The organism is Prevotella sp. E13-17, from assembly GCF_022024035.1.
Taxonomy (GTDB): Bacteria; Bacteroidota; Bacteroidia; order Bacteroidales; family Bacteroidaceae; genus Prevotella.
Genome location: NZ_CP091787.1, coordinates 2,875,344 through 3,106,029 on the forward strand (window position 1 = coordinate 2,875,344; position 230,686 = coordinate 3,106,029).

The following is a 230,686-nucleotide window of genomic DNA, read 5'->3' on the forward strand; positions in this document are numbered from 1 at the left end:
AGCTATGACTCGAAGAAGAACGATGTGCAGGGCATCAGCGACCTGGCCTATCCTGCCGAGCAGATACCCGATGTGCTGACCACGGGTGGTGTGGCATTCACCATGGGCAGTCGCGCAGGTGGCGATAAGAATGCGGTGCGCTGCAACCAGCAGACCATCGACCTCACAACGGCTAAAGGGCGCAAGCTATACCTGCTCATGGCCTCAACCAACAAAAAAGGTACGATGGCCGAGATAAAGATTGACGGTCAAACCTACCACATCGAAGTGCCCTACTACGGTGGCGTGACAGGTCAGCTGGCTTCGCCCTACAATACCGGCACCCACTATCGCCAACAAGACGTAGCCCTCTGCACCACACACAGCCACAACATAAGCGGCAACAGCAACGAGGCCTATCGTTTCCTATACATCTACAAGTACGCACTGGCCCTGCCCGAACACGCCCAGACACTGCAGTTGCCCACCAACAACACCCTCTACTTGTTGGCTGCCACCACGTCGGACAACCCCAGCGACGACATCACACCGCTGACAGCACTCAACACCTATATTAATTATCAGGAGCTGGACTACCTGGAAGAAGGTCACTGTGGTCAACGTCTGGAGCCACAGACCATTGCAGCCAGTCAGCAAATCAACAACAACGAAGCAGGCAAGATGGCTGCCGACAACGACGAGATGACCAAATGGTGCGTCAGCGGCAACCAGAACCAAACGCCCTATCTGGAATATCGATTCAGTGAACCCATGCAAATCTGCCAATGGATGGTGCTGAATGCCGGCAACGAGGCTGGCGACTACATCACCAAGGCCTGCAAGTTGCAGCGCTACGAGGGCGGCAGATGGGTGGACGTGGATGTAGTGACGGCCAACCGCGAGAACAAGATAGTGCGCGGTGTGGCACCATTCACCACCAGTCGCGTGCGCCTGCAGATTACACAGGGCGAACAGCAGAACTTTACCACACGCATCAACGAGTTTGCTGTCTTTGGCACACCCGCAAGCACACTCAGCATAGAAGACTTAACAGTGGCGGACACCAACCACCGCCGCTCCCTATTGCTATATGGCAACACCCCCAACCCCTGCGCCGGCATGACACACATCCACTGTCAGGTGCCGCCAGGCGTTGACAAGCTGACGCTGCACCTGACCACCATAGACGGTAGGCAGGTCTGCCAACAAGACTACTGCGTCGGCCCCGGCGACCAACAGCTCACTTGGCGAGGCATGCTGCCAGAAGGCATCTATCTCTACTACCTGACCGCTCAAAGCAAGAGCGGAACATTACATACCAACGCAAAGCGACTTTTTGCTTCATATCATTAATTAATTATTAATCTTTTAAACTATGTGTAAATCATTACATGGACTAAAAAAAATCCTTTGGTTTAGCACTTGTCTTGCTGGCATCACTGGGAACCAGCGCACAGACCGAAATCAGCACCGCTGAAGGTCTGAAGGCAATGGCTAATGATTTAACGGGTGAATACGTGCTGACAAGCGACATCACCCTGAGTGAAGAATGGACGCCTATCGGCAATGCCCAAAATCCATTCTGCGGAACATTCAACGGACAGGGCCACACCATCAACGGTCTCCGTATCGGCGGCGGTGAGAACCTCGGTCTGTTCGGTTCGGCCAGCGGCGCCAGTATCGAGAATGTTCGACTGACCAACGCTGAAGTCGGAATCTACGGCAACGGCAAGGCCGTAGGTACCATTGTCGGCAACGCCAATGGCGTCACCATCAAGAACTGCTTCACCTCGGGTGTTGCCAATGGTCATGACCACGTAGGTGGTATCGCTGGTGACGTGCGCAACGGCTCAGAGATCATCAACTGTATGAGCACCATGGCCGTCTATAGCTCAGGCTATCAGGCTGGTGGTATTGCTGGCGACAACTTCGACGGTAGCTACACCAACAACCTGTTCCTGGGTCAGGTGTATGCCGGCAACAGCTGGAACGGCTGCGGTGGTATCGTTGGTCTGCAGGAAGGTCCTGGCAGCTGTACTATCAATGGCTGTGTGGCTGCCCCCGTTTCTCTGGGTGTGGCTGATGGTGTTGCCAACTATCACATACACGCCATCGTGGGTAACCCCGACCCAGACCCCAAGGCAGTGCTGAACAACTGCTTGGCTTTGGATCCCGTGCGCTACTACGTCGGCAGCATCCGCACTGGTGCAGACATCACCGGCGGCAAACTGGACACCATCGTGAAGAGCCAATTTAACGGTATTCCCAAGACCGAGGCTGAACTGAAGCAAAAAGCCACTTACACAGCCATTGGTTGGAACGAGCAAGCTTGGGATATGGCCGACGGCCGCTTCCCTGTACTGCAGGGTATGTCAGTGCCTTTCGATGGAGACTACGTGGTTCACAACAGCCTGCCTGAGTTCTTCAAGGGCACCTCTGTGGATCTGGCTCCCTTTTCTACCTTAGACCGTCAGGTGACCATCATCAGCAGCAACCCCAATGTGATTGCCGTTGATGGTACAAAGATAACCGCCGTTGCCATTGGTCAGGCCGTCGTTACCATCTCTACCGAAGGCGACGCCCTCATCAAAGGCTTCAGCAAGAGCATCGACATCACTGTCAACAGCATGGATACCGACATCAAGAATGCCGACGAGCTGCTGACCAAGCTGAAGCAGAACCCAAGTGGCGAGTTCGACATCGTAGCCGACATCGACCTGACCGGTGTTGAGTTCACCCCACTGCCCGAGTTCACCGGTAAGCTGCATGGCAACGGTCACGTGATTCGTGGCATGCGCTTCGACAATTCCGGTCAGGCCAACGTGGGTCTCTTCTCTACCACCCGCAGCGCCCTCATCGAAGACCTGGGCTTCGAGGATGCTTACTTGGTAGGCAATGAGAACGTAGGTGCCGTAGCCGGTCACGTCTATGGCGGTATCGTTCGTCGCATCTTCGTCATGAACTCATACATCGAGGGTCGCGACCACGTAGGTTCTTTCACCGGCGACATGAGCAACGACTTCGGTGCACTGAGCGAAATCTCTGACTGTATCTCTGATGCACAGGTAAAGACCCGTCAGTACCAGTCGGGCGGTATGGTTGGTGTGGCCAACGGTGGCGTACTGAAGAACTGTCTGTTCAGCGGTACTGCAGAAGACCTGCGCAACAACTCTTGCAACAATGGATTCATCTCTCTGATTGACTCTGACACCTATCCCACCACCATCACGAACTGCTTCTCTGGAGCTGCCCACATCAATGGTGGCGATCCCAACACCCCACGTATTGCACAGTCTAAGCGCGACAACACCGTGCTCTCTAACAACTACGTGATGGCTTCTACCGTTTGCAACGGTTCGTTCAGCACCGTTTCCGGCAGCGCAGACAACGAGCAGGGTGCAATGATCGACGACAACACCGCACGCACCAAGGCTTTCTATGCCAACACACTGGGTTGGGACTTCGAGAACACCTGGACCTTCCTGCCTAACGCCGAAGGAAAGATGTTCCCCGTACTGAAGATCATGAAGACTCCGCTGAAGACTCGCATCATCGACGACGAGTTCAACTCTGCACTGGTCTATGAGGCTGGTTCTGAGTTCAAGGATCTGACCAAGGTTCACGCCTCATGGGGTCAGGCTCTTGACATCAAAATCACTGAAGGTGAGAACCTGGTTGACGTGGTTGACGGCACCAAGCTCTACTGCTCTGACGAGGATGGCGTATTCCTCGGCATGGGTACACTGACCATCCAGGCCAACATGCCTAGCGACCTAGCCGAACTGTTCACCGTGGTTGGTGAGAACAGCTTCTCTATCCCCGTAACTGCCAACGATATTGTTACAGAGATCTCTACAGTAGAAGATCTGAAGAACATGAAGAAGATGCCTTCAGGCAAGTTCGTCCTGACTGCCGACATAGACATGAAGGACGTTGAGTTCGAGGGTCTCTTCAACGATGGCAATGCCTTCTCTGGTACCTTCGACGGACAGGGACACCGCATCAAGAACGCTACCGTAAACGTAGCCAGCGGCGACAACAAGGGTATCTTTGGCAACGTGAACGGTGGTATCATCAAGAACGTAGCCTTCGAGGACTTCCAGGTTATCTCGCCCAATAAGAGTGCCAACCGCATCGGCTTCATCGGTCGTGCCGAGAACTGTACCATCGAGAACGTAGCACTGACTGGTAAGGTTATGGGTAACGACCACGTTGCTCTGCTGGCCGGCGACGGTGTGAATGCTACCGTTGAGAACTGCTATGTATGGGGTGAGGTGACTGCTAACCAGCAGATTGGCGGTATCTTCGGATGTACACTTGACAAGGGTGCTACCATCCGCAACACATACTACAATGGTAAGATGGATGCCGTGTTCCGCGGTTGCGCCGGTGGTTTCATTGGTTTGGTCGATGTAGCCAACAGCGAAATCACCATCGAGGGTTGTGTATCTATCGGCGACATCTGGTCTTCTTCCAACAACTGGAGCCACGCTGGTTCGTTCATCGGAAAGAATGGTGCGGGCGACACGCCTAACGGTAAGATTACCTTCACCAACAACATTGCCAACCAGTATCAGGACCTCGTAGGTGTACCCGAGAATCCTTGGCCTTTCAGCAACGAGACTGCTGAAGGTGGATTCGTAGAATATCAGACCGACGTTCCCACACAGATGCTGGAGGAGCAGAGCACCTACACAAACATTGGATGGGACTTCGAGAACATCTGGACCTTCGACACCAACTCTGGTTACAAGTATCCTGTTCTGAAGAACATCGGCTACGTTCCTTTCACCCTGTCAGAGGAGAACAACAACCCCGACGGCATTGTTGAACTGAACGGACAGCAAACAACTGTTGCCAAGAAGCACATCTACGACCTGAACGGACGCCAGATGAAAGGCAACCTGAAGAAGGGTGTCTATGTTGTGAATGGCAACAAGGTAGTGATTAAATAATAATTTATACTTGAAAAACAGTAAGTAAATATGAGAATAACAGCAGATTGTATCAAAAAAACGCTGCTATCGTTCTTTGCCACAATGATGGTGACCTGCGCACTCGCAGGTCCCATCAAAGTGACGGGACGCGTACAAGACGTCAACGGCGAACCGCTCATTGGCGTCACCGTACAAGTGAAAGGCACATCAAATGGTGTAATGACCGACGTCAACGGCCAGTACACCATCAATTGTTCTGAGGGCGACATCATCACCACCTCTTACGTGGGCTATAAGGCTGAAGAGCGCAAGGCCAACAAGACCCTGATTGATATCATCCTTCACGAGCAAGTCAACGACATCGACGAGGTAACCGTAGTAGGTTACTCTACGCGTAAGAAGATCTCGGTGCTGGGTGCACAGACCACACTGAAGATGGATGATGTGAAGGCACCTGTTGCCAACATGACCTCTGTGCTGGCCGGTCGTGTGGCTGGTGTGGTATCGGTACAGCGTACCGGTGTGCCCGGACAAGACGACTCAGACATCTGGATTCGTGGTATCTCTACGTTGACCAACCGCAACGAGGGCCCTCTGGTGCTGGTGGACGGTATCGAGCGTAGCTGGAACAACCTGTCGCCCGAGGACATCGAGTCTATCACCGTGCTGAAGGACGCAGCCTCTACGGCCGTCTATGGTGTACGTGGTGGTAACGGTGTCATCATCATCACCACGAAGCCTGGTGAGGTGAGCAAGCCAAAGTTCTCTTTCGACGTGTTCCAGGGTATCACCTCGCTGACCAAGGTGCCCGACCTGGTCGATGGTATCGAATACATGCATGCCGTGAACGAGGCCTATCAGACCAGCCGTGGCTACGACTACTATGGTGCTAACCAGATTATCAACACAAAGATTGCCAACGGCATGCCTCTGACTGCCGATGAGCTGACCTACAAGCAGGGACTGATTGACGGCAATGGCGGCAAGCTGCCCGCTTCTATCAACAAGTACCTGTATCCTAATGTGGACTGGATGCGCGAGATGTATCACAAGTATGGATGGAACCGTCGTGCCAACGTCAACATCCGTGGTGGTGCGCCCAACGCCAGCTACTACATCTCTCTGTCGTACTATACCGAGAAGGGATTGACCAAAGACGATCCTTCACAAGATTTCAGCTCAGAGATTGACTATAATCGCTATAACTTCCTGACCAACGTCAACCTGAAGGCCACTAAGACCACCAATCTGGACGTGGGTGTCAGCGGATGGCTGGCCAGCGGCAACTATCCTCACGAGGAACTGAAAGACATCTTCAGCCGTGCCATGACCACCAACCCCGTCATTTTCCCCGTGCAGTATGCCGATGGTCGCAGCCCTGGCTCGTCACCCCACGACTACAGCCTGGACTCTCCTTGGGAGACACTGACGCGCCGTGGTTATCAGACGCAGCACCAAACACAGATCAACACCAACCTGAAGTTGACACAGGACTTGGGCTTCTTTGAATGGAGCAAGGGTCTGAGCGCTCGTGCATTGGTGGCTTTCGACTTCCGTGCCACTCAGGCATTGAAGTACAAGGTGCGCAACTCAAGTTGGAAACCCACAGGTCGCCAACAGGATGGTGTGTGGGTTGAAGACACCAACCTCTATCCTCAGCTTACCGACGAGAACGGCAACCTGCTGTGGGTGAAAGATGCCAACGGCAACGACACCTCCACGCCACTGCTGGACACTCGTCCAGAGATGCTGCTGCTCACCGAGCAGTATCGTGGCAACAACTCTATGAACGTGACTGCCGACAAGTGGGTTTATCGTACTTTCTACTTTGAAGGTGCCCTCGACTATCGTCGCACATTCAACCGCTACCACAACGTCACCGGACTGTTGCTGTTCAACATGCGCAGCTATCTGGATGCCAACAAAAACGAATTGTTGCAGACACTGCCCTACAAGCAGCAGAGCCTTTCTACACGCTTGACCTACGACTACGACAACCGTTACTTCGTAGAACTCAACGGTGGTTACACCGGTTCTGAGAACTTCAAGCCAGGCCATCGCTTCGGTTTCTTCCCTGCTGTGGCATTCGGTTGGGTACCCTCTAACGAGAAATGGTGGGATCCCATCTCTAAGTACATCTCGTTCTTCAAGATTCGTTATTCTAACGGTAAAGTAGGTAACTCTTCTACCGACGGCCGCTTCACCTACTTCACACAGATTGGTGACATGGGCGACGACGGTAAGTATAGCAGCTACTGGGGCAACGACGGACTGGGTTTCAAGCGCTACGGCTACACCCCACAGTGGTCTGTGGTTCACAAGCAGGACCTGGGTATCGAAATCAACTTCCTGGACAATGAGCTGACCTTCATCGTGGACCTCTTCAAGGAGAACCGTTCTAAGATCTTCGTATCGCGTGACAACGTGCCTCTCTCGGCCGGTTTCGCCACTGGAATATCTGCCAACGTGGGTAAGGTTGAGAACAAGGGTATGGAGGCTTCGTTCGAATACCACCATCAGTTTGGCAAGGACCTCTACATGTCATTGCGTGGCAACATGGCCATGAACGACGACAAGGTCATTGAGAATGCTCAGGCCGATCCCGCTCATCCTTGGCTGGACCGCCGCGGTCACAACGTGCTGGCTGAATGGGGCTACGTAGCCGAAGGTCTTTACACCAGCGACCAGCAGATCAAGGATCGCAACATCACCCAGTTTGGTGAGACCTATCCCGGCGAGCTGGTGGCTCCTGGCGACATCATGTATAAGGATATGAACGGCGACGGTCATATCGACGAGTACGACCAGGTATGCATCAGCCGTGGCGATGTGCCACGCATCTACTACGGTTTCGGTGGCGACCTGCGCTGGAAGAACGTTGGTCTTGGCATCCTGTTCCAAGGTGTAGCTGATGCCGATCGCATCCTGCGCGGCAACGGTATCCGTCCTTTCACCTCAACGTCTGGTGGTGGCACCCTCTATTCAAACATTGCCGACCGTTGGAGTGCAGACGATCCTGAGAACACCGATGTCTTCTATCCATTACTGGCATGGGGTGAGAATGACCCTCACAACATCAACAACTTCAAGACCAGCACCTGGTGGAAACGCGATTTCAGCTTCATGCGCTTGAAGCAGTTCACCATTTCATACTACTTCCCCAAGTCATGGACTCGCAACAGCTTCCTCAGTGGTGGTCGTTTCTACCTGATGGGCGAGAATGTTTTCACCTTCAGCAAGTTCAAGCTGTGGGATCCCGAGTTGAATACCGACAATGGTATCTCTTATCCCAACGTACGCACATTCTCTATTGGTGTCAACTTCAACCTCTAACAGTATAATATAGATAATCATGATTAATAAAACAAAGAAATATTGCTTTGGAGTCTTGCTGACCGCCATGACTGCGTTCACACTCAGCTCATGCGACGACTACTTCGACGACGTGCCCAACAACGCCACTTCGCTCGAGGATGTCTTCTCTAACCGTGGGCAGACTCTCAGTTGGTTGTCCAACGTTTATTCTTATATCCCCAACACCCTGCAGACCCGCTATCAGGGAGGTACCAGCAACGGTATGATGCTGCATGCCTCACTCTCGGGCTATCAGCCTTGGAGCGATGGTGGTAATGGTAAGCATCTGAACATCATCAACGGTACGCTGTCGCCTTCTACGGGTTGGGTTGCGGACATGTTCACCAACTATTATCGTGGCATTCAGTATGCCAACGTGTACTTGCAACACGTGGATGAGTGTGCCCCTATGAGCGACAGAGAAAAAGCTACCACCAAGGCTGAGTGCCGTGCGCTGAGAGCTTATTTCTACTTCTGTCTGATGAAGAACTTCGGTCCTGTGGCTATCATTGGCGACCGTGTGAACGGTGTAGAAGACGACCTGGGCAACATGATGGAAGAGCGTAGCACCGTGGACGAGTGCTTCGACTACATTCTCAGCGAGTTCGACGATGTGCTGAGCAGTGGCGACCTGCTGACCAAGTATGACGATGAGAACACCTTCATCCGCCAGTATGCCGGCAACTTCACCGAAGAGACCGTTCGCGGTATCCGTTCTGAGGTGCTGTTGTTCCGCGCCAGCTATCTGTTCAATGGCGATCCATTCTATGCCGACGTTACTAATCCCGACGGCAAGAAGCTGTTCCCCCAAGCTCGCGACAACCAGAAATGGATTGACGCCCGCGATGCTGCCAAGGAACTGATCGACGATGGCCAGTGGCGACTGGTGCTGCGCAACAGCAGTGGCGAGCTGGTCAACTCGGTTGATCAGTCATGTCCCTACAACTCTGTTCTCTATGCCTGCATCGGCAACAGCGACAACGAGGAGATGATTGTGGGCACCACCAAGAACTCTACCGACACCTATCCTATGGTGCCGCGCAACAATGGTGGTTCGCTGCCCGCTCCCTACGGAACTGTTGACGGCGGTGCAGGTGCTTACACCGTGCCCTTGGAGTTTGTGGACCTCTACTTCACCAACAAGGGCTTGCGCATCGAAGAAGACCCTGACTACTTCACCTATGATGAGTATGGCGACGAGACTCAATATACCAACGCACTGGTGAACCTGCGTAAGACCACCTACAACGACCCTTATTCCGGCTACAACTACTTCACCATGCAGAACGCACATCCTATCATGAAGCAGTTCTACGACCGTGAGGCTCGTTTCTATCTGGGCATCACCTTCCAGAATCGTCCTTGGAACATTGGCAATGGTAAGAACGCTCCCAGCGAGATGAACTACTCGGGCAACTCTGGTCCTAACTCTTCTGGTACGCACGACTACCCTGTCTTCGGCACCATCTGCCGCAAGAGCTGTCAGTATGCAAGTGCACTGGGTGGTTGGAACTACTGCGTTCTGCTGCGTCTGGGCGAGGTTTACCTGAACTATGCCGAGGCTTGTGCCGAGCTGGGCGACCTGGAGGAAGCCCTGACTGCCGTCAATGCCATCCGTGCACGTGCTGGTGTGGCAGAGTATAAGCTCAATGCCAGCGACAACAGCAAGGGGGCTCGCGGCGAAGACCGCATTGCCCTGCCAGCCTACGATCAGACTACAGTGCTGAAGGCCATCTATCGAGAGCGCCTCATCGAGATGGCTTTCGAGAACAAGTACTACTACGACGTTCGTCGTTGGGGTGTGGCCGAAGGTAAGTGGCGCACCAATGGCGAGGAACTCACCGACGGTTGGATCTACGCTCCCTACCACAAGGGTGGTGAAGGTGGCGACCTGTATGGCTACAACCTCTATGGCAGCAACACCGCCACCGACCTGAAGTTCTACAAGCGCGTAGTACAGCAGCACCGTATCTTTGCTAAGCGCATGTCGCTGCTGCCCATTCCTCAGGAGGAGCTGAACCGCAACCACCTCTGTGTGCAGAACAAGGGTTGGGAAAGCACGGTTGACGAGCAAAACAAGCAGTAAGCATCATTCACAATCCTAATAATAAGCGTGTGCCGCAAACTAATACGGCACACGCTTTTCTTTGTCCTGCGGAGAAAAGGAAGCCACGCTGTCTTTCTAAATAAAGTTAAATAAACTGGCGGTTTTCGTACAACAAGAAAACAATGTTTAACTTTGCAAAGCTAAATACATAAAGCTTGAACTAAATAGTAAGATGCGACGAAGGCTGTATGGTTTATTCCTATTGGCATGCGTCCTAAAGTCAGCTTGTGCCTATAATATCAAGCACATCCAAGGACTAACCAATAGTTTTGTATTGTCCGTAGAACAAAAGCCCTGTGGCGAGATGCTCTTTGGCACCCTCGACGGGCTCGATGGCTACGATGGTGTACGCGTGTGGAGTGCCGACACCCATGGAAAGAACAGCATCCGTGGACGCGTTGTCGAGAACGTGATGTGCGTCAACGGCAACCAGACATGGGTACTCACCAACTATGGTCTTAACGTATTTACACGATACAAGAAGGAATACAAGTTCTTCTCTCAGTTTGCCGGACTGAGAAAGATGAAGCGCAACCCAAGGGGCGACGGCTTCATTCTTGACAACGGACGCCTTTGCTACATGGGTCCCGACGGCAATTTCCGCTCTCTTTCCTTAGGACTTGGCGACAATGTGCCCTGGCCATGCGACTATGTGGTGACCGACCACCAGGTGCTGGTGTTCCAGAACAGCCGTATCATGACCTACGAGTTGCTGCGCCATGCCGACGGCACGTATCAGATAGGACGATACCACCAGCGGGCTGCAAACATCCGCATTGCCGTGGAAAGTCACGACAAGGAGTATATCATCGACGACCAGGGCATGCTGCTGACCTACTCCTACGCCACCCGACGCTTTCAGAAACTGTTCTCACTGAGTCACGAACTGGCCACGCGAGGCAGCATCAACGACATTGTGGAGTTCAACGGCGAACTGCTGATGGCCTTTGGCACGGGCGGCATGATCAGTGTTGTGTTGCCGAAAGGTCCTAACGACACACCGAAGATCACCGACCTGAACATCAACACAGGCGTGTTCTGCCTGACCAAAGACCGCTACAACGATATCGTCTGGATAGGCACCGATGGCGAAGGCGCCATGATGCTGAGCAATGAGGCCTACACCTACTGCACCTACACGGGCAAAAGCATCTTCACCAAGCAGCAACAGGCCATCCGCGCCCTGCTGCTCGATGCCGACAACACGCTGTGGGTTGGTTCTAAGGGCGATGGCCTACTCCGTGTTCCGCACTTCAGCACCGCCAACAGTCAGTCGCTGCCACAGGGCACCCACTTCAACGACGCTACACCGGGCTTGGAGAGTCGCAACATCTTCAGCATACTGGACAGCAAAGACGGACAGCACATCTGGATAGGTCACGACCGTGGCGTGAGTTGCTACGACAGAAAGAGCCAGCGTTTCATCAGAATGTCGCTGCCAGGCTATGCCGCCAACGTGATGGCCATGGCCGAGCGCGACGGTAGGCTATGGCTGGCAGCACTGGGCAACGGCATCGTGAGTGCACACATCGACGAGAAGAACAGACAACCGGAACTCAGCGATGTGAAGTCCTACCGTCTTGACGGCGGCAGCATGTCGTCCAACTACTTCTTCTGCATGGCCGAAGGGCCACAGGGCTATCTGCTTTTCGGCAATCGCGGAAAGGGACTCTACAAACTGAAGGGCGACATCTTGGAGCATGTGCCCTTCGGCGATACCGAGAAGACACCCAATATCAACGACGTCTTCGCTCTGAGAAACATTGCCAACAACCTATGGATAGGCACCAGTGCCGGCATCATCATCCTGGACCATAAAGGCACCGTCAAACATATAGACACCAGCCACGGTCTCCCCTCCAACACCATCCATGCCTTCACATTGAGCAGTCATGGCGAGGTGTGGGCCTCAACAAGTGCTGGTCTGGCTGCCCTTAGTCTGCAAGGCGACGTTATCAAGGTTGTTGACAGCAACACCATCCCAGGGTTCAAGGAATATTGCGACGGCGCAGCCTACCATGCAGGCAACACGTTGCTCTTCGGTTCTATCAATGGTCTTGCTGCCATCAGCTATGATGCCCATGCCACGCCCAGCGCCAACAAGTTGCAGATAGACTTCAACCGCCTGAGCATACAAGGCATCCAACAGGACATCGACGACTTTATGGATCCAGAAGCAGCGGTCAGCACCCTACGTCTGGACCATCAGCAGAACTTCTTCACCATTGGCGTAGCCACCTACGACTATCTGGGCGGTTCCATGCTAGACTACTATTACCGTCTGTCTGCCAGCGACGAGTGGACAGCCAACGGCCATAGCAACCAGTTTACCTTTAGCGATATGCAACCAGGCCACTACACGCTGTATGTGAAGACACGCAACATCAGCACCGGCAAGGAAAGTGGCGAAGCTCTGCTGCATATCATCATCACCCCACCCTGGTACCGCAGGTGGTGGGCCTATGCGTTCTACATGTGCTGCGCCGCCATCGTCGGTTGGCTGTTGCGCCGCTGGTGGCAACAGCAACAGCGCCACAAGCACGAGATGGAGGTGGCGCAACAACAGATGCAAATCGCCAGCGAACAGCAGTCATCGGCCAGCGGCAGCTTTTCCGATGCACTCATCGAAAAAGAGCAGCAAGACTTCCTCGAAGAGGTCACCGAGGCCGTCGATAAGCATATCGGCAACTCGCACCTGGATGCCGAGATGCTGGCCAACATCCTAAAGATTAGTCGTCGCAACCTCTACCGCAAGTTTGAGACAGCCCAGCTGCCACCCGTCAAGGAGTTCATCAAGGAGTATCGTGTCAAAACGGCGGCACGCTTGCTCGCCTCTACCCACATGACCATCTCTGAGGTGATGTATAAGACGGGCTACGACACGCAGTCAACCTTCTACAAGGAGTTCAGAAGGCACTTCAACCAAACGCCTAAGGCCTACCGAGAGCAACAGCAGAGCAAGAACAACACCTTATAATTATAAAAACGTGCCATTTGTGCCAAAAAAGGAGTATTTTGGCACAAATGGAAAGCCCGTTTTGAATTGTAATGAGTACCTTTGCACCGCTTTACCGTCACCCTGACAGCGACGGGAACGAGAATGATACAATATCATCAACTAAAAAAGTAATAATGACATGAAACGAAAACTATTAATGCTTGTTGCAAGTACCTGTATGGCATTTGCTGCACAGGCCAAAGGCAACTATGCCGACTATGTGAGTACGCTGGTGGGCACAGACTCGAACTTCGAGCTCTCTACCGGCAACACCTATCCAGCCACGGCCATGCCTTGGGGCATGAACTTCTGGACGCCACAGACAGGAAATATGGGCGACGGATGGGTGTACAGCTATAATGCCAATCGCATACGCGGCTTCAAACAGACCCATCAGCCCAGTCCATGGATGAACGACTACGGACAGTTTGCGCTGATGCCTACCACCGGCACACCCGTGTTTGCCGAGGGCGACCGCGCCAGCTTCTTCAACCATAAGGCAGAGACAGCCCTACCTTACTACTATCAGGTATATCTGGCCGACTATGACATCAACACAGAGCTGGTGCCAACAGAACGTGCTGCCATGTTTCGCTTCACATTCCCCGAAAACGAACAGTCGTGCGTGGTCATCGATGCGCTAGACCGTGGCTCGTCAGTGACCATCATCCCTGGTGAGCGTAAGATTGTGGGCTACTCGACCAAGAACAGCGGGGGCGTGCCAGGCAACTTCAAGAACTATTTCGTCATTGTCTTCGACAAGCCCTTTACCTATACCGCTGCCGTTCCTAATGGCGACATCCGCAAGGGCGAGCTGGAGGCCAGCGGCAACCATGCCGGTGCCATCATCGGCTTTGCCACGAAGAAAGGCGAGCAGGTGCACGCACGAGTAGCTTCATCGTTTATCAGCACCGAACAGGCCGAGCAGAACCTGAAAGAACTGGGCAAGCTGTCGTTCGACCAGCTGAAGCAGAAGGGACGCGAGCGCTGGAACGAGGTGCTGGGACGCATCGAGGTGGAATCGAACGATGTGAACGAGCTGCGCACATTCTACAGCTGTCTGTATCGCAGCACCCTATTCCCACGTATGTTCTACGAGAAGGATGCCAAGGGACAGATTGTGCACTATAGCCCGCACACCGGCGAAGTGCTGCCCGGCTACCTATTTACCGACACAGGCTTCTGGGACTCGTTCCGCGGACTGATGCCACTGGTCAACCTGGTCTATCCCGAGATGAGCGAACAGATGGAAGAGGGCTTTTACAATGCCTATAAGGAGAGTGGTTTCTATCCTGAGTGGGCCACACCCGGACACCGTGGCTGCATGGTGGGCAACAACTCTGCCTCGGTGGTGGCCGACGCCTTCGTGAAGGGCAACATCAAGAAGGATGCCCTCGAGATGTACAAGGGACTGCTGAAGGGTGCCAATGCCGTTCACCCCAAGGTATCATCGTCGGGCCGACTGGCTTTCAAGGAATACAACGAGCTGGGCTATGTGCCTTCTGACGTAGTGGGCCAGAGCGCCTCACGCACATTAGAGTATGCCTACGACGACTGGTGCATCTACCAGATGGGTAAGCGCCTGGGACGCCCTGCCAGCGAGACCGACATCTACAAGCAGCGCTGCCTGAACTACAAGAACATCTATCATCCCAAATACGGCATGATGAGCGGACGCGACTCGAAAGGAAACTTCCCCGACGACTTCAAGGCCGATGAATGGTGGGGCCCCTTCACCGAGGGTAACAGCTGGCACTGGACCTGGTGCGTGTTCCATGATATTCGAGGACTCATCTCGCTGATGGGTGGCAATCAGGCCTTCATCAACAAGCTGGATGCCGTGTTCACGACACCACCCACCTTTGGCGGTGCTGTCGATACACGTAAGCAACTGATACACGAGATGCGCGAGATGCAGGTGGTCAACATGGGACAGTATGCCCACGGCAACCAGCCTATACAGCACATGATCTACCTTTACAACTATGCCGGAGAGCCCTGGAAGACGCAGTACTGGGTACGCGAAGCTATGCGACGTCTCTACTTCGCTACGCCCGACGGCTATTGCGGCGATGAGGACAACGGACAGACTTCTGCCTGGTACATCATGTCGGCACTAGGTTTCTATTCTGTATGTCCTGCCACCGACCAGTACGTGCTGGGCGCTCCTCTCTTCAAGAAAGCCAAGGTGAACTTGGCCAACGGCAAGACCATTGACCTGTCGGCACCAGCCAACAGCGACGAGAACCGCTACGTGCAGTCGCTCACGGTGAATGGAAAGACGTACGACAAGAACTACTTCACCCATGAACAGTTGATGCGCGGTGTGAAGCTGAACTACCAGATGGGTAGCAAGCCAAACAAGCGTCGTGGCACGAAGCCATCGGCCTATCCCTATTCGTTTTCAGATAACAATGAGTAAGTCGTAAGCCCCACGGGGGCAACTGCTCAAAAACAAAGCCGGCCTGGACATGCATAACGTCCAGGCCGGCATTTTTCTTATACCAGGAGCCTACCCTATTCGAAATAAAGTGTAAACACAAACATGCTGCTACGGGCAGAGCCAACAGCATTGGTAAACACACGCTGGTTGACGTCGCGTAGCTCGCTGGCATGGCTACTGTCATAGGCATTGGTCAGTCCGTAGCAGAACTTCAGCTCGGGTATCAACTTGAAGAAAGGCAGGTACAAGTCGCAACCCATGCCGACCTCCAGCATCACGTCAAAGGGCTTCAGGTGACTATAGTCCTGATCCTTGCCCGAGAGGTTCAGCATGGGGCTGACGCCAGCCAGCATATAAGGGCGATAGTTGTTGAAGCGCTCTGCTGCAAACTTCACATCCACGGGCACCGACACATACGTGTTCTTCATGTCCTGCGTCGTCTCGCGTGGCGTTCCGTTCTCGCTCAGGTTGTCCATATCGCGAAACACCAGACGCTTCGACCCGAAATGCATTGATGGCGTGACGCGCAGCGAGAGGTACTGGTTGAGTCGGAGGTCGCCCACCACCCCCACGCTGAAGCCCGGATTCCACGTGTCGGCATCGCAATACACCGTGCGTTCCTGTTCGCCCACGTCGGGCAGTGCCACCAACTGCGGCCCCACGTTCTTCATCTTCACATCCTGCATGTTCATGCCAATGCTGATGCCAAAGTGCATGGGGCGCAAATCCACATAAGGTCGGTTCTGCACCTTGCGCTTCTGAGCGGCACCATCGGCCATGGCCACAGCCAGTATGACGAGTATCAACAGTAGTCGTTTCATTGTTTATTTATAACGCAGAAAGCCCTTTATTATTATATGGTAGGCGCTCAAATCACAATTTCGACACTGTATAAATTGATAAAAAAGATACCAAAAATTTGGTAGAGTCCGGAAAAACTTTGTATCTTTGCATCACAATAATTGAGTATTAACTAATCAAAAATTTAGAAAGATTATGGCATATGTAATTGGTGACGACTGTATCGCATGCGGTACATGTCAGGGTGAGTGCCCCGTAGAGGCAATCTCTGAGGGCGAGAAGTATTCAATCGATGCTGATGCTTGCACCGAGTGCGGTACTTGCGCTAGTGTTTGTCCTTCTGAGGCCATCCACCTGGGCTAATCAATTTAGCTTTTCATAAACCACTAATGGCGAGTCATCCCAATGGAGACTCGCCATTTCTTTTGTATCTTCTCTAAACAAAAAGTTTGAGCGTTGCGCGTATTAACTTTCGTTTCATAAAACAAGTCTGTTTGTGAAATCAGGTATGTTCGTTTGTTTGTATGTCTTTAAAAAGAGGTTATTATGTCTATTCATCGTCACTCCTTATTCTCTACAAACTGTCGGAAAGAGGTCTGTTGCCAAGGCGCAAACTCTTGAAGCACATTGTTCAGCTCATCCTTGTAACGAGCAGAGAGATCGCTTACTACCGTACGCCACTGTTCCGAAACGGGATCTTGCGCCATGGCACCAATAGAGATGCCTACCATCTTGCGGAGTTTTTCACGTACAGGAATACAACTCAAATGCTTGAAAGTATAAATGTATCTATCGGCATTGTCACGGAAGCCATTATTGCCATACTCATCTGATATCATCACGGCATAGAATTCACTCCAAGTCGATGGGAACCCTTCGAAGAATAGGTGTTGCATCTCACGCTGATGCATGTTCTTTAACACTAGGTTCCTGTATGCCACAGCCATAAGGAGCGTATCTGTAACAGCAGAAGGTTCTCTCTCTCCGAATTTGCGTAACGGCTTTTCCACCTCAGGGATATACATCTGAAGTATGGTTCCCTTATCACTATGAATGCGTGTTAAGACAATCCCTTTATCAGTCTTACAACTATCTTCCGTCATCCTACAAGGGACCACGAATTCGATTCCCGGAGTCTGCTTTGGTACACAATTCGTGATATAATAGCAAAGCGAATCTGTCATACAAACAAGCTCAACATCGAAGAACCCATATCCACGTCCATATATCTCTTTGATAAAGCGTTGCATTTTGTTGCCCACCACATTCTTTTGCCTAAACCTATTATCCTGCTGCATGAACTGCCAGAAACGAGCTCTTTGAAGCTCGGTCTTCTCATTCAACAATTGCGAAACCAGTCGTTTGTTGCGAGCCACCTTGGCTGTCACTATTTTCTGCCACATGTCCGAGGCCGGTGTGCTTTGTATCGGCATGCCAATGGTGATGCCAATGAGTTTACGATAGTACTCCTTGGCATCAATGTCCCTTAGATTGCTAAACGCATTGAGATACTTCTCAAAGTCGTGCGAGAAGTCCTGCTTGTAGATAGCCTTTATATCGTTTTTGAAGAAAGCTCCATTGAACGTGCGCTCAAAATCATACCATATTGAAGGAAACGCATCAAAAAAGGCCTGCTGGTACTGTTTGCCATGCTTTCTTATCAACTCTTTATAGGAGCAAGAAAAACGTAACGTATCGAATTTCTCACTATCATTTTTACTGAGGATTCGCTCGTTGTAATCGGCAACGTCTTCGCAATACAAGGAGATGCCATTGTCTGATACTGACATAATTCTAAAGTTAAAGGTCTTGGATGGCGTTGACTCATTCGATTTCACAACGACATACCTCCCTTTTTTGCTTTTCCCGACTAGGTCATCACGGAACTTACTGTGTGGTTCCATTGAAAGATAGTAAGCTTCTGCATCCACGCCTAAGCTCGACAATTTAGTACCCATATATATACTATCCTCCGTGAAAGCTACTTGATAGGAAATTCGTTTCCATGTCCATGTACTAGACTTCAAAAAGTCCATCGTCACCTCTTGAGCGTTGGTTACTAAAGAAAGCATCAGTGATAATAACAAAGTGCAATATATTCTTTTCATTGTATATTTTAAACTGACATACTTTGATATTAATAATCTTTATCGGGCAAGACATCATTTAGTTTATACATACTCATAGTCGGATCTATAGCTAGAGATAGAAACAGTTTCATGATCTCTGCATGCAACTCAAGTTCGGAGAGCGTTGTTCATGTTAGTTTTCGTTTCATAGTTACAAGATAATGAATTATTTAATTAATGTTTTTATAACGGATGGCTCTTGCAGAGGTCTGAAGAGCCATCCGTTTTCAATCTCGTGGTCACGCCATGTTCACCACTATATTTCTATTGAGTCAATGGTATCGACCATTAGAAGCTGCCATTTCAACGAATAGGGCAATCATCATAAGACATTCTTCCGAATATTATTTTAGCCCTTTGCATATACTCGTCCCAGTTATCTGCCACCTTCTTCAGAAGTTCCTTGCGCTCTTTCTCGTCATAGACAGCCTTTATCCACACATCAGTGATGGTACGCTTAGTGCCATCGGGGAAGACATGCGTGAACTCTGCAAGCAAGATACGACTATTCAGAAACTTATAGGTGAAATAAGCATCTGTCTCCCACTGCGGCCCTGCCTGGTGCAGCGTTATCTTTTCATGATAAGTGTTGTCGCTGGTAACCTCATAATTACCAAAAAGCCACGGATTGAAATCAAAATCCTCATAGTGATTGTAATCAGCGGGATTTAAGTAAAAGCCGAACAAACGTCCATCGGGCATAAACACCTTACCAGCCGAGCCAATCATTATAATGCCAGAGCCTCTGTATTCCACTTTCTGCCATACTCCGACCAAAGGATTGTTTTTGCCGGCAAAAGACACCATTGAACACAATGCCATAACGGCAAACGAAAAAAGAAACTTTTTCATAATTACAAATTGTTTTTAGTGATTATTGGTATATTGTTTTACACAGAATTCTTCGTCACTCCTTATTCACAATCTAAGGAGCTTGTCTTAGAGGTTGTTAGCTTTTGGCTCTCTATATTTAAACGAGATTGGGATTGTGTATTTTACATTGACAGGTTTGCCTTTATCAATTCCAGGTTTAAAATTTGGCATGTGCCTTATTGCAAACAATGCTGCATTGTCAAGACAAGGACAGACGCCCCGGAACACTTTCTCGTTACATATCTTGCCGTCTTTTCGGACTATGAAAGTCACTATAACACGACCAGACTGGTTGTTGGCTTTGGCAAAAGCCGGGAAATAAATACGCTTTGACATATAGTTGACCAGTTCCTGATTGCCTCCGGGAAATTCAGGAAGCTGCTCGGGAACAAGCACAACATTGTCTGCTGTCAAAGTCGTATCGATGCCATTATCCTCATCAATGTCGGTAACCATATATGACTTCTTCTTTTTCTTGACCCGATAACGAATATCATGCTGGCGCTCCCTTTCTGTGTTGAGGTCAGAAATAAAGTAAACAGAATACCAGTCTTTTCCTCGTGGGATAACCTTCAAAGTCGCCAAATCCGTCGGTGTGCGGTCATAGTTGTCATAGATAACAAAACAATGGCGTTCTTTATTCAACCTGTTTATTTTATCACAGCATGCTTCAGACATATACTGGTTCAAATCAACAGAATTCGACGTGAGAATGTCTGTATATACATTTTTCAAAAACGACACAGCTCCCTCATCATACTTCTGAGCATAACTGCCACACACAGCCATGCACAGCAAACAAATCAAAAACAGTTTCTTGTTCATCTATTTTTTATAGTTATAGGTTTATATGCTTTGAGTAATTTCTCGGTGCAAATATAGCAAAAAAGAGAATACGCAAGTCAAAAAATTAAAACGAATTTATAAGTCAAAATAAGTCAAAGATTCTTTTTGACCAATATTTTGCATTCTCGTACTCAATATTTTTGTTTTTCGTACCCATATCATTTTATTCGCTAATATGAATAAATTATTTTCATGGTCTGCTATTCATTTAATGATACGTAAAAGGTCCACCTGATTCCATCCGGGCAGCGTATATTTTCGCCAGTTCATCATTTTATAGTTAATGTCTTTCCTCCATTCTTCCTTGGGCATGTTGGCCTTCTTATAGGGGACTTCCAGCAGGAAAGCCCGAACACGGCTGTCCCTCGGCAGCAAATCTTCACGCACAAATTGCTCACCAGGGTGCAGAAAGTAGATGTCGCCAGGAAATAATGTATTATGACAGTCAAAGGAATGTAAGAGGCTGCCATCTTCCATTTCTACATATCTTATCTCTGGGTAACTGGCTGTAAACTGGAAGAAAATATAAGTCAGGCTGTCCGACATATTTCTAACGGTGACGTCTATATTGCCTGATGCCGGGTTATAGTCCGCATCGACTAGCAATTGAGCGCGGCTTTGCATCATGCCCAACGCTAATATGAAAAACAAGGTTATTTTTTTCATAGCCGCAACGATTAATCTTTGAGTATTTGATTATGTTCTATTACTCCTTATTCTCCACAAACTGTCGGAATGAGGTTTGTTGCCAAGGCTCGAATTCCCGAAGCACACTGTTCAGTTCCTCTTTGTAACGAGTAGAGAGATCGCTTACTACCGTACGCCACAGTTCAGAGGTGGGGTCTTGGGCAATGGCACCAATAGAAATGCTGACCATCTTCTTGAGAAGTTCATGTACAGGAATACAATTTAACTGCTCAAATGCAGAAATGTATTCATTAGCGTGCTGATGGAAGCCATTATTGCCTTTCTCGTTAGATATCATGGCAGCATAGAATTCACTCCATGTCGAAGGGAACCCTTCGAAGAACAAGTGTTGCATCTCCTGCTGGTCCATGTTCCGATCCAACAGGTTTCTGTATGCTACAGCCATGAGAAGCGTGTCTGTGACAAGTGAAGGCTCCCTCATGTGGAAAATGCGTATCGTATCTCTTGCTCCAGGTACAAACATTTGAAGCCTTGTTCCTTTACTGCTGCTAATGGGAGTTAACACAAGTCTCTCGTCATGACAGTCGCTGTTTTCTGTTATCTTATAAGGAGTAATCGTTTCGAATCTTGGAGTTTTGTAGGGTACGCATTTTGTAATGTAATAGCAGAGCGAGTCTGTGAGATAGAGGCGGTCTACATCGATTTCAGATATCGAGCGTCTCCATATCTCTTTAATATAACTTTGCTTTTTACGGACTACAACACCCTTTAGATATTTATTATCTTTCTTCACGAACTGCCAGAAACGAGCCTGTTGGAGTTCGCTCTTCTCTTTCAACAATTGCGAAACCAGTTCGTTGTTTTCGGAAATCTTGGTTGCTACTATTTCTTGCCACTTGTCCGATGCCGGTGTACTTTGTATCGGCATACCGATGGTGACGTCAATGAGTTTGCGATAGTACTCCTTGGTATCGACGTCCTTTAGATTGCTAAACGCATCAAGATATTTCTCAAAGTCGTGCGAGAAATCCTGTTTGTGGGTTGCTTCTATCTCGTATTTAAAGAAAGCACCATTGAACGTGCGTTCAAAGTCATACCATGTTGATGGAAACGCGTTAAAGTAAGCCTGTTGGTACTTTTTCCCACGCTTGTAGGTCTGCTCCTTATAGGAAGTGGAAAGTCGCAGCGTGTCGTATTTCTCATATCTTTCGAGAAACATAGCATCGCGTCCGTTCACGTATACCGGATCATACAAATTTAATCCTTTTTCTGAAGGAGATAATATCTCATAACTAAGTATGATGCCCCCATTAGATTTTACGATGATATATCTTCCTTTTTCATTTTTCCCAACTAGTTCATCACGAAATGTGCGCTGTGGTTCAGATGAAAGATAATAAGGTTTTGCAGTTGTATCGAAACACATCCATTTATAGCACATATATATGCTGTCATCCGTAAAGGCATATTGAAAGAGGAGACCATCATAGTTCCATGTACTGGATTTCAGAAAGTCCATCGTCACCTCTTGGGCATTAGTTACTGAAGAAATTATCAGTGCTAATAACAAAGTGCAATATATTCTTTTCATAATCATATATTTTAAAGATAGAAAATGCCTGTGACCTATCATCTGCCACCCTTAGGCTCCTCAACATAGAGATCTTCATTGAATGCCATCCTGGTGCGTCCCGGCAACCGCCAATCTTTAAATATGTCCTGTTGCGAGAACACATCAATAGAAGACCGTCTGTCCCTTGGGATGGCATACCGCGCAAAGTCCACATTCACCTGCACATGGAAGGATGTGGGCATCTTCTTTGGCAATACCAGCACACGGCTGACCGACATCCCCGGATGTAAGAACACCGAAGAACCCGAGAATAGGTCCTCGTGAAGATAGTATATTTGATGATTGTAATCAGTCTTCTCTATCGGCTTTACAGCTACAAACGTGCCAGGCTTTGCGCCCTCGCCATCCAAGAACTGAAACGACAGGCTATCAGATACATTCCGCAATGTGACAATAAGGGTTCCTGCGTCCTGGTCATAATTGGACGTTGCTAACAACTGTGCGGAACATGGGCACACATGGAGTGCCAACAGTCCCAATATGATATACGAATAAATTCTTTTCATGGTCTGCTATTCATTTAATGATACGTAAAAGGTTCACCTGGCTTTTTCTGGGTAGCGTGTATTTTCGCCAGTTCATCATTTTGTAGTCAACAGGCTTTCCCCATTCTTCTTTGGGCATGTTCGCCCTCCAGTAGCTAATTTCCAGCAGGAAAGCCCGAACAAAACTGGCAGTTAATACCGGATATCCAAGTTTCCATTGCTCGCCGGGGTGCAGGAAAAACAGATCGCCTGGTAATAAACTACACCTGCAAATCTCTGGATATAAGGTCTCGCCATTTTCCAGTTCTATATAGCTCATCTCTGCATCGGGGACGGGCATACGTTCACCACAGAAAATAAATGTCAGGCTGTCCGACATATTTCTAACGGTGACGTCTATATTGCCTGATGTCGTGTTATAATCCGCATCGGCTAGCAATTGGGCGCGGCCGTGCATTACGCCCAACGCTAATAGGAAAAACAAGAATAACTTCTTCATAATTTATACATTTTACTTGCTATACAGTAATGGCTTATTTACACACCATCAGCATGCAAACAGTTGTGGCTGTATGACTAAATACAGTCTGTCACTTCGAAACTAATAGACAGCTTCGAATGTCACTTGTGGGAAGTGCTTCTTGATAAGAGCTTTCTGCTTATCGGTCATTTTTCCATCGATAGTCAATCTGTCAATCTTCAATTTAAAGAACCAGTCTGGCAGCTTTACATCACCTTTGAAAGAAAGGCCTAATCTCTTAATGTGTTCCATGCGAGAAAGTATCTCGGGAACCTCATCAACAGTGAGATTAATAGCATATGCATCATCCTGCTCTCGTAGTTCTTTAATCTGATCCTCATCGCTAGGAGACTTGCGCACAAGCCAGCCAATTTTTGGTGTATAGGTATTGGTGAGCGTATCGACCTCGACACCAACGAATCCTGCCCATAATTCCATGGGAGTCTCACTCACTACAGAATTATTAAATCGATTAACAACTTGGTATTTGAAGCCCACGCTCACCTGTTCTGCAGGCATTCTTTCTCCATAATCAATCACATCGAGCGTCTTTCCGTTCTCATCGGGAAAGAATTTGAGTATCCAACCATCAAAATGTGTTGGTTCTCCAGGAATACAACCACCACCACTCTGTAGTTCTTTCAACCTATTCTTCTTCAGGATGTCCTGCCAAAAGCTCTGGTTAGGTCGGCCTTCCGCTGCACAAACGAACTCTGCGAGTATGGGCTCCAGACTCTTGGTCCAATCGCCAAGGCCGTACTTTTCTAATCTCTTGCTCTTTTCCATCACCTGACGCCAGTCATCGGGCGTTCCTTTCAGTGTGATTGTCGGAATGCCACAGCTCATGTAGATAATCAGATAATCGAAGTAAGACTTCACGCTCTCCATCAGTGTAATCTGCGAAGCCACCCGCTCTGCAGAACCTGTTGTTGAGAAGTCGGCCGTAATGGTCTTTGCAATGTCACCCTTGGTACATTGGTCAATCTGCGATGCAAAGTTATCTATAAGCCCTGGCCAGTCGGGATGGCCTGTGAGCAGGTCCTCAGAAGTTCTCACCACCAGCGTCACCTTTTTTTTATGATTAACCAGCTGATGGCGCAACTCCTCTGGATGAGCGTTCACATAGCGAGCGAAGCCTTGGCTGATGAGCAACCACATCATGTCGGGTGAAAGCGTCAGCGACTTGTGTTTAGCGTATGCATCAACAACACTACAATAGAAGGCATCCTCGAAAGCATTTCTCATGCATTGGGCATCAGCAAAGCTGGTGGCAATGATATGTCGGTCCTCTAGTTTTATATTTTTACTACCAAGCAAGAAGCTGGCAGACATTTCACCGGTATCATACGGATCACAATCCGGAATAGTCTCCAGATTCTCATCGACCACAAAAGTAATGCTACCCTTTGTTTGGGCTATTACCTTTTCATTATCTGCGCTCACTGTTAATGGCAATGCAAGCAACGATGCTAAAAGAAATTTTTTCATATTTATAGTCATTTAGTTTCATTATCTTATCGACCTACGATTACTTGTTTACTAGTGTCACTTAATTCCCTTCCTTTATTTTTTGCAAATCTACTCTGCAAACTATGATTCTTCCTTTTTCGCCCTGATAGCCCACCATGTACAGATAGCGTCCACGAAGAAGAATAGGATCATTAAAAAAACACATTTCTTTTCATTGTATATCCAATTAAAATGTTCAAAACAAGTATGTTTATAAAAATAAGTATGTTCGTTTGTTTGTATGTCTTTAAAAAGAAGTTATTATGTCTATTCTTCGTCACTCCTTATTCACAATCTAAGGAGCTTGTCTTAGAGGTTGTTAGCTTTTGGCTCTCTATTTTTAAAAGAGATGGGTATCGTATATTCCACATTCACGAGGCGCCCTCTATGCCTTCCCGGTTGCCACCTGGGCATGTGCTTAATAGCATACAAGACTGCATTGTCTAGACAGGGACTGACACTCCGAATCACTTTCGGATTGCATACCTTGCCATCTTTCCTGACAACCACAGTCACAACGACCCGCCCCGACAGCTTATGGGTTTGAGCATAAGTCGGGTAATACACATTCTCTATCAAGAATTTATCCATTTCCTCATCACCTCCAGGAAATAATGGAAAATGTTCGACAACACTCATAACATTATCTGCTATCAAAGTCGTATCGATGCCATTATCCTCATCAATGTCGGTAACCATATATGACGTCTTCTCTTTCTTGACCTGATAACGAATATCATGTTGACGTTCCCTTTCTGTGTTGAGGTCTGAAATAAAGTAAACAGAATACCAGTCATGTCCACGAGGGATAACCCTCAAAGTCGCCAAATCCGACGGTGTTCGGTCCCAATTGTCATAGATGACATAACAATGGCGTTCTTTGTTCAACCTATTTATTTTATCACAGCATGCTTCAGTCATATACTGGTTCAAATCAACAGAATTCGACGTGAGAATGTCTGTATATACATTTTTCAGGAACGCCACAGCTCCCTCATCAAACTTCTGAGCATAACTGCTACACACAACCATGCACAGCAAACAAATCAAAAACAGTTTCTTATTCATTTATTTTTTATAGTTATAGGTTTATATGCTTTGAGTAATTTCTCGGTGCAAATATAGCAAAAAAGAGAATACGCAAGTCAAAAAATTAAAACAAACTTATAAGTCAAAATAAGTCAAAGAACCTTTTTGACCAATATTTTGCATTCTCGTACTCAATATTTTTGTTTTTCGTACCCATATCATTTTATTCGCTAGGCACAACAATAGTAGCGCATTGATTCCGCAAAATAACTTCCCCCATGAAAAAACGAACATTTTCGAACATTTCCGAACACAGAAAACGAACAATTTTGAACATAAAAAAAACGAATATTCTGCAAAATCTTCGATGAAACCGACATTTTTTTAACCAAAACCGTGAAAACCCGCTTCTGTTGTTGATGGTCCTTCGGCCCATCGGTTTGTTGCTAATGCTTCATCGAAGCCAAGCAAGCTTGCCTTCGCCGCCGCATTACCCCCAAACCGCCTGTCGGCTGCAACAACAGAAGCGAAATACCATGAAAACCGCCTACGGCCTGGTAATTCTTTAGCATTGAAATCAACAGGAAAGGAATCCAATCAAGAATATCTCCCCTCCCTTCAAGGGGAGGGGCAGGGGTGGGGTCTGTATCTCCATTTGCAGTTAGAACAACACTGACCCCACCCCCGACCCCTCCCCTACATGGGAGGGGAGCGCCTACGGAGTCCTTGGATTTTCAACCGCATAGTACGAAAGATTCCTTTTGGGGTATGTTCTATAAATTACATATATCATCCGCTGAACTCCCCTACATGGGAGGGGAGTGGCTGCGCAAGGTTCAAGCTAAGGAAACAACCGCACAGGTTGAAAAATTTGACTTCCCATGTCGGCCGTCGAGCTAAACCTTTCCGACGTAGGCGGCCTCAATCGCGGAAGTTTTAGCCTGCTGCGCAGGGAAATTTTTCAAAATCTGATTCAAAATTAAACAGGATCTTTTATCCATTCGGCTTGTGTCAGACAAGAAAAAAAATAAAAATGAAAAATTTTGTTTTCAATTTTGAAGAATTTCCCGCCGTAGGCGGTTCCAACCAGTGAAAACTTTATTTTACCTACGGATTATACGGATTTTACAAATTTTTATTCCGTTAAAAACCCAATCTGTAAAATCCGTATAATCCGTAGGCCTTTAAAAACAAACAATTAACCGAATAATACTATGAAACTAGAAACAGGAATCCAATCGAGAATATCTCCCTCCCTTGGGAGGGCCGGGGTGGGGTTCGGTTTTCAGGACCGAAGGTCCGTGGTTTTTCCTTTGTGAGACAGAAGCCACGAAGGGGGCATGGTGTCTGTGGGAAGCCTGATGTGAACTTGTTCACAAGAAGGATTACCACTGGCAACATGAAAATCTCAACAGAGATTTCTGGCTCACAAAGGGGTCTTCTCGGTTTTGTTCAATAAACAGGGTCGTTTTAAAGTCTAAAAGCACGTATTCTAATGTCTTGAAGAGGCAGTTCTAAAGTCTAAGACCGCAACAATCACATTGGATCCAGGGGCTAGAATAACCACTTTTAGGGGCTGGATAGGCCACTTTCAGGGGGTAGGAATGGCGTGTCCAGCCCCTGGAAACGAGTCATCCAGGGGCTGGACAAAGAACAAAACAGCCCGTATTGCGTGACAAAAGCAGAACTATTGGCAATGAAAAGTGCCACCGTCAGCAAACAAAAGTGCCACTATTCGCGACGAATAGCAGCACTTTCGTAGATCTTCCTTCCCCTGCTTGCATCCCTGCCTACGGCAGTAAGCGACCAAAGGTCTGGCGGAGAGGGGCGTAGTGTGGTTTCACGTTACAGCTTCGTGATGATGCCGAGCTCGCTGGTCTTCAGGAATTCGATGATGTGGCGAATCTCGGCACTGTCGGGCACCTGTTGCTCAATCTGCAGGATGGCATCGAAGAGCGAGGTCTGACCGTGGAACACCAGACGATAGGCGTTGGCAATGTGCTTGAGCACCTTTTCATCGATGCCATAGGAACGACCCATGGTGAAGTTGACGCCACCATACTCAGAGCGCTTGGTGCAGATGATATAAGGAGGCACGTCCTTTGAGAAGGTGGTGCCAGCCTGAATCATGGCACCCTGCCCCACACGGGTCTTGGCATTCTCGATGACCGACGACGAGAAGATGACACCATCCTCGATGCAGCAGTCGCCGGCAATCTTGGTGCCATAGCCAAAGACGCAGCGGTTGCCCACCTTCGTGTCGTGAGAGATGTGAGCACCCTCCATCAACACGTTGTCGTTGCCCAGTCGGGTTTGTCCGCCCGTGTGAGTAGCACGGTTGATGACCACGTTCTCGCGAATGATGTTGTTGTCGCCGAGGATACACTCCGACTTCTCGCCACGGAAGTTGAAGTCCTGAGGCAACGCACCGATCACAGCACCCTGGTGCACCTTATTATTACGTCCCATGCGTGTGCCGCTGAGAATGCTGACAAAGGGGAAGATGATACAGTTATCACCTATCTCCACGTCGTCCTCGATATACACGAAGGGGAATATCTTACAGTTGTTGCCAATCTTTGCCTTGGGGCTAATCTCGGCTTTTGGGGAAATTTCACTTGCCATAATCTAAGCCCCCTAAGTTAGGGGGATGGGGGTCTGAACAAGCGTTTATCAGACCATTTTATTAGACTTTTTTATTAGGGGACCTGCGCCTGTTCAGACCCCCTACCCCCTAACTTAGGGGGTTAATGGCTTCCGCCTCCCAGCGCCTGATAGAGGTTGACCACAGCCTGCATCTTGTTGAAGTCGTTGGTGACCTTAGAGATGCGGGCGTTGAGCAGTCCACTCTGTGCCTGGATGACCTCCAGATAGCTGCTACCCTTAGAGGTGTAGAGCTGTCGGGTGTCTTCCACGTTCTGCTGGTAGAGCTTCACCTGCTTTTCGTCTATCTGGCTCAGCTCGTCGCAGGTGGCATAAGCCACCAAGGCATTGCTCACCTCATTACCAGCCTTGAGGATGGTGTTCTGGAAGGTGTTGAGCGCCTGCTCCTGCTGATACTTAGCCACCTTCAGCCCTGCCACGATCTGTCCGTGGGCGAAGATGGGCTGCGTCAGTGAGCCAACGGCAGAGAGGATCCACTTGCCGGGGTTGACGATGGCAGAGCCGAGCGAGTTGGTAAACATGGCATTGCCCGTGATGGTGATGTTGGGATAGAAGCGCGAGCGAGCCGTCTCGGTGTCGTAGAAGCACTGAGCCAGGTTCATCTCGGCAGCATGAACATCGGCGCGGTTGGAGAGCAGCTGGATGCCTACGCCCGTGGCAAACTCAGAAGGCAGCGACTGGTTGTAGAATGAGCCGCGAGGAATCTGATGCCCTGCCTCGTTGAGCAGCAGCGCCATAGAGTTCTCCATCTGTCGGATCTGCTGGCGCAGGGTGGCCTTTTGTGCCTGCACGCTGTAGTAGCTGGCCTCGGCACTCTGCACACTGGTAGAACGGGCACGACCCAGTTCCATCTGCAGTTTCATCATGTCCCAGGTCTCCTTGGTGAGCTGTTCCATGTCGGTGACGATGCGCATCTGCTCGTCGAGCATCATCAGCGTGTAGTAGAGGTTGGCCACACCACAGATAATATTGGTCTGTACCACCACCTGATAGTCTTTCGTGGCCAGCAGCTTCATCTGTGCCGAGCGCTTCTGCGAGAGCAGATTGCCGAAGAGGTCGAGGTTCCACGAAGCCGAGATGGGCAACTGGTAGGTCTTCGACACTGAGGCGCCATCCATCTGCACCTGACTGATGGTGCCCTGAGGGGCAATGGCCAGCGAGGGCAGGAAGGCCAGCTTAGACACGGTGAGGGCCGTCTCCATCATCTTCACGTTGAGGGCAGCATTGCGCAGGTCGGTATTGTTCTCGAGAGCAGTCTCGATGAGTCCTTGCAACTGGGGGTCGGTGAACACCTGACGCCAGGGCAGGTTGCCAAAGTTCTCGTCGCTGTTGACCACGAGGGTGTCGCCATCGCTCACCACGTCGCGCACCAGTCCGGCGGTGTTGACCGACTCGGGGCGCTCATATTTGTTGTAGAGACCACAGCTACTGAGCATCAGGCAGAACAGGAAGCCTACCCCAACCCCTCCGGAAGGGAAGGGCTTTATTATTCTCGTTAGAAAATTACTTTTCATCATAATCTTTTATCTTCTGGTTATTTGGTATCTGCCTCCCCTCCCCGATTGGGGAATGGAGGCAGGGGCTGCTATTTTTCAAGCGTATAATCAACAGGGCGCTTAGCATACTGCTGCAGCTCGGTGGCCACGTCGGGGTTCTCGTCATCGCCTTCGAACTTCATCGGACGGATCTTCTCCTGAAGCGACTGGAAGATGACAAACAACGTAGGCACGACAAAGAGCTGACAGAGCGTACCGATGAGCATACCGCCTACGGCTGCTGCACCCAGCGTCTGGTTGCCGTTTTTACCTACACCGCTGGCAAACATCAAAGGCAGCAGACCGATGATCATGGCCAGAGAGGTCATCAGGATAGGACGCAGACGGGCTGCAGAACCCAACACGGCCGACCAGGAGATGGCCATACCGGTGCTGCGACGCTCGAGGGCGAACTGCACAATCAGGATGGCGTTCTTGGCCAACAGACCAATCAGCATGATGAGCGAGATCTGCATGTAGATGTCGTTGGCATGGCCGAACAACATGGTGAACAGGAAGCAGCCTGCCAAACCGAACGGTACAGAGAGGATAACGGCCAGCGGCAGCAGGTAAGACTCGTACTGGGCTGAAAGAATCAGATAGATAAAGACGATACACAGCAGGAAGATGATGCCGGTGGTGTTTGAAGCCTTGGCCTCTTCACGCGTCAGGCCCTGATAGTCGTAGGTGTAACCTGTGGGCAACATCTGGGCAGCCACTTCCTGGGCGGCCTTGATGGCCTCACCGGTGGAATAGCCATCAGCCACGGTGGCAGTCACGTTGATAGACGTAAACAGGTTGAAGCGGTTGATGTTGGAAGGACCATAGACGCGCTCCAGCTGGCAGAACTCCTTGACGGGTGCCATGCCTGCATTGGTGCGCACATAGACGCTGTTGAGCGACTCGGGCGTCATGCGGGTCTCGGGCGAGCCCTGCACCATGACACGGTAGAGCTTACCATAGGCGTTGAAGTTGGAGGCGTAGAGTCCACCGTAGTAACCCTGCAACGTAGAGAGGACGGTGGCAGGCGAGATGCCGCTCTGCTTACACTTGGCCACATCTACATGCACCATGTACTGTGGATAGTTGGGGTTGTAAGAGGTCTGTGCCATCTGGAACTCAGGACGCTTGTTGAGCTCGGCCAGATAGTCTTTGACCACGCCAAAGAACTTGTCGAGCGAACCGCCCGTGCGGTCCTGCATGACGAGAGACACACCGCTGTTGGCCGAGAAGCCAGGAATCATAGGCGGTGCGAAAGCCAGAATCTGGGCATCCTTGATGTGGGCCGTCTTCAGATAGATCTGCGCCAGCACACCGTTAGACTCGTAGGGGTTGAGGAAGAAGCGATAGATGCCATCGCCCTGCCACAAGCCAGAGATCTTCCACCACAGTCCTTTCTGACGCTCGCTGAAGGGCTTCAGCTTCACGATGAAGGTGGCCTGGTCGGAACCGGAACCGGCAATGAAGTTGTAACCCTGAATCTGCTCACGGTTCTGAACAGCAGGATCGGCAGCCAGGATGCTGTCAACCTCGGCAATGACCTGCTGAGTGCGTGCCACGGAAGTGGCAGGAGGCATTGAGATGGTACAGAAGATGGTGCCGGTATCCTCGTCGGGCACCAGACCGGTCTTGCTGGTAACCAGCGAGACAACGAGCACGGCAATACCGATGACCACAGTCACCATAATGGCGATGGGACGGTGTACGAGCTTCTCGATGCGCGACTTATACTTGCCAAGAATGCCGTCGTAGGCGGTGTTGAAGGCCATGTGGAACTTGTCGATGCGCGACAGTTTCTTCTCGTGGCCGTCCTTGTCGTGCACCTTCAGGAAGATGGCACACAGGGCGGGCGACAGCGTCAGGGCGTTCAGCGCCGAGATGAAGATGCTGACTGCCATGGTCACACCGAACTCACGATAGAACGTACCGCTGGTGCCACCAATGAACGACACAGGGATGAACACGGCCGACATCACCAGCGTGATGGAGATAATGGCACCCGAGATTTCGTTCATGGCATCGATAGAGGCCGTCAGCGTTGACTTGTAGCCTTGGTCCAACTTGGCATGCACGGCTTCGACCACCACAATGGCATCATCGACCACGATGGCGATGGCCAACAGCAGGGCCGACAGCGTGAGCAGGTTGATGGAGAAGCCAAACAGCTCGAGGAAGAAGAACGTACCGACCAACGACACAGGCACGGCAATCAGAGGGATCAGCGTAGAACGCCAGTCCTGCAGGAAGACGTAGATGACGAAGAACACGAGCAGAAGGGTGAACACCAGCGTGAACACTACCTCCTCGATAGAAGCATAGAGGAACTCGGTGACGTCGTAGTTGATCTTATAGGTCATGCCTGGAGGGAATAGCTTGGCTTGCTCTTCCAGTTCTTTCTTCACGTTCTTGGCAATCTCGTTGGCGTTAGAACCAGCAATCTGCTGCACCATACCCAGCACCGAAGGCACGTTGTTGTTCTTCATGGCTACAGAATACTGCTGGCCACCCAGCTCGATCTTGGCCACGTCCTTCAACTTCAGCGTGGTGCCGTCGGCATTGCTCTGAATGATGATGTTGCCGAACTCCTCGGCAGTCTTGAAGCGACCGGTGTAGCGCATGGCATACTCGTAGGCCACGTCAGAGAGTTCGCCGAAGGTACCGGGAGCGGCCTCGATGTTCTGTTCGGCGAGCACACCGCTGATGTCGGAAGGCATCAGGTTGTACTGCTTCATCACGTCGGGCTTCAGCCAGATACGCATTGAGTAGGTCTTCAGACCGGGGCTCTGCACGTCGCCCACACCCTGAATACGCTTGATGGCAGGCACGATGTTGATATTACTGTAGTTGGTCAGGAACTCGTCGTCGTAGCGGCCGTCACTGGTCAGGGTGTACATGATCACCTGAGAGGTCTGGCGCTTCATGACGGTCACGCCGATACGTGTCACCTCGGCAGGCAGCAAGGCCTGTGCCTGCTGCACGCGGTTCTGCACGTTGACGGCACACATGTCGGCATTCATGCCCTGACGGAACAGCACACTGATCTGTGCCGAACCCGAAGAAGCGGTAGAAGAGATGTAGTCCATACCCTCTACACCGTTGATGCTCTCCTCCAGAGGTGTGATGACCGAGTTCTTGACGGTCTCGGCATCGGCACCAGGATAGCTGGTATATACCACCACGGTAGGTGGTGCAATATCGGGATACTGCTCAATAGGCAGCGAGGTCAATCCGATGACACCCAGCAGCACGATGAGGATAGAGATCACCGTAGATAGCACTGGGCGCTTGATAAAGTTTGTAAATGTCATTTCTTTAAAAATTTAAGAATTTAAGAATTGAAGAATTAAAGTTTTTCTCAGACTTCAACTTTTCAATTTTTCAATTTTTCAATTCTACTTATTTCTTCATGGCACCCACGATGTCGCCTGCGCTCATGGCCTTGGCCTGCTCCTGAATCTTCTCCTGATAGCGTTGTGGGGTGATGGGCACAATCTCCTGACCGTCGGTCAGCTTGGTGACGCCATTGGTGACATACTTGTCGCCAGGTTTGAGTCCGCTGGTCACAATATAGTTGTTGCCATCGTTCTGTGGGTTGACGGTGATCTCGGTATAGACCACCTTGTTGCTGTCGTTGAGCAGATAGACGAACTTCTTGTTCTGAACCTCGACAACCACCGACTGGGGGATGACAATGGCATCGTTGGCTGACTGAGGTAGCACGATGGTGCCAGAACCGCCGCTCTTCAACAGCTTGTCGGGGTTGGGGAACTGGGCCTTCAGCTGCACAGAGCCTGTGCTCTTATCGATGACACCACTGACGGTGGCCACCTTGCCGGGATAGCCGTACTCGGTGCCATCGGCCAGCAACAGCTTCACTGGGGGGAAGGCTTCGATGGCGCCATTGACACCGCCCTCAGCCTTTGAGAGCAACAGCAGGTCTTTCTCGGTAACTGAGAAATAGACGTCCATCTGACTGATGTCGGCAACGTGGGTCAGCACATTGGATGCGCTCACCAGGGCGCCCTTCTTGAAAGGCAGGGTGCCCACAACGCCCTTAACAGGGCTCTTCACGTAGCAATAGCTCAGTGCCTCTTTGGCGGAAGCCAGCGCTGCCTGAGCCTGAGCCAGCTGTGCCTGTGCGCTGACAAAGCTGTTCTCGGCGGTCTGCAGCTCGTAGTCGCCAATCACCTTGTTGGCATGAAGCTGCTTGGAGTTCTCGTATGTCAGTTTAGCAGTGTTGACACCGCTCTGGGCTGTGTTGACAGCTGCCTGAGCCTGGCGCACCTGTGCCTGGAAGGTCTCGTTGTCGATGACGAACAGCAACTGTCCGGCAGAAACGGTCTGACCTTCTTTCACGCAGATCTGCGTCAGGAAGCCTGAAGTCTTTGGTCTGATCTCTACATCCTGAATACCATTAATCGTAGCGGGATAGTTTGTCTGCAGGGCAGCCGACTGCGATGAAACGGTCTCCACAGGGAACTCATTATCGCCAAAAGTCGGACGGCCACCGCCTCCGCCACATGAAACCAACATGGCTGCAACAGCCGCAGCCAGCATCATTTTGTTCTTACTCATAATTATTCTTTAAGCTTAAATTGTTATATATCTTATTCTTTAATTAAGAAAACTCAACCACAGAGTCTTAGTTTTCAAAATGCAAAATTACAAAAAAAGACAAATATACAATAATTGCCGCTCACTTATTTAACATTTTATTAGTAAATTAGTTGTATATTAAACATAAAGAGACGTGCATTGATACAGACAGAATAACAGGGGGAAAGACAGAATAACTGATAATAAAGACAGAATAACAGACGGACATACTTTTAAAATAGCTATCGGGCTTTAGTTTGTCTTGCAAACGACTGAAAGAATAGAAAAAAAATAAGTTCTAATCAACCATGATTATAGAAAAAAAGACACCCCGCACACAAACAGTGCGGAGTGTCTTATGATGATCGCAAGAATCTATCAAAAAGGAAACTTGCAATATAAACTCATTGGATTAATAACCTTCGTTCTGAACCAGTCCAGGATAGAAGTCAATCTCACGCTGTGGGATAGGCAGAATGCTCTGGTTATCGTCGTAGCTGATAACATTGCTAACCTGGTTGGTGATGCTCTTCTTGTTACGCCAGTAAGCAAATGCAATCTGGTTCTCAGCAAAGAACTCCTTCTCGTACTCAGCAATAACGTCGTCGATAGTAACAGTTGCTACATCGGTGTAGCCAGTAACGCGGTTCTTCTCAATCTCATTGATGTAAGCAGCAGCCTTGCCACCATCGTTGTTGCCCTTCAGCTCAGCCTCAGCAGCGATGAGGTAAACCTCAGAAAGACGGATGATTTTGGGGTTGTTAACATAGAGACCGTCACGACCGGGATACTTAGCAGGGAAGAAATGAGTGCCTGCAACGCCCTGAACAGCCTGCTCCTTGATCATCTTAGAGCGAACGTCAGCGGGATTAGCCTTCAGGTAGGTCAGCACTTTACCATTGTCAGCCAAAGCTGCCTCAGGGTAACCTGCAGCGTCGCAGTAGTAACCCAGAGAGTTACGTTGAGCATTGTAGTTAGCAGTGACAAGCAGTTCAAAGATTGACTCTGAAGTACCTTCCTGCTCCCAAGCCTTTTCGTAGGTTGAAGGTGTGTAGAGCTCGTAACCACCATCAGCAATTACTTCCTTAGCATCATCCAAAGCTTTTTCATAGTTGCCAGCATAGAGGTTGGCACGTGCACGAAGAGCTAAAGCAGCATAGTAGTTGAAGTAGCCAGTCTCTTTCTTGTCGTCCTTAGTAGCCTCCAGCAGGGTCATAGCCTGTGTGAAGTCATCGATAATCTGCTTGTAGGTCTGTGCCAGTGTAGCACGGTCGCCCTTGAAGTCAGGACCAACTACGTGATCTGAAAGAACGATACCAGAGTTAGCTGCATTCACGTCGCTAACAGCTGTTGGGATGTGAGCGAACAGACGTGCCAAGTCGAAGTGGAGCAATGCACGCCATGCATAGAGCTGACCACGCAGGTTGTCAACAGTCTCGGTCTGCTCGAGTGCCTCAGACAACTCGAGTGCCTTGTTACAGTTGGCGATAGCACCATACATATCAGCATAAGCATACTCGGGCAGTTCATCGTACTTGGTCAAAGTGTAACGAGCAATAGCAGTGCTCTGACCGTAGTCATCGACATACTTAAACTCGTTGGTAGTGAGGTCGGCATAGAGTCCGAATTCAGAACCGTAGAGCATACGATCTTCAGACATCAGATAACCGATACCGTTGACAGCGTACTGCAAATCAGACTCTGTCGTGATAGCCACGCCTTCGCCAAGCGAAGTTGTTGGCTCTGAGTCGAGGCTGCAAGAAGTGAGACTCAGCCCTGCTGCCAGACCTAAAACTAAATATATCTTTTTCATATGTTATGATTCTATAATTGATGTATTGAATATTAGAAAGTCAGGTTCAGACCAAACAGGAACTGACGTGTAGGAGGTGTATCGGTCTGACGGTAGCCGTTTACATCAACGTCGGGATCTACATCCTTAGTTGCGCAGTAGATCATGAATGGGTTGGTGGTACGGAAGTACACACGCAGGTTGTTGATGTACTGCTTGAACAGAGGCACGTTGTAGCCCAGAGTGATATCACGTACGCGGATGTTGTCGGTAGAACGGATGGTACGTGAAGAGAACTTATCTGAACGATAGGGGTTGCCATAGATAGGTTTGGGGAATTCAACTACATCACCAGGCTGCTTCCAGTAGTTGCCAGCAACAGACTCGTGAACGTTGAATGAACCAACGCGTACACCGTCACTGAAGGTGAGGAAGTATCCGGGATAGTCGAACATGTCGGCACCGAACTGATAAGAAATCATGAACGACAGATCGAAGTCCTTGTAGCGGAAGGTGTTGGTCAGACCACCGAGTACATCGGGCACAGCCTTACCTACCTTACCCTTACCAGCCTTTGCGTAGGTGTTAGTTACGCCCTTTGAGTGATCAGAGGGATCAAGCCAGAACTCACCAAGACCTGTCTCGGGATCAACGCCCTTCCATTCGGGGAGGTAGAAGGTGTGCATAGACTCACCCTCGCGGAGCAGGTACATATTACCATCACCATACTGAACGTCCTCGCCGTCAGGCAACTCCTTCACCAAGATCTTCTGCCAGGTCAAGTTGAAGTCGGTGGTCCAGCTAAAGTCCTTAGTACGGATGTTTGAAGAAGAAACGGTGAATTCGAGACCGCTGTTCTCCAGCTTACCGATGTTGTTGATGTTAGAACCGAAACCTGTTACATAAGACACAGGAGTAGAGAAGATCAGATCGTCGGTCACTTTCTTATAGTATTCAAGAGTGAGTGATACACGGTTGTAGAGTGTCCAGTCGAAACCGATGTTGAAGTTCTTAGACTTCTCCCATGTCAGACTCTCGTTACCAGGAGTTGACCAGTAGTAAGCACCGTTTGCACCATAACCACCGCTGGTAGCATACTGAGGCATGTACTGATACATACCGGTGGGCAGATTACCATTGGTACCGTAAGAAGCACGCAGCTTCAAGTCAGAGAAGAGAGGATTGCCCTGCAAGAATGACTCCTGAGAGATACGCCATGCAGCAGATACTGACCAGAAGTTAGACCAGCGGTTGTCCTTAGCCAGACGAGAAGAACCGTCACGACGGAAGCTCAAGCCAGCATAGTACTTGTTGTCGTAGTTATAGTCGGCCTTACCGAGCCAAGAAGAAAGCATTGACTCGTAGATAGCGCTACCAGTCTGATAAGACTGACCGTTAGAAAGCTCTGGCAGTTTGTAAGTGCCATAACCCTTTGCAGATGCTGTCATATAAGGCATCTGGCGCTTCTCGTACTCGTAACCGCCCAGTGCGCTTACTGAGTGCTTGCCAAACTGATGGTTGTAACCCAGAGTGGTAGAAGAGGTCAGTGTCTTGCTGGTGAAGTCCCAACGCTGACCTAAGCCACCAAGTGACTCACCGTTAACGCTCAGAGGAGACCAGAACTCCTGCAGTTTGTTGTTAGTATAGTCATAACCGAAGATGGTACGAGCAACAAGGTCGTAAGGCAGCTTAACCTCTGCCTCGAGGTTGCTCATGCTACGCATCATGTTTGACTTCACGAACTCGGCATACTCGCCGCTCTCAACACCAAACATGTTGTTGGGGTTACCAACCTTACCGAAAGCTACATCATTATTATAAGAGCCATCAGCATTCTTGTTCACAGCTGTGGGGTCCAAAGAGTAGAGTACAGACCAAGGTGTGGTTGTACCAAAGCCCTGCTCCTGATCGCCCTGGTCACGAAGACCCTTGGTGTCAGAGAAAGAAATCATCTGCTTTACGCCAACCTTCAACCAATCGTTTACCTGGTGATCCAAGTTCAGACGGCCGCTATAACGCTGGAACTCTGTGCCCTTTACAACACCCTCAGAATCATTGTAGCCCAAACCTACATAGAACTTGGTCTTGTCGTTACCACCGTCGATAGAGAGCTGGTGGTCCTGAGTCAGAGCATTGTGGTAAACCTGGTCGTACCAGTCTGTGCTTGTTGTGCCATCATAGTCATGGAACCAGCCATTAGCTGTTTCAAGCTTACCTGCTTCAGCATAATCTCTTGTACCATAGTCTGCGAACAAATCGTCCTCAGTATAATACAGCTTAAAGAAGTTTGTCAAGGCGTCCGTATAGTACTCCTTCAGCTGAGCAGCGTTCATGGTGTTCATGGCGCTCTTCTTAGCAATCTGCTGAGTACCAATCTGCATATCGTAGTGTACGTTGGTCTTACCCTTAGCACCCTTCTTAGTGGTGATGATAACAACACCATTGGCAGCACGTGAACCATAGAGAGATGCTGCTGCAGCATCCTTCAGGATGGTCATGCTCTCGATATCGTTAGGGTTCAGAGTAGCAAGGATAGACTGTGACTTGATGCTTGATGACATGTAACCATCTGAGTTTGCCAATACGGGCACACCGTCGATAACATACAGAGGCTGTGTAGAACCGTTGATAGAACCGATACCACGAATCTGGATGTTCTGGTCAGCACCTGGGTCACCGATAGATGAACCAACACGTACACCAGCCACCTTACCTTCGAGAGATTTAACAAGCGAACCCTTCTGGGCTGACATGTCTTTCTCCTTCATGGCTGTAGCCGAACCAGTAAACGATGATTTCTTTGCTGTACCGTAAGCAACAACAATCACCTCATCAAGTGAGTTGTGGTCGCTGGTCAACAAAATGCGCATGTTTGCGCTTGCGGGCAATTCCAAAGTCTCCATACCGATGTAAGAAATACGAAGGGTTTTCTTACCTGCGGGGACATTCAGAGAGAACTGTCCTTCACTGTTAGTTACTGTACCTACATGAGTGCCAACAACTAAAACTGATGCGCCAATAATAGGCTCACCATCGTCCTTTGACATGACGGTACCATTGACTCTCGTCTGAGAGAACGCCCCACCTACTACGAGGAAAAGGGTCATCAGAAGCAATGCTAGTCTTTTGTTCATAAGACTCTTATTAAGTTAATATTAAATAATGTTTGTGTATAACCAATACCTAAGATTTCAATTTGTCACTACATTTACCTTCTTACTATCAAACCGACGTCAAATCGGTCTAGTTTGGTTTCGGGGTGCAAAATTAACAATAAAAACGGAATAATCAATAAAATTACAAAAAAAATTCATTTTTTAATTGCATTTTCTTAATATATATCCATTTTTTCTATTAAAAACAGACTTTTTATGCCAATAAATGATAAAATTATCAAATATAAAAATTATCTGTTTGCGAAAACAATGGGTAAGACAAAAGAAAATCAAAGTGACACATTGACACAAAACAACTGGGGAAAGCCTCACCCTGCCCCTCAGAAGGGAGGGGAGTAATTCTCAAAGAAAAGCTAATAACAAAGGGCTATGACAACAAAAGTGCCACTCTTCTTGCGGAAAAGTGGCACTTTTAGAATTAGAATATGACGCCCATATCAGGCGATTCCCATCTCGCGAGCTTTTTCTATGAGCAGCTGCATCAAAGGCTCGCGTTCGTTTTCAACCTTATTGTCTAGCACTGCGTCTTTCAGACATTGTTTCAACATGCCCACCTCGCGCGATGGAGAGAGATGGAAGAGCTCCATGATCTCGTTGCCGTCGATGACGGGCTGCAACAGGCGCTTATAGTCTTTCTCCTTGAGGTCGGCAAGCTTTTCGCGGACAATGCGGAAGTTCTCGAGAAACATCTTTTTCCGGACCTCGTTCTTCGACGTGATGTCGGCTTCGCAAAGTGTCATCAAGTCGTCGATATCGTCGCCAGCATCGTTGAGCAAGCGGCGAACAGCCGAATCGGTTACCTCGCTATCGGCGATAACCTGTGGGCGCATGTGCAAATCGACCAGCTTCTGGACGTATTTCATCTCAGCTCCCATGGGCAACTTCAGCCGACGGAACAGCTCTGCCACCATCTTGGCTCCCACATAGTTGTGGTTGTGGAACGTCCAGCCGATGGCAGGATCCCACCGCTTGGTCTTGGTCTTGCCAATATCATGGAGCAATGCTGCCCAACGCAAATAAAGAACACGGTTTTCACCCAGTCCATCGGTACGGGAAGCAGAAGCATTCGTCTGAGAGCATTCACTCCCCTCAACACCTACTCCATCCTGAGAGCGTTCACTCCCCTCCCTCACAGGGAGGGGTTGGGGGTGGGTCTCGTGGGTCGCTCTCACTACATTCTCAAGCACTTCGAGTGTGTGGTAGAAGTTGTTCTTATGAGCACGACCATTCTTCTGCTCTACAATATCGAGCGCCGCCACCTCGGGGAGGATGATGTTCAGCAGGCCACAGCGCTGCAAATCTACCAGGCCTCTGCTGGGATGAGGCGCCATCATGATTTTGTTCAGCTCCACCTCGATGCGCTCGCCACTGACAATCTTGATGCGATCGGCCATGCGCTGAAGGGCATCGAAGGTAGCGTCCTCTATCTGAAAGTTGAGCTGCGTGGCGAAACGGATGCATCGCATCATGCGGAGGGGATCGTCGCTAAACGTGATGTCGGGATCGAGCGGTGTGGCAATGATGCCGTCTTCTAAGTCTGCCAGACCATTAAAGGGATCGACAAGTTCGCCAAAACGGTTCTTGTTCAGACAGATAGCCATTGCATTAATGGTGAAATCGCGGCGGTTCTGATCGTCTTCCAACGTGCCGTCTTCGACAATCGGCTTGCGCGAGTCGTGACTGTAGCTCTCGCGACGGGCACCGACAAACTCCACTTCGGTATCATTGAACTTCACCTGAGCCGTACCGAAGTTTTTGAAAACAGACAGATGAGCTCTGCGGCCAAGCACCTTTTTCAGGGCCTTAGCCACCTCGATACCGCTGCCCACCACGACGACATCAATGTCGTTGCTGGGACGCTCGAGGAATATGTCACGGACATAGCCACCCACCACGTAGCACTCTACGTCCAGATGATCGGCCACATCGCTAATTTTGTGGAATATATCCTGGTCAAGGATCTTGGCCAGTTCTTCGTCAGAATACAACTTCATTTTTAAGTATATAACACTTTTGAGGGTGCAAAGTTACTAACTTTCAGACAAAAAAACAAGTTCTTTTTGGCATTTTGTTTTTTTTGATTAACTTTGTACCCAAATATGCAGTCCTCACTTTTTGAAGACTGCCACTAAATAATTGAAGTATGAAACAACAGCGATTATTCATTGCTACTATCGCTTTGGCACTGGTTGCCACCGCATGCAGCAACTCAAGGAGAAACGAGATTGAGCAGCGCCGTGCCGCACTGAAACACAAGCAGGACTCTACCCTACTCGCCTCACAGCAGGAACTGGCACACGTCGATTCTGCATTAGAAGCAGCAAAGGCAGAGTACGAACAGAAAAAAGCGACCGTAGAGGAGCATAAAAGCCAGCTGAAAGCTACGGCCGAGGAGCTGACCGAGCTGACATTGCTACGCATGAAGCGCGACTCGCTGCAGGTGCAATGGAACACGCTCGGGGCTAAAATCAAGTACATCAGAAAGAAACAAAATGATTAATATTTCATAATTCGAGGTTCATAATCCACATTAATTAATGTGTAATTCATATTTATTTAGTAACTTTGCACCCGAAATATGAACAAATTTGAAAAAACTAATGCACAGTTTGAGGCTGCAATAGCCGAATGTCGCGACATCTTTTCAAAGAAGCTGCACGACTACGGTGCATCGTGGCGCATCCTGCGCCCCTCATCGCTGACCGACCAGCTGTTTATCAAAGCAAAGCGTATCCGTTCGCTGGAGATCAAACAAGAGTCGCTGGTAGGTGAAGGCATACGTCCCGAGTTTATGGCCTTGATAAACTATGGCATCGTGGGACTGATTCAATTGGAAAAGGGCTTTGCCGACGGCGTTGACATGAACAACGACGAAGCCTTGGCACTCTATGATCGCTATGCCAAGGAAGCCCTGGAGCTGATGAAGCGCAAGAACCACGACTACGACGAGGCGTGGCGCGACATGCGCGTCAGCAGCTACACAGACCTCATCTTGACCAAGATTGAGCGCATTAAAGAAATAGAAGACTTAGGCGGAGCCACGCTGGTGAGCGAGGGCATTGATGCCAACTATATGGATATTATCAACTACGCGGTCTTCGGACTGATTAAGTTGGAGAAGTGAGAACGCTGATTGTAAACATAGCCCGCATGGTGCTGGCAGTGGTCTTCATCCTGTCTGGATTCGTCAAGGCCATCGACCCACTCGGCACGCAATACAAGATTCAGGACTACCTGACGGCGATGCATCTGGGCAACTGGCTGCCAGACGCTGCGACCTTGGGACTGTCGGTAATGCTGGGCGCCACGGAATTTTGCTTAGGCATCTTCCTGATGTTTGCCATCAGAAGAAAACTGTCTTCGCGCCTGTCGCTGGTCATCATGCTGGCAATGACGCCGCTGACACTATGGCTGGCCATCAGCAACCCCATAAGAGACTGCGGATGTTTTGGCGACGCCATCATTCTCACCAACTGGCAGACATTCTGGAAAAACGTGGTACTGCTGCTGGCTGCCATCATCGTAGCCCACAACCCCACAAGGATGTTTCGCTTTATCAGCGAGCCGAATCAATGGCTGGTCATCAACTACACGGTATTGTTCATATTGATAACCTCGACATGGTGTCTTTACGACAAACCGCTGTTTGACTTCCGTCCTTACCGCGTAGGAACCGACCTGAGGGAAGGCTGGCAACGCATGATGGAAGGTGAGGACTCGCCCTACGCCGACTTGTTTATAGAGCGCGACGGTGAAGACATCACAGAACAGGTGCTGAACGACAGCAGCTACACGATGTTGCTCATCTCGCCTCATCTGGAATTGGCCGACGACTCGCAACTTGATGTCATCAATGAGCTCTACGAGTACACCAAGGACAATGGCTATGCCTTCTACGGACTCACGGCAAGCGGTGAGAAGGCCGTGAACCAATGGCGCGACATGACAGGTGCCGAATACGCATTCTATCAGACCGACGACGTGTTGCTGAAGACGGTCATACGCAGTAACCCCGGACTGTTGCTGCTGCACGACGGCACCATCATACAGAAATGGAGCCACAACCGGCTACCAGAGCTTGACAGCAGCAAGCCTCTGCACGAACTGCCAGAGGGCACCATACAGGAAGACTCGGTGGCACACCGCATTGCCATGCTCATGTTGTGGTTCGTACTCCCGCTCACACTGCTTAGCCTAGCAGACCGCATGTGGATGTGGACCAAATGGATTAGAATGAAAACCAATCGTTTAACACCAACAATAAAAAAAGAAAAGAAAATGAGAAAGAAAATTGTAGCAGGTAACTGGAAGATGAACATGAATCTTCAGGATGGTATCGCTCTTGCAAAAGAGCTGAACGAGACACTGAAAGCAGAGAAGCCCAACTGCGGTGTAGTCATTTGCACCCCATTCATTCACTTGGCTTCTATCGCTCAGTTCCTCGATCAGTCTATCATCGGTCTGGGTGCAGAGAACTGCGCAGACAAGGAGAAGGGTGCTTTCACTGGTGAGGTTTCTGCCGAGATGGTAAAGAGCACTGGTGCTCAGTATGTCATCCTGGGCCACTCAGAGCGTCGTGAGTACTACAAGGAGACTCCCGAGATTCTGAAGGAGAAGGTGCTGCTGGCTCAGAAGAACGACCTGAAGGTTATCTTCTGCATCGGCGAGTCACTCGAAGAGCGCGAGGCTGGCAAGCAGAACGAGGTTGTTAAGGCCGAGCTCGAGGGCAGCGTGTTCAACCTCTCAGAGGAGGACTTCCGCAAGATCGTTATCGCCTACGAGCCAATCTGGGCTATCGGTACTGGCAAGACCGCTACCGCAGAGCAGGCTGAGGAGATTCACGCATATATCCGTTCAATCATCGCTGAGAAATATGGTCAGGCTGTTGCCGACGACACCACCATCCTCTATGGCGGTTCATGCAAGGCTTCAAACGCACCTGAGCTGTTCGCTAAGCCCGACATCGACGGTGGTTTGATTGGCGGTGCTTCTTTGAAGTGTGCAGACTTCAAGGGCATCATCGACGCCTTCAAATAAAGAAATGAAAGTATGATGAAGCTGTTCTTCACCATATTAACTCTGTGTGCCGGCATTGCTGTCAATGCCGACGCACAGACTTTCACCCAACGTGTTCAGCAGACCACGCCGGGAGGAGCTCGCGTTACCATTCACCAAGACAAACAGCTTGAAGACTTGGTGAACGGCACTCACACGTCTGCCAAAACAACAAAGACAACTTCGACCAAGCCTGCCACTAAGCCAGCCGCCAAACCGGCTGCCACAACAAAGACGGTAACGACCGCCACAAGGACGACAACTGCAAGCAACAACGCACATGCAGAAGTCGCCAACAGCGCAGCAAGCAACACAGTGGACACTGTGGCTGCACCGAAACATTATCATAAAGCCATTGGCTATCGTATTCAGGTATTTGCAGGAGGCAACACACGCAGTGACCGCCAGAAAGCAGAGAAAACAGGCAACGCGCTCAAACAGCTGTTCCCAGGCGAAGAAGTATATGTGCACTTCTATTCTCCCCGATGGATCTGCCGCATGGGTAACTATCGAAACTACGAAGACGCGAAAGCAAAAGTAGAAGAAGTACGCAAACTGGGCTATGAGTCTGCCACCATCGTGAAAGGCAAAATCAGCGTTGCAGAATAAACATGTCATCATGGAATCAGAAAAGAAAACAGAAGAACTTGCATCACACTATAAAAGTATCATAGAACTGCTGGGCGAGAACACAGAGCGCGAAGGGCTGCTGAAGACACCCACCCGCGTAGCCAAAGCCATGCAGGTGTTGACACGAGGCTATGAGATGGATGCCCATAAGGTGCTGACAGATGCTCTCTTCAAGGAGGACTACAGCCAGATGGTCATCGTTAAAGACATCGACTTCTTCTCACTCTGCGAGCATCACATGTTGCCCATGTACGGCAAGGTACACGTGGCATACATCCCCAACGGCTACATCACCGGCCTATCAAAGATTGCCCGCGTGGTAGATATCTACAGTCATAGACTCCAAGTACAAGAGCGCATGACGCTGCAAATCCGTAAATGTATAGAAGAGACGCTTCATCCTTTAGGTGTGATGGTTGTCGTAGAAGCTAAGCATATGTGCATGCAGATGCGAGGTGTAGAGAAGCAGAACTCGGTGACAACAACAAGTGAGTTCAGTGGAGCCTTCAAACAGGCAAAGACCCGTCAGGAGTTCATGAACCTGATTCATAACTCATAAGCACAGCAGACGACGCAACGTCATTGTGTCACGGCACAACAGTGTCAATCTTAAGTGAAATAAACTAATCATTAATAACGTATATGTATCAGTCAGGTGGCGGTTCTTTCCGCAAACGAGAATCACTTAGCTACGAGTTCACTCACAGTTGTATGGGGCGACTTGTCATCACAGGTGCCATCCTTGGTGTCTTGTCTATCATTCTGGCCATCTTCTGCCCATCAGAAGAGCGCATGCGCACTGTCATGGAAGACGATATCCGTCAGTGCATCAACGCTCATGACAGCATCAATGGCGACTGGATAGACAATGCGCTCAGCAACTTCAGCTATATGTTCACCACTGCCGACACCATCAGTGAGGTTGAGATGTACAAACTGTTCAAGAAGAACAACCGATTGGAATATCACGACCACACCATCTTTGCCACCATGAACCTATGCAACAACTTCCGTCCCGATGGCGTTCGCTGCGGCATAGGCATCCTCGGCATTGTCATTCCCACCATCAAATACAATGACTTTCTGCTCGTTGTAGGATCACTCCGAAAAGATTACAATCAACTCATCATAGAGAACAACCCTATCAACAATCAGGAAGAAGAAGAGGACGAGAGCGAGGTATTTGGAGAGAACCCTGACTTTGGAGGTGTCTTCGAATATCACGAGAACTAATGCTGTCTCAATGCGCGCATCGCATTGAGAACAGCCAGTACGGTCACACCCACATCAGCGAATACTGCCATCCACATGGTAGCAACGCCAAAGGTTGCTAACACAAGCACCATCGTCTTGACACCAATGGCAAAGAGCACGTTCTGACGGGCAATAGCTAAGGTTCTGCGAGCGATACGTATGGCCAACGCAATCTTTGAGGGTTGGTCGTCCATCAACACGACATCGGCAGCCTCGATGGCTGCATCGCTGCCAAGCCCTCCCATTGCAATACCAACATCGGCCCGTGCCAGCACGGGTGCATCATTGATACCATCGCCTACGAAAGCCAGTCGGCTGTCAGGTGACAAACTCTCTACTATATTCACTTTATCTTCAGGAAGAAGCTCAGCATGATATTCCGTCAGTCCGAGCTTATCCGCCACATCGGCTGCCACCTCTTTTCTATCTCCAGTGAGCATTACGAGCCGTTGGATGCCTAATTCCCGCAACTGACTGATCGCACTTGCGCTATCACTCTTCACCTGATCGTTAATCACGATATGACCAGCATATTGTCCATTGATAGCCACATGGATAATCGTACCTACATGATGACAATCGTGCCACTTTGCACCGACACTGTCCATCATCTTGGTATTTCCGACACAAACATCCATATCGCCAATCTTCGCTCTTACGCCATGCCCCGATATCTCCTGCACATCGCTGACGCTACAGCCATCTGTAGCCTCATCAGGGAAGGCGTCACGCAAGGCAGCACCAATCGGATGCGTTGAGAAGTGCTCCACATGAGCGGCAAGATGCAACAACTGATGCGCATCGTACTCTTCTGGATGAACAGCAGTCACAGCAAACTGTCCGTGGGTCAACGTGCCCGTTTTGTCGAAAACCACCGTATCCAGTTGTGACAACACGTCAATATAGTTAGCCCCCTTTATCAGGATACCCTTTCGTGATGCGCCACCAAGACCGCCAAAGAATGTCAGCGGTACGCTGATGACCAACGCACAAGGGCAAGAGACTACCAGGAACATCAAGGCACGATAGAACCAGGTAGCGAACGTTCCACCGCCCAACAACGGAGGCAGAACGGCAATGCCAACAGCCAAGAACACGACCACCGGCGTATAGATGCGGGCAAAACGGGTGATAAAGGTTTCACTCTTTGACTTACTCTCACTCGCATTCTCTACCAGATTGATGATCTTCGACACCGTGCTCTCACCAAAAGCCTTCGTGGTACGCACCCTGACAACACCTTGCAGGTTGATACATCCCGAGATGACCTCATCCTGTTCAGTAACATCACGAGGTACACTCTCTCCGGTCAGCGCCACGGTATTCAAGGCAGACGTGCCTTCAACAACAATACCATCCAATGGCACCTTCTCACCTGGGCGCACCAAGATGGTCTCACCTACGCCCACTTCTTCAGGTGCCACGTCAAGCACAGCACCCTCTCGCTCCACATGAGCCACATCAGGACGAATGTCCATCAAGTGTGAAATGCTCTCACGACTCTTTCCTTCTGCATAGCCCTCAAAAAGTTCACCAACCTGAAAGAACAGCATCACGAAGACGGCCTCTGGATATTCGCCAATACAAAGAGCGCCTATCGTGGCTATCGACATGAGGAAGTGTTCATTGAAAGCATCACCATGTGCCAGACCTTCCACCGCTTCTTTCAAGGTTCCGAACCCAACAAGCAAATATGGAACCAAATAGACCAACAACAACTGCCACCGCGGCCATGCTAAATATTGCTCCATCAAGAAGGCGCCTGCCAGCAGTACAGCCGTTACGACAATCAGTGTCAACTGACCTTTTAAACCGTGATGGTGCTCATGATGATGTTCATGACCTTCGTGATGATGCTCGTGATGATGCTCATGACCATCGTGAGCATGTTCGTGCGAGCAGCATGTGTACTCTTGATGATGATTGTGTGCCATTGTCCTTACCTTATTTATATAATATATGTTATCTTTCTGGTTGCAAAGGTAAGAACTTTCGTTTGCAACCAAGTTGCAAAAAAAATGGAACCCGCCAAACTGACGGGTTCCTATCTCTTAGTTAAAGAAGTATTTAAGTCCGATGCTGGCGTACCAACACTGTCCTACGTCGTAGCTCCACGTCCATGTCTCAGTCTTACCACTGATAACGGCTGGCGTCGAGAACAACGGATACCCTTCTGCGTCCTTGCCAGCATAGGTCAGGATGCGAGCATCATTGCCTATGGCCGGATTCAGATACTTAGCCACTCCCCACGTAGAATCGAAGAAGTTCAGCACGTTCTTCATATCAAAACTCAGCTGCAACTTATGTTTGGTATCCCTAACATTGAAGTTAAAGTCATGCTTATAGCTGAAGTCTATGCGATGTACCCATGGACAAGGGTCTCCATAAGTCCCAGCATATTCACCCTGATGCCTCTTTAGATAGTCATTGCTATGAACAAAGTCCATGAAGCGCTTCATATCATCTTCTGAGGTGAAGCGGAACTCTCCCTTGCCGACTCCCACCTGATCATCTCGTGGAATATAGACCAGATCATAGGAATACCCATCCTGATTCATGTCGTTAGTCAGCATATAAGACACATTATTCGTCATCGTATAGCCCGTAGAAGCATCTACACGCACACCGCCATGACTACCCTCATAGATAAAACTATAATGGTTGCCCGACTTATCATGCAGCGAAGCCGAAGCCACAAAACGATCAGGAATCACGAATAGCGAGTTGTGAAGTCCCACCTCGTTAGGTCCCTTATACGAAGGAATATTTGCAAACGTAGATGAAGGGTCATTGCCAGGCATGCCCGACACCTCCTTCTGTACCGTATGCGTATAGGCAGCCATCAGGTCTAACCATTTGAAAGGCTTGGCCGTCACGGTAACATTGCCCAGCCATCCATAGCCCTTACTCGTGTTAGACAGCACATAAGCGTTGGGCAATGCCTTCCCATTGGCATCCGTATATTTCACATTTACAAATTCAGGACGACAGTCTGCCCCTTTGAACAGAGGTTGCTCTTTAGAGCTATAGTAGCTCCAATCCTGAATATACACATCATTGATATTCTTGTTCACGACGCCCTCCAAGGTCACCGTCATGGGGAAAGCCACCGGCACCTGATAGTCAACAGCTAATGATGTCTTCCACACCTGCGGCAGTTTAAAGTCTCTGACCACCCCACTGATAGTAGAACCCGCCTGACCATCCTCTGGTGTGATATTAGCAGGACCGAGTCCGTTGGTCGTTACATAACGATACAAGTCCATGCGAGTCTTGATATCACCGGCAAAATGCTTTGCCATAGCCTCTTCACCGATGTTCAAGCCCTTGTTCAGTCCCGTCGTGTTCCAGATACCATTATACTGCAGCATGTTTGAGCTTGATGGCATATTCGTAAGGAACACTAAAGGCAGACGGCCCTGAAACAAGCCCGTACCTCCACGTACCTTCAGACTCTTGTCGCCAAACACATCCCAAACCACGCCCACACGTGGAGAGATGGTCAGATTGTTGTCAGGCCATTTTCCTGTGTCCAACGAGCGACCGTTATAGTCAATCGCAGCAATGGCATTGTTGGTCATGAGATCCTTGTTGTCGAAGATCAGTTCGTCAAGACGCAACCCATAGGTCAACTTCAAGTTAGAGCGAAGTTCCCATTCATCCTGCAGATAGAATCCCAGACGATGATTGCGCACTCTCACTGCCGGTTCCATCTCTCCGTTATAGCCATAGGTCAGTGCCACCACCTCTGGGGCTGCCCCCGTCAGGAAGTCGTCAATAGATCTATAGCGATAGTAACCCGTACCATTTCGCATGTAAATATTGTCGGCCATCTTGTATTCATAACTGATGCCCGCCATAATTTTGTGCCTTCCCAGATAGTAGGTTGCATCATCCTTGACGTTCCACACATCATTATGAATACCCGTTTTCCACGAGAACAGTTCATGTCCCAGCGAAATATAGTTGCCGCCGGCACCATCCAAGATATCAACAAACGGGAAATCAGAAGAGTCTGTTGCACGCACATCATCCTTCTTCGTATAGGTAGCCAAGAACTGGTTCGAGATATTATCTGTCAGCCTACTGTTCAAGTCAATGGAGAAAGAGTGCACCTTGTTCTTCATCTGATAGAGCGAGTTAGCATAAGCCATTGCATATTGCGACAAGCGTCCATACGACGAGCGCTTGGCACCATCCATCGAGTTCACGTTTGTTGACTTCCACACGCTGTTGTCAGTAAAGTTATAGCGCAGAGCCAGATGATGTTTATCTGTGATGTTCCAGTCTATTCGTGCCAGGAACTTATAGTTGTTATCGACTGCCGGATAGTTGGTCCACGAGCCAGTGCTGTATCCATACTTGTCTGCGACATACTGTGACACCCGTTCCAAGTCGCTCAATCTCACACGCGAGATATAGTTCGTGGGATCAGCGACGCCATCTTCCGACCCACGCCATCTGTTCACCACCGTAGGTGTCTTGGCCATTTCGCCATTGGCAAAGAAGAACAGTTTGTTCTTGATGATTGGTCCGCCCAGCGTGAATCCGTAAATCGTGTTCTGATCCTTCTCACGCGTACCGGCAATCTGTTCGCGGTTTACAGCATCCCCGTGCATATTTTCATTGCGATGATACACGTAAGCCGTCCCCCTTAGCGTGTTTGTACCCGACTTAGTAATGGCATTGACTCCGCCTCCGATAAAATCAGTCTGACGCACGTCATAGGGCGATATCAGTATCTGCATTTCCGCAATAGCGTCTATTGAGATAGGATTGCCACCACCTGGCAGGTCCATGTTTGTTCCGAAATCATTATTGAAGTTGGCACCATCGATGGTAAAGTTAGCCGTTCGTCCGTCACGACTTGCCAGAATCATGCCATTACCGCCGTAAGGTGACAGCCTGACGATATCCGTCAGCTGGCGGTTTGGGTTTGGCATGTTCTCTATCAGTCTTGCAGAAATGTTAGTCGATGGTCCCGTCTTCTGTGTCGTGAACTTCGATGTATTGCCGCTCACCACCACCTCATTCAGTTCGGTCGTGCTCTCAGCAAGCTTTGTGTCCAGCCTGGTCGTCTCACCGAGTTGCAATATAATGTCCTTTGTCACCGAGGGTTTGCATCCAATGTAGCTTACTGTCACCACATACGGGCCGCCGGGACGCATGCCTTGGATTGTAAACAGTCCATTGCTATTGGTGATAGCCGTGTAGCGCGTACCCGAAGGTTCATGCACGGCCTGCACCGTAGCGCCAATGACAGTCTCTGTGCTTCCCATATAGGTGACAGCACCTGCCAAAGAAGAATTTGTAATCTGCGCAACAGCTGCCATGGATATAGTGAGCAGAGTTGCAATCACCAATAATAATTTCTTATTCATGTTAGTAGAAAACCGTTCAACTAAAGTTCTTCGTCTTCCTCGTATTCAAAATCCTCCAAGTCTTCGACATCTTCTACATCCACGTATTCAATGTCTTCATCTTCGCCTTCATCGGCCAACTCCTGTGCAAACATCGACATATCTTTGTCGCGGTGCACCAGCGAATCCTCTGCCATGATGCCCTGGATCTTGTTGCTTTCAGCATTCAGTTCGCGCCAGAGCACATCCTTCAATTCATCGAGTCCAAATCCTGTCACGGCCGAGATGAACACCACTGGCAAATCCTGTGGCAACGTCTCGCGCAACATCTCTATCAGTTCCTCGTCGAGCAGGTCGCACTTTGTCACCGCCAGCACACGATGTTTGTCAAGCATCTCAGGATTGAACTGCTGCAACTCGTTGAGCAGAATCTCATACTCACGCTTGATGTCGTCGGTATCGCCAGGCACCATAAAGAGCAACAGCGAATTGCGCTCTATATGTCGCAGGAAGCGCAGTCCCAGTCCCTTACCCTCTGAGGCACCTTCAATAATACCGGGAATGTCGGCCATCACAAACGACTTACCATCGCGATAGCCCACGATGCCCAACGAAGGTTCCATCGTCGTGAACGGATAGTTAGCTATCTTCGGCTTCGCATTCGACAAAGCCGACACCAATGTCGATTTACCCGCATTGGGGAATCCCACCAATCCCACATCAGCCAGCAGCTTCAGTTCCAGGATGATGGTCATCTCCTGCATGGGCTCACCAGGCTGCGCATAGCGCGGTGCCTGGTTAGTCGCCGTGCGGAACTGGAAATTGCCCAGTCCGCCGCGACCACCTTTCAGCAACATCACCTCCTGTCCGTCGTAGGTCACGTCGCAAATATATTTTCCCGTTTCGGCATTATACACCACCGTACCGCAAGGCACATCGATATAGATGTCCTTACCATCGGTGCCATGACACTTGTCACGCCCGCCATTGCCGCCATGTTCTGCGAAGATATGTCTTTCGTACTTCAGGTGCAACAGCGTCCAGTAGTTATGATTACCGCGCAGGATAATGCTACCGCCTTTGCCCCCGTCGCCACCGTCAGGTCCCCCGTTAGGGTTATACTTCACGTGGCGCAGGTGCATCGACCCTTTGCCGCCCTTACCCGAGCGGCACATGATTTTTACGTAGTCAACAAAATTAGATTCCATCAATCACATTACAAATGTCTGCGAAGATACGATCCAGCTCGCCCAGGCCATTGATATGGTGGTGCAGACCCTCCTGCTTGTACCATTCAATCAGTGGCTGTGTCTGGTTGTGATAAACCACCAGGCGCTTCTTGATCGTCTCTTCATTATCATCGGCACGTCCGCTCTGCTGTCCGCGCAGAATCAGGCGCTTCATCAATTCGTCCTCTGGAACGTCCAGTTCAATCATGGCAGCCACCTTGTCGCCACGCTCTGCCAGCATCTTCTTCAGTGCGTCAGCCTGTGGGATGGTGCGGGGGAAACCGTCGAAGATCACGCCCTTATGCTCACGACCGAAAGAGTCATATACCGATGCCAGGATGCTGACCATCAGCTCGTCTGGAATCAGCTGTCCGTTGTCAATAAACTGCTTGGCCGTGTTGCCCAGCTCTGTGCCGTTCTTAATCTCAGCACGCAGCACGTCGCCTGTGGAGATGTGCTCCAGTCCGTACTTTTCAATCAGTTTGTCACTCTGTGTTCCTTTGCCAGAGCCTGGGGCTCCGAAAATTACAATGTTCTTCATTTTTCCTGAATAAATTTTTTCTGGCTTATTGTTATCATTGATTAATCTTCTACCACGGTGTAGATATCACGCAGATTGCGTCCCTGCTGGTCGTAGTCCAGTCCATAGCCCACGATAAAGTCGTTAGGAATGCGCAGTGCCACATATTCCACGTTCAGATTCTCTTTCAGCTTGTCGGGTTTCAGCAGCAGTGTGCATATATGAATAGATGCGGGGTTGCGTGTGCCAAGCGACTCCACCATCTGCTTCATGGTCAGACCAGTGTCCACGATGTCTTCTACGATGACGATGGTGCGCCCAGTCAAATCTTCGTTCACACCCAGCACTTCGTGCACCTTACCTGTAGAAGTGGTTCCCTGATAGGAAGCCAGCTTCACAAACGATATCTCACAAGGAATTGTAATCTCACGCAGCAGGTCGGCTGCAAAGACAAAAGCCCCATTCAATACGGCCAGGAACAAAGGGTTCTTACCAGCCATATCCTTGTTGATTTGGGCAGCGACAGCTTTCACGCGCTCGTGGATTTCTGCCTCAGGAATCGACGTTTCAAACGTTTTATCCTTGATAGTTACTCTACTCATTCGAATGATTTATTTGAATTTTGCCGCAAAAATACAAAAAAATCAGCAAAACCGTCCACTTATTAACAATTAATTTGTATTTTTGCAGCGTTATGAAAATATTCACTAGCGCGCAGATTCGCGAACTTGACAAATATACAATCGAACACGAGCCTATTAAGTCTATTGATTTGATGGAGCGCGCTGCACATACTTTCACACGTGTTATTGCAGAGAAATGGCCCACCATCTATCCTGTTGTGGTCTTTGCCGGACCGGGCAACAATGGCGGCGACGCACTGGCCGTAGCGCGTATGCTGACCGACATGGGCTATCAGGTGCAGACCTTCCTGTTCAATATCACAGGCAGTCTTTCGGCCGACTGTGCCGAAAACAAGCAGCGCCTGATTTCCAAGAAGGGCTTCTCACTGTTCACCGAGGTCACCCAAGAGTTCGACCCGCCCAAACTCGAGAAGGGCATGCTCGTGGTTGACGGCCTTTTCGGTGCCGGTCTCAACAGGCCCTTGGCAGGCGGTTTTGCATCACTGGTGAAGTATATCAACGCCTCTCAAGCAGATATTGTCAGCCTCGACGTCCCTTCCGGACTGATGACAGAAGACAACACCTATAATGTTCGTGCCAACATTATTCGCGCCAACATGACGTTGACGCTCCAGCAACCCAAGCTATCGTTTCTTTTTGCCGAGCATCAGCAGTTCTTGGGCGAGGTACGCATCTTGGACATCCGACTCAGTCAGGAAGCCATCAGCAAGCTCGACGCCACCTATCGCATCGTGGAAGAAAGCAACGTGCGCCAGCTGTTGCGCGACCGTGATGCTTTCGCACATAAAGGAACCATGGGCCATGCCCTCATCATAGCAGGCAGCTACGGCATGGCTGGTGCTGCCGTGCTGACTTCAAAAGCCTGCATGCGGAGCGGTGCCGGCAAAGCAACCATCCACACGCCCAAGCGCAATGCCATGATTCTGCAGACGGCTGTTCCCGAGGCCATTCTCCACATGGACCGCGAGGAGACCACCTTCTCTGAGGCTGTTGCCACCGAAGACTTTCAGGCTTTAGGCATCGGTCCTGGCATTGGCACCACCGAGCAGACCAGTATTGCCATGATTGCCCAATTGCGACGCGCACAATGTCCCGTCGTGATTGATGCCGACGCGCTGAACATTCTGGCCACACGTCGTGCCTGGCTGCAGCAATTGCCTAAGGGAGCCATCCTGACGCCCCACCCCAAGGAGCTGGAGCGACTGGAGGGTCAGTGCGTTGACAGCTACGAACGACTGAGCAAGGCACGTCAGTTGGCGGAGCGCATCGGTGGCTATGTCGTGCTGAAAGGACACTATACAGCCATCTGTATGCCCGAGGGCCACGTGGTCTTCAACCCCACCGGCAATGCAGGCATGGCCACTGCAGGCAGCGGTGATGTGCTCACAGGCATCCTGACCGGACTGCTGGCACGCGGCTACACGCCACAGGAGGCCACCGTCCTGGGTGTTTATCTCCACGGACTGGCTGGCGACTTGGCTGCCAAGGAGCTGGGCGAAGAGAGCCTCATCGCCAGCGACATCATCCGATATCTGCCCAAAGCATTCTTAAGACTAAAAGGTTAACGAAAAACATATCACACCCATGAAAAGATATTTCTTTCTTGCCCTGCTCCATTGTTGCGTGGTGGCAGCTATGGCACAGACACAACTCAGCAACTATCAGCCGGGTGTCACACCCGAGGGAGCCGTGTATTTCCTCCCCAAGACCGCCATCAAGTTTCATATTCTGGTTGAGAAATCAACGTTCCAGCCTGGCGATTTTGCCAGCTATGCCCATCGCTACTTGCGCTTGGTCGATGTGGGCCAGGAGCCCAGCGTCAGCTGTCGCCTGCTCGGCGTACGTCAGGAAGCCGTGGCTATCGCCGACAGCACCAAGGCCTACGCCGTCAAGTTCAATGCCAAGACCGTAGCTGCCAATGTCGCACTGTCGCAAGACGGCTGTCTGCTGGCCATCAATGCGGCCCCTGCCAAGACGGCAAACGACTTTGAGCCTTTCGAGGCAGCCCCCCGCCAAGAGCCTGTCAACGCCCGCACCCTGCTCAACGAAGAGATTCTGGCTGCCGGAAGCACGGCGAAGATGGCCGAGCTGACCGCCCGCGAGATCTACGACCTGCGCGAGAACCGTAACCTGCTTATCAAGGGACAGGCCGACTTCATGCCGAAAGATGGTGCCCAGCTCAGACTGATGCTCAACCAGCTGGAACAGCAGGACCGTGCGCTCAGCTCGCTCTTTGTGGGCACCACACGCAAGGACACCACCGAGTATGTGGTCACCGCCACGCCCGACGGTCCCTTCACCCATCAGCTGTTGTTCCGCCTTTCCGATGTCAATGGCGTGGTGGACACCGACGATCTCTCTGGTGCGCCCTTCTATCTGACCGTCGAAGATATGAACACGGTGCCTCCTGTTGACGAAGAGGCTGCTGCCAAGAACAAGAAAAAGCCTTTCGAGGCTGGCATCTACGTGAACGTGCCCGGTCGCATGCGCGTCACGCTCTTCGAGGGCATCACCCCCATTCAGACCGAGGAACATCCCGCACCTCAGTTTGGCAACGTAGAACTGCTCAGTGGCGAACTGTTCAACAAGCGCTACACCACCCACCTCTGGCTGAACCCTCTGACGGGTGCCGTGGAGCGACTGGAGGCCGAACAACCAAAATAAGCCATTTCATCCGTCACGTTTGGCGGCACTAAACGCCACGTTTGGCGGTCCCATTCAATGCGTTTGGCGGCGTTATTCTCAAGGAATAGCGCCGCCAAACTTTTTCTCACTGTTTCTTACTTATCGCCCATGGCTCGCATGTACTCATCCCAGAGCGAGTCGATGGTGTATCCCTTGCCCAGGGCATACGCCACAGCACCGTTCCACGACCAGGGCACTACCTCCAGACAAGAGCGGTTCATCTTGCGGATAAAGTCAGCATCCTTCGTCTCGCGCACCCAGTTAAAGAAATAGCCGATGTAGCGATAGCCATCATGATAGCTGCCACCCTTCGGACGGTCTTTCTCGCCATGGAAGCCGCCACAAGCCACGCGAACGGCATCGGCAGTGCCTTCGACCATCTCCCACACGGCCTTGTTGGGACCACCATAAGGACCGATGCCCTGGGGTTCCAGTTGGAAGGCGTGGGTCAACTCGTGGAGCAGTACACCACGCGTTTCGAAATCGACACGGGCCGTATCGTTATCCACAAACGAGCGCTCCACGTGTCCCGTGGTGTAGGTGATGTTCACAAAGCCATTGCCGCCACCTTTCCACGACACGCCATCGGCATCGCGGATGATATAGTCCAGACGCTTCAGCATGGGAATGCTGTCTTCGGGGGTGAAGTACAGGCACTTCATCACCTCGCGAGCCACACTGCGGATATAGGGATCGGGCTGCGATATCAGGGCGTGATAAATCTGCGAGCCTTTGGTCTCGGGGTTCATATCCACAAAGGTAATGTCGCGCAGGTGGGTATTCCAGCGCCGATCCTCTTCGGTCAGCTTATTGCTCATGCGACTGGCTATCGACGAACTGGCCGACTGCATCTCGTCGGTGAGCGAGTAAGGCTTGTCGGAAGCCGACAGTCCGCGTTTCTTATTAGGTTTCGATGCCATCTCAAACTCGATGACACAGCCGTTGACCAATTGATCGTGGGTGATATAAAGCTTGCTGTATGGTTTTCCATTCAGGCGCACCGACTGTACGTAGCGGTTCTTGTCGCTCACCTTGGGTGCTCTGATCTCGATGGTATGTCCGTTTTCCAGAGTCACCTTCATCGCAGGCAGATAGGGTGCCCCCAACACATACTGGTCGGAACCGGGACACACGGGATAGAAACCCATGGCGGTGAAGAGATACCAAGCCGACATCTGTCCGCAGTCATCGTTGCCGCCCAAACCACGAATCTCGCTGCGATACATCCTGTTCATGATGGTGCGCAGCCACTGCTGTGTCTTCCAGGGCTGCGAGGTCCAGGCGTAGAGATAGGGCACGTGGTGGCTGGGCTCGTTGCCATGCACATAGCCACCCACCAGACATTCGGCGGTGATATCCTCATTGTCGGCATAGTATTTCGCGGGCAGGTTCATGCCAAAGAGGGCATCCAGTTTCTCCACGAAGGCCTTTTCGCCGCCCATGTGCTTCATCAGCCCGCGCACATCGTGAGGCACATGGAACGAGAAGTTCCAACTGTTACCCTCGATGAAGCCCTCACCATAGGTCTGATAGGGGTCCATGTCGGCCTTGAACTTGCCGTTGCGATAGCGTGGCGAGGCAAAGCCACGGGTGGGATCGAACACGTTCTGGTAGTTGGTGGCACGGGTTTGGAACTGGATGGCGATATCATCGTGGCCCAACTGCTGGGCAGCATGATAGATGGTCCAGTCGTCGTAGGCATACTCCAACGTGTTAGAGGCGGCAGTGCCGTCCTTGTCATACAAGGCATAGCCATAGCGACGGTAGTCGTTGATGCTGGGGAAATACTTATTGTTGGCCGTGGTCACCATGGCTTTCAGAGCTTCCTCGCCATCGATGTCGGCCCCCTTTGCCAGCGCATCGGCCAGCACACTGACGGCATGATAGCCCGTCATGCACCAGCCCTCATTGCCCATCAGACTCCACACGGGCAGCATGCCCACAATGTTTTGCTGCTGATGCTTGATCATGGAGCGCACCATGTTGGTGTTGCGCGAGGGCTTCAGCAGTCCCAGCAGGGGGTGTTCGGCGCGATAGGTGTCCCACACGGAGAACACGGTATAGTTGTCGAAACCGTCTGCCACATGAATATTGCCGTCCAGTCCGCGGTACTTGCGGTCCACGTCCATATAGATAGAGGGGTTGATCATGGTGTGATAGAGCGAGGTATAAACCATGGTTTTCTGGGCCTCGGTGCCCTGACAGTCGATGACCGACAGCTCCTGCTCCCACTGCTGACGGGTGGCGGCAGCAATCTCGTCGAAGCTGCGACCGCTGGCCTCGGCCTTGAGGTTGGCCTTGGCGCCCTCGGTCGAAACGGCAGAGAGGGCCACCTGCACCTCCAGCTGGTTGTCGTCGGTGTCAAACTCGAAGTAGGCCACCACCGAACGCCCACCCATGTCGGGGAAGCGGTGGTGCTTATCGAACTTGCCCCAGAAGCCCTGATAGCGCTCAGCCTTGCGGTCGCGATAGCCATAGTCCTTGATGCGCTTGCTGAAGGAGATGGCAAAGTAGGTGTAGTTGGTGCGTGCCCAACCGTTGGTCAGACGATAGCCCGTCACCAACGTGTCGTTCTCCACGCGCAACTGCGACCACAGCACCTTGCCGTCGTAGTTGTAGATGCCGTGCAAAAGATCCACGATGAGTCGCTGCCGGTCGGCCTTCTCGGGGAAGGTGTAGCGATGAACGCCCACACGCTGCGTGGCGGTGAGTTGCGCACGCACGCCGTTGTCGGCCAGTGTCACCTCATAATAGCCGGCACGGGCCCGCTCGGTGGCGTGGTCGATGCGCTGGCGGTAGCCACTCTCAGGATGGTCTTTCGTTCCGGGGTTCAGCTGCAGGCGTCCTGTCTGGGGCATGATCAGCACATCGCCCAGGTCTGAATGGCCGGTACCACTGAGGTGTGTATGACTGAATCCCACGATGGTCTGGTCGGTGTGCTGATAGCCAGCACAGTAGTCATAGACCTGTCCTTGGTAGCGCCCGTTCACATTGTGAGGTATCGTGTCGGTCTCGGGCGACAGTTGCACGATGCCAAAGGGCGCACAGGCACCGGGAAACGTGTGTCCCATGCCTTCGGTACCAATGAAAGGGTTCACATAATCTACTTTAGAATGCTGCGTTGCGGCAGCAGGTTTCGGGTTTTGTGCCATAGCGACACCTGTGAGACAAGCCATCAGCCATGTCACACAGCAGTTAAGGTAATTGTTCTTCATTCTTGTATTGTATAATCATCATTAAATACTCTCGCACAGACAGTTCGCATACTGTCGCTCTGCAAAGGTACAAATAACTATGGAAATACAAGAAAGAATTAACAAAATCTTACAATCTTAATGACTGCAGTCTAAAATGCGATGTTCACACCCGCCATAAAGGTGGCACGAGGCATGGGAAAGCCTGCGTTGAGCTCGTAGCTTTGAGCCAGCAGGTTCTCGCCGCGAAGCCAGAGGGCAACGTCCTTGGTCAGCGCATAGTTGACGGTAGCATTCAGCAGCATCACGTTCTCACTCTGCTCGTTGGCACCGACGGCCGTATAGAGATGGTCTAAGTACTGCAGTCCGGCAGTCACAGTCCACTTGCTCTGATGATAGTTGGCACCCATGAAACCCTTATAGGTGGGGGCTGCTATCACCTTATTCTCCATGTGCAACAAGCTGTGGTTGGTATTGAAAGACCAGTGCTCGTTGAGGCGAAGGTCGGCCTCAAGTTCTGCGCCACAGTTTTCTATCTCGCCGGTGTTAATATTCTTACCGGCCACGGTCTGAATCAGATTGTCGCCCTTGGCATAGAACACGTTGACGCCATAACGGAAGTTGCCGACACGCTTGCGCCATGACAGCTCATAGTTCCACAAGCGCTCAGCCTCCAGCTGGTCGTTGGCGGTGCCATAGAGGTACATATCCTTGGCATTGGGGTTACGAAATCCCTTGGCAACCGACAGTTTTAGCTCGCCACCCTCTAACGAACGATGCACCAAACCCACCTGGGGCACCCATTCGCCACCAGCCTGAGAATGATGATCATAGCGCAAGCCTACATCCACGGTGACATAGGCAGAAAGGTCTTGGCGGAAGTCCACATAGCCAGCCACCTCGTTTTCATGGGCATGGGCGCTCTGCATCTTGCGCTTTCCTGCCATGTTGACATCGCCGGTGATGCGGTTGGTATAGTAGGCACGCCCATAGATGTGCTGATAGTCGGCGCCCACGGTCAGGCGATTGCCGCGAAACAGGCGCATGGTCTGATACCACGAAGCGCCTGCTACGGCATCTTTTGACCTGAAATAGTCGCTCTGCGGCGTGCCGCCCACGGCATCATAGCCATCGTTGATTTTATGGCGGCCGAAGTTATCATAGATGCTCAGTGCGCCACTGGTGTTGGCAAAATGATTTTCCAGCACCAGACTGGCCACACCACGCGTGATATACTGGTCGGCCTCGAGTTTCAGTTTGTCTGTGCTGCCAGGATTGCTGGCATTGAAGTGCGTCAGGTCCAGGTCGGCATAGACATCCCAATGGTCGTTGAGGTCGTAGGCCAACTTCACATATCCGCCATACTGCTCAAAGCCCATGTTGGGACGATGGTTGTCTGAGCGGCTGTATTGCGCAGCCACGGTAGAGCCAAAGCGTCCGCTACGTAGCTGGTTGGCCACCTCGGCCTGCACGGAGCCATAGCTGCCAGCGCCAAGGTTCACGGTGGTTCTGACCCCATCATGGTGCATGCCACGGGTCACAATGTTGATGACGCCGCCCATGGCATTGTTGCCATAGAGCACAGAAGCCGGTCCGCGAAGCACCTCTACGCGCTCGGCCATCATCGTCTGATAGCTGTCGCTGATGGGATGACCATACACGCCGTTGTACTGTGGGTGGCCATCGACGAGCACCAGCATCTGTCCGACGCTGCCACTCAGACCGCGCACACTGATGCCACCGGCTGCACCGCCACTGACGCCATAGCCCATGACGCCGCGGCTGGTCACAAACATGCCGGGCACGTGCTGCGCCACAGTGGGCAGCACGTTCTGCTGTTGGTTCTGCGTGAGCGTCTGACGGTCAATCACGGTGACCGTCATGGGCAGATGACGCACGTCGGTGGGCTGACGAGTGCCTGTCACTACTACTTCCTGCAGCGCCAATGTGTCGGTCTGCGCCATCATTGCTGTACTGACAGCCATAGCTGCCAACACTAAAGAGATACGTTTTTTCACTTATCTATATTTACCAAAGTATATGTCTTCTTGCCCAGTCCTATCTTCTCTGCATAGTCGGTGATATAGGTGCCATGCTGACGATTGATGCGCTTGATGAGCGGTTTGTTGTCGTCGCCAGGTTTACCCTTATAGTTGAACACCTTGTCAAGACAGGCCTGATCGAGGGCCACGGGGTCGAGCGAGGCCATGATGCCCATGTCCTGCAACTCGGGTTTAGCAGGGTGACCGTCGCAGTCGCAGTCAACAGACATGTTGTTCATCACGTTGATATAGACCACCTTTCCGCCGAAATAGTTATGCACGGCCTGCGCTGCTGCAGCCATCGACTCGAGGAAGTCGTCCTGTGTAGGACCGGCAGCCAGATATTCTTTATTCCACGCCAACTTGGCATCGTCGGTTTTGCCAGCTGAATGGATATAGGCTTTGCCCGCTGTAGATGCCACACCGATGCTGGCATTCTTCAGCACACCGCCGAAACCGCCCATGGCATGACCCTTAAAGTGGGCCAGATTGATCATGAAGTCATAGTTGGCCAGATGCTCGCCCACGATGTCATAGTGCAGGTGCTTCTGGTCTTTCACGGGGATGCGTATCTGTCCGAACTCGTCCATCAGGTCAACAGCAAAGATGGAATCGAAGCCATGCTCGTGGATGGTCTGCCAATGGCGCTGAGGATCCTGGCGCGTACCGCCATAGGCCGTACAGCACTCTACGATGGTGCCGTTGACTTTCTCCACGAGATTGCGGATGAGTGTGGGCTTCAGATAGTGGGTGTTGCCACCCTCGCCGGTAGAAATCTTCACGGCAACGCGTCCTTGGGGCTCGACGCCAAGCGTCTCAAAAATCTTCACTAAGGCCTCGGGGCTTATCTCTTTGGTGAAATAGACCACGGGGGTTGCTGGTTTCTTGGCCCATGAGGTTGCTGTCAGCAGACATGCCATCACAACCAACATCAATGTTTTTTTTGTCATAATCGATAAGTATAGTTTGTTTATTCCGACTGCAAAGATAATGATTAAATTTGAAAAAGTGGCCGTTCGACGGTTAAAAAGCGGTCGTTCGGACAGCTCAAAGTAAGGGTTTCATCGTGCAAAAGTGCCACTCTTGATGCCATTGCAGGGGCTGGAAAGCTCGAATCCAGGGGCTGAAGAACTGAAGTCCAGGGGCTGGAAATGACCGTTTCAGGGGCTGCACGGATCCGTTCCAGCCCCTGGATCCGGAACAAAAGGGGCAGTATTGGCAAGCAATTGCGCCACTATAAGGCCGTCATAGGAGCACTTTGACCTCGTAAAAGTGGCCGAATGAGCAAACAAAAAGCAGTATGCACGGATGTCGCACATACTGCCCACTGATGATAAATATGCAGATTAGGAACTATTTCAAGGTCTTACGACCTTGCTGAACGTAGATGCCCCTCTGTGGATGCTGGACACGACGTCCGCCAAGGGTGTAGAATTTGGTGTCGGCCATCACGGCAGACTTGGTATGTTGGATGGTATTGATGATGTTATTGTTTTCGTCAACCTGATGAATACGGAAGTAATCGACCTTGAACCAGCCGTTCTTTTGTTCGGGATGGAGGGTGCCATCACTCTGGCGACCATCGGCACGGATACCCAGGCGCAGGTTCTCTCCCTCGGCGATATCGACATAGACAAACATGTCTTGAAGCAGGAAGTTGCCATTGATGCCGCCGACATAGCCGGCAAAGGTGTTGTTCTCGCCTGCCGTGAGGTTGTTGCGGTAGTCAATGGGCATGCCGTAATACTGCACATTCTGGTTGGCAAACAGGCGGGTGGTGGCCAGATAGCCATCCTCAACCCACAGCTTGCATGCCACCAGATAGCGCCCAGGGGTGAGCTTCTCGGCGGGAATCTCCTGATAGAGTTCGAAGCCTTCGGGGAAATGGCCGCCCTGAGGCAAGCACCACGACACGTTGGTGCCGTGAGCATTGGCTGCATCCTTGTTGATGCCATAGCTCTGACCGGGGAACTGACCTGCGATGTTCCATCCGTAAGGGGTGTAGCGACGAGTGTCGCCCGAGGTGTTTGTCTTCACCGTGCCATTGTCGCTATAGAGCTCGAAGTCGTAGTTGGCGATGAGCGACTTGGTGAGCGACAGGTCTTCGGCCGATGGTGTGGGGGCCTGACTGACACGCTCGATGTGGAAGTAATCGACCTTGAACCAGCCGGCATTATCGCTGGCACGGGTGCCATCGTTCTTTCGGTTGCTGGTCTTGATGCCAAGGGTGAGCGATTCGCCCTGCCCCACGGTGACATAGACCTCCATGTCGCGCAAGACGATGTTCTCGGTAGTGCCGCCGGCATAGCCGGCATAGGTGTTGACCTCGCCGGGAACAAGCAGGTTGGTGTAGTCGCTCTCGGTGCCATAGTACTGCACATTCTGGTTGGCAAACAGCCTACAGGTGGTCTTCTTGGAGTTCTCGACCCACAGCATACAGGTGACACGGTAAACGCCTGGTTCGAGTTTCTCGGCAGGAATGGTCTGTGAGAGTTCGAAATCTTCGGGCATGGGCACCGAGTTGAACCAACACACGTTGTTGCCATGATAGTTGGTGGCGTCTTGGTTGACACCGAAAGAGTCCAGACCGTTGGCGCCTTTCTTCAGTGTGCCTTTCTGGTTCCAGCCGCAGGGCACGCCACGACCGATGTTGCCGGCGGCATTCAGCTGGCAGTCGCGGTTGTACTCGAAGTCGTAGTTCTCAATCAACGACTCGGTCAAGGTATTGTCCTCGACGACAGGCAGCGTGACGTAGATGTCGCTGACCACCACGCCGGGATCGAGCAACGACACGCGCACCTTGACCGTTTTATCGGCATCGGCGACATACGCCTCAGTGGCATCGTTGTAGCCTTGAAGCACGGTCTGGTTCCACTTGCCCTCCATGGCTGTGGTCTTCAGCGACTTGACCTGAGCCGATCGGCCATCGATGCTCAGCGCCACTCGCAGGTCGTAGGTGGTGTTGATGGGGAACGTGGGCAGGCAGCGCACAGAGATGTTGTTCTTGCCAGCCTTCACAGGTACGTCATACTCCAGATAGGGTGCCTGGGCAGCGCTGTACTTGTTCATGTCGAGCGGCCACACGGTGACACCCTGATCGCTCACGCCCACACCTTTAAGGGTGGTGAAGGTGCCATTGCTGGCAGTGTATTGCGTGGCGGGAATCACCGTGACGGGGGCTTCGGGCTTAGCGCTGACCTCCACACTGTTGATATTTGACAATGTGGCCGTCTCTGGCATACCGAACTGCATCAGGTCACGGGGCTTGTAGCTCATCATGCCGTCCCACTTTCCGCCTGCTAATGATTTATTATAATAGGTGGTGAGGTCCACTATCTGACGGAAGGCTTGGCGTGCCTCGGCGGCATAGTCCAGCGCTTGATCGCGTTTGCCCTGTTTGGCCAGTTGCAGGCTCTGGGCAGCACGGAACGTCTTGATATTCATATTGCCGGCACCCTTCACGGGATACTCAATCAACTGGAAGTAGGCGTCCTGCAAGGCGTCGGGGACACTGCCCTTCAGCTCGTCAACCTGCTGCATGAGTGCCTGATAGTCGGCAATGCGCTGGTCTTTCTCTGCATTGGAGAAAGGCACATCGAACACGTGTTCGGGTTTGCCTCCGGCAGCTAGACGATAGTATTCGAGCTTGATGTCGGCAATGCGGTCGGCAAGTTCTTCGCCAAAGGTCTCGGCAGCCCAATGGCGGTTGTAGCGGTAGGCATCGGCAGGTTGCCAGGAGTTGATGTCCCACGCCAGGTCCATGCAGAACTCGAGTTCCATCTCGGCAGGTTTGATGTCGCCGACGTTGATGACCCACAGGGTGCGGATGCCTTGGTCGTAGGCACGTGACAGCTCGTAGCTGATGAGCGAAGGTGAATGGGAGGCAATCCACAGATAGTCATGAGGCGACCCCCAGTAGCTCAGGTGGTAGTACACGCCATTACCGCCGCTGCGGGCCTGCTCGGCGGGTTTAGGCAACTGGCGGATGTAGCCGTGGTTGTCATCGACCCAGCAGAGGGTCACGTCTTCGGGCACTTGCAGACCGGCATTGTAGGCATCGAGCACTTCCTTGTAGGGGATGAACAGCTGCGGCACCTTGGTCACATCGTCGAAGTACTTGCCCAGCAGCTCGCGCTGATAGCCGATGATGTCGGTCAGTCCGCGCACCTTGTCTTCTGTTGAGGGATAGCCCGAGATGCCCCAGTCGTGCACACCGCGCATGCCGAGGGTGTACATGCCGTCGTAGTCGGCACTCTCTGCTACGCGCTCTTCCCAGTACTGCTGAATCTTGGCTTTGTTCGTGACGTAGTTCCAGTCTTCGTTGTTGCCATTCCACGGGGCATGGCGCCACTCCCACTCGTTGTCGCGCAGCATCTGTTCGCAGTGGCTGGAGCCCAGCATGATGTCGTACTTCTTGGCCACGGGCAGGTTGTCCTTGTTGGCCCAGAAGGCTTCTGAACACAGGTGCATGGCAGGCCACAGCGTGTTGGCACGCAAGCGCAACAGCAGTTCCATGACGCGGGCATAGGTGTTGGGACCGATGTTGTTGTACTTCTTGTCGATGCCCTTAGACGCCCAAGGGAACAGAGCGAAGTCTTCGTCGTTGATGAAGATGCCGCGATACTTCACAGAGGGCTCTTTCGACAGGGTCTGCTGACCACTGGCATAGAGCACATCAGACGGTGCTGGCGCCACATCGGCCCACCACACATAGGGCGAGACACCCATCTGGCGTGAGAGTTCAAAGAGTCCGTAGGCGGTGCCACGGGGCGTCGAGCCATAGACCACCAGTGCACGGGCGATGCCCTCAACGGGCTGTTCGACCAACTGGAGGCCATAGACCTCCCACTTGCCAGCCACCATCGTGGCATCAATCTTGCCGGTGGCAGCCAGCTGATCGATAATGGTGGACTGTCCCAGGGTGCCAGCGATGATAGGCAGGTCGCCAGCATCCAACTGGTTCTTGACGGGAAGTGATTTTCCGGTGACGGCCTTGGCATCGTCAGAAAGACACTGGGCCACGGTCTTGACCACCTCGGCATCATTGTCGGACACAACGATGGGAGCCGCAGCATCGGCTGTAACGATGGGGAAGCCATCGTCAACAACGGTTTTACTGAGCGTGACGTTCTGTGCAGACATCGTTGCTGACAACAACAATGCCGCTAAAAAAGTAATTATTGGTTTTGACATAAATAATAATGATTGTTAGGTTATGTTTCTATGTTGCCGTTAGTCTTTGGTTAAGGATCGAAAAAGTAGTGTTACTTCACCACTACTTTGCGATAGGTGCCATCGGAGAAGCGAAGGATGCGGATGCCCTGACGGGAAACTTCACCGCGCCCCGACAAGGAATAGGCCGGAGAGGCCGCTGCACAAGGATGCAAAATGGAACTCGGGATGACGGCCATAGGGACATCGGCCGACTCACTGACACGCTTGATGCGGAAGTTGTCGCACTTGAACCAACCGGAATTGCTGCCGTCGGAAGTGCCATTGCCGCGCTGATTGCCCGAACGAATGCCGAAACGCAGGTTCTCGTCTTTGGCCACATCGACATAGACCACCATGTCGTGCATCACCAGATTGTTGGTTCCCGTACCGCTATAGCCGGCAAAGGTGGCCGTCTCACCTTCGGTCTGATTGGAAAGATAGTCGGCGGCAGTACCGAAATACTGTACCGACTGATTGGCAAAGAGACGACACTTGCCAAACAATCCACTCTCGTTCCATAGCTGACAACGAATCTGATAGCAACCGGGAACAAGCTTCTCGGCAGGTATCTCCTGATAGAGTTCGAAGTTATTGGGCATTGGGCCCTGCTGGTTATTAAACCAACATACATTATTCTGATGGCGATTGACGGCATCACTGTTGACACCAAACGACGTGCCCTTGAATTCGGTGGCCAGGTGCCAACCGTAAGGACAACCGCGTGAAGTGGTGCCTTGGGGGTTCGGGGTTCCATCGACAGCCAGTTCGAAATCGGGATTGATGATCAGTGACTCGGTCAGCGACAGGTCATCATCACCATTGTCGGCAGGAATACCATCGACCTTGTCAAGGCGGAAATAATCTACCTTGAACCAACCGGTTCCATCGCTGGCACGCGTACCATTTGACTTACGACCATCGGAACGAATGCCTAAACGCAGATCCTCGCCATCGGCAAGGGTGACATAAACCTGCATATCCTTGAGAAGAAACATGCCATCGGGTGTTCCGCCATAGCCTGCATAGGTAGCCGATTCGCCTTCTACCTGATTGTTGGCATACTCGTCTTTACAACCGAAATACTGCACATTCTGATTGGCAAACAGTCGGCAATTGCCTTTCTGGTTGTGGTTATTCCACAACTTGCAACGCACACGATAGGTGCCAGCACCCAGTTTTGAGGCTGGCACCACTTGATAGAGTTCGAAGTCCTGTGAGAATGGTAGCATGCGAAACCAGCAGATGTTATCACCATGAGGATTCTGAGCATCGCTGTTGATGCCATACGACTCACCATTAAGCTGGCCTTGCACGCTCCAGCCATAGGGCACCCATTTCTTTTTCTCGGAACCGCCGGCATTATAGGTCTCGGCATCGACCATCTCGAAATCGGGATTCACAAGCAGTGATTCATCGGGGATATCATCGGCATGTACTTCTGGGAACACGGTGAGGCGCAGTTCGGTGCAACCATAAGGCACAAGGGTAATGGTTTCGGTCTTGTCGGTAGCAATCACATTGCCAGCACCGGGCAGGAAGGGGTTGCGACCATTCTGAATGGACCAGTGAATCTGGCGCACAGGCAGACTGATGGTGACGGGGGCGTCCTGAAGATCGAAAGGATAGGCGCCTTCGGGGATCGTTTTGGTGGTGACGGTGAGCGAGGATTCATCGGTGAGCAGTGCGGGGTCGAAACCGTAGTTATAGGGACCGTTGGGGGTGATGCTCCAGCACTTGAAGTCGGCATTGTCGGAATGCTTGCCGTTCATATTGCCATAGACCTGAGTGTCCTCGACTTTGGTCTGCGGGATGGCATAGGTGAATAGCAGCGGACCGCGCTCTACGTACCATCCTTGCTGATTGGCGGCCTGACAAACCTGCACCTCCATGGGCAGGCGCAGTTCGATGACATCGCCATTGTGGAAGGTGCGATTCAGGGTGACGAAGGTGGATGGGGTCAAAGGCATATCGATAGCAGCGCCATTGACCTTGAGACTGGCCTGCTGGCACCAGCCGGGGATGCGGAGTGACAAGGGGAAGGTGACAGCCGACTGGGAAGCGATGACAAAACGAATGACATCGGAGAAAGGATAGGCGGTCTGTTCGCTGATGGTGACAGACTGGCCGTTGACATCAAGGGTGATGTCGCTGGGCGAATAGAGGGCAGCGACAACGGCATCGTCTTTACCACGCATCCACAGACGCGACGCGAAGTTGGGCATCATGCGATTGACATTGCCCACGCAGCACTCGGTCTCATGGACCGGACGATAGGCCATCCACGTGCTGCCACGCTTGAAGGCGTTATTGTCTGACGTGCCGGTGCATATCAGCTGATTGACAGACGAGAAATACTGCAGGGCCTTGAAGTCCTTGGTGATAGCACCCAGACCGGCATTAAAGACGGCGCGCTCGATGCGGTCGGCCCACTCGGCCTGACCAGTGACCTGCAGGAAATAGCCCAGCGACCAGGTGTAGTCGGTGATGTCGCACGTCTCATGGGCATTGTCAACATCGAGCCCAGCGGTAAACTCGGAACTGGAATAGAGACCATCGGGCAAAAGATGGTCGCGTTCCAACTTGCGCTCAGCATTCATAGCGATATCCAGGTATTGCTGTTTGCCGGTATAGGCGTAGAGAAGCAAGGGAATCTTAAGCATCTCGGCATAGGTAACGCCGTGCATGGTGATAACATCGGGTGAGGATGCCACTGGGGCATCGAGCTCGAAACCGCCACGATTATATGCAGCTTCGGCCATCTGCAGCAACTGACTATTGCCAGTGTGGCCATAGACCCACAGCATACCCTCCACATTACAGATGTGGCGACGGCCATTGACGAGCAGGTCGGTGCTCAAACTGAGGTAGTTGCGCTCGAGGGCCGTGATAATATCCTGATTGCCCGTGGCCCAATAGTTGGCCTGCATAGCACGGAAGAAAACGGCCATAGGCCAAAGGGACTCTATCTTACTGTTGCCAAGGCGACCATTGGTTTGGGCATTTGCAATGGTGTAGTTGATGCCTTGCTCTCCTTTATTAATAAAGGTGTCGTCTTTGATCAGATAACCGAGGCGCAAGAGGCCATCGGTGTAGTAGGCGGTCTGCTCGTAGCGCCACCAGTCTTTGGCATCGGGATTCTCATTAACACGGGGTATATCGCCAGCCCAAAGGCATGAGTTGTAGGGATAGGCCATAGCTTCTGGATGACCGGTGAGGCCGTTTTTCTGTCTTAACAGGAACTCTTGCAACCAACCTTTGGGCGAGATGCTTTGGATAAGTCCCTCATGATAAACACTATAGTCTTGTGACAGAATCGGGCCACAAGATAGGAATGCTAGTAAAAGTAAGTATAAACGCTTTGACATGAGTTAGGTTTTTGTTATTATCAACGCATGCAAAGTTATTAAAAAAGGAGCAACAGAAATGTCAATTCTGTGTTTTTTGATCACACAACTATAATATTTGATTAGATTTTTTCCAAAGCTGAACGATTTGTTTTGCCAGGGAAACAAGATAGGATCAGCAGCAGCTCCATCGGACCCATAGCTTTTTCGTAGGGGTGGGGCTATCACCAAAACCGTGAAAACAAAAAAAAGAGTATGCGCTGTCACAGCGCATACTCATATAATATGATTATAATATGATTATATATCTCGGAACTGCAATCACTGCAGATTAAAAAATGGTAAGTACATAAACTTAAATTGCTACAATCTGTGCAGCAGTCTCGTTGGCAGGATCAACCTCAACGAGCTTCGTTGCAAAGACCTTAGACTTCTCTACGTCGTCCTTGATCTTGAGGTAGTAAACCATGAGGAAGTTGCCTGACTCCTTCAGACGAGCAACATCACTCTTGTCCTGTTCTGCCTTGGCAACGATGATGTCCCACAACTGCTCATAGAAAGGCTGTGCCAGTCCCTGAGAAGCATCGGGGTCGAGCATGGTGCCAACACGACCACGCCAGAAGAGTGAGTATTCTAGGGCATCTGGGTTCTTCTCTGCCAAATCTGCATAGATCTTGTCGGCCTTCTGCAAATTGGCGGTCTTGGCATCGCCCTCGAGCTTAGAGGCGTACTGAACATAGAGACGACCCAGATCGGCAAAATCATTCAGGGTTGGAGCAGAAACAGCTGCCAGATAATCGTCATAGAACTTCAAAGCATTTTCGAAGTCACCAATTCCCTTATAGGCATCTGCCAACTGCTTGATAACACCTGCACGCTTGTCTTGAGAGTCAAACTCCTGATCGAGAGCCAACTTATAAACATCAATGGCCTCCTGGTGTTTCTTGGCACCATTCAGGGCATTGCCATAATAGACATAGTCGCGATAGTTCAACTTCACACTGTCCTTATCAATCTGATTGAACATCATATCGGCACGCTCAAGGGCCTCGGCAAACTGACCACTCTCTGTGTAACAGTACATAGCCAGACGATTCAGCGTCGCATTCTTTGGCTCAAGCTGCAGACCACGGTTCAACATGCTGATGCCCTGGGCATACTTCTGAGACACGTAAGCAGAGAAGCCATACTCGATGATATCCATCTTTGACATCTGATCAGCAGGTACTTTCTCGAAAGCCTCGATAGCCTCGGGATAACGGTTTGACAGGTAGTTGATGTGACCAATGAGGGCATCAACAGGGAAGTCGGGACGAACGGTGCGGAGCTCTTCGAGCTTATTAACAGCACCTACGGGGTCAACCACACGATAAACAGATGCATAACGACGGTAAGGCTCGGGATCCTCACGATTGAAGAGGATGGCCTGCTCGTAGTTCTGAGCTGCTGCACCTGGATCATCCTTCATGGCTGCAATATCGCCTAACAACAGATAGGCTGGACCAAAGGCATTCTTCTTGGCAGACAAAGCCATTGTAGCCATATTGGCAGCGCGGTCATAGTCCTTCACTTCATAGAAAGCACGACCAAAATCAACCAGATTGTCTGCATTCTTCTTGTTCTTACCCAAATAGGCCTTCAACTGCTTGTCGAGGTCGGCGGGATTGTTCTTGATAATCTCTTTCACGGCAGCAACGTCGGCCTTAGTGCCGTCCTGTGCCATTGCCGTTGTGCTGAAACCTGCCAGCACAAGGCTCATTGCTAAATATTTAATCGTTTTCATAATCTTCTATTTTTATAATATGAATATCCTGTTTAATTAACTTGACGCATCAGACGACAAATGGTTTATTTCACCGACACTTCCCGCACATTCATATTGGCCTGAATAGGAAGAAGACCTGCCCTCAGAATGACCAACTGTCCCTTGGGTAAGCGACAGAAATGGGCAAAGCCAGAGGGCACACCACTGCGCGGCTCATTGAGCAGAGCATAGATGGTACGAATGAGAGGATAGTTGCCGTTGTATAGGTAGTACTGATAAGGACGCCAACTGTTTTGAGGAGTGGCTGTGTCCATACGTGATACCTTCATGACTGTGACGTTCTTATTGAATGTCACATTGGTAGTGTCGCGTTTATCATTGAGCCAGTTAGACCCGATGATGCCAATAGCATTCTGGTGTTTCTCTACCCAGTCTATCACCTCGCTGCTCTTTTTCACTGCACCGATGTTCTTACTGTTAATGGGCTTTCCACCCAAGATAGAGTCAACACACCAAGTAACCGTGCTCGACTTGGCATTATCGAACACCACATCAATCTCGCCTAACTTAGAGGTTGGATAGATGTCTTTCCACTGAGAGACCTCGCCCGTGAGAATACGTGCAAAGTCCTTAACGGTGATACATGTATCAGGATTGCTGTTGTTGACAATGATGGCCAGACCATCATAGGCAATGGGGATGATGCGAGGAACGAACTTACGGGCTTTCAAATTTTCCATCTCGCGATCGCTCAACTGACGCGTGGTGAAAGCAAGCCAGGTCTCGTTCTTCATCAACTTTGTGATGGCTTCCTCCTGATTGGTGTAAATAGGTTTAAGCACTCCCTGCGAATGAAGGGCTTCGAAAATCTCAAGCTCTTCGTCAAGAATAGGGAAGAAACTCTCGTCGGCGGCAAACACCATAGCTGCCGATTCATAGTCATAATCAGTTTTAGGCTTGTTCCCACAAGAGAGGAACAAGCCTAAAATTAGAGATAATCCAATAATATTGAATTGCGATCTATTCATACTTAGCGTTATTAGCTTACTGAAGTTTGAAGGTTACAGGTACAGTATATTTCACACGTACCGCAGAACCATTCTGCTTACCAGGAATCCAACGAGGCATTCCCTTCAGCACGCGGATAGCCTCACGGTCCAGTGAGGGGTCAACACCACGCATTACCTGTACATCAGTGATAGAACCGTCGCGCTCAACCACGAAGGTAGCTACGACACGACCCTGAATACCATTCTCCTCGGCAATAGGAGGATACTGGATATTCTTGCTCAGATAGGCCATCAGAGCTGCATCACCACCAGGGAATGATGGCATCTGCTCAACCACAGTGAACACCTTGGTGTCCTCCACCTTGGCCTCTTCCACAGTCTGCTGGTTTGCCTTCAGCACTTCACCTTCTGCTTCGTCATTACCTTGAACGTCGAACACACCGATGGCGGTGTTATTCTGAGCAAGTTCCTCTTGCGATTTCATCTCTTCCTCAGGTTCAACCTCCTCCTTAATGACAGGAGCTGTAAACTTCACAGAGCTTTTTACTTTCTCAACAACCTGCTGTTGCTCAACCTTAACTTGCTCCTTGCGCTCAACCTTGGTTTCCTTCTTCTGCTCGATCTTAGAGAGCTCTACATCGGCAGTGTTGACAGAAGCCTTTGGAAGGGCGTTTTCGATAGCAACCTTGGCAATGGCAATCACGAAAATCAAAGCGATAACGGTGATTACCGTCACCAGAGCCTTTACATTTCGTGCACCAGTTTGTTTGCGGAGCTTATAGGCACCGTAAGACTGGTTTTTACCTTCAAAGACGAGGTCGACCCAGCTATTGTCTATTAGATCTACTTTTGACATAGTTCTTTTCTGTTTTTTAAATTGTTAGCCATCATTACTTAACCCCCTTCAAAGCGAGAAGCTTCTCGTCGTCGGGACTAATCTTGTCGATGACATACTTACCAATAGTACAAATCTGCATCTCGTCCAGAGCACCTACCATGTTATCGTAGGTGGCAGTGTCAAGTGGCTTGATAATAACGGTGACAGTTGGAATCTTCTCACCGTTAATCACACCATTACGGATTTCGCTCAGTTGTTTCTGATACTCTTCTTCCGTCATCGTGCTACCATAAGCCGTCTTCTTCTCGTCAAGAGCCTGCTTAGCCTTCATGACACGAGCAACAGGAGCGATACCAGCACCAGTGGTGTGGTGAATCAGCACGTTGCGGAAACCATCACGGCCGTAAGTGGTCTCTTTCAGACAAGTAGGATCATCATACTTGGGCAGACCCTCGATATAATAAAGCTTATTGTCGGCAGCCAGATAAACGGTGATAGTCTGGTCAGCTTTTGTTACCGACTTATCCTGATCTTGCACGTTCTCATCGTTGCTAGGCATAGTCAACTGCATAGCCTGAGGCTTACTCAGTGTAGTACAGAGCATGAAGAAGGTGATCAGAAGCATCATCATATCTACCATCGGCGTGAAGTTCACGCGGGTATCCATTTTTTTCTGCTTGCTAGCTTTCTTTTTAGCCATATACTAATCCTCCGATGATGTTTTAAGATTGGTAATCAGTTGGTAACGGTTCTCATTCATATCCTGGAGCTCTGACATCATTGTTCTGATCACACGGTATGGTGTTGTGGCATCACATTTGATAGCCAACTTCATATCGGGGTCAACCTGATGTGCAGCCTTGATCCACTCCTGGAACTCGCTCATACCACCATCGATACTGTCGGTGGGGATACCGAGCTTCTGGATAGCTTCAGACATTTTTTCGGGCTCAAGATTGTAATAAGCATCAAACTGACTTAATGCAGCGCCAATCATGGCATCCTCCTTGAAGTTCTTCATCTGCTTTGCTGTAAGCGAGATATCAAACTTTGAAGTAACTTCCTGCATCATAGCCATCATGGTGTTCTTATTCTCCGTGCCCACAAATATCTTGCCCTCAGGGCTTACAAGGATATTGAGGACATTCTCGGGAATCTTGACCTCTGACACCGAACTTGGCGTATTGACTTTGATAGGCTCTGGCGTCAGGAATGTTGAGGTCAACATAAAGAAGCAGAGCAACAAAGTCATCACGTCTGACATTGGTGTCATGTCAATCCAGATGTCTTTTTTCTCGATTTTTATTTTACCCATAATCGTTTAAGGAATTAAAAGGTAAAACAAATTATGCCTCGACGTGATTAGAATCGTATGTAGCAGCGATTGTGTAACCTACCTCGTCAAGAGCAAATGTCAGCTTATCAATCTTGTTTGAGAAGTAGTTGTAAACAACTGTAGCAACCCAAGAGGTCAAGATACCTGATGCCGTGTTAACCAAGGCCTCAGAAATACCGGCAGACAGAGCCATAGAGTCAGCACCACCACCTGCAGACAGAGCCTGGAATGATCCGATCATACCGAGCACAGTACCGAACAGAGCGGTCAGAGTACCCAGAGATACGATAGTTGCAACCATAGGAAGGTTCATAGTCAGAGTAGGCATCTCCAGCTGAGTAGCCTCCTCGTGAGCCTGCTGAATCTTAGAGATCTTCTGTGCCTTCTTCAGAGTTGAGTCGCCCTCAACAGTCTGGTACATATTGATTGAAGCCAATACAACGTTAGCTACAGAACCCTGCATCTTGTCGCAGAGAGCCTTAGCCTCGTCAAACTTCTGAGCCTTGATAGCTTCCTTAACCTGAGCTGTGAACTTAGCCAAGTTCATCTTACCAGAAGCACTCTTGATAGCGAAGAAACGCTCTACACCGAGCACGATAACGGTGAGCAGCAAAGTGATAATCAAACCTACTACGAAACCACCTTTATATACGGTACCCATCAGGTCAGCGGGATGACCACTGCGGTCGCCACCCTGGAAGTGACTGGGATCACCGAGTACAAAGAAATAGAAGCAATAAGCAATAGCGCAGCAGAGTACGAGAATGATCCATGCATCCTTTACGCCTTTGAAGCCTGAATTTTTCTTAGCTGCTGTAGCAGCCTTTGTTGTTGTTGCCATAATTTTAAAATTTAGTTTTAAGTTATAAATTAAGTTGAATTAATCACAAATAAATGTTTACTAAGCAAGAAGAAGACTGCAATTTAAACAGAATTCTGCAGGCTGTTCAACTCGCAAAGGTAGCAAATAATTGGATATTCCAAAATAGATTAACTACTTTTAACGTATCAATATGCATTTTTATTTCAGTTTCCCCAATGCCTCAGCAATACGTCTCATGGCCTCGCGTATATTGTCATCGCTGGTGGCATAACTCATACGGAAGCATTCAGGATCGCCAAAGGCATCGCCACCTACAGTGGCCACATGTCCTACTTCAAGCAGATACATTGCCAAGTCGGTGGAATTGTTGATGGTGCGGTCACCAGCTTTCTTTCCATAGAACGAACTACACTTAGGGAAAAGGTAGAAAGCGCCTTGTGGCACATTGACCTCCAGGCCGGGAATCTGACGGGCCAGATCTACAATCAGGTTGCGACGACGCTCGAAAGCTTGACGCATTTCCTCCACACAAGACTGACTTTCCTTGTATGCAAACTCGGCGGCCTTCTGGCTTACTGAGCAGGGGCCACTGGTGTATTGTCCTTGCAGTTTGTTACATCCTTTTACGATCCACTCAGGCGCAGCGATATAGCCGATACGCCAGCCTGTCATAGCATAAGCCTTTGAAACGCCATTCACCACAATGGTGCGCTCTTTCATGCCAGGGAACTGGGCGATAGATTCATGACGGCCGGTGTAGTTGATGTGCTCGTAAATCTCATCGGCAAGTACATAGAGGTCGTCGTGGCGAAGGATGACTTCGGCGAGTGCCTTCAGTTCCTCTTTACTATAGACAGAACCCGTGGGGTTACTGGGTGAACAAAGAATCAGCAAACGAGTCTTGGGAGTAATCGCTGCTTCCAACTGCTCGGCAGTCATCTTGAAGTTCTGTTCAAATCCAGCCTGCACAAAGACCGGCACACCACCAGCCAACAGAGCCATCTGAGGATAGCTTACCCAATAGGGGGCGGGAATGATGACCTCTTCTCCGGGGTTCACCAAAGCCATCACTGTGTTGCAAACGCTTTGTTTTGCACCATTAGAAACACAGATTTCATTGACGGTATAATCGAGCTGATTCTCGCGCTTAAGCTTTTCAACGATTGCCTGACGCAGGTCTGCATAACCAGGAACAGGTGAATAGCGAGAGAAATTCTCGTCAATAGCCTTTTTAGCTGCTTCTTTGATGTGGTCGGGAGTATTGAAGTCTGGTTCGCCCACACTCAAGTTAATAACGTCAATGCCTTGCGCTTTCATCTCAGAGCTTTTCTGCGACATAGCCAGTGTTGCTGATGGAGCCAGGCGTTGCAAACGGTTGGATAATTGTGCCATAAATCTTGTCAGTTTGTTTGTATCAACGTGCAAAATTAATCAATTATTTCGTGACAGCGAAAAATTCGCTTCACTTTTTCATAAAAACCACGTATTTTCACATTATTTTGATAGTTGCAGATTACCATCAAAGGTGAAGCGTATGTCCCATGCGTTGCTGTTTGGTTCGCAAATAACGAAGATTATACTCGTTGGGGGTTATCTCGATAGGGACATTCTCGACGATTTCAAGTCCATAAGCCTCTAATCCGACACGCTTCACTGGGTTGTTGGTCATCAGGCGCATCTTGTGTACTCCAAGATGACGCAACATCTGTGCGCCGCAACCATAATCGCGCTCATCGGCCTTGAAACCAAGGCAGAGGTTTGCATCGACGGTGTCATAACCTTCTTCCTGCAACTTATAGGCGGCGAGCTTGTTCATCAAGCCGATACCCCTACCCTCTTGCTGCATATAAACGATAACGCCCTTACCTTCTTCTTCTATTTTCCGCATGGCGCGATGTAGCTGTTCGCCGCAATCGCAACGACGTGAACCGAGAATATCACCGGTCATACAAGAAGAGTGAACTCGAACAAGAACTGGTTCGTCTTCTTTCCATTCGCCCTTAATGAGCGCGAAATGCTCTTGTCCATTACTTTTCTGACGGAAAGGAATGATACGGAAATGTCCGTATTCTGTGGGCATATCTGCCTCGACGCCTACTTCTATGAGCGACTCTTGGCGCAAGCGATAGCTAATCAAATCTCTGATAGTGATTATCTTCAGCCCATGTTTCGCTGAGAAGGCCTGAAGTTCGGGCATACGAGCCATCGTGCCGTCGTCATTCATAATCTCCATCAGCGCTCCTGCAGGATAAAGGCCAGCCAACTTACACAAATCGACAGCAGCCTCAGTATGTCCACTTCGGCGCAGCACGCCATTATCCTGAGCATAGAGAGGATTGATATGACCAGGACGCCCAAAGGTTTCGGGCTTTGACTTTGGATCTGCCAACGCATTGATAGTTGCAGCACGATCGTGAGCACTAACGCCTGTAGTGCAGCCTTCCAGCTTATCGACAGTCACCGTAAAAGGTGTGCCAAGCATGGAGGTGTTATCACTCACCTGACGAGGCAAATCCAACTCTTCGCTACGACTGATAGTAATAGGTGCACAAAGAACGCCACGAGCCTCTTTCAGCATGAAATTCACCATCTCTGGCGTTATCTTCTCTGCAGCACAAATAAGATCACCTTCGTTCTCTCGATCTTCATCATCGACCACGATCACAAACTTACCATCACGAAAATCAGCGACGGCTTCTTCTATACTCGACAGCTTATATTCCATAATACTTCGTTTTAATCTGACTTAATATTTTCACATTAGTTTGCTCTATCGCTTTCAAGTCGCGATAGAGACGTACTCTAAACCGTAGCATTCTGATATAAAAGAAAAGGCCTAACGGTATGAACAACCCCACCACGATGTTCAACCAGCGACGTTCAAAGGGGCGGGTATGCGCATGTGTGGCCATCACAGGATAGTTATTCAACTGGTGAAGAATCACTTTATCACGCGTATAGGACAGGTTTTCTATAACCATTTCCAGCTCTTCGCTGATATGTGCAATAGCATGATCATCACCAGGCCGGAAGAACACCTTGATAGGCGAAGGCCAACGCAGCAACTTATGCTTCTCTGTATAATGACGAATCTCTTCTGAAATACGAGTCAAGACCTGAGCATCCTCAACGTAATCAGGGTCTTCTATTATCACTTCCTTACGTGTTATGTTTCGTTTCACCCGCAAGCCGAACATGCGCATCGCCATCATACGATAAGCATCCATATTTAACACGGTTGAGTCTCCATTGGCTTTATAGGTAAAGAACACCGCCAAAGGCGACAGTACGGCTGTAGAGATCAGTTTACCGAACCAAATGGTCCAGTTACCATCGCGCGCCATGCGCATACCAGAGTTCTCAAAAATATAATAGACAATAAAGACGACTACTGAGATGATGACCGGAACGCCCAGACCGCCTTTACGTATGATAGCACCCAATGGTGCACCAATAAAGAAGAATATGACACATGACAGCGACAAGGTAAACTTGTTGATAGCTTCTATCTGATGACTTCTCACCTGTCTGTTCATCCAACGGGCATAATCGCTTTTCATGGCCAAGTCGTTGGTCACATTCTGAGCAGCACGGGCAGCATACTTCACAACCTCCAACTTCTTCTCATCGCTCAGTTTTTCATAGATGCTATCAGGCTGAGGTTTTACCTGAGCCGACAGTGTTTTAAGGCGAACAGAGTCTTTTTTGGTAAGTTGAGGAACATTCAGTATATAAGTCTTAGCCTCATCATAGAATTGTCGGCCTACAGAATCGTTATACAGACGTATTGAGTCTATATCATGCAAGATCTGTCGCTCCGACTTCTCCACAGCCCTGCCGCCAATCTCTGCGGCATCGGCCAAATTAAATCCGCTATCAAAATCTAAAAGAATACGCTTACTACCAAAGGTTTCACGACGATAGGGCACCTCTGCCGACCCACCGAGCTCCTGCGAACGCATATTCTCGAACCACTCGCCGCTCCAGAGTGTCAGCAGCAGATGTTTTTTCTCTGCCGTGGTCTGCATCATGCCCGAATCAGCCAAGATGATAGCCTGATCCTCGTAAGAGCCCGTCTGCCGGTAAATCATAATTCCATAGAGCTTTCCTGTATCCAGGTTTTTCCTATGCACATAGATATTCGCATTAGGTATGCCATCATAGAAAATCCCCTCTGGAATCTCAAGTTCCGGACTTTTTTGTTTCATCGAAACAAGAAGTTGTGCGAAGGCCTTATTAGTTGAAGGACCTATTACATCTTGAAAATAAAAGGAGACGCCGGCAATCATCAGCGTTATAACAATAAGAGAACGCATAGATTGCATCAGTGAAATACCCGCAGCCTTAATGGCTGTCAGCTCACTGCTCTCACCCAAGTTTCCATAAGTGATCAGCGAAGACAGCAAAATAGCCAAAGGTAATGCCTGCGGAATGAGCATGAGTCCCATATACCAAAAGAACTGTGCTAACACATCCAAAGACAACCCCTTTCCAATCAGCTCGTCCACATAGCGCCACAAAAATTGCATCATCAGCACAAAAAGGCAGATGAAGAAAGCACCAGCGAACAGTACGCCAAACTGTTTTGCTACGAATAAATCTAATTTCCTAATCCGAAACATACAAATTTGGCTGCAAAGGTAGTGATAAAAATCGACAATAAGTAATTGAGAATTAATAATTACTTATACTTTTTAGATAAATTATCAATTCTCAATTACACATTAATATATATAGGGCAATTAAAAACCGCTTGACTGATGGAGCCGTTCCAGATTACCATCCCATAGTTCCTGAAGGTCTGCTATATCGTCTGCATAGGCATAATCAACCACACACAAACACAACTCGTTAGTCAGCTCGCTCCGAACTATGCGCATTTCCCAAAAGGCATCAGGATCATCTTCATCACTCCACCTGAGACGTATATAATTATTTCTGCTTTTCTCCAGCACATTAGCGTGCATCGTATGATGTTCACCCCACGGATCTCCCCAGGTCAAATGCATGACACCATTTTCTTCATCAACTTTATCTGCCAGCCATCGCTCTAAGCCGTGATCCGTACTCAGCAATTGCCATAGCAGTTCTTGTTTGCCAGCATGCAAGGGATATTCAAGCACCAGTTTCTGTTTCCGCATATATATGGGTTAGTTTACAATTGGTTTCAGGTTCTGTTTTACAGCGGCAAAGTTAATAAAAAGATTAGATTTCAAAGAATATCTCACCCTATATTTTTCTTAATTTAATAAAAAATGTTAAGCGAAGCAAAAATATTTCCATACTTTTCCTTGGTTTCAAATAAAACTCGTACCTTTGCACCCGCTTAACAAAAATGATGGCGGGATAGCTCAGCTGGTTAGAGCGCATGATTCATAATCATGAGGTCGCCGGTTCAATCCCGGCTCCCGCTACAAGCAACGAGACTATAGGTCAGCCTATCAGTCTCGTTTTTTGTTTTTCTACATTTAATCACGTCTCTATAGATTATTCACAGGGATAGGGAACAGAACACCTTGTTGAATAACAAAAACCTCAAAAAAAACAAGAAAACCGCCTACGGCCATGTAAATATATACTGTGGAGTAAGGGATTAGAATCCAGAGAGGGTCATTTTAAAGTCTAAAAGTACGTGTTCTAAAGTCTTGAAGAGGCGGTTCTGAAGTCTAAAACCGAAGCTATCATTTCTGGTCTAGCCCCTGGATGCTCTACATCCAGCCCTTAGAACGACCGCATCCAGGGGCTAAAACGACTCGTTCCAGGGGCTGGATGCGCCACATCTAGGGGCTGGACGGACATCAAAAGTAAAGCTATTACAACGCAAAAGCGAAACTATAACAAGACGAAAGCAGAACTATAACAGTGCGAAACCGTTCCTATCCCGACCAAGAACAACAACCCCACCCTGACCCTCCCGAGGGAGGGAGACATCCATCCTTTTTCTATCTGATTTCTATCTAAAGAATCTGCTAAGCCTCTACCTTTCTGCCTCTATCCTATAGGTAAAACTATCTGCCCTATAGTAGCCTATATTATATTCTATCGGTTTCCCATTCACATCATATACGAAACGCTTACGCACCAAAATCGGATCCGTTGACTCTATTTCAAGTTTCTCGGCAAGACTGTCGCCCGCCAAACGCGCAGAGATTTCCTCTTTACTGGTCTTCACCACAATATCAAATTGCGTTTCCAGCAACTCGTACAACGGTTTTGTGAAATCCTCCTCGCCAGTCAGCGGAATATCAGGATTGAAATAAGAGACAAAATAGACAAAGGGATATTCCTTATTTCCCCTCAGTCGTTCCAGAACAACGCAACGACTATAATTATCAGGATTCAACTCAAAGAAGTTGGCAATCTCAGCATGAGGCTGTTTCAAAGAAATATGTAGTTCAAAATTACGAATCTGAACACCCAGCATTTTCATTTCCTGAGAGAAGCTCAGCCAGTTTTTCACCCCGCCAACGATGGCCTTTTTCACCACACGCGTGCCAAACCCCTTTTTCCTAACCAGCCTTCCTTCAAAGACCAGTTTATTGATTGCCTGCCGCAGCGTGTTTCTTGAAATGCTTAATTGTTCAGACAATTCAACCTCACTTGGAAGCAACTTTCCATTCTGATACGCTTCATCCTCGATCAGCTCACGGAGCAATTCCTCTGCTTGCACATGGAGCGGCTTGGCACTTTTTGGATCTAACTTCATATTCTTAAAGTCGTTATTTCACGTGCAAAGGTAGCTATTTTTCCGAAAAACACAAATTATCCTCACTTTTATTTTAAAAAATGCAAAAATATTTTGCCAACTCAGTCCATCGTAATACTTTTGCACATAAATCAGTATGTTCATACATATACACTAAATAGAAGTAATAATGAGAAAAGCAAATTATGATAAGTTCCCTTCTACCAAATTCAAGGGAACTATCATACAAGGGTGGGACGCCATTATAGCCCAACTAAAGTGTTCCATGCAGGGTCATGTCTTGTGTATCGACACCTATACTGGTGTTTACGAGACGGAGCTCATCAATGCCTTTTCAGGCATGGGCACCATCATCAACACGCGCGACCTCATGAAACCCGAGTCGGAAATCAGAAAGATGACAGCCTCATTCATGACCGATGATGTGCTGTTTGGCTACGTCACCAATCTCAAGATGGCCGACTTCTTCTGCCAGGAGAAGTTGCAGGCAGTGAGAGAACAATTAGAGACTGCAACCAATACTATTATTATAATAGGTACAGGCGCCTGTCAGGTTGCCACGCCAGATGCTCTGAAAGTTTACGTTGACATGGCCCGATGGGAAATCCAGCAGCGCTTCCGCCGTCACGAAGTGAAAGCATTAGGCGTTGACAACCGCGACGATGCCGTCTCTATTCAGTACAAACGCGGTCTTTTTATCGACTGGCGCGTGCTTGACAAGTACAAAGACAAGCTCTTTGACAGCATCGAATGGTGGATAGACACCCATGTGCCCGACCAGCCCAAGATGATAGACAAGGCAACCTTTTTCGATGGCATCGAGCGGACATCAAGAACGCCTTTCCGAGTAGTACCCTTTTTCGATCCTGCTCCGTGGGGCGGTCAGTGGATGAAAGAAGTCTGCGATCTGGATCGTTCCAAATCCAATTTCGGCTGGTGTTTCGACTGTGTACCCGAGGAGAACAGTCTGCTTTTCGAGGTCAATGGTATCCGTTTTGAGTTACCTTCTGTCGATTTAGTCCTTCTGAAGAGCCGTTCATTGCTTGGCGAGCCTGTCGAAGCCCGCTTTGGCAAGGACTTCCCCATTCGTTTCGATTTCCTCGACACCATGGGTGGTGGCAATCTCAGTCTGCAAGTACACCCAACCACACAGTTCATCCGTGAGAACTTCGGCATGTACTACACTCAAGACGAAAGCTATTACCTGCTGGATGCTGGCGAGAATGCCGTTGTTTACCTCGGCCTAAAAGAAGGCATCGACAAGAATGCCATGATAGCAGATTTGCGCAAGGCCCAAAAAGGCGGCTTTGTTTTCGACGCAGAGAAATACGTCAACAAGATCCAAGCCAAGAAGCACGACCATTTTCTGATTCCCGGTGGAACCGTCCACTGTTCTGGTTCCGAGAGTATGGTTCTCGAGATTAGCTCTACCCCCAACATCTTCACCTTTAAACTGTGGGACTGGCAGCGTCTCGGTTTGGACGGCAAACCCCGCCCCATCAACGTTGAGCGTGGCAAGGATGTTATCGACTGGGGCCGCGACACCAAATATGTCTATGAGCACCTTCGCAACCAGTTTGAGGTTGTAGCCGAAGGCGACGGATGGGTTGAAGAGCGCACCGGACTTCACCGAAACGAGTTTATCGAGACCCGACGTCACACGTTTACCAAGCCCGTTACACATCACACGAACAACGGTGTCAACGTATTCAACCTCCTTGAAGGCGAAGAGGCCATCATCGAGAGTCCCACCAACGCCTTTGAACCCTTCGTTGTTCATTATGCAGAGACATTCATTATCCCAGCATGCGTAGGTGAGTACACCATTCGTCCTTACGGTCTTTCCGAACACCAGAAATGCGTGACCATCAAGGCCTATGTGCGTTGTTAGCCAAGTTGTTCCCCACCTGATGCAGTAGGACCATTTTCCAAAACGCCATTGACACAGGATGCAGAAGGAGCCTATCGCTTCTTCCAGCATCCAAGGTGGGTAACTGGGAAACCACGTTGCATCCGTCCAGCGATGCATCCTTAAGCATTATCATAACCTCTTTGATATTAACTTATTAATAACTTAAAACCTTCTTTTATGAAAAGGATCAAGCAAACAAAAGAGCAATCATGCAACTTGCTTGTAGGCAAACATCCGTTTGCGTCACAATTATTAGCAGTCGTCATGATTGTAGTCATGAATTTGGTTGGCATGCCAGCATTTTCACAAACAAGAACTGTGACTGGTCATGTTACAGCCGAAGGCGAACCCGTCATCGGTGTCACCGTACTGGTAAAAGGGACCAATACCGGCACTGTCACCGACTTAGACGGCAACTACTCACTGCAAGCCCCATCGGGTGCGACACTCGTATTCTCATACGTGGGCTATGACACAGAGGAAGTACAGGTCAACAACCAGCGTCAGATCAATGTCACCATGAAGTCAGGCATACTTCTTAAGGATGTCGTTGTGGTGGGCTATGGCGTTCAGAAGAAGATCAATCTTACTGGTGCTGTTTCTTCCGTATCTACCGACGACCTCGCTGGCAAGCCCGTATCCAATGTCTTGGAAGCCATGCAGGGTACCGCCGCCGGACTTATCATCCAGCAAGGCTCATCTACACCAGGCAGTGCTCCCTCCATCAACATCCGTGGTCTCAACACCATGAACAACAACGACCCATTGGTTATCATCGATGGCATTGAAGGTTCACTAGCCAACCTCAACCCCAACGACATTGAGCAAATCTCCATTTTGAAGGATGCCTCATCCACCGCCATCTATGGTTCACGCGCATCCAATGGTGTTGTGCTTGTCACCACAAAGAAGGGAAAGGCAGGCCACGTAGAGGTAGCCTACGACTTCCTGATGGGTGTCCAGCAGCCCACCCAACTTGCCGACATTGCCGACTCTTGGAAATATGCCGAGATGTACAACGAGGCAGCCGTCAATTCCAGACGCACCACCAAGTTCACCGCCGAAGACATCGCCAGATTCAGAAGCGAAGGTCCCAATGTCAACTGGATGGACGAACTCTACAAGGAGTCGGCTCCTCAGAGCTCACACAACCTGTCGGTCACTGGTGGCAACGCACAACTTTCCTATCTGGCCTCACTCGGCTATACCGATCAGGAGAGCATGTTCAAAGGTCCCGACTATGGCTATCAGCGCTACAATGCCCGCTTGAATGTCAGCCATAGGTTGAGCAAGAACTTCACCTTGAACCTCACCTCGCAATACGCCCGCAACGATATCAAAGAGCACGCCTACTGGACGGATTGGATCATAGAGCAGGCCAACCGCATGCCACCTATATATAATATAAAGAACGAAGATGGCACCTACACCTACCCTTCAGGCAGTAATTCCAACTCATTACAGCGCTTAGAGCAAGGAGGTTATCGTAAGAATGCCAACGAAGAGCTGTTGGGAACCCTGCAGGCCGAATGGGAAATCATCAAAGGTCTGAAGCTCATTGGCAGTGTTGGCGGACGCGTCTGGAACAACCACATGCACGAGAATCGTAAGGCTTTCGAGGGCACAGGTGATGCTGAGAACAAGCTCACCGAGAACTTCTACCGTTCAAAGAACATCACCACCAACGTGATGAGCACCTACAACACACAGATTGGCAAGCACGCCATTGGCGCCCTGCTGGGCTACACCTACGAAGGTTTCTCCGACCATAGCTTCAACACCGCCCGCATCACCCCCGACAGCAAGTATGACATCTTCGTTGGTAGTCAAAGCGGCAATGATGTCAGCAACAGTGGCGGCGCTGGCGACTGGTCTATCTATTCCGTCTTCGGACGTGCCACCTACAACTACGACGAGAAATATCTCTTCGAGTTCAACATGCGTAACGACTATTCCTCTTATTTTGCCAAGGGCAATCGCTCTGGTATTTTCCCATCATTCTCGGCTGGCTGGCGCCTGTCTGAAGAGAAGTTCTGGGATTATGTTAAGCCCTATATACAGTCCATGAAGGTTCGCGGTTCATGGGGCCTGGTGGGCAACAACCGCATCGGTGCCTACCAGTATATGCAGACCGTTTCGGTCACCAACGGCATCTCGTTCGGCAACAAACTTGCCCAGACTGCCTACTTCGCTTCTGCCAACCCCGACATCAAGTGGGAGACCACCCGCATGCTCAACCTTGGTATCGAGATGGGCATCCTCAACGACAAGCTGAAGCTGACCTTCGACGTCTTCAACAACCATACTAAAGATATCCTTGTCAACCTGCCCGTTCCCGGCCTGTTTGGCAACGGTGCCCCCATCCAGAATGCCGGCGAGGTTGAGACACGTGGCTGGGAACTCTCGTTAGACTATCACTTCGTCACAGGTCCCGTGCAGCACCACATTGCCGGCAACCTCTCTGACAGCTACAACGAGGTTGTCAACACTCATGGTGAGGAGATTATCGGCGGCTACGACGTGAACACGATCATCAAGGAAGGCTATCCCCTCTATTCATATTATGCCTACAAGTCTGACGGCTTCTTCCAGAACGAGGAAGAGTGTGCCAAAGGTCCCCACTTGGAAGGTATCACTCCCAAGCCTGGCGACATCCGCTATGTCGATAAAGACGGCGATGGCATCATCAAGCCCGACGACGACCGCTTCGTAGTAGGCAACAGTTTCCCACGTTACACCTTCGGCTTCACCTATGGCGCCACCTATAAAGGCTTTGATTTCTCTATGATGTGGCAGGGCGTAGGCAAGCGCAACCACTGGATGCGCGGTGAGTCGGTCGAGGCTTTCCACAACAACAACGAGGGTCCAGTGATGAACTTCCATCTGGACCGTTGGACCCCCACCAATCCCAATGCCTCATATCCTCGTCTCACCATGGGTGCTGAGTCGGCCAACAATGCTGCTAAGTCCGACTTCTGGATCCAAGACACCAAGTATCTGCGTCTCAAGAACGTGCAGTTAGGCTACACCTTCTCTGACAAATTACTGAAGCACACCTTCATCAACCACCTCAGAATCTATGCCACCGTTCAGAACCCATTGACCTTCACAAAGATGAAGGGCGGTTGGGATCCCGAATACAACGCCGACGGCAGTGGTCGTGCTTATCCTGTTGCACGTGTTTACTCATTTGGTCTTAATGTTAAATTCTAAAATCCGTAAAGCAATGAAATACTCTATCAGACATATCGTAGTCATGGCCTCCGTAGCCATGGTTAATGCATCGTGTATAGACTTAGACACAGCACCATATGACAGAGAGACAGACCTGACTTTCTGGAAAGACAACAAGAATGCGGCTATCGCCACGCTCAACACTTGCTACACCCAGCTCTCAAGCATGGACGAGCAGTTGTATGCCGAGTGCATGTCAGACAATGCCTATACCAAGCAGCCCAACGACTACACACAAAACATCGGCAACGGTTCCTTCTCGACCGCCGATCGCTATGTAGCCAGCATCTGGGACAGCCGCTATGCCGCCATCCGCAGTTGCAACCAGCTGTTAGACAACATCGACAAGGTGTCATCGCTGACGCCTGAGCAGAAGCAGCGCTACATAGCCGAGGCCAAGACCATCCGAGCCTATCATTTCTACGAGCTCTACACCCGTTTCGGTGCCATTCCCTACCCCGAGCATGTGATCAGCATCGCTGAGAGCCAGACCATGCAACGCACCCCACGCGAGACCGTCGTGTCCAACATTACTGCCGACCTGACCGAGGTCATCGAAAGCAACAGTCTGCCTGCCAGCTATGACGAAGACAACAAAGGTCGCATCACCATGGGTGCTGCCAAGGCCATCCTGGCCAAGGTCTATCTGTTCGAAGGTCAGTGGGACAAGGTTGAACAACTCACTCAGGACATCATCACCTCCAAGACCTATCAGCTGTTTCCCAGCTATGCTGGCCTGTTTGAGGTAGCCAACGAAGGCAATTGCGAGGTCATCCTCGACGTTCAATATGCGCCATCCACTCGCGAGCAGGGCACACAGTACAGCTTTCTGCCACCCACCCTTGGAGGCTACTCACAACTTTCTCCACTACAAGAACTGGTTGACAGCTACCTCATGACCAACGGCAAGGCCATCAATGAGACTAGTTCTGGCTACAATCCCGCCAAGCCCTATGAGAACCGCGACCCCCGTTTGGCTGCCACCGTCATATATACAGGCAACAGCTACAAGATGGCCGATGGCTCTGAGGTTACCATCAACTGTGAGAAAGGCGCCGACAAAGACGGCTATGGATTCAGTTCCGACTGTTCTGCCACTGGTTTCTACGTCAAGAAGTATTGGGACAACCAATACCGCTCATCGGTAGGTACCTCCAGCCTCAACACCATTTTGATTCGCTATGCCGACATCCTTCTGATGAATGCCGAGGCTCACGCAGAGTTAGGCACACTCAACGAGACCGTTTGGAACAACACCATCGGAGCCATCCGCTCCCGTGCAGGTTTCACTGCCGAAGGCATCACCTTCCCAACTGCTTCCAAAGAGGAGCTCATCAATATCGTGCGCCAAGAGCGTCGCTCAGAACTTGCCATGGAGGGACTCCGCTATAAGGACATCATCCGTTGGAAGATTGCCGAGGACGTGCTCAATGGCTGGTGTCACGGTCTTCATACGGGCGACATCGTAGGTGCAGACAACGGATTTATCCGTGTAGAACAGCGCAAGTTCGATGCCAAAAAGCACTACCTGTGGCCCATTCCGCAGAAAGAGAGAGACCTGAACAAAAACTTGGATCAGAATCCTAATTGGTAGTGATTAATTAACAGGAAGTTAAAAAGAAGATTTAAAAACAAAAAAGTCTATGAAAAAGATATTTCTTGCTGGCGCTCTCCTGCTTGCCTTGGTGAGCTGTCAGGAAACCTACGAGCTGAACACCGATTTCGCTGTTCCCACCGAACTCAGTGGACCTTCCGACCTCGTACTCGATGTCACCTCACCCACTCCCGTCGAACTGTCGTGGACGGGTGGTGGTGCTGCCGACGGCGGCATCGTGCTCTATGAAGTGCTTTTCGACAAACAGGGTGGCGACTTCACCAATCCTCTGGCTGTCATGAAGAGCGACCAAGGCGCCCTGCCGACGCTCACACTGACACAGGCAGCCATCAACACCATGGCGCGCAATGCCGGCATCAAGCCCGAGGCCACCGGCACTCTGCTCTGGACGGTCAGGGCCTCTAAGGGTGGCATGGTCAAAAACTGTCAGCAGGTTGGCCGTCTCACCGTGACACGTGGCGAGGGTATCGACAACATCCCCACCCAACTGTACCTCTATGGCTCTGCTGCCGAGACCGAAGGCCAGGCCTTTCGCACCGTTGAAGAAGGTGTTTACCAGATCTTCACTCAACTAAAGGATGGTGTCATCTACTTCAAGTCGGGCACCAACGACGATGCCTTTGCATACTATATCGACGCCACCGGCAAGTTGAAAGAAGGCACCGCCACCACTGCCGCCACAGCCTCTACCGAGGTATCACGCATCACCGTCGATTTCAACACCATGAGCATGCATATTGATGCCATTGGCTCACAGGTGCGCTGCATCTGGGGTGCCACGTTCAACGACATCGCCCTGCTCGACTATATCGGCAACGGCCGTTTCCAGGGCGAAGGCGACATTGTCTTCATCGACCAGTCACGTCCTGCCACCAATCCTCCCAGCTGGCTGGGATGGACCGAAGAGCGCTACTACTTCATAGCCAAGGTCAATGGTGCCGACATGTGTTGGGGACGCCATGACAGCGTCAGTCCCGAACGTCCCGTCGGTGGCGAGGATCCCTCGTTCTACTCGCTCTACGAGTTCAGTTGGAGCCAGTGGGATCACCTCTGGAAGATGGCAGGCAGTCTGGACTACAAGCATGCCACTATCACCATCGAGACCAACAAAGACAACCTGTTCATGCACACATTTACAAACATCACATCCATCTAAACACGCAGCAATATGTTGAGAATCAAAGTCTTGTTAGTGACTTTAACAACCGTATTAATTTCCTGCGGCGGATCAGGCGTGGAGGAGTTCACTCCTCCCGCCAATCCCTCCGCTCCCGAAGAGCCCACCGAGAAGATTGTCTATCACGAGCGAGCCAAAGCCTTGTTCGACCTCATCAACCAGTACTATCAGGTGAAGAACGGTCCTACCCGTGGTCTCTACAATGAGAACTACCCCAAGCAAGCCGGCGACTTGTCGGCATCGTTCCTTTGGCCTTACGATGGTTTAGTTTCGGGTGCAGCCAATCTCTATGCGCTGGGCTACGACTTTGACTACAAGGGCATGGTTGACCGATTCGAACTCTACTGGCGCACCTCTGGCGATGTCAACATCGGTGGCTACGGCTCACAGACCAACGGTGTGAGTGGCAGTGGCACCCGTTTCTACGATGACAACTCAATCGTAGGCATCGACCTGGTGCACGCCTACAAACTGACGGGCGATCAGACCTACCTGGAGCGAGCCAAGCGCATTGTCAGTTTCCTGAAGTCGGGCGAAGACAACATCCATGGCGGCGGACTCTGGTGGAACGAGTCGCAGAAGAACCAAGCTGGCGTTGGCGACTCCAACAAGCCCGCCTGTGCCAATGGCTATGCCACCCTATTCCTATTGGAGTACTACCATGTTTGTGCATCAGAAGAGAAGACAGACGTTCTGGCCTTTGCCAAACGCCTCTATAACTGGCTCTACGCCAACCTGCGCGACCCCGAGGACAACAACTACTGGAACGACAAACAGGTAAATGGCACCATCAATAAGACCAAGTGGACCTACAACACTGGCGTCATGATTTCCAATGGTGTGCGTCTCTACAGAATCACCGGCGACGAGAAGTACCTCGACCATGCCAAGGCTTCTGCCGAGGGCGCCTACAACTATTTCGTGCGGCCTGCCAATGGCATGGCGTTGGCCTACCCTGCCAACGACCCCTGGTTCACCATCAAACTCATCAACGCGTTTGTTGACATCCTGCCTTACTACAAGACTGCCCAGAACTATATCGACACCTTTATCAACTTTACCGACCACGCCTACGAAAAGGCGCGCAACCAGACAGGCTTCTTCTACGAAGACTGGACCGGCGGATCGCCCAAACGCATAGAGAGTCTGCTCATGCAGGCAGCTGCTCTCGACGGTCTGAGCCTCATTGCTCTCTACAAAGGCGAGGTGGCAGGACAATAAAGCTGCGAAAAAGACGATAATAAGTATATATAGTATAGTAATAATGAGAAAGATCAGATTCATCTTTGGCATCCTGTCGTTAGCCTGTCTGACAGGTTGTTCTACACAGCAAAAGTCACAAATCGACACCACGTTGTTAGGCTACGTCAAGCCCAACCTGGGTACCGTCCACAGTCGTTGGTTCTTCTACACCCCTGCCGCCGAGCCCTTTGGCATGGCCAAGCTGAGTGCCTCAACCAATGGCACCTATGGCAACAACCAGGGTTGGGAGGCCATAGGCTATGAGGACGGCCATACCTCCATCGACGGTTTTCCATGCCTGCACGAGTTTCAGGTGGGCGGCATTGCGCTGATGCCCGTCACTGGAACGGTCAAGACCATCCCCGGTAAGATGGAAACACCCGACGAAGGTTTCCGTTCACGCTTCGAAAAGATTGACGAGAGTGCCCATCCCGGCTACTACTCTGTCCTATTGAAAGACTATCAGGTGCGTGTCGAACTGACCGCCACCGCCCGCGTTGGTTTCCAGCGCTACACGTTCCCCGCCTCCGATCAGTCACACATCCTGTTCAACATCGGCAACCGCCAAGGCGAGAGTGGAGCTGTCAAGGACGCCTTTATCCGTCAAGTAGATGACAAGACCATCGAGGGCTATGTCATCACCGAACCCGAGTACGTCAAGAAGTATCAGGCTGGTGCCACCGTGTCGATGTATTTCTATGCTGTGCTTGACAAGGCCCCCGTCTCTGTAGATGTGTTCCATCAGGGAGGTCAGCTGCAGAGCGGCACAGAGATTCACGGTCCTGGTGCCATCATGAGTTTGAACTACGCTACCAAACAGGACGAGCAGGTGAACGTGAAGATTGGCCTCTCTTATACCTCCATTGCCAATGCCAAGCAGAACCTGCAGACTGAGGCCAATCAGCTGACCTTCGATCAGGCACTGGCCGCCACCACCCAAAAATGGCATCAGGCGCTGAACCGCATCAAGGTGACGGGCGGCACGGAAGATAACAAGGTTAAGTTCTACACAGGCCTATACCATGTGCTGCTGGGACGCGGTCTGGCCAACGACGTCAATGGTTCCTATCCCAAGAACGATGGCACCGTGGGCACGCTTCCCAAAGACAGAAACGGCAAGCCCGCTTACAATTTTTATAATACCGATGCCATCTGGGGTGGCTATTGGAACCTCACCCCTCTATGGGCGATGGTGTTCCCCGAGTACTACAACGACTGGGTGAACAGCCAGTTGCGCATCTATCAGGATGCCGGTTGGCTGGGCGATGGCGTCGCCAACAGCAAGTACGTCTCGGGCGTAGGCACCAACATGACCAGTATTGCCATTGCCGGTGCCTACAATAGTGGCATCCGCAACTTCGACATTGCCACCGCCTATGAGGCAGCTTTGAAGAACGAACTTGGTGCCGACCACCGCATTGAGGGTGCAGGCAAGATGGACGTAGGTCAGTTTGTGGCCAAGGGCTATGTGCCCTTCGACGACAGCGTCTTCTACGGCACCCACGCAGGCGGTTCACAGTTCTCGGTGTCTCACACCCTGGAGTACAGTTTCAGTGCCTATGCCGTGGCACAGTTGGCCAAGGCTTTAGGCAAAGAAGCCGACTATCAGAAGCTGATGGCACTGTCTAATGGATGGGCCAAGGTGTTCGACGACACGCTGAAGATGGTTCGTCCACGGGTGGCCAATGGCGACTTCATCGACCACTTCAATCCCCTGGAGTCATGGCGCGGTTTCCAAGAGGGCAACGCCTTCCAATACACCTTCTTTGTTCCTCAGAACCCCGAAGGACTGGTGGCTCGTGTGGGTCAAGAGACATTCAACCACCGGCTTGACTCCATTTTCACCGTGGCACGCCAGACCGTCTTTGGTGGCGGCAAGGTGACCAATGCCTTTTCTGGTGTGTCCAGTCCCTACAACCACGGCAATCAACCCAGCCTTCACATACCCTGGCTGTTCAACTTCTCGGGCAAGCCCTACCTCACCCAGAAGTGGACGCGTCTCATCTGTGAAGAGTTCTACGGCACCACTGGCGAGCATGGCTACGGCTATGGTCAGGATGAAGATCAAGGACAGCTGGGAGCTTGGTTCGTGATGTCGTCTATGGGACTGTTCGACGTGCAGGGCGGTGCCTGCCAGCATCCCACCTATCAGTTGGGCAGCCCGCTGTTCGACCGCATCGAGATACAGCTCAGCGACCGTTATGCCTCGGGCAAGACCTTCGTCATCGAAACCGAGGGCAACGGCAGCGATGCCTACTATGTGCAGTCGGCCCAACTGAACGGCAAGCCCCTCGACCAGTGCTGGCTGTTCCGCGACGTACTCTACAAGGGCGGCACCCTGAAGCTCAAGATGGGAGCCAAGCCCAACCAAGCCTGGGGCACCACCATTCCTGTTCCCTGTCCTCAATTAAAATAACATGAAAAAATCCCTTCCCATATTATTTGCCTTCTTTGTGATGGGCTTCTGCGACATAGTCGGCATCTCGTCCGACTATGTGCAGCGCAGCTTCGGGTGGTCGCCCGTCATGACGGGCTTTGTGCCCTCGCTGGTCTTCATCTGGTTTCTGTTTCTCGGCATCCCCGTGGGCAACCAGATGAACAAGTGGGGCCGCAAGAACACCGTACTGCTCAGCATGGGCATCACCTTGGTGGGCATGCTGCTGCCACTGCTGACCTACAACAGCGCCACTTGCATGCTGGCCTATGCACTGCTGGGCATCGGCAATGCCATCCTTCAGGTGTCACTGAATCCATTATTAAACAACGTCGTGAGTGATAGCAGGCTCCTGACCAGCAGTCTGACTGCTGGTCAGGTCATCAAGGCCATCTCATCGCTGGCAGGTCCTGAGATTGTATTGTTGGCTGTCGCTTTTGGTGGCGAGGAGCGGTGGTATTACTGTTTCCCCATTCTGGGACTCATCACCCTCTTGTCGGCTCTGTGGCTGATGCTCACCCCCATTCAGCGCGAGACGCCAAGCACCGGGCAGCAGGTCTCACTGTCCAGTTCGTTTGCACTACTGAAAGACAAGACCATCCTCTTGCTGTTCCTTGGCATATTCTTTATTGTCGGTGTTGATGTTGCCACCAATTTCATCAGTTCCAAATTGATGGCCATGCGCTTCGGGTGGACCGAAAGCCAAGTGAAGTTTGCACCGCAGACCTACTTTCTCTGTCGCACCATAGGCGCCTTTATGGGCGTGTTCGCCCTGGCACGCATATCCAGCATTCGCTATTTCAGGGTCAACATCCTGTGTTGCATAGCCTCACTGTTGATCATGACCGCCTGGCACGATGCGACGGTCAACATGGTGTGCATCGGTGCGGTAGGCTTCTTCGCCTCTTCCGTCTTTTCGATCATTTACGCCATGGCGCTACAGGCCAAGCCCGATAAGGCCAACCAGATTTCAGGTCTTATGATCACAGCTGTAGCAGGCGGTGGTGTCGTCACCCCCGCCATAGGCTTTGCAATAAGTTCTGTAGGAATCGTAGGTGGTATCATGGTCACGCTGTGTTGCGTGCTCTATCTCACCTACTGTGCTTTCTTTGTTAAAAGCACTTCATCTTGATTAAATAAACTTAGCGATCGCATCCAGACATTTTCTGCTGTTGACAGGCTTCGTCAGGAAATCATTGCTTCCCGCCTCAAGGGCCAACTGCTTATCTGTTTCGAAAGCATTTGCCGTCAGTGCAATGATAGGAAGTTCTGGGTGCGATTCCCTAATTTTCTTAGTAGCCTCCAAACCATCCATCACGGGCATTTTGATGTCCATCAGCACCAAGTCAATGCCACCGGCATTCACTCTATCTACGGCCTCCAATCCGTTGGTTGCACGTATCACCTGATAGTCTCTTTTCAGGATGTAAGTCATCAGGAGGTAGTTACTGTCGTTATCTTCAGCTACAAGTATTGTTTTCATATTCGTTAGCATGTTCGTTAAAGTGTTACAAAAGTAGTCATTTTTTCGTAAATGATTTGTTTCTTTGTCTTTTTTTAACTAATTTTGCACGATAAAGGTCCTAAAAGGATTGAAAGAAAGTAGAACTATACATACAACTAACTATTTATATGAAACTAAAACTGATCTCCTGCACCATGCTGTTTGCTGCATCGCTGGCTGTTCATGCCGGTCATGTGATGGACGTAAACACCAAGAAGATAGGTGCTCCCGTGTCGCCAACCATGTATGGCATTTTCTTTGAAGACATCAATTTTGCTGCCGATGGCGGTCTGTATGGCGAGCTGGTTAAGAACCGTTCGTTCGAATTTCCACAGTCGTTCATGGGGTGGCATGTGTTTGGCAACGTGGCTCTGAAGGACGATGGTCCCTTTGAGCGTTGTCCTCACTATGTCGTGCTCTCAGACCCTGGCCATCGCGAGCGCCGCACTGGTCTGCAGAACGAGGGCTTCTTTGGCATCGGCGTGGAGAAAGACAAGCAATACCGCTTCAGCGTGTGGGCCAAGGCGCCCAAGGGCAAGTCGCAGATTCGCGTGCAACTGATTGATCAGAACACCATGGAGGAGCGCCAGCAGTTTGTAGAGCAGAAACTTGACATCACCTCTGCCGACTGGCAGAAATACGAGATCGTCTTAAAGTCAACCCGCACCAATGCCAAGGCGCAGCTACGCATCTTCCTCAGCAATGACAACCCCGTCGCTTTGGAGCACATCTCACTGTTCCCCGTAGATACCTATAAAGGACGTGTCAACGGCATGCGTCGCGACTTGGCCGAGGCGCTCCAGGACATGCACCCCGGTGTGTTCCGCTTCCCCGGCGGATGCATCGTTGAGGGCACCACACTTGACACCCGCTACCAATGGAAGAACACCATTGGCCCTGTAGAGAACCGTCCGCTGAACCGCAACCGCTGGGAGGACACCTTCGACTATCGCTATTTTGCCGACTACTACCAGAGCTACGGCCTGGGCTTCTTCGAGTTCTTCCAGCTCTGCGAAGACATCGGTGCCGAGCCACTGCCCGTGCTCAGCGTTGGTCTGGCATGTCAGTTTCAGAACAAGCTCGATGCTCATGCGCAGATGGACGAGCTGCAGCCGTTCATCGACGACTGTCTGGACCTGATCGAGTTTGCCAATGGCGACCCTGCCACCTCTAAGTGGGCCAAGATCCGTGCCGAGATGGGCCACCCTGCCCCCTTCAACATGAAGTATATTGGTGTGGGCAACGAGCAGTGGGACACACCTTACTTTGAGCGTCTGAAACCTTTCGTGACAGCCATCCGTGCCAAATACCCCAACATCAAGATTATAGGTACCAGCGGTCCCGACTCTGAGGGCAAGATGTTTGAGAAAGGATGGGAGGCCATGAAGGCACAGAAGGCCGACCTGGTCGATGAGCACTTCTATCGTCCCGAGGCGTGGTTCCTTGCCACTCCCGAGGCCAAGAAGAAATATGGCAACTGTGGTGCCATGCGCTACGACAGCTACGACCGCAAGGGTCCCAAGGTGTTTGCCGGCGAGTATGCCTGTCACGGCAAGGGCAAGAAGTGGAACCACTACGAGACATCACTCTACGAGGCTGCCTTCATGACGGGCATTGAGCGCAATGCCGACATCGTTGAAATGGCTACCTACGCTCCTCTCTTCGCCCATGTTGACGGTTGGCAGTGGCGCCCCGACATGATCTGGTACGACAACCTGCGTTTGTTCAAGTCTGTGAGCTACTACGTGCAGCAGATGTATGCCATGAATAAAGGCACCAACGTATTGAAACTGACGATGAAGGATCCCGCCGACGCCAAGGGCAAGAAGTCACAACCCGTGGCAGGACTTGATGGTCAGGATGGATTGTTTGCCTCGTCGGTCTTCGACAAGACCACTGGCGAGATCATCGTGAAGGTGGTCAACACCAACAAACAGGCGCAGGACATCACGCTCAACCTGCAGGGCATGACGGGTGCCCCTGTAGCCACCACGCTGACACTGAACCATAACGGTTCGATGGACGACGAGAACACGCTGGATACCCCCACCAAGATCACGCCTGTGGCAGGCAGTGTGAAGTGCGAAGCAGCCAAGAAGGCTGTTGTGCTGAACGATCAGTTGCCAGCCATGTCGTTCCGTCTCTATCGCATCAAGAAGTAACTCGTCATTCCTTTGAGCTATATGAAGCCAAGGTAATCCGAGGCTCCCTCGACACTTTTACGTGCTGAATGTGCCGCTTTTGCATGTCAAGAGCGGCACTTTTGTATCTTTTGACTTAAGTCGGAAGTTAGCAAAGTAGCTGTATTAGTGTTGCAATTGCGTAGGTTTCGCGATGCTCCCAGAGTCTTGAATTGGCATTTCCAGAGTCTGAAGAGGGCCGTTTTTAACGTCTAAAAGCACGTGTTCTAATGTCCAGAAGAGGCGTTTCTAAAGTCTAAAACCGAAGCTATCATTTCTGGTCTAGCCCCTGGATGCTCTACATCCAGCCCTTAGAACAACCGCATCCAGGGGCTAAAACGACCCGTTCCAGGGGCTGGATGCGCCACATCTAGGGGCTGGACGGACATCAAAAGTAAAGCTATTACAACGCAAAAGCGAAACTATAACAAGACGAAAGCAGCACTATAACGCAACTTTCTGAGACCTTTTGTGTTTTCAGTTTTTGTGTTTATTGAACAAAAACCGACCAAGAACAACGCCACCACAACCCTCCCGAGGGAGGGCCGAGGTGGGGTTCTTTTTTCATTTTCTTCTTCAATTATTTGCAGAATAAATATTTATTGTATATCTTTGCAACGTTGACGGTGTAATTATAAATGCCACACAACAACAAGTTGTAGAGTTGTCCCACATTTGTTGCGAAACAGACGTCTGCACCTACTCTCAACTAAATTGCCATAGACTAACTAATTATTATATATATGAAAAAGACATTTTTACTAAAAACTATGCTCCTGCTATGCGCCTTCATAGTAGGGGGCTTGAGTAGTGTGGCGGATACTTATGAGCAATTGACTTCAATCGCCAACATTGATGAATCCGCTGAATATGTTTTGGGAGTTGATGGAACGGGATTCCATTATGAAGGTACATCTTCTTGGGGTAAGACAGCGTTACCTTCTGCACAAACGCCAATCTATTATACCTTGAAGAAAGCTAATGATGGTAATTCATTCACCGCTGAAGCTACAATCGGAAGTACAAAATATTATTTGCAAGTTCCTACTTCTAATACCTTTAGTATGGCAACATCTACAGGAACAAATACAGATCTTATTATTGGTACTACGTACGTTTCTGGGACAAATTATGCAGTTGCTAATAAAACGACAGCAACACGCCATCTTCGAATAAACGGAACAAGTGGACTGCGTTCTTATGCCAGTTCAACCGGTACCATTGCTTTTTTCTATAAAGTTGTAAAAGGGGTTAGTTTTACTCTTACTGGCGAGTCGAATAATACATCTTTAGGTACTGTTTCGGTCGAGAATAACGTGATTACTGCAACTCCAGCTGCTGGATGCCGTATAAGTACAGTAACACCTTATGAGGTGATTGCTGGTTCAGCAACAGTATCACAGTCACAGTCTGGTAATATATTTACTGTCACGGCAACAGAGAATTGTACAGTTCGAATTAACTTCGAGGAAATCCCAACGTATACAGTTACAATCATAGCTCCTACTGGTGGAACTCTTGTTGTTAAGAATGGAGATGATGTGGTTACTTCTGGGGATAAATTTATTGCAGGTACTGTTCTTTCCGTTACTGCTACTCCCTCTGATGACTATAATTTTGTGAATTGGAAAGCTGTAGATGCTTCAACTCATACTTATACAGCTGCCACTTCTTATACAATGACGGAACATGATGTTACGTTAAGTGCAACATTTGCTGCTAAAGTATATCATAATGCAATTTTCAAAAAGAATGGTGGCGAGACACATGCTACTGTTTCTACAGAAGAAGGTAAGGCTATTGTATTTCCTGCTACGAATCCTGCAGCTGTTGATGGAAAAGTGTTCGTTGGTTGGGTAGCTGCTACTATTACCGGCACTACAGATGAAGCACCTACATTTGTTACCTCTGCAACAATGGGTGATGAAGATGTTACCTATTATGCCTGTTACGCTGATGTAACTCCAGGTAGTTCAACAACAAAGACGGACGAGCTGACTAAAACAACTACTGGAGTTACAGGAACATCATATTCTGGCTGGTCAGGTAAAACTATTGTTTCAGGTGCTGTCTATGCAGGAAACAGTGCAGCAGGTAATAATGCGATACAGTTGCGTTCGAAAGAAAATAGTGGTATAGTTTCTACTGCATCTGGTGGACAGGCCAAAAAGGTAACTGTTGTTTGGAATAGTAATACTGCAACAGGTAGAACATTGGATGTATACGGTAAGAATACAGCATATTCTAGTGCCTCTAATCTTTATTCTTCAGAATCTGCTACTTTGGGAACAAAAATTGGTAGTATTGTATATGAGACAAGTACAGAATTGAATATAGTGGGAGATTATACATATATCGGAATTCGTTCTAATGACGGTGCTATGTATCTTGATGAGATAGATGTTGATTGGGTGACAGGTACTCCTGATACTTATTCTGGCTATTGCACCACTGTCGCAGCCGACACTCGCGAGGCAGTTAATATCACTTCTTTCACAGCAACTGAAACAACTCTGATTAAGGGCAACACGACAAATACAACCGTTGCCAACGACCAGGCTGGCTGGACTGCTGCTTATACCTATGCTTCTGATAATACCGATGTTGCTACCGTAGCTGCTGATGGAGTGATTACTGCTGTTGGTAAGGGTACTGTTAACATCACTGCTACATTGAATGTGGATAAGGACGATGCTAACTACAAGAAAGGCGAGACCTTCAGTAAGAGCATTGAGATTACTGTGAACAATCCTTCTCATACAGTAGCTTTCTATGATAATGGTACAAAGATTAGTGAAGAAAGTGTAGAGGAAGAGACTGCTATAGTATTCCCAACTAATCCTACTCCTGCTGTAGGCGGATTTATGTTTGAGGGATGGGCATCTGCTGCTATTGATGGTACTGCTGTCGATAAGCCTGCAACAGTAACTGAGGCTAACATGGGTGATGCAGACATTAATTACTATGCTGTTTATAGTGATGTACTGAAGAAACATGTCTCTGCAACATTCGATGCTTCTGATATTTCTAACCTTACTTCTACAGGAACAAGAACTTGGCAGGATAATGATACAGAAATTGAATTAGAAATTTCTGCTGGTAAGCATTATACTAGTAAAACACCAAATACATGGACTGTAACAGATGGCACATCCAATTATTTCGAAATTTCAACCACTGGTGTTTTGACAAGTGTTGTTGCTACATTATCTGAGTCTACTTATATGATTAACTCTGTATCTGTTGGAACGCTTGCTACTGATGGCACAACTCAGACCATCACAGGCCTCAACAATGTATCTTCTATTAGGTGTTATGCTACAGAAAACGACCAGATTCGTGCAACGAGAATCGTCGTAAAGGCGATTCTCGACGAGACAAAGGGCTATGTTACAACCCTTCCCACGAACACATCCATTGCCATCTCTGATGCTGGTTGGGCAACCTATTGCAGCAATCATCCTCTTGACTTCACCGACGTCACATCGCTGACGGCATACACTGCTACGGTGGAAGGCAACACCGTGAAATTCACGAAGGTGACGGGCAAGGTGCCTGCCAACACCGGACTGCTGGTAAGCGGCGAGACGGCTAGCGTGCCTGTCTGCGCCAGCGCCGAGCCCGTGGCAAATATCATGGAGGGCGTTACCACCGAGACCGTGAAGGACGCTAACACTATCTTCGTACTGAAGACGGGTGACAGAGGACTGGGCTTCTATAAGAACACTAACGACTTCACCGTCCGTGCTAACTCGGCATACATTCCCGCAACAAGCATCCCAAGCGGTACTAATGCTCGTGGCTTTATCTCGTTGGACGACGAGGCTACTGGCATCAAGAACCTCACCCCAGCCCTCTCCGAAGGCGAGGGAGCTATTTATACGCTCGATGGGTGTAAGGTAGCCATTGCTCCGCTCGGTATGGGCAAGAATGTACAGCTGAAGAAGGGCGTGTATGTTGTAAATGGGAAAAAAGTAATCATTAAATAATCTTGGGAGACATTCATTATGAAAAAGACTTATATGACGCCATCAATGGCCATCACTAAGATAGCAACTCAGCATCTGCTGACTGGTTCGCTGCTCAACACCAATGAGGCATCGCCCACACAGGATGACTTCACGCAAACAACCGATGACACAGGAAACAACCTCTCTCGTCGCTACGACGTGTGGGAAGAGAAGGAAGAGTAACGGGACCCCCTCCTAACCTCCCCGAGGGGAGGAAAAGAGAGCGTTGAAACAGGACGTGCCGCCATTCATAGCGAATGGTGGCACGTTTTGTTTCTGTTCATAAATTAGTCCACTTCCTGCCATTGTATTTTAACAAGAAGGAATAGATAAAGAGCAAGGAGGATAAATAATATGGAGAAAAAAAATGGAAAGAATATAATGTTTCTTAATTTTTTTTATTATCTTTGTAACCAAACTATATACACATAATTAAATATAATGCAACTTTTGTATATGCCAGCAGTAGTGACTAACGTCATCATAATGGCAGGTTGCATGGAATGCGAATGTCCTTGGTGCTGACAGCGGCCACAAAATGCCATTTGAATCCATACTACGGAAGCCACCGTGACACCATTCTACATAGACTAAATCTATAAACTGAACATAATGAAAAAACCCATCGAAAGAATTAAACGAGAGCGACTAATGTTGCTTCTGATGCTTCTTACCTGGCTGCTGCCACAGACGGCTGTGGCCACGCATGTTGACGACACCTGGAAGTATCAGGTGATGCTCAACGGGTCGAACACCATCCGCATCTCCGCCCCCGTCTATGACATGGACGGTGCCGACTGCTGGGTGGACAACGGCAACCTGAAGGTGACGTGGACCGACGACAGCGGGACCCACACCGAGACCTGCTTCCACTGGCAGCGCGACGGCGACACCGACAACGACAACAAGGACATCTGGATACACTTCCGCACCGACGTGGGCGGCAGCATCGAGGTGACACAAGGCAACTCCGCCAGCTACTTCACGCTGACCAAGGCCGACGGCGACATCCAGCGTCTGGTCTATCGCAACTCCGACGGTAAGACCTTCAACGTCTATGCCGTGTGGCGCGTGCCCTACGACCTGCTGGGCAAGGACCTGAAGTTCTCGTGGGACGTCCACCGCAACGGCAACAGCCGTGATGCCATGAATGTTCCGGGACTGGAAGACGTGCCTGTCTCTATGCCGCCAGCCCAAGACATTATTACCCCGCAGGTGACGATGGCCACCCTTTCCTACAGCGAGAGCGGCAAGATAGAAGTGCCCTGGTTCATCGCCTCCGACAAGCTGACGGCAGCGCGCTATGAATACACAGACCAAAGCGGTAAAAAGGTCACTCAATCCATGCCCACCAATGCCAACAGCGGTACGATCTACCTTGATGCCACCGTGCCCCACGATAACTTCCGCATTGTCGTGAGCTATAAGGACAAAGATGACAATGCGATAGAAAACATCTCATCGGAGGTTCAGAACCAGCCGATGGTTCATGCTCCGGTAGGCCTCACAGCTATACCCACCGGCAACAGCAAGGCGGCAGTCAAGCTGGAGTGGACCATTCTCTACCCGAACACGGACGACCTGACCGACGCCGACTTCTTCGAGGTGCAGCGCTCGCTGACGGGCAAGGAGGAAGACTTCGTGACCATCGCATCGGAGCCCTTCGTCATCGACCCCGACAACATGAAATTTGAATTTACCGACAGCACGCTCGTCGAGGCCATCGTCAAGGAACAGCTGAAGAAAGGCGGTACACTCGACAGTCTGACCTACCGCGTGCGCCGCATGATCAGCCAGAACTGGGGTTGGGAGGGCAACAACTGTGCCCAAAATACCTTATGCTTGGTCGATGACATCCACCTGCTGCGCATCGCCTCGTACGATGCCCGGTGGGAGGACGAACGAGCCCACACCGTGCGCGTCTCGTGGAACTATGCCAACGAACGCAATGCCGTATGGGACAACCGAGCCGCACTCAAACTGCGCATCCTGATGAAGAACCGTGCCGGCGAACCGATAGATTCCATGCTCTACACCCTTACTGACGACGAACGCCAGCAGCGCTACAAATTAGTGGCATTCACGAGACCTTGCGTGGACTACGACATCAAGCTCTATATCGAACAGGGTGCATCGCCCATAAACACATGGGATGGCATAGAACCCTATTTCTTCCCCATCCGCACAGAAGCCGACTGGGAGACCTTCCGCAACATGGTGCAGGAGGCCAAGGGCCTGTACGACGTGAACGCACGCCTCTATGCCGACATCAATGCAAGAAGCCTCATAGGTCCAACACAGAATCTCGCATTCCGAGGACATTTCGATGGTAACGGCCATACGTTGAACTACGATTATTGGAATCCTCTTGACAATATAGCACCCTTCCGCTTTGCCTGGAATTATACCATCGAGAATCTGCGTGTCACGGGCAAAATCCAAGGGTATAACCACTGCTCCGGTCTTGTTGCCAGCAGCAATGCCACCAGGGGCAGACGAAATATCATCAGTAACTGCCAAGTCTCTGTCACGGTGAAAACCGACAGAACACATATCGGCGGTTTCATCGGTCATGGCCACAATACCAGCCATACCATCACCAACTGTCTTTTCGACGGCACACTAAGAGCTGGTTCCGGCATGTATGCCGGAGCATTCCTCGGTTGGGAGGAAAGCGGCAACAGCAACACTTTCTTCAACAATGTGGAGAACGGAAGTTTCGAAGGCTTCCCCAACACCAATATGAGTTGGACTCATATCGGAAGCGGTCTGGCCAATGTTACAGGAGCATCCGCGAACTGCTATCACCTGACGGAGTTCCTGCCGAAAGACGAGACACAGACCTTTGTTGCTCCCACAGTAGGCGAAATGCTGAGCAGCCTCGGCGATGGTTGGCAGGAAAAAGACGGGAAAGTGGCACTCCGCTTCACGTCGTATGCTGAGCCTCCTGCCTCGTATCCCACTCCCACGCTGCCCACCTTCCACTACGAGAGCATAGGCAAGATAGACCCGACGCTGAAGACAGAAACACGCCAAAGCAGCGTGCTGCTCGTCTGGGAGACCGACGGCAACCCCATTGACTTCTTCACCGTGCTGCGTCGGCCGAAGGGAACCGACGATAGTGCATGGAAGGAAGTGGAAACCAATATCGACCAGCTGAGCTACGAGGACAAGACCGTCTCGCCCTTGGAGGACTATGAGTATAAGGTACGCGCGACCAACGACTGTGAGGGCGTGAGCTTCACCGAGACGCAGGTGGCACAGGGTGCCTGCAAGCACACCGGACTCTTGGAGGGCTATGTGCGTTTCAACGACGGCACTGGCGTGCCTGACATCTCCGTGGAGGTGGTACCCGAGAGCGGCGGTGAGAAGAAAACCGTGAAGACCGACCATACCGGCTACTTCATGGCCGACTCGCTGTCGTACATGGGGCAGACGAGTGTGGTCTATGTGGTGACACCCGTCTCCGAAGGTGGCATCAAGCTGGAACGCGATTCGTACAGCGTGACGTTCAACAACGAGAGCAACCACCGGCAGGTACATGAGTTCACCATCACCAACGGACTGGGCTTCAGTGCCTATGTGATGTATGAAGGAACGAGCATCCCGGTCAAGGGAGCTCACTTCCTGGTGAACGGCCGCCAGCTGCATAATGCCGCAGGACAGCCGGTGGAGACCGACTTTGAGGGACGCGCCGACTTCCAGGTGATGGGCGGCATACGCGACACCATACAGGTAGTCATGCAAGACCACACGTTCGTCAACAACGGCTACTACAAGAGTGCCGACGGCGTGGTGCTGGACGACAAGGTCGCACAGACCTATTTCTACGATGCCACGCTGGTGAAACTCACCGGACGCATCGTTGGTGGCAAGGACCAGGGCACGCTGCCACTGGACAACAACCTCTCGCGCAACAACCTCGGTGACGACCTGACGATGGTGCTCACCCTCGAGGGCGACAACACGTCGTGGCTGGTCTATGATAACCAAAACCCGGCAAAGAGCTCACGGCAACTCACGTTCGACCACCCGGGCGGCAAGGGCCACAAGACCATAGCCGACGTGCAGCGTAAGCGCATGGTTGTCAGGCCCGACTCGGTGACCGGCGAATATGTGCTGATGCTGCCGCCCGTACGATGGAAGGTGCAGCAGGTGTATTGCGAGGGCTATCCCACACTGTTCCAGGACGGACAGGTGAGCGAGGTCATCGACCTGACGGAGAGTCTCACGCCCGACACCGTGAAGTATGAGGGTACCTTCGTCAGTGCAGACGGCATCAACGTCAGCCAGCCCGAAGAAACCTATAACTACCGCTACGACCGCATCTACCATGCCCCTGTGGAGATCACCTACCGCCAGGTGGGCTACGACACCTTCGACTATTTCGGCGACAAGAGCTATGTCGCCATGACTGCCGGAGGCGACAAGGTGACCGTGCCACTGGCCTATGAGGCCATGAAGGAATACAAGGAGTATTTCAACCCCTTTGACCATTACACCCATACGCCCAAACTGACACCAACAGATGCCAGCCATGTAAAGGCAGGAGCGGAGTCATACAAGATGATGTTCGACGGCAACCCGAACACCAAATGGTGTGTCGTCTCCAATACATCAGGGTGGTGGGTAGAATTCAACACCGAAGCGCCATGCAGCCTCAAGTCGCTCAACCTGACCACTGGCGACGACACGGAGATTTACGACGGTCGTAACCCCAAGGCCATGCGCTTGCTTGGCAAAGCCAATCAGGACGATGAATGGACGACTCTGATGGAGATCGCCGACAGCAAAATGGGAGCCTTCAACTGTCAGACATATAACTTCAATGTACCCAACCACACCTTCTGTCAGTACTTCCGTCTGGAGGTCCTCAGTTCGACATGGGGTAATATCGGAACCTACGAAGGCTATGAGCTTCAGCTGAGTGAGCTGTCGCTGACCTGTCGAGGCAAGGAAGACAATGATCCTGCCGAAGACCATGGACCAGAGCCTGTCATGGCCGGCACTGCCGACTACACCTTCGGACACCCCGTGTTCAGTTTGGAGCGCAAGTATCCCATCGAAATTCAGGTTGGCGAGCGCTATATATATAATAATGATGAGCGCACGGGAAAGGTTGACTTGGTGAAGATTGGTGGCGGACGGGTGACGGTTCACAATGGCTTGAAGGACGGAGTGAACCAGCAGTTCGTCGATCTGGACGAGAATGGCCAGGGCCGCTTCTATCTGGAGGCCGGGCAGACCACACGCCTGCTGACCGGCGAGAATGCCGTGAAGACCGTGACGATGACCCTGACCCAGGACGGCACCACCTACGAGGCTGAACCTCTCAAAGGATATGTGCTGAACATGTTTGCCATCGGTAACAACAAAGATGTGCTCGTCAATGGTCAGCCACAACTCATCGACATCCTGCGCGACCCGCCGGGAGGAAGCAGCACGGCAACGCTGTCGAAAGGCTCGAAGTTGAAATATAACTACACGCTCGATATGAGCCTCCATTCAGGACTGGCACTTTCGTGGGCATCGGGCACCACACTGGAGAACTATCAGGGTGCCGTAGCCGCGGCCGGCGGAATAGGTCATACCAACGGCATCATCAACTCCTCTAATCTGGAGAAAGTACTGGAATTTGAATATGCCTTCGATATGCAAGGCCATCGTGCCTTTGCCTACACGATGAATGTGACGCAGGACATCACCACAAGCAGTGCAGCCACCATGGTGGGGGCCGAAGCTGACCTCTATATCGGCATAGTCCAAAACATCATCGTGACGCCCATGAGCACCATCAGGGCCATACCCGACAGCATCTACCAGCACATGCTGGGTCGGTTGGGCGGCAGTACTACGGCAGGCATCACCAACAAGTATGGCTCGCTGGTACACATTGCCGAGGGACAGGACCGAGAAGGTAATAAATACCACCTGGTGCGTGACGAGTCGATAGGCTACGGACCGAAGATAGAGTCGCAGTTTATACACTCCCAGAAGTACATTCTCAACGAACTGATTCCCGCCAAGGTGAAGGAACTGCGCGAACTGATGTTCATCGGCACCGCCGAGGAAGCACAGCGACAGGCTGATGCCACAGGCAAGCCCGTCTATCGTTCGCTCGTACCGGCTGACAGCGAAAACTTCGGACTGGTCAATACCAAAGGCGATGAGATATTCTACTACACCAGCACCATGCAGCCCGTGGACAGTATGAACTATGTCATACATGTACCTGCCAGCGTCAGCGATACCCCCTCTGACGAGGTGGCCGAGATAAACCAGGTCATATTCAGCTGGGTACAGATGATAGCCCAGAACGAGCGAGAGAAACTGAATGCCACCGATTTTGTGGCTAACTACGACATTGACGGTGGTACGAAAGTAACCTACGCCGAGCAGTTCGAGAGCGAATACTCCATTTCTAACTACTACCACCTCCCGGGCATTATCTCAGGCAACTATTTTGATGAATCGGGCGCCGATGCCTCGCTGGTCGCCAGTTCTATCTTTGGCATAAGGATTGTTTCAAAAATAGTCAAGTCCCTGTGGGGAAAAGTCAACACATCGGCAACGGCCAGCTCGTCAGAGTCGTCGGACAATAAGAACCCGGCCTTCTCGTCGAAAATGGCATTCTTTGGCAAGACATTTAAATTCAGCATCCTACCCACGCTAAACTATAGTGTCAAGGATGTGTCAGGAGAGACTAAGACCTTCAGCAGGAAGGAGAGCTTCAACATCAGTATGGACACAAAAAGCCATCTGAACATCGATCTCTATCGAACGCTGACCGATGCAAAGTATGTGAAAGATGTCAGCCAATTCGATGTGTTCACGGAACAGAACTTCAACAATATGACCGATTATGTGGGAGGCTACCTGAGTCGTGACAACGATATGCAGAATGTGCGCTATGCACGAGGATTCGTCTATCGTACCCGTGGAGGTGCCACCTGCAACCCCTATGAGGATGAGCGCAAAACCTTGTTCTATGACAGAGGGCGCATTCTCGACGAACGGACTAAGAAGATCAGCAACCCGAAGATTATGCTTGACAAGCAGAGCGTGAGCGGTGTGGCTATCGGCGACCCCGCACGCTTCAAGGTTTACCTCACCAACGAGAGCGAACAGCCCGAGGCGGCCACCGGCGGACTGACGATATTCACCTTCATCCAGGATATGGAGTCTAATCCCAAGGGCGCCAAAATCTTCATCGACGGAGCACCGCTGACGGGTACGGGCATGACCGTCGTGCTTTTCCCCGGCAAAGTCATGGAGAAAACAATGGAGGTATATGCCGGTGAGGAATTCGACTACGAAGGTCTGAAGATCGGCGTTGCATCGCAAGGCGACTTCGCCAACACACAGAACTATGTGAGTTTCGACGTGCACTACCTGCACGAGGCAGGACCGGTGCTCATCGCGCAGCCGGGCGACAAATGGGTGATGAACACCAATGCCCAGTACGACGACCGTCGAGGCTGGTTCCTGCCCGTCACCATCAATGGTTTCAACAAGCACCAGCACAACTTCGACCACATCGAGTTCCAGTATAAGGAATCGCTGAGAGGTGAAGACTCATGGACCAATCTCTGTTCCTACTATGCCGACTCGACTCTGATGGCTCAGGCCAGTGGCATGCGCGAGATGATACCCGAGAACGGCAACATCACCACCCACTTCTACGGAGAGGGCACCGTGATGGAGAAGGCCTACGACCTCAGGGCCGTGCTGTACTGCAGAAACGGCAACTCGTTCCTCACAACGGCTTCGCCCATCATCAGCGGCGTAAAGGACACACGCCGCCCCCAGCTGTTCGGAACTCCCGAACCAAAGAGCGGCGTGCTGACGCTTGGCGACAACATCATCTTCAACTTCTCGGAGGACATTGAACACAACTACCTGAGTTCCATCACCAACTTCGAGGTGAAGGGTGAGGTGAACAACGACAACGTGACGGAGGCCGTCTCGCTGCATTTCGACGGCAAGGCCAGCGTGGAGACCGAGGCACGTCGCAACTTCAGCGGCAAGAGCCTGACGGTCGATCTGATGGTGAAACCCGATGAGACGGGTCGCGACATGCCCATCTTCTCACACGGCACCAACGGAAAGAAACTGCAGTTGTGGCTCACGGGTGACCTCAAGCTGAAGGCTGTCATCAACGAGAATGAATACCTCTCTGACTCATCCATCGTGAAGGGAGCCTTTACGCAGGTTGCAATGAGCATCAACAAGGAAGACAGCACGCTGACATTCTATAACGGCGGCAAGCAGATTGGTGCCTGCGCCATGAAAGAGTCCTATAACGGAACGGGCACGCTCATCTTCGGACGCACCAACGAGAACGACCCCACCGAAAGTAGCTACTATAAGGGACGCATGATGGAAGCCCGACTGTGGTATCGAGCCATGACGGGCGGACTGATCGGTACCACCTATGGCTCGAAACGCCTCACAGGCTACGAGATGGGGCTCGTTGATTATTATCCGATGAATGAAGGCACGGGCAACTACGCTCTCGACAAGACACAGGGTGCCAATGCCGAACTGAAGGGAGCCTCGTGGGCCATGCCTCGCGGATTGTCACTGCGCGTAGAGAATGACGACAAGGGCATTGCCCTGACACAGGATGCCCTGAACCGCACGGCAGAGCAGGATTACACACTGATGTTCTGGTTCAAGACCGATGCTGAGGGTCGCGGCGTACTTGTTTCGAACGGCGCCGGACGCAAAGAAGAGATTAATGCCGAAAACCAGTTCTGTCTGGGCTTCGAAGCCGAGAAACTGCGCTATAAGACCCACGGCATGACCGTGGACATACCCGGTGACTGGAGCGATGGACAGTGGCATCACTTGGCCATGACGGTAAACCGCGCGTTTAATGTGGCCAATATCTATGTGGACCAGATACTACGGTCCACGTTTGCAGCCGACTCTCTTGGCGGCATCAGTGGCGGACACCCGCTCATCGGCGCCGCACGCTACGACGAACCCGGTCAGGAGAGTGCTGTTGCCACCGTTGACACGCGCAACTGGCTGACAGGTAATATCGACGAGATATGCTTCTTCGCACAGGCCCTGCCGCAAACACTCATACAGAACTATGCCACAAGGAGCCCGAAGGGCGACGAAGCAGGACTGCTGACCTACCTTGCCTTCGACAGGCAAGAGCGCCAGAAAGACAACGACCTGGAGATGGTGGCCTATCCGTACAGCAAGAAACTCTATCTGGATGACAATGGCAACGTGCGCTACGAGCTCGACCCCGTGACAAAGGAGCCGACAGATACCTTAGTACGCGACTATGTATTCACAGCTTCGCCCGAAGAAATCATCACCCGTATCACCAACGAGACGGCAGCACCCGTAGTGCCCAATGAGGAACTGAAGAACCTGAACTTCAATTTTGTGGGCAAGGACAACCAGCTGTATGTGGGTATCAACGAGAGTAACGCCCGCCTGAACCGCCGTAATATCTATGTGACGCTGCGCGACGTGGAAGACCGAAACGGCAATGCTATGGCCTCACCACAGACGGCCAGCTACTACGTGACGAACAGCTCACTGCAGTGGATGAGCAACCGCTACTCGCAGTCTGTGACCTACGGCTACGGAGAAACCATCTATCTTGTGGTTGCCAACAACAGCGCTGCCAGCCACATGTACACCATCGAGAACTGTCCGTCGTGGCTGACGTTCGACAAGTACACCGACCGCATCGCTCCGCAGGACTGGGCATCCATCCAGGGAACGGTGAACCCCGACCTGAACGTGGGCACCTACGATGAGATTCTCTACCTGACCGATGAGGAAGGTGTCTCAGAACCGCTTTATCTGACAGTGACCGTTGAGGCTTCCGTGCCCGATTGGGCATGGAACGTGGACAGCGAACTGCTGGAGAACTCGATGAACATCATCGGACGTGTGTATGTAAACGACCAGATAGACATCGAGCCCCGCGACATCGTAGGAGTGTTCGACCGCAACAACATCTGTCATGGCTTCACAAGAGTGGAATACTCTGCCAAGACCAGCGAGAGCAACGTCTTCCTGACCGCCTACGACAGCCTGGCCCAAGGCCGTGAGCTCTACTTCAAATTGTGGCAGTACTCCACGGGCCTCGAGCTGACGCTGACGGTGAACGACAAGCAGACAATGACCTTTAAGGCAGACTCCGTCGCAGGACTCGACAAGCCGGTGATATTCAAAGGTGGCACGAACTATGTTCAGATGATGAACCTGAGGGAAGGCTGGAACTGGGTATCGTTCAATGTAAAGAACGAGCAGATGGAAGATCTCGACCTTCTCCTGGGAGGACTGCCTTGGCAAGAAGGCGACATGCTGACGGAACTGAACGGACAGACCACGTTACTCTATGAGAACGGCCACTGGCTGTCATCCGAAAAAACTCAAGGTCTCAAGTTGACGCACAAGACTGCCTACGCCGTGAAAGTGGCACAGAATATTCAGTTCCCCATTGCCGGCGAGTTGATAAAGGCTCTGGACGAGCGCACCATCTGGGTTGGCAAGGGTTGGAATGCCATCGGCTACACACCGATGCTGAACCTGCCCGTGGAGACTGCACTTACCGACTACTACGATAAGGCCGAACCCGGCGATGTCATCAAGAGCCACGACCAGTTTGCCTACTTCACCTTTTCGGGCGGTGCAGGACGCTGGCGCGGCAATCTAGAGTACATGAAACCCGGCGAGGGATACATGCTCCTTCGAAAAGGCAGTGGGAAGGTCAGCTTCCACTATCCGTTCTACGAACCCGGAAGCACTTTCCTCGACGAACGGGCCATGACCAACAGAAGTGCCGTTGCTCCTACACATACCAAGACAACCATGACGGTGAGTGCTGTGATAGACGGCGTCGAGACGGAAGAAGGAGACGTCTTGGTCGCTTATGCCAATGGCGAGCGCATGGGTGAGGTAACGCTACACAGCATGTCCGACGAAGAGGACGCCGAACCGCTCTACATGAGCATTGGAGGGGATAGGCAGACCGACATTTGGTTTGCTATTGAACGCGACGGCGAGATTGTCGCTGCCACTGGCGAGTTGATGGTATATAAACCCAATGCCGTCATCGGAAGCCCTGACGAACCGACCCAGATCAGTTTCGCCCGTGCAGACATGCCCGCTGGCAAATGGTACACCATCAGCGGCTTCCAGCTGTCCAAGCGTCCCACTCAGCAAGGAGTATATATCTTCAATGGTAGAAAAATCGTAATCAGATAAACTATGAACAAGAAAAACATCTTATATTCAACCGTTATCCTGCTGGCAAGCCTCACCTTTGAGGCTTGCGGCAGCGATGACGAGCCGAAGACCGATGGCTACACCGTCACCACAGTAAGCGAGGCCCCAACATGGCAGATTGACTGGCGGGGCAACGAAGAGCGTCCCGACTGGCAGGAGCCAGACATCGAGAACTATGAGAACTGGAGCATCATAAAGGTGCAGATTGAAGATGCACTGATACCCTATACCAGCACCGACGACCTCATGGCTATCTTCGTGGCAGACGAGTGCCGCGCCGTACAGGGCCCCGCCCTCGTTCTGGGCAGTCCAGAGCAGAACACCACAACCTATCTCCTGAAGGCATGGGGCAATGAGAACGACGGAGAACAGCTGGTCGTCACGCTGAAGTATTACAATGCGCAGCTGAAGCAGGTGTTCGCCCGCACTGCTACAATTACCTATCTCATAGGCAGAGACATCGGAGTGGGCACCGACTTCATACCCCAGCTCACCTATGGCTCTTCAAAGTACCCAGTAGTACAGACTTTCGACATCACCGCCCTGTTTGTCAAAGCCTCCATCACACCTGCCGTCGATGATCTCATCGCAGCCTTCGTAGGTGACGAGTGCCGCGGTGTCAGCAACAAGGAGAGTGATGATGGACTATTGACCATCTTCGGACGAAAAGAAGGAGAGAACATCACTATTAGATATTACCAAGCTGCCACCGGCAAAATCTACACGTTCCCGGATGTCACCAAGATGGATAATAAGCAACTTTCAAGCATCACATTTCAATAAGCATATTAGAAACAATCGTGCCGCCATTCGCAGTGAATGGCGGCACGATTTGTTTCATCCCCCTTTCCCTCCCCTCGGGGAGTCAGGGAGGGGATTACTCTTCTTCCTCCTCTTCCCAAACAGAATAGTTTCGGTATTGACGAGATCCAATGTCATCGACGTTTGTGATTTCCTGTTTCTCATCTACTTGAGCAGACACACATATCATCTGATGAACTTCTACGTTCAACACGCTGGTTGTAGGCGCAATATATTTCTTTTTCATAATCGTGATATCCTTTCCTTTATTTTATAACTACCTTCTTTCCATCTACAACGTACAGTCCCTTCTTCAAAGAACCATTCTTGGCAAGCTTTCGCCCGTCGAGAGTGTACCATGTGGCGGTAGCAAATTTTTCACTGTTCACTTTTAACTCATCCCTTACACCAGTTGCTTCGTCATCGCCGAAGAGAGCATTCAGTCGAGCGTTAGAACCACCCGTCAAGTCAAGATAAGCCTTCGTTGCAGGGAATGCCAACGTAGCGGGGTCAAACGTAGCGAACACCAGAGGATAAGTGTTCTTCAACATAGCATAGTAGGTGTGATCTGTTTCACCAGAGAAGACAGTGCCATCGGCATTTACCTTAAGCAGGTTGGTAGCACTGATATCATTGCCAGAAGCCACGACTGGGATGTTATAGCTCTCATCTGCGGTTCCTTCCATTAGCAAGCCCATATTGGCCTGCACAGCCTCCGTCACCTCATCGAAGCGTATGTTGACACCATCAACGCTCGTTGCCTGATAAGCTTTCAGTCCTTCTGGCAGATTTGACAAGTCCAAAGCATACGGGGCTGCAAAAGTAGCATAGCCATTATTGTCGAGTGTTGCTGTGGCAGTAGCATCACCAGTCTTAACAATATACAACCAGTCAACATATTGGTTATTATCACCACCCTGCATATAAAGGTCTGTTGTTTCCATAAGGGTGAATTCACCAGAAGTTTGTTCTAGATTATAGCCCTTACCGTTAGCAGAGAAGAAAGGATCTACATCATCGCCTTTATAGAAATTATGAATAGCTGTACGATCACCGGAACAACGATTTGATATCGTTAGAGAATACTTACCTGGAGCCAACGTCACAAATTTTGTTTTACTACTAGCATAGCCGCCCGCACCCATTGAGCAACGAGTATCAGCAGCAGAACCAGTTCCTTGAGTAAATAGATTCTCTGCCTCCTCAAGGAATACAACACCGGTAACAGGAGTAGCTGGTTGAGAATAGGAATGATTAACAACTTTGCCATTAGTATCAAGTGTAAAAGAAGTTTTATAAGCGCTGGAAATGGCAGGTGCCTGATATAATGTTCCTTTATGATTAATCACTTGCTTATAGTGATAATTCACATTCTCATCTTTGTAATAGGAGCCTGATGTCAGCTCCTCAAGGAAAAGATCACCAGCTTTAGCATTGACCGTGTATGAATAAGTAACTTTTGCAGTCATAGTAAAGCTAACTGATGGATTTGAACCATTCACCTTAAAAGAGCCTTCATAATTATCATAACCTTCAAATGAAGCAGTAAAATAATATGTATTACCATCCACTAAGGTACCATTAGCAATAGATGTTTGTCTTTGATCATCACTATAAATTGTTATGTTTGGAGTAATTGTACCATTATTTGCCGTAAATGAGGCTGTATATAACAATTCTGACGTATATTCAATAACAAGCTGAGAAGCATTGGCATGCTGATAACCGGCAAGTTGCAGATCTATAGGTTTTGCATCACCCGCTTGAATTCCAATATAAACTGGTGTTCCAGCCGATGCACTCGAAAGTCCTGCAATATACGAGGTAATATCGATATCTGTCGTCGTTGATGCAGGAAACGATGCCAAGGTTGTTGAAGTTATGGATTCAGGGTTAGAAAAGCCATAATTTCTCGTATTATTACTACCGTAGGAGAAAACTTTTGCATTATGATCTGCAGATTCATTTTGAAGAGTTGCAGTTTTTCTTGATAGATTTGAATTTAATCCCGAAAAAGAATAAATATTAATGGGGTCATTTTGTCGATTGGAGCCAGTTGCCTTTGAAATAGTGTAGAGCCTTAACTTTGCACTTTTAACTTTAGTATTATCAAACTTACTATCGAGTAGAAACTTAATCTGAGCTTCGCCATAATTACCACCTGCACTATGCACATATAATTGAGTAACAGGTTGGTTAGCCCCATTATTAGTTCCACAGATATTATAAGACTCAGCGATATTTATATAAACAGTTTCATCACCCCAAACAAAATTAGTCCCCCACACTATGAAAAAGCATAGTAGGAAAGTAACTTTTAATAAAAATATCCTTTTCATAATTAGTTAATAAATAGTTGTTAGAATATCATTAAATAGTAGTCCGCCGTAGGTTACAGGCTCCACGAACAGCCTGTCAGTTAGAGTATATATATCATAGACATCTTCAATTGTTATCAAATTTCGGGGATAAAGGTACGAATTAAATCTGAATACACAAAATTATTTAATGCATTTTTGAGTTTCGCACCCCCAAAAATATGTTCGTAAAATAGTATGTTCGTCTGTTCTTTCAGTCGCTCCGCATTCTTGCCTTGCAAGCGTCACCCTTCGGGATGCCGAGCGGGTGAAAGCGGCAGAGCCGAGCGATTCTGTCTTTATTATTCCGTTAGTATGTCTTTAAAAGTAAAGTATGTTAGTAAAAAAAGTATGTTCGTCTGTTATTATGTCTTTATTATTCTGTTATTATGTCTTTACCTCCGTTATTATGTCTTTTAGTTAAAAAAACATAAATACGGAGTTAAATAGCTGTTTTACAGCACCGTGTATCGACAAAAAGCAGTACCTTTGCACCCGCTTTCCGCGTAATCGCTGGCAGGAAGATAGGAGAGTTGCCTGTTATGTTGCGTTGGAACGATACAACAACCAATTAATTACAAAAAGAAATGAATTTAATTAAAGTTGCTGAAGAAGCATTTGCAACCGGCAAGCAGTTCCCTTCATTCAAGGCTGGTGACACTGTAACTGTCGCTTACAAAATTATCGAGGGTTCAAAGGAGCGTATCCAGCTCTATCGTGGTGTAGTTATCAAGATTGCAGGTCACGGTGACAAGAAGCGCTTCACTGTACGTAAGATGTCGGGTACCATTGGTGTAGAGCGTATCTTCCCCATCGAGTCGCCCAACATTGATAGCATCGAGGTAAACAAGGTTGGTAAGGTTCGCCGCGCCAAGCTGTACTACCTGCGCAATCTCACGGGTAAGGCTGCCCGCATCAAGGAGAAGCGTTCTGCTATCAAAGCGGAAGATTAAGACTTTCCCCTTCGAAAAGAATAAAAGCATCGATTCCCATAGTGGAGCCGATGCTTTTTTTATTCGCCATAATTGCTTTTCCCGTCAGCCTCGCCGTGAAGTGCATCGCGGAAGGTGTCCCAATCCTGAAAGCCTGCCAACAGCGACAGACGGTCTAACGTCTTGTGATTGGGCTTCTTGAGCAACTCCTTCTCTACTGCCTCCAACAGTTTTCGGAGTTCAAAATGTTTCTTTTCCATAAGGGCACTAAAATTTTCGGCAAAGTTAGAAAATTATTGTGAATATTTTGTAACTTTGCAGCAAAATATGACAAAACACCCATAAAAAAAATGGCAGACAAGCACTACGACTATCTGATTGTTGGTTCAGGCCTTTTTGGCGCCACCTTTGCCTATAAGGCACACAAGGCGGGTAAACGTTGTCTGGTCATTGACAAGCGAGCACACCTTGGGGGCAACATCTACTGTGAAGAGGTGGAGGGCATCAACGTGCATAAGTATGGCGCCCACATCTTCCACACGTCGAACAAGACGGTGTGGCAGTTCGTGAACAGCATCGTGGATTTCAACCGCTACACCAACTCGCCAGTGGCCAACTACCAGGGAAGACTCTACAACCTGCCATTCAACATGAACACGTTCTGTCAGATGTGGGGAGTCACGACACCCGACGAGGCACAGCGCATCATCAACGAGCAGCGCGCCGAGGCCCTGGCACACATGGAAGGCGAGCCGCAGAACCTGGAGCAGCAAGCTCTGTCGCTGGTGGGACGCGACATCTATGAGCGACTGATCAAGGGTTACACCGAGAAGCAGTGGGGGCGCCGCTGCACAGATTTGCCCGCCTTCATCATCAAGCGACTGCCCGTCAGGATGGTGTTCGACAACAACTACTTCAACGACGACTACCAAGGCATACCTATAGGTGGCTACAACAAACTGATCAACGGACTGCTGCAAGGCATTGAGACACGCACGGGAGCAGACTTTTTCAAGGAGCGCAGCTACTGGGAAGCACAGGCTCACCAGATTGTGTTCACCGGGCAGCTGGACGAGTTTTTCGACTACCGTTTCGGTGCGCTGGAGTACCGCACGGTGAACTTCGAGCAACAAACGCTGGACACTGCCAACTACCAAGGCAACGCTGTGGTGAACTATACCGATGCCAACGTGCCCTACACACGCATCATTGAACACAAGCACTTTGAGTTGTTTGGCGACCGTGTGTACAGTGTGCCCAAGACGGTCATCTCGCGCGAATACAGCACTGAGTGGAAGCTGGGCATGGAGCCCTACTACCCCATCAATGATGCACGCAACAATGCCATTGCCGAACAGTATCGCACACTGGCACAACAGTGCAAAAACGTCATCTTCGGCGGCCGACTGGCAGAATACAAATACTATGACATGGCTCCAATCGTAGAAAAAGCACTTGGAACACCCTTATCTTAGTTTTTTTTATTACCTTTGCAGACTATAAACAGAATATTAATACTTTAAACAACAATATGAGCAAGAAGATTTACCTTGGCATGATTGCCGACATTATGCACCCCGGACTTATCAACATCATCAACGAGGGTGCAAAATACGGCGACTTGATAGTGGGTCTATTCACCGATAAAGCCATTGCACAGCACAAACGTCTGCCATACCTGACTTACGAGCAACGCAAAAGTGTGGTAGAAAGCATCAAAGGTGTGAGTCAGGTAGTGCCACAGGACGAGTGGAGCTACGCAGAGAACCTGCGCAAGCTGAAGCCCGACTACATGATTCATGGCGACGACTGGCAGCAAGGTGCCGACAAGGAACTGCGCGAAGAAGCCATCGAAGTGATGAAGGAATGGGGCGGCAAGGTCATTGAGATACCATACACCAAGGGTATTGAGTCGTCGTCGCTTGACAAGGAAATCAAAAAGATAGGCACGACACCCGACATCCGACTGAAGTCGCTACGCCGACTGATAGACGCCAAGAACGTGGTGCGCATCTTGGAGGTGCACGATGGCCTGTCGGGACTCATCTGTGAGAACTTAGAGGTGAAAAACGGACTCAACACAGAGCGCTTCGATGGCATGTGGAGCAGTTCGCTGACCGACTCCACATCGAAAGGTAAGCCCGACATTGAGGCTGTTGATCTGACGACCCGCATGCAGGACCTGACCAACATTCTGGAATGCACCACCAAGCCCATTATCTACGATGGTGACACGGGCGGAAAGCTGGAGCACTTTGTCTTCACCGTGCGCACACTGGAGCGCAACGGCATCTCGGCTGTCATCATCGAAGACAAGGTCGGGTTGAAGAAGAACTCTCTCTTCGGAACCGATGCCATACAGACCCAGGACACCATAGAGCACTTCTGCGAAAAGATTCGTGCAGGCAAGAACGCACAGGTGACCGACGACTTCATGATCATCGCTCGCTGCGAGAGTCTGATTGCAGGCAAGAGCGTTGACGATGCCATCGAGCGCTGCTGTGCATACATAGAACAGGGCGGTGCCGACGGCATCATGATTCACTCAAAAGAGAAGACGGGCGACGACATCCGTGAGTTCTGTCGTCGTTTCCACGAGTTGCACCCCTACGTGCCCATCGTGGCTGTGCCCACCACCTACAACCACTTCCGCGAAGAGGAACTGGCTGAGTGGGGCATCAAGGTGGTGATCTATGCCAACCACATGCTGCGCGCTGCCTACCCCGCCATGGTCAAAGTGGCATCAAGCATCCTGGAAAACCATCGCTCAAGCGATGCTAACGACCTGTGCATGCCCATCAAACAGATTCTTGAACTTATTCCCGGAACGAAATGATAGACGTTAAAGAAGCCTACGAGGCACTTATTGCGAGCGGCATCGACATGTTTACCGGTGTGCCCGACTCACTGTTGAAAAACATCTGCGCTTACATCACCGACACGGCACCAAGCAAAAAGCATATCATCGCTGCCAACGAAGGCAATGCGGTGGGAATTGCTGCCGGACACTATCTGGCCACGGGCAAGCCAGCCTTGGTCTATATGCAGAACTCTGGACTGGGCAACACAGTGAACCCGCTGCTGTCGCTGGCCGACGAAAAGGTGTACAGCATCCCAATGGTGCTGATGATTGGATGGCGCGGCGAGCCCGGCGTGCACGACGAACCTCAGCACGTGAAACAGGGCGAGGTGACGCTGGCACTGCTTGACGCTATGCAGATTCCTTATATCATCCTGGAGGATGCCAGCCAGATCAAGGCACAGGTGGAACTGTCGATGGAGCGAAAAGCACCCACAGCCATCGTGATTCGCAAAGGCACGTTTGGCAGCTATAAGCTGAAGAACGCGCGCAGCAACGACAACCCGCTGAGTCGTGAGGAGGCCATGAAACTGGTGGTGGACCACCTGAAGGACACTGACGTCATCGTATCGACAACAGGAAAGCTGTCGCGCGAGCTATTTGAATATCGCGAGGCCAAGCAGCAAGGTCATGGTCATGACTTTCTGACCGTGGGGTCGATGGGTCACAGCAGCAGCATCGCACTGGGCATCGCACTGGAAAAACCCGACCGCCGTGTGTTCTGCTTCGATGGCGATGGCGCCTTCATCATGCACACTGGTGCACTGGGCATCGTGGCAAGCATGAGCCCCCGCAACTACTTCCACATCCTGTTCAACAACAACGCGCACGAGAGTGTTGGCGGACAGCCCACCATCGGCTATGAACTGGATGCGGTGACAATGGCAAAGGCCAGTGGTTACAAACAGGCCATGAGGGCAACGACCCGCGAGGAGATGATTGCTGCGCTGCAGCAGTTGGAAACCATCGAGGGGCCCGTATTGCTGGAGTTGCGCGTAAAGATTGACTCACGCGAAGACTTGGGACGCCCCACCACGACACCTATCCAAAACAAGGAAGCGTTCATGGAGGAACTGGGTGCGCCTGTGGCGCAAGATGAGAGATGAGAGGTGAGAGGTTTTTATTATGATTAGAACTGCTGTAATTATGGCTGCGGGCATGGGGACCAGATTTGGGACTATGACCGAGGAACGGCCTAAGGGATTTATAGAAGCTGGCGGCAAGGCAATGGTGGTGCGAAGCATCGAGACATTGATAAGCTGCGGCATCGACCGTATCATCATCGGTACGGGCTACCTGCGCGAAGCCTACGAAGAACTGGCAAAACAATACCCACAGATAGAATGTTGCTTCAGCCCTCGCTATGCTGAGACAAACAGCATGTACACCTTGTACAACTGCCGTGAGATGATTGGCAACGAGGACTTCTTGCTGTTGGAGAGCGACCTTGTGTTTGAACGCCGTGCCATCACGGCACTGATGGAATGCAAGCATCCCGACGTGATGCTGATCACGCCAGTGACGAAGTTCCAAGACCAGTACTACGTGGAGAGCAACAACGAGGGAATACTGACCAACTGCTCGGTGAACAAAGACGAGCTGAACTACAAAGGCGAGTTGGTGGGCATCCACAAGCTGAGCGCTGGGTTCTACCAGAAGATGTGTGCCGACTACGAAAAGAAGGTGGACGAACTGCCCAAACTGGGCTATGAGTACCAGTTGCTCTACATGTCACAACACATCAGCCCTGTCTTCGTGCTCTGCGAAGAGGGACTGAAATGGTACGAGATTGACGACATTGACGATTTGAAATTTGCAGAAGATCATATTATTCAATACTTATGAATATTAAAAGAAATGTCCTGCTGAACCCAGGACCCGCCACCACCACTGACACAGTGAAGATGGCACAGGTGGTGCCAGACATCTGCCCGCGAGAGAAAGAGTTTGCCGGCATGATGAAGCAACTGCGTACAGACTTGCTACGCATTGCCCATGCACCAGCAGAGAAGTTTACATCCGTGTTGTTTTGCGGATCAGGAACCATCAACATTGACATCTGTCTGAATTCATTGTTGCCTGAAGGCAAGAAAGTGCTGGTGGTCAACAATGGTGCCTACAGCAGTCGCGCCGTAGAGATTTGTCAATACTACGGTCTGCCGCATATTGACCTGAAATCAAGCGTCTTTGAGCGTCCCAACCTGAACGCTGTGAAGAAGGCCTTAGACGAGAATCCCGATGTGGCAGTGGTTTACACCACACACCATGAGACAGGTACAGGCATTCTGAACCCTATACGCGAAATTGGAGCCATGGCTCACCAGCATGGTGCCATCTTCGTGGTTGACACGACGTCGTCATTGGGCATGATTCCCTTCGACATGGAGGAGGACAACGTGGACTTCTGTATGGCCTCTGCACAAAAAGGACTGATGGCCATGACTGGTCTGTCGTTCATCATTGGTAATGAAGCTGAGATTCGCAAGAGTAAGGACTACCCCAAGCGTTCTTATTACTGCAACCTGTATCTGCAGTACGACTTCTTCGAGCGTACCGGCGAGATGCACTTCACGCCACCTGTGCAGACCATCTATGCCACGATACAAGCGCTGAAGGAGTATTTCGAGGTTGGCGAAAAAGAGAAGTTTGCACGTCATCACCGTGTCATCGAAGCCATCCATAAGGGCTTGGCTGAGATGGGACTGAAGGAGGTGATAGACCGCGACATCCAGTCGGGACTGGTGGCCAGCGTGCTCTACCCCAATGATGAGAACTGGAACTTTGAGCGTGTGCACGACTACTGCTACGACCATGGTTTCACCATCTATCCGGGCAAGATTTCTACCACGAACACCTTCCGCCTGTGTGCGCTGGGTACGATAGACACACCCGATATTGAGGCGTTCTTCAAAGTGCTGAAAGAGGGATTTGAGAAATTAGGCATTCAGATTCCTGCCAAGTACTAAGCAGGAGACCATATAACAACAAAAAAAGATACGGCCATCAGATGATGACCGTATCTTTTTTATGATAGAAGTCGCTGATGACTGCCACGATGGCGTCTGACGTTGCTTCGTCAACATAGCCAATCGGACGGCCTGACTGAACTGCCTTCATGAAAGAAAGCAACTCGTAGCGTAGTCCTTCGCCATCGAGCTGATAGAAGTATCGACGGTTGTTGGCGGGATTCTCATAGCGGATTTCAAAATAATCGGTCTTCCACCATGGTGCTGGTACATAGATATACCCCTTAGTGCCGGAGATGACCAGCGAGCCTTCGGACTTGACGCCCTGCCCCACTTTTAACGAGGCTACGGCATGGGGATAGGTGAATGTGACCTTCGTGAAGGCATCGAAGTCGCTATCATTTTCAAGGAGATGAGTGGCTATCGTCTTGCTGAGATAATCAACACCCAGCAATTGGAAGATGGGCAACATCGCTGTGGGGCCCCAAGCACCAATGCTGTTCCAAAGATGGGCGGTCTTGTTCTTCTCGGTAGCCTCGAAACCTGCCAAACTGGTACAGGTAGCATCTACCGAAACAATATTGCCAATGGCACCGCTCTTAGCCAACAGCACCAGACGGGAGTAGGCCATGGAATAGGCGGTCTTTAGGGAATCGACCAGCAGACAGCCTTTGGTGCTGGCCAGCACACGAAGCTCGCTCAGCTCTTCTGGAGAGATGGCTATGGGCGACTCGCACAGCACATGACGACCTTGACTCAGGATCTGCTTGATATGTTCATAGTGACAACGAGGGTTGGAAATGACAAAAACAGCATCGCTCTTTTCTATCAGTTCATTGAGCTGGCTCATGGGCATCACCCGTTGGCGGAGGGATTCTGACAGCATGGTGGCATCGAGGGTACAGACACCACTGATCTGCATGCCATTGACAAAGTGGCTCTCGCGTTCTATCTTATTTAAGATAGGTGACTCGCCAATCATTCCCAAGCGAAGGGCATGCTGCTCGGTGCGCAGCTCGGTGCTTGATATACCCTCGGTGCGATCGAGATAGACCACCTCACAATACTCTTTCAAGTAATCGAACTTGCCACGCCAGTCACTGCCGACAGTGAAGATATCCACTCCGTAACGACGGATGTCGTCGATCTTCTGTCCTTCGTATTCCTCAACGATAATCTCATCGGCAAGGCCTGTGGCACGAACAGCCTCAATACGTTCCATGAGCGACTGCTCGACATTGAGCTTGCCGCGCTGCTGGTCAAAACTGTCGGCCGTGACACCCACAATCAGATAGTCGCCCAGCGCCTTGGCGCGCTCAAGCAATCTGATATGACCGTAATGCAACAGGTCGTAGGTTCCGTATGTGATGACTTTCTTCATTTGATGAGTCCACGTTTTTGCATGTCTAACATCGCATTGATCAGCGTCGTATTGTCATCTGTTGTCAGAGCGCCTAAATGTCCTACACGGAACACACGATCACGAAGATCGCCACCATTGGGACATATCCATATCTGGTATTCGTCTTTCAAAGTCGTGAAGATATCGTAGGCCGACATGCCTTGCGGCGACAATGCCGTGACACCATTCTGCGGTGAGGTGGTGAACATCTTAAAGGGCAGTGGAGCCACCTTCTGACGGAAATCCTGAGAGAGCATCTTCATGCGACTCAGTTCGCTCTCGACGCCTCCGGCAGCCTTAATATCGCGCAGACGCTGATTGATTTGCAGCAGGGTACCCACAGCAGGTGTAAAGGGGGTCTGACCGCGCTCGCCATTCTTCAGAGCCGACTTCAAATCCAGATACATTGACACAGAATGGTTCTGGTTCACACGCTCTAAGGCACGGGGCGACAAGACAATCAACGAAATGCCCGGAGGACAAGCAAGCGCTTTTTGAGAGCCTGTAATCATCACATCAGCGCCCAAGGAGTCCATATCAAACGGATCTGCCAAAAAGGTACTGATGGCATCGACAATCAGCAGTAATCCATTCTCCCGACAAAAGCGACCAATCATTGGCATATCGTAGAGAACGCCTGTAGATGTCTCGCCCATATTCACCAGAAAGGCCGTGTATCCTTGATTAGCAAGGGGAGCTAAATGGGCTTCCGTCAGCGGCTGACCATACTCAAGACTGATTTCATGATGAGGTATCTGATGAAGCTGCAGCAACTCTACAAAGCGATGACCAAACGAACCACCATTGACAACGATGGCCTTGTCCTTCGGTGACAGGACATTCATCACCGTGGCTTCCATTGATGCCGTTCCGGAGCCAGTCATGAAGCATACGCGACTGCCCTGCGGTGCATGAGCAAACTCACTGACAAGACGCTCGTTCTCAAACATGATCTCAGAGAACTCTGGTGTACGAAAATAGGGCACTTGCTCACTGCCGATAGCACGAACGGAATCGCTCGACATCACTGGTCCAACCGTAAAATTCAGCATTATTCTTTCTTCCTTTTTTTTATTTCGCTGCAAAAATACAAAACTTTTTTGAACACTGGACTATATCTATGAAAAAATGATTAACTTTGCAACAAAAATAAGGTTAGCCATGCACAAAATAATAGAAAAACCAGGTTACGAACTTGACGAGACTTTGAAAGCGCTGTGGCAGGTGCAACTGGACCTGTTGGAAAAGTTGATTGATGTATGCCAGCGTCATAACCTGCGTTGCTGGGTGGACGGAGGCACCATGTTAGGGGCTGTTCGCCACAAGGGCTTTATCCCCTGGGATGACGATATTGACATCGCCATGATGCGCGAGGATTACGACCGGCTCAACGAGATTGCTGCACAAGAGTTCGACCACCCTTTTTTCTATCAAACGGCTTATAGCGACACCGACTACTATCGCAGTCATGCGCAGTTGCGCATGGATGGCACCGCTGCTATCCGTCCAAGCGACTGCTTCCAACCATTCCATCAAGGCATCTTTATAGACGTGTTCCCCATTGACGGTATTCCCAGAGACGATGCTCGCGTGGACGATGCGCTGAAACAGAGTCGTCGCATCTTGCGCTTCCTGAAAGCTAAGAACACACGCATCTGGGCTTCTGGACGCATCGGACTGATTGGCCGCAAGTGGCGGGCACGACGCGAGGTCAAACGACGCGGATGGAGCACCATCTTTCGCGAAGCGGAGGACCTGTACCGCCAATTCCCCGTGGAGTCGAATAAGTACATCGGAGAACTGTCGTTTACTGGTAAAGACCTTGTCTATCCGAAGGAGATTTATGACAAGACGCTGTGGCTGGACTTTGAAGATATCAAGGTGCCAGTGCCCGTGGGATGGGACACCTATCTCACCATTCAATACGGCGAAGACTACATGATACCGCTCAAAGACCCCACGCTCCATGGGCAACTGATTATCGATGCGCATCGTGACTATCGCGACGTGCTGCCTGAAGTTCAGAGAGCGTATAGCAGCTCGGTCTTCAAGCGACTTTGGAAGAAAATCATCAAATAGCTTTTGAATATGAAGATACTGCTATTCTGTGAGAACAAATATGCTGTTGACATCGTCAGACCACTGCAAATTGAAGCCGACCGACAGGGCGGACACGACGTGCTATGGTATGTTCATCAGAAGAAAATACCTGTTTTCCCATTGAAAGATGAGGTACGGTGGACAAATTCTATTCAGGAAGCTTATGACTTCAAACCAGATGCGGTGTTTGCTCCAGGCAATATCGTGCCTTACTACCTGAGCGGTGTGAAGTGCAGCATCTTCCATGGTTATGCTGCAGAGAAGCGTGACCAATTTCACATCCGTAACTACTTCGACATCTACATGACTCAGGGCCGTTTCTTTACTGAGGAGTTTCTGAAACTGCAAAAGAAGTATGGCGACTTTGAGGTGATAGAGACTGGCTGGACACGTCAGGACTGGATTGCCCGTCATCGTCACGACTTCGATGAGGAACGTAGCGAACTGCTGCAGGTGCATGGCTGCAAGCGCATTGTGCTATATGCACCCACATTCTCTCCCCGACTGACCTCACTGCCGAAGATTAAAGAGGCATTGGTGCGCCTTGTCAAAGAGAAGAATGTTTTGCTGCTGATTAAGCTTCACCCGCTGACCAGACAGGATTGGGTTGAGGAATATCGGCAGTTGGCTGCCAGCCATGAGCACATCATCTTTGAGGACGACTTCGCCGTCAGCAAATATATGCTGATGGCCGATGCCATGGTGAGCGACACATCGTCAACCATCTACGAAATGTTGTTGCTTGACAAGCCCGTTATCACCATGGACACCGTCAGTCAGGACCCTTACTGGAAGGATATCCACGACGCCAGTGAACTGACAACCGCTTACGATGAGGTATTCAGCAGTCGGGAACTGACCGAGAAGCGTCAATGGGTCATTGCCAACTACGACCCCTACACCGACGGTCGCTGTTCAGAACGCATGCTGCAAGGTGTTGCAGAATACATCAAGCGCCACGGTGTGCCTGCAAAACGCAAACTAAACCTGTGGCGCAAGTATGTCAGTGTGAAAACATTCGGTCGTGTGAAGTAATAGGTCCTCACTCCACACGCCATTCTATTTCTTTTGTTCTGCAACATATTCTCTCCATGGCTTATTCAAGTCAAGGAAACGATAGTTGCGTGGGGGTATCTCACTGGGAATCTCCATATAGTTGCCATACAGATGGGTGAGATACGCTTCGGGCTTTGACACCCCCATCAGCATACAATCTTCGAACTTAACGGGTACTGGCTCGCCATACCACTCTTTGGGCATGGCTCCCTTCTCCGGACGATAGTCGTGATCGGCCAGCAACGGACTATCGGCGATGCGCCATTGACGACGCACCTGGTCGAGCTTGCCATGAACGTAAGCAGGTTTGAACAAGCGACGCAGCAACAAGGTTATCATGCTGCGGAAACCGCGACCGTGCTTATAGGGATCGGTATGGGTGAAATAAAGTATCTTCCACCACAGCTTATAACGCGCATAATGACGGCGACGGGCACCGCAATCTTCTATCATGCCATCAAGGGGAAACAAGTCGATGGGAAGTCCGCCAACAAAATCATAACTGCGATGCATACGATAAGTAGAACCTGCCTCCTGAACACGTGCAAAAGGATAAGGATAACCCTCTGTGCGCCCGCCGCTCACCACCTCATAGCCTTCAGGCATCCACTCGTCGGCATGTGCCAAGAGGATTTCGTAGTCCTCGCGAGGCATGCCCACATCTGCATCGTCGTCCCAGGGGATGAAGCCACCATGACGCACAGCACCCAACATGGTGCCACACAGCAGATAGTAGGTGAGATGATGCTCCCGACACACGCGGTCTATAGCTTTCAGTATATTCAACAGGCGTGCCTGCACTTGACGTGTCTCTTCATCAACACGCTCGCCATGCAGCGCCAAAGCCTGTTCATTTGGATTGTAACTGGTTTCCATATCTTAAGAAATGTAATTTCGTTTGTAGCTTATAATAGTTCTGACTAAAGGCATAATGCGCCATATTACGCCAGTCCATGCCCGAACGACAAGGATGGATGGTGACTTGCTGTTTGGGGGCATCGGGATTCATCTGGTCGCAAAGGCGTGCCACGTATTCAAACATGTTATACTCACCCAGCACACGTTGCTTCATGGCATCGAGCACCGATACTGATTTCTCGTAGCGTTGGGCTTCGAGTTGTTGCGCGATGATCTGTATGGCCTGTTCGGGTTTACGGATGTCTATCGGCTCAAAAGCTTCTCTGCTGAAGTAATCGTCCAGGTTGGTACATCCATGGTAGATGGGGAAAGTGCCTGTGAGGTAGCAGTCACTGATCTTCTCTGTCCAATAGTAGCGCTCGGACGAATTTTCGATTGCAACATGATACTTATAGGGACGCAGCACATCCCACTTATCGTCGAAAGAGCGGAAGCCACGACCGAAGACATCCAGCTGATCGCCAAAATAGGCCTTGAGTTTCTCAACAAACTTGATACGGTCCAGATGGCCGCGGGTGAAAGCCTTATTACTGGTGATGACTGAGATGAGCTTGGTCTTCTCGGCAGGGTCAGACGGCAGGACAAGGGAATCGTAGTCCTGAGAATAAGTATAAGGAACGCCTGCTGATGGCGGTGCTGGCTGATAGCCTACGAACCAAGGCAGAATGGCCGGACCATACAGTACGTTGCGGTGATGCATCTGCTCCTGACAGGATACAACCAACCCGAACTGATCAATATAGCGTTGGGGATAAACAAGGACAGAACGGGGCTCGGTGGTGAGAAGAATCGTGTTCTCGGGTGCCACACGACAGGTTTGAAGGTCGCGTACACCTTTGCCTTGAACCACCCAGAAATCGGCTTCATCCATGGAGTCGTCCAGACAGAACTCATAGCGGCCATCCTGCGAACGCAGATGATGGCCAGGCGTCTGGCGATGCATGATAGTGGCAAGCCCCTCACGATAGGGCATGAATCTTACTTTATACATGTTGCATGAGGTATTCGTTGGCAGCAGCTAAACCCTGCTTGATATAATAGCCATCGTTTAGACGACGGCTCATCTCGGCAGCATTTCGCTTCAACAGATCATAATCTGAGGGACTGAGCTGCGAGAGTCGCTCGCTGATCTGCGACAAGGAGTCAACACTGATGCCAACTTTCTGTTCTTCGATAAACGGTGCCATGGCAGCCTGACTCCACACAATGACGGGGATGCCGGCACGAAGATAGAATGAGGTCTTGTGAGGGTCGTTGATGCGTAGATAGGCTCCCCAGTCTCCAGTGCATTCATCGAGTGAGTCGCCATCCCACACCAGACCGAAATCGGCATGAACATTGGCAATAAAATCATCGCTGGCCATAAAGCCATGATAGTGCAAAGATGGATTATGATTGGCTTGATTATCGAACCCTTTTCCATAGAGTTCCATCTGCCATCCTTTCATGACTGGCTCCAACAGATAGAGGAACGCATTGCGCCAGCGCCCCAGATTGCCTGCATAGACTACCGTTGGGGTGGACTGAACCTGTTGACTGGTCTGACTGTCAGAAAGGTAATCAAAAATCTGAAGACAATGGATGCCCCCCTTAAACCCATGCTCGATGAGATAATCGCGCATGGTGGGGTTGTGAACAATCAAGAAATCTGTCTTTGACAGACGACTGTTCTCCTGACGGGCTGTCAACTTATGACGACGGAAAGCCCCCAGGTCGTGAATGACGGTAACGACCTTAGCGCCCTTCCATTTAGCGAAGGTGCAAGCCATAAAATAGAACTTCTTCACGGGATATTGCAAGAAGAGCATATCATCTTGATGCAGATGCCACAGAATGCTCGTCACACTGACCAGCTTGGTAAAGAAGCGCCCTATCCCACCCTCGCCAAAATTATGACGGGTGAGATTGCAGAAGCCCTCCCGACGACAGATTTCGTCGATGTCCTGCTTTGCTTTATTGTTAGTGCCTACTTCAATGTAATACTTCATATCTACCAAAATGAGTTATCTTTTTTCTAAGTATCCACCGCTTGTCGTGTCGCTCTTTCACTCGAATAGCCTCAGCAATATCATCGGATGTCCAACCACGTTGACGAGCATACTCATCAAGGATGAAACGATAGGCTGGCGTCAGCCAATAAAAGAGTGTGAGGTTCTCCATACACTCGGCCTTGGGCACTGGTCCATCGTAGAACTTCATGCGGTTGATATCGATCAGTTCGAAATGGGAATCGGAATCGACCAGTACATTGGTAGGGTTCAAATCGCAATGCAACACGCCTGCTTCATGGAGTGAAGCCACATAACGCGCATAGGCGATAGCCAGAGGTTTATCGAAAGGTTCTTGTTCTATCAAACGCGGACGAACTGGCTGTTTTTCGGTATAGGCACAGATGTAGAACACCTGTGTCACAAAGCCCATACGGGTCTGCTCTATACAAGCCACCTCACGCGGCGTTTGGAAGCCACGCAGGCGCAAAGCAACCGCATTATCATAGGACCGACGCGCCTTACTTTTGCGGAAAAAGGTGTATATAAGAGATTTGATGACGTCATTGCGTTTGTAGCGCTTAACCACCAGTTTCTCGCCGCCGACCATAAATAGCCGAACCTGATTACGCCCTTTATACAGTAGTTCCCCACCACCTGCGGCAAACAGATGCGGAACTTGCTGAATCCACTCTTTCTGGTGTTGATAATCAGGGCTAACTATTATTTTCATGGGCTTTACTGATATTTTGCGATCCCTCCATACGACAGGGACTTACTTAACTCTAAAACGATTAACGACCTCGACGACTCGACGTGCCTCGTCAAGAGTCATCACAGGACTGATTGGTAAACTCAACTCCTGACGATGGATTTCTTCGGTGACAGGCAAAGAAAGCGGCTCCCACCCACGATAACATTCCTGCTGGTGTGGTGGAATAGGATAATGGATGAGCGTCTGTATATCATGTTGTGACAAATAGTCCTGAAGCATATCTCTGTTTTGGCATAACACCGGAAAGACATGATAGACATTTTGCTCTTTGGGCATTATGACAGGCAATGAGATAAGTGGATTGGATATCTCCGTATTGTAGATATCACCTATCATCTGCCGCTTGGCGTTATCTTCATCGAGATAGCGCAACTTTACAGCGAGAACAGCGGCCTGAATCTCATCCAACCGACTATTACGACCGGTATATTTAAAGACGTATTTACGCTGACTTCCATAGTTGGCAAGCGCTCTGACTATGTCAACAAGTTGGCGGTCGTTGCTGGTCACGGCACCGCCATCGCCCAATGCACCCAGATTCTTACCTGGATAAAAACTATGGCCCGCAGCATCGCCAAGGCTACCTGTACGGCGTCCGTCGGCACAACGACAGCCATGAGCCTGTGCATTGTCTTCGACCAGTTTTAAATGATACTGTCGGCATAATTGGCCTATTCTCTCGGTATAAGCACAGCGTCCGTAAAGGTGTACCAACAAAACAGAACGGGTACGAGGTGTAATTCTCGCCTCGATGACACTGTCGTCTATTTCAAGTGTATCGAGCCGCGGCTCGACAAGAACAGGAACCAGACCATTTTCAGTCAGTGCGAGGATAGAAGCAATATAGGTATTGGCAGGTACGATGACTTCATCGCCTGGCTGCATGACACCCATCTCAATATAAGCACGATAAATCCAGATTAAAGCATCAAGACCATTTCCGCAACCCACGCAATACTGCGTTCCAATATAATTGGCATAGTCTGATTCGAAACGAGCATTTTCCGAACCCTGCAGATAATAGCCAGACTCCACGACGCGGCTTACTGCATCGCGAATCTCTGCACCATGCTGATGGGTGACTGCCTGTAAATCAAGAAACTTAATCATGTCTCTCTTCCCCTCTATTTATATTCATCTTTGCGGATAATTCTACCGTCAATCACATCATATTTCCTATTGAATTCCTCACGTCCACGCTTCCAGCGGTTGTGTGTCCACAGATAGAAAGGCGGCTGACGACGGATATTTTCCTCTAACATCTGGTAGAAGCGACGGGTGATAGCAAACTCCTCTTCTTTGGCTGCCTCGTTTGATATCAAACGGAAAGTACATATATATTTCCCACGGTAAGGACGTTGCATATCTACAAAGAACACGGCATCATTCATCTTCTGCATGATTCGTTCTGCGCCAGTAAATACTGGAGTATCGTGATGTAAGAAATCGACCCACAGATGCATGTTTTCCCATTTCGGGCTTTGGTCGCTTATATATCCAAAGAGCGAACGGCGTTGCTCGCGCTTTAAGGTGATGAGATGACGCAGAATATCCTGCTTGGGTACACAGAGACCGCCATGAGAAGAGCGCACATCTATGAATAACTGATTAAAAGCCTCGTTATATAGTGGATGGTAAATAAGTCCCATCACAGCTTTTGGATAACGTTGGAATGCAAGTCCTGTAGCCGAGAGCCACTCCCAGTTACAATAGTGTCCAAGGATGGCAGCGCAATTCTGACCACGATCAAAAGCTTTTTCCAGTTCTTCCACTCCCCGGAACTCGATATGTTTCAGAAGGGCTTCGTTGCTGATGCTCAGCAGCTTGATGGTCTCCACGAAATAGTCACAAAGCCAATGATAAAACTGTCGCTCTATCTCCTTAATCTCGGCTTCAGTTTTTTCTGGGAACGAAGACGTCAACTGTCGTCGCACAAGTTTCCTGCGATATCCTACCAGATAGTAAACCAGCACAAAGAAACAGTCTGACACGCCATAGAGCATCCATAACGGCAATAGCGATATGGCATAACTCACTGCATAAAGGATATGATATAACAATCGTTTCATCGGCTTAACAGATCTTGAGATGTTGTTTGCAAAATGGCCTTGTTCACATTGAGCAGATGCTCCACATCACTACCATTACTAATAATAGCACGTCCTGCGTCGAAATCGTATAGAATCTCGCCTGTTTCATCATAGAGCCACTGTGCATTGTTAAAGTTATGAACCGCAGTAGGATGCGAATAGGTTGCAGACAGAACATCACGACTAAAAGGATAGTCAGCATGCGCCAACTGCAGTTGACCTAACAAGGTGGCTGGAAGATCGCTTTGATTACACAGTTTATCCACCCGACGTGGTTCTTTCACTGCGCCGCCCAACCATAGCAACGGAATATGATTTTTCTGGAGAGGTGTTGATGGAGTCACCTGCTGATAGTTGATGCCATGGTCTGCCACAAGAACAATAAGCAGATTATCCCACTGAGGTGTCTTTTTCAGTTTTTCCACGAAACGATATAAACAAGCATCCAGATAATGAAACGCATTTTTAATCTCATCGTCTAACACTTTTGTGGGAACATCCCAAGGTTCATGACTACTTAACGTACTATACCCCCAAAGATGCTTTTGAGCATTTCCATTCGATGTCGTGATCTGTTCATACAGGGTCTCAAATGTAATCTCGTCTTGTACTCCCCACTGAGACGTATTCTGTTCTTCGCGCGAATAGTCATCCATACTCATTATCTTGTCCCATCCAGTAGAGATAAGATAAGAACGCATATTGGTAAAGTTGATGTCACCTCCATAAAGATAGCTTGTAGCATAACCATTTGCCTTCAATGTACGAGCAATACTTGGAAGTGTGCGACTTTTCTCAGGAATCTTCATTACCGAGAACGAGGGGAAAGAAGGATAGCCACTCAATGCGCAAACCGTGCCTCGATCTGTGCGCCAACTGTTGCCATAGCAGTTCTCAAAATAGATGCCCTCATCCTTCAGTTGTTGCAGATGAGGCATTGCGTCCGCAAATAGCTCACTGGCACTCTCCATCAGGATCACTACAACATTTGGATGCGTGGTATTGAGAAGTGTATCTGTCAGCACGCTCTCCGTGGTATAGACGTCTTGAACCAACTGCTTACATTGTTCTTCCTCGAAAAAGGTGTATTGCGACAAGTCATCAAGCTGGTGACTCAAAGAGTAGAGGAAACTAAACACAGGATTAACAGCCGAATGGTTCAAGAACTGGTTTTCGGAATAATAGACCTGACCAATATTGGTTGTTGACTCCCTGACTCCCCCGCGGATGCCAATCACAATGACAGGAATCAGCAGAAGAAGTAATATGGTCTTCTTAAGTCTGCCTTTACGGATTGCCTTTGCAGGCTGTCTTTCTATCTTATCATAAAGAGTAAAGACGATGATTGCTGTGGTTATCAATACAAGGAATCGCCAAACGATATAACCGACAGACACGCTCGCCATCGCTTCTGTCGGAGTTGAAAGATAGGTTAGACAAACAGCATCAAGTTTAAAGTTCCAAAAAGGATATAGGCTCGTGTCTGCTACGAATGCCATCGAAAATGCTAATGCCACAATAGCATTATAGATACGGGAAAACCATTTGGGCAGAGAGGTCCAAATGGATATAACAGACAGAAGATAAGGCACGATGAGAAAATAGAGAGCTGTCGAGGCATCAAGTGTCAACCCATGCCAGACTACTGCAAAGAAATCGACAAGATGAATATCATGCCCAGCACCATTGCAAAGCATAAAGACTATCTTAGCAACAAAGAACACGATAAGTGTTGCAAGATAGTATCCACACAAATATCTCAGTCTATTTTTCACAGCGATTGCATATCATTCAGTTTCTTATAGTAGCCATCCATTTTCAGCAGTTCATCGTGGGTGCCTCGCTCTACGATACTACCCTCATGGAGAACACATATCTCATCGGCATTCTTGATGGTTGACAAGCGGTGAGCAATAGCCACTGTCGTTCGTGTTTTCATCAGACGTTCCAATGCGTCCTGCACCAAGCGTTCGCTCTCTGTATCAAGAGCAGACGTAGCCTCATCGAGGATCAGGATGGGAGGATTCTTCAAAATGGCGCGAGCTATGCTGACACGCTGACGCTGGCCACCCGACAGTCGTCCGCCACGATCGCCTATATTGGTATTGAAGCCCTGCTCACTCTGGATGATAAAGTCATAGGCATTAGCGATCTTTGCTGCCTCTGCAATTTGTTCATCGCTAGCATTGTCAACACCAAAGGAGATGTTATTGCGGAAAGTATCATTAAAGAGGATGGCCTCCTGATTGACATTACCTATCAGCTGTCGCAAGTCATGGATGCCAAGGTCTTTGACGTTGATACCATCAATAAGCACCTCGCCCTCCTGCACATCATAATATCGAGGTATCAGGTCCACGAGTGTGGACTTGCCACCACCGCTCTGTCCTACGAGCGCAATGGTTTTGCCTTTAGGGATAACCAGATTAATGTTTTTCAGGACCCACTGATCTGCATACTTAAACGACACGTTACGAAACTCAATCTCATGTTCAAATGATGCCAGATGTTTAGGTTCCTTCCGTTCTACAATTGTATTCTCTGCCATCAAGATCTTATCGATACGCTCCATGGAAGCCAGACCTTTGGGGATATTATAGCCTGCCTTAGAGAACTCCTTCAACGGGTTGATGATTGAATAGAGGATGACCATGTAGTAGATGAACGTAGGACCGGTGATGGTCTGGTTGTTGAGCACCAGGATGCCACCAAACCAAAGCACGATAACAATCATCACGGTGCCCAGGAACTCACTCATAGGATGGGCAGACGACTGACGGATGTTGACACGCATCAGATTGTCGCGGTACTGCGAATTGATGCGGTCGAAACGCTGGTTCATCTTATCTTCGGCACAGAAGGCCTTGATGATGCGCAGACCACCTAAGGTCTCTTCCACCTGACTCATCGTATCGCTCCACAGGGCCTGGGCCTCGATACTTTTGCGCTTCAGCTTTCTGCCAACGACACCCATCACCCAGCCCATCACAGGAACAATCACCAGGGTGAACAGGGTCAACTGCCATGACACGAACAGCATGGTGCAGAAATAGGCGATAATCAGCACGGGGTTCTTAAACAGCATGTCGAGTGAAGACATGATAGAGCTCTCTACTTCCTGCACATCACCACTCATGCGAGCAATGATATCACCTTTGCGCTCTTCGGAGAAGAAGCCCAGAGGCAGAGAGGTAATCTTTTGATAGAGCTGATTGCGGATGTCGCGCACCACACCGGTACGGATAGGTACGATACATGCCGACGTGAGGAAATAGGCGCCCGTTTTCAACAACGTGGTGACGGCCAGGAAAAGACCGATAAACAACAGTGTGGTGGTCTGACCGTAATCGCGAATCAGGCAATTCACAAAATAATTCAGGTTGTTCATCAGTACGGTCTGTACATCGCTCCAATCCCACGCCATATAGCCACTCGCAGCATCGGCCTCACCTGTCTGAAACAATATTTGCAATATGGGAATCAGTGCCGCAAACGAGAATATATTGAGAACTGCCGACATGATATTGAAAAACACCGATGCAGCAAGATATCTTTTATATGGAGGAACAAACCTACGTAATACCTGCAGGAATTCTTTCATCTTCTATTTCTGTTATTGTTATTTGTTTGCAAAGATACGAATATTAATTCGAATAACGGGTACTATAGCGTGTAAATTTAGGAAAACGGGCTCTCCTATTGATGCTTAGCAGATGGAGTGAGCACCAACTGATCATTATTCATGCGATACATATACTGTTGGATAATGGACTTCATCTGCTTGGTCATGTGCTGCAGTGTATCAGCAGGCATCTCTCTGATGATATTGGTTTTAAAGACAGAGTCGGTGCGGTAACGATAAGCAGCCGTCACTTCTTGTCCGTCAAACTCCAGTACATAAGAGCCTTTAACAAATTCATAGCCATTACTTTCCGGTACCCAATGCAAGGCATGCGTCTCTTCAACAGGCGTATGCAGCATGTCCTTTCCGAAAGCCAAATAGGGCTGATCGTAATGAAGATAAGTCAACACCGTTGGCATGATGTCTATCTGTTCCACCACGCGCTGAGTGTCATAACCACGCAATGTTTCATCACCAGGTGCATAAAGAATGATTGGCACATTGAACAACCCTAATGTTGTCTTGTAGAAAGGATCAATAGGCGAACTGCTATGGTCGGCTGTTATCACGAAAAGTGTATTCTTAAACCAGGGTTGCTTACTGGCTTCCTTAAAGAATTGTCTCAACGCATTGTCAGTATATGCCACACACTCTTGCAAGGGTATCTCGCCTTTAGGAAAGACATTCTTATAGCGTGCCGGCAGATTAAACGGTGTGTGTGAAGTTGCCGAGAACAAGGCCGTCATGAAGGGTTGCTTCATCTTATTCATCTGTGCAGCATAAAACTGCATAAACTCTTCATCCCAGATAGCCCATGTGCCATCAAAGTCGTCATCACCATTGAAATGTGGATCCTCGTTATACTCTGTTCTTCCATAATAGCGTTGAAAGCCTGTGGCGCGTGCGAAAGCCTGGAAGCCCATCGAATTATTCTGAGCGCCGTGGAAGAATGCTGTTGTATAACCTTTCTTCTCGCCCAACTCGCGAGCCAGACCAGACATGTGATTTAAGGACGCTGGCGTCAGGAACAGCGGTTCAACATAGTTAGGCAGCGAAGACAGCGTTGAAGGCATTCCTTCTATACTTTTTCTACCATTAGAATAAGAGTATCTCCAAGTGATTGCACCGTGAGTTATCAGAGAATCAACAAATGGTGTAAATCCTTTATAGGCCCCATTACGTAGAGTCTGGTTGTAATAACCCATGTGCTGTTTGCCCCAACTTTCAAGTATAAACACCACCACATTCTTCGGTTGGAAAGCCACCGAGTCGCTGGGCACATGAATCGGTGAATAGTAAGACAATGCCTCTTCTTCACTCATATAACTGGGTGTGACGAGAGGCTTCTTGCTTAACGTACGATAGATACTGAAAGGCGTGTTCAGTACGATGCCTGTTTCTGCCGGACGGTCCACAAACTGATTGGCATTACTGATGGTAATAGGACGAACAGCATGCGAGAAACCGCCACGCATGCCGGCAACAACCAACGGAATAGCAGCCACCAGGATTATAGTCTGAATGACATAATAACGCCAAGGCACTTTTACTACAGACACATGTTGTGGACGGAATGCTTTCCACAACACCCACGACAAGACAAAGGCCAGCAGCACCAAATACCAATTTGCCAAAAACTGTTCGCCCATAATCTTTGTCATACCCCCTACTCCCTCATGACTAAACTCGTAGAACACAGAGGTTGTGGTTCGCTTTCCAGTATATGGGAAATAAACACAGTCACACAGGTTTGCCCACAAAGCAACAGAATTGCAGACCACATAGATCCATTTCACCACTCGGTAATATCCATTGCGTTCTTTCTTATGCAGGGGGAAAAGCATCAACAGGATAACCAGGGCATTGGTATATAGGATGGCAGTCGTATCGAAGATAAGGCCCGCTGCGAAAAGACTGAAAGCATGTCCGAATGTCATCGTATCAGCATAAAGCGACCAGTTTACTAACAAAAAAACCAATCGGCAAAACGTGAATAGTAGATAGATGACAAGTAAATTGCTAATCAGGCCCACAAAGGGATATCTAAAGAATGTTCTTCTCATAATATTCGTCTTTAAAAGCGAGTGCAAAGTTACAAAAAAGTGAATATAATATAGCACTTTTCAAAGAAAAAGTAGTAATTTTGCGACCTATGAAAAAGAAAAGTATTAAGAGAAAAGCCACCTGGACCATTATCACCATTTTGTTGCTTGGCCTCGGGTCATGGGTCTATAGCCGTTGGAATGTGTGGTTTCACAATCCAGAAGAAGAGCCTTACACTGCCAGCAGCACCCCCCAGAGAGTGCTACTAACCTTCGGCGATTCGACAGAATGGGCACGAAACGTGAGTTGGCAATGTGACAGCGTGGTACGACAGTCCCATTTGGAGCTGGCTCAGCTACCCGATGGCGATACCATCCAGATAGCAGCCGATGGAGAAGTATTTCAGTCACGCGCTGGCAAAGCTGCCTACTATGTGGCTCGACTACGCAGTCTGAAGCCCAACGCCAGCTACGCCTATCGTGCGGTGACAGATGGTAAAACCTCCGAGTGGTACCATTTCTCTACAAGCAAACAGACACACGACGATCTCTCGTTCCTTTACGTGGGAGATGTCCAAGACACGCTTTGCGGCGAAGCCAACCGTTTTCTCCGCGAAGCACTACAACGGCACCCACAAAGCGAATTTCTCGTATGCGGCGGTGACCTAACAGAACGACCCACAAACCAGCACTGGGCAGAGACCTTCCGTGACCTTGACAGCGTGGCACAACATTTACCTCTGGTGTGCGTCACAGGCAACCACGACTACCTGAAAGGGGTTATCGTATCTTTGGAGCGTCGTTTCTCGCTCATTCACTCCTACTATCTCGACTCTCAGGTTGGAGTCAATCAAGTATTCACGTTCCGTTATGGTCCGGCACAGTTCTTCTTGTTAGACAGCAACCGCGAGTTTCCTTATCTCATCACACAGCGTCACTGGCTGGAAGAAAAGCTCAAAAGTAGCACTGCCCGCTGGAAGATTGTGGTACTCCACCACCCTTTATTCTCTTTAAAGGGCAACAACAACCTCATTCAGCGCTGGATGTTCAACGACCTAATCGAGGAGTATGGTGTGGATCTCGTGCTACAGGGTCATGAGCATGCCTACGGTCGAATGACACGTCACACTGCCAACGACCAGCCCACCACGCCAATATACACTGTCAGCCATTGTTCGCCCAAAAACTATTACATCCAATTTGACGACCGTTTCGACAAGTTCGGAATCTCCAGCCGTTACTATCAAACCGTAAACATTTCTGGCGACACGCTAACCATGGCTGCTTATGAGGTGTATAAACATACGCTCTACGACTCCATCTGCGTCATCAAGAACGGCACAAACACTCATATCCTTGACTACGGCAGAGCCATTCCCGAATACACAGAATTTACGCCCGACCTCTCTCGAAAGAAAGACCGGGCGTATGCCGAACGCATTGATGCGTATAGAAAGCGACATCCCGAACGCATCACAGGGCTTCGCCCAACAAAGTAGCGCTTGTGCTACCCGTAATACGCACACGTACTGTTTCGCCTATATGGTGGTTTTTCTTATCGAAGACCACCATTTTATTTTGTTCTGTTCTGCCGCACAACTGCTCGCGGGAACGCTTTGAGAAGCCTTCCACCAAAACATCAAATTCCTTACCCTCATCTTTTTTGTTCTGCTGAGCAGAAATCTCCGTCTGCAGTGCTATCAGCTCGTTCAGTCTGCGAATCTTCTCTTCCTCGGGAACATTATCTGGCAGATGTTTTGATGCGAAAGTGCCAGGACGCTCCGAATATTTAAACATGAAGGCAGAGTCATAGCCAACCTCACGCATCAACGATAAAGATAATTGATGATCCTCCTCTGTCTCGTCGTGATAACCGACAAAGATATCCGTTGACAAGCCACAGTCGGGTATAATCCTGCGGATAGCTGCCACACGATCCATATACCATTCACGGGTATATTTACGATTCATCAACTTCAAGATACGGTCACTACCGCTCTGTACCGGCAGATGGATATGCTTGCACACATTGGGCATATCAGCAATCACCTGCAGCGTCTCATCGCTCATATCCTTCGGATGCGAGGTCGTGAAGCGGATACGCAACTCTGGTGCTTCTTCTGCCACGGCCTTGAGCAGCTTGGGGAAGCCCATACCTTCAAAGTTATAGCTGTTGACATTCTGACCAAGTAGCGTCACCTCTTTAAAACCGCGGTCGCGCAAGTCACGCACTTCACGCAAGATACTCTCCACGTCACGACTGCGCTCACGACCACGAGTATAAGGAACGATGCAGTAATGGCAGAAGTTATTACAACCACGCATGATACTTACGAAACCACCGATCTTATGTCCTAAACCAATACGCTGAGGCACCACATCGCGATAAGTCTCGGTAGTAGATAGTTCTATGTTGATAGCCTTATGTCCCAACTCCGCCTGAGCCACCAAATCCGGCAACGACAGATAGGCATCAGGACCAGCCACGAGGTCGGCGCCGTGATTCTGGAGCAAATCGTCTTTCACACGTTCTGCCATGCATCCCAGCACACCAACCACCAAACTACGCTTACGCTTCACAGCATTCAGCGCTTCTAACCTGTGATAAATTTTCTGTTCGGCATTATCACGCACCGAACAGGTGTTTAAGAATACCGCATCAGCCTCATCAATACTCTCGCAGTTCTCATAGCCTGCCATCTTCATGACCGATGCCACCACTTCCGAGTCTGCCACATTCATCTGGCAGCCGTAAGTCTCAATAAAAAGTTTCTTCATTCGCTAATTTCTCAATTTCGACTGCAAAATTAAGAAATAATTATGAATTACAGACTTTAATAAAAATAATTTCACCTTTATAGGCATATAATTAGTAAATATTTGTACCTTTGCATTTGATTTACACAACAGCAACAAAACATGAGTTTTTCTAAAGTTAACATCTGGACCGAAATACGTGATTACACACTCTTGGCTATCGCCATGATTAGCTACAGCATTGGATGGACCGTATTTCTCTTGCCCAACAACATCACCACGGGTGGTATTGCGGGTGTGTCATCTATTTTGTTTTGGGCCACAGGCATTCCCATTAACGTGAGCTACTTTTTCATCAATGCCGTTTTGTTGCTCTTTGCCCTGCGAATTCTGGGACTGAAGTTCTGCCTAAAGACCATCTTTGCTGTCACAGTGTTGACCACCTCGCTGACCATCATGTCCCAATACATTACGGTTCATTTGCTCAGTGACCAACCATTCATGGCAGCTATCATCGGTGCTGTCTTCTGTGGCAGTGGCGTAGGCTTAGGTTTGGCTGCCAACGGTTCTACCGGCGGTACCGACATCATTGCAGCTATCATCAACAAATATCGTGATATCTCACTGGGACGCGTCATCTTGATTTGTGATGTCATCATCATCTCCAGCAGCTACTTCGTTTTAGGAGATATCGAGCGCGTAATCTATGGATATGTTGTGCTCTACGTCACGTCTTTCTGTATAGACCAGGTAGTGAACTCCATGCGTCGGTCCGTTCAGTTCTTCATCATCAGCGACAAGTATGAAGAGATTGGCAAGCGCATCAACCGCGAGCCTCATCGAGGCTGTACCGTTGTTGATGCCCACGGTTTTTATTCTGGCAAAGAGGTCAAGATGCTCTTCGTGCTGGCCAAGCGCCGCCAGAGCGATGTCATCTTCCGCATCATCAACGAGATAGACCCCAATGCTTTTGTTTCACAAAGTGCCGTTATTGGCGTTTACGGAGAAGGGTTCGATCGCTTCAAGGTGCGCAACAAAACCCCTAAGAAAATAGAATAGCCCGTCACTTATTCTTTATAAAGACACACTTTACCTTCGCGCAGCGAGGCTGGCACGTCTATCAGACGTTGGTTGCGAGAGCCGCGAAAGTGAAGTGTTTCGTCGCGTTGTGACTTCACAAATGGTCCATCCACCAGCACATCAATCTTTTCCAAGAGTGCTTTCTGGCGCGGATTGCTCACCAGCGATTCGTATGTAAAACCCGTATAGCACCATATATCCTTGTCTGTACGTGTCTTGATAGCCTGTGCCAACTCAGCAAAGCCCTCGGGTTGATACATCGGGTCACCGCCTGAAAAGGTCACATTGGCATAGGGGTCATCCTCAATGACACTCATAATCTCATCTGTAGTCATGGCCTGTCCCCCCTCGAAATCCCATGACTGTGGGTTATGGCAACCAGCACATTGATGCCTGCATCCAGCACAATAAATGGAGGTCCGGAACCCCGGACCATCCACCATTGTATCTTCTATAATCCTTAATACGCTAATCATGAAAACAGTTTCTGTTCACCATCATCTATATGTGTCACACGGTCATTGAGCTCTGCCAGCTTACCGCTGTTCCATCTGTCGGTTGTTCCCACCAGATAGCCTGTGATACGCTGCAGGCGGTCGATATTTGTTGAACCACACTTCGGACAGACCTTCAGATTGTTCTGCGCGTTCTCATAGCCGCAATCCATACAGCGGTTTCTGTTGTGGTTCACCGAACCATAACCCATATTCAGACGGTCCATCATGTCAACCACGCTCATAATCACCTGTGGGTTGTGCGTAGCGTCACCATCAATCTCCACATAGAAGATGTGTCCACCACGGGTCAGGTCATGATAGGGAGCCTCCACCTCTGCCTTATGACGTGCCGAGCACTTGTAGTACACAGGCACATGGTTTGAATTAGTATAGTAATCACGGTCTGTAACACCAGGAATACTGCCGAAATCGCGACGGTCTTTCTTTGTAAAGCGTCCTGCAAGCCCTTCTGCAGGTGTTGCCAAGACAGAATAGTTGTGATGATATTGATCGCAGAATCCGTTGACACGGTCACGCATATAGGTCACAATCTTCAGACCCAGTTCCTGTGCTTCTTCACTCTCGCCATGATGTTTTCCGATCAAGGCCACCAGACACTCTGCCAGTCCGATAAAACCTATACCCAGCGTTCCTTGGTTGATGACGCTCTCCACTGTTTCATTTGGTCCCAGTTTGTCAGCACCAATCCACAGGCTCTTCATCAGCAAGGGGAACTGTCGGGTGAAAGCCGTCTTCTGGAACTGGAAGCGGTCATCCAGTTGCTTAGCCGTGATTTCCAACAGATCATCAAGCTTTGCAAAGAACTGTCCGATACGTTGCTCTTTGTCTTCAATGTCGCGACATTCCAAAGCCAGTCGCACAATGTTCATTGTCGAGAACGAGATATTGCCTCTTCCCACACTGGTCTTTGGTCCGAAACGATTCTCAAACACACGAGTACGGCATCCCATTGTTGCCACCTCATGCAGATAGCGCTCAGGATCGTCAGCATGCCACTCCTCTGACTGGTTAAACGTAGCATCAAGATTCAAGAAGTTAGGAAAGAAACGACGGGCTGTCACCTTACATGCCAGCTGGTAAAGATCAAAGTTACGATCCTCTGGCAGATAGTTCACTCCCCGTTTCTTCTTCCATATCTGAATGGGGAAGATGGCCGTCTCGCCACCGCCGACACCCTCGTAGGTCGAAAGCAACAGTTCACGCATCACGCATCGTCCTTCTGCCGATGTGTCTGTGCCATAGTTAATCGACGAGAACACCACCTGGTTTCCACCACGCGAGTGGATGGTATTCATATTGTGGATAAAGGCTTCCATAGCCTGATGCACACGTCCCACAGTCTTGTTGATGGCATGTTGGCGCACGCGATCCAGCCCCTTCATGCCGTCCAGAGGTTGCTTCACATAATCGATCAGCGGCTCATGATAGAGAGAAGAGTAGTCTTCACCATTCAAGTCCTCCAGATATTTCAGTTCTTCAATATACGACAGTCGGACGAAAGGAGCCAGATAGAAGTCGAAAGCAGGGATTGCCTGTCCGCCATGCATCTCGTTCTGAGCACACTCCAGCGAGATACATGCCAGCACCGAAGCCGTCTCAATACGCTTGGCTGGGCGCGATGCGCCATGACCCGCAATGAACCCGCAGTTCAAGATATGATTCAAAGGATGCTGAACACAAGTGAACGACTTGGTGGGATAATAGTCTTTGTCGTGGATATGCAGATAGTTGTGTGCCACAGCATCACGGCTCTCTGCCGACAACAGATAGTCATCGACAAAGGGTTTGGTGGTCTCCGAAGCAAACTTCATCATCATGCCGGCAGGCGTATCAGCATTCATGTTAGCGTTCTCGCGCGTGATATCATTATTTTTAATGTTCACAATGTCGAGGAACACATCGCGTGTCTTTGCTTTGCGGGCAATAGAGCGCTGGTTACGATAGGCTATATACTTCTGAGCCACGTCCTTACGACTTGACTTCATCAGCTCCAGCTCCACCATATCCTGGATTTGCTCCACCGTCATCTGTGTCTCGCCGCGCTGAGCCACATGATCTGTTATCTGATTTAGCAGTTTATCATCCTCACCCTTGTCGGTTGTCATCATAGCCTTGCGGATGGCTGCAATGATTTTCTGCTCGTTAAACCCGACGATTCTTCCGTCGCGCTTTACAACTGTCTGTATCATAATGTCTTCGAAAAAGTGCTTTATGGATATTAAAAAATTCTCTGCAAAGATAACAAATTCTTTCTATAATCCGTCCTTTGCAGAGAACTAATTTCTAGTTAAAAAATGTTTTAGTCATCAATATTCAAAAGACGAGCCACCCAAGAACTCGCGCAATAGCGATGTTGGCGGAATCTGATCCTCTGGTATGGGCTTAATATATTTCAGCAACTGACGCAACCTGTAGGCCTCCGAGTATTCCCGACTGTTCTCGGGCACCTGTTCCAGCAGCGGTTCTGCCTGGCTTTTGATGACTGCCAGCTCGAAGAGCATGGCCGAGTTAAACATTTGATCAGCATGTTCCTGGAATGGGAATATCCATTTATTCTCGCCCCTGCGCACTGACGGCCATCGACGGATCGTCTCCTGTGCCGAGACACCTCTGTACTTATAATCGCGCACGATGCGACGCAACAGTCGGTTATCAGTGGTGGCTATGTAGTTATGGCTGTCCAGCAGCAGTGTGGTCAGTGCCGAAGCATACACTCGATAAATCTGTTCCTGTGGCACGTCTTCAGTCAGTTCTGGGTTGAGAGCATGAATACCTTCCATCACCAGCACCTGATCTTCTTCCAACCGAAGTTTGCGTCCACTCTTCACACTCTTGCCTGTTGGAAAGTCATAGCGTGGCAGTTCCACCTCTTCTCCTCTGAAGAGCGCATTCATCTGCTCATTCAGCAAAGGCAGATTCAGTGCGTGAAGGTTTTCGAAGTCATAGTCGCCAGTCTCGTCTCTCGGAGTCTTCTCGCGGTCCAGGAAGTAGTCGTCCAGCGACAGCGGCACTGGTTTGATGCCGTTCGTAATCAACTGCACCGACAGTCGTTTGCACGTCGTGGTCTTGCCGCTCGACGACGGTCCGGCAATCAAGACCAGTCGCACACCTTTCCTGTTGGCAATATCGTCTGCTATCCGCGCTATCTTCTTTTCCTGCAGAGCCTCGCCCACCTGAATCAGCAGGTTTCCATAACCATTCTGGATAGCCTCGTTCAAGTCGCCCACGGTTCTCATCCCCATCAGTTGCTGCCAACGATGACTCTCCTTGAAGATGCCAAACATCTTATCTTGCATCACCAGTTCACCCAGTTCGCTGGGATGCTGGGGCTGCGGTATGCGCAGCAACAGACCGTCGTAGTATTTCTCTACGCCAAAGAGATAAAGGTTAGCTGTCGTGGTGAGCAGCGAACCGTAGTAGTAATCGTAGTAGCCGTCAATATCATACAGGGTTGTAAAGAGCTCACCACGGCTCTTCAGCAGTTTCACTTTCGAAACGGAGCCCAACTCTGAAAACAGTCGGATGGCCTCCTCGGTGCTGGTCTCATGGCGGTGAATAGGATAGCCTGCATCCACAATCTCCTGCATGCGACGGCGTATCTTGCCGGCATCCTCAACCGTGACAGGGCGCCCCAGGTCCAGATCCACATAGTAACCATTCGACACGGGTATGTCTATGCTCACCCTACACGGGTTGTAAAGGTCGTGACAGGCCTTGCATAATACAAAAAACAAGGTACGCGTATAGGTGCGTAGAGCCGTCTGCGAGTACATATCCAAGAACTCCACCTCCTTGGGTTTATACACCCGGAAGTGGATACCTTCTATTTTATTATTAACACGTGCACACACAGGGCCATACTCCATCTTCAGCTCCGACTTTTTAAAGATATCCTGCAGGTTGCACCCCATTGGCACTTCCAGCATCTTACCTATATTCTTACAGAACACTTTAATCTTTTTCTCCATAACTTTCTCGTTTTGATTTGCAGCGAAAAATACGCTTCAAAATTACAAAAAAATAATCATATTACAGCATAATTAAAATTTATTTATTAAATTTGTCGCCAAATTCATAATCAAAAAAAGAATTTCTACGTTTATGGTTACACTATTCACTATGCTCGGCTCACTGGCACTTCTCATGTTTGGTATGAAGTCCATGAGTGAAGCCTTGCAGAAGATGGCTGGCCCTCAGTTGCGTCACGCACTGGGAGCTATGACTTCCAATCGCTTTACAGGCCTGCTTACAGGTTCTATTGTCACCGCCTCCGTACAGTCATCAACAGCCACCACAGTGATGACTGTATCGTTTGTTAATGCTGGTCTTCTAACACTGGCGCAAGCCATCTCAGTTATCATGGGTGCAAACATCGGCACTACATTCACCGCATGGATTATGGCACTGGGATCCTCGTTCGATATCAGCATTGTCAGCTACATCGGCTTTTTCCTGGGCATCATCATGATCTACATGAAGAAGCACCGCTACGTCGGCGACTTCCTCTTTGGCTTGGGCTTATTACTCTTGGGGCTCACCACGCTGCGTCTCACAGGTCAGGCCATGGACTTGGGGCACAACCCCGACGTGCTGAAATTCTTCGAGTCATTCCCCACCGATTCCTACCTCACCATCTTGGTATTCTTGCTCTTAGGTGGTGTGCTGACCTTCTGCGTGCAGTCGTCAGCAGCCGTCATGGCCATCACCATGTTGCTCTGTGGCAGTGGCGCCATGCCTATCTACATGGGTATTGCCCTGGTGCTTGGCGAGAATATCGGCACCACCATCACTTCGAACCTGGCAGCTCTCTCGGCCAACACACAAGCGCGTCGTGCTGCCTTGGCACACATGTTCTTCAACGTGTTTGGCGTCATCTGGATACTCACCGTGTTCTATTGGTTCGTTGATGGCATTGTCTGGGCTGTAGATTATGTTGGCACCAATGCCTTGCATCAGGACATGGCCAACATGTCAACCGACAAGAAGCTCACCTTCACACTGGCTGCTTTCCACTCGGGCTTCAACATCATCAATGCCAGCATCCTCATTTGGTTCATCCCGCAAATTGAGAAGTTCGTTTGCTGGGTCATCAAGCCTAAGAAAGTGGACGAGGAAGAGGACTTCCGCCTGCACTTCATTACCGCTGGTTTCATGAAGACTCCCGAGCTCTCCGTGCTCGAAGCACAGAAAGAGATTCGGGCCTTTGGCCAGCGCATGCAGCGCATGTTCAGCATGGTGCAAGACCTGCTCAACATGTCGTCGAGCACAACCAACAAGAACAAGAAAGACAACGAGAGCGAGTTCAACAAGCTCTTTACGCGCATCGAGAAATACGAGAGCATCTCCGACAACATGGAACTCGAGATTGCCAAGTACCTGGAGAGTGTCAGCGACGCCCACCTCTCTGACGAGACCAAGGCAAAGATTCGCGCCATGCTTCGCGAGGTCAGCGAGCTGGAGTCTATCGGCGACTCATGCTTCAACATGGCTCGCACCATCAACCGCAAGTTCAGCGACAAGAAAGACCACTTCATCGAGAACCAGTACAATCACTTGCATCAGATGATGGGGCTCACCGATCAGGCGCTGACGCAGATGAACCAACTGATGAGCGGTCGCAAGGAGTCCTACGATGTGAACCGCACGTTCAACATCGAGAACGAGATCAACAACTATCGCAATCAGCTGAAGGCGCAGAACATCATCGATGTCAACAACCACGCTTACACCTATGCTGAGGGTACCATCTACATCGACCTCATCAACGAGTGCGAGAAACTGGGCGACTATGTCGTTAATGTGGTTGAGGCACGCATGGGTCTGCGATAAAAGTGGCACAGAATATTAACTGATATTTCAAAAAAACGGGTCTTCCTATTGGTTGACTCGTTTTTTTTCTTACCTCGGTCTGAGGTTGCAAGGTATAAGGAAGTATATGCTGGTACTGTTCTTCCCCTTAGCGAGTTGCCAACAAGCATACAGTCGCCGTCAGGGAAACAAAAGGGAACCCCACTTTTCGACCTCCAAGGTCGTCGTCTGAATGCTGTTCCTGCTAAAGGGCTATACATCAAGGACGGCAAAAAGTTCGTTTTGAAATAATAGGTTTTTGGTCCTAAAACAAATTAGATTGTGTCACAGGACAGGTGAAGAAGAAACTCTCACCGTTTGGGGCTTGAATTCATATCGTATAGCGGCGCTATTCACACCGAATAGTGCCGCTATTCTTTTGCTATTGCGCTGCAATAGTTTAGGTTTTGGTTCTCATCCAGCCCCTGGAATGGGTGGTTCTAGGCCCTAGAAGTGGTTGTTTCAGGGGCTGAAAGTGCGGTTTCCAGGGGCTGAAAGTGAGACTATTGCTTTGGTTTTAGACTCTGAAAGTGCTATTTCTAGACTTTAGAAGTGCAACTTCTAGACTCTAGAATGAGTCGTTTCAGAGTCTAGAATTGCTCATTTCAGACTTTAGACGGGCATCAACAGTTAAGCTTTCGCACGTTAATAGTTAAGCTTTTCATCTGCAAAAGTTAAGGTTTACAAACTATTTTTAGGCCATTTGGATTTTTTTCTATAGCTTTGCAACATGAAACTACGGGAATTCTTTTCTAACAAGAAGAAGCGAAAGGCCATGCTGAGAGCTTTCCGCATGTGGCAGAAGCGCCCCCACCAGGTGGCACCACTATCAGAAGAGTATCAAGAATGCGGGTCGTGCGGCACGAGATACCAAGGTAACTATTGTCCTCGCTGCGGACAGTCGGCTGTCATTGGGCGCTTCTCATTCAAGAAAGCCTTCTTGCTCTTTCTCGATGTCTGGGGCGTGGGAAACAGAGGCATGTTTCGTACTATTCGTGACTTGATGCTGCGTCCCGGCTATATGATTCACGACTATCTGCACGGCATGCAGTCGGCATACTTCCCACCTTTCAAGATGTTCTTCCTCATCACCGCCTTCTCGTTTCTCCTCGACAATGGTATCAGTTGGGGCATTGACGAGCGCGAGTCAGCCAAGGTGGAAATCTCGGTAGGAGACAACATGAAAGAGGATTCCATAGAAAGACAGGCAACGAAGTTCACCAATATTCTGCAGAACATAAACAAACAGAATCCTGCAGTCTTCTCGTTCTCGTTTCTCATTCTCGTTTCACTGCCGTTGTACCTGTTCTTCATGCATGCTCCACGCATACCCGACCTAAGATATCCCGAGTTCATCATCACGCTGGTATATACCTCGAACGTCTATAGTATTTATTCCATCATAGGCACATTATTACATCTGAACATATTCTCAATGATTGCCATACTGATGGTATTCGTATCACTGAGACAATTCTCTGGTCACTCTAAGCTACGCATCCTAGGAGGCATCATTGCCACCATCCTATTCGCGTTCTTTATTGTCATAGCAGCAGCGTGCATCTATATCTTTGCTACTAAATAAAAATCACGCAAGAACAGTAATACGTTTGCTATATTAATGCTCTGACTCTACAATACCATCAAAGGGCTTTTAGCCATGTGATGATTTGTTGCAATGCCTCGGGGGCGAAGGTTTCCTCTATTTGTTGATACTCTATGATGGAACCGGTCTGGCAATGTTGGAACAGGTGGTTAAGGTTTTCCAAAGCCACTACTTGGTGCTTGCTGTTTACAAGACCTTTGTCTATCGCCTCGAGATTGGCCTGACACTGCACCTGTTGGTCTTTCTTGCCGTTCAGTGCCAACACAGGACACTTAATGCTGGAGAGCAAGGAACGAACATCCACGGTCAGAATGTGCTGCATATAGGGCGAAGACAATTGTTGCATGGCTTGCTGGACAACAGGCTGGATAGACTCTGGAACGAAGGCAATATCAGCTGTATTCAACCTACCCTCCACGGCTTTGTCAAACACTCGGGTTACAACTTCCATGTATTGCTCCAACTCGCTCTGCGGAATACCCATTGACTCCAGCGACACACGATTCTGCCACAACAGCGTTTCCTTACCGGAAACAGCCATGCCAGCCAAAGAAACCACAAAGTCTGCCTTGCCTTCGGCCGCCAACATCAGAGCGATGGTACCTCCTTCGCTATGACCTATCACACCTACCTTCTTGAAACGACTATGCAGGAAGTCAACACCCGCAGCAGCGTCTTGTTTGAAGTTGTGAGTAGTAAAGTTAAAGAAAGCCACAGAGGGGTCGTTAAAGCCTCGGTCATCATAGCGCAGCGAGGCTATGCCTTGGCGAGCCAGGGCATCGGCAATCACGGCAAAGGGCTTGTGATCAAGGAGTGTCTCGTCGCGATCCTGCTGTCCGCTACCCGTTACCAACAACACAACCGGTGTCTGCTCACCATAGCTCTCAGGCAAAGACAAAGTTCCATGGAAAGTATAGTCACCATTTCTGAATGTCACCTCCTCCGTCTTATAGGGGAAGGGCCCCACGGGCGTCTGCGGACGGTTCACCTTGGGAGCGCCAGGCTTCAGGGTGAGCGGTAGCGAGATGCCGTTCTGCATATAGGTACCTGAAATGACATTCATCACCATCACGCCCTCATAGGCAGCACCTATCATAGGAATCACAACCTTAAGCTTGCCTTCAGGCGTATAGCTTTTCTCCGCCTTGATGCCTTTCACTCCCTGCGAGGGTGAGTCCAGCGTGCAGCCATCGGCGTCGAAGTTAAACACCAATGGAAGTTTCATGCCTTGAATGTCGAGTTCTCCCGACCATATTCCTTCTTGGGCGCTCAAGCCCATTGTGCTTGCCATCATCAGCAAAGCAGTAATAATTCTTTTCATAATGGGTACACTATGTTTACAATAAAGATGTGACAATGGTAACCCAAGCGTCAAGGCTGAAGCCCCAAAACACAAGCGTTTCCATATCTCTTCTTTAACTTCCAATTCTCTGCATAAACGGCAGCGTCTGAGCCTGTTCCAACATCATATCTGCCAACACAGCATTTGCATTACTCTCGCCATTGATGGTATCAAAAATAGCCTTCAAACCTTCACGACCACCATCGTGCTTCAACACATGAACCAGACAGAGATACTGCAAGGCTGCACTCGAGGAGAGAATATCCAAGTCGGTAACAGCCAGTTGTGAAAGAGCCAACTGATAGGCCTCATCAGAGTTTTCCTCAATAAAACGTTGCACATCACCAAGAGTTACAAGCCCGAAAGACTCAAGTACCGGTAGGAAAGGCATCAAAGAGACAGGATAAATCTCTGCCTGATTAACAGCAGCAATGCGTTTGTTCAACCTGTCAAAGGGAACCAGATCGAGGTAACTGCGAAACGAGTCAACCGACAAAGGAACCTCGTCAAGCTGTCCGTCCTTTACCAATGAACGGATCTGACGTCTATAGTCGGTAAGCACCATACGAAGACGACTGAACTCATCGTCAATGAGTTCGAGCATGCCAGCCAGACGACTGAACTGCCGGGCGTACTCACGGGGTATCTTCACATCACCCTTATAACGAATGTCGTGTTCAATGGTCGACCACACATGCTGCAATCCCGTGCGCATCTGCAGTTCGAAACGAGGTCCGCCACTCTTCATTCTGCAGATATAGTGCAGCGAGTTATAGCCAAAAGAATCCAGCTGGTGCAGTTTGCGTTTGTCAACGCTCTCCTTCCAATCTATGTCAAAGAGACTCTTGGCTATGGCAGCCACCTTATCAACCTCATCAGTATAGAAAGTAATGACGCGCATGCCAACAAGGTCTGTGATATCATCAATACTCTCATACTTCGCCCCTTTCAGTTCCAGTTTACCAGCCAGCGAGTCCTCCGCCTTCACCCTGTATTCAATGGCAGTGACATAGATGCCCTGCTCACGAAGCGCACTACTCAAAAGGTCGTAGGCCTCTTTTGCCAACAGTTCCAGCGAGGGACGCAGCTCACGATACTGCTGCATCAACGCCTCGCCATGCGAATCCAATGTCACTTTTTTCCCCATTGCGTGATGATTTACTTAAACTCAAACAGATTGATAAAGCCAGTCATGGCGAAGACAGCACGAATATCGTCAGAGATGCCTTTGATATATACATGGCTCCCCTTTGCCTTCGCATTCTTCAATATTCCAAGGAATATACGCAGACCGCTCGATGAGATATATTCCATATCCGTGCAATCTATTACGACGTCCAGTCCATCGCAGTCGTAAAGTGGCTGCATGGCCTTCTCCGCCTCTTGGGAAGCCGCAGTATCGAGGCGTCCCTCCAGAATGGCAATCAGATTACCATCTTGTTTTTGAATTGTTGTCTTCATTGTTTTTATACTTTTAATTATTTTTTCTCAGTTTCTTTCTCAGCGTCAGCACATTGAGATTGTCCACGCGCTCGTAGTTCACCGAGTCCATGATTTGACGCACCAGATGGATGCCCAGTCCACCTATAGGGCGGTCTTCTGCATCCTGATGGATGTCCACATCCTCCATGGCTGTAGGATCGAAGGGAGTGCCGCTGTCTATGATGGTGAACTTCAGGCGCACATCGTTTGTCTTAGCTTCAATAGTGACATCGCCATGCGTTCCTTCCGGATAGGCATAGTTCATCACATTGACCACGGCCTCTTCCAATGCCAGGTTCATTTGCATCGTCACGGCGGGGCTGAAGCCCACCACCTCGCAGACCTCATCGACAAAGGCTGTCAGCTTTGAAACCTCCTGTATGTCATTGGGCAAGACGATGCGCTTACTGAATCCCACGTCTCTCTCCAGCTTGGTGTATTGTATCGCCATCATTGTCAGGTCATCGCTCTGCTCGGCTTTATCCACAAACTGATGGACGGCATTGGTCATCATGTCTATCAACTGCTTCGGCTCGTGCTGCTGATGGGCCAAAGCCTCAGCGGCAACCTTGTTGACGCGTTCCATGCGGAACAGATCGTGATTGGCATTCTCGGCCTCGGTCAGTCCGTCGGTAAACAGGAAGATGGTGGTCCCCGTGAAGATTTGGGTCTCCTGAAGAGAGTATTTCCAGTCGGACATCACACCGATAGGAATGTTTGCATCACACGTAAGCACACCCAAGCCTGCACCGGCCAACAGCGGTGCATCGTGACCGGCATTACAATAGCGCATGCGTCCCGTGGGCAGGTCGAGCACACCGACAAAGATGGTTACAAACATGTTGGTTTCGTTCATGTCTGCAATGATCTCGTTCATATTCGTCACGATGCGATCGGGCATTGACTCGCGAGCCGAGACCGTACGGAAGATAGAGCGTGTGACAGCCATCACGAGCGAGGCAGGAATACCCTTACCCGACACGTCACCAATACAGAAGAACAGTTTCTCATCGCGGATATAGAAGTCGAACAGATCGCCACCCACATCCTTCGCCGGGGTCAGCGAGGCATAGATCTGCACATCGTCGCGATCGTCCTTGGTAGGAAAGTTCTTGGGCAACATGCCCATCTGTATAGCACTGGCTATGTGAAGGTCGCGTTCAATAGATGTCTTCTGCGCCGTGGTATTCTTCAATTCGTCGATATACTTCACCAGTGACTTCTGCATCCCAGCAAACGACTGGGTCAGTTGTCCTATCTCATCGGTACGCTGGAAGTCGGGCAACTGGTTATCAAACTGCCCCGAAGCGATATTCTCTGCTTCGTAAGCCAATCGGCGCAGCGGACTAAGTTCGCGAGTGATCACATGAATAAAGATATAAAGCATGAGCAACAGACCAACCACCACAATTCCCATCACGGCATGGCGCACTCGGTTGAACCCCCCAAAGATGTCGCTCTCGGGACACACAATAGCCATGCTCCACCCTGTGTCTGCCAATGGTTCATAGAACACGAAGCAGTCTTTGCCATCAATCTTCATCTGCTTCATGCCCTCCTCACCGCGCTGCATAGCATGTCCGAGGGCCGCCAGAGCCGTATCGGGCTCCTGCAGGGTCTTTGTGAAAATGGTCTGACGAGTAATCTTTGTACTGTCGGGATGAACAAAGTAGGTACCGCCTCGTCCAATCATGATACTATAAGAGTTGGGGTATGGTTTCACAGCCGAGATGGTCTGTGAGAGCCACCTCAACGACAGGCTCGTATTGATAACACCGATCACATTGGCATTTCCATCCATGATGGGATGACAATAGCTGGACACCATCTCGCCGGTATTGGTGGACATGTCAACATCGACATAAGGCTCTGTCCAGCAGCCATGCTTAAAGAGCTTGGCCATCAGATACCAGTCCATGTAGAAATACTGATAGTTGTCACTGCCACCCTGTGAGGTGCGTATGCCGTCATTCTGATTCGTACCGCTTCGCCGCGAGTATGCCGAGAAGTAACGTCCATAGTCCTCGAAGTAATCGGGCTCAAAAGCAATAGAACAGTTGTAGAAGTCGGGATTGTTCAGCAACATCGCACGACTGTACACAAACATCGAGTCGGCTTTGTCGGGATGACGCTGCACCAACCATTCTGTCATCTTCGAGGCGACCTCCACACGGTTCATGATGCTCTCCACGCGTATGGAAGTCTTGTCAAGAATCTGCGTGGCACGATTAATCGCCTCCTGACGGATGGCCTCGCGCGACTGATAGAACAGGAAGCCCAATGCCGTGATGAAGATCAGGGCGGCAAACATCACCACCCACAGACTAACCCTGACAGAGAGCTTACGACGAATATATCCAATGATTTTTTCCATGCCACGATTCAGTTTTCACTTATCAACTCTTTATATGTCACCTCACGACGCAGCATGCGATTTTCCTGCATCATCTTACTGGCCAAGCGCACCATGTCGGGACGCAGGCGGAACTCGCGTCGCTTCGACTCACGGTCTATCTGGAGGCGCAACACCTCCTTGAGCATCAGCTCCTGCATCACACGGTTGGTTGCTATGCGATCCTTTTCCACATACCGCATCACGATATCGAGCGTCTCTTGCGGATGACGGGCAGCCCACTCCCACCCTTTTCTGCTGGCTTCTGCAAACTTCTTCGCAATGGCGGGATGTTCCTCGTAGAACTCACGCGTCATGTAGAGACCGTCTTCCTGCACGTTATAGCCGTGGTCACAGAAGCGGTAAACACTCTCATCATTCATCTCCACACCGGCCTGCACCAGCTGATAATACTCGTTATAACTCATAGCCAGCATAGCATCAAGGGCACCTGCCACAAAGAGGTTGATGTTTTGGGCAAAGCGTATCCACTCATAGTTCAGATGGTCCCTCTTACTCATACAGATGGCCAACTGACCGAAGCCTACGCTCCAGATGCCAACACGTGCGCCTTTGTGCTTGAGTGGGTTGCGGTGGCGTGCCGAGACGATAACCATTGCATTGTTCATCGAGGTCTGCAAGATGTTCACAAGAGGCGTCCCTGCATCGACGATCTCCAGTGCCTGACACAGTTGCAGCGTAGTGGCCTGACACACATTCTTGCGCAAGCGGCTCATGGCAGGCTGCGTAGAGGTGGGATGCTCAATGCGCACGTTGACACCAGCCTGACGATAGAAGCCCTTTGCCTCTGCCACGTAATAGCCAGCAAACTGTGCTTGCGCCGTCCACTGCGGTGTAAACACGATGGTTTCATCCTGAGCATCAGCCACTATTGGTAGCGTCAGGGTCACCATATATAAAAGATATAGAAGCTGTTTTTTCATCCAAAGACTTGTTTTATCAGTTGCTCAAATTCTTTAAAGGGCGGTGTGGCTTGCAACTCGCGCAGCGCATCGGCCAGCCCACGATAGTGCCAGGCATGTTCCTTTGGGTCGGCCGTGCGGAAGAGCTGCCACAGGCGATCGCCCTGTACGGCATAGTCGCGTGCGATGGCGCGCATATTCGAAAGTTTATCGCCAAGAGCCACCATCTTTGCATCTAACGAAGCGTGTGCCAACCTGTCGATAGCTGCTTGCTTACGGGCGTGCCAACTGTCTTCTCTCTTCATGCCTTTGACAGGAATATCGGTATCGGCAGCCACCAACGCAGCCACGCGCTCGCCAAATTCACGACGTATCTGTTCGATGGTCACATCGGTATCTTCCACCGTATCGTGAAGAACGGCAGCTGCCAACAGCTCTTGATCGGGTGTCATCGTGGCCACAATCTCCATGGCCTCCATCGGGTGAACAATGTAGGGGAACCCTTTGCCGCGGCGTTCTGTCCCGGCATGCGCCCGCACCGCAAACACAATAGCGCGGTCAAGCAACTCGGTATTCATTGGTTTGTTTGGCATGATGTTCTATCGCTCGAATGTTTTGAGCACCCACTCGTCACCATCGGGATAATGCAAAAATTCCCGTGTCTTAGAAATCCAGTCGATAGAAGATGTTGGGCAGAGAGATGCCGCTCTTCTCGGTGCGCACGTCACCGGTGCCTAAGTCGAAGCGCTGAGATAGCGGGGCTTTGGCATTGAGGATGTTCAATCCCTCAAAGGCAATGGTATGGCTCACCTTCTTCTTGTTTATCTTGTAGCTCACAGTCAAATCGACAATGCTTGTGGGGTCGAAACGCTTTGTATATGCTTCATCATCCTTATAGATGGGGTTGTCGTCGATGATGCCCATAGCGACATTGGCACGCATCTTTTCCACGTCGATAGGTGTATAGCGCAAACCACCCTGAATCGAATACTTGGCACTGACGTTGAGCACGTTCTTGCCCAGTATCCACTCCTTACCGCCCAAAATCTTGAACATGAAGCCGCGGTCGTAGAACTGATTACGCCACACCTTATCCTCACCACGATATTGCGACTTATAAATCGAGAAGTTGGTCTGACCAAAGAAGCCGTGACTCATATAGTGCTCCAGGGTGATGTCGCCACCATAGTTGCGGGTGTTGCCCTTATTTGTGAGCGCCTCATCGGTGTAGGCAAACAGACGGTTGGTCACGCAGTAGGTGCTGCCATTCGTGCCCACGGGGGTGTCAAAGCCATACTGATAGAACATGTTCATGCGCAAGTTGAGGTTGTCGCTAAACTTGTGAGCATAAGTAAACATCAGATGGTGGGCTTTGGTCAGTCCGAGGTCTTTGTTGACCAGTTGTCCGGCAGCATCACGATAGAAATAAGCATCAAGTTTCTCCACCATGGAGTGCAACCCATAGCCCAGCGAGATACTTCCCCCGTCATAGGGCAGCCATTTCATGCTGGCGCGCGGCTCGAGAGAAAAGTCTTTAGAGAGCAGGAAATAATTGGCAGCAGCACCCAGTGACAGACTGAAGTTATCACTCAGCGTGAGGAGGTTCTGCCAGAAGGCACTGACAAGGCCCGTGTTGTCCTTCATGTCTGTATAGGTCTTCATAGTCGAGAGGTCGGCAAAGAGTTGATCCACGCTGCCATAGTGCAGGTCGAAGAAGCGATGCGAGTATTCGGCACCAAACTGTGTGAGCCACTTGCCCGTCACCTGCTTCGACAGCTCGGTGTTCAGCAACAGACGATCCTCGTTCTGCTTCTGCTTGCTGAAGAGATATTGCTTCTCAGGCTCCTCGTAGGTCAGCGGTGTCTTGAGCAACCCCGAAATGGGATCACGTTCAAGTCCGTAGTAGAGAATGTCCATGCTGATATGCTGCATATTGTAGGCTGCCGTCGTGCGCCATGACCACTTGTTGCCCAGGTGAATCTTGTGCGAGACGCCGGCCAGTATCTGTGTCATGTTGCCATCGTTGTTCGAGGCATCGTAGGCCGAGTGCACATCCTCAAGGGCGATACGGTCGGTGTGTGTCTTGTCGAACAGGGCCAGACCGAACACCGAGAAGGTTCCAGCATGCTTAGTGGGCAGATTTAACTTCCAAGAGAAGTCCTGAAAGACAAGGTGATCACCTTCGGTATCAAGAAGACCGAGTTGGTCTGCCAACGAGGTGAATCCGTAACGGTAGTTCACGATATAACTGGCATTACTCTTTTTCGAGAGCGGTCCTTCCAGTGTCAGTTCTTCGAATACGCTACCTATCTGCAAGATGTTCTCATGCTTGGAATTATTGCCGGGACGCATCTTCACATCAAACACACCGCTCAGGGCATTCGAGTAGTTAGCATTGAAAGTGGAAGTAAAGAAGTCCGAGTTGCCGATGACGTTAGAGTTAAGTCCACTCACGAGACCATAGCCCGCATTCCACATATCGTTATAGTGATTGGGAGTAAATACCTCGACACCTTCGATGCGGTACTGCATACGCTCGGGGGCATTGCCGTGAACAGACAGACCACTACCGTCAGATTCACCCGACACCCCAGCAAATGCCATCACCAAACGGGCAGGGTCGTTGGCTCCGCCGGCAAAACGGCTGGCCTCTTCCATCGAGAGCATCACACCACCTGTCAGTACAGCAGGGTTCACTGTGGCTTCTTTATTCACGCGCGGGCGAACCAATACTTCTTTTAGTTCGGTACTGTTCTCACGCAGCGCTATGTCGAGCACCACCTCCTTGGCTCCAGAAATCAGAATTTCTTTCATGACACTGGGTTCATAGCCAATATAGTTTGTCTCAATGGTATAGCGGCCGCCTTGCTTCACCTGAATAGTATAGTTACCATCCACGTCAGTCACTGCGACCGCATTCGCCAACTCCACAATTTTCACGGTAGCGCCAATCAGCGTTTCCCCGGTAATAGCGTCTTTCACGGTACCACGCAGAGTCTCTGCTTGTATATCTATTGTGCCGCAGATTATCAGGATGGCGGCAATCATCCACTGTCTAACTGTATTCATCAGATTTGTATTTATAGATTTTTTGCAAAGATAAGAATAAATCTTAAAATAGGTTTATTTTTTTTGTTAAAACTGCATTTTTCGCGCTTTTAAAGCAAAAAAAGGTAAAATAAAGTCCAAAAACTTACTCTTTTTTAAAAAAATCTCGATCGAAAAATGTCGTTCCAATGATTTTCATTATATTTGCAGTCGAGAAAAATTCTAGTTAACAACAATCATTTATCAATAATTAAATTACTAACATTATGGCAAACTATGATTTTGAGGTAATCTTTGTAGGCTGTGGTCACGGCTGTGACCTTGCGGCACGTGTTCTGGCAAAGGCTGGCAAGCGCGTTGCCGCCATCGAGCGCGACCTATGGATGGGAACCTGCACTAACTATGGCTGCAACGCTAAGATCCTACTCGACGGTCCGTTCGAGCTCACTACGGCCATGGAGAACTATCAGCAACTGGGTGTGTTCGACAAGGTGCCCGAGGTGAACTGGGAGAAACTGATGCAGTACAAGATGCCCTACATCGAGGCCTATAAGCCCATGACCAAAGCCATCATGGAGCAGAGCGGATGCACCTGCATCCAGGGTCACGGCAAACTGAAAGATGCTCACACCGTGATGGTCGAGGACAAGGAATACACGGCAGACTATATCGTGCTCGGCACTGGTCAGCGCGACGACAAGCTCGATATCCCCGGCAAAGAGTATATCCACGGCAGTCGCGAGATGCTCAGCATCGAGCACATGCCTGCCCGCATCGCATTCATCGGTGCAGGCATCATCTCGATGGAGTTCGCTTCGATGGCTGTTGACCTGGGACGTCAGGTGACCGTCATTGATCATGGCGACCATGCGCTGAAGGCCTATCCAAAGGCTTACGTTGATGAAGTGGTGGCTCGCATGGAGAAGAAAGGTGCGCAGTTCAAATATTGCGAGGACGTGTGCGCCATCGAGAAGACGGGCACAGGTCTGCTGGTGAAGACGCGCCAAGGCTTCGAGGTGGAGGTGGACTATGTGCTGCAGGCCACCGGTCGCCCCGTAAACATCGAGAACCTGGGACTGGAGGCCCTCGGCATCGAGGCCAGTCCACGAGGCATCAAGGTGGATGACCATCTGCGCACCTCGGTCAAGAACATCTTTGCCACGGGCGATGCCATCGACAAGCGCATTCCCAAGCTCACGCCCACGGCCTTCTTCGAGAGTCAGTATATTGCCGATGTGCTCTTAGGCAAGACCACAGATCCTATCTGCTACCCCGTCGTGCCCAACCTGGTGTTCACCTTCCCGCGCATCGCTCAGGTGGGTGTAGGCCTCGACGAGGCACGCCACAACGACCAGTACCGCGTCGTGGATATGCCCTACGGACAGGCTTTCCTCTTCAACACCCACAACGAGGCTGATGCCAAGATGGCTTTCATCTTCGACAAGCAGAGCGACCTGTTGGTGGGCGCTGCTGCCATTGGTTCGGATGCTGGTGCCTGGATCGACGTGCTCTCACTGGTCATCTTCAACAAGATGACGCGCGAACAGTTCGCCCACTATATCTACGCTTTCCCCACCACCACCTGTGGTCCGTTGATGATGCTCGGTCAGGTGTGGTAGAAGTTGCAGACTACTCATAACAGCAAGCTCCGACCTGGCAGTCATCCGGGTCGGAGCTTGTGTTTTTCTGTTGCCACCCACAGTCAATGGGGCGACTGCTTATTGCAATGGAATCTCTGGGTGTTGAACAGCCAAAGGCATGTCTTTCTGCGAAAGGTAGAACATATAGAGGATAACAGGCTTTGAGCCACGGTTCTCTCCATGATGTATGGTGTTCACCATTTCCACGACGGGCTCGCCCTCGTGCACCGTCTTCTCTGTGCCATCCAGTCCGATGATGGTCAGTTCGCCCTGCACCAGAATGCCATAGTTCATCACGGGGTGATGGTGCCAGCCCAACTTCTTACCGGCAGGAAACACATATTTCATGGCCACCAGTTCGGGGCGTCCCTTCAAGTAGTCGGGCAATGCCACGCCATCCCAGCTCTGACTCGTGCGGATCAGTTCTTCTGAAACAACGTTTTCTTCATTTTTAGCTTCCGACCTACTGCTCACGATAACAACCGCCATGGTGCACAGGAACAGCAAACCGACAGTCAGCATCAATAATTTTTTGTTCATCATCATGTTATTCATTTTAAAACAGATATAATAGTTCGTGCCTGCAAAGATACAATTAATTTTGATAAATCGTATCAATTAGGGGAATAAAGTGCATAAAACCCCACCCCGACCCTCCCAAGGGAGGGAGACATTCTGCTCTTTCATATTTGGCTTCTGAAGCCTTACTCCACAGTATATAGTATCATCATCTGTTCTGCACGTATGCGGTGCAAAGATAACGAAAAATCACCAGAAACAATTTTTTTGGCAAAAAAGCTGTTGGTATCGAAAATAATTCCTATCTTTGCTCTGTCACTATAAAATGATATAGAGATATGCCAGAAGTATTTAGATTCCTTGGATTCTCCTTCTTCTTTTACAGTAAGGATTATCAAGCGTTGGGATCTGATTTCCTGTTTTTACATGCTTTTCTGCTGTTTTCTGACCTTTGGAGAGTTTAGACCGAGGAGTCGGATAGATGTAATATATCAAGGAACTTGACACAATCATCTCATTTTATACCTAATAAAGGAGTCTGATGCTAAATCCTTTACTGTATTCTTATTAAGAATGGCATCAGTAGAATATAAAACCTCTTCCGCAGCCATAAACCATTTTATAGGAATATCGTCTATTTCTTTTTGTGGAAGGAATTCGTATTTTTCGCTCTTAGGTAAATTATCAACAATCTCCACAACTTTTACGGAATAATCATGTAGTTTTTTAATTTCTATACTTTCTTCAATTTGTTTCCTTAATATCATATCGTTACATATTCTCGGTTCGCATTGCTTGACACAAAATAAAAAATCATCAACAGAAGCGGCAACTAGCCCTCTCCACCAGATATCCTTTATGCAAGAGTCTCCATCTCTGTAATTCTTCAATTCATCTTCAGTCAGTAAGAAGCCAACTCTTTCATAGCATTTCTCAGGAATATCTCCCCATACACTTCCAATACGAGTTGTTTTAGATAAATAAAAACTGCCTGTGAAAGAGTCTTCATAATATCGTGATATGGTCAACCCCAAAGTCAGAAATAAATCTGGATATACTTTCTTAACGAATAAACCTTGAAATCCAGATATTGTATCCTTAAAGTGTATATAACCCATACTTTCCAACGAAGGAGTCAATATTTTTTCTAATTTTGCCTTTGTCAATTTCATATTTATTTATTATAGGGTCCTATATATGTTGGTCATGACAAGGGACTGGCAACTATCATAAGGAGCCAGTCCCTTCTTCTATGATTGCCTCACCCTTTCTATTTAGTGAGATTTCCTCCATTCTTTATATTCTTCTCTAGTACAAAGAAAGGATTCCGTGAATTCAATATTTGTTAATTTGTTATTAATTATTTCATTTTTCAGTTTATCTGTTACAACAAAATGCCTTGTATTGCTAATGGCAAACAATGGATTTCTGATGTTATTTTTACAATAGAAAGGTGGTTCTTCATCAAACATGGATTTTTCTTTATTCAAATAGGAGGATTCTTCTATATTGTATATCACATAATACTGCTCTTCTATACCCTTAATTTTAATGGGATAGCATTTATCCGACATATCCACATAATGTGCTAACACATCAATAAATCTTTGTGAGAAAAAAAATTCTCCACTTTGAAAAAGCCGTATAAGGTCATAAGACTTCTTCCCAGTTGCGACCTCAAAAAATACATCTTCTGGAAGCATGTCTTTTTTATATGGCACAAGATATTCATATAACAAATCGTAAGATGTATTAGAAGAAATTTCTAACTGACTTTGTTTAAATGCATTATGAATATTAAATACTGTTTTCATTTGATTTATCCTCTTTTAATGCCACCATAAGGATAGTAATCTGTCACGAATGGTGAGGAAGTATCCGACCTCACAGCCATGCGCACATTTCCTTGATAGTCCTTCAGGTCGAAATAGTAGGACGAAGCACTCGTGCTGCCCGACATAGACACCTCACCACAGTCCAGCGTCAGATACCACTGACTGCTGTCCGAAGAAAGGTACTTCCGAATATGGACATAGTTCTCAGACGATGTCTGTGCTGTCAACACTGACACCATCAACAGATGCAACAACTGAAGGAAAAGTCGTTTATTCATGCGATTCTAGTCTATAATGGTAAGGCGTAAAAAAGTCGAAAATAGTCATTGGGGACACTTTAAACTTATTCCAGTTATTTTGATGGTTGTCGTTCGATTGGGTTTTTAAAAACTTTTATATTGTTAATCATTTGATCATATTTATTTTTCAATCGCGAACTTACTTTGTCATATGAGATATTTAAATGATACGGGAAAATATTCAATTCGCGACAATAATACTCCACATCATTTTCCACATTTTTCCCTGTTTCATCTTTAAACATATTACCTATCAAACAACTAGAAATCACAATTGACTTTTCTATTAAAGGCAAAGAAACCATGGTTCCTACATGAATAGTAACAACACTCGAATCCTTCATTATGATATAGTCATAAAAAACACCTTCCTCATACGTATATACTTTTTTCACATATTCGCCAGGAAGACCAATTTCGATACTGAATTCAGAGATTAGAATTGTATCTTGTTGATTTTGTGCATATGTATTAATACAAAAACACAAACAAAATATGAATGCTATCTTTCTTTTCATCTTTTACCCTTTTTATGTCGAATATTACGTTTGGTTTCACTTACGGCTTTGCCAATTTGATTTGACAACATCTCATTTGAATCATATCTTATTAAATCATAATATTCAATTCCATTAAACATATATGACTCACCTCGCTTGTTTTTGTAATGATGAGATGCCGCATACGGACTCCTTGTCCTTTCATAGATTACTCCGTGTCCATATCCCTCATGGGAAAGAGTAATTGCTTGTTGTTCTTTTGAAAGCGTAGAACTTGTGATAATATGTACTTTCCCGTCAGTACTATGATGTGTTTCTGCATTAGGCATTTCTGTAACACCACGATAAAAGTTGTTATCTGTTTCTACAAAGGGTTTACCTTCACTATCATACGCCCTAGATTCAAATGAGTAAACAACATCACTCTTTGCCAACAGCTTAAGTGCTTCCATGTTAGCAGATGTTCCACTATATTGACTTAACAAGTCATAATCAAGTAGTCCATCCGCATTAAACTCTACATACTTTGATTCTTCATCTGTTAGCGTGTTTCTAATATTCTCTTGCGAAATAGAATCGCCATACACTTTTCTTCCATCTGGATCCACATAATTCACCGGATTATTCGCACAATAAGCATAGGGACTGATGCTGAAGTACTTCTCACAGAGTGGGTCCATGGTCGTGAAACGGCCAAGAAGAGGGTCGTACCAGCGGGCGCCATAATCCAACAGGTTCAGCCCATGCATACGGTCCAGCTCCTTTCCATTGTACTTATAGCGGCGATTATTAGGAGCCGATTCCTGGACGTAAGTCGCACCGAAAGGATAGTATTCATCAAGATGTTCCGTCTTGCCATTCTCATCAACAACTGCACGGACACTGCCCAGATGGTCGTGCTGGTAGAAATGATAATGGGGAAGACCCAATGAGTCCAACGTCATATAGACGCCATCAAACAACACCTGCTCAAGGCTCTGGTTGGAATAGATGAAGTTACCGCAATACACAAGCGAGTCGTAAATACCCATCTCGATTAGCGGATTAGCATATAACATCATATTATTCTTTATTTTCATCTTCGTCTACTCTTTCTGGTAAAACCGCCCCTCTTCTAATAACATTATGGTAATCACAGAAAATATAACAAGCGATATGTTTAATCTCAAACAAATAGAGAGTGGGGCATTCTTCTTTTTCTCTATACTTAATCTTAAACCGGTATCTTTTCTTCCCTCTTCTCTCCTTTTTATCATATATAATTGTCAACACATCACCTTTAATCATCCATCTACCAGGACAAACTTTTCCATAAGGATATATCTTTCTAAATCGATGATTTCTTAAGAATTCTATTTTCGTACATCCTGCATAGCCACACGCAATCCCTGAATTCTCTATTATAGGACCTTCTCCTATGGAATCCATTTCTTCTTTATTGTAAAATACAGTTCGTCTTTCAGTCCATACTCTATCAACAAGAATGGAGTCATTGCCATATACACCTAAATAGGCAAATAAGGACATGCAAAATAACAACAGTTTATTCATAATGCTTTTATTGTGGCTTCTCTTTTAATTCACTAACGTCGTTTAATATAATCGATTAAGTGGGCATATAAAACTTTTCCTTGTTCGTCGTATGTTATCAGGAAACATGGAATAGTCCGCTGGCGCCGTGAGCTCTTAATGAATAATACAGACTGAGTTCGTGGCTGTCCGTTTTGAATTTCTAGGCATTCCTGTCCATCAACATAAAGATTATTATCCCTCACATAACCTTTTGCCACATAACATTTAAGATGGGGAAAGGGATTCTTTTCTTCCAAAAAGAGCTCTTCCTGTTTGGAGAACTTTACCTTTACGACATCATCGCACTCGTTAATGATATAGTTTGATGCATTCAATTCGTAACATTTCATCATGTTGTCTTCTTTGCACTCACTTAGCATCAAAGACTTATCTTTATTAGCAACCTTGACAAAACGACTATCTGTTTCACTAGAACCAAATCCCACACTGATTGTACTATCAGATAGTTCTTGCCAGTCGAAAGTCACCTGATGTCCGTCACAGTATCTCACGATACCTTTTCCATCATAAAAGAAAGATACCGTTGGTGGTACATTAGCGACCTCTCTACTAACAATTTTATAATCTCCATCTTTTTCAATATAATAGGACGAGACTTCTCCCACTTGCCAGCATCCCAATAAACTGGTCATATATATTATCGTCAATAAACTATTGCACATGATTTGGGTCCTTCTTTCTTTCTTTTTCGTTAGTTTCTCTTCTTATTGCATTCTCTACTTCTACGGCATTAACAACATCTTCATTCTCCGCTTTATTTAATCTTGGTTCTGCATGTCCTGCTATTTCGTGAGCCAAAATATATTCAGGACCATCTGATATTGGTTCTCCGTCTTTGTCTACTAGATTATTATATGATTCTCCAGATATAACTACAGAAATATCACCATTTGCGTATTCCTTTGTAGCCCCTTCCCCTTTCCGAGAAATATTCTTCCTTTGACCTTTCTCATCTAAATAATAATCATCTATAAAAATATAAATCGTATTTTTATTATTTTTAATAGCCCTTCCCAACGATTTTGTATATGTAGATGAAAATCCTTTTGTACTTGAAGGTTTTGATAGATATAAATATCCCTTTTTATCAACAGAAAAGTTTCCTTGAGCTATTTTATTAATATAACCTAGTACTTGTTTTTGATTACTTTTACGTATTTTTATTTTCCTTCCATCCGGATCCACATAATTCACCGGATTATTCGCACAATAAGCATAGGGACTGATGCTGAAGTACTTCTCACAGAGTGGGTCCATGGTCGTGAAACGGCCAAGAAGAGGGTCGTACCAGCGGGCGCCATAATCCAACAGGTTCAGCCCATGCATGCGATCCAGCTCCTTCCCATTGTACTTATAGCGGCGATTATTAGGAGCCGATTCCTGGACGTAAGTCGCACCGAAAGGATAGTATTCATCAAGATGTTCTGTCTTGCCATTCTCATCTACAACGGCACGAACACTGCCCAGATGGTCGTGCTGGTAGAAATGATAATGGGGAAGACCCAATGAGTCCAACGTCATATAGCCACCATCAAACAACACCTGCTCAAGCCGCTGGTTGGAATAGATGAAGTTGCCGCAATACACAATGGAGTCATGAGTGCCCATCTCGGGTGACGGGGTAGATGGAAAGATTTCCACACGCCTCTTTGCATTCACGCGTCCGCCGTGAATTGGCGGGCGAGCTATCACCGTGTCATCAGGAACCGGATTAACCACCTCGCGAGGGAATGGAGTAAAGTATATGGCCTTCATCTTTTCACCATCGCTGTTATATACGTACTTGCTGTATTGTTTATCTCTAAACAACACTTTCTGGGGCAAATTTAATGAATTATACGTTATCGACAAAATATTCTTGTTTAAATCTTTTGTCATATTACCGTTTTCGTCATATTCGTACTCTATCGGGCTATCATTACTATCCATAAAATGCACAGAACCTTTGTATGACGATACATCAATAGAGTCAGCTACACTACGGAGTTGGTTGCCATCATAAGTAAAGTAAAGTTCATCAACCGGAGCATAACAAGGTTCAAGAAAACTGTTCTTTTTCTTTTTTACGAATAAACCTTTTCTATTCAACATATTTATGTTGCCATTCTTGTCATAGGAAACTGAAACAGAATAATTGCGTGATTTGTCCGCTTTTGTATTTTCTCCATAGCTTGCTCCTACCATTCTGTTTAGACCATCATAGGTATAGTCATAATAACTTGAGCCACATTGCATCCTACTAATATTGCCATTATAACAATGGGGACCCTCACCTTCCGTATAATACAATTTCATATCAAAGGCATTACCACTAATATCTGTCAAGGCACCACGGATGTTATAAGCATAGTTGATTACCAAAGCATTCTGGCCATGAGTCAATTGGGATACATTTCCCAATTCATCATACTGATATGAAGAGATAACTATAGGCTCATTATTGTTATAGGTCAACGACACCTGCTTCAGCCTGTCACCTATTGGGTAATACTCATAATTATATTGCAGTCGATTAGCTATTCCATTTCTTGTTACTCTTTGAATAACACGCAGTGGTTTATCCGTAAATGTATATTTGGTCTTCGTTTCCTCAATAGCTCCATTGAGCAGCATGCGACGACGCTCTATGACACGCCCTCTGTCATCATAGTAAATAGCAGAAAAAAGCATATCGTTTTCAGACGTCATAGTAGCATGGCCTGTCAAAAGGCCTCTGGCCTTGGCATAATCCAGCCGCTTTAGATCCGAAATGAAATTCCCATGCGGAAAGCCGTCATGTTCTCCAAGAAAGGTATAGTCGTCATAATAGTCAACCTTCTCAATGGTAATCGTTCCCATGTCGTTTCTCATTGGAATAGTATAGCCTATTTCCTCCACGGAGTTACCAATTAGTCGCGTATTCGTGTTATAAACGCCCGACTGGGGTATCTGTGTACAAAGCCCTTGAACAACCATACGCCCGAAATAGTCATAGAGATAAAACCTATACCGTCCAAGTCCCTTTAGTACACCGTCCTGCATATAGGCCACACGGTCACAACGATCGTACCAATATTGTATCATATCACAGCCTGGCAACTTTTTCTTAATGCAACGATCCTTGGCATCATACTCATACAGATAGCAGTAAGCATCAAAGTCATTGGTTTCCTGATACATGGGGGGCAACACACGTCTGAGACAGCGTTTTCTATCATATACATAATAGGTATCATTGGTTCCATCCCGACGTTCCAGAACTACATTGCCATAGAGATCCTTGAATATCTGAACTCGTTTTCCATCCTCATCCTCACTCGTCTCAACAGTAAGGCTGCCACTTTCATAATGGCCATTCTTAGCCAACCACGGAGAAGAGGACAGTAACGTATAGCGGATAACATCGGAAGCAGAATTGGTGGAATACGACTTCTTTGCGTAGTGATTTGTTGTCCACATGTCGGTACCAGCCCTCGTAATGGCTGTGACACGTCCTAACGGGTCATACTCTGTTTGGGAATAGCCGTAACCATCATTATAAGTATTATATGAAGCATTAGTAAAATCTGGGAGATAATTCATTCCCTGTCCTCCAACACTCGGCAGCCAGAGTTTATTTTCACGACCTAGAACATCGTATTCTTGAAGTTCATAAACATAATTTCCTGTTGTTCCCAAGCCATTAGATGCTTTTTGGGAAGGACGCCCCAAACCGTCATAGAACTGGACTCCTGTCACTTGCCTTGAATCAGCAGAATCCAAGGAAATGATTGTCTTCACGAAGTTGTTATCATACACCTGCCCCATAATGATCTTCGAAATCATTAAGAAGGCCATAACTGTTACTATTCTATGTTTCATTGCTTTCATTTCCTATAGTTATACTCAAAACGTTTCAACTGAAGGCCATTACCGTCCTTTATGCCTATCAGGCGACCCAATCTGTCGTAGTCATATAATAATGTAAAGCCATTAGGGTCGGTCTCTGAGGTCATGAGGCCAGAACTGCTATAGGTATAGGAAGTAACGTGCTGATTGGTTGTGGTCCGATAGTTCTTGAAGTATTGCAGCAGATAGTCCTTGTCAAACTGTCTTTGGTCATCCACAGAGGGGTTTTTCGAAGGATTGCCCACTGCCTTGGCTAGCAGCCAACTGTCATTGGCAATCCAAGACAATGTCACGACTGGTTTCCCCGTCTCCTGATACTGCTGTAACATACCAGTAGGTGTATATGCGAGATACGAGACTATTGTATCTGGATTGAACACGTCTTTGTATTCCAATTCATATTTAGGCAGAATCTGTTTTTCTTTACCGTTAAATCTGTCAAATACAGTTTGTCGTTTATACATAATACCGCCATTCCTAAATATTCTTATTCCTATCGGTGCTAGAAAAAACTGTTTACTAGATAGCTCCTTAGTCAATGAATCGGTACTATTATATGCATACAGATAATCTATATAATGTGTATCGTTTTTACGTTTCACTTCTTCACCAATCGTCCGCCTGATATCCACTTTGGAGGTCTTTACACCATGCTGCACATTAAGAGTCCAATCACTTCGACTGTACTCATGCGTTTCTACCAGAGGCGAGTCTCCATCGTATGTCGTTGTAATCTCCCTTATAACATCATATTTCGGGTAGAACAGTTTATAGATGCCACCATAATAGAAGTTAAATGCGGTAGAATTACCAAAAGTCTGCCAACCAATATTTGACGTAAGCACATATCTATTCTCTATTTTGTCCGAACGATATTTATAATCGGTCTTCTTGCATAATTTGTTTGATCCATCATATATTTCCTCAGAAAGCAGATGACCTCTGTAAAAACCTCGTTCGCTATACTCGTCATAAATGCTTGCAGTATTGTGAGGCGATACAGGGTCCGGAAGCAAGTCGTGTGCTGCCGAGATATTTGAGTATCTGTACACATGCTTTGTGCCATCCCCAAATGTTTCCGTTACACAACTATAGCCAAGACTGGGACCGAAGGAATTAGATAGCGGTACAATGGAAGTCGTACGGAATTCGGTTAGTGTAGTACTGGGATTGTCACTTGCCGATTGTCTCAACACCATATTTGGCCAATAGTATTTTGGTTTGGCAAACAACTCGCCACTTGATTTTCCCGTAGAGGGATCATTATAGCTGAAAGTTCGCTGCTGTAATATATGTACATCTGTCGAATCCTCATATTCCGTAATCCTTTTAATTCTCAATCCACCTGCCATCTCTGGTGTGGACAGGGTAACAGTCTCCTGCCGATTGTCTGACATGTACTTCATGTAATCGTTCTGTTCATACTCAAGCTTAGTATGCCCCCCTGTCGGGTAGATGATGTCTGTCATGCTTCCGTATCTTGTATATATTGCAGACGGAGTACGCTGATTATAGAAATTCTCGAATTCTTCATCATTGGTTGGAAGTTTATATGCCACTCCACGATAATACCCCCAGTGATCTACCGCTTTAGTAAGAAAGTCTGCTGGTAGTTTGTCGTAATTATCATACAAGAATCTGTATTCGCCATAAAGCGCATTTGCGCTATCATAAAAATACCTGTCATCCATAATCTTAATGCCATTCAGATGCATACGACTATTGAAATCATAGTCAAAACGATAGACGAGATGGCCTCCTGTATCGCCGGAACCAAGCGAGATGCTCACGGCATCCAATTGCTTTAGGCGTGTCCTCAGTAATGGGTTATTATAGTTTTCTACCTCATAACCACGATACTGATACATCTTTATACCACCATCTTCAGTCTGCAAATAATAGAAAGGCAGGTTTAAATTATTTATGTTATTATATTCTTGTTGCCACTTAGTCATATAACTATGAAGGACACTATATACAGGAATATATAAAGAGTCCATATAATCATCTGATAAAAAGGAAGAAACAAAGCGCACAGTTCTTCCATCCATTGCTTTTATGGACTTTAAATATATGGGAGATATGAGATCGCCACTACTTTCAAACTGGGAGTAAAATGAAGACTGGGAGTCGTTTATTGAGCCAAATAGCCAAGGTGCTCCGAGCTTTGCATTTGAAGAATAGGTAAAACATCTAGCTGAGTAAAAGAACTGTGCTATAAACTTTCCTCTTTCATAGCTGAAGGAGAACAGTTCATTTCCCATACGGTCTACTATCTTCTTGAGATACCAACTATTAGCTGTCCAGGGGATGAAATCCTCCTTGGAACTCATATGAAAGAAAGGGACATTATATTCTATATAGGAACTATCACCACCAAAATGGTATTCGGTTCCATTTTCATCCCGCAATACAAATCCTTTTATCGTTTCTGGTTGATACGTTTGCAAGTTGCTACTAGGATATTTATCTATAAACGGTCGTGCATAATTGTCCTGATCTTCCACATCAAATATCACCTCAATATTCCGGTCGCAGGAAACATTCCACTGTCCATCACTGCCGAGAAAGAAACGGCCTGATATGCCAAGGAAATTAAAATAGAAAATATCTGGAGCGAAATCTGAATACCCCCGAAAAATAGAGTCTCTTAGATTCCTATGATACTCATCTTTCCCTTCTTTTTCCAATATGTCCTTGAGGCGACCGTATGTATGAAAATAGTTTGATACAGGATAAGCTAGACTACCCTTCGGATAAACATACTCGTCATAACGTCCCTGGACTTGCCGAGTTATCACCCCCGTAGCATTCAGTGTCCAATTATAGCCCGTCCATCCAGGCAAACTATTAAGCAACACGCCCGAAGGCTCGTATTGCATGGTGATAGGCAGAGTCACATCCCTTACTTTCAGCTCATACAATGGTATTGATATGTTGGGCCTACCTGTATAATAAGAAACTGGAACTGTTCCAAATCGGCCAAGATCAGAAGCATTAGGAGAGGGAATATCTCCTGGAATACGGTTTTGTCCCCACAAGTGAGACATAACAAATACAATTGACAGCAATAAATATATACGTTTCATTTTATGTTTATCTTTTGGCTATAGATTCTTCCGTTTAGGTTTATATAGAGAATGTATTGTCCTTTTCGAAGGGAAGAACAATCAATTAACACCTCTTGGGTTCCTGCATATAGGGTATAAGATTCGCTTTTATGCATAACTCCCATTAGGTCTGCTATTATGAAATGGGCATTGGCGGATTGGCCAAGTTCGAAACCAATAATTAAATAACCATTATTATTGGTCACTGTATAGTTGGGGTATGAATTGTCTGAATCACGAGGATTTTCTTCTTCTTTTTCATCTTCATCATTTGATGCCTTCTCATAGTTCCTGTATGCAACTTGACTAAAGGCATAAGGGCTGGCATCAGCATAATACGTCGTAGAATGAATCTCATATACTGGATTTTGCTCACCTTCTACATACCATCTGTAACTTTCGGATATCTCCTGTTGTCCGCTATCCTCATCATTTGCACATGAATCCACATTCTGACGTATAGCTGTTGTGGTTATGGTGTATATTCGGAGGACATTCTCCAAGGTGTCTCCTTTAGCCAGAATCAGCTTCCCATAACCATCAACTTCCATGGAAACTGTTCCAAAGCGCTTCATATAGTGCCGTCCGCAGTATTGTCCTTCACCATAAAAGTTTGAAACATACTTCTCGCCATATTCAGAAGGGACTTTTGAAACAAATTTAGGGGTCATATAGTCTATATGGTATAGCGGAGTCTCTTCCCGCAACAAGAACAAAGAATCCTCACTCTGGTGGAATGTACTCACCTTTCCCTTTTCCATACGCACAAAGGAGGTGTCTGTCTCTAAGAAGTCACGACAGCTGTATACATGGCGTGTCTTAACATGACTGAAATCCCAAAGTCGGGATGGACCTTTACTACCAGCATCGCAATAAGTCACTTCATCCTTGTTAATATCTGGATTTTCCATTAATAAATCTACCTGTCCAAAAGAATCCAGGGAAACCAGACAACAAGTAAAAAACAAAAGAAAAATATTCTTTACCATTGAAAATTATATTTGTTAGCGCTGCAAATATAGAAAAAACATTAGATTATTCTATCATAAAAACACAATTATTAATAAGTCAAAATAAGTCAAAAGCCCCCAAAAAGATATCCTAAAATTCTATATTTCAAAGCGTTATAAAAATAATAAGTCAAAATAAGTCAAAATGATTATTGATTAATAATTCGACACAAAATAACATGTTTTGCACCACTTTCCTCAAAAATGTATAAGAGACCCCCAACCCTCCCGAGGGAGGGGGTATGGTGCTTACTGGGCACTTTTATCTCACTGTTATGATAAACATCCTTAATGAGAAAGATATTGTGGTGCCATTGTGTAGGTTTTGCATTGCAATAGTGTAGGTTTTGCGATGCAATACCTTTGCTTTTGCGATGCAATACCTTTGCTTTTGCGATGCAATTCGGTAAGTTTTACTCCGCATCCAGCCCCTGGAAAGGTCATTTCTAGGGGCTGGACGCGGTCAGTCCAGGGGCTAGAAACAGGCGTTCCAGGGGCTGGAATAGAAACAATTGTTTTGGTTTTAGACTTTAGAACCGACCGTTCTATACCTTAGAACTGCCACTCTTGGCCTTCAAAAGGGATGCTAAAGATACCACAAAAGATAGTAATAAAAAAAGAGCAAGCCTCGAAATGCTTGCTCTTTCATATTGGATGGATGATAACTGATTAGTATTTCAAAATCTGTCCGGGCATCAAGCGCACCTTGGTGCTGATGCGGTTCAGCTTGCAGATGGCATTCACCGAGGTGCGATGCTTGCGAGCAATGGCCGAAAGGGTCTCGCCCTTTGCCACTTTGTGATAGCGAGCCGACTGCACCTCACGGTTCTGGCGCTTGCTGGCCGTCGCATTGTTCATGTTCTCCTCGAGACCATCGCCACCACGATACTCACCACCGGTGCCACGCAGACGAGTGGCCTGAGCCGACTCGGCATTGTAGGTGCTCTTGCGGAAGAGGTAGGTATCGCCTGTGACGTCCTGATTGCGGAAGTCGAACATCAGCGCTGGGTTCAGGGCTACACCACAAAGACGGGTCTCGAAGTGCAGGTGTGAACCAGTGCTGCGACCGGTGTTGCCGCCCAAACCGATAGGATCGCCAGCGCGCACCTCTTGGTTCTCGGCAACCAGATGTTTAGACATGTGACCGTAGATGGTCTCCAGTCCGTTAGCGTGGCGAATGACCACGTATTTGCCATAGCCCTTAGGCTCATAGCGTACGATACGCACCTTACCGGTAAATGCAGCACGGATGGTGTCGCCAATGTACACCTTGATATCCAGTCCTTTGTGCTGACGGCCCCAACGGGCACCGAAATTAGAGGTGATGATGCGGCTGTTGGTTGGCATGCAGAAGTCTCGCAGGTTGATGCGGAACGAGTCGGGCAACTGTGTTGCCTGATGGGCATAGCGGTTGTTCCAATCGTTGTAGAGGCTGGCTGCGGGCGACTCGTAAACTTCGTAGTCGAGCATGCGCTGCAGTGCTATAGAGTCTATAGCTCTCATCTTGCGATCAATAGGTGCCTGACTGGCCAACAGATCTTGACCAGCAGCGGGAATCACAGAGATGGAAGCTAATGCCACAAGGGCTATTTTTTTTATAGTCTTAAACATTCTTTCTTGATTAGTAAAGTTATGTGTACAAAAAGTTACGCTGCAAAGTTACAAAAAAAATTCTTTTACTCCCAAACAAACACGGTATCTTTTGGGGTCTTTTAACATAAAAAGCGCATTTTTACACTATTTCGCGTATAGAATTAATCCTTTTTGACTGATATTTGCCTGACTTTGAGGCACATCGCACTCGCTGAGCATACGCAACTGTTTGATCACGTTGCCCGTCTTATCGTGGCGCGGACCAATGCCCCGCGTCTGTGTCATGGGATAGATGCAGCCTCGCAGGAAACGGCCGTTTTCATCGATGCCCACCACCACCAAGGGGGCCTGTCCGGATATGCCGACAAGACTTACATTATACGGGGTGCAGAAGTTGCCCAGACTATAGGCAATGAAGCGGTCCTTATAGACCTCGATGGCACGCATCACATGAGGGCCGTGGCCATAGACGATGTCGGCGCCATGGTCAATGCAGAAGTGTGCCAGCTCACGAATAGAGCCACGATTCTCGCCCAAGAAGGATTCGGGGCCATTGGGAAGATGACACTTGTCGCGCCCCTCGGCACCGCCATGGAACGACACGATGACGATGTCGCACGTGCTGACCAGCGAGTCAACGATGCGGGCCACATTGTTAAAATCGATGTGGCGCACGGTGTAGTGGTTATGACCGAAAGCACAAAGACCTATTTTCCGGCCATGACGCTGCAAGACGACACATTCCCTACGCCCGGCAATGCCGGAATAGAGGATGCCCTGCTCGTCGAGGCAGCGCTCGGTAGATTCGATGCCCTCCAGTCCGAAGTCGTTGGCATGGTTGTTGGCCATGCTCAGGTAGTCGAAACCGGCCTCCCTAAGCCGGGGAGCATACTTGGTGGGCATGCGAAAGGAATAGCTGCCAGGGCCCCCGCTCTTGGTGCTGGTGCCACCATCGCAGAGCACACCTTCGAGGTTGCCCACGGCCAAGTCGGCCCGTTGCAGAATGGATTTAGAGTCTTTGAAGAGATTGGCACCATCGTTGGCAGGGAGCATCACGGAAGGATGGGTCGTGCCCATCATGATGTCGCCAACCATAGCGACCGTTAAAGTGTCAGCATGGCTGCTCAGCAAGCTGGCAGCCATGACAGTAAGGGTGGTAAAGATCGATTTTATCATATTCTTATTGTGCACTACTGCACACGGCGTACGCCTACGAAGCGGCGGCTATAATAGCCATCGGTCGATTTGCTGACCTTCACGCCATCTTTCGTGCTGGCATGAATGAAGGTGAACACCTGTGTGACAGGATCGTAATCGATGACGATACCCACATGGCCCACACCTCGACCCGAGCGGGGACTGGTGAAGAACACGAGGTCGCCGGGCTGCATCTCGCTGCGCTTCACAGGGATGTTACGCGCATACTGGTCGCGAGAAGAGTTGCCGATATTCATATTGTTCTGACGATAGACGTAGCTGGTGAAGCCTGAACAGTCGAAGGTATTGGGGCCCTTGCTGCCAAGACGATAGCGGGCACCAAGGTGCTTATAGGCCTCGTTCATGAGGTTGTCTATCATCGTTCCGTCGTATTTGAAGGATTCTTTGCCATTATAGAGGAAGTCGAAGTTGTCTATCTCTTCGTCGGCGCCCACTTCATACACGTCCTCCACCTCACTCATGGCTTCTTCGAGGGTCAGGGGTTGTGACTTAGTGGTCTGTCCGAACACGGCTGTGACGGATAATGAGAAACTAAAAATGGTGCAAAATATAAGTTTATTCATTCTCTATAAATTAATCGAGCTTACGGTTGTTTTGGGCTATGCTGGATGCAAAGATAATAAATAAAAATGAGAAAAACATACAGAAACACGACAAATTAATAAGACTTAACATCTTTTAGTTTATTCATTTTCTGCATGTTAGGAAATGGCTGCCCAGTTGATATTCGTTTTACGCAACTGTTTCAGGCGATCCCACAACAGTTGAAACTTGGGCGACTGACAGGTGGGATCCTCGTCGATGATAGCCTGTGCGGTGTCGCGTGCCATCTGCACGATTTGTCCGTCGCGGGCAATGTCGGCTATCTTCAGATCGAAGGCCATGCCACTCTGCTGGGTTCCCTCCAGATCGCCGGGGCCACGCAGTTTCAAGTCGGCTTCGGCAATACGGAAGCCGTCGTTGGTCTCGCACATGATGTCGATGCGCTTGCGGGTGTCCTCGCTGAGTTTATAAGTGGTGACGAGGATGCAATACGACTGATCGGCACCACGACCCACCCTGCCTCTGAGCTGATGCAGTTGCGAAAGGCCGAAACGCTGAGCATCAAGGATGACCATAACCGAGGCATTGGGCACGTTGACGCCTACCTCGATGACGGTGGTGGCAACGAGAATCTGTGTCTCGCCACTGACAAACTTCTGCATTTCGTCTTCCTTCTCCTTGGCTTTCATCTTGCCATGGACGCGACTCAGGCGGAACTCGGGGAAGGCCTGGCGCAGCACCTCGAACCCCTGTTCCAGATTTTTCAGATCAATCTTCTCGCTCTCCTCGATGAGCGGGAACACGATATAGACCTGACGCCCCTGACGAATCTGCTGACGGATGCCGTCGTAGAGGGTCGTCATGCGGGTGTCGAAGACGTGGGTGGTGCGTATGGGCTTACGTCCTGGAGGAAGTTCGTCGATGACGCTGACATCCAGATCGCCATAGAGCGTCATGGCCAGCGTGCGGGGAATGGGGGTAGCGGTCATCACCAGCACGTGAGGAGGGTTGGCGCTCTTGGCCCACAGTTTGGCACGCTGAGCCACGCCAAAGCGGTGCTGCTCATCGACCACTGCAATGCCCAACTGGCGGAATTGCACGGAGTCCTCAATGACAGCATGAGTACCCACCAGAATCTGCACTCGGCCGTCGAGAAGTCCTGCCAGGACCTCTTCGCGCTGCTTGCCCTTCACCATACCTGTCAGGAGCTCTACCCGCACAGGCATGTCCTTCAGGAAAGCCCTGATGGTGGCAAGATGTTGTTCGGCCAAGATCTCAGTGGGTGCCATGATACAAGCCTGAAAACCATTGTCCAATGCTATGAGCATGGTCATCAGGGCCACCAGTGTCTTGCCACTGCCCACATCGCCTTGCAACAGGCGGTTCATCTGTCGGCCGCTGCTCAGGTCACGCCGTATCTCATGCATGACACGCTTCTGAGCGCCTGTCAGTGGGAAAGGAAGATTCTGGTGATAGAACGTATTGAAGATGTCGCCAATACGATTGAACACATAGCCGCGATACTTGCGACGTTGGTCGCTGGCATAGCGAAGAATGTTCAGTTGGACAAAGAACAGCTCTTCGAACTTCATGCGCACCCGCGCTTTCTCAAGGTCGCGACTGTTCTGGGGATAATGGATGTTGCGCACAGCCTCATCGCGACTCATCAGATGATGCTGTGCAATGATAAAGTCGGGGATGGTCTCGGGCAGCGGGGGCATCTTCTCAATGAGCGTCTTGGTGAGTCGCTCCACAGCCCGCGAGTTGAGTCCTCCCTTTTTCATTTTCTCGGTGGTGTTGTAGTAGGGCTGCATGCCCATAGCCGAGGTGTCCACCTTGCTGGCGTCATCGAGGTCGGGATGCTGCACCTGTATGCGGTTGCCATAAACCGAGGGACGACCAAACAGCAGATAGTCGGTACCTATCTTGTAGGTCTGTTTGGCATAGCGGCCACCATTGAACCACACCAGGTCCATGATGCCTGTACCATCGCTGAAGTGGGCCACGACACGTTCCTTGCGCGGTCCCATCTCGAAGGTCTCGAAACTAAGGATACGACCTACCACCTGCACAAAGGGCATATCGCCAGTGAGTTCGCTCACCTGATAGACACGGCTGCGATCCACATATTTATAAGGATAATACTCCAACAAGTCACCAAAGGTCTCGATGCCGAGTTCTTTGCCCAGCATTTTCTTGCGATTGGGACCAACGCCCGGCAAGTAGGTGATGTCTTGTTCGAGAAACCCGTTCATGGCTTGGTTATAGCAGCGTCTCTGCTATCTTGAGGTCGAAAGGTGTGGTGATTTTGATATTCTCGCGGTTGCCATCGACCATGGTCACTTGTTCGCCATAGGCCTCAACCACAGAGGCGTCGTCGGTGAAAGACTCGGTATAAGGCTGACGGTTGGCAGCCTTCAGCAGTTGAATATCGAAGGTCTGCGGTGTCTGCACCAGACGATAGTCGGCACGATAGACATTACCCTCGCCCACATGTCGCAAGGTTTCGACAACGGGGGTGACGGGAATCACCGCCTTGTGGATGCGCGCTGTCTCATAGCAGGCACGAATCACTTCGACCGAGACGAAAGGACGCACGCCATCATGCACACCGACAACGCCCTGTGCGTCATCGGGAATCAGAGCCAAGCCGTTCTGCACGGAATGAAAACGGGTCTGCCCGCCGTCGGCCAACAGATAGGGCACGTCAAACTGATAGGTGGCACAAAGCTCGCGCCAGTAGTCCTGCTGCGCCTTGGGCAACACGAGGATAATTTGTAGATCCTTGGAATAGTCGCGGAAGCGCTTCAGCGTGCGCATCAACACGGGCATGCCGCCGATGGGCAGGAACTGCTTGGGCACCTCGCCACCCATACGCAAGCCTTTACCGCCTGCTACGATGATGATGTAGTCCATAACCAATCAGCGCTGCATCAGGTGTTTGAAACGCATGCCCTCGGCAATCTGGTCGGCCGTCTGCTGGTCAACCAGCTGCGACAGCAGCTCGTAGGCAAAGGGGAATGCGGCGGCAGGGCCCTCGCCCGTGGTGATGGTACCATCTACGGTACAAAGGTCGGCAGTATAGGTAGCGCCTTCAAGCAACTGCTCAAAACCGGGATAGCACGTGGCTTTCTTACCTTTCAGGATGCCTAGCTGGCCCAACACTACACCCGGAGCTGCACAGATGGCAGCCAAGCGCTTGCCGGCCTCGTGCTGGCGGAGCACTGCCTCTCTGACACCTTGATGGGCATAGAGATTGCTGGCACCCGGCATACCACCAGGAAGCAGCAACAGGTCTGCATCAGAAAAATTGCAACTCTCGAACATCACATCGGCAATGAACTGCACGTGATGTGAGCTCTCTACCACCTGGCCCTCGCCAGTGGTGCTCACCGTTACTACTTCCACACCGCCACGACGCAACACATCGATGGGTATCAGGGCCTCGACATCCTCAAAGCCGTTGGCCAGAAACACATATACTTTTGCCATATCTTTATAGTTCAATATAACTTCTACTTCAACTTCTTGATGGAGCAAAGTTAACAAAAAAACCGCAATAATGCCTATTTTTTCGATAAAAAACCGCATTTCATGACAATTTATGTATTATTTTTGTACTTTTGCAAAAACAAAACGAATGAAGATATGCCACAACAACCTTTACGTTTCGCTCTTTTCGGCAACGTTTACCAACACGCCAAGTCGGCTGCCATCCGCCAGGTGCTGACCACCTTGCAGGAATATGGCGCCACCGTACTTATTGACGAGGAGTACTACGACTTTCTTTGTTGTTCGGAGATGATCGATGTGCGCAACTACCAGACGTTCAACGGCTGTAGCTTCGAGGCTGACTTCGCCATCTCGATGGGCGGTGACGGTACACTGCTGAAGACGGCCAGCAGGGTGCGCGACAAGCAGATTCCTATACTGGGTGTGAACATGGGGCGACTGGGATTTCTGGCAGACATATCGCCACGCGAGGTGGAGTCGTGCTTCAAGGCGCTGTTCACTGGCGAATACCGGGTGGAAGACCGCGCACTGATACAGGTGCACACCGACGGCGAGAGACTGACGGGCTATAACTGTGCGCTCAACGATGTGGCTATACTGAAACGCGACACGGCATCTATGATTTCCATACGGGCCTCGGTCAACGGCGAATATCTCACCACGTATCAGGCCGACGGACTGATTGTCTCGACGCCAACGGGCTCTACAGCCTACTCACTGTCGAACGGTGGTCCTATCATTGTACCACAGACGGGCGTCATGCTCATGACGGCTGTGGCGCCCCACTCACTGAATGTGCGCCCTATCGTACTGCCAGACACGGCCACCATCGAACTGACCGTGAGCAGTCGCAGTCATACGTTCCTCGTGGCCATCGACGGTCAGGCAGAGAAACTGCCAGAGGGTACTACGTTGCGCCTTTCGCGCGCGCCCTATCAGATAAAGGTGGTGAAGCGCAACAGCACGCACTACTTCTCGATGCTACGCGAAAAAATGATGTGGGGAGCCGACGGCAGAATCTAAACCATGAAACTATTCACGCTGCTGCATAAAAACGAGAGCCACTACACAACGAAAGAGATATTCAGATGGCTGTGGCGGGCACTGAAGGGCAACCGACTTCAGGCTTCGATGAACGCAACCATCGGACTGGTAGGCGTGGGCTTCAGTCTGCTCTCGGTATGGGCCATGCAGCGTGCCATCGATATTGCCGCACATGTTTACACCACCGATACAGACCAGAGAACGGCACTCTACTGGGCCGTGGGACTGATGGCACTCATCATACTGGGCGAGTTTGCCGTTGGCATCTCGCGCGTATGGGTACGTAACATACTCGGTGTGAAAGCGCAGAACCGACTGCAACAGCACATGCTGGCACGGCTGCTGCGCTCGGAATGGCGCGGACGTGAGGCCATGCACACGGGCGACGTCATCAGCCGACTGGAACAGGACGTGAAGACGGTGGTGCAGTTTCTCACCGAGACCATGCCTTCGGTGCTCTCGACCATTACTATGTTTATCGGTGCTTTCTTCTACTTGCTACAAATGGATGTATGGCTGGCATGCATCACGGTGGGCATACTGCCTATATTCATCCTGATAAGCCGGTTCTACGTGACGCAGATGCGCCGCTTCTCACGAAAGGTGCGCGACAGCGACAGCCGGGTGCAGAGCCTGCTGACCGAGACTATGCAGCACCGCATGCTGGTGAAGACAATGGAGGCCGACAACCTGATACTGGACCGACTGAGCGACACGCAGACGATGCTGCGCGGATGGGTACGCCTGCGCACGGCATTCTCGGTGACGAGTCATCTGTTTCTGAACGTCGGCTTCTCGCTGGGCTACCTGATAGCGTTTCTATGGGGCGCCCTGCGCATGCAGAGTGGCACGCTGACCTTTGGTGGTATGACGGCATTCCTGCAACTGGTGTTCCACATTCAGGGACCTGCACGCGAGCTGACCCGACTGGCGCCTGCCTTTGTCAGCGTATTCACTGCCGCCGAACGACTGATGGAACTGGAGGAAACACCGGAGGAGCAGCAGGGAGAGGCCATCATGTTGCCGGCACCTTGCGGCATCCGTTTCGAACAGGTGACATTCAACTATGGTGCCGACGGACAGCAACCTGCGATGGACAACTTCTCGGCAGACTTCAAACCAGGAACGTGCACGGCCATCATGGGCGAGACTGGATCGGGAAAGACCACACTGATACGACTGCTGCTGGCGCTGGTGAAGCCTCAACAGGGAGAGATTCTTCTCTATGGCGACCACCACGAAGCCACATCACTGTCACCGCTGCATCGCTGCAACTTTATCTATGTGCCACAGGGCAACACGATGTTGAGCGGTTCGCTGCGCGACAACCTGCAGCTGGGAAACCCACTGGCTACCGACGAGGCTATGAGGGAAGCACTCAGCAAGGCTTGTGCCGACTTTATCAACGAGCTACCACAAGGACTAGACACGCACTTCTCGGAACTGGGCGGTGGACTGAGCGAGGGACAAGCACAGCGCATTGCTATTGCACGTGCACTGCTGCGACCGGGAAGCATCCTGCTGCTGGACGAAGCTACCAGCGCACTTGACACAGAAACTGAACGAAAAGTACTTGAAAACATTCTCAGCGACCATCGTCGCACCGTTATCTTCGTGACTCACCGCACCGCGGTTATAAATTACTGCGACCAGGTTATCACCATTGGTCAATAGTAATAATAAATAAGGTGGATTTGTTAAAGTTTTGTTAATTACGTAAAATAATCGGCCAAATATTTGGTTGGTAACATCAAAACATCTATTTTTGCAGTGTACTATTAAACTGGTACACTATTACTGAAGTGTTTTTAAGTTATAAAATAAGTATGATCAGCGTAAACAACATTAACTTTAAGTATGCCGGACAGAAGCGTCTGGTATTTGACAACTTCAGTCTGACGCTGGAGGAAAATCGTATCTATGGTCTTCTTGGCAAGAACGGTACTGGTAAATCAACCTTGCTCTACCTGCTTTCTGGCTTGTTGCGCCCCACTGCAGGTAGCGTGAGTTGCGATGGCATTGCCACCTACAAGCGACAGGCAGAGATGTTGAGCCGTATCTTCTTGGTTACTGAGGAGTTTGAACTCCCTGCAATCCACCTCTCTGAGTATGTGAAACTCTACAAGCCATTCTATCCTCAATTCTCGGAAGAGATTTTGAAGGGCTGTCTGGCTGACTTTGAATTGCCCGAGGATGTGCATCTGGGAAAACTCTCAATGGGACAGCGCAAGAAAGCCTACATTGCCTTTGCAATAGCTACCAATACGCAGTATCTGTTGATGGACGAGCCTACGAATGGGCTGGACATTCCTTCTAAGTCGCAGTTCCGCAAGGTTATTGCACAGCACATGACAGACGACCGTACGGTGATTATCTCTACCCACCAGGTGCACGATGTAGAACAGTTGCTCGACCACGTGTTGATTCTCGACCAGCGCAGCGTGCTGCTGAATGCATCTATGCAGGAAATAGAAGAGAAGTATGTCTTTGAATATCGCACACCACAGCAGATGGATGCTGACGTGCTCTATGCCGAACCTACGCTTCAGGGTAATGCCGTCGTTGCTAAGCGCAAAGAGGGAGATGCTGAGACGCAGGTCAACCTTGAACTATTGTTTAACTGTATTACCCAAGCAAAGTTTTAACTAAAAACCGAATAGAAAAATGGAAAACTTCAATATAAAAAGATTTAGTCAGGCACTGAAGTGCCACTTCCTCGTATCACGTAAGTCGTGGATTCGCATCTTTGGCATCTACACGTTGGTGATGTTTGTTGCTAACCTGTTCTTTACCCGTGTAGCTGGTTGGAGCTATTCAAAAATGGAAGAACTCTATCAAGGTGAAAAATTGGTTACAGAATATACTCATTTTGTGTATACTCAGACAACAGGTTTCTGCATAATATTCTTTGGTTTTGCTATGCTCTTTGGTGCCAGCTATATGTTTGCACAGATGAAGGACACGCGTAAACGCTCAGCCTATTTACTCTGGCCCGTGTCTAATAGTGAAAAATACATCATCAGTCTGCTTCACTCCATTATTCTGATGGCTGTTATCACAGTAGTCTCCATCGTTGCAGCTGATGCATTGCGCGTCTTGATAGATGCCATTACAGGAAGAGTTTTTGTGTGGGGTGTTCCTTTGTATGGAAAATACTTCTCTTCTGGGCCTGAGTGGCAGGAAATGTTGATGGCTGTTACTTGGATGTTCTACTTCCATTCCCTCTATATTATAGGTGGTACGCTATTCCGTCGCTTTCAGTTCCTGTCGACTAGTATTACGATTGCTACTGTTGTTATTCTTCTGATGATACTGTTTGCGCAGATAGGATGGGATAATATAGACTTCAATTTATGGTATTATGAACCCACTGGCGAGGTTTACAAACTAAGTGATGGTAGAACTATCGATATAATGCGTGCTGTGTATAATCCCAGTTTCTATTTCGCCATTCTGGGTGGCTGGCTAATCATTGCCGCTCACTACTGGGCTTCGTTTAAACTCTTCTGCCGCATACAGGTGATTAACAATAAATGGTTGAACGTATGATATTTAATTCTGATAAACCAATATTCTTGCAGATGGCCGATAGGCTCTGCGATGAAATACTGGCCGATAAGTACAAGGATGACGACCGCATCCCATCGGTGCGTGAGTACGCAGTACTGCTGGAGGTGAATACCAACACCGCCGTGAAGGCCTATGATGAACTGGCTCGTGCGAACATTATATATAATAAAAGGGGACTGGGCTACTTTGTGACTAAAGGGGCGAAGAAACAGATCCTGAAGGAGCGCAAGCACGTGTTTATGAAAGAACAACTTCCGGAACTGTTCCGACAGATGCAACTGCTGGGTATAACGTTAGAAGATGTTAAAGAGGCGTATGATATGCAACAAACCTGACATTGCGTGCGTCTAAGAAAAAAATGAAAACGATACTTCGTTATGACGTCATATCATTATAACGAATATTATAAAGAATCGAATGATACACTTAGAGAACATCAACAAAACCTATTTCGGTGCACAGCCATTGCATGTGCTGAAGGGCATAAATCTCGACATCGAAGCAGGCGAGTTTGTCAGCATCATGGGAGCCAGCGGCTCGGGTAAGTCCACCTTATTAAATATATTAGGTATTTTGGACAACTACGACTCGGGAATCTATGAACTGGCGGGCACACGCATCTGGAACCTGTCGGAGAGAAAAGCCGCAGAGTATCGTAACCACATGATTGGATTTATCTTCCAGTCGTTCAACCTGATCAACTTCAAGACGGCGGTAGAGAACGTAGAGCTGCCCCTGTTCTATCAGGGGGTGAGCAGGAAGAAGCGCCACCATCTGGCTCTGGAATATCTGGAGAAGCTGGGACTGCTGGACTGGGCTGAACACTACCCCAACGAGCTCTCGGGCGGACAGAAGCAGCGCGTGGCCATTGCACGCGCCCTGATCACAAACCCAAAGATTATCCTGGCCGATGAACCTACGGGTGCATTGGACTCGAAGACCAGCGTAGAGGTGATGGAACTGCTGAAGAACCTGAACAAGGAGGAACATATCACGCAGGTCATCGTGACGCACGACCCTGGCGTGGCACAACAAACCAACCGAATCATTAGAATCAAGGATGGAGTTATTGAATGAGATATGGCAAACGGTGCAACGCAACAAGCTGCGCACCGGCCTGACAGGTTTCGCAGTGGCATGGGGCATCTTCATGCTGATTGTGCTGTTGGGTGCAGGCAACGGACTGATCAATGCACAACTGCTGCAAACCAACCGCTTCCTGTCGAACTCGATGGTTGTCTTCGGAGGATCGACATCAAAGCCCTATCAGGGCATGAAAGAGGGACGCTGGATTCAGTTGCAGCAACGCGACATTGCCACTACCGACAAGGAATTCAACGAGACTATCGACGAGGTCGGCGCTCAATATCGCGTGAGCCCACTGGTGAGTCATGGTTCTCAGTACCTGTACCCACAGGTCATGGGCGTGTATCCAAACCATATCCGCATTGACAAAGTGGACATGACGCAGGGTCGATTCATCAACACCATCGACATCCGCGAGAAGAGAAAGGTGCTGGTGATCAGCGAAAAGCAAGCCAAAGAGTTGGAAGCCAAACTGGGTGACAATATCAACCTGGGAAATTTCTCGTTTAAGATTGTAGGCATCTACAAGGAACAAGAAAACGGACAGCCCTATATCTTCTCATCATACACGGCCATCAAGGGTATCTTTGGCACCAACAGTAGTGATGCCGGCAACATTGAGTTTACGTTCCATGGACTGGACACCGAGAACGATAACGAGGCTTTTGAGAAGAAATACCGCAAGCGCCTGAATGCAAACCACATGGTACACCCTGAAGACGAAGGTGCCATCTGGCTCTGGAACAGACACATGCAGAACATGCAGATGAACAAAGCTATCGGCATCATGAGGATGGCTCTGTGGATTGTAGGCTTGTTTACGTTGCTGAGCGGCATCGTGGGCGTTTCGAACATCATGCTGATCACCGTGAAGGAACGTACACACGAGTTTGGCATCCGAAAGGCCATCGGCGCCAAGCCGTGGGCAATCCTGAAACTGATCATCACCGAGAGTATCATCATCACCACCTTCTTTGGCTATATCGGCATGGTTCTGGGCGTGGCCACCTGCGAATATATGGATGCCACAATAGGACATACGAAGGTAGATGCCGGACTGTTTAAGGCGTCCATGTTCATCAACCCTACCGTGGGCATCGACATTTGTATCGAGGCAACCATGGTGATGATTATTGCCGGCACCATTGCGGGACTGATTCCTGCACTGAAGGCTGCAAAGACCAGACCTATTGAAGCACTTAGAGCAGATTAAGAACTTATGAGAATAGACTTAGACAACTATCGTGAAATCCTTGACACTCTGACCCGCAACAAGAGTCGTTCGCTGCTGACTGGCTTCGGCATCTTCTGGGGTGTGTTCATGCTGGTATCGCTGATAGGCGGAGGACAAGGATTGAAGGAACTGCTGAACTCTAACTTTGAAGGGTTTGCCACAAACTCAGCTCTTGTATGGGCTCAGCCAACGTCGAAAGCATACAAGGGCTTCCGCAAAGGACGCTACTGGAATATGGAATACAGAGACACGGAGCGACTGCGCCAGCGCGTGCCAGAACTCGACGTGATTTCGCCCATACTCTACGGCAATGGTGGTTCGGCCTATTATGCCGACAGAAAAACTTCTATCGACGTGAACGGCGTGCTACCTGAATATCAGTTCTTCAACAGTCCGAAGATGTTCTACGGACGCTTTCTGAACGACATGGACATCGCCCAGAAACGCAAGGTGTGCGTCATTGGCAAGAAGATATACAAGGAACTGTTCCCTGGCGGTGGCAACCCCTGCGGAAAGTTCATCCGCGTGGACTCCATCTACTACCAGGTGATTGGTGTGGACTACAACACATCGGGAGGCATGACGGGTAGCGACGGCTCAAAACTGCTGTTGCCTATCACCCAGATGCAACAGGTCTATAACCGCGGTAACACGGTGGACATGATTGCCGTCACAGGACGACCAGGCGTGGTGATGACTTCCATCATCCCGCGTATCCGCGAGGCTCTGGGAAGAGCACATACCATCGATGCCAACGACGAACAGGCCATCATGGTGTTCAACACCGAAGTGCTGTTCCAAATGATGGACTCGCTGTTTCGCGGTGTCAACTTCCTGATATGGCTCGTGGGATTGGGCACACTGCTGGCCGGTGCCATCGGCGTTTCGAACATCATGCTGGTGACCGTGCGCGAACGCACCATAGAGATAGGAATACGTCGCGCCATTGGTGCCACACCCAGAATGATCCTGTCGCAGATTGTGGCAGAGAGTATCGTGCTGACGCTGGTGGCAGGTATGAGCGGCATTCTCTTTGCCGTGTTTATCCTGCAAATGCTAGAGATGGGCAATACGGAAGACGGTATTGTGAGTGCCCACTTCCAGGTGGACTTCTGGACAGCCATCATGGCTGCCTTGGCTATCGCCATGATGGGCGTATTAGCAGGTATCGCTCCTGCAGCACGTGCCATGAGCATCAAACCCGTAGATGCAATGAGAGACGAATAAAAACAATAAAACATAAAGATTATGAAAAAGTACATGAAACTCATCATTGCGAGCATCATCGCACTGATATTCATCGGAACCTTTGTGTTCCTTTGGCAGAAAAGCCAACCCAAAGAGGTGGTTTACACAGAGTTTACACCTGAAACAACCGACCTGAAGAAGACAACGATCATCACTGGTAAGATAGAACCACGCAACGAGGTGAGCGTGAAGCCTCAGATCAGCGGCATCATTGCTGAACTGATGAAGGAGCCTGGCGACTTTGTACAGCAAGGCGAGGTGATTGCCAAAGTAAAGGTGATACCAGACATGAGCCAGCTGTCTAGCGCAGAGAGCCGTGTACGACTGGCTGATATCAACCTGAAGCAGGTGGAGAAAGACTTTTCACGCACACAGTCACTGCACAACCAGAAACTGGTCAGCGACGAGGAGTTTGAGAAAAGTCGTCAGCAACTGAAGCAGGCTCAGGAGGAGAATGCGGCTGCCATCGATGCATTGCAGGTGGTACGCGATGGTGTGTCAAAGTCGAATGCCTCGGCATCGTCAACGCTGATTCGCTCAACCATCAGCGGCATCATCCTCGACATCCCCGTAAAGGTGGGTAACTCGGTCATCAACTCTAACACATTCAACGATGGAACAACCATCGCTACGGTGGCTAACATGAAAGATCTGATTTTCCGTGGCAACATCGACGAGACCGAGGTGGGCCTGCTCTCTATTGGAATCCCTATGAAGATAACCATCGGCGCTCTACAGGACATGCAACTCGATGCTTCGCTGGAATATATCTCACCAAAAGCGACAGAGAGCAATGGCGCCAACCAGTTTGAGATAAAAGCAGCCGTCATGCTGCCCACGCAGAAACAAGAAGGACAAAGTCTGCGTTCGGGCTACTCTGCCAATGCAGAAATTGTGCTGGCTCAGGCTCAGCAGGTGCTGGCTATCCCCGAGAGTGCCATCGAGTTCAGCGGTGACAGCACCTTCGTTTATGTGGTGAAGGGTGAGGGCAAGCAGAAGACCTACGAGCGCCAGCCTGTGGTGACGGGCTTGAGCGATGGTGTGAACATTGAAATCAAGAAGGGCCTCACCGCCAAACAGAAGGTGCGCGGTCCGCAACTGATTGCTGAAGAACAATAAAACGACATGAAGATGATGAACAAAAGCATAGCATTTCTACTCTTCGCCGCTGCGTCGCTGCCCATGAATGCCCAAAAGGCATGGAGCCTGCGCCAGTGCTGCGACTATGCGGTGGAGCACAACATCACTGTAAAACAGTATGAGAACCAGCGCCACCAGCGTGAACTGCAGTTATCTACAGCCCGCAATTCGCGACTGCCTGACTTGAGCGCCAGCGCAGGTCAGAATTTCTCGTTCGGTCGTGGACTGACGGCAGAGAACACCTACACCAACACGAACACGTCTTCAACCTCATTCTCGCTGGGAACAAGTATTCCGCTATTTACGGGATTCCAGATTCCTAACAACATCCGACTGAACGAATTGAACCTCGAAGCAGCCACACAGGACCTGGAGAAAGCACGCAACGACATCCGCATGCAGGTGGCACAGGCCTACGTACAGATACTCTACGACCTGGAGCTATCGGACGTAGCCCATCGACAAATCAGCATTGATTCGGCACAGGTGGCCAGACTGCAGGCCTTGCTCGATGTAGGAAAGGTGAGCGAGGTAGAACTGGCCCAACAGAAAGCAACACTTGCGCAGAGCCAACTGACAGCTACACAGGCTGACAACAACCTGCAACTGGCTTTGCTGTCGATGACTCAACTGCTAGAACTGGAAAGTCCTGATGGCTTTATGGTGGAGCGTCCACAGGTGGCAACACCAACCGCAGAGCCGATTGGCATCACACCTGATGACATCTATGCCGAGGCCTTGGCCATCAAGCCCGAGATTCAGGCACAGCAACTGCGCCTGCGTTCAACAGACAACAACATCAAGATTGCACAGGCAGGACTCTATCCTCAACTCAGTTTCAGTGCCGGTCTTGGCTCCAACTACTACAAGACTTCGGGCTTCCCTGCCGAGACCTTCAGCAAACAGATTAAAAACAACTTTAGCCAGTATCTGGGCTTCAGTCTAAACATCCCCATCTTCAACCGCTTTCAGACACGCAACAATATCCGCGCTGCCAAGTTGGAGCGCAACAGTCAGCAACTACAGTTGGACAACACGAAGAAGACACTCTACAAGGAGATTCAGCAAGTGTACTACAATTTGGTTGCTGACAACAGCAAACTGCGCAGCAGCAATCAGGCACGCGAAAGCAGCGAGACCGCTTTTCTGCTGACACAGGCTAAGTATGAACAGGGTAAAGCCACGCTGACCGAATTCAACGAGGCCAAGAACAACTACCTGAAAGCAGAAAGCGAACTCACGCAGTCGCGCTACGAATACCTGTATCAGCAAGCCTTGATACTCTTCTACCGCGGACAAGAGCTGTCGCTGTAGGACGTAAAAAAAGTGAATAAAATTTGGTAGTATCGCAAAAAAGCGCTACCTTTGCAGGCGATTTCAAGAAGAATCGCCTGTTTTTTTTATTTTTTGGACGATGGTGTAATGGTAACACTACAGGTTTTGGTTCTGTCATTCCCGGTTCGAATCCGAGTCGTCCAACTTCATACAGGAGGAAACTTATGAAAAAGAAAATCGTTGTTTTGACGGGTGCAGGAATGTCGGTGGAGAGTGGACTCCGCACATTTCGTGATGCTGATGGCTTATGGGAGGAATATCCCGTTGCCCAAGTGGCTACACACGAGGGATGGGAGGCTGATCCGACGTTGGTAACAAACTTCTACAACATGCTTCGTAAGAAGTGCTGGGGCGTTAAACCCAACGAAGGTCATCGGCTGGTTGCACAATTAGAAGAGAAATACGACGTCACCGTGGTGACGCAAAACGTGGACAACCTGCACGAGATGGCAGGCTCTTCGAAAGTCATTCACCTGCATGGCGAGCTGATGAAAGTATGCTCAAGCCGCGATGTTGACGACCCACGCTACCAGCAGACGCTGACACCCGACAACTGCGAGATTGAGCCAGGCACAAAGGCTGGCGATGGTTCGCTGCTTCGTCCGTTCATTGTTTTCTTTGGCGAAGCCGTTCCCAACATCACCATTGCTGCCGAAGAGGCCATGCGTGCCGACATTTTTATTGTGATTGGCACCAGTCTGAACGTTTATCCCGCAGCAGGTCTTCTTCACTATGTACGTCCTGACGTTCCTGTTTACCTGATTGACCCCAACCCTGTAAGCGCTGGAGCCAAAGTTAAACAGATACAGAAAGGCGCAAGTGCAGGCATGCAGGAACTGAGCGAACTGTTGATGAGATAGCCCACCGTGCGTTTCCACCAACTAAACACAAATCTTCAACCGCCCGTCAAGCTGAACAATCCGTTTGACTATCAGCCTCATCCGTTGTCGCTATTGGCCGCGGAACAGGTTTCTATATACATAAAAGGTATAGAAGACTGGCAGGAGGAGATTGCTGCAGGCAAGATGTTTGGCGTACTGGTGTGCCAGAACATGGAAGGCGAATTAGGCTTTATCGCTGCCTATAGCGGACAATTGGGCGGACGGGCTGACTGGCCTTGGTTTGTGCCGGCAGTCTTCGACTACTTGCAACCCGATAGCTATTTCAAGCAGGAAGAAGGTGCCATCACAGCTATCAACCATCAGGTAGAGACACTGGAGAACAGTTATCAACTTTTGCATCTGCGACAAGAGATAGTCCGACTGAAGACCTTGGCCGATGTTGAGGTGAACGACTATAAGGAAGTGATGCGCAAATCGAAGGAACAGCGCGCAGCGGCACCCATTCGAACAGAGGCGATGACCCGCGAGAGTCAGTTTCAAAAGGCCGAGCTGCGCAGACTGAAAGGGCGCTGGAAAGATCGCATCGCAGAAGCCGAACAGGCCCTTTCGCCATTGGAAGACCAGATTAACCAACTAAAACAAGAACGCAAGCGTCGCTCTGACGCACTGCAACAGTGGTTGTTCGGCCAGTTCATCATGTTGAATGGACAGGGCGAACGCCAATCACTCTTAGACATTTTTGCCCCCACATCACAGGGGGTTCCTCCATCAGGAGCCGGCGAGTGCTGTGCGCCCCGATTGCTTCAGTATGCCCTCAACCATCATCTTCGTCCGCTCTGCATGGCGGAGTTCTGGCAGGGAGCATCGCCAAAGATGGAGATAAGACACCACGGACAGTACTATCCGGCCTGTCGAGGCAAGTGTCTTCCCATCCTTTCCTTTATGCTTCAAGGACTGGAGGTGGAGCAACTGACACCATCGGCAGAGGCATCCGCCCTGGACATCATCTATGCCGATGCCGACATTGTGGTTGTCAACAAGCCCTCAGGCATGTTGTCGGTACCCGGAAAGACTGCAGTTGTGTCTGTCTATGACCTGCTCAAGGAAAGATATCCTCAGGCAGAAGGGCCTATCATCGTGCACCGACTGGACATGGACACCTCGGGCATCATGGTGGCAGCCCTTACCCTGAAGGCCTATCACCACCTGCAGAAGCAGTTCATCAATCGTACTACGCATAAGGAATACATTGCGCTAGTCCAGGCAAAGGACCACTTTACACCTGGCAAAGGACAACTCTGCCTACCCTTGCGTGCCGATATAGACGACCGTCCACGCCAGTTGGTGGACTTTGAGCACGGTCGGCACGCATTAACCACCTACGAGGTGCTCTCCGTGAACGACCGTACAGCCCGTCTGAGACTGGTGCCCCACACAGGTCGCACCCATCAGCTGCGCGTACATTGTGCTCATCATCAAGGACTTCACGCCCCCATCCTGGGCGACAACCTCTACGGACAAGCCTCCGACCGTCTCTATCTACATGCAGAAAAGTTGTCATTCACCCACCCCACAACAAGCGAAAAGCTCACATTCTGTGCACCTGTTCCCTTTTAATCAACATATAAAAAATATTAATTAAAAGCATCTAACAATATCAATTCATAGGAAAATACCTACCTTTGCTACAAATATACTATTTAATAACAAGTAAAAATGAAAAAATTATTCATTAGTGCACTGTTCCTAATGTTCGGTGCAATGACAATGGTGGCTCAACAGATGCCTCCCATTCCCGTTGACCCAGAGGTGCGAATTGGTAAGTTGGACAACGGTCTGACCTACTACATCCGTCACAACGAATGGCCCGAGCATGTAGCAAACTTCTACATTGCTCAGCGCGTGGGTTCTATCCAAGAGGACGAGACGCAGCGTGGACTGGCCCACTTCCTTGAGCACATGGCCTTCAATGGATCAGAGAACTTCCCCAACAAGCCCGGCAAGAGCATCATCGACTTTACCCGCTCGCTGGGTGTTGAGTTTGGTAGCGACCTGAATGCCTATACCTCTATCGACCAGACCGTATATCGTGTCTGCAACGTTCCCACGACTAAAGGGCAGGCAGCCCTCGACTCTTGTCTGCTGATTCTAAAGGACTGGTCATGCGGTCTATCACTCGAAGCAGACGAGATTGACAAGGAACGCGACGTGGTTCACAATGAATGGCGTCTGGGTGAAGGTCCCTCACAGCGCATGATTACCCGTTCATTGCCTAAGATTTATCCTGGTTCGAAATATGGCGAGCGCATGCCTATCGGACTGATGAGCGTCATCGACAGCTTCAAGCCCTCTACGCTTCGTGCCTACTACCAGAAGTGGTACCGCCCAGACAACCAAGCTATCATCGTAGTTGGCGACATCGATGTCAACCACACCGAAGCCATGGTCAAGCAGTACTTCGGCGGCATCAAGGTTGCAGCAAACGCTGCTCAGGTAGTGCCCGAACAAGTCCCCGACAACGAAGACCCCATCTTTGTCTTCGAGAAGGACAAGGAGATGCGCATGAACAACATCATCCTGTTTATGAAACACAACGCCACACTGCCCGAGGAGAAGGTCAACATGGACTACCTGCTCGAGGTATATATCAAGGGTGTTGTTGCACAGATGTTCAACTCGCGTATGCGCGAACTGGCCGAGGATCCCAACTGCCCCTTCCTTCAGGTTTCTGGCGATGACGACGACTATCTGTTGGCCAAGACCAAAGCAGCCTTCCAGATGATGGGTGTGCCCAAGGAAGGCCGCGACATGGAGACCCTCTACACGATGGTTCGCGAAGCTCGTCGTGTGGCAAAGTTTGGCTTTGCCGCTACTGAGTACGAGCGTGCCAAGGCCGACTACCTGAGTGCGCTGGAGAAGCAGTACACCAACCGTGCCAAGATTACCAATGCACAATACGGCGATGACTATCGCGACAACTATCTGGCAGGCGAGCCTATCCCCTCTATCGAGATGCTCTACCAGATCATGAACCAGATTGCACCCAACATTTCCGTAGAGGTTGTCAATCAGGTTCTGCCTCAGCTCATCAGCGATAGCGACAAGAACCTTGTCGTGATGGAGTGGGCACGTGAAGCCGATGGACTCACCTACCCCACCGAGGCCGACATGAAGGCTGCCGTGGCTAAGGCCCGTGCCGAAGAACTCGTCGCCTATGTTGACAATGTCAAGAACGAACCTCTGATGGCAAAGTTGCCAAAGGCTGGAAAGATTAAGAAAGAAAGCGAGAACAAGACCCTTGGCTACAAGGAGCTGACACTGTCGAATGGTGCTACTGTTATCCTGAAGCCTACAGACTATAAGGATGACGAGGTTCGACTGGAAGCATTTGCCATGGGTGGCAAATCACTCTTTGGCGAGGCCGACTATGCCAACTTGAAAGTCTTTGACCAGGTGATTGGCTATAGTGGCATTGGCAACTTCTCAAGCACAGAACTCAGCAAGGTTCTCGCAGGCAAGAACGTCAATGCTGATGCAACACTGGGACTTACTCGCCAGTACGTTACTGCCCACTCTACACCAAAGGATCTGGAGAGCATGTTCCAGATGATGTATCTCTACTTCACTGCCATCAACAAAGACGAGAAGCAGTTCCAGAACCTGATGACTCAGTTGGAAATGGCACTGAAGAACAAGCATCTCTCTCCCGATGCCGTTTACAACGACTCGCTGACCAACACCATCTACTGCCACAATCCTCGTTTCCAGAGTTTGGAAGTAGAAGACCTAAAGAACATCAGCTACGACCGCATCCTGGAGATTCACAAAGATCGCTTCAAGAATGCGTCTCAGTTCACTTTCGTCATCGTAGGTAAATTCGATGAGCAGCAGATTCGTCCTTTCGTTGAGCAATACATTGCCTCACTGCCCGGCAAAGGCAAGGCTGATAAGTTCAAGGACGTTCAGACCATCGCCACCGGCAAGATCGTGAATAAGTTCACACAGAAGAGCGATTCGCCCAAAGCTACCGCCGTTGAACTGTGGACAGCCAATGCGCCCTATACGCTCGAAAACATTGTGAAGCTTGATGCTGCCGGACAGATTCTGTCAATGCTCTATCTGCGCACCATCCGCGAGGAAGAGAGCGCTGCCTACTCATGCGGTGCTGGCGGACAATTCTCGTTGAGCGGCTCTACTCCCATGATGCAGTTGCAGGCCTATTGCCCCATGAACCCCGACAAGGAAGAGATTGCCGTCCGTCTGCTGCACGAAGGCATCGAGAAGGCTTCTAAGGAGATTGACGCCAACGATCTGGCTCAGATTAAGGAGAACATGCTGAAGAATGCCGATATTCAGGCAAAGAACAACGGTTACTGGATGAACGCCATCGTCACCTGGAAGGAGTACGGACTGGACATCCACACCAACTATAAGAAAGCCATTGAGGCACTGACACCTCAGGCGCTCAGCCAGTTTATCAAGAATCAGATATTGAGCAGCGGCAATCACATTGAAGTGATCATGACCCCCGAGGCCAAGTAAGCCACTGAAGCTATCAAAACGATAAGGGGCATCGCTCAGCTGAGCGATGCCCCTATTCTTTGTATCATCGTGATCGATTAACGGACCTCCCAGATATCGTTGGTCTCCAACAGCTCCGTGAAGTTGTGATACTTCTTCTGAGCGCTTACCTCTGCCAACTGAGCATGAACAGCCTCGTCGTAGGTGGGAGCCTCAACATCGCGAATCACACCAAGAGCAATGGGGAAGCCATCCTCTGGCGTCATCATGGCAAGCTTCAGCTGCAGGGTATTGTCTTCGCAGTGAGCATCATGCACCAGCACATCGTCGATGGTATAACCATCCTTGCCTATCTCAACGACCTTCAAGCCGAAGCCCTGCTGAACAAGACCGAACTCGTTGTTCTCACCGAACACCAGCTTTTCGCCATGTTTCACATAGATAGCATTCTTCTTACGACCCTCGTTATTGTAAACCACGTCGTGGCAGTGGTCGTTGAAGATCACACAGTTCTGCAGTACCTCAGTAACCGAAGCACCCTTATGCTCATAGGCAGCCTTCAGCACCTCAACAGTACCCTTGGCATCGGTAGCCACGCAACGGGCAAAGAAGTGTCCACGGGCACCGAAGCAGAGCTCGGCAGGACGGAAGGGATCCTCTACCGTTCCATAGGGGCTCGACTTTGACACGAAGCCACGGGGCGAGGTAGGACTGTACTGACCCTTTGTCAAACCATAGATACGGTTATTCAGAAGAATCATGTTCAGGTCGATATTACGACGGTTAGCATGGATAAAGTGGTTGCCACCGATAGCCAGTCCATCGCCATCACCCGACACCTGCCACACGGTCAGGTCAGGATTTGCCACCTTTGCGCCAGTAGCAATAGCCGCAGCACGACCATGAATCGTGTTCATACCATAGGTAGCCATATAGTGAGGCAGACGACTTGAACAACCGATACCAGAAATCACTGCTACGTTCTCGGGAGCTACACCAATCTCGGCCATAGCTTTATGGAGTGAAGCCAGGAAAAAATGGTCACCACAACCAGGGCACCAACGAGGCTGGCCTTTCTTAAAATCTTGTGCTGTATAACTCATAACTCTTAATTTTTCACTTTTCACTCTATACTTTACTTCTTCAAGATCTCCTCGAATGCGTTTACTAACTCTTCTACAACGAAGGGCTGACCCTTTACCTGATTGAACTGGTAGGGAACAAAGCCATCCACCTTCATGCGCAGATAGCCAGCCAACTGTCCCATGTTCTGCTCGGCCACAACCACCTTCTTGTATTTAGTAAGAACGGCAGCCGTGTTTTTAGGCAGCGGGTTCAGATACTTGAAGTGAGTCTGAGCAACTTTATAGCCCTTCTGGCGCAACTCATCCATGGCTGAATGCAGATGACCATAGGTAGAGCCAAAACCAACGATGAGCAAGTCTGCATCTTCTGCATCACCACCAACTTCAAGGTCGGGCACCTGAATATTGTCTATCTTCTGCTGGCGCAAGCGTGTCATCAGGTCGTGGTTCTCTGGATTTGTTGAGATAGCACCCGTGTTCGAGTCCTTCTCCAGTCCACCCAGAATATGAGCAAAGCCCTCACGGCCAGGCACAGCCCAGTAGCGTGTACCGTTTTCTGCGCGCATGTATGGTGTCCACTTGCCTTTCAGTTCCTCGGGAACATAAGGAGGATTGATGGCATCCAGCTTAGTGATGTCTGGCAGTTTGAAAGCGCCAGAACCATTGGCAACGAAAGCATCGGTGAGCAGCACCACAGGTGTCATGTGTTCCAACGCGATCTTACAAGCCTGATAAGCAGCATCAAAGCAGTCAGTAGGACTCGTTGCAGCCATCACAGGCATCGGACTCTCACCGTTTCGACCGAAAAGAGCCTGCAGCAAGTCGGTCTGCTCCGACTTTGTCGGAAGACCCGTAGCAGGACCACCACGCTGCACATCAAGCACGACCAATGGCAACTCCATGATGACAGCCAAGTTCATGGCCTCACTCTTCAGGCAGATGCCAGGTCCTGAGGTGGATGTCACACCCAATGCACCTGCGAAAGACGCACCGAGGGCAGAGGCGCATCCGCTGATTTCATCCTCACACTGCACGGTAATCACGCCACATGACTTATGCTTAGAAAGTTCATGAAGCACATCGGTAGCAGGCGTGATAGGATAAGAGCCCAGATACAGTTTCAATCCAGCCTTCTCGGCAGCAGCGATGAAGCCATACGCCGTGGCTTTATTACCAGTGATGTCCATATAGCGTCCTGGAGTCTTCTCCTTGGTCTCCACACGATAAACATTGATGGCACTGGAGTGCGTATTGTGACCGTAGTCCCAACCAGCCTGTATCACCTTGATGTTTGCCTCGGCAATAGCAGGCTTCTTGGCAAACTTCTCGCGCAAGAAATTGGCGACGAGATTCAGATCGCGGTCGAAGAGCCAGCAAACCAATCCCAATGCAAACATATTACGGCACTTTAACATGGCCTTATTGTCCATACCACTGTCAGCCAAGCAATCCTTCACCATCTGGGTCATCGGACAAGCCACCACGCGGTCTGCATCAATACCCATCTCGCCCAAATAATCTTCTGTTGCGAACTGAGCCTTCTCCAAATCCTTGGGTCCGAAAGAATCTGTATCAATAATGATTGTTGCGCCGGGCTTGGCATAGCGATACTGTGTCTTCAATGCTGCTGCATTCATGGCTACAAGCACGTCACACTTGTCACCAGGAGTATAAACCTTACCAGCACCAATGTGAACCTGGAAACCAGACACACCTGTCAGCGAACCTTGCGGGGCGCGGATATCTGCAGGATAGTCGGGGAATGTTGAGATGCCGTTGCCAACGGTGGCACTGACAGTAGAAAAAATGTTTCCGGCCAACTGCATACCGTCGCCAGAGTCTCCAGAGAAGCGCACGACCACTTGATCGAGTACTTTCACTTCCAAATTTTCAGCCATATTTTTAAATAATTATACGAAGTAAGTTTAATTTTGGGTGCAAATTTCGGAATATTTATCGAATTATCAAAACTTTTATGCAAGAAATGTACAAAAATGAATAAAAAATCACTTTTTACTTACAAATTGCTAATAATTGTTAGGCAATTTCGCCATATCAGGATTTCTTCGTAACTTTGCGCCGCAAAATAAAAGAAAACATAAGGGATATAATGGAAATTATCAGAAATCAACATTTTGAAGGCGAGCGTCCTTTATTCGAAACACACAACGCTCGTTTGGAACAGGTAACAATTGGTGAAGGCGAGAGCGCCATTAAAGAGTGTTCAGACATCGAGGCCGAAGATTGTCATTTTTGGGGCAAATACCCCTTCTGGCATGTTCATGGTTTCAAGATCAACCGCTGTCAGTTTGACGCTGGTGCGCGCTCTGCTCTGTGGTATAGTGATCATATGGACATGCGCAACACGCGCATAGACGGACCAAAGATGTTCCGTGAGATGCACGACATGTATTTAGAGAATGTGGTCATCAACGATGCCGACGAGACTTTCTGGAAATGTCGCGACATCGAAGCTCGCAACCTTGAGTTGCACGATGGCACTTATCCTTTCATGTTCTGCGAGAATGTGAAGATCGACGGATTGAAGAGTGATTCAAAGTATGTATTCCAGTATTGCAAGAACGTAGAGATTCACAATGCCAATATCGTAACGAAGGACTCTTTCTGGGAATGTGAGAACGTGACCATCTACGACTCTGTGCTTGATGGTGAGTATCTGGCTTGGCATTCAAAGAACGTACGCTTGGTCAACTGTCACCTGGCTGGCGAACAACTGCTGTGCTATGCCGACCAACTGGTACTTGAGAACTGCACATTTGCCCCCGATTGCGACCGCGTATTTGAATATAGCTGCATGGAGGCCGACATCAAAGGACATATTGAGAATATCAAGAACCCCACCAGCGGGCATATCATCGCCGACTCTATTGGCAGCGTGACCATCGACAAGAACATTAAGCAGCCTGCCAATTGCGTGATTGAGGTAAGGAAATAGAACATCAACGTCTATTTATAAAAAAGGAGAAGAACATGTCCAAATATAATTTCGATGAGATAGTCACACGCCGCCACACTGGCTGTGTAAAGTGGGATGAACCCCGTCCGCTGTCCATTGAGGGCGAAGACGTCATTCCTCTATGGGTAGCCGATATGGACTTCAAGGCAGCCCCCGCCATTCAGGAGGCAGTCATCAAGCGGGCTCAACATGGTGTTTACGGTTACACCGTTGTGGAGGACGACTATTTCGATGCCGTCATCTCCTGGTTCAAGCGTCGCCACCAGTGGGACATTCACCGCGAAGAGATTATCTACACCACAGGAGTGGTTCCGGCCATGTCGGTAGCCGTCAAGGCACTGACCATGCCTGGCGAGAAGGTGTTGATCCTCTCGCCCGACTACAATTGTTTCTTCTCCAGCATCCGCAACAATGGCTGTGAGGTTTTAGAGAGCATCCTGAGTCCTGTTGGCAACACTTTTGAAGTTGACTGGCACGACTTCGAAGCAAAATGTGCCGACGAGAAAACCACCGTATTCCTGCTCTGCAACCCTCACAATCCAACGGGGCGTGTGTGGACCAAAGAAGAGCTGGCACGCATGAACGACATCTGCATGAAGCATCATGTCAAGGTGGTGAGCGACGAAATCCACTGTGAACTTGTCATGCCAGGCCATCGTTTCCAGCCCTTTGCAGCTGTCAGCGAGGCATGCCGACAGAACAGCGTCGTTCTGAACTCACCATCTAAGTCTTTCAACATTGCAGGACTACAGGCCGCCAACATCATCTGTTCTCAACCTGAGTGGCGCCATCGATTAGACCGTGCCGTCAACATCAACGAGGTGTGCGATTTGAACCCCTTTGGTCCTGTAGCCCTGAAGGCTGCCTACAACGACAGTGAAGACTGGATCGACGAACTGAACAGTTATCTATGGTCAAACTACCAGATGGTGTGCGATTATGCCAAGGAGCATCTGCCCCAATGGAAGGTCAGTCAGCTGCAAGGCACCTACCTGCTGTGGATTGACATCACTGCTACAGGCATGACCGCCCAGACCTATGCCGACCATCTGTTGCGTGACTATCACGTCTGGGTCAACCCCGGCACCATGTACGGTCCGCAGAGTGGCGAAGGCTATATCCGACTGAACATTGCTTGTCCGCAGTCACTTCTCAAAGAGGCATTGGAAAGAATCAAGGAATAGGTCATGAGCATCTCCATCAATAGAGAACAACGCATCCGGCGAGCAGAAGAACTCTTCATGCAAGGGTTCAACTGCTCGCAATCGGTTGTAGCCGCCTTTGCCGACATCTATGGCTACACCGAAGAACAAGCATTGCGCATGAGTGCAGGCTTCGGTGCTGGTATCGGACGTCTGCGCATGTCATGTGGCGCCTTCAATGCACTGGCATTGCTGGCTGGGCTGGACTGCGGGTCCGTGACTCCCGGCGATCGTGAAGGCAAATCCTATAATTATAAAGTGGTGCAACAGTTGGCCGACCGCTTTCGCGAGGCTCACGGCTCACTCATCTGTGCCGAATTGCTCAAGTTGAAGAAGGATGCCCCACTCAGCTACGTGGCCTCTGAGCGCACTGCCGAATATTACAAGACACGCCCCTGTGTGAATCAAATTATATCTGCTGCCCATATATTTGCTGACTATTTGGAAGCAAAACAGTGATTTTTCTTACGAATCATTCGTTATTTCAGAATAATTTTGTACTTTTGCACGCAAAATTATCAAATCCTCATATATGGCTTATACACGCATGACTGCTGCTGAAGCTGCAGCACTGATAAAAAACGGAGAGAACATTGCCATGAGCGGCTTTACGCCTGCAGGTGTGGCAAAGGCAACGACAAAGGAGTTGGCAAAGATTGCCGTAGCCGAGCACGAAGCTGGTCGCGAGTTCAAGGTGGGCATCTTCACGGGTGCATCTACCGGTCAGAGTACTGATGGCGACATGGCCAATGCTCAAGCTATCAAATATCGTGCGCCCTACACCACCAACCCCGACTTCCGCAAGCATGTGAACAATGGTGAGATTCCCTACAACGACCTACACCTGAGCCACATGGCACAGGAGTTGCGCTATGGTTTCTACGGAGACATCGACTGGGCTATTCTCGAAGTCTGTGATATCGAGGAGTGCGGCAACGACTATCATGTTTACCTCACAGCTGCCGGTGGTATCAGCCCCACTGCAGCTCGCTTGGCAAAACATGTCATCCTGGAGCTTAACAGTTTCCACAACCCCAATGCCAAGTTCATCCACGACGTCTATGAGCCACTGGATCCTCCCTACCGTCAGCCCATCATGATTACGAAGGTGAGCGACCGTATCGGTGTGCCTTACGTGTCTATCCCCAAGGACAAGGTGGTAGGTGTCGTAGAGTGCAACATCCCCGACGAGGCGCGTGCTTTCAAGGACTCAGACCCTGTGACGGAGAAGATTGGTTTCCTCACGGCCGAGTTCCTGGTAGAGGAGATGCACAAGGGACGCATTCCCAAGGAGTTCTTGCCACTTCAGAGCGGTGTAGGCTCTACGGCCAATGCCATCCTGGCTGCTTTGGGCGAGGATAAGCACGTGCCCGACTTCAACATCTATACTGAGGTGATCCAGAACTCTGTCATCGAGATGATGCTCAACGGACGTGTAAAAGATGCGTCAGCCTGTTCGCTCACCGTCAGCAACGAGTGTCTGATGCAGGTTTACGACAATATGGACTACATGAAGCAGCACCTTACGCTGCGTCAGAGCGAGATATCTAATTCGCCCGAGGTCATCCGCCGATTGGGTGTTATCGCCATCAACACTGCCATCGAGGCTGACCTCTATGGCAATGTCAACTCTACACACATCAGCGGTGTCAAGATGATGAACGGCATTGGCGGCAGCGGCGACTTCATCCGCAATGCCTATCTCTCTATCTTCACCTGTCCGTCTGTGGCCAAGGGTGGCATCATCTCAAGCATCGTGCCCTTCGTCAGCCATCAGGACTCTTCCGAACACGACGTGAACATCATCGTCACCGAACAGGGTGTGGCCGACCTGCGCGGCAAGAGCCCGGCTCAGCGTGCCGAGTGCATCATTGAGAACTGTGCACACCCCGACTACAAACAGTTGTTGTGGGACTACCTGAAGATTTCAAAGAAGGGACAGACCTGCCACAACCTGACTGCTGCCTTTGCCATGCACGACACTCTGGCACGCAAGGGCGACATGCATCTGACCGATTTCTCAGAATACGTAAAATAAATACTGATGCGACATCAGCGCAAACAACGATGGCTGCTACTCCTGCTCTGGGAATTAGCAGCCATCTGTGTTTCTGCACAGACCACAGCCACCGACTGGCATCAGGTGTACCAACAACTGATTGAAGACTATGCCGACGACGAGGAGGCTAACTTATCTGATGCCGACATAGACTTGTTGCAACAGCTGGCCGACCACCCTATCAACCTCAATGCCACAACACGCAGCGAACTGGAACAGCTGCCTTTTCTCTCCCAACAGCAGGTCATGGACCTCATGGAGTATCTGGACCGCTATCGGCCTGTGCGCTCCATGGGCGAACTGCGCATGATACGCTCCATGAACTATCAGCAACTGACGCTGCTGCCCTATTTCGTCTATGTCGGTGAATACACGCCAGCTGTCAACATGCGGCCACCAGCCAACATCCGTCAGGCACTCACAGCCACTGGCAACGTGCCTTTCTACGACCGTCAGGGCGACAAGAATGGCTACCTGGGGCCTAAATATCGGCATTCACTGCACTACGAACTGGACTATGGCAAAAAGCTACGCGCAGGTTTGATCGGTGCGCAGGACGCTGGCGAACCATTCTTCACCAACAAGAACCGCTGGGGATACGATAACTATTCTTACTTTGTTCAGGTCAACAACTTGGGCCGTGTCACCACAGCCATCATCGGGAAGTATAAACTATCTGCCGGCATGGGGCTGACAGTGAACAATGGGTTATCGCTGGGAAAGACCATCACGCTGCAGTCGCTGGGCCGACTGACACAGGGCATCCGCCCACATAGCTCTCGCTCCGAGCAAGGCTATTTTCAGGGTGTCGCAGCCACCGTCAGACTCACCAAGCCACTATCGCTCACCCTATTCGCATCGCACCGTGGGGTTGACGCCACACTCAACGACGATGGCGGCACAGTCAAAACGCTTATATACAGTGGCTACCACCGCACACCTGACGAGATGCTGAAGAAGCACAACACTCACCTCACTGCCTTCGGCATGATTGCCGACTATCATGCAGCCGCCTTTCGCGTGGGTGCCACTGCCATCTACACGCATACCGACCGAGAGTTGCAGCCTGACGTCACGCAGCGTTTCCGCTACTACAATCCCAAGGGCAGCCAGTTTCTCAATGCCAGCCTGTTCTATGGCTACGAGCATTACCGCTGGAGCATTCGTGGCGAGACTGCCATCAGCCAAGACGGAGCCATCGCCACTATCCACTCGCTGAGTCATCAGTCACGCAGTGGAACGAGCATCACAGCGCTGCATCGATTCTACAGCTACCGCTACACGTCACTCTATGCACATAGTTTCAGCGAAGGCTCGCGCATACAGAACGAGAACGGCATCTACATCGGTGCCACCTGCCGACCACTGTCCCACCTGCAGTTGCAGGCCTATGCCGACTATGCCTACTTCCCTTGGCCACGCTACCGCGCGTCGCAGCCATCACACGCACTCGATCTCTTTCTGCAAGCCAACTACCACCTGTCACGATGGGATCTCTCCGGACGTCTGCGCGCCCGCTTCCGCGAACAAGACGATGACAGCAAGACTTCACTTGTGTCCGTCAGAGAACAGCGCGGACGCCTGTCGGCCACCTATCAACCCTCTGAGTTACTCTCACTGAAGACCCAATTGGACCTCTCACAGAGGTCGAATCCCACCATCAGCCGTGGTGCCATGTTGAGCCAGCAGGGCACCTATCAGACCAAAAGGCATCTGATCAGTGCCACCGCTGCCCTGTTCCTTACCGACGATTATGACAGTCGTCTCTATCTCTACGAACGGCAGATGCGCTACGATTTCTCATTTCCCATGTATTATGGTCGAGGCATGCACCTCATGCTGTTGGCACGCACCGCCATCACTCCCTCCCTGCACCTCACCGCCAAGCTGGGCTACACCAATTATTTCGACCGCACAGCCATCGGCTCCGGACTGCAGGAAATACCCCATTCCAGCACCACCAACCTCTCGCTACAACTTCAATACCGCATCTGATTCATGCGCTTGCTCGCCAAAGGTCCATCAGCTTCTGCTTGTTGACATGCGTCATGTTTGCAAGTTGCCATCGGAATGTTCACCCAAAGCGGCACTTTCCGCATGGAATGGCGGTGCTTTAGTCATCTGACACCATCGCAACAACAACATAAGAGTTATGCTTTTATCGCAGTTCTAAGGGCTGGAGAGCCCACTTCCAGCCCCTGGATAGCAGCCGTCCAGCCCCTGGATAGCAATTGTCCAGCCCCTGGATTCAACTCAATAGTGGCACTATTAGCCGCAGAAAGTGCCACTATAACGCACGTAAACGAGCACTTTAGGACAACGATAGTGGCTCTTGATGATGGTCAAAACAAAAAAAAGGAGAACCATCGTCAGTGTGACAGTTCTCCTTTTCTTTATCGGACAGCGACATGCACGTGGCAAGACGCCATGCTTAATGCTTACGGTTGGCACGCTGCTCGCGGTATTTAGCCTTCTGACGGGCCGAGCCGCTGCCGTGTGCGCCAGTGATGAACTTCTTCTTTTTAGCCTTGGTCTTCACCTTACCCTCGTTGGGGTCTTTGCGCTCTCCACCGCGACCAAAAGAAATTCCATTCTCAAGAATCGACTGAAAATCATCCTCTCTGCCCATAACATATATTTATTTGATTAGCAATCTAACCACTCCCCTCCCTCACAGGGAGGGGTCGGGGGAGAGTCTTTTCTGTGTGTTATTAATGATGGAACAGGCGAACACCAGTAAAGGTCATGGCGATGCCATACTTGTCGCACGTCATGATGACATGGTCATCGCGCACAGAACCACCAGCCTGAGCAATAAACTCTACACCACTCTTGTGAGCACGCTCAATGTTGTCGCCGAAGGGGAAGAAAGCATCAGAGCCCAAAGCCACCTTAGTGTTCTTTGCAATCCACTCATGTTTCTCCTGTAGCGTCAGCACCTCGGGCTTCTCGGTGAAGAACTGCTGCCAAGCGCCATCGCGCAATACGTCGTCGTGCTCCTCTTCAGAGATATACACATCGATGGTGTTGTCGCGGTCGGCACGACGGATGCCCTCCTTGAAAGGCAGATTCATCACCTTGGGATGCTGGCGCAACCACCAGATGTCGGCCTTCTGTCCTGCCAAACGTGTGCAGTGAATACGACTCTGCTGTCCGGCACCGATACCGATAGCCTGACCGTCCTTCACGTAGCATACAGAGTTAGACTGTGTGTACTTCAGGGTGATGAGGGCAATAATCAGGTCGCGACGTGCCTCTTCGGTGAATGTCTTGTTGGCTGTGGGAATATTCTCAAACAGAGCGGGATCGTCCAGACGAATCTCGTTGCGGCCCTGTTCGAAGGTAACGCCAAACACTTGCTTTGTCTCAATGGGTGCAGGTGTGTAGGCGGGATCTATCTTAATCACATTGTATGTACCCTTACGCTTGACCTTCAGAATCTCGAGTGCCTCGGGGGTATAGTCTGGTGCAATCACGCCGTCGCTCACCTCACGCTTGATAATCAGCGCTGTGGTAGCATCGCAAGTGTCGCTCAGGGCTATAAAGTCACCATACGACGACATGCGGTCGGCACCACGTGCACGTGCATAAGCACAGGCGATGGGCGATTCATCAAGCCCTTTGATGTCATCTACGAAATAGATGTGCTTCAGCGTGTCGCTCAGGGGCAGACCTACTGCAGCACCTGCAGGCGATACGTGCTTGAACGAGGCGGCAGCAGCCAGGCCTGTAGCAGCCTTCAATTCTTTCACCAGCTGCCATGAGTTAAATGCGTCAAGCAGGTTGATATAGCCAGGACGGCCGTTAATCACTTCGATGGGTAACTCTGAGCCATCCTGCATAAAGATGCGTGATGGCTTCTGATTCGGATTGCATCCGTACTTCAATGCCAATTCTTTCATACCTTATAAAAAGAGAAAATAATACCTTTTCTGACTGCAAAGGTACTCATTTTTTGCAAATTATTCTCCTGTATCCTTCATTTTTATTTTTCCTTTAACTTCATTTTATATCTTCCTCAGAAACGAAAGGATGCCCGCTTCCATAAAAAGGAAAGCAGGCATCCCGGCGCAATCAATTATAAAGAAGTTATTTTATAAATAGTCTCTTCGTGTTGATAATGTATAGACCGCTTGGTAGTTTCAGTACCTGCTGTAGAGGCATCTGACGAGAAACCAGTGTGCCATTAAGCGTATAGACAGTCACGTACTTACATCCGGCAAAGATTTTCTCAATGCCCGAAGTGATGTCGGCGGTGTAGGTGATGTCATGAGCAGGCATCGTCTTGTATTCCTGGTCGCTCACCCATCCGTTGAAGGTGTAACCTTCCTCGGCTGTGTATTGGCGTAGTACGATAGTTGCGCCATATTCCACTGGGTCACGTGCCCACTCTTGTCCGTTCACTATATAGATAACGTTGTATTTGTTGAACGTGTAAACGGCATCGTAGGTTACGTCATGAGCAGGAACGGTAGTACCTTCTGCCAATGTCGGATTCCAACCAGTAAAGGTGTGGCCTTCCTTCTCGGGGGCAGTTGGTGGTGTGATAACAGAGCCATAGTCTAGAGAATCTGTTTTGATGGTTACACCATCTGCCGTGAATGTCACGGCGTACTGGTTGACTGTAAACTGAGCCGTGAATGTCAGGTTAAATGCAGGCATCGAATCAGGAATCTCTGGTGTCCACCCAGTGAAGGTGTAGCCTTCCTTAACCGGATCGGTTGGCTTGGTTATGGAGGTCGCATAGGTTACCTCGTTCTCGCTTTCCTGTCCGTCAACAACCCATGTCACCTTGTATTTGTTGGCTGTGTATACAGCGTCGTAGGTCACATCGTGTGCGGGCATTGTTGCACCTACCGTCAGTTCTGGATTCCATCCTTTGAAGGTGTGGCCTTCCTTGTCTGGAGCCTCGGGTGCAGTAATGGTAGCACCAAAGTCCAGCGCTTCAGTCTTAATAGTCTCACCATTGGCAGTAAATGTTATGGTGTACTGATTGACAGTCCACGTAGCCTTATAGCTTCGGTTCTCCGTACTACCCGTAGCAATAATTACCGATGTCGTTGCCTCGTTGAGTCCCGTACCAGTCCATCCGGCGAAGGTATATCCCTCGCGGATAGGAGCGTTCAGCGTGATAGGCTGGCTCTCGATGGTGTAAGTTGTAGCGTTGGTGACACCCTCGGGCATTGCACCACCGTCCAGGTCATAGCTGATGGAGTAAGTGATAGCCTCCCATTGTGCCGTGAATGACTTATTCTCGGCAGGAACCTTGCTAGGTACCTGTGTGTCCCAACCCTTGAAGGTATAGCCAGTCTTGGTAGGAACCGGAGCTGTCAGGTCGCTGTTGTAGTCCTGTACCTTCACCACGTTCTCCTCACCATTGTTCAGTACGAACGTCATCGTGTACTGGTTGATGGTCCACGTAGCCTTATAGCTTCGGTTCTCCGTACTACCCGTGGCAATAATCACCGATGTCGTTGCCTCGTTGAGTCCCGTACCAGTCCATCCGGCGAAGGTATATCCCTCGCGGATAGGAGCGTTCAGCGTGATAGGCTGGCTCTCGATGGTGTAAGTTGTAGCGTTGGTGACACCCTCGGGCATTGCACCACCGTCCAGGTCATAGCTGATGGAGTAAGTGATAGCCTCCCATTGTGCCGTGAATGACTTATTCTCAGCAGGAACCTTTGCAGGAACAGCAGTATCCCATCCCTTGAAGGTATAACCAGTCTTGGTAGGAACTGGTGCCGTCAGGTCGCTGTTGTAGTCCTGTACCTTCACCACATTCTCCTCACCATTGTTCAGTACGAACGTCATCGTGTACTGGTTGATGGTCCACGTAGCCTTATAGCTTCGGTTCTCCGTACTACCCGTGGCAATAATCACCGATGTCGTTGCCTCGTTGAGTCCCGTACCAGTCCATCCGGCGAAGGTATATCCCTCGCGGATAGGAGCGTTCAGCGTGATAGGCTGGCTCTCGATGGTGTAAGTTGTAGCGTTGGTGACACCCTCGGGCATTGCACCACCGTCCAGGTCATAGCTGATGGAGTAAGTGATAGCCTCCCATTGTGCCGTGAATGACTTGTTCTCGGCAGGAACCTTGCTAGGTACCTGTGTGTCCCAACCCTTGAAGGTATAACCAGTCTTGGTAGGAACTGGTGCCGTCAGGTCGCTGTTGTAGTCCTGTACCTTCACCACATTCTCCTCACCATTGTTCAGTACGAACGTCATCGTGTACTGGTTGATGGTCCACGTAGCCTTATAGCTTCGGTTCTCCGTACTACCCGTGGCAATAATCACCGATGTCGTTGCCTCGTTGAGTCCCGTACCAGTCCATCCGGCGAAGGTATATCCCTCGCGGATAGGAGCGTTCAGCGTGATAGGCTGGCTCTCGATGGTGTAAGTTGTAGCGTTGGTGACACCCTCGGGCATTGCACCACCGTCCAGGTCATAGCTGATGGAGTAAGTGATAGCCTCCCATTGTGCCGTGAATGACTTATTCTCGGCAGGAACCTTGCTAGGTACCTGTGTGTCCCAACCCTTGAAGGTATAACCAGTCTTGGTAGGAACTGGTGCCGTCAGGTCGCTGTTGTAGTCCTGTACCTTCAACACATTCTCCTCACCATTGTTCAGTACGAACGTCATCGTGTACTGGTTGATGGTCCACGTAGCCTTATAGCTTCGGTTCTCCGTACTACCCGTGGCAATAATCACCGATGTCGTTGCCTCGTTGAGTCCCGTACCAGTCCATCCGGCGAAGGTATATCCCTCGCGGATAGGAGCGTCCAGCGTGATAGGCTGGCTCTCGATGGTGTAAGTTGTAGCGTTGGTGACACCCTCGGGCATTGCACCACCGTCCAGGTCATAGCTGATGGTGTAGGTGATAGCCTCCCATTGTGCCGTGAATGACTTATTCTCAGCAGGAACCTTTGCAGGAACAGCAGTATCCCATCCCTTGAAGGTATAACCAGTCTTGGTAGGAACTGGTGCCGTCAGGTCGCTGTTGTAGTCCTGTTCCTTCATCACATTCTCCTCACCATTGTTCAGTACAAACGTCATCGTGTACTGGTTGATGGTAAACTGAGCTGTGAAGTTTTGGTCGGAAGCCGGCATCGTTTCAGGAACCACGGGAGTCCACCCCGCAAAGGTATAACCTACCTTCTGTGGGTCAGTGGGCTTGGTGATGGCAGTTGCGTAAACTACGGAATCACTCTTCACTGTTTCTCCCTCAGAAGTGAACTTAGCTAAGTATTTGTTGGGCGTGTACTGAGCCGTGAAGACTACATCAGAGTCGGGTACCAGTTCTGGTACTTCGGGTTCCCATCCTTTGAATGTATGTCCCTCTTTTGCAGGTGCCTGTGGAATCACTATGGCAGTAGCATAATCCTGCTTCTGGTTAACTACAGCCTCTCCTTTAGCCATGAACTTTACCTGGTACTGATTGATGGTGAACTGAGCCGTAAAGGTTTGGTTTTCAGCAGGCATGTTCTCAGGTACGACAGGCGTCCATGCAGAGAATGTGTATCCCTTCTTCTGCGGATCCTCGGGTAACGAGATAGCATCCTCGTAGAGCACAGAATCACTCTTCACAATTTCCCCTTCAGAGATAAACTTTGCCACATACTTGTTGCGCGTCCACTGAGCCGTAAAGGTCATGTTGCTTCCAGGAATGGTAGCAGGTACTTCAGGATCCCAACCGGCAAAGGTGAAGCCAGTCTTTGTAGGAGCACTCGTTGCGGGAATAGACTCACCATAGTTCTTCGTAATCCATCGAATCTCCTGCCCGTCAACTACATAAGTCATCGTGTACTCATTAATTTGGAACTGAGCCTCGTAAGTTAATGGGTTGTTAGGCATCTTAGAAGCTACGGACGGTGTCCACTTCGTAAAGCTATAGCCCTCCTTACTAGGATTCTCTGGCAGTACAATCGTTGAGTTGTAGTCCTGCAATTCCGAACGTACCGTGTCGCCCTCACTGATGAATGTCAGTAAGTGCTGATTGGGCGCAAAGATAGCCTGCAATTCCGTAGCCTTCATGACAGCGAAAGTACAGGTGTCGTTTGTCTCATCATTTGACCATTTCACGAAGTGATAGCCGGTATTGGCTGTCGCTTTGAGGTGTGCTATTTCCTCCTCCTCATAGATGCCGCTGCCAGTAACGGTTCCCATCACCTCGTCGTTGGGGGTTCCTGTCACCTGATACTTTGGCGTATTGGCAATGATGTCGTATTGAACGGGAGTTGACACTTCGCCAATCGTTCCACCATCCACAAGAGCAATCTTCGCACCATAGATGCGCTTTTCCTCTTGTGTCAATTTGTTGTAAACCTTCAAATAGGCTGTTTCCTCAGAAACGCCATCGCAACGGATTTGCAATAAGCCGTACTTATAGGTGATCTCATTCTTCACAACCTGTTCAAAGGTTGCTACGCCACGACATTCTTCACCGACAAAGGCAGCCACCTCATAGGGTGTGGTGTCTTCGTAGACGTTGGTGCCATCAGTCAGGTGGAAGTAGACCGACATATAAGATTGGTTTGCGTTAATATCGCATTGCCAGTGGCTCTGGGCACTGAGGGCCGAAGCCCACAGTACCATAGCCATGATGGATAAGATTCTAATCTGTTTCATAAGCAATCAAGTCTATTTGTTAGCTTTCAGAATCTTCTTGTAGTAAGTCTGTCCGTCGGCAACAACCGTTACCACGTAAACACCAGCAGATAGTGAGCCTGTCGTGATGACAGCACTGTTGCCAAGATTGTTGGCTCTCACAACCTCACGTCCGCTCATGTTGGTCAGGGTCAGCTTGCTGATGTTATGACCATTTGCGCTTACGGTGATGTGATCGCTGAATACCTGAGGTGTTACGGTCAGCTTGTCCCACAAGTCTTTCACTCCAGTAGCTTCCTTGCCGATATGCAGAGCCATTGGCAGATGCCATGAACCTACATTGTCGACAGCAAATGCTACGTTCTCGGTAATGTCATAGAGACGCCCGTCTGCCACGTTGGCAGCCATGAAGGTGATATCCTCGTGGCGGTCGCCAACAACATTGATCAGTATGCGTCCATCCTTCCACTTACCAATACCGCGACATTCTGTTCCTGCAAAAGCACCTACGATGTATTCATTCTCTTGAGCGATAGAACCCTTATCGTAGAGTTGAGCTGTCACAGGCATCAGGTTAGCATAAGCATACTTGTCGCAAGCCCAAGGTGCCTCATAGAGTTCAATATGCTTGTCTATGCGACAGGAAGCGATAGATACGATGGTGGTGTTGAAGATAATCTCGTCAGCCTTGCCCGACTTAAACATGTAGCCCTTGCCAGGCTTCAGTCCGTCAAGACTTCCTGCCCATTCACCATCCACAAACTCTGCAAAGCCTTCTTGCCCGAGCACATAGTCGCCTTCCATTGGTGTGAAGAATGCGAATGCCTCTTCGAGGGTCATGGTCTGACCGATAGGATAGCCTATCCAGTTCCATCCCTTTGCTACCTCCAGCGACTTGCTGAGTGCGTTGAACTCATAGCCGTCCAAAGTATTGTTGGCTGTCTCAGCCACCTTCACTTTGTAGGCTTGTGCAGGTTGTAGTTCTGTCAGATTGCCCACCAGTCCTAGCTGTGAATCCTTGATAGCCTCGGCCTTGAGACCCATAATCTTCTCTGCTGTAGGAGCAAACTCCTCTACAGGTACGGGTTGCTCGAAGTTGTGCGATACCCATGTCCAACCAGTTGGGAACTGATAGCCCAGTCTGGTCTTCTTTAGCTTGTAGTTGAACTCAGCCACCTCACTGTCGTCCAGATCATGTCCCTTGGCCAGAGCCTTAATGGTTACATTGTCGGAAGCAATGATGATAGGACTATTGTCATCGTACTTAATCACGTTTGGACCTTCATTGCATGGACATGTGCCATCCAGCGTGTAGTAAATCTCTGCGTTTTCAGTCTCAGACGAGAGTCGGATCTCTGTGCCGCGGTATACCTCGGTGCCCGATACACGTGAAGCACGTGGCTCCATAGCAAACATGTTGATGGCATCCTTTACGTTGACAAGCATCTGGCCCTTTACGTCGGTATCCTCTATAGAGAACGAGATGACAGTCTGACCAGGCAGTTCTCCAGAGACGGTAATCTCGGCCTGTCCGTTAGCATCGAGTGTCAACGACTGGATAGCTGTCTTTGCGATCATGTCGGAGAGCGACTTCACATGGACTGTCTTACCCTTTGAAGCATCAGCAGGCAGGGCAGCGATTTTGAATAAGCGGTCACCGCCGTAAGGCACGTTCGCCAGCGAGTCAACAACCATGTTCTTGATGCGTGGCATAATGTCGAGACTCTGCGTGTAGTCTTCCTGCATAGGAATGCCAGCATAGCTTTCTACACTCTTCTTGATAGTTATTCTCACGTCGTTGCCAGTCAATAGCTCATCGTTTGCAGGCATCTTGAAGAGAAGTTTTGATGCATAAGTCTGAGGATTGTCCTTGCTTACGCTCTCTTCATTAATCAGTTCGATGGTACCTTCAGCCTTGACACTGTTTCTGGTCAACATGATGTTGTCAGTAGTTAGCGTAGCGGGATCCATGTACTTGTCGAACTCTATCTCCACACCCTCGTTGTAGGCCTTCACGCTCTTCACGTTGGGCTGTACGAGTTGAGACATGGCGATGTTTACATCCAACTGTGGAGGAGGAACGGGCAGCCATTCAGAGTAGGTAGTCTGATAACCTTCCTTCTCAAACTTCACCTGCCAGAGTCCCTGCGGAACATCCCACTGATACATACCGTTCTCGTCGGTGAACAACGGGTTCTCCTGTGCATAGTCCTCTGCATTCCAAAGAACGATGTTCTCATGCAAGTCGCCATACATGTCCTCTACAATCTCCTTGTAGTAACAAGAAGCAAGAACACCCTGTATGCGGTTAGACGATACAGCCTCATAGACATAACCTGATGGGTCCATAACATGCTCCACATGCTTGAATCGCCAATCGATATCATCCTTACGCTTCTTTTTCTTCTTCTTGTCGTCTTTCTTGTAGCATTTCAGACTCTCAACACCCTTTTCTATCTTTTTCTTGGAGGCGTCGATGCCTGCGTCAATAACGAAGCTTCCTATGCAAGTAAGTGCCTTTTGGGCAAGACCCCAAGCAGTGGCGGCAAGCGTTGTTCCTGCCGAAGCAACCGATCCGACGACGCCAGCTACAACTTCCGCATCGCTTGTGAACGAGCTAACCAGTTCTACTGTCGCTTTTGTGATAACGGTGCCTAATAGTGCATAAGTAGCATTGCGGTACCAGTCTGCGTTGGCTTGGTCATCCTGACAAGAATTTGGAATAGAATAGTAGATGCCGGCTATGTCATTGATGTCATTAGCCAGGGAGATTGCCATAGATGCATACTTGACAACAGGCAGTGCCTTCAGGGCAAACTTGAAAATCTTCTTAGCTAGCCAGCGAGCAGCTTTTGCCTGTAGCAGACTCTTCTGGAGGAATAGCTTTTCAATTCTCCATTTCCATACTTGGCCAGTCATGCCTTTCTGACCTGCAAATCTGATGTACGTATCACTCTTAGCCAAGCGGAACTCAATTTCCTCGACAGCCTTGAGCATGTTCCTCTCAGAAGCCTGTACCTTATCCACCATGCCAAGTGACCAATTGTTGATCATCTCAACAAAGTCGTTGATGGCCTTGATAGCATTGGCAACCTTTTGTTCTACGGTTTCATTGCCTGAAGCGCGGAACATACGAGCGCCAGCCTCTACGGGTACTTGAATCGTTACGTGAACGTTTCTCAGTAGGTCAACATACTCTGTCGTCTGGTCATTGAACTTCACATAAACGAAACTTCCGTCCGTACAAACCATCTCTTCATAGCCTGCCTCTATGAGAACGGCTGCTGTCAGTCCAGCGCAGTTGGTCATGGTGAACTTAGTGCCATTTTCAAGCGTGAACTCACCTTCTGTACCAAACTGCAGCCACTGTTCCAGGTTCTGCAAGTAGGTTTCTGTATCCCCATGCTTTGCCTGGAAGACAGCATACTCTTCATTGAGATAGTTTTCCAACTCATCATCGGTCATGCCTCTCAGCTGTGCTTCGACATCATCAGTGTTGACGATTACTTCATCATCACCGATGGCAGCAACCAGTGCTTCGAATGCATCATCACTCAATGGTTCTTCTGCATCAGCAAAGGCAGTTGCAATGTTCGCCATCTGTGTTTCGTACTCAGAAAGATAGTCGCCAAGTTCTGCTATTGTCTCATCTACCTGACGCTTGTCGAACTGGCTGGTAGCGTTACTTGTGAAATCCACAGAGACATTTGTTGGAAGAGCGTCAGAGTTGTACTTCGCATTAGCCACCCAGCACTTTCTCTTTCCATCGTATACGGGATAGAGCGTAGATACGGTATTGTCGGATAACAACACGTTGAGCTCTACATTGGAAACCATTGTCGTGTCGTTATTGGTGAACTCTACCAAGAACGTGAAGTCTGGATAGCTTGGCCAATACCAGTAGGGCTTCAGTGTCTTACCAGGATTTGTGAAGTCGAACTCAGTTACATATTCGCACAGATCCAGTGAGGTGGCTGGGTGAGCCACATTGATCATCGTCACCTTTGTAGGCTCAATGGCATTCTTGTCGTAGGTCACTTCCTTTACGTCAGATTGCAACTCCAGTCCATCCTGTGTCACCACCTTGGCATAGATGCTGTGTGTGGACATGTTGTATGGGTTGTTCAGCTCAATCTCTGTGTTCCATGAGCCGTTTGCCAATGCTGTGGCATGACCAACAGAAACACCGTTGTCGAAGATTTCCACTTCCGACTTGCCAATAGCTGTACCCAGAACGGGAACCGTGGTCTTTGCCACCAGCGAAGGCGCTGTGATACTCAGATTGCTTACTGTGAAGACAACGCTGCCAATAGGCTGGCGCATGGTCTTGCCGTTGATGTCGAACTCAATGCTGGCACTGGGAGAGTAAACACCACCAATGGTTGGAATGACGCAGAATCTTACCTGGTCATCCATATTCTCCAGAGGCACGGTCAGACGATTACTTTCCTGCGTGTAACTGCCGATGATATTACCTGTCATCACAGAGTTGTTGACAAACGAACAGTTCTGAGGAAGTTCGAAGACGATTTTCAGGTCGCTCACACCATATTTATATATAGGCTTGAAGTCTATCTGTGCGCGCAGTGTGAGGTACTGTCCTGCAGAAATCTCGCTCTTGTTCACGCTGAAGCGGGTATTGCTGTCGGTGTAATACAGTTTCGTTTCGTCCAAGTAGGGGATGAGCTGGTTGGCGATGGTTGTCGTTTCTCCGCTCTTTACCGTTACCTGATTCTTAATGTAGTCTACACCTTCCTTCAGTCCCACTTCGGTGAACTGGCTCAGCAATCCGATGGCATTGAACAAGTGGCTATAGCCCATGGTCACTAGTGTATAGGTACCATCGGTAAGCTCGTCAATGTTCAGTTGAACACCATCATAGTCGTACTTCTTCACGAAACGACCATCGCCATCATAGAGCATACCCACAATGCTGTTGTTGTCGGTCTGACGGAACGAAGCTGCAATGCCACCCAGCTGCTTGATGGGCAGTGTGATCGCTGCATTGTCGTTGGCGTCAACCGTACAACTGGCGGTAACGGGCATGAACTTGTTCTTCTTGCTGGTGGCGGTGATGGTGAATACCGTACCTTCGGCATGCTCGTCGAGCATCACAATCTGTGGATACTGCACGTTCAGGTCGGTGATAACCTTACCATCTGCATCCTTCACCGTGTAGGCCACATTCGCATAATCATCGTAATAGCCCTTTGTCTCACCTTTAGCATCGGTATAGGTCAGCGTCAGTTGGATGCTTGTACCATTGATGTCCTTCAGTTCGAAGGTTGGTACTGTGCTCTCTTCCAATGATTCCAGTGAGGCAATGCTCTGTGTCTGACTAATATAGTCGGTAGCAGAAGCGATAATCTCAGTTGGCATGTCGAGAACTTCCAGTTGCCATTCGCCGTTGGCGCCCACCTTGGTGCTGTACGATTTGGTGTACTGTCCATGCACGGTCTGGTTGACAGTGATGCCAGCGCCCTTCAGCGGGTAGGTGGTCTTCACGTCTTTCACCATTCCCTTAATCTGTACCTTTGCGATAGGTGTCAGTGTATAGACGATAGCATTCGTGGCCTGTACCTCGTAGGTGACGTCTTCAGGCAGCATGTACTGCACGGCCAGTTGCTGGGGCAGACTGATACGATAGCCCACCTTGTTGCCTTCCAACTGATTGGCCAGTTGGTTACTACGTGTCAGATAGGTTCCCTTTTGGTCTGTCCAAGTGATGCCGGCCTGATCTGTTACGTCATCACCAGCAGGTGTCTCCACTTTCAGTGTCAACGTCTTTGGCTCTTTCAACTTGTTGAATGCCACAGCCACGTTCTTGTCGATAATTTCCACATTCAGAATCTCGCCCAGAATATCACCTGCCTTGTTCTTCAGGTATATATTATAAGTGGTGTTCTGAATCAGACTGTTGAACGTGTAGGTCGTGCGATCAGTAATCACGTAGCGCAGCTTCTGTCCACTCTTTACGTTGATCAGTTCCAGGAACATGTCTTTGTAGATGGCTGGGTTGCATCCCTCGGGCAGGTTCACTTCCAGTGCCTGTACCTCATCGGTAAACGGCAGAATGGTGAACTCCTTCCATCCGTCGGCGTCCTGATAGAGTGTCACAGCCTCGGCTGGTACATAGATAACCAGTCCACTGCTCACGCCTTCGAAAGCACCGCTCTCTACTTTGGGCGGAGTCATGGCATAACACTTAATGGACTGCAGCGATGCGCAGTTGTAGAAGGCATACCATCTGATATTGGCAATGGATGCAGGCAGCACCACGCTCAGTAGGGTTTGATTGTTTTCGAAAGCCCACGATGGCACTTCGTCAGAACCACTAGTGCGGCTCATGTCGAGCAGCGTACAGTTGCCAAAACTGCTGGCTACGCCCCAGTCACCATTGTTTATCGGTCCAGCCACGGTAATCATCTTCACCTGGTCGTTGCTGCCAACCATGTCAGAGATAGTGTAGTACAGATAGCCTGGCGTGAAGTCGTCAATGATAACCTCGCCTGTCTGGCTGTTCCAATAGTTCTTGCCCGGGTTCGATGGGTTCTCTGGGCTATATTCGAAGATAGCCGTGATGTTGACATCATGTCTTGGCATCTCGAAGGAATAGTACGTATTCTTGATGACCAGACTGTCGCCAATCCTCATCTCGCGGAACTTATAGCCTTCGTTGACGTATGGATAGACGTCCACCCATTCCTCTTCCTCTACGCTGGAGCCATTGGGCCAGTTAAAGTGACCTGCATCGGCAGGAATGGTAGAAAGATACAACTTGTGAGTTGTCTTCTTCATCTCGGGGTTACCTGGTGAAGAAGGATTATACTCGAAGTGGGCTGTCAGCGTAGCATCGCTTCGCTTCACCTCGTAGTAGAAACTATAGTTCTTGGAAATGGTATCGCCCTTTTCGTCAGACCAGTACACGAAGCGGAAGCTGCTGTTCGCATAGGCGCAGATCCATTGCTTCGATCCTACCTCGAGTCTTGATCTCATGTCACGGTTAAAAGAACCACCGTTGGCGGGGTCGGCCTTCAGATACAGCGTGCTATATTCCACAGCCATCTCGGGGTTACCCGGGTTCTGCGGATCGTAGTCATCGTCCGCCCAGCCTACTTGCGGTGTTAGCGCAAGTAAGCTCAGGCAGAGGATAAACATTCTATATAATCTGTTCATAGTTCATGAGTTTTTAGTTCACATGAGTTTTTTTGTTCACGAGTCTCTGTTCTGCTCATGAATTACTTCACAACAGCTTTTTGCCCATTCTTGATGTAAACACCCTTGGTGGCGTTCTCCACGCGACGGCCTTGCAGATCGTAGTAGTTCTCGTTGCTCAGTTGCTTGTCAACAGACTTGATGCCTGTCACCTCACCACCTTTGAGACGAATCAGGAAGCGGCCGTTCAGTGTGCCGGCTTCAGCCTGGAAGGAATAGCCAGCCTCGCCCAACAGAACCTCTTCGCCTGTCAGCAGGTCAATGATGTAAACCTCAGCATCGGCCTTGGTGTCCAGGTTGATGGTGTAGGTATCAGCCTTTGTCACCTTCATGCCCAGGGCAACCTCACAATTGTTCAGCGGACGTTCGTTGATGGCGTAGTTCAAACCATCCTCGATGGTGTAGAGCAGTATGCCGTTTGCGTTGCCGTCCATGAACTTCGAAGCATCTTTGTCCATCTCATAGGTCAGCAGAGCTCCCTCGTTGATGACGAAGCGCGTCTCGTCACTCTGGTTCTCGCCCTCAATGGTCAGGTTGAAGATGCTACGCTGAGCGGTCATCTCGCTCTGGCGAGAGCTTGGGAAGTAGTTAACATCATCCTTGGCCTGTGGTGTCAGCTGACGACCCTCGCGCAGGAAGGTGATGCTAGCCTGGTCAAGTGGACGTTGCATGAAGAAAGCCTCACCAGGAGCCAGGATGTACTTATCGTCAACAGGAGAGTAAGCCTTGTATCTGTAACCATTCTCCCATATGGTGATAGGAGCGGTGCAGTCGATGGCACGTGTGTCGAAGTAGCAGGGGTATGGGTTACCGATGAAGTTCCAGTTGCGGTTCTGTGGGAACTCGCTCAGGTTCTCCTCCAGGTCAACCTCTACGGTGCCCGTGCGGAACATGTTGTTCTTGTTCACGCTTTGCTGAGCCTGTACGTCGAACTCAATGTCGTAGTTGGTGTTCTGATACTGACTACCATCTTCCTCGGTGATGGTCTCAGTGGTGTGAGCACCCTGCCAGATATAACCCTTGCCAGCTTCGAGAATGTCGTCGCCAGTCATGTTGTACCAGGTCTCGTCCATCTTTCCGTCGGCACGCTTCTTCACATCGTAGCCACGAACCACGAACTGCGTGTTGTTCACATTCACGATGTCGCTCACCTTCACGTCGAACGGCAGTGCAATGAAATTCCACTCGTCAGCTCTCAGGTGCAGCTTCAGCGTGTTGTTGTCCGTGCGAATCTTACCGTTAGCCATCAGTGTGGCGAAGCGGCTGTAGGTGTCGCTGTTGCTCTCGCGCTTGTAGAAGTAGTCCCAGTACATGGAGAACTCCTTGGCAGAAAGCGTTGCATTACCCGTTACGGTAACGGCTGCGTAGCGATAGCGATCCTCAGACCAGTAATTGTCACCACGATCCATCTTGGTCAGCTCTACGTTGGGCTTGTAGCTGAAGCTTACGGTGTCTGGCCATAACAGACGGTAGGTGTCGCTGATGATGATGTTCTCAGGCATGATGTTCAGTCCGTAGATATTGGGTGCGAATTTACTCCACCTGTCGGTCTGCTTATAAGATGCCAGTGAGAGTTCTGGTACATAGAGTGAGCACTGTGACTCCTTTCCACCCATGATGTCATTATCGTTGGCGTATGGAGGAGCAATAGCCTTCACCGTGATGCTAGTTAGGTTGTCGCAATCTCTGAATGGATAGAATACGCTGTTCACAGAGCTGGGCAGAGTCACTGCCGTCAGACTATCACAGTTACCGAAGGCATTGCTTTGAATGATGCTCAGTCCTTCGGGCAGTTCTATGTTCTTCAGTCCGCTGTTATAGAATGCGTCAAAACCAATCTTCTTGATAGTTGAAGGCAGCGTGACGCTCTTCAGTGCGGTACAACCCTCGAAGGTCTCGCTTTGGATTTCAGTCAGTCCATCGCCGAAGTTTACTTCTTCCAGTTCGAAGTTATTGTTGAATGCACTATAGCCTAAGTTGGTCAGAGTGCTTGGCAGAGTCACCTTCTTTAGTTTGCTGCCGTTACGATATCCTATAGAATGGCCTTGCTCGTCATAGTAATAATCCCAGTTGGTATTAGCTTGATAAGCGTAGTTGCCGATAGATGTTACACCCTCGGGAACAATCACCTCAGTAAACTGTGAGCAACCATAGAACGCATAATTGTCGATTGTCTTCAAGGTTGCAGGCAGTGCGACATCCTTCAGATTCTTACAATTGTAGAATGCGCGATAACCGATGGTTTCCAGATTTGCAGGGAGTACGACGCTGGTGAGCCCGGTGCGATCTCTGAATATCTCACGTGGAAGATTCTTCAGGTTGATACCGTTCATGTCGATTTCCTGCAGGTTGGTCAACTGGTTCTTGATCTTGTCCATATCAGTATCGTCCACAGGACCGCTGATGCGCAATCCCTGAACATCGGTGAAGTTATTGATGCGCTGCAGAACCTCATCGCCCAAAGTACCTGGGTCGCCGATGGTGATGGTCAGGTAAACCATCTGCAATTGTGCGGCGTGCCATGCAATCTGCTCCTGCAGGATAGCGATGTCTTCAGCCTTGTAAGTACCAGCACCAATGCCAGTCTGTACCTCGGTGATGAAGGTATTGGCTGCTTGCAACTTGGCGGCATCAATAAATTGGTTCTCCTGTCCTGCTGTAGCAAGATCTGTGAGTTGTTTCTCTATTACTGTATAAGCAGCATCCAGATTCTGCAGAGCCTTGGTGTCGGTCTTCAATGCCTTGATATAGGCCTTTGCCTGGTCGACATCCAGTTCTTCGGCTGCAGCAATAGCCTTTGCCTCGGTCAGTGCTGTTGCCAGTGCCTCCTTGCCATCTACCTTTTCGTGCTTCAATGCTGCAATGGCATCCTCGGTCAAGGTAATCTGGGCATTAAGGCGTTCTGCCACTTCCTCTGGAGTAGGATCGTCGTAGGTTACAGCAAACCTGTAGAAGCGGAACTGATCGCTTGTAGTATTGGTGATAGTCAACTCGTTAGCCTCACCTGTCCAACAGTTATTCTCAATGGTACCTTCACTTGCCTGTCCACGAACATACGAACTCTCACCATCGCTGGTGAAGAACTGAATGCGTACCATTGGGAGCTCTGATACGAAGGTCATAGAGTTCTTGCTATTTAGACGCATGTTGCTATAGTAACTGGAAGGAGTGTATCCTTCATTCTGATGGAAGGTCAGTTTCACCTTATTATAATATATAGTGTCGCCTTCGTTGTAATAATATGAGTAACCATTGCTTGGAATGTCGTATACCTCAACAATATACATGAAGTTGGCCTTTACGTTCTCTACCACTGCGTTCAGAGTCTCGATTGCAGCAAGTTTGGCTTCTGCGTCCTCGCTCTCTAAAACGGTGTTGGCTTCAGCAATGGCTGCAGTAATCAACTGCTTGCCCTTGTCCTTAATCTGATCGTCTTGCAGCAACAGACCTGCAGAAGCGATGGCTTGGCTCAGCGCATCTCCTGCCTTCTCGGCATCCATGCCCCAATAGTAAAGTTTGAAGTTGCTCCATGCGGCAAATCCGGAATTCTCATTGCTGGTGGAACCCTTCACACCCAGTTTAATGTCGGCACCTTCTGCTACGTAAGTATAGACCGCGTTGTGGTACATGTCACGGTTGAACACACTCCATGCACCATAATACCATGAAGGATAGCGGAAGCAACCATCATTGGAACAATAGTTGAAGTTCTCAAATCCAAGGCCGCTATTCTCCCATTCGTAATAGGTTTCCTCGGGAATACCTTCATCGAAGATGTTCTTCAGGGCAGAAGTGCTATTGTTCAGATACAGATATACAGGCACGTCGCGCTTGTTCTGTATGAAGTAAGCGTCACCTCCCTCGTAATTCTGATAGTAGCCCTGTGCCTGTACCTCATAGATACCTGCGGCAGGAGCCTTGATGGTTTGGTAAACATCAAAGTCGTTATACTCTACATAGGCTACGCGGTTCTCGAATCTTGCGCCAGTGTAGGTCCAACCGTTGCTATAATTCATGAAGTTAGGATTGGTGAGCAACACCGTCTTGTTGTATTCGGGTGTAGCATAGCTACCGTTCAGAACCTGTGCTGTAATATCCTCAAACGATGTCACACCATCGTACCAATAATAGTGTACTCCCTCTATATCGTCAATGTCGGAAGTCTGATTGCCATTGCCATCATTTAATATGATGTTTACCTTGTCGGTATAGATGGGCATATACCAGAATATGGTACCATTGATGGTATCCTTCTTTTCCATTTGCTTTCCTGGCCAATCGCTAACTGAGGCACCTCCCCATGTATATAGGTAAGGTGCGATTGCGCAATCCACGTAAACCATTACCGAGTCGGTCGGTTGTGGATCGGGATCTTCAGGATTTGGATCGTCTATTCCGCCAGACTCTGAACCACTGATGCGTATGTACCAGTTTTTCCCGATTTCATCGCCACCGTCCCATGCTACCATGATAGTAAACACGCGATAAGATGTGTCTTCGATATTAACAACGAAATTTCCATCCAGATCCGTTGTTATCCATTCTGGAAAACCATCTTGAGAAGCTAATTCCCCATAGCCTACCCAATATGTAGCGTCTTCAGTTACAGGACAGAACTTGAATTTCCATTCATCTTCAACATCAGCCTTGCTTAAGTCCACGGTAATCATGTAGGACTTGTCTGCTTCTATGGCGGAGAAAGATTCTGCTTGGGTGCTCCATTCATTGTGGCTTCCTGCAAGCATAACACCCTTAATGACGGTGTCGTTAACTTCTATGGTTCCCTCCTGTCCGTTCTGTTCCTCATTCAGACTCATCTTGCCATTCAGAGCAACGAGAAAACCACTTGATTGCATCTCAGGCTTGCTCTCTTTGTAATTTATCAGTTTACCATAAGCAATGACTTCATCGCCTACTTTGACTTCGTAATCTTTGGTAAGCTTTTCACCGTTGAAACCTTTGATGCGATAGAGCGTGAGGGTGTATGCCTCACCTGTCTCACTATCTGTTTCAGTTAGTTCAACAGTCATGTTTCCGTAAGTGGCGACGTCGAATTCTAGAATATTAGATATGACACCTCTTACCAGATATTCACTTTCTGTTGCTGTTTGACCAGTCTCTTGACAAACTTGAACAGCCTCCTTTACACTTAGAGCCTTTGCATAAACGTCTCTATAAGTGAAACTCTCTCCTTCGGAACTACCCATTATTGATGTAATTCCCTGTACTCCAGCCACAACTATCGCTGAGGCCAATAAGAGCACCGTCAAAAATAGATACTTCTTTTTCATAATCCAAGGTTTTTAGTATTAATATATAATCGATTATCTCTAGATTTTCTCGATGTGGAGGGCTTTTCCCCAAAAAGGCTTATTCTACCCCTCAATAACTAGTAAGTAGGTGTTGGCAAAGATAGGGAATTATTTCCAATTGGCAATGGAAAAATTTAATTTTCTTTAGATTTTAACAAAAATAGTTTAATAAGTGTAAAACGGATAATCAAAAGTATAACTATCATATTGACAATCAGACAGTTAATAATCACAAAAAGCAGTACTTTTCGCATGGAAAAGTACTGCTTTTTGGTGTGAAAAGTACTGCTTTCAGCGGATGTAAGCTTTCGTTCCTTTTTCGGAGTCTATTACCAAGCCTTGACGATGCTGTTCTGCTTCTCGGTCATGTGGTCCATCACCTCGTAGTAGTCTTGTAGATAGAGTGTGCCTGGAAGTCGCTCGGGTCCCTTGATGGAGCCCGTGACGTAGTCGGCCTGATGGCCCCATCCGGTGATAAAGCCACCAACAATTGAGAGAAAAACCAAATTATATTTGAGTTTTTCCGAGATGCAGCCTAACTTCGACTTCGTCTAAGCTAGTGCAAAAGAGGGTGCAAACAAAACACCAAAACAGCCAGAATTACCACGCCATTTTAGGCAAGCAAAGATGCAAGAGTTGAGGTATTGAAAATGACCTAGCCCCTGGAGCGGCAGAATCCAGCCCCTGGATGAACCAGTTCTAGGGGCTAGATCAGTCCGTTCTAGGGGCTAGATTCCACTCATCCAGGGGCTAGATCCAAACCAAAAGCGTTACTTTTGCGAGCTAAAAGTATAGCTTTTACCCACGAAGAGTAAAAGTCTAGCTCGGTAAAAGTGCCCGACTTAGGATGTCATAGTGGTGCTTTTAAGGGGTCATAGCAGTGCTTTCAGAGGGTCATAGCCATTGAGACCAACGGCCAGAGGGGGCTAAGAGCGGCGCTATGATCATTAGATATACTGCAATATCAGGTCCACAATCTCGGCCTCGGTCTTGCCGTCGGCAGAGATCACGAGCTGATAGTTACGCGTATCATAGCGCGACGTCTTCGTGTACTTGTTCACGTAGTTCTCGCGCATCTTGTCCACACGCTCGATGGTAGCGCGAGCCTCCTTCTCAGTCATGTTCTGTTTGCGCATGACGCGCTCCACCCTATACGGCATAGACGCCTGGATGAGGATGCTCAGGTGGTTGGGATGATCGCGAAGCACATGGAAGCCCGTACGTCCGGCAATGACACAAGAGCCACGCTGCGACAGACTCTGCAGTATCAGCGTCTCCTTCTTATACACATCATCGGTGGTCAACGAGTCAGGTTCGTCGCCCCGTTGCGGAAGGAAGTAGTTGGAGTTCATGCCCGGTCCCAACTTCAGAATGCGCTCCACCTCAGCCCAGAAGCTATGCTCACGTCCCTTCAGATGTTCAATCTCGTCGGCACTGAGGTTGAACAGCTTCTGCAACTCATGAATGAGCGCCTTGTCATAGAAAGGCACGCCCAACTTCTCTGCCAGCAGCCGACCCACGGTGCGTCCGCCACTGCCCAGTTCACGATTAATCGTGATAACAAAATCCTCGTTCTTCTTCATACTTATTAGATTGGTAGTTTTCACATTTTTCATTATGTCATCATGTGGCTTCCCACATTTCTTGCGGTAAATATACAAAGATTTTCCGAAAGCACCATCACAATCCCTCCACTTTAACACATCCACGCCCCCTTCCCAGCACCATCGCTCCCCCTTCCCAGCGCCATCGCTCCCCCTTCCCAGCGCCCCCACCACCACTCCCGGCGCGTCTCCGCCGGGAAAAATGCATCTCCGCCGGGGCAAAAAAAAAGAGTACGCGCACACACGTACGCGTACTCTTTATATAATATACAGAGCGCTAATGCTTACTCAGCAGCAACGGCAGTCTCTTCCTCCTTGCGGTCCTTCTTGCTCATGGTGAGATAAGCAGTAGGAGCAGCGATGAAGATAGAAGACAGCGTGCCAAATACAACACCGAGAATCATAGCAAACGAGAACGAACGGATGCTGTCGCCACCCAAGAAGAAGATGGTGAGCAGTACGATCAAGGTCGTCACAGAGGTGTTGATAGTACGAGCCAAGGTCTGGTTCAGAGAATCGTTGAACAAGGTCTTGCGATCGCGCTTAGCATAGAGCTGCATGTTCTCACGGATACGGTCGAACACCACCACCTTATCGTTGATAGAGTAACCGATCACCGTCAGGATAGCACCAATGAAGGTCTGGTCAACCTCGAGAGACCAGGGCACGATGTGGTGCAACAGTGAATAGAAGCCGATAACAACCAGTGCATCGAGAGCCAGAGCAACGATAGAACCTACAGAGAAGGCTACGTTGCGGAAACGCAACAGGATGTAGAGGAAGATGGCAATCAAAGCCAGAGCCACACTGATAACGGCACCCTGAGTGATGGTCTTTGCAACAGAAGGACCTACCTTTGAAGACTCGATGATAGAACCGCCCTTACGATCGTCGGGGTTCTTGAAGGCTGCAACACTCTCCTGAGAGATGAGGCCTGCGCCCTTCAGTGTCTCATAGAGGATATTCTCTGCCTGATCGTCGATGGTAGGATCGTTAGAGGTGATATTCCAGTTGGTAGAGATACGCACGGTCTTCTCTGAAGAAGCACCCAGAGCGATCACGCTGGTGTAAGCCACCTTACCCTCTTCCTCAGTGAACACATTGCTAACGATCGAACGAACCTCCTCAACAGGTACTTCCTTGTCGAGCACAACCACATAGTTGCGACCACCAGTGAAGTCGATACTCTGGTCGAGACCACGCATAAAGAAGCTGCCGATGAAGACGAGTGCAGCAACACCCCAAATAGCATAAGAAGTCTTGAACTTACCCATGAAGTTGACGTGCGTGTTCTGCATCATGTTCTTAGAGAACGGTGTGGTGAAGGTGAGGTTCTGCCACTTGTCTTTCTTCATCTGATGGTCGTAAACCAGACGGGTCATAAATACGGCAGTGAAGAACGATACGCAGATACCGATAATCAGAGTCGTTGCGAAGCCACGGATAGGACCTGTACCGAATACGTAGAGGATGATACCAGTGATCAACGAAGTCAAGTTAGAGTCGAAGATAGCTGAGAATGCGTTAGAATAACCGAGGTTCAGGGCCTCCTTGATATTCAGACCGCGACGCAACTCTTCTTTGGTGCGCTCATAAATCAGCACATTAGCATCGACGGCAGTACCCAACGTGAGCACGATACCTGCGATACCAGGCATGGTCAGCGCTGCCTGGAACGAAGACAGGATGCCCAGCGTGAAGAACAAGTTGAACAACAGAGCCATGTTGGCCAGCATACCAGGAATCCAGTTGTAGAGGACAACCATGACGCACATCAACAGGATGAAAGCTACAACAAACGAGATAGCACCCTGCTGGATAGACTGTGCACCCAGTGTAGGACCAACCACCTGCTCCTGAACGATACGAGTAGGTGCAGGCATCTTACCAGAGTTCAGTGTGTTGGCCAAGTCCTTGGTCTCAGTCTGTGTGAAGTTACCAGAAATCTGCGAGTTACCACCAGTAATCTCGTCGTTCACACGTGGAGCGCTGTAAACCACGTTATCCAGAACGATAGCGATGGCGCGCTTGATATTGGTCTTGGTGAGGTTAGCCCAGATGCGGGTACCCTCAGTGTTCATCTGCATTGAAACGATAGGCTCGGGAGTGCCCATGCCCTGAGAATAGTCGTCCTTGGCAGAGGTGATCACGTCGCCAGAAAGAGGAGCCTTGCCTGAAGGATCGCTCACCT

General features: G+C 49.5%; 149 protein-coding genes, 2 tRNA genes and 1 pseudogene (2 of these 152 only partly in view). 60 read left to right on the forward strand and 92 right to left on the reverse strand.

Features of this window, described 5'->3' with window-relative positions; all coding sequences use genetic code 11:
- The 6 genes from L6472_RS11650 to L6472_RS11675 form a co-directional block, all read left to right on the forward strand.
- Positions 1 to 1,332, forward strand: the end of a protein-coding gene (locus tag L6472_RS11650; protein ID WP_237805277.1) for a glycoside hydrolase family 38 C-terminal domain-containing protein. The gene continues 2,640 nt to the left of window position 1, outside the view; only the last 1,332 of its 3,972 coding nucleotides appear in the window; its start codon lies off the left edge, out of view; its stop codon occupies positions 1,330 to 1,332.
- Between the two features lie 74 nt (positions 1,333 to 1,406).
- Positions 1,407 to 4,934, forward strand: a complete 3,528-nt coding sequence (locus L6472_RS11655; RefSeq protein WP_237805279.1) for a peptidase M26 — start codon at positions 1,407 to 1,409, stop codon at positions 4,932 to 4,934.
- 30 nt (positions 4,935 to 4,964) lie between these two features.
- Positions 4,965 to 8,249 (forward strand): TonB-dependent receptor, encoded by a 3,285-nt coding sequence (locus L6472_RS11660; protein WP_237805282.1) that lies wholly within the window; start codon positions 4,965 to 4,967, stop codon positions 8,247 to 8,249.
- A gap of 19 nt (positions 8,250 to 8,268) precedes the next feature.
- On the forward strand, positions 8,269 to 10,356 hold the full coding sequence (locus L6472_RS11665) for a RagB/SusD family nutrient uptake outer membrane protein (RefSeq protein WP_237805284.1): 2,088 nt from the start codon (positions 8,269 to 8,271) through the stop codon (positions 10,354 to 10,356).
- A gap of 193 nt (positions 10,357 to 10,549) precedes the next feature.
- Positions 10,550 to 13,354, forward strand: a complete 2,805-nt coding sequence (locus L6472_RS11670; protein ID WP_237805286.1) for a helix-turn-helix domain-containing protein — start codon at positions 10,550 to 10,552, stop codon at positions 13,352 to 13,354.
- A gap of 160 nt (positions 13,355 to 13,514) precedes the next feature.
- Entirely contained in the window at positions 13,515 to 15,797 is a 2,283-nt protein-coding gene (locus tag L6472_RS11675) for a GH92 family glycosyl hydrolase (RefSeq protein WP_370640849.1), read from the forward strand.
- A 95-nt stretch (positions 15,798 to 15,892) separates the two neighbouring features.
- Here L6472_RS11675 and L6472_RS11680 read toward each other — a convergent pair whose 3' ends face one another.
- On the reverse strand, positions 15,893 to 16,639 hold the full coding sequence (locus L6472_RS11680) for a porin family protein (protein ID WP_237805288.1): 747 nt from the start codon (positions 16,637 to 16,639) through the stop codon (positions 15,893 to 15,895).
- A gap of 175 nt (positions 16,640 to 16,814) precedes the next feature.
- Here L6472_RS11680 and L6472_RS11685 point away from each other — a divergent pair, with 175 nt between their 5' ends.
- Entirely contained in the window at positions 16,815 to 16,982 is a 168-nt protein-coding gene (locus L6472_RS11685) for a DUF362 domain-containing protein (protein WP_027449896.1), read from the forward strand.
- A gap of 197 nt (positions 16,983 to 17,179) precedes the next feature.
- Here the strand turns inward: L6472_RS11685 and L6472_RS11690 are convergent, their stop codons facing one another.
- From L6472_RS11690 to L6472_RS11765, 16 genes are all read right to left on the reverse strand, one after another.
- Positions 17,180 to 18,727, reverse strand: coding sequence for a hypothetical protein (locus L6472_RS11690; protein ID WP_237805290.1), 1,548 nt, complete (start codon positions 18,725 to 18,727; stop codon positions 17,180 to 17,182).
- A 324-nt stretch (positions 18,728 to 19,051) separates the two neighbouring features.
- Complete coding sequence (locus L6472_RS11695) at positions 19,052 to 19,600, reverse strand: DUF4488 domain-containing protein (RefSeq protein ID WP_237805292.1); 549 nt, start codon at positions 19,598 to 19,600, stop codon at positions 19,052 to 19,054.
- An 87-nt stretch (positions 19,601 to 19,687) separates the two neighbouring features.
- The gene (locus L6472_RS11700; RefSeq protein WP_237805294.1) at positions 19,688 to 20,446 is read right to left on the reverse strand and encodes an energy transducer TonB; all 759 of its coding nucleotides are present in this window, start codon (positions 20,444 to 20,446) and stop codon (positions 19,688 to 19,690) included.
- 225 nt (positions 20,447 to 20,671) lie between these two features.
- A complete protein-coding gene (locus L6472_RS11705) occupies positions 20,672 to 21,133 on the reverse strand; it encodes a hypothetical protein (RefSeq protein ID WP_237805296.1) in 462 nt (153 codons plus the stop codon).
- Between the two features lie 40 nt (positions 21,134 to 21,173).
- The gene (locus L6472_RS11710; RefSeq protein WP_237805298.1) at positions 21,174 to 22,706 is read right to left on the reverse strand and encodes a hypothetical protein; all 1,533 of its coding nucleotides are present in this window, start codon (positions 22,704 to 22,706) and stop codon (positions 21,174 to 21,176) included.
- A 38-nt stretch (positions 22,707 to 22,744) separates the two neighbouring features.
- Complete coding sequence (locus L6472_RS11715) at positions 22,745 to 23,254, reverse strand: hypothetical protein (protein ID WP_237805300.1); 510 nt, start codon at positions 23,252 to 23,254, stop codon at positions 22,745 to 22,747.
- Positions 23,255 to 23,264: 10 nt separating this feature from the next.
- On the reverse strand, positions 23,265 to 23,732 hold the full coding sequence (locus L6472_RS11720) for a hypothetical protein (protein ID WP_237805302.1): 468 nt from the start codon (positions 23,730 to 23,732) through the stop codon (positions 23,265 to 23,267).
- 102 nt (positions 23,733 to 23,834) lie between these two features.
- Complete coding sequence (locus L6472_RS11725) at positions 23,835 to 25,241, reverse strand: DUF4419 domain-containing protein (RefSeq protein WP_237805304.1); 1,407 nt, start codon at positions 25,239 to 25,241, stop codon at positions 23,835 to 23,837.
- Between the two features lie 330 nt (positions 25,242 to 25,571).
- Positions 25,572 to 26,330 (reverse strand): energy transducer TonB, encoded by a 759-nt coding sequence (locus tag L6472_RS11730; RefSeq protein WP_237805306.1) that lies wholly within the window; start codon positions 26,328 to 26,330, stop codon positions 25,572 to 25,574.
- Positions 26,331 to 28,136: 1,806 nt separating this feature from the next.
- Positions 28,137 to 28,916, reverse strand: coding sequence for an acyl-ACP--UDP-N-acetylglucosamine O-acyltransferase (gene lpxA / locus L6472_RS11735; protein WP_237805308.1), 780 nt, complete (start codon positions 28,914 to 28,916; stop codon positions 28,137 to 28,139).
- Between the two features lie 122 nt (positions 28,917 to 29,038).
- On the reverse strand, positions 29,039 to 30,391 hold the full coding sequence (locus tag L6472_RS11740; protein ID WP_237808024.1) for a TolC family protein: 1,353 nt from the start codon (positions 30,389 to 30,391) through the stop codon (positions 29,039 to 29,041).
- Positions 30,392 to 30,540: 149 nt separating this feature from the next.
- Positions 30,541 to 33,798 carry an efflux RND transporter permease subunit gene (locus L6472_RS11745; protein ID WP_237805310.1) on the reverse strand — a complete coding sequence of 1,086 codons (3,258 nt, stop codon included), beginning with the start codon at positions 33,796 to 33,798 and terminating at the stop codon, positions 30,541 to 30,543.
- Positions 33,799 to 33,886: 88 nt separating this feature from the next.
- Positions 33,887 to 35,065, reverse strand: coding sequence for an efflux RND transporter periplasmic adaptor subunit (locus L6472_RS11750; protein WP_237805312.1), 1,179 nt, complete (start codon positions 35,063 to 35,065; stop codon positions 33,887 to 33,889).
- A gap of 433 nt (positions 35,066 to 35,498) precedes the next feature.
- On the reverse strand, positions 35,499 to 36,899 hold the full coding sequence (locus L6472_RS11755) for a RagB/SusD family nutrient uptake outer membrane protein (protein ID WP_237805314.1): 1,401 nt from the start codon (positions 36,897 to 36,899) through the stop codon (positions 35,499 to 35,501).
- Between the two features lie 32 nt (positions 36,900 to 36,931).
- Entirely contained in the window at positions 36,932 to 40,012 is a 3,081-nt protein-coding gene (locus tag L6472_RS11760) for a TonB-dependent receptor (RefSeq protein WP_237805316.1), read from the reverse strand.
- A 479-nt stretch (positions 40,013 to 40,491) separates the two neighbouring features.
- Positions 40,492 to 42,048 (reverse strand): CCA tRNA nucleotidyltransferase, encoded by a 1,557-nt coding sequence (locus L6472_RS11765; protein WP_237805318.1) that lies wholly within the window; start codon positions 42,046 to 42,048, stop codon positions 40,492 to 40,494.
- Between the two features lie 149 nt (positions 42,049 to 42,197).
- On the opposite strand from L6472_RS11765, the gene L6472_RS11770 reads away from it, so the two are divergent.
- From L6472_RS11770 to L6472_RS11795, 6 genes are all read left to right on the forward strand, one after another.
- A complete protein-coding gene (locus L6472_RS11770) occupies positions 42,198 to 42,554 on the forward strand; it encodes a hypothetical protein (protein ID WP_237805320.1) in 357 nt (118 codons plus the stop codon).
- A 78-nt stretch (positions 42,555 to 42,632) separates the two neighbouring features.
- Complete coding sequence (locus L6472_RS11775) at positions 42,633 to 43,178, forward strand: DUF1599 domain-containing protein (protein ID WP_237805322.1); 546 nt, start codon at positions 42,633 to 42,635, stop codon at positions 43,176 to 43,178.
- Positions 43,175 to 45,091 carry a triose-phosphate isomerase gene (gene tpiA / locus L6472_RS11780; protein ID WP_370640851.1) on the forward strand — a complete coding sequence of 639 codons (1,917 nt, stop codon included), beginning with the start codon at positions 43,175 to 43,177 and terminating at the stop codon, positions 45,089 to 45,091. The genes L6472_RS11775 and tpiA overlap by 4 nt, the downstream gene beginning before the upstream one ends.
- A 12-nt stretch (positions 45,092 to 45,103) precedes the next feature.
- Positions 45,104 to 45,718, forward strand: a complete 615-nt coding sequence (locus L6472_RS11785) for an SPOR domain-containing protein (protein ID WP_237805324.1) — start codon at positions 45,104 to 45,106, stop codon at positions 45,716 to 45,718.
- 10 nt (positions 45,719 to 45,728) lie between these two features.
- Entirely contained in the window at positions 45,729 to 46,298 is a 570-nt protein-coding gene (folE, locus tag L6472_RS11790) for a GTP cyclohydrolase I FolE (protein WP_237805326.1), read from the forward strand.
- 83 nt (positions 46,299 to 46,381) lie between these two features.
- The gene (locus L6472_RS11795; protein WP_237805329.1) at positions 46,382 to 46,972 is read left to right on the forward strand and encodes a hypothetical protein; all 591 of its coding nucleotides are present in this window, start codon (positions 46,382 to 46,384) and stop codon (positions 46,970 to 46,972) included.
- Here L6472_RS11795 and L6472_RS11800 read toward each other — a convergent pair.
- From L6472_RS11800 to hpt, 5 genes are all read right to left on the reverse strand, one after another.
- On the reverse strand, positions 46,969 to 48,744 hold the full coding sequence (locus L6472_RS11800; protein WP_237808026.1) for a heavy metal translocating P-type ATPase: 1,776 nt from the start codon (positions 48,742 to 48,744) through the stop codon (positions 46,969 to 46,971). The genes L6472_RS11795 and L6472_RS11800 overlap by 4 nt on opposite strands.
- 300 nt (positions 48,745 to 49,044) lie before the next feature.
- Positions 49,045 to 52,374, reverse strand: a complete 3,330-nt coding sequence (locus L6472_RS11805) for a carboxypeptidase regulatory-like domain-containing protein (protein WP_237805331.1) — start codon at positions 52,372 to 52,374, stop codon at positions 49,045 to 49,047.
- A gap of 20 nt (positions 52,375 to 52,394) precedes the next feature.
- A complete protein-coding gene (gene obgE / locus L6472_RS11810; RefSeq protein WP_237805333.1) occupies positions 52,395 to 53,561 on the reverse strand; it encodes a GTPase ObgE in 1,167 nt (388 codons plus the stop codon).
- Positions 53,551 to 54,123, reverse strand: coding sequence for an adenylate kinase (locus L6472_RS11815; protein WP_237805335.1), 573 nt, complete (start codon positions 54,121 to 54,123; stop codon positions 53,551 to 53,553). Before L6472_RS11815 ends, obgE begins: the two co-directional genes overlap by 11 nt.
- A gap of 41 nt (positions 54,124 to 54,164) precedes the next feature.
- Positions 54,165 to 54,704 (reverse strand): hypoxanthine phosphoribosyltransferase, encoded by a 540-nt coding sequence (gene hpt / locus L6472_RS11820; RefSeq protein ID WP_237805337.1) that lies wholly within the window; start codon positions 54,702 to 54,704, stop codon positions 54,165 to 54,167.
- Positions 54,705 to 54,796: 92 nt separating this feature from the next.
- Here hpt and L6472_RS11825 point away from each other — a divergent pair, with 92 nt between their 5' ends.
- Both L6472_RS11825 and L6472_RS11830 read left to right on the forward strand, forming a co-directional pair.
- Positions 54,797 to 56,311 (forward strand): NAD(P)H-hydrate dehydratase, encoded by a 1,515-nt coding sequence (locus L6472_RS11825; RefSeq protein WP_237805339.1) that lies wholly within the window; start codon positions 54,797 to 54,799, stop codon positions 56,309 to 56,311.
- A 19-nt stretch (positions 56,312 to 56,330) separates the two neighbouring features.
- The gene (locus tag L6472_RS11830) at positions 56,331 to 57,410 is read left to right on the forward strand and encodes a DUF4831 family protein (protein ID WP_237805341.1); all 1,080 of its coding nucleotides are present in this window, start codon (positions 56,331 to 56,333) and stop codon (positions 57,408 to 57,410) included.
- A gap of 116 nt (positions 57,411 to 57,526) precedes the next feature.
- On the opposite strand, the gene L6472_RS11835 is transcribed toward L6472_RS11830, so the two are convergent.
- The 16 genes and pseudogenes from L6472_RS11835 to L6472_RS11910 all read right to left on the reverse strand — a co-directional run bounded on the left by L6472_RS11835 (position 57,527) and on the right by L6472_RS11910 (position 82,138).
- A complete protein-coding gene (locus tag L6472_RS11835; RefSeq protein WP_370640915.1) occupies positions 57,527 to 58,282 on the reverse strand; it encodes a basic secretory protein-like protein in 756 nt (251 codons plus the stop codon).
- A gap of 3 nt (positions 58,283 to 58,285) precedes the next feature.
- Positions 58,286 to 60,607: pseudogene (locus L6472_RS11840) on the reverse strand (GH92 family glycosyl hydrolase); the annotation flags it as partial.
- 170 nt (positions 60,608 to 60,777) lie between these two features.
- Positions 60,778 to 62,610 carry a TonB-dependent receptor gene (locus tag L6472_RS11845; RefSeq protein WP_237808028.1) on the reverse strand — a complete coding sequence of 611 codons (1,833 nt, stop codon included), beginning with the start codon at positions 62,608 to 62,610 and terminating at the stop codon, positions 60,778 to 60,780.
- 29 nt (positions 62,611 to 62,639) lie between these two features.
- Positions 62,640 to 63,617, reverse strand: coding sequence for a DUF362 domain-containing protein (locus L6472_RS11850; protein WP_237805343.1), 978 nt, complete (start codon positions 63,615 to 63,617; stop codon positions 62,640 to 62,642).
- Between the two features lie 403 nt (positions 63,618 to 64,020).
- On the reverse strand, positions 64,021 to 67,860 hold the full coding sequence (locus L6472_RS11855; RefSeq protein ID WP_237805345.1) for a glycosyl hydrolase 115 family protein: 3,840 nt from the start codon (positions 67,858 to 67,860) through the stop codon (positions 64,021 to 64,023).
- A gap of 71 nt (positions 67,861 to 67,931) precedes the next feature.
- A complete protein-coding gene (locus tag L6472_RS11860; protein WP_237805347.1) occupies positions 67,932 to 71,246 on the reverse strand; it encodes a beta-L-arabinofuranosidase domain-containing protein in 3,315 nt (1,104 codons plus the stop codon).
- Between the two features lie 334 nt (positions 71,247 to 71,580).
- The gene (locus L6472_RS11865; RefSeq protein WP_237805350.1) at positions 71,581 to 73,008 is read right to left on the reverse strand and encodes a lipopolysaccharide assembly protein LapB; all 1,428 of its coding nucleotides are present in this window, start codon (positions 73,006 to 73,008) and stop codon (positions 71,581 to 71,583) included.
- Between the two features lie 65 nt (positions 73,009 to 73,073).
- A complete protein-coding gene (locus L6472_RS11870; RefSeq protein ID WP_237805352.1) occupies positions 73,074 to 74,018 on the reverse strand; it encodes a PstS family phosphate ABC transporter substrate-binding protein in 945 nt (314 codons plus the stop codon).
- Between the two features lie 16 nt (positions 74,019 to 74,034).
- Positions 74,035 to 74,856 (reverse strand): energy transducer TonB, encoded by an 822-nt coding sequence (locus L6472_RS11875; RefSeq protein WP_237805353.1) that lies wholly within the window; start codon positions 74,854 to 74,856, stop codon positions 74,035 to 74,037.
- 34 nt (positions 74,857 to 74,890) lie between these two features.
- Positions 74,891 to 75,538 (reverse strand): biopolymer transporter ExbD, encoded by a 648-nt coding sequence (locus L6472_RS11880; RefSeq protein ID WP_237805355.1) that lies wholly within the window; start codon positions 75,536 to 75,538, stop codon positions 74,891 to 74,893.
- A gap of 3 nt (positions 75,539 to 75,541) precedes the next feature.
- Complete coding sequence (locus L6472_RS11885; protein ID WP_237805357.1) at positions 75,542 to 76,153, reverse strand: biopolymer transporter ExbD; 612 nt, start codon at positions 76,151 to 76,153, stop codon at positions 75,542 to 75,544.
- Between the two features lie 31 nt (positions 76,154 to 76,184).
- A complete protein-coding gene (locus L6472_RS11890; protein WP_237805359.1) occupies positions 76,185 to 77,015 on the reverse strand; it encodes a MotA/TolQ/ExbB proton channel family protein in 831 nt (276 codons plus the stop codon).
- A gap of 180 nt (positions 77,016 to 77,195) precedes the next feature.
- Positions 77,196 to 78,389, reverse strand: coding sequence for a pyridoxal phosphate-dependent aminotransferase (locus L6472_RS11895; RefSeq protein ID WP_237805361.1), 1,194 nt, complete (start codon positions 78,387 to 78,389; stop codon positions 77,196 to 77,198).
- A 127-nt stretch (positions 78,390 to 78,516) separates the two neighbouring features.
- A complete protein-coding gene (locus L6472_RS11900) occupies positions 78,517 to 79,725 on the reverse strand; it encodes a bifunctional 3,4-dihydroxy-2-butanone-4-phosphate synthase/GTP cyclohydrolase II (protein ID WP_237808029.1) in 1,209 nt (402 codons plus the stop codon).
- Complete coding sequence (locus L6472_RS11905) at positions 79,712 to 81,619, reverse strand: LptF/LptG family permease (protein WP_237805363.1); 1,908 nt, start codon at positions 81,617 to 81,619, stop codon at positions 79,712 to 79,714. Before L6472_RS11905 ends, L6472_RS11900 begins: the two co-directional genes overlap by 14 nt.
- Before the next feature lie 120 nt (positions 81,620 to 81,739).
- Positions 81,740 to 82,138 (reverse strand): START-like domain-containing protein, encoded by a 399-nt coding sequence (locus tag L6472_RS11910; RefSeq protein WP_237805366.1) that lies wholly within the window; start codon positions 82,136 to 82,138, stop codon positions 81,740 to 81,742.
- A 199-nt stretch (positions 82,139 to 82,337) separates the two neighbouring features.
- Here L6472_RS11910 and L6472_RS11915 point away from each other — a divergent pair.
- A tRNA-Met gene (locus tag L6472_RS11915) sits at positions 82,338 to 82,411 on the forward strand.
- A 563-nt stretch (positions 82,412 to 82,974) separates the two neighbouring features.
- Here L6472_RS11915 and L6472_RS11920 read toward each other — a convergent pair.
- A complete protein-coding gene (locus tag L6472_RS11920; protein ID WP_237805368.1) occupies positions 82,975 to 83,703 on the reverse strand; it encodes a GntR family transcriptional regulator in 729 nt (242 codons plus the stop codon).
- A 169-nt stretch (positions 83,704 to 83,872) separates the two neighbouring features.
- On the opposite strand from L6472_RS11920, the gene L6472_RS11925 reads away from it, so the two are divergent.
- The 7 genes from L6472_RS11925 to L6472_RS11955 all read left to right on the forward strand — a co-directional run bounded on the left by L6472_RS11925 (position 83,873) and on the right by L6472_RS11955 (position 96,449).
- Positions 83,873 to 85,594: a class I mannose-6-phosphate isomerase gene (locus L6472_RS11925; protein WP_237805370.1), complete on the forward strand. Its 1,722-nt coding sequence runs from the start codon at positions 83,873 to 83,875 to the stop codon at positions 85,592 to 85,594.
- Between the two features lie 285 nt (positions 85,595 to 85,879).
- Positions 85,880 to 88,828, forward strand: coding sequence for a SusC/RagA family TonB-linked outer membrane protein (locus L6472_RS11930; RefSeq protein WP_370640916.1), 2,949 nt, complete (start codon positions 85,880 to 85,882; stop codon positions 88,826 to 88,828).
- Between the two features lie 13 nt (positions 88,829 to 88,841).
- Positions 88,842 to 90,443 (forward strand): RagB/SusD family nutrient uptake outer membrane protein, encoded by a 1,602-nt coding sequence (locus L6472_RS11935; protein ID WP_237805374.1) that lies wholly within the window; start codon positions 88,842 to 88,844, stop codon positions 90,441 to 90,443.
- 49 nt (positions 90,444 to 90,492) lie between these two features.
- Positions 90,493 to 91,620: a SusE domain-containing protein gene (locus tag L6472_RS11940; protein WP_237805376.1), complete on the forward strand. Its 1,128-nt coding sequence runs from the start codon at positions 90,493 to 90,495 to the stop codon at positions 91,618 to 91,620.
- 12 nt (positions 91,621 to 91,632) lie between these two features.
- On the forward strand, positions 91,633 to 92,862 hold the full coding sequence (locus L6472_RS11945) for a glycoside hydrolase family 76 protein (protein ID WP_237805378.1): 1,230 nt from the start codon (positions 91,633 to 91,635) through the stop codon (positions 92,860 to 92,862).
- A gap of 43 nt (positions 92,863 to 92,905) precedes the next feature.
- A complete protein-coding gene (locus tag L6472_RS11950) occupies positions 92,906 to 95,299 on the forward strand; it encodes a GH92 family glycosyl hydrolase (protein ID WP_237805380.1) in 2,394 nt (797 codons plus the stop codon).
- 1 nt (position 95,300) lies between these two features.
- A complete protein-coding gene (locus L6472_RS11955) occupies positions 95,301 to 96,449 on the forward strand; it encodes a sugar MFS transporter (protein ID WP_237805382.1) in 1,149 nt (382 codons plus the stop codon).
- Here the strand turns inward: L6472_RS11955 and L6472_RS11960 are convergent, their stop codons facing one another.
- On the reverse strand, positions 96,450 to 96,800 hold the full coding sequence (locus L6472_RS11960; RefSeq protein WP_237805384.1) for a response regulator: 351 nt from the start codon (positions 96,798 to 96,800) through the stop codon (positions 96,450 to 96,452). It abuts the gene before it with no gap.
- A gap of 149 nt (positions 96,801 to 96,949) precedes the next feature.
- Between L6472_RS11960 and L6472_RS11965 the strand changes: the two genes are divergently transcribed.
- From L6472_RS11965 to L6472_RS11985, 5 genes are all read left to right on the forward strand, one after another.
- The gene (locus L6472_RS11965; RefSeq protein WP_237805385.1) at positions 96,950 to 98,983 is read left to right on the forward strand and encodes an alpha-L-arabinofuranosidase C-terminal domain-containing protein; all 2,034 of its coding nucleotides are present in this window, start codon (positions 96,950 to 96,952) and stop codon (positions 98,981 to 98,983) included.
- Positions 98,984 to 100,317: 1,334 nt separating this feature from the next.
- On the forward strand, positions 100,318 to 102,990 hold the full coding sequence (locus tag L6472_RS11970; RefSeq protein ID WP_237805387.1) for an Ig domain-containing protein: 2,673 nt from the start codon (positions 100,318 to 100,320) through the stop codon (positions 102,988 to 102,990).
- An 18-nt stretch (positions 102,991 to 103,008) separates the two neighbouring features.
- Positions 103,009 to 103,194 carry a hypothetical protein gene (locus L6472_RS11975; protein ID WP_237805390.1) on the forward strand — a complete coding sequence of 62 codons (186 nt, stop codon included), beginning with the start codon at positions 103,009 to 103,011 and terminating at the stop codon, positions 103,192 to 103,194.
- Positions 103,195 to 103,623: 429 nt separating this feature from the next.
- Positions 103,624 to 114,252, forward strand: coding sequence for a LamG-like jellyroll fold domain-containing protein (locus tag L6472_RS11980; RefSeq protein ID WP_237805398.1), 10,629 nt, complete (start codon positions 103,624 to 103,626; stop codon positions 114,250 to 114,252).
- 3 nt (positions 114,253 to 114,255) lie between these two features.
- The gene (locus L6472_RS11985; RefSeq protein ID WP_237805400.1) at positions 114,256 to 115,056 is read left to right on the forward strand and encodes a hypothetical protein; all 801 of its coding nucleotides are present in this window, start codon (positions 114,256 to 114,258) and stop codon (positions 115,054 to 115,056) included.
- A 94-nt stretch (positions 115,057 to 115,150) separates the two neighbouring features.
- Here the strand turns inward: L6472_RS11985 and L6472_RS11990 are convergent, their stop codons facing one another.
- Positions 115,151 to 115,321, reverse strand: a complete 171-nt coding sequence (locus L6472_RS11990) for a hypothetical protein (protein WP_237805402.1) — start codon at positions 115,319 to 115,321, stop codon at positions 115,151 to 115,153.
- Between the two features lie 19 nt (positions 115,322 to 115,340).
- Positions 115,341 to 117,413, reverse strand: coding sequence for a hypothetical protein (locus L6472_RS11995; RefSeq protein ID WP_237805404.1), 2,073 nt, complete (start codon positions 117,411 to 117,413; stop codon positions 115,341 to 115,343).
- 605 nt (positions 117,414 to 118,018) lie between these two features.
- Here L6472_RS11995 and rplS point away from each other — a divergent pair.
- On the forward strand, positions 118,019 to 118,384 hold the full coding sequence (gene rplS, locus L6472_RS12000) for a 50S ribosomal protein L19 (protein WP_237805406.1): 366 nt from the start codon (positions 118,019 to 118,021) through the stop codon (positions 118,382 to 118,384).
- Between the two features lie 59 nt (positions 118,385 to 118,443).
- Here rplS and L6472_RS12005 read toward each other — a convergent pair whose 3' ends face one another.
- Complete coding sequence (locus L6472_RS12005; RefSeq protein WP_237805408.1) at positions 118,444 to 118,623, reverse strand: hypothetical protein; 180 nt, start codon at positions 118,621 to 118,623, stop codon at positions 118,444 to 118,446.
- Positions 118,624 to 118,713: 90 nt separating this feature from the next.
- On the opposite strand from L6472_RS12005, the gene glf reads away from it, so the two are divergent.
- Genes glf through L6472_RS12030 form a run of 5 tightly spaced genes read left to right on the forward strand, consistent with a single transcriptional unit; the run spans position 118,714 to position 124,189 of the window.
- A complete protein-coding gene (glf, locus tag L6472_RS12010) occupies positions 118,714 to 119,838 on the forward strand; it encodes a UDP-galactopyranose mutase (RefSeq protein WP_237805410.1) in 1,125 nt (374 codons plus the stop codon).
- Between the two features lie 56 nt (positions 119,839 to 119,894).
- Entirely contained in the window at positions 119,895 to 121,199 is a 1,305-nt protein-coding gene (gene aepX, locus L6472_RS12015) for a phosphoenolpyruvate mutase (RefSeq protein ID WP_237805412.1), read from the forward strand.
- Positions 121,196 to 122,329 carry a phosphonopyruvate decarboxylase gene (gene aepY / locus L6472_RS12020; RefSeq protein ID WP_237805414.1) on the forward strand — a complete coding sequence of 378 codons (1,134 nt, stop codon included), beginning with the start codon at positions 121,196 to 121,198 and terminating at the stop codon, positions 122,327 to 122,329. Before aepX ends, aepY begins: the two co-directional genes overlap by 4 nt.
- A gap of 19 nt (positions 122,330 to 122,348) precedes the next feature.
- Positions 122,349 to 123,068, forward strand: coding sequence for a phosphocholine cytidylyltransferase family protein (locus L6472_RS12025; RefSeq protein ID WP_237805416.1), 720 nt, complete (start codon positions 122,349 to 122,351; stop codon positions 123,066 to 123,068).
- Positions 123,065 to 124,189, forward strand: coding sequence for a 2-aminoethylphosphonate aminotransferase (locus tag L6472_RS12030; protein WP_237805418.1), 1,125 nt, complete (start codon positions 123,065 to 123,067; stop codon positions 124,187 to 124,189). Before L6472_RS12025 ends, L6472_RS12030 begins: the two co-directional genes overlap by 4 nt.
- 37 nt (positions 124,190 to 124,226) lie before the next feature.
- Here L6472_RS12030 and L6472_RS12035 read toward each other — a convergent pair whose 3' ends face one another.
- A complete protein-coding gene (locus L6472_RS12035; RefSeq protein ID WP_237805420.1) occupies positions 124,227 to 125,570 on the reverse strand; it encodes an adenylyltransferase/cytidyltransferase family protein in 1,344 nt (447 codons plus the stop codon).
- On the reverse strand, positions 125,567 to 126,643 hold the full coding sequence (locus tag L6472_RS12040; protein ID WP_237805422.1) for an alanine--glyoxylate aminotransferase family protein: 1,077 nt from the start codon (positions 126,641 to 126,643) through the stop codon (positions 125,567 to 125,569). The genes L6472_RS12035 and L6472_RS12040 overlap by 4 nt, the downstream gene beginning before the upstream one ends.
- Positions 126,644 to 126,752: 109 nt before the next feature.
- On the opposite strand from L6472_RS12040, the gene L6472_RS12045 reads away from it, so the two are divergent.
- Both L6472_RS12045 and L6472_RS12050 read left to right on the forward strand, forming a co-directional pair.
- Positions 126,753 to 127,670 carry a phosphorylcholine transferase LicD gene (locus tag L6472_RS12045; RefSeq protein WP_237805423.1) on the forward strand — a complete coding sequence of 306 codons (918 nt, stop codon included), beginning with the start codon at positions 126,753 to 126,755 and terminating at the stop codon, positions 127,668 to 127,670.
- A gap of 9 nt (positions 127,671 to 127,679) precedes the next feature.
- Entirely contained in the window at positions 127,680 to 128,726 is a 1,047-nt protein-coding gene (locus L6472_RS12050) for a CDP-glycerol glycerophosphotransferase family protein (RefSeq protein ID WP_237805425.1), read from the forward strand.
- Positions 128,727 to 128,750: 24 nt separating this feature from the next.
- Here L6472_RS12050 and L6472_RS12055 read toward each other — a convergent pair whose 3' ends face one another.
- From L6472_RS12055 to L6472_RS12095, 9 genes are all read right to left on the reverse strand, one after another.
- The gene (locus tag L6472_RS12055) at positions 128,751 to 129,623 is read right to left on the reverse strand and encodes a phosphorylcholine transferase LicD (RefSeq protein ID WP_237805427.1); all 873 of its coding nucleotides are present in this window, start codon (positions 129,621 to 129,623) and stop codon (positions 128,751 to 128,753) included.
- Complete coding sequence (locus L6472_RS12060) at positions 129,598 to 130,656, reverse strand: glycosyltransferase family 10 domain-containing protein (protein WP_237805429.1); 1,059 nt, start codon at positions 130,654 to 130,656, stop codon at positions 129,598 to 129,600. Before L6472_RS12060 ends, L6472_RS12055 begins: the two co-directional genes overlap by 26 nt.
- A complete protein-coding gene (locus L6472_RS12065) occupies positions 130,649 to 131,653 on the reverse strand; it encodes a galactofuranosyltransferase (protein ID WP_237805431.1) in 1,005 nt (334 codons plus the stop codon). Before L6472_RS12065 ends, L6472_RS12060 begins: the two co-directional genes overlap by 8 nt.
- Positions 131,637 to 132,386: a lipopolysaccharide kinase InaA family protein gene (locus L6472_RS12070; protein WP_237805433.1), complete on the reverse strand. Its 750-nt coding sequence runs from the start codon at positions 132,384 to 132,386 to the stop codon at positions 131,637 to 131,639. Before L6472_RS12070 ends, L6472_RS12065 begins: the two co-directional genes overlap by 17 nt.
- A gap of 42 nt (positions 132,387 to 132,428) precedes the next feature.
- Positions 132,429 to 133,538 carry a DegT/DnrJ/EryC1/StrS aminotransferase family protein gene (locus tag L6472_RS12075; protein ID WP_237805435.1) on the reverse strand — a complete coding sequence of 370 codons (1,110 nt, stop codon included), beginning with the start codon at positions 133,536 to 133,538 and terminating at the stop codon, positions 132,429 to 132,431.
- Positions 133,539 to 133,552: 14 nt separating this feature from the next.
- Positions 133,553 to 134,497 carry a lysophospholipid acyltransferase family protein gene (locus L6472_RS12080; RefSeq protein ID WP_237805437.1) on the reverse strand — a complete coding sequence of 315 codons (945 nt, stop codon included), beginning with the start codon at positions 134,495 to 134,497 and terminating at the stop codon, positions 133,553 to 133,555.
- Positions 134,494 to 136,293, reverse strand: coding sequence for an LTA synthase family protein (locus tag L6472_RS12085; RefSeq protein ID WP_237805439.1), 1,800 nt, complete (start codon positions 136,291 to 136,293; stop codon positions 134,494 to 134,496). Before L6472_RS12085 ends, L6472_RS12080 begins: the two co-directional genes overlap by 4 nt.
- Positions 136,290 to 138,119: an ABC transporter ATP-binding protein gene (locus tag L6472_RS12090; RefSeq protein WP_237805441.1), complete on the reverse strand. Its 1,830-nt coding sequence runs from the start codon at positions 138,117 to 138,119 to the stop codon at positions 136,290 to 136,292. Before L6472_RS12090 ends, L6472_RS12085 begins: the two co-directional genes overlap by 4 nt.
- Positions 138,120 to 138,214: 95 nt before the next feature.
- A complete protein-coding gene (locus L6472_RS12095; RefSeq protein WP_237805443.1) occupies positions 138,215 to 140,203 on the reverse strand; it encodes an LTA synthase family protein in 1,989 nt (662 codons plus the stop codon).
- A gap of 89 nt (positions 140,204 to 140,292) precedes the next feature.
- Here L6472_RS12095 and L6472_RS12100 point away from each other — a divergent pair, with 89 nt between their 5' ends.
- Positions 140,293 to 141,681 carry a metallophosphoesterase family protein gene (locus tag L6472_RS12100; protein ID WP_237805445.1) on the forward strand — a complete coding sequence of 463 codons (1,389 nt, stop codon included), beginning with the start codon at positions 140,293 to 140,295 and terminating at the stop codon, positions 141,679 to 141,681.
- Here L6472_RS12100 and miaB read toward each other — a convergent pair.
- Positions 141,656 to 142,960, reverse strand: coding sequence for a tRNA (N6-isopentenyl adenosine(37)-C2)-methylthiotransferase MiaB (gene miaB / locus L6472_RS12105; RefSeq protein WP_237805447.1), 1,305 nt, complete (start codon positions 142,958 to 142,960; stop codon positions 141,656 to 141,658). The two genes, L6472_RS12100 and miaB, sit on opposite strands and share 26 nt — an antisense overlap.
- Positions 142,961 to 143,101: 141 nt before the next feature.
- Between miaB and L6472_RS12110 the strand changes: the two genes are divergently transcribed.
- Positions 143,102 to 143,998, forward strand: a complete 897-nt coding sequence (locus tag L6472_RS12110) for a YitT family protein (protein ID WP_237805449.1) — start codon at positions 143,102 to 143,104, stop codon at positions 143,996 to 143,998.
- An 8-nt stretch (positions 143,999 to 144,006) separates the two neighbouring features.
- On the opposite strand, the gene nrdG is transcribed toward L6472_RS12110, so the two are convergent.
- The 3 genes from nrdG to L6472_RS12125 form a co-directional block, all read right to left on the reverse strand.
- On the reverse strand, positions 144,007 to 144,495 hold the full coding sequence (gene nrdG / locus L6472_RS12115; RefSeq protein ID WP_237805451.1) for an anaerobic ribonucleoside-triphosphate reductase activating protein: 489 nt from the start codon (positions 144,493 to 144,495) through the stop codon (positions 144,007 to 144,009).
- On the reverse strand, positions 144,492 to 146,726 hold the full coding sequence (locus L6472_RS12120; protein ID WP_237805453.1) for an anaerobic ribonucleoside triphosphate reductase: 2,235 nt from the start codon (positions 146,724 to 146,726) through the stop codon (positions 144,492 to 144,494). Before L6472_RS12120 ends, nrdG begins: the two co-directional genes overlap by 4 nt.
- A 117-nt stretch (positions 146,727 to 146,843) precedes the next feature.
- Entirely contained in the window at positions 146,844 to 148,505 is a 1,662-nt protein-coding gene (locus L6472_RS12125; protein ID WP_237805455.1) for a nucleoside kinase, read from the reverse strand.
- 133 nt (positions 148,506 to 148,638) lie between these two features.
- On the opposite strand from L6472_RS12125, the gene L6472_RS12130 reads away from it, so the two are divergent.
- The gene (locus L6472_RS12130; protein ID WP_237805457.1) at positions 148,639 to 150,366 is read left to right on the forward strand and encodes a Na/Pi cotransporter family protein; all 1,728 of its coding nucleotides are present in this window, start codon (positions 148,639 to 148,641) and stop codon (positions 150,364 to 150,366) included.
- A 748-nt stretch (positions 150,367 to 151,114) separates the two neighbouring features.
- Positions 151,115 to 151,969 carry a DUF3667 domain-containing protein gene (locus tag L6472_RS12135; RefSeq protein WP_237805459.1) on the forward strand — a complete coding sequence of 285 codons (855 nt, stop codon included), beginning with the start codon at positions 151,115 to 151,117 and terminating at the stop codon, positions 151,967 to 151,969.
- A 58-nt stretch (positions 151,970 to 152,027) separates the two neighbouring features.
- Here the strand turns inward: L6472_RS12135 and L6472_RS12140 are convergent, their stop codons facing one another.
- From L6472_RS12140 to L6472_RS12170, 7 genes are all read right to left on the reverse strand, one after another.
- Positions 152,028 to 153,311: a S9 family peptidase gene (locus L6472_RS12140; protein ID WP_237805461.1), complete on the reverse strand. Its 1,284-nt coding sequence runs from the start codon at positions 153,309 to 153,311 to the stop codon at positions 152,028 to 152,030.
- 94 nt (positions 153,312 to 153,405) lie between these two features.
- Positions 153,406 to 154,479, reverse strand: a complete 1,074-nt coding sequence (locus L6472_RS12145; RefSeq protein WP_237805463.1) for a GTP pyrophosphokinase family protein — start codon at positions 154,477 to 154,479, stop codon at positions 153,406 to 153,408.
- Positions 154,480 to 154,490: 11 nt separating this feature from the next.
- A complete protein-coding gene (locus L6472_RS12150; RefSeq protein WP_237805465.1) occupies positions 154,491 to 154,793 on the reverse strand; it encodes an STAS domain-containing protein in 303 nt (100 codons plus the stop codon).
- Positions 154,794 to 154,806: 13 nt separating this feature from the next.
- A complete protein-coding gene (locus L6472_RS12155; protein WP_237805467.1) occupies positions 154,807 to 157,188 on the reverse strand; it encodes a SpoIIE family protein phosphatase in 2,382 nt (793 codons plus the stop codon).
- A gap of 8 nt (positions 157,189 to 157,196) precedes the next feature.
- Positions 157,197 to 158,150 carry an ABC transporter substrate-binding protein gene (locus L6472_RS12160; RefSeq protein WP_237805469.1) on the reverse strand — a complete coding sequence of 318 codons (954 nt, stop codon included), beginning with the start codon at positions 158,148 to 158,150 and terminating at the stop codon, positions 157,197 to 157,199.
- Positions 158,147 to 158,722 carry an HD domain-containing protein gene (locus L6472_RS12165; protein WP_237805471.1) on the reverse strand — a complete coding sequence of 192 codons (576 nt, stop codon included), beginning with the start codon at positions 158,720 to 158,722 and terminating at the stop codon, positions 158,147 to 158,149. The genes L6472_RS12160 and L6472_RS12165 overlap by 4 nt, the downstream gene beginning before the upstream one ends.
- Before the next feature lie 70 nt (positions 158,723 to 158,792).
- A complete protein-coding gene (locus tag L6472_RS12170; RefSeq protein WP_237805473.1) occupies positions 158,793 to 161,198 on the reverse strand; it encodes a carboxypeptidase-like regulatory domain-containing protein in 2,406 nt (801 codons plus the stop codon).
- A gap of 245 nt (positions 161,199 to 161,443) precedes the next feature.
- On the opposite strand from L6472_RS12170, the gene L6472_RS12175 reads away from it, so the two are divergent.
- Positions 161,444 to 162,796: an NAD(P)/FAD-dependent oxidoreductase gene (locus tag L6472_RS12175; protein ID WP_237805475.1), complete on the forward strand. Its 1,353-nt coding sequence runs from the start codon at positions 161,444 to 161,446 to the stop codon at positions 162,794 to 162,796.
- Positions 162,797 to 162,895: 99 nt separating this feature from the next.
- On the opposite strand, the gene L6472_RS12180 is transcribed toward L6472_RS12175, so the two are convergent.
- The 17 genes from L6472_RS12180 to L6472_RS12260 all read right to left on the reverse strand — a co-directional run bounded on the left by L6472_RS12180 (position 162,896) and on the right by L6472_RS12260 (position 182,396).
- The gene (locus L6472_RS12180; RefSeq protein WP_237805477.1) at positions 162,896 to 163,363 is read right to left on the reverse strand and encodes a cupin domain-containing protein; all 468 of its coding nucleotides are present in this window, start codon (positions 163,361 to 163,363) and stop codon (positions 162,896 to 162,898) included.
- Between the two features lie 482 nt (positions 163,364 to 163,845).
- Positions 163,846 to 164,508: a hypothetical protein gene (locus L6472_RS12185; RefSeq protein WP_237805479.1), complete on the reverse strand. Its 663-nt coding sequence runs from the start codon at positions 164,506 to 164,508 to the stop codon at positions 163,846 to 163,848.
- Positions 164,509 to 164,610: 102 nt separating this feature from the next.
- Positions 164,611 to 165,150 carry a hypothetical protein gene (locus tag L6472_RS12190; RefSeq protein WP_237805482.1) on the reverse strand — a complete coding sequence of 180 codons (540 nt, stop codon included), beginning with the start codon at positions 165,148 to 165,150 and terminating at the stop codon, positions 164,611 to 164,613.
- A gap of 5 nt (positions 165,151 to 165,155) precedes the next feature.
- Positions 165,156 to 165,449 (reverse strand): hypothetical protein, encoded by a 294-nt coding sequence (locus L6472_RS12195; protein ID WP_237805484.1) that lies wholly within the window; start codon positions 165,447 to 165,449, stop codon positions 165,156 to 165,158.
- 74 nt (positions 165,450 to 165,523) lie between these two features.
- Entirely contained in the window at positions 165,524 to 165,988 is a 465-nt protein-coding gene (locus L6472_RS12200; protein ID WP_237805486.1) for a hypothetical protein, read from the reverse strand.
- Positions 165,985 to 167,049: an RHS repeat domain-containing protein gene (locus L6472_RS12205; RefSeq protein ID WP_237805488.1), complete on the reverse strand. Its 1,065-nt coding sequence runs from the start codon at positions 167,047 to 167,049 to the stop codon at positions 165,985 to 165,987. Before L6472_RS12205 ends, L6472_RS12200 begins: the two co-directional genes overlap by 4 nt.
- Positions 167,033 to 167,521 (reverse strand): hypothetical protein, encoded by a 489-nt coding sequence (locus L6472_RS12210; RefSeq protein ID WP_237805490.1) that lies wholly within the window; start codon positions 167,519 to 167,521, stop codon positions 167,033 to 167,035. Before L6472_RS12210 ends, L6472_RS12205 begins: the two co-directional genes overlap by 17 nt.
- Positions 167,522 to 167,553: 32 nt before the next feature.
- Positions 167,554 to 168,195, reverse strand: a complete 642-nt coding sequence (locus L6472_RS12215) for a hypothetical protein (protein WP_237805492.1) — start codon at positions 168,193 to 168,195, stop codon at positions 167,554 to 167,556.
- A 19-nt stretch (positions 168,196 to 168,214) separates the two neighbouring features.
- The gene (locus L6472_RS12220; protein ID WP_237805494.1) at positions 168,215 to 171,412 is read right to left on the reverse strand and encodes an RHS repeat domain-containing protein; all 3,198 of its coding nucleotides are present in this window, start codon (positions 171,410 to 171,412) and stop codon (positions 168,215 to 168,217) included.
- Positions 171,409 to 174,519 carry an RHS repeat domain-containing protein gene (locus L6472_RS12225; RefSeq protein ID WP_237805496.1) on the reverse strand — a complete coding sequence of 1,037 codons (3,111 nt, stop codon included), beginning with the start codon at positions 174,517 to 174,519 and terminating at the stop codon, positions 171,409 to 171,411. Before L6472_RS12225 ends, L6472_RS12220 begins: the two co-directional genes overlap by 4 nt.
- Positions 174,516 to 175,529: a T9SS type A sorting domain-containing protein gene (locus L6472_RS12230; protein WP_237805497.1), complete on the reverse strand. Its 1,014-nt coding sequence runs from the start codon at positions 175,527 to 175,529 to the stop codon at positions 174,516 to 174,518. The genes L6472_RS12225 and L6472_RS12230 overlap by 4 nt, the downstream gene beginning before the upstream one ends.
- Before the next feature lie 690 nt (positions 175,530 to 176,219).
- Positions 176,220 to 177,161: a M23 family metallopeptidase gene (locus L6472_RS12235; protein ID WP_237805499.1), complete on the reverse strand. Its 942-nt coding sequence runs from the start codon at positions 177,159 to 177,161 to the stop codon at positions 176,220 to 176,222.
- 126 nt (positions 177,162 to 177,287) lie between these two features.
- On the reverse strand, positions 177,288 to 178,319 hold the full coding sequence (locus tag L6472_RS12240; protein WP_237805501.1) for a CapA family protein: 1,032 nt from the start codon (positions 178,317 to 178,319) through the stop codon (positions 177,288 to 177,290).
- A gap of 14 nt (positions 178,320 to 178,333) precedes the next feature.
- Positions 178,334 to 178,924: a C40 family peptidase gene (locus L6472_RS12245; protein WP_237805502.1), complete on the reverse strand. Its 591-nt coding sequence runs from the start codon at positions 178,922 to 178,924 to the stop codon at positions 178,334 to 178,336.
- A gap of 138 nt (positions 178,925 to 179,062) precedes the next feature.
- Complete coding sequence (gene recG, locus L6472_RS12250; protein ID WP_237805504.1) at positions 179,063 to 181,159, reverse strand: ATP-dependent DNA helicase RecG; 2,097 nt, start codon at positions 181,157 to 181,159, stop codon at positions 179,063 to 179,065.
- A 7-nt stretch (positions 181,160 to 181,166) separates the two neighbouring features.
- A complete protein-coding gene (locus tag L6472_RS12255) occupies positions 181,167 to 181,820 on the reverse strand; it encodes a 2-C-methyl-D-erythritol 4-phosphate cytidylyltransferase (protein WP_237805506.1) in 654 nt (217 codons plus the stop codon).
- A 6-nt stretch (positions 181,821 to 181,826) separates the two neighbouring features.
- On the reverse strand, positions 181,827 to 182,396 hold the full coding sequence (locus L6472_RS12260) for a DJ-1 family glyoxalase III (protein ID WP_237805508.1): 570 nt from the start codon (positions 182,394 to 182,396) through the stop codon (positions 181,827 to 181,829).
- Positions 182,397 to 182,552: 156 nt separating this feature from the next.
- Between L6472_RS12260 and L6472_RS12265 the strand changes: the two genes are divergently transcribed.
- From L6472_RS12265 to L6472_RS12330, 14 genes are all read left to right on the forward strand, one after another.
- Complete coding sequence (locus L6472_RS12265; RefSeq protein ID WP_237805510.1) at positions 182,553 to 183,440, forward strand: NAD kinase; 888 nt, start codon at positions 182,553 to 182,555, stop codon at positions 183,438 to 183,440.
- A 3-nt stretch (positions 183,441 to 183,443) separates the two neighbouring features.
- Positions 183,444 to 185,135 (forward strand): ABC transporter ATP-binding protein, encoded by a 1,692-nt coding sequence (locus tag L6472_RS12270; protein ID WP_237805512.1) that lies wholly within the window; start codon positions 183,444 to 183,446, stop codon positions 185,133 to 185,135.
- A gap of 152 nt (positions 185,136 to 185,287) precedes the next feature.
- Entirely contained in the window at positions 185,288 to 186,106 is an 819-nt protein-coding gene (locus L6472_RS12275) for an ATP-binding cassette domain-containing protein (RefSeq protein WP_237805515.1), read from the forward strand.
- 19 nt (positions 186,107 to 186,125) lie between these two features.
- The gene (locus L6472_RS12280) at positions 186,126 to 187,010 is read left to right on the forward strand and encodes a hypothetical protein (protein WP_237805517.1); all 885 of its coding nucleotides are present in this window, start codon (positions 186,126 to 186,128) and stop codon (positions 187,008 to 187,010) included.
- Positions 187,007 to 187,366, forward strand: a complete 360-nt coding sequence (locus L6472_RS12285) for a GntR family transcriptional regulator (RefSeq protein ID WP_237805519.1) — start codon at positions 187,007 to 187,009, stop codon at positions 187,364 to 187,366. Before L6472_RS12280 ends, L6472_RS12285 begins: the two co-directional genes overlap by 4 nt.
- Positions 187,367 to 187,448: 82 nt before the next feature.
- The gene (locus L6472_RS12290) at positions 187,449 to 188,108 is read left to right on the forward strand and encodes an ABC transporter ATP-binding protein (RefSeq protein ID WP_237805521.1); all 660 of its coding nucleotides are present in this window, start codon (positions 187,449 to 187,451) and stop codon (positions 188,106 to 188,108) included.
- Positions 188,092 to 189,330 (forward strand): ABC transporter permease, encoded by a 1,239-nt coding sequence (locus L6472_RS12295; RefSeq protein ID WP_237805523.1) that lies wholly within the window; start codon positions 188,092 to 188,094, stop codon positions 189,328 to 189,330. The genes L6472_RS12290 and L6472_RS12295 overlap by 17 nt, the downstream gene beginning before the upstream one ends.
- Positions 189,331 to 189,336: 6 nt before the next feature.
- On the forward strand, positions 189,337 to 190,578 hold the full coding sequence (locus L6472_RS12300; protein WP_237805525.1) for an ABC transporter permease: 1,242 nt from the start codon (positions 189,337 to 189,339) through the stop codon (positions 190,576 to 190,578).
- 21 nt (positions 190,579 to 190,599) lie between these two features.
- Entirely contained in the window at positions 190,600 to 191,718 is a 1,119-nt protein-coding gene (locus L6472_RS12305) for an efflux RND transporter periplasmic adaptor subunit (protein WP_237805527.1), read from the forward strand.
- A gap of 12 nt (positions 191,719 to 191,730) precedes the next feature.
- Positions 191,731 to 193,053 carry a TolC family protein gene (locus tag L6472_RS12310; RefSeq protein WP_237805529.1) on the forward strand — a complete coding sequence of 441 codons (1,323 nt, stop codon included), beginning with the start codon at positions 191,731 to 191,733 and terminating at the stop codon, positions 193,051 to 193,053.
- Positions 193,054 to 193,147: 94 nt separating this feature from the next.
- Positions 193,148 to 193,218: transfer RNA gene (locus L6472_RS12315), tRNA-Gln, on the forward strand.
- 20 nt (positions 193,219 to 193,238) lie between these two features.
- Positions 193,239 to 193,934 (forward strand): NAD-dependent deacylase, encoded by a 696-nt coding sequence (locus tag L6472_RS12320; protein WP_237805531.1) that lies wholly within the window; start codon positions 193,239 to 193,241, stop codon positions 193,932 to 193,934.
- Positions 193,935 to 193,940: 6 nt separating this feature from the next.
- Positions 193,941 to 195,533 carry an RluA family pseudouridine synthase gene (locus L6472_RS12325; protein ID WP_237805533.1) on the forward strand — a complete coding sequence of 531 codons (1,593 nt, stop codon included), beginning with the start codon at positions 193,941 to 193,943 and terminating at the stop codon, positions 195,531 to 195,533.
- 99 nt (positions 195,534 to 195,632) lie between these two features.
- Positions 195,633 to 198,458 carry a pitrilysin family protein gene (locus L6472_RS12330; RefSeq protein WP_237805535.1) on the forward strand — a complete coding sequence of 942 codons (2,826 nt, stop codon included), beginning with the start codon at positions 195,633 to 195,635 and terminating at the stop codon, positions 198,456 to 198,458.
- A gap of 77 nt (positions 198,459 to 198,535) precedes the next feature.
- On the opposite strand, the gene L6472_RS12335 is transcribed toward L6472_RS12330, so the two are convergent.
- Both L6472_RS12335 and L6472_RS12340 read right to left on the reverse strand, forming a co-directional pair.
- On the reverse strand, positions 198,536 to 199,540 hold the full coding sequence (locus tag L6472_RS12335) for a 2-oxoacid:ferredoxin oxidoreductase subunit beta (protein WP_237805537.1): 1,005 nt from the start codon (positions 199,538 to 199,540) through the stop codon (positions 198,536 to 198,538).
- Between the two features lie 32 nt (positions 199,541 to 199,572).
- The gene (locus L6472_RS12340; RefSeq protein WP_237805539.1) at positions 199,573 to 201,420 is read right to left on the reverse strand and encodes a 2-oxoacid:acceptor oxidoreductase subunit alpha; all 1,848 of its coding nucleotides are present in this window, start codon (positions 201,418 to 201,420) and stop codon (positions 199,573 to 199,575) included.
- 212 nt (positions 201,421 to 201,632) lie between these two features.
- Between L6472_RS12340 and L6472_RS12345 the strand changes: the two genes are divergently transcribed.
- From L6472_RS12345 to L6472_RS12365, 5 genes are all read left to right on the forward strand, one after another.
- Positions 201,633 to 202,478 carry a DUF3737 family protein gene (locus L6472_RS12345; protein ID WP_237805540.1) on the forward strand — a complete coding sequence of 282 codons (846 nt, stop codon included), beginning with the start codon at positions 201,633 to 201,635 and terminating at the stop codon, positions 202,476 to 202,478.
- A gap of 35 nt (positions 202,479 to 202,513) precedes the next feature.
- Complete coding sequence (locus L6472_RS12350; protein ID WP_237805541.1) at positions 202,514 to 203,683, forward strand: MalY/PatB family protein; 1,170 nt, start codon at positions 202,514 to 202,516, stop codon at positions 203,681 to 203,683.
- A 3-nt stretch (positions 203,684 to 203,686) separates the two neighbouring features.
- Positions 203,687 to 204,160, forward strand: coding sequence for a C-GCAxxG-C-C family protein (locus tag L6472_RS12355; protein ID WP_237805542.1), 474 nt, complete (start codon positions 203,687 to 203,689; stop codon positions 204,158 to 204,160).
- A 73-nt stretch (positions 204,161 to 204,233) separates the two neighbouring features.
- Positions 204,234 to 205,739 (forward strand): succinate CoA transferase, encoded by a 1,506-nt coding sequence (locus L6472_RS12360; RefSeq protein WP_237805543.1) that lies wholly within the window; start codon positions 204,234 to 204,236, stop codon positions 205,737 to 205,739.
- Between the two features lie 6 nt (positions 205,740 to 205,745).
- Entirely contained in the window at positions 205,746 to 207,755 is a 2,010-nt protein-coding gene (locus L6472_RS12365) for a helix-hairpin-helix domain-containing protein (protein WP_237805545.1), read from the forward strand.
- Between the two features lie 436 nt (positions 207,756 to 208,191).
- Here L6472_RS12365 and L6472_RS12370 read toward each other — a convergent pair whose 3' ends face one another.
- From L6472_RS12370 to secDF, 8 genes are all read right to left on the reverse strand, one after another.
- The gene (locus tag L6472_RS12370) at positions 208,192 to 208,389 is read right to left on the reverse strand and encodes a hypothetical protein (protein ID WP_237805547.1); all 198 of its coding nucleotides are present in this window, start codon (positions 208,387 to 208,389) and stop codon (positions 208,192 to 208,194) included.
- Between the two features lie 82 nt (positions 208,390 to 208,471).
- A complete protein-coding gene (locus L6472_RS12375) occupies positions 208,472 to 209,662 on the reverse strand; it encodes a phosphoribosylaminoimidazolecarboxamide formyltransferase (RefSeq protein ID WP_237805549.1) in 1,191 nt (396 codons plus the stop codon).
- A 187-nt stretch (positions 209,663 to 209,849) separates the two neighbouring features.
- On the reverse strand, positions 209,850 to 214,385 hold the full coding sequence (locus L6472_RS12380) for an InlB B-repeat-containing protein (RefSeq protein WP_237805551.1): 4,536 nt from the start codon (positions 214,383 to 214,385) through the stop codon (positions 209,850 to 209,852).
- Between the two features lie 12 nt (positions 214,386 to 214,397).
- Positions 214,398 to 221,540: an FN3 associated domain-containing protein gene (locus tag L6472_RS12385; protein ID WP_237805553.1), complete on the reverse strand. Its 7,143-nt coding sequence runs from the start codon at positions 221,538 to 221,540 to the stop codon at positions 214,398 to 214,400.
- A 62-nt stretch (positions 221,541 to 221,602) separates the two neighbouring features.
- Entirely contained in the window at positions 221,603 to 226,609 is a 5,007-nt protein-coding gene (locus L6472_RS12390) for a leucine-rich repeat protein (RefSeq protein WP_237805555.1), read from the reverse strand.
- 611 nt (positions 226,610 to 227,220) lie between these two features.
- On the reverse strand, positions 227,221 to 227,397 hold the full coding sequence (locus L6472_RS12395; protein WP_237805557.1) for a hypothetical protein: 177 nt from the start codon (positions 227,395 to 227,397) through the stop codon (positions 227,221 to 227,223).
- A gap of 441 nt (positions 227,398 to 227,838) precedes the next feature.
- Positions 227,839 to 228,474, reverse strand: coding sequence for an AAA family ATPase (locus L6472_RS12400; protein WP_237805559.1), 636 nt, complete (start codon positions 228,472 to 228,474; stop codon positions 227,839 to 227,841).
- A gap of 305 nt (positions 228,475 to 228,779) precedes the next feature.
- Positions 228,780 to 230,686 carry the 3' portion of a protein translocase subunit SecDF gene (gene secDF, locus L6472_RS12405; RefSeq protein ID WP_237805561.1) on the reverse strand. The gene runs 1,132 nt beyond the window's last position, so the window shows 1,907 of its 3,039 coding nt (coding positions 1,133-3,039); its start codon lies off the right edge, out of view; it ends in the stop codon at positions 228,780 to 228,782.

Bases quoted from the DNA above. Each gene is read 5' to 3' on its own strand.
- L6472_RS12400 (WP_237805559.1), bottom strand. From the start codon at position 228,474: ATGAAGAAGAACGAGGATTTTGTTATCACGATTAATCGTGAACTGGGC.
- L6472_RS12235 (WP_237805499.1), bottom strand. From the start codon at position 177,161: ATGTTTAAGACTATAAAAAAAATAGCCCTTGTGGCATTAGCTTCCATC.
- L6472_RS12290 (WP_237805521.1), top strand. From the start codon at position 187,449: ATGATACACTTAGAGAACATCAACAAAACCTATTTCGGTGCACAGCCA.
- L6472_RS11930 (WP_370640916.1), top strand. From the start codon at position 85,880: ATGATTGTAGTCATGAATTTGGTTGGCATGCCAGCATTTTCACAAACA.
- L6472_RS12345 (WP_237805540.1), top strand. From the start codon at position 201,633: ATGGAAATTATCAGAAATCAACATTTTGAAGGCGAGCGTCCTTTATTC.
- L6472_RS12350 (WP_237805541.1), top strand. From the start codon at position 202,514: ATGTCCAAATATAATTTCGATGAGATAGTCACACGCCGCCACACTGGC.
- L6472_RS12200 (WP_237805486.1), bottom strand. From the start codon at position 165,988: ATGAAAAGAAAGATAGCATTCATATTTTGTTTGTGTTTTTGTATTAAT.
- L6472_RS11795 (WP_237805329.1), top strand. From the start codon at position 46,382: ATGTATCAGTCAGGTGGCGGTTCTTTCCGCAAACGAGAATCACTTAGC.
- lpxA (WP_237805308.1), bottom strand. From the start codon at position 28,916: ATGGCAAGTGAAATTTCCCCAAAAGCCGAGATTAGCCCCAAGGCAAAG.
- L6472_RS12320 (WP_237805531.1), top strand. From the start codon at position 193,239: ATGAAAAAGAAAATCGTTGTTTTGACGGGTGCAGGAATGTCGGTGGAG.
- L6472_RS12390 (WP_237805555.1), bottom strand. From the start codon at position 226,609: ATGACTGTTGAACTAACTGAAACAGATAGTGAGACAGGTGAGGCATAC.
- L6472_RS11995 (WP_237805404.1), bottom strand. From the start codon at position 117,413: ATGAAAAGGATATTTTTATTAAAAGTTACTTTCCTACTATGCTTTTTC.
- L6472_RS11950 (WP_237805380.1), top strand. From the start codon at position 92,906: ATGAGAAAGATCAGATTCATCTTTGGCATCCTGTCGTTAGCCTGTCTG.
- L6472_RS12030 (WP_237805418.1), top strand. From the start codon at position 123,065: ATGAATATTAAAAGAAATGTCCTGCTGAACCCAGGACCCGCCACCACC.
- L6472_RS11945 (WP_237805378.1), top strand. From the start codon at position 91,633: ATGTTGAGAATCAAAGTCTTGTTAGTGACTTTAACAACCGTATTAATT.
- L6472_RS12225 (WP_237805496.1), bottom strand. From the start codon at position 174,519: ATGAAACGTATATATTTATTGCTGTCAATTGTATTTGTTATGTCTCAC.
- L6472_RS12340 (WP_237805539.1), bottom strand. From the start codon at position 201,420: ATGGCTGAAAATTTGGAAGTGAAAGTACTCGATCAAGTGGTCGTGCGC.
- L6472_RS12160 (WP_237805469.1), bottom strand. From the start codon at position 158,150: ATGAAAAAACAGCTTCTATATCTTTTATATATGGTGACCCTGACGCTA.
- L6472_RS12310 (WP_237805529.1), top strand. From the start codon at position 191,731: ATGATGAACAAAAGCATAGCATTTCTACTCTTCGCCGCTGCGTCGCTG.
- L6472_RS12255 (WP_237805506.1), bottom strand. From the start codon at position 181,820: ATGGACTACATCATCATCGTAGCAGGCGGTAAAGGCTTGCGTATGGGT.
- L6472_RS12190 (WP_237805482.1), bottom strand. From the start codon at position 165,150: ATGAAAACAGTATTTAATATTCATAATGCATTTAAACAAAGTCAGTTA.
- L6472_RS11665 (WP_237805284.1), top strand. From the start codon at position 8,269: ATGATTAATAAAACAAAGAAATATTGCTTTGGAGTCTTGCTGACCGCC.
- L6472_RS11830 (WP_237805341.1), top strand. From the start codon at position 56,331: ATGAAAAGATATTTCTTTCTTGCCCTGCTCCATTGTTGCGTGGTGGCA.
- L6472_RS11800 (WP_237808026.1), bottom strand. From the start codon at position 48,744: ATGGAGCAATATTTAGCATGGCCGCGGTGGCAGTTGTTGTTGGTCTAT.
- L6472_RS11805 (WP_237805331.1), bottom strand. From the start codon at position 52,374: ATGAATAAGAAATTATTATTGGTGATTGCAACTCTGCTCACTATATCC.
- L6472_RS12025 (WP_237805416.1), top strand. From the start codon at position 122,349: ATGATTAGAACTGCTGTAATTATGGCTGCGGGCATGGGGACCAGATTT.
- obgE (WP_237805333.1), bottom strand. From the start codon at position 53,561: ATGGAATCTAATTTTGTTGACTACGTAAAAATCATGTGCCGCTCGGGT.
- L6472_RS11865 (WP_237805350.1), bottom strand. From the start codon at position 73,008: ATGAAAACGATTAAATATTTAGCAATGAGCCTTGTGCTGGCAGGTTTC.
- L6472_RS12080 (WP_237805437.1), bottom strand. From the start codon at position 134,497: ATGAAACGATTGTTATATCATATCCTTTATGCAGTGAGTTATGCCATA.
- L6472_RS11975 (WP_237805390.1), top strand. From the start codon at position 103,009: ATGAAAAAGACTTATATGACGCCATCAATGGCCATCACTAAGATAGCA.
- L6472_RS12005 (WP_237805408.1), bottom strand. From the start codon at position 118,623: ATGGAAAAGAAACATTTTGAACTCCGAAAACTGTTGGAGGCAGTAGAG.
- L6472_RS11905 (WP_237805363.1), bottom strand. From the start codon at position 81,619: ATGTTTCGGATTAGGAAATTAGATTTATTCGTAGCAAAACAGTTTGGC.
- L6472_RS11845 (WP_237808028.1), bottom strand. From the start codon at position 62,610: ATGGCTGTCAGTACAGCAATGATGGCGCAGACCGACACATTGGCGCTG.
- recG (WP_237805504.1), bottom strand. From the start codon at position 181,159: ATGAACGGGTTTCTCGAACAAGACATCACCTACTTGCCGGGCGTTGGT.
- L6472_RS12145 (WP_237805463.1), bottom strand. From the start codon at position 154,479: ATGGGGAAAAAAGTGACATTGGATTCGCATGGCGAGGCGTTGATGCAG.
- miaB (WP_237805447.1), bottom strand. From the start codon at position 142,960: ATGAAGAAACTTTTTATTGAGACTTACGGCTGCCAGATGAATGTGGCA.
- L6472_RS11765 (WP_237805318.1), bottom strand. From the start codon at position 42,048: ATGAAGTTGTATTCTGACGAAGAACTGGCCAAGATCCTTGACCAGGAT.
- L6472_RS11890 (WP_237805359.1), bottom strand. From the start codon at position 77,015: ATGGCAACAACAACAAAGGCTGCTACAGCAGCTAAGAAAAATTCAGGC.
- L6472_RS12065 (WP_237805431.1), bottom strand. From the start codon at position 131,653: ATGAAGTATTACATTGAAGTAGGCACTAACAATAAAGCAAAGCAGGAC.
- L6472_RS12140 (WP_237805461.1), bottom strand. From the start codon at position 153,311: ATGAAAAGAATTATTACTGCTTTGCTGATGATGGCAAGCACAATGGGC.
- L6472_RS11675 (WP_370640849.1), top strand. From the start codon at position 13,515: ATGAAACGAAAACTATTAATGCTTGTTGCAAGTACCTGTATGGCATTT.
- L6472_RS12230 (WP_237805497.1), bottom strand. From the start codon at position 175,529: ATGGTAAAGAATATTTTTCTTTTGTTTTTTACTTGTTGTCTGGTTTCC.
- L6472_RS11685 (WP_027449896.1), top strand. From the start codon at position 16,815: ATGGCATATGTAATTGGTGACGACTGTATCGCATGCGGTACATGTCAG.
- L6472_RS11785 (WP_237805324.1), top strand. From the start codon at position 45,104: ATGATGAAGCTGTTCTTCACCATATTAACTCTGTGTGCCGGCATTGCT.
- hpt (WP_237805337.1), bottom strand. From the start codon at position 54,704: ATGAGTAGAGTAACTATCAAGGATAAAACGTTTGAAACGTCGATTCCT.
- L6472_RS11940 (WP_237805376.1), top strand. From the start codon at position 90,493: ATGAAAAAGATATTTCTTGCTGGCGCTCTCCTGCTTGCCTTGGTGAGC.
- L6472_RS11690 (WP_237805290.1), bottom strand. From the start codon at position 18,727: ATGAAAAGAATATATTGCACTTTGTTATTATCACTGATGCTTTCTTTA.
- L6472_RS12040 (WP_237805422.1), bottom strand. From the start codon at position 126,643: ATGCTGAATTTTACGGTTGGACCAGTGATGTCGAGCGATTCCGTTCGT.
- L6472_RS12205 (WP_237805488.1), bottom strand. From the start codon at position 167,049: ATGAAAATAAAGAATAATATGATGTTATATGCTAATCCGCTAATCGAG.
- L6472_RS11960 (WP_237805384.1), bottom strand. From the start codon at position 96,800: ATGAAAACAATACTTGTAGCTGAAGATAACGACAGTAACTACCTCCTG.
- L6472_RS12285 (WP_237805519.1), top strand. From the start codon at position 187,007: ATGATATTTAATTCTGATAAACCAATATTCTTGCAGATGGCCGATAGG.
- L6472_RS12195 (WP_237805484.1), bottom strand. From the start codon at position 165,449: ATGAATAAACGACTTTTCCTTCAGTTGTTGCATCTGTTGATGGTGTCA.
- L6472_RS11700 (WP_237805294.1), bottom strand. From the start codon at position 20,446: ATGAACAAGAAACTGTTTTTGATTTGTTTGCTGTGCATGGCTGTGTGT.
- L6472_RS12295 (WP_237805523.1), top strand. From the start codon at position 188,092: ATGGAGTTATTGAATGAGATATGGCAAACGGTGCAACGCAACAAGCTG.
- L6472_RS12175 (WP_237805475.1), top strand. From the start codon at position 161,444: ATGGCAAACTATGATTTTGAGGTAATCTTTGTAGGCTGTGGTCACGGC.
- L6472_RS11770 (WP_237805320.1), top strand. From the start codon at position 42,198: ATGAAACAACAGCGATTATTCATTGCTACTATCGCTTTGGCACTGGTT.
- L6472_RS12265 (WP_237805510.1), top strand. From the start codon at position 182,553: ATGCCACAACAACCTTTACGTTTCGCTCTTTTCGGCAACGTTTACCAA.
- L6472_RS11710 (WP_237805298.1), bottom strand. From the start codon at position 22,706: ATGAAAAGAATATATTGCACTTTGTTATTAGCACTGATAATTTCTTCA.
- L6472_RS12075 (WP_237805435.1), bottom strand. From the start codon at position 133,538: ATGATTAAGTTTCTTGATTTACAGGCAGTCACCCATCAGCATGGTGCA.
- L6472_RS12245 (WP_237805502.1), bottom strand. From the start codon at position 178,924: ATGAATAAACTTATATTTTGCACCATTTTTAGTTTCTCATTATCCGTC.
- L6472_RS12035 (WP_237805420.1), bottom strand. From the start codon at position 125,570: ATGAAGAAAGTCATCACATACGGAACCTACGACCTGTTGCATTACGGT.
- L6472_RS11870 (WP_237805352.1), bottom strand. From the start codon at position 74,018: ATGAATAGATCGCAATTCAATATTATTGGATTATCTCTAATTTTAGGC.
- L6472_RS12060 (WP_237805429.1), bottom strand. From the start codon at position 130,656: ATGTATAAAGTAAGATTCATGCCCTATCGTGAGGGGCTTGCCACTATC.
- L6472_RS12370 (WP_237805547.1), bottom strand. From the start codon at position 208,389: ATGGGCAGAGAGGATGATTTTCAGTCGATTCTTGAGAATGGAATTTCT.
- L6472_RS12210 (WP_237805490.1), bottom strand. From the start codon at position 167,521: ATGAATAAACTGTTGTTATTTTGCATGTCCTTATTTGCCTATTTAGGT.
- L6472_RS11935 (WP_237805374.1), top strand. From the start codon at position 88,842: ATGAAATACTCTATCAGACATATCGTAGTCATGGCCTCCGTAGCCATG.
- L6472_RS11910 (WP_237805366.1), bottom strand. From the start codon at position 82,138: ATGCGGAAACAGAAACTGGTGCTTGAATATCCCTTGCATGCTGGCAAA.
- L6472_RS11745 (WP_237805310.1), bottom strand. From the start codon at position 33,798: ATGACATTTACAAACTTTATCAAGCGCCCAGTGCTATCTACGGTGATC.
- L6472_RS12220 (WP_237805494.1), bottom strand. From the start codon at position 171,412: ATGAAAGCAATGAAACATAGAATAGTAACAGTTATGGCCTTCTTAATG.
- L6472_RS12125 (WP_237805455.1), bottom strand. From the start codon at position 148,505: ATGGAGAAAAAGATTAAAGTGTTCTGTAAGAATATAGGTAAGATGCTG.
- L6472_RS11775 (WP_237805322.1), top strand. From the start codon at position 42,633: ATGAACAAATTTGAAAAAACTAATGCACAGTTTGAGGCTGCAATAGCC.
- L6472_RS11720 (WP_237805302.1), bottom strand. From the start codon at position 23,732: ATGAAGAAGTTATTCTTGTTTTTCCTATTAGCGTTGGGCGTAATGCAC.
- folE (WP_237805326.1), top strand. From the start codon at position 45,729: ATGGAATCAGAAAAGAAAACAGAAGAACTTGCATCACACTATAAAAGT.
- L6472_RS11755 (WP_237805314.1), bottom strand. From the start codon at position 36,899: ATGAAAAAGATATATTTAGTTTTAGGTCTGGCAGCAGGGCTGAGTCTC.
- L6472_RS11895 (WP_237805361.1), bottom strand. From the start codon at position 78,389: ATGGCACAATTATCCAACCGTTTGCAACGCCTGGCTCCATCAGCAACA.
- L6472_RS12385 (WP_237805553.1), bottom strand. From the start codon at position 221,540: ATGAACAGATTATATAGAATGTTTATCCTCTGCCTGAGCTTACTTGCG.
- L6472_RS12300 (WP_237805525.1), top strand. From the start codon at position 189,337: ATGAGAATAGACTTAGACAACTATCGTGAAATCCTTGACACTCTGACC.
- L6472_RS12135 (WP_237805459.1), top strand. From the start codon at position 151,115: ATGAAACTACGGGAATTCTTTTCTAACAAGAAGAAGCGAAAGGCCATG.
- L6472_RS11965 (WP_237805385.1), top strand. From the start codon at position 96,950: ATGAAACTAAAACTGATCTCCTGCACCATGCTGTTTGCTGCATCGCTG.
- L6472_RS11750 (WP_237805312.1), bottom strand. From the start codon at position 35,065: ATGAGTAAGAACAAAATGATGCTGGCTGCGGCTGTTGCAGCCATGTTG.
- L6472_RS11855 (WP_237805345.1), bottom strand. From the start codon at position 67,860: ATGTCAAAACCAATAATTACTTTTTTAGCGGCATTGTTGTTGTCAGCA.
- L6472_RS12150 (WP_237805465.1), bottom strand. From the start codon at position 154,793: ATGAAGACAACAATTCAAAAACAAGATGGTAATCTGATTGCCATTCTG.
- L6472_RS11725 (WP_237805304.1), bottom strand. From the start codon at position 25,241: ATGAAAAAATTTCTTTTAGCATCGTTGCTTGCATTGCCATTAACAGTG.
- L6472_RS11825 (WP_237805339.1), top strand. From the start codon at position 54,797: ATGAAAATATTCACTAGCGCGCAGATTCGCGAACTTGACAAATATACA.
- L6472_RS12305 (WP_237805527.1), top strand. From the start codon at position 190,600: ATGAAAAAGTACATGAAACTCATCATTGCGAGCATCATCGCACTGATA.
- glf (WP_237805410.1), top strand. From the start codon at position 118,714: ATGGCAGACAAGCACTACGACTATCTGATTGTTGGTTCAGGCCTTTTT.
- L6472_RS11985 (WP_237805400.1), top strand. From the start codon at position 114,256: ATGAACAAGAAAAACATCTTATATTCAACCGTTATCCTGCTGGCAAGC.
- L6472_RS11875 (WP_237805353.1), bottom strand. From the start codon at position 74,856: ATGTCAAAAGTAGATCTAATAGACAATAGCTGGGTCGACCTCGTCTTT.
- L6472_RS12090 (WP_237805441.1), bottom strand. From the start codon at position 138,119: ATGAAAGAATTCCTGCAGGTATTACGTAGGTTTGTTCCTCCATATAAA.
- L6472_RS11760 (WP_237805316.1), bottom strand. From the start codon at position 40,012: ATGAACAAAAGACTAGCATTGCTTCTGATGACCCTTTTCCTCGTAGTA.
- L6472_RS11670 (WP_237805286.1), top strand. From the start codon at position 10,550: ATGCGACGAAGGCTGTATGGTTTATTCCTATTGGCATGCGTCCTAAAG.
- L6472_RS12280 (WP_237805517.1), top strand. From the start codon at position 186,126: ATGGAAAACTTCAATATAAAAAGATTTAGTCAGGCACTGAAGTGCCAC.
- L6472_RS12180 (WP_237805477.1), bottom strand. From the start codon at position 163,363: ATGATGATGAACAAAAAATTATTGATGCTGACTGTCGGTTTGCTGTTC.
- L6472_RS12095 (WP_237805443.1), bottom strand. From the start codon at position 140,203: ATGAGAAGAACATTCTTTAGATATCCCTTTGTGGGCCTGATTAGCAAT.
- L6472_RS12335 (WP_237805537.1), bottom strand. From the start codon at position 199,540: ATGAGTTATACAGCACAAGATTTTAAGAAAGGCCAGCCTCGTTGGTGC.
- L6472_RS12260 (WP_237805508.1), bottom strand. From the start codon at position 182,396: ATGGCAAAAGTATATGTGTTTCTGGCCAACGGCTTTGAGGATGTCGAG.
- L6472_RS11880 (WP_237805355.1), bottom strand. From the start codon at position 75,538: ATGGCTAAAAAGAAAGCTAGCAAGCAGAAAAAAATGGATACCCGCGTG.
- aepY (WP_237805414.1), top strand. From the start codon at position 121,196: ATGATAGACGTTAAAGAAGCCTACGAGGCACTTATTGCGAGCGGCATC.
- L6472_RS12240 (WP_237805501.1), bottom strand. From the start codon at position 178,319: ATGATAAAATCGATCTTTACCACCCTTACTGTCATGGCTGCCAGCTTG.
- L6472_RS12330 (WP_237805535.1), top strand. From the start codon at position 195,633: ATGAAAAAATTATTCATTAGTGCACTGTTCCTAATGTTCGGTGCAATG.
- nrdG (WP_237805451.1), bottom strand. From the start codon at position 144,495: ATGATTAGCGTATTAAGGATTATAGAAGATACAATGGTGGATGGTCCG.
- rplS (WP_237805406.1), top strand. From the start codon at position 118,019: ATGAATTTAATTAAAGTTGCTGAAGAAGCATTTGCAACCGGCAAGCAG.
- L6472_RS12100 (WP_237805445.1), top strand. From the start codon at position 140,293: ATGAAAAAGAAAAGTATTAAGAGAAAAGCCACCTGGACCATTATCACC.
- L6472_RS11660 (WP_237805282.1), top strand. From the start codon at position 4,965: ATGAGAATAACAGCAGATTGTATCAAAAAAACGCTGCTATCGTTCTTT.
- L6472_RS12355 (WP_237805542.1), top strand. From the start codon at position 203,687: ATGAGCATCTCCATCAATAGAGAACAACGCATCCGGCGAGCAGAAGAA.
- L6472_RS12380 (WP_237805551.1), bottom strand. From the start codon at position 214,385: ATGAAACAGATTAGAATCTTATCCATCATGGCTATGGTACTGTGGGCT.
- L6472_RS11730 (WP_237805306.1), bottom strand. From the start codon at position 26,330: ATGAATAAGAAACTGTTTTTGATTTGTTTGCTGTGCATGGTTGTGTGT.
- L6472_RS12070 (WP_237805433.1), bottom strand. From the start codon at position 132,386: ATGAAAATAATAGTTAGCCCTGATTATCAACACCAGAAAGAGTGGATT.
- L6472_RS11815 (WP_237805335.1), bottom strand. From the start codon at position 54,123: ATGAAGAACATTGTAATTTTCGGAGCCCCAGGCTCTGGCAAAGGAACA.
- L6472_RS12170 (WP_237805473.1), bottom strand. From the start codon at position 161,198: ATGAATACAGTTAGACAGTGGATGATTGCCGCCATCCTGATAATCTGC.
- L6472_RS12375 (WP_237805549.1), bottom strand. From the start codon at position 209,662: ATGAAAGAATTGGCATTGAAGTACGGATGCAATCCGAATCAGAAGCCA.
- L6472_RS11695 (WP_237805292.1), bottom strand. From the start codon at position 19,600: ATGAAAAAGTTTCTTTTTTCGTTTGCCGTTATGGCATTGTGTTCAATG.
- L6472_RS12055 (WP_237805427.1), bottom strand. From the start codon at position 129,623: ATGGAAACCAGTTACAATCCAAATGAACAGGCTTTGGCGCTGCATGGC.
- L6472_RS12365 (WP_237805545.1), top strand. From the start codon at position 205,746: ATGCGACATCAGCGCAAACAACGATGGCTGCTACTCCTGCTCTGGGAA.
- L6472_RS12155 (WP_237805467.1), bottom strand. From the start codon at position 157,188: ATGGAAAAAATCATTGGATATATTCGTCGTAAGCTCTCTGTCAGGGTT.
- L6472_RS12270 (WP_237805512.1), top strand. From the start codon at position 183,444: ATGAAACTATTCACGCTGCTGCATAAAAACGAGAGCCACTACACAACG.
- L6472_RS11705 (WP_237805296.1), bottom strand. From the start codon at position 21,133: ATGAAAAAAATAACCTTGTTTTTCATATTAGCGTTGGGCATGATGCAA.
- L6472_RS12110 (WP_237805449.1), top strand. From the start codon at position 143,102: ATGAGTTTTTCTAAAGTTAACATCTGGACCGAAATACGTGATTACACA.
- L6472_RS12120 (WP_237805453.1), bottom strand. From the start codon at position 146,726: ATGATACAGACAGTTGTAAAGCGCGACGGAAGAATCGTCGGGTTTAAC.
- L6472_RS11850 (WP_237805343.1), bottom strand. From the start codon at position 63,617: ATGACAAAAAAAACATTGATGTTGGTTGTGATGGCATGTCTGCTGACA.
- L6472_RS12360 (WP_237805543.1), top strand. From the start codon at position 204,234: ATGGCTTATACACGCATGACTGCTGCTGAAGCTGCAGCACTGATAAAA.
- L6472_RS12045 (WP_237805423.1), top strand. From the start codon at position 126,753: ATGCACAAAATAATAGAAAAACCAGGTTACGAACTTGACGAGACTTTG.
- L6472_RS11920 (WP_237805368.1), bottom strand. From the start codon at position 83,703: ATGAAGTTAGATCCAAAAAGTGCCAAGCCGCTCCATGTGCAAGCAGAG.
- L6472_RS12275 (WP_237805515.1), top strand. From the start codon at position 185,288: ATGATCAGCGTAAACAACATTAACTTTAAGTATGCCGGACAGAAGCGT.
- L6472_RS11835 (WP_370640915.1), bottom strand. From the start codon at position 58,282: ATGCAGTCGGCCAGTTCGTCGATAGCCAGTCGCATGAGCAATAAGCTG.
- L6472_RS12165 (WP_237805471.1), bottom strand. From the start codon at position 158,722: ATGCCAAACAAACCAATGAATACCGAGTTGCTTGACCGCGCTATTGTG.
- L6472_RS11955 (WP_237805382.1), top strand. From the start codon at position 95,301: ATGAAAAAATCCCTTCCCATATTATTTGCCTTCTTTGTGATGGGCTTC.
- aepX (WP_237805412.1), top strand. From the start codon at position 119,895: ATGAGCAAGAAGATTTACCTTGGCATGATTGCCGACATTATGCACCCC.
- L6472_RS12130 (WP_237805457.1), top strand. From the start codon at position 148,639: ATGGTTACACTATTCACTATGCTCGGCTCACTGGCACTTCTCATGTTT.
- L6472_RS11740 (WP_237808024.1), bottom strand. From the start codon at position 30,391: ATGCTCAGTAGCTGTGGTCTCTACAACAAATATGAGCGCCCCGAGTCG.
- L6472_RS12215 (WP_237805492.1), bottom strand. From the start codon at position 168,195: ATGACCAGTTTATTGGGATGCTGGCAAGTGGGAGAAGTCTCGTCCTAT.
- L6472_RS12050 (WP_237805425.1), top strand. From the start codon at position 127,680: ATGAAGATACTGCTATTCTGTGAGAACAAATATGCTGTTGACATCGTC.
- L6472_RS11925 (WP_237805370.1), top strand. From the start codon at position 83,873: ATGAGAAAAGCAAATTATGATAAGTTCCCTTCTACCAAATTCAAGGGA.
- L6472_RS12185 (WP_237805479.1), bottom strand. From the start codon at position 164,508: ATGAAATTGACAAAGGCAAAATTAGAAAAAATATTGACTCCTTCGTTG.
- L6472_RS11980 (WP_237805398.1), top strand. From the start codon at position 103,624: ATGAAAAAACCCATCGAAAGAATTAAACGAGAGCGACTAATGTTGCTT.
- L6472_RS11885 (WP_237805357.1), bottom strand. From the start codon at position 76,153: ATGGGTAAAATAAAAATCGAGAAAAAAGACATCTGGATTGACATGACA.
- L6472_RS11715 (WP_237805300.1), bottom strand. From the start codon at position 23,254: ATGAAAAGAATTTATTCGTATATCATATTGGGACTGTTGGCACTCCAT.
- L6472_RS11680 (WP_237805288.1), bottom strand. From the start codon at position 16,639: ATGAAACGACTACTGTTGATACTCGTCATACTGGCTGTGGCCATGGCC.
- L6472_RS11990 (WP_237805402.1), bottom strand. From the start codon at position 115,321: ATGAAAAAGAAATATATTGCGCCTACAACCAGCGTGTTGAACGTAGAA.
- L6472_RS11860 (WP_237805347.1), bottom strand. From the start codon at position 71,246: ATGTCAAAGCGTTTATACTTACTTTTACTAGCATTCCTATCTTGTGGC.